Source organism: Buttiauxella ferragutiae (assembly GCF_022637515.1).
Taxonomy (GTDB): Bacteria; Pseudomonadota; Gammaproteobacteria; order Enterobacterales; family Enterobacteriaceae; genus Buttiauxella; species Buttiauxella ferragutiae.
The window spans coordinates 3975608-4206293 of record NZ_CP093332.1 but is presented as its reverse complement, the minus strand read 5'-3'; the positions used below and the strand labels follow the sequence as shown (position 1 = coordinate 4206293).

The following is a 230686-nucleotide window of genomic DNA, read 5'->3' as shown; positions in this document are numbered from 1 at the left end:
ACAGTGGTTTACGTCTTGAGCGTCGGCGTGTTCCATTAGGTGTAGTTGGTGTGATTTATGAAGCTCGTCCTAATGTTACGGTTGATGTTGCTTCACTGTGCCTGAAAACAGGAAATGCAGCGATTTTGCGTGGCGGGAAAGAAACCTGGCGCACTAATGCCGCAACGGTCAAGGTTATTCAACAAGCGCTGACGGAGTGTGGCCTACCTGCGGCAGCGGTTCAGGCGATAGAAAGTCCCGATCGCGCACTGGTGAATGAGCTGCTACGCATGGATCGTTATGTAGACATGCTGATTCCTCGTGGTGGCGCAGGCCTACATAAACTCTGTCGCGAGCAATCAACGATTCCAGTTATTACCGGTGGGATTGGTGTTTGCCATATCTTTGTGGATGACAGTGCTGAATTTGAGCCGGCACTGAGAATTATTGTTAATGCCAAAACTCAGCGTCCAAGTACCTGCAATACAGTAGAAACCTTACTGGTCCATCAAGGAATAGCAGCAAACTTCTTGCCTGCGCTAAGCCAACAAATGGCTGAATCTGGCGTAACATTGCATGCTGACGAAAAGGCTCTGCCACTGTTACAGAATGGGCCTGCGGAAGTACTGCCTGTAAAAGCAGAAGACTATGATGACGAGTGGTTGTCACTGCATTTGAATGTGAAAGTTGTCGCTAATATTGATGACGCTATTGACCATATCCGGGAACATGGCACACAACACTCTGACGCGATTTTGACTCGTACACTGCGTAATGCGAACCGCTTTGTGAATGAAGTTGATTCCTCTGCCGTCTATGTGAATGCTTCAACACGTTTCACCGATGGCGGCCAGTTTGGCCTTGGTGCCGAAGTTGCGGTAAGTACGCAGAAACTTCATGCTCGTGGCCCTATGGGGCTGGAAGCGCTCACGACTTATAAATGGATTGGATTCGGCGACGATACAATCCGAGCGTAATTGAACCAAAGGTAATACGTCTTTCTGGAAACTATAAGGTTATACGTGTTACCTACCCTTCTTTATTTACTATTACCCTGAAGCCTCAAGTGATCTATTAAAACAATCCGCCTTAATAAGTTTTAATTAATTCCAATAAATTTAATGTTAATCGTTAATATGGCATTGTCTTATATGTTACCTCTGTTTTTATTTGTTTGTTGAATGATACTTTGTATTTAAGTGAGCTGTGAAATTTATGCGTTATTTATATGTGTTGTGCTTTTTTTAATGAATGTCATTGATGTTTAAAATGTTTCTCCATTTTGTATGAAATAACACTTTTTAGGTATAAATCTGTTTTCGTACTTACAGCAGAAATTAATTGAACGATTTGCTATTGGAACATAATAATCCTCTCACTAATAACGTTACATGTATTAGTGGTTACCGCTTACTGCATTGACTATTGATGGACCAACATAAGATCTAGTCCCTGAGGAGGGATGATAAATGCACTCTTGGAAAAAGAAACTCGTTGTATCACAACTAGCATTAGCCTGCACTTTGGCAATTGCTTCTCAGGCAAATGCTACTACTTATAACACTTTCGGTTATCACGATGACGCGACCACCGCTTTTAGCTGGAGCGATTGGGAAAATGCCGATAAGCTTAACTATATTACTTATGATGGTTATATCTATAACAATGCGGCAGATGGCGCTTATGATCAAACCTTCAATAACGATGTAGTAAACGGCGTTATCTCTACTTACTATCTGAATAATGATTACGCAGATGGTGATGCTAATACGCTGAACATTTCCAACTCAGTCATTCACGGTATGGTTACCTCTCAAAAAGTTTACGACCACGATGGTTATGGCTGGACGAACGGTACTGCTGTTGATTATAAGTGGGTTGATGGTGATGTATTCACTCTGAATATCGCTAATTCTACAATTGACGACGATTACGAATATTTCTATTTTACTGACAGTTATTTGAATGCTGATGCTATAGCAGCATCAGAACAGTATCGCACAGCTGATTATGCCTATTTGGGCGCAGCAGTAACGCTAGATGTTGAAAGCAATATCAACATTAGTGATAACTCTCGTGTTGCCGGTATTGCACTGTCTCAAGGGGACACCAGCAATACAGATTACGCCACAGAATATCGCACCTGGGACAACAACATCTCTGTTGTTAACTCTACAGTGACTTCAGGTGCTTACACCCCACTGGAAGGCGACGGTTTCTATGGTAACTCTGAGGAACCAAGTGACTATAACGGTGATGGTAGTGTAAACGACATCGCAATGTCTTTTGCTGATAGTTCAGCATCAAATTATGCGATGAAAAACAATGTAAGATTCGACCATTCTACCCTGATGGGCGATGTTGCGTTTGCCAGCACCTGGAATGCTAATTTCTATCCAAGTGGTCATGATTCTATCGATAATGGTGTTCTTGATACCAATGGCGGTTGGGCTGACGATAGTCTGAACGTTGACGAACTGAATATCACCCTGGATAACGGTAGTAAGTGGGTTGGTGCAGCTGTATTCAGCTATGACGCTATTGGCCCTGCAAGCATGTACGATGTTGCAGTCAACAGCCTTGAGCCAAACTCTACTTATGATCATTGGGGTAATGTTGTCGATGATCAGACTTTCCAGAGCGGTGTGTTCAACGTTGCACTGAACAACGGTTCAGAATGGGATACAGTCAATAATTCCAATATTGATACACTGGCCGTGAATAATGGTTCTCAGGTTAACGTAGCCCAAGATTCTTCTCTGCTGTCAGACTCAATTACTCTGACCAACGGTTCTACGATGAACCTGAGTTCTGGCGGTGAAGTGGGCACTGACCATCTGACTGTTGATAGTTACAGTAAAGTCGATCTGACTGATGAAACCACCTACCTGCGTGCTAACACTGTTACCGTTTCTAACGGTGGCGAATTTAGCATTGGTGCTGGTGATTTCGATGCCAACCTGTTTAGCACTGATAGAATGGAACTGACTAATGGTGGTGTATTCAACATCAATAGCAGCGACTATGTATTAGATGCTGACTTAGTGAATGGTCATACTAATACCTCGAATACTCAAGATGCGACTTATGGTTATGGCGTAATTGCTATGAACTCTGACGGACATCTGACCATTAATGGTAACGGTAATAGTAACAATGCTGATCAAGAATTCAGTGTAGATGATACCAACGATGGAACAGTAGCGGCTGCTGGTAACTACAAAGTGCGTATCAATAATTCAACGGGTGCAGGTTCTGTTGCTAACTATAAAGATAAAGAAATTATCTATGTTAACGATGTGAACAGCACTGCAACTTTCTCTGCTGCTAACAAAGCTGATTTGGGTGCTTACACCTATCACGCTGAGCAGTATGGTAATACTGTTGTGCTCAAGCAGGGTGAGCTGACTGACTACGCTAACATGGCGTTGAGCATTCCTTCTGCAAATACCAATATCTGGAACCTGGAGCAAGACGCGCTGGCAACCCGCCTGGCAAATGGCCGTCATTCTGAAGGTGATACTGGCGGTGCATGGGTCACTTACATCGGTGGCGGTTTCTCCGGTGACAATGGCGTGTTGAACTATGACCAGGATGTAAGTGGTATCATGGTTGGTCTGGATAAACAGATCGAAGGCAATAGTGCTAAGTGGACTGTCGGTGCAGCAGCAGGCTTTGCAAAAGGCGATATCAATGATAACAGCGGTAGCGTAGATCAAGACAGCCAGTCTGCTCGTATCTACTCTTCGGCTCGCTTCCAGAACAATATCTTCTTTGATTCAAGTCTGAGCTATAGCCATTACAGCAATGACCTGACTGCAACCATGAGCAATGGCGCAGCAGTAAGCGGCGATGCTTCATCCGATGCCTGGGGCTTTGGCTTGAAACTGGGTTACGACTGGCAGCTCAGCAAGGAAGGTTATCTGACCCCTTATGCTTCTATTTCTGGTCTGTTCCAGGATGGCGACAACTACCAACTTAGCAATGATATGAAAGTGGGTAGCCAGTCGTATGACAGCATGCGTTATGAGTTAGGTATGGACGCTGGGTATACCTTCGACTACGGTGATCAAGCTCTGACTCCTTACTTCAAGCTGGCGTACGTCTATGACGATTCTAACGGCAATAGTGCTGATGTGAATGGTGACAATATTGACAATGGGGTGGAAGGTTCTGCGGTACGCGTAGGACTTGGTACTCAGTTCAGCTTCACTAAAAACTTTGCAGCCTATGCTGACACTAACTACCTTGGTGGTGGTGATGTTGACCAAGATTGGTCGGCAAACGTGGGTGTTAAATACACTTGGTAAATAAATAATTATACGACTCACTGAATATAAGGTTTTTGCCTCCCCTTAGTATTCTCTTCAAAGTGAATCAAGTGATTATAAAGATGCCTGTCTCGAATAGAGACAGGCATTTTATTGAGCTATCATTAGATAAAAGAGTATCTATTATGATTACAAAACCATTAACCCCGCTCGAAGCTATTCGTAGCAGGTTGGTGGAGGTTGGCAATAAATTCACCTTGCCAGCAGACAGTGAATTAAGCATGTTTAATGAACATAATGAACCATTAATCTGGTTCTTTAGCGAAGGGAGTATTATTTTACACAGGGAAACAGACGAACTTTTGATGGAGCTCGTATCTGCTCCCACTCTGCTAGGTTTGGCAAATATATTCCAAACGACTCCAATTAAATATCGCTTGGTTACGCAAACTGATTGCCAAGGGTTCACCGTTCCCGCACATCTTGCATCTGAAATTATTGAAAAAAATAGATTGTGGCAACAGGCATGTCACTGGACAAGCTATGTTGTTCGTGGGCTTGAAAGGCGTGATTCTCGTTTTATTGGTACAACAACCTATTCTCAGATTCGGGTGACGTTGCTCATTATGGACTCATGGAGTTTTGATTTACGTGCGCGTATTGGGGTCATTAGTTTTATACAAAAAAGAACTAAAATATCACGCTCTGTAATTGCTGAAATATTGTCTGCGCTACGCAAAGGTAATTACATTGAGATGGATAAAGGTAAGCTGGTTTCTGTTGGTCGTCTGCCGACCAGTTATTGAGAAAGCAGGTCGAAACATCGACCTGCTTTTCTATCAGGACGCAGGGCCGGCTTGAGACGTGGAACCACTTAGTTCAGAAACTAAATCATTTACACCATCACTCATATTCACAAAACGAGTTAATGGTGAGCGTGTGATGACAACAAACACTCCCACATTGCTTTGCGGAACCATTGCCATATACGTGATAAATCCGCCACCGCCACCTGTTTTTTGCACAATGCCAGGACGACCATTCTTTGGTGCCATATACACCCAGCCCAGTCCCAAAGCATCGGCTTTTCCTGGAACATCCATACCAATAACTTTGGTGAGTTGTGTGCGTTGATAGATAAGCGTCTGCATTCTGTCAGCTTGAGTATTACGACGATGAAAATCAGAACTCAAAAACTGCTGCATCCAGCGCATCATGTCGTCAGGTGTCGAATAAACGCCGCCACTGCCAATCGCTGCGAGTGTATTATCGCAAGGACTGGCACCTTTTTCTGCCACCATCAGGCGCTTGCACTGGTCAGGTGAAGGAGTAAATGTTGTGTCCTTCATACCCAATGGGCGGGTGATTTGTTCTTCGAACAATTGAGGGTAAGGTTTGTTTGCAGCCCGGGCTAGCGCATCGGCGAGAAGATCAAATGCGAGATTTGAATAAGAGGCAATTGTACCTGGTGCGCTTTTTAAACTTGCATTGGCGAGCCAATTCCAGCGTTGATCACGCGTCGGCCAGGTAAACACAGTTCGATGCGCGGCACCGCCAGGTTGCTCACGAGGTAATGCGCTGGTGTGAGTCGCCAGATTCACCAGTGTAATGGGTTTGCCATTATAAGTAGGGACTCTGACTCCGCCAGGGGCATACTTGCTTAATGGATCATTGAGCTGAACCTTGCCCTGATCCAACATTTTTACCAGCATTTCACTGGTCATGAGTTTGGTTAGCGAAGCAATACGGATAACCGAGTCAAGTTGCGGGCGAACGTTATTACCTGGTCGTGTCTCACCAAAACTTTTGAAAGCGCGCTGGTTACCATCAATCACGACCATTGCCATTCCTGTAGCACCGCTGCCATAAAAAATATGATTGGCATAACGATCTGCTATTTCAGAAGCAAAAACAGGATCGGGAGAAGTTTGAGCAAAACTCATAATTGGCAGTGCAGCAATGACGAGTACTGCGAGACGTGGGAGACGAATTTTCAACGCGGATAACCCATAAACGAAGTGAAGCGATATTGATCGTATTTATACTACTCTATGGCGCTACGCAAACGCGGAAAATGAGGATTGTGATGAGAAAAAGCGTAACGCGGCATTTCAGGGGGATTATCGGTTAGTAAAGCACCACAGTTTGAGGCTGCGGTGCAATTTGCATTAATTTGTCTTTTGTACATCTTTCTGCGTTACTTCGTCAGTTGTCCCGCCTTTCTTAAGCATTTTATCGTCACTTTTATGCTCAGAACGCATCTCGTGTCCTGATTCGCAGCCTTTCTTGTTTTCATTTCCAGCGGCACGGCAGTCATCAATAATATGACCAGGGTTACTGAGTTGTTCCTTTTCTGCCTGCATTCCCGATGTGCTGGTGGCTGGGTTCTCGGCAAAGGCGCCGGCGCTTGCGAATAGAAGAGTGCTGGAAAGTAACGCTAAAGTTAGTTTTTTCATTGTGCCAGGTTCCTGAAGATTGTAGGGAAATCCCAATAAGTATTAGTCCAGAAATTGATTTTCGACAGCGGAAAAGACTAAAATTTATCCGTTAGAAATCACAATTTTAGCTTCGTGTTTTCACCGTCTATTGAGGTACTGGCAAATGCAACATTCTCTCCTGGTAAATCGTCGAAATATGTTTTGAATCGTCTATTTTTTAAACTAAAATGGGTGCGTAACTCCTAATCCTGACGCAATGAAGCGAAATACGTAAAAAAACTGACAACATCTATATATGGCTTGATCAGAAAATGCGTATTATCGGAGTCACTTTGATTTCACTGCTGCAACTATTACCGCCGAGTGGCGTCATAGTACGAGCACTATGCTGTACCGCTAATGAGTGACTTCTTTATGCGATACACACCCATTACGCATACAGAAGCTGATAATGTCTAGTAAACCGCGCTTTCGAACTGAACTCCTCCACCCTCGCTACTGGCTGACCTGGTTTGGTATGGCTATTTTGTGGTTGTGGGTGCAATTGCCTTACCCTGTGCTACTGAAAATGGGCGACTTCATTGGTCGCGCATCCATGCGTTTTCTCAAACGACGGGTTTCCATTGCTCGCCAGAACCTTAAATTATGTTTCCCGCATTACACCGATGAGCAGGTTGACGCCATCGTGGTACAGAATTTCTCGTCGCTAGGAATGGGTTTAATTGAAACCGGTATGGCCTGGTTCTGGCCGGATGCACGGGTACGCAAATGGTTCGAAGTGCGTGGGCTTGAACATATCACTGCTGCTTGTGATAAAGGGCAAGGTGTCATGGCTATCGGTGTGCATTTTATGTCGCTGGAATTGGGGGGCCGCGTGATGGGTCTCTGCCGTCCGATGATGGCGATGTACCGCCCACACAACAATAAAGCGATGGAATTTATTCAAACGCGCGGCCGTTCTCGCTCCAATAAAGCGATGCTGGATCGTCGTAATCTGAAAGGCATGGTGAAGGCTCTTAAAGCAGGCGAAGCTGTATGGTTCGCACCCGATCAGGATTATGGTCCGAAAGGCAGTTCATTTGCGCCATTTTTTGCTGTGCAAAAGGCTGCGACAACCAACGGAACTTACACCATTGCTCGTCTGGCAAAACCTGCGATTCTGACCATCGTGCTAATCCGTAAGCAAGATGGAACAGGTTATCAACTGGTTATTGAGCCCGAGTTTGAAGATTATCCATTAGATGACGAACAGGCCGCAGCGGAGTACGTGAACCGGAAGATCGAACGCGAAATCATGCGTGCGCCAGAGCAATACTTATGGCTGCATCGTCGATTCAAAACACGTCCAGAGGGTGAGCCTAAACTTTATACAGTTTAAAGCCAAAACAGGTATGTGGTACGCTCCGCAATTCCTCGTTTGATGAGAGCTAAATCATGCCTGCCCAACGTGTACTGATGGTTATTGATATGCAGAATGGGGTCTTTGAAGCCCCTCGTATTAACCGGGACATCTGCACGACACGTATTAACCAACTGATTAACACCGCTGATAAAGTCATTTTCATCCAACATACTGAACAGGGGTTGGAGCAGGGGACTGCGGCGTTTGATCTTTTAGCCGAGTTAATACAACCCATTGATGCGCTTTATGTTACCAAAACAGCGTGCGATGCGTTTTACCGTACTGAGCTTGATGAAGTCCTCAATCGCCACCAAATAAAAGAATTTGTGGTATGCGGTTGTGCAACGGATTATTGCGTGGACGCTACTATTAAAAACGGAGCCAGTCGCGGTTATGCCATGACTGTCGCTGCAGACGCGCATACAACAGCAAATCGTCCGGCTGCGCTTGCCGAAGTGTTGATCGAGCATTACAACGATGTCTGGCGTAACTTTACGATTCCGGGAAACACGCTGCGGGTAAAATCTACCGCGGAGATTCTCGAACAGTGGTAAAGCAGTAAACCTGACATCTCTTGATACAACATTCAGTGAGCCTTATTGAGTCGTGATGGTCATAACAATAAGAGTTTGTTTTCAGGAGTGTTGTAGATGTTTAAATCGTTTTTCCCAAGCCCAAGAGCTTTTTTCTTGTCGGCGGCTATTTGGGGTCTGCTTGCCGTCATTTTCTGGCAAGTAGGCGGGGGACACTGGCTTGAGCAACTGTTTGGTGCGAGCGATAAAATCCCTGTTAATGTCACCCGTTTTTGGACATCGAAGGCGTTAGTCTTTTATGCCTATTACGCCGTGTGCGTAGGACTGTTCGCCGGGTTCTGGTTTATTTATCGTCCACATCGCTGGCAGTACTGGTCAATTCTTGGTTCGGCGCTGATCGTCTTTGTCACCTGGTTCCTGGTGGAAGTCGGAGTGGCTATTAACGCCTGGTATGCCCCTTTCTACGATCTGATTCAGAAAGCGTTGAGTAGCCCGCCGAACACTGTCCCTATTGGTCAATTTTACAGCGAGACGGGTGTGTTCCTCGCAATCGCCCTGATTGCGGTTACGGTATCCGTACTGAATACATTCTTCATCAGCCACTATGTCTTCCGCTGGCGTACCGCGATGAACGAATACTACATGGAACACTGGCAGATGCTGCGCCATATTGAAGGGGCCGCTCAGCGTGTGCAAGAAGATACGATGCGTTTTGCCGCGACGCTTGAGGATATGGGCGTCAGTCTGTTGCAATCCATCATGACGTTGATTGCTTTTCTACCTGTATTGGTTGCCCTTTCCCCACACGTTAAAGAACTGCCAATAGTCGGGCAAATCCCTTATGGCCTTGTCTATGCGGCTATAGCCTGGTCGATTATGGGAACGGGGCTGCTGGCCGCGGTCGGGATTAAGCTGCCGGGCTTACAGTTTAATAATCAAAAAGTAGAAGCGGCTTATCGTAAAGAGCTGGTTTACGGTGAAGATGATGCATCACGCGCTACACCACCGACGGTGAAAGAGTTGTTCGCCGGCGTACGGCATAACTATTTTCGTCTCTATTTCCACTATACCTATTTCAACATCGTGCGAATTCTCTATTTGCAGCTAGATGGCGTATTTGGTGTATTTCTGCTGTTCCCGTCAATCGCTGCCGGAGCGATCACTTTTGGCCTTATGACGCAGATAACTAACGCATTCGGTCAGGTTCGCGGCTCATTCCAGTATTTGATTAGCTCGTGGACCACACTCGTTGAACTGATGTCTATCTACAAACGTCTGCGCAGTTTTGAGCGCACGTTGCAGGATATTCCAGTGGAAGCGGCAGGTGAGTCAGTCTAAGAATAAAAGTCTGGCGGGGAAACCCGCCAGATTCTATTAATGCCCCGCAGCCGGAGCGCCAGGTGCGCCAGAGCGGATAAACGGCGGTCGCGCGAACCAGATAATCACAATCAGCCCCATAAATCCCCAGCCCAAAATCCAGAAGTAGTCGATGGTCGACATCATGTAGGCCTGTTGTTCGATAGTTTTATCAACCCACGCCAGATGCTGTTGCGTCGCGCCACCCATTTTATCCAGATAATCCACCGCAGACGGGTTATAAATCGACACGCTTTCGGTCAGATTGGCATGATGGAAAACTTCACGACGTGACCAAATCCAGGTTGTCAGTGACGAAGCGAATGAACCACCCAATACGCGGAAGAACGTGGCTAAGCCAGAACCTTCCGCCACTTCAGCGCCATGAAGATTCGACAACACAATCGTTGTTAACGGCATAAAGAAGAATGCCACGCCGATACCCATAAACATCTGCACCTCAGCAATAGTGCGGAAATCTACGTTGGTATTGAACTGCGCACGGAACAAGCAGGACGCGCCCATAATCAGGAACGACATTGACGCCAGAATTCGTAAATCCACTTTGCTGGCATAACGGCCAACAATCGGCGTCAGTAACAGTGGCAAGAAACCCATCGGTGCCGCGGCAAGTCCGGCCCAGATTGCGGTGTAGCCCATCTGTGTTTGCAGCCACTGCGGCAGGATAATGTTGATAGCGAAGAAAGCCGCATATCCCAGCATTAATGCCGTGGTACCAATCGCAAAGTTGCGTTCTTTAAACAGACGCAAATTCACAATGGGGTGGCGCTCGCCCAACTCCCAAATGACAAAAGCCACCAGACCAATCGCCGAAATCACCGACATGATGATAATTTCTGGTGAGGCAAACCAATCAAGATCGTTGCCCTTATCCAGCACTACTTGTAACAGCCCTACACCGATTACCAGCAATCCGATGCCGATATAGTCAATCGGTGATGTAGTGGTAGTCTCTTCGCGCCCACGCATCTGTGTCCAAACGACAATCGAGGCAAAAATGCCGATTGGTACGTTGATGTAAAAAATCCATGGCCAGGAGTAGTTATCAGTAATCCAGCCTCCGGTAATTGGCCCAACGATGGGAGCAACCACTGTCACCATCGACAGAAGTGCCAGTGCCATTCCGCGTTTCATCGGCGGGAAGATAACCAACAACAGTGTCTGGCACATCGGGAACATGGGGCCGGCGAAAAAACCCTGCATGGCGCGGAAGATTATCAGTTCGGTCATACTGTGGGCAAAACCGCACAGGAATGAGGTGAGGGTAAACATCACCACCGATCCGATAAAAAGTTTCAGTTGACCAAAGCGTCGGGTAAACCAACCGGTGAGCGGCAAAGCAATAGCGTTACACACTGCAAACGAAGTGATAACCCACGTGCCTTGATCTGCACTAACACCCAGATTGCCGGCAATCGTCGGCAATGCGACGTTTGCAATGGTTGAGTCCAGCACCTGCATGAAAGTTGCCAGCGACAGTGCGAGCGTCGCGAGCAGCAGACTGGGTGGCGTATACGCCGCCTTATCTTGCATAACTTCTCTCTTAATGGGCGCTTGACGCTACCGCATTGCTGTTGTCATGAAGGATTTTCGTCACCAGTTTGTCTGCCGCTTCCAGTGAGTCTTGATAGACATCAGTGGTAAAGCGAGGGGCGCTGACAGTTTTTTGTGGCAGCAGGTGACCCTCTTCATTGCGAATATCCACACGTGCATTCATCGACAACCCAACGCGCAGCGGGTGCTTGCGCATATCATGTGCATCGAGCGTGATACGTACTGGCAGACGCTGAACGATTTTGATCCAGTTACCGCTGGCATTCTGCGCTGGCAACAACGAAAACGCGCTGCCAGTGCCAATCCCAAGGCTTTCAATCGTTCCGTGGTATTCAACATCATCACCGTACAGATCGGCGTTAAGCGTCACTTTCTGGCCCAGACGCATGGTTTTCATCTGGCTTTCTTTGAAGTTAGCATCCACCCACACTTCATTGAGCGGCACGATGGCCAGCAAAGTGGTGCCAGAAGTGACCTGCATCCCCAATTGCACGGCGCGTTTGGCGACATAGCCACTTACCGGAGCCACAATAGTGGTACGCGAGTTATCCAGATAACGCTGACGAAGTGTTGCAACAGCCGTTTTGATTTCCGGATGGCTTTCGATAACGGTGTCATCCACCATCGCCAGGTTGGTACGCAATGCTTGTTGTGCAGCAGCCAAATCGCTTTGTGCGCTGGTGACGGCATCGCGATAATGCGCGAGGTCTTCTGCGGCAATCGCACCAGTCGAGAATATTTTCTCGCGGCGCGCATAGTCATTTTGAGCCGTTTGCAGGGCGACCTGTTTAGCGGCGACTTGCGCACGGTAATTATCCGCTGTGCTGTATAAACCGCGCACCTGGCGAACGGTGTTTGCCAGGCTGGCTTCTGCTTGTTGTAGTGCAATCTGAGTATCGCTTGGGTCAAGTAATACCAGCGGTTGGCCTTTCTCGACGAAATCCCCTTCGTCTGCGGTGACCTGAGTCACTGTGCCGTTAATTTGCGGGGTTAGCGCGACCTGATTGCCATTCACGTAGGCATCATCTGTTGACTCATAAAAACGAGCATACAAGAAATACCATGTGAGACAGCCGGCGGCGGCCAGCACAAGAATCAGGATAAAAATAATAAAATTACGTTTGCGCTTACTGGATTGCTGAACGTGTTCTTCTGGAGTGGTTTCCATCTTTTGGCCTTTAAACGGTGTTAGCGATGTGGCGCGGTGATGTCATCCGGCAGCATTTTGGTAATTAATGCCACCAGTTGTTGAGATTCATCCTGCGTCAGGCGTGCGGTGAGAGAGGCAATAATTGAAGCGAGCGCTTCATTCTGAAAACGATCGCAAATCAACTGGCCCTTGTCTGTCAGAGCCAGAATCACCTGGCGCTTATCTTGTGGATTCGGATGGCGAACAATCAGTTCGCGCTTGACCATGCGGCCAACCATACGGCTCATCGCGCCAGCATCCATCACCAGGTTTTTGCTGATGACAACAGGGCTGGTCACGCCTTTATAAATATTAATCAGTACCTTAAATTGCGCTGCGGTGATATCCGCACCAGAGAAATATTGGCTGATCAACTGATCTTTAAACTGGTTCGCGAGGTGGATAAGCAAACCGAGATGAAGCTTGTTATTGATAATACCCGGATTGTTCGTCATGATAGTTGCCTGGTCAGTAATTACATTTGAAATTACTGACCAGGCAATTAACTGTCAAGTTTGTGTCAAGATAAGCGCACTTTTTGTCAGCGCGCCGAATGCTCCCTGGCATTTATCAGTCAATCTCTGATAAACGCCAGATTGCAGAACTGTTATTGTTTATCCAGCCTTACAAAACAATTACAACGGAACGTTATGACTATAGTGACTTTAAGCAGGCAACAAGGACTTTTTGCACTCAGCCTCGGCGCCATTTTGGTGCTGGCGGGTTGTACCACTAAAACCACGCCTTCTGTTTCAGAAACCGCAAAGCCGGTTGATGTCGAAACGGTGGTAAAGCAGAAAATCCCTGCTAGCGTAAAAGACCGTAACAACTGGGCGAAAGATTTAGCGAGCACTTTTAAGAGCCAGGATATTGCGCCAAGCGAGGAAAATATCTGCTCGGTTTTGGCGGTAGCGCAGCAAGAATCCAATCTGGTTGCCGACCCGACCGTGCCAAATCTGAATAAAATTGCCTGGAAGGAAATCGACCGTCGCGCCGAGAAAATGCATATTCCAGTGTTCCTGGTTCACACCGCGCTGTTAATCAAATCGCCGAATGGCAAGAGCTACAGTGAACGTCTGGATAACGTGAAAACGGAAGGGCAGTTGAGCGCTATTTTTGATGATTTCATCGATATGGTGCCGATGGGGCAGAAATTATTCGGCAATCTGAACCCGGTTCATACCGGCGGCCCAATGCAGGTGAGTATCGCTTTTGCTGAACAGCGCACCAACGGCTATCCATGGAAAATGGATGGCACCGTGCGGCAGGAAGTGTTCACGCGTCGTGGTGGCTTGTGGTTTGGCACTTATCATTTACTGAATTACCCAGCGAATTACACCCAGCCACTTTACCGTTTTGCGGATTTCAACGCCGGATGGTACGCCAGTCGCAACGCCGCATTCCAGAGCGCCGTCAGCAAGGCCAGCGGTGTAAAACTGGCGCTGGATGGCGACTTAATTTTGTATAACACCGATAAAGCAGGCAACACCGAACTGGCTGTCAGGAAGCTGGCGAAAACACTTGATATGAGTGAAAGCCAGATTCACCGTGCACTGCAAAAAGGCGACAGCATCGACTTTGAGAAAACTGATTTATATCAGCAGGTTTATGCGATAGCGGAGAAGAAAACCGGTAAGAAGTTGCCACGAGAAATGTTGCCAGGCATTACGCTCGAAAGTCCAAAAATCACCCGTAATTTGACGACAGCCTGGTTTGCTAAGCGAGTGGATGAGCGGCGTGCTGCGTGTATGAAATTGTAAGTCGGAATTCGCAGGCGGATAAACAAAATGTTATCCGCCAAAACAGGTTTAAAAATAATGGCGTTGATGGAATTTCAGCGCCAGGCAAATGACTCCGACTAATGCACAGCCTGCAAGAAAGGGGACCAGACCAAAAACAGTGCTAACTGCAAAACCCATTTCAATGCGCGGGCGCGAGGCATCATTACCCTGGGCGAGATGTTCAAGTACGCCAGGGGCGTGAACCATCAAACTCAGGATTTGCGCCCCCACCCAGAAGCAGAACAAAATGAATGCGGCATAAGCCAGATTACTCCGGGTAGATCTCTCTGTTTTCGTTGTTGAAACAAGGCCTACCGGAACAACCTGTTTCGACAAACTTATATCAGTCATCACGACCTCCCATGCAACAGTAAAACGATTCAGGCATCGGCCTGATAAATCAATTGCGCTGAGTTTGGCAGGTCATATTGTTTGTCAATATCAGATTGTTGGTAATTTAGGGGGCGGAATAGTCCTGGTTTGCGATTATATGTCTGAGATCACATATTCGTAACTTAGGTGAAATTTTCGTAACATTATGCTGTTTAGCCCGCATCAACGTGCGGTTTATCGCCGCAGGCTATGCCACAATAAGTCCTCTTTTTTGTCCTGACGGGTTGCACCATGTCTGCGAAAACATTGTCTTTAAAAATGCGCCGTGACTGGCACTATTACGCCGTAGCGATTGGCATGATCTTTATTTTGAATGGTGTGATTGGCTTGCTGGGATTTAAAACCGAAGGCTGGCAGAACTATGCAGTCGGGTTGGTGACGTGGGTAATTTGCTTCTGGTTGGCTGGGTTAATCATTCGCCGCCGTCCAGAACCAGAAGAACCGGCGGCAGCGAAAGAGTAGAACTTAAGCTGTAATCGAACTTTTCAGAGCGCTATCTTGCTGGTGGCGCTCAAGAGCCAACTCAATCAAACGCGTAATCAACGTTTGGTAATCTAAGCCGCTTGCTTGCCAGAGTTTTGGATACATGCTGATGTTGGTAAAGCCAGGCAGCGTGTTGATCTCATTGATAATAACTTCATTATCAGCGGTCAGGAACACATCCACCCGCGCCATCCCACTGCATTCCAACGTCTGATAAGCACGTACCGCAATTTCACGGATTTTATCGTTGATATCAGCCTCGATCGCCGCAGGTACCACAACTTGCGCGCCTTTATCATCAATATATTTGGTGTCGTAAGAGTAGAAATCGCTGTTAACAACCACTTCACCGCAAGTGCTGGCTCGTGGTTCATCGTTACCCAACACCGCACATTCAATCTCGCGGCCTTTAATACCAGTTTCCACCACGACTTTACTATCAAATTCGAAAGCTAATGCCACTGCCGTTTCGTACTGCTCAGCGGAGCTGACTTTACTGACACCGACGGATGAACCCTGATTAGCAGGTTTAATAAACAGCGGCAGGCCGAGTTTAGCCTGGATTTCGGCAAAGCTAGTTTTGTTACGGTTCGCTCGGGTCAGTGTGATAAACGGAGCGATGTTCAGCCCGGCATCTCGCAGCAGACGTTTCGTCACGTCTTTATCCATGCTTACGGCGGAACCCAACACACCAGAACCGACAAACGGTAAGTTAGCCATGCGCAGCATCCCTTGCAGGGAGCCATCTTCGCCCAGCGTTCCATGAACGATTGGGAAAATCACATCCACCGGGGCTAAAAACTGCGCAGAGGAGGATTCAATCAGTTGGTTCTGGGTTTGACCAGGCACCACGGCGACATTTGTTCCGGAGCGATTCAGGGCGATCAATGCCGGATTTTCTGCGTTTAACAGATAGTTCGACGCATCATTGACATGCCACTGGCCTTGTTTATCAATTCCCAGCAACACCACTTCAAACTTTGATTTATCAATGGCGTCGACAATATTTTTCGCTGACTGCAGCGACACTTCGTGTTCTGCTGACTTGCCACCAAACACGATACCCACCCGCAGTTTTGCCATGCCTAAACCCATCCTTAAACTGTGCAAAGGCGGACAACATACCACGCTCATTGCGAGGATTCATGTGCTTCCTGCAGCTTAAAACAACGCAATTTCTATAATGATTATTACGTAATCAATATTGCATGTTATTAGGGCTTGGCAGTGAAAATACCGGGCAACAACTCGGCTCGATAAAATCAATTTGTATGATAAAGTTCACATTCTTCGCTATTCTTTTTTATCTCACTTATAAAATGTGCACGGTATGGAATCCTGGAAGGTCAATATTATCTCGGTATGGTTCGGGTGTTTTTTTACCGGATTAGCCATTAGCCAAATTCTGCCGTTTTTGCCGCTGTATGTTGAACAACTCGGCGTAACGTCCCATCAAGCATTGTCTATGTGGTCAGGGCTGACCTTCAGCGTGACGTTTCTGGTTTCCGCTATTGTATCGCCAATGTGGGGTAGTCTTGCCGATCGCAAGGGGCGGAAATTAATGCTGCTGCGGGCATCACTGGGGATGGCTGTCGCCATTTTATTACAGGCGTTTGCCACCAACGTCTGGCAACTTTTTATTCTACGCGCCATCATGGGGCTCACCTCTGGCTATATCCCCAATGCGATGGCGTTAGTGGCCTCTCAAGTCCCTCGGGAACGTAGCGGCTGGGCATTAAGTACTCTTTCAACCGCGCAAATTAGTGGGGTTATTGTTGGCCCATTATTGGGTGGATATATGGCCGATACCCTTGGTTTAAGAATGGTCTTTTATGTCACCGCGGCGTTGTTAATGGTCAGTTTTTTAGTGACATTATTCCTGATTAAAGAAGGTGCACGACCTGTAATAAGTAAATCCGACCGTTTGTCAGGCAAAGCCGTGTTTGCTTCACTTCCTTATCCTAAATTAATGATGAGTTTGTTTGTCACCACCATGGTCATTCAGCTTTGTAATGGTTCGGTGGGACCAATACTCACTCTGTTTATCAAACAGCTTTCTCCTGAAAGTAACAATATCGCTTTTATCAGTGGTTTTATTGCGGCAGTTCCCGGTATCTCGGCTCTTATTTCGGCCCCACGATTAGGTAAGTTGGGTGACAGAATTGGCACTGCCCGTGTATTAATGGCAACGTTGATTATTTCAGTCCTATTATTTTTTGCTATGTCATGGGTGACCTCGCCTATGCAATTAGCCGTATTACGTTTTTTACTGGGATTTGCCGATGGCGCGATGCTACCAGCGGTTCAAACGTTGTTAGTGAAGTATTGCAGTGACCAGGTGACCGGGCGGATTTTTGGATATAACCAGTCGTTTATGTATCTGGGGAATGTGATTGGCCCCTTAATTGGTGCGGGTGTATCTGCCATGGCGGGGTATCGCTGGGTATTTATTGCTACGGCGTTGGTGGTGTTACTTAATGTATGGCAGTTGGCCGTGATGTTAAGGCGTAAAAGGCAGCAAGATGCCATGCGAAATCAGATGCTGCCTTAATCTTTAAAGTTTCTGCAAGGTATTACCCCTTTTAAAAGGGACAAAAACCAAGCAAAATTACATCAACCACAAACTATGTTGTTAATTTTAGATCTGAAATAACTGCATGATGATATTTTTAAGTTGTCATCTATAAGATGTTTTTGCGCTCCAACACAAATTTGTTAATCCATGTAAAAATAGTCGCTACTCCCTCTAGGCAACATGAAAACAGAATGATAACGTCAGGTTTCAAATCCTTTGGGATAATTATGATGAGAAACCTCATTTCTGAGTTACTGACCAGACTCGCCGAAAAAGAAGAAGAGTCAAAAGAGTTTGTTGCACAGATAGAAGCCCTTGAAATAGTCGTTACTGCCATTCTCCACCGCATGGGGCACCAGGATCAGCAGGCAATAACATCTAGCATTGAAGACTCTTTAGCCAATGTCAAACCCAGTGATACAGTCACATCTTATGACACTGATCTATTGAAGAAATATTTAATCCGACTTCTGAATCGCCCATCAGTTTGAATTTCGGTATTACTCTTTTTTCTGTCTGGTTTTTTATTATTAATACCCTTAATAGTTAATAAGGGTAATTAAGTTGTACTCATCGTTTTTATTTCTCCATTATTCCTCATAGCAGAGTTTCGATAACGGACGAAGCGGCAGAATACCTGCGTCCGGCAGTTCGCCTTTTCGCACTCTACAGACCAAAATTAAAGCATCACATTAAAAAGGGTGGTGCTATGAAAACGGTATTAATGTTCGCTTTATTGGCAGGTATTGTTGGTTCTGCGGGGGCGGCAGACAAAGCGCTGACGCCGCAGCAACAGCGTATGACGACGTGTAATCAAAAAGCCACCGCACAAATCTTAAAAGGGGATGAACGCAAAACCTACATGAGCAACTGCTTAAAAAATAGCGAGTCGCCCCCCGCAGATAAAAGCCTGACCCCGCAACAACAGAAGATGAAAGAGTGTAATGCGCAAGCGGGGCGACAAACCTTATCCGGTGATGTGCGAAAAACCTTCATGGATAATTGCCTGAAAAAACAGCCTAAATAAGCTAAATGGGTGAGACGCTCCGCTGGCTCACCCTAAAAATCATACTTTCCCCCAAAGCATGCTTTCTATAATTACGGCAAATGTTTCAGAATATTCCTAAATATCATGATTAATGATCACAATTCTGGTAGATGGATTCCTGGGGGGCTTATGGACGGTTCAACATACCTCGATGAGGATCGACATCGTTCGGGAAGGCGGTTTGCCCGCCGCCTTTACATACCGAGAACTATTGGGTTAGGGACCGGTTTTTTCTGTGTCGCCTCGGTATTGGTGATGCAGCCAGTATCGGGGTGGTGGTGGTTGTTACTTATCGCCTATGGCTATATCTGGCCGCACTTAGCATGGCAAATGGCCGATCGCGCACCTGACCCAGCCCGGGCAGAAACCCGTAATTTAATGATTGATTCGTTAATGGGCGGCGTATGGATTGGGGTGATGGGAATGAATGCACTCCCATCAGCATTAATCCTCGCGATGATATGCATGAACAATGTCGGTTGCGGTGGATTGAAACTGTTTTTCAACGGCTTGGGCTTTATAGTGCTGAGTTGCCTGTTGACGCTAGGTATGTTCCTAATACCCCTTAATCTAGAAACCATGCCATCTCAGGTCTGGATTTGCTTGCCGTTTTTGTTGATTTACCCTACTTACTTTGGACTGGTCAGTTACCGAACCGCGCTAAAACTTTCCGAGCATAAACGGCGCTTAATGCACATGAGCACTCGTGATGGCATGACCGGCGTATATAACCGTCGTCACTGGGAACATCTGCTGCACGGTGAATATGACAACTGCCAGCGCTATCATCGCAGTGCCACCTTGATTTTGATTGATATTGACCACTTTAAATCAATTAATGATTCATGCGGCCATGATGTAGGTGATGAGGCGATTCTGGCCATTACAGAGCATTTGCAGCTCACTTTGCGCATTACAGATGTTGTCGGACGCTTCGGCGGTGACGAATTTGGCGTGATTATGTCAGGCACGGCGCAAGATAGCGCGATACAGGCCATGGCTCGTGTACGTGACTATCTTGATGAGTTTCGTTTACCGCATGCACCGCATATCTCACTGCGTATCAGTGTCGGTGTGGCAGAGTTTGATCACAGCATGGTGAGCTATCGCGAATGGTTGAAAGCGGCAGATGTTGCGTTGTATAAAGCTAAAAACCTGGGGCGCAGCCGTACTGAAGTGGCCGATATTGCAGCTTAAAACCCCCTCCCGGAAACAGGAGAGGGTAACAAAATTATGATTTGCCCAAGTGTTCTGATTTCGCCATACATTTCACCATGGCTTCCATCACTGCAGCTCTGAACCCTTTTTCTTCCAGAACCTTCACGGCTTCAATAGTGGTGCCGCCTGGCGAGCACACCATATCCTTTAACTCACCAGGATGTTTACCCGTTTCCAGTACCATTTTGGCTGAGCCCATGACGGCCTGCGCAGCAAATTGATAGGCCTGTTTGCGCGGCATCCCCCCTAACACAGCGGCATCAGCCATGGCTTCGATAAACATAAACACATACGCTGGTGCAGAGCCGCTAACCCCCACAACCGGATGGATCATGGTTTCAGACACCACTTCGGCAAGCCCGAAGCTGCGGAAAATGTTAACCGCATCGGCAATATCTTCGGGAGTAGCCAGCGCGTTTGGCGTGATGGACGTCATACCCGCATTCACTAACGCTGGGGTATTGGGCATGGCGCGAATAATTTTGCGATCGTGGCCCAGTGCTTTAGCCAGAGAATCCAGCGTTACGCCCGCAGCAATGGAAATCACCACCGAGTCTTTATTCAGGCTGGAATTGACTTCACTCAGCACTTTTAGCATGACATTTGGTTTCACGGCACCGAAAACAATATCTGCAATTTGTGCCACTTCTTGCGCACTTTCTGCCGCATTAATACCATATTGATCGTGCAACTCTTGCACTTTATCGGGTGAAGGTGTGTAGACCCAGATATTACCAGGAAGCACCTGTCCACTGGCTATCAGACCACCAAGGATGGCTTTCCCCATGTTGCCGCAACCAATAAAACCAATCTTCTTATCCATAGTCTCACTCCATCTTCTGAGTTGTACGATGAGCATAGCTTAACGTGATTTCCGCCGCTTCGGCTAACCGTAAGCAAAGATAAAGTTTGCGATTCTGCAAAAGCACGGCAAGATCGCCACCATAAACCCCGACCCACAGGAATCGTCATGCAAATCTGGGTGGATGCTGATGCGTGTCCAAAAGTGATTAAAGAAGTACTGTTTCGTGCAGCGGAACGCGCACAAATGATGGTAACTCTGGTTGCCAACCAGGGGCTAAAAGTTCCACCATCGCGCTATATCCGCAGCCTGCAAGTGGCAAGCGGGTTTGATGTTGCTGATAACGAAATTGTGCGCCGCTGCGAAAAGGGCGACTTAGTCGTCACCGCAGATATTCCTCTGGCCGCTGACGTGCTGGAAAAAGGTGCGATTGCACTGAACCCTCGTGGAGAGCTGTACACGCCAGCGACTATCCGGGAACGCCTGACGATGCGCGATTTTATGGATACTTTACGAGCCAGTGGTGTACAAACTGGCGGGCCAGACAGCCTCAACCAGCGTGACCGCCAGCTATTTGCCAACGAACTGGAAAAGTGGCTGCTGGTTGCCAGCCGTTCAAAAGGCGCCTAAAACCGATGTAATTCTATTCCGCGTACTAGCTTGCTGATATGATGATTCGCGTAACGAAAAACGTTATAGATTCAGATTGCTGACAAAGGGTGATAAATGTGTTTTGTAGGGTGGCTAAGCGTTAGCGTCATCCACCATTTACGCCAGTTGTGTCGGATGACGCTGCGCTTATCCGACCTACGAAGACGTTTGTCATCAGTCTCTGGATTTTTACCTACTCAGATTTTTACCAACTCTGGCGTACTGCTGAGGATTAGCCACTGATGACTCAACCCATTTATTTAGTCGGCGCACGAGGTTGTGGCAAAACAACCGTCGGTGTTGCATTAGCGCAGGCATTGGGCTGTAACTTTGTCGATACCGACCATTACCTTTTAGACAGCACCAAAATGAGCGTTGCCGATATTGTGGAAAAAGAGGGCTGGGAAGGTTTTCGTCGTCGTGAATCAGGTGCGCTGCAAAGTGTTACTGCTCCCGGTACGGTTATTGCCACCGGCGGCGGCATGGTTCTGGCCGAAAGTAACCGTCAGTTTATGCGTGAGCATGGTGTCGTCATTTATTTGCGAGCTCCTGCGCAAATCCTGGCATCACGTTTAGAAGCTTTCCCGGAAGAAGGCCAGCGTCCAACGCTCACTGGCAGACCTATTACGGATGAAATCGTTGAGGTTCTCGCCGCGCGTGAAGCGCTTTACAACCAGGCTGCACACCATGTCGTTGATGCCACTCGTCCGCCTGCGGAAATTGTTGAAGCGGTGCTGGCGGTACTGCATACGGCTCGAGCCAGCTGATTTTTGTCTATACTTAACGCTCATTCATCTCCAAAGGAAGAGCGATGGCGAGCAATCCTCCATACCCCCGGGAAGCGCGTATAGTTGCCGTTGAAAAAGGTGCGACAGATAAAACTGTGACCTGGTATCAACTTCGAGCCGATCATCCCCATCCTGATACGCTGATTAGTGAGCACGAAAGCGAACAAGAAGCGCTGGATGCTAAACAGCGTTATGAAGATCCGCGAAAGACGTAAAATCCCGGCAAGGACGCCAGAATCCCCTCATCTTTTAAGTGAATTCATTGACCTGGTGATTAATCACATCTTTTGCTCAATTCATTTGTTAAATATTCATTACCATGATGTTGTATCAATGTCGTTGACGTTTCGTTGAATATTCCAGCAGGTGCTCTGCAAATATGCTGCTACGCTTTGTGGTTAATTATTGAGCGACCTTCAGCAGAGTATCATTTGTAAGGATTGGTACCAGCGCAGCATTGAGGGGCTGATATGGGACAAGGGCGGAACGAACATGAAACAAACATTGGCAATTATTACCATCGGCGTCGTCCCGGTCAGTGAAATACTGCCGCTACTGACAGATCACATCTCTGAAGAGAGAATCAGACACCTCAGTTTACTGGGCCACCTCTCTCACGATGAAGTGATGGCTGAATACTCCCCTACACCGGGAAATGAACCACTTCTGACGCTTTTATCCGGCAACGTGCTGGTTTATGTCGATAAACAAAAAGTTGAGAAGGCGCTGCAGAGTGTGATTGAAGTGCTGGATAATCAGGGCTTCGATGTCATTTTGCTGATGAGCACCCACCGCTTATCGAATCTCTCCGTGCGTAACGGTATTTTGCTCGAGCCAGAACGTATTATCCCACCGCTGGTGGCCTCAATTGTCGATGGGCATCAAGTCGGTATCATCATCCCCGTTCCTGAATTGCTGAAATTTCAGAATAAAAAATGGCAGTTGTTGGAAAACGAGCCGCTGTATGAATTGGCGAATCCCATTCATGGAAGCGAGCAGGATTTAATCGAAGCCGGAAAGAAACTGGTTAAAGATGGTGCGGATGTGCTGGTTCTGGACTGTCTGGGTTTCCACCAAAAACATCGTGATTTGTTGCAAAAATCACTCGATGTTCCGGTATTGTTATCGAACGTGTTAATTGCGCGCTTAGCGTCAGAGTTGCTCGCATAACAACGGTCAATAATTTGCGTGACAGGCTCTTCCGTTCCCCTCTATATTGTTTTTTCAACTATTTTAAAAAGGGCCTGGTTATGCTTCAAAGTAATGAGTACTTTTCCGGTAAAGTGAAATCTATTGGGTTTACCAGCAGCAGCACTGGCCGCGCAAGTGTTGGGGTGATGGTTGAAGGTGAATACACTTTCGGGACCGCCCAACCAGAAGAAATGACAGTGATTAGTGGGGCATTGCACGTGTTACTGCCGGGTGAAACCGAGTGGAAAACCTATGCGGCGGGCACCGTGTTCCATGTTCCAGGACACAGCGAATTCCATTTACAAGTTGCTGAACCTACCTCTTATCTTTGCCGTTATCTGGCTGATAAATAATGTCTTTATTTCCCTCTTCCCGTCGGGAAGAGGGAACAGATTTTAGCGCTGAGCTTCGCCGCCTAACGCTTCCACCAGGTTCTTAATCAACGCCGCCAGTTCACCCGTCATCAGAATAAAATCTGCATCAAAACGAGCACCGAAATCTTCACGGTCAATATCCTCGTTTTGGTCGCGCAGCGTATCGGCAAACTTCAGACGCTTAATTGAACCATCATCGGCAACCAGGAACTGAATACGTTCTTGCCAGTCCAGAGCTAATTTCGTCACCACTTTATCGGCTTCGATATGCGCAGCAATTTCATCGCACACCAGATCCTGCTGCTTACAGCGGATCACACCACCACCTTCGAGAATGGCTTTCAGCTCGGCTTCATCCATCAGCGCAAAGCCTGGAGGAACATCGCCGGAGCGCACCCACTCAGTCAGCGTCAGTTCAATTGGGTTTTCCAGTGCCAACGGGACAACCGGTAGCGAACCGAGGCTTTTACGCAGCAGCGCCAACGTATCTTCAGCTTTCTTGGCGCTGGCACAATCAACCATGATCAAACCGTTTACGGTATCGATCCACATCATCGTTTGGTTAAAACGGCTGAATGCGCGTGGCAGCAAAGAGTGCAGCACTTCATCTTTTAGAGAATCTTTCTCGGTCTTTTTCAGCTTGCGAGCTTGTTCGGCTTCGAGCCTGCTGATTTTTGCTTCCAGCTCTTGTTTAATCACTGGAGCCGGGAGAATTTTTTCTTCTTTACGGGCGCAAATCACAATTTGCCCATTGGCGACATGGGTTAATGAATCGCTGTGTGAGCCCATTGGCGATACCCAACCTGTCTTGGCCATGTCCTGGCTACCGCATGGGGTAAAAGTAAATGCGGCCAACTGCTTTTCCATGTCATCCGCTGAAAGCGTGATGTCACGGCTTAAACGGTAAACCATTAAATTTTTGAACCACAGCATGATTTTTTCCCGGACTGTCAGTTAAACGCAGCGGGCATGATAACGAATCAGGCGCTGTGTTTCATTGTCTTTACGGCGTAACACTTCTATTCTATTGATAATACTAATCAAATGAGGGGGTTGCTGTGCGCATTGGTATCGACCTGGGTGGGACAAAAACAGAAGTGATCGCTCTGGCGAACGACGGAAAGCAACTTTTTCGTCATCGCCTGCCAACACCAAAAAATGATTATCAGCAAACCATCGCAACTATCGTTGAACTCGTGCGTCTGGCTGAAGAGGCAACCGGGGAGAAGGGAACGGTCGGAATGGGTATTCCAGGTTCGATTTCACCCTATACCCGCGTGGTCAAAAATGCGAACTCCACCTGGCTTAACGGGCAGCCTTTTGATAAAGATTTGTGCGATGCGCTCCAGCGCGAAGTGCGTTTGGCAAACGATGCCAACTGCCTGGCGGTTTCGGAAGCTATCGACGGAGCGGCGGCTGGTGCGGTGATGGTTTTTGCCGTGATTATTGGTACAGGATGTGGTGCAGGCGTGGCCATTAATGGCCGCAGCCTGATCGGCGGCAACGGCACGGCGGGCGAGTGGGGCCATAACCCATTACCGTGGATGGACGAAGACGAACTCCGTTTTCGTGAAGAAGTGCCTTGCTACTGCGGAAAACAAGGTTGCATCGAAACCTTTATTTCCGGTACTGGTTTCGGCACCGACTACCATCGCCTGAGCGGGAACTCATTGAAAGGCAATGAGATTATGCATCTGGTGGATCAACAAGATCCGATCGCTGAACTGGCGATCTCACGCTATGAAATGCGCCTCGCAAAATCTTTGGCACACATCGTCAATATTCTCGATCCTGATGTGATCGTGTTAGGCGGCGGCATGAGCAACAACGAACGCTTGTACAAAACGGTGCCACAGTTGGTGAAACCGTGGGTGTTTGGTGGCGAATGCGAAACTCCAATCCGCAAAGCAGTGCACGGCGATTCCAGCGGTGTGCGCGGTGCCGCATGGTTGTGGCCGCTGGAGAAGTAAAAGCTGGCGGATGACGCTACGCTTATCTGCCCTACGAGATCTCACATGTAGGTTGGATAAGCGCAGGGTCATCCGATAAAATTACTCGACAGCAAACTCCTTAGCCAGGCGGCTAACACCCAATCCGTTGATCTTCTTCACCTTAATCTGTACCGGAATACGTTCTTTCATTGCCTCAACGTGGCTTATCACGCCGATGGTTTTGCCGCTGGCATTGAGCGTATCTAACGCATCCAGCGCGGTGTCCAGTGTCTCTGCATCCAGCGTGCCAAAGCCTTCATCAAGGAACAGCGAGTCGATGCGGGTTTTGTGGCTCACCAGGTCGGATAACGCCAGCGCCAGCGCCAGGCTGACCAGGAAACTCTCACCACCTGAAAGCGTGCGAGTGTCGCGCACCGCATCGGCCTGCCATGTATCGACCACCTGCAATTCCAGAGCTTCGCTATCTTTGCGTTGTAACAAATAACGCCCATGCAAACGGTTTAGCTGGTTGTTCGCCAACCACACCAGATTATCGAGCGTTAGCCCCTGGGCAAACTTACGGAATTTATCGCCTTCCTTCGAACCAATTAACGCATTGAGATAGCCCCAGTCTTCAACTTGCTGCTGGCACTCGACGATGGACTGCATCAGCCCTTGCTGGCGTAGGCGATTTTCTGCGTCATGGCGAAGCTGTTGCTGAATCTGTCCTTGTTGCGTGGTGTTCTCGCGCAGTTGCTGATTACACAGCGTTAATTGTGCGTCCAGCAAACTCAGTTCTGCATCGTCAGCAAGCGTAGTTGGGCGAGCCGCTTTATGGTCAGTGAGCGCTTTCTCAGCTTGCTGGCAAAGAATGGTTTGCTGCTGATGCTGTTGCTCAAGATGCTGTTTTTTCTGCTCAAGTTGCTGGCGTTCACTTTCATCGAGTAATGCTGCCTGGAATGACGGTGCATCGGCGAACTGGCTAGCGGCAAGGGTGGACAGGAACTGCTCATTTGCCTGACTCACGCGGGCTTCTTCCTGTTGCAACTGCTGTTGCAGCGTCTTCCACTGGCTCTCCAGCGCAATACAGTCGCTGTGCAAGTTATGCCAGTTTTGCAACGCTGAAATTTGTTCGCTTTCGGATAGCGGAGCAGGCGTGGTGCCATCATCAATCAGCGCATTGAGCAGGTTTTCCAGGGCGTTTAGTTGCTGTTGTAAACGTGGAAGTTGTTCATTGCGCTGTTGCCAGCTTTGGGATTCCTGTTGGCGCTGTTCCAGCCAGCTATGTTCTTCACCGTGAGCGGGATGTTGTAGGCCAGCATTTTCGAGCACGCTATTGAGTGTTTCTCGTTGTGCCGCGGCCTCTGCCGCTAGTTTGCTGTGTTGCAGACGCGTCCGAGCGAGTTGCTCCTCCAGCACGATCCGTTGGCTGAGTTGATGCAGCTGCTGCTCGCGTTTTTCTTCGCTTTCCAGCCACTGCTGGAGGTCGTCCTCGGGCTTCAGCGCCAGTTGCAGGCTGGCGCACAGTTGCTGCCAGCGTAGACGTAATGCCTTCTCTTCTTCATCAAGCGTTTTGATGGCGACAACCAGGTTTTCGCGCTGTGAACGCAACGTGTCGAGTTGGCCTTTCATCGCAAAACCAGCTTCCGCAAGGCTGGCAACTTCACGTTTTAGTGCCGTCAGACGCTGCTGATTTTCTCCTGGCTGTATGGCCTGATAATCCGCCACTGCCGGATGCTGCGTGGAACCACACAGCGGGCAAGGTTGATCGGGTTGCAAATGGGCGCGTTCAGCTTCGAGACTGACAATGCGCATTTCCAGTTCGCATACTTTTTCCAGGTCACTTTCATGCTGGCGGCGCTCTTTGTATTGCTGGCGTTTGAGTGCCAGCTCGACATCGCCTTGAGTGATCTGTTTTTCAAGCGCAGTAATATCTTGTTGCTGCTGGATTTTTCGCTTGTGAAGTGAGGCAAGTTGCGGCTGTAAAGCAGCAAGCTGCTGGCGCAAAGGGCGCGCGGTAATCGTTGCTTGTAAATGAGTACTCACTTCATCAGCAGTGAGCGTAAGCTCAACGGCTGGCAGCAGTTCCAGCTTTTTCTGGCTAGTTTCAATATCACGCTGCAAGGTCTGTAGCTGGCTGGCATCGCGTTGTTGTTGATTGAATGCCATGCGCCAGCCTGCAAGTTCAGCGCCCCACAGGCGGTACCTGTCATGCGTTTTCAGCCAGGCTTGCAGCTCGCTGTTTTCATGCGCCAGTTTTGCTGCCTGGCTTGCGGCGGCCTGCCGGGTCTGCTGGCGACGCACTGTCGCCTGATGTAAGCGAGTATTCACTTCTTCGCTTTGTACGCGGGTGTTTTGCAGCGTGGCCTGTAATTCCTGCAAGCGTTGCCAGTCAGGGCGCAGTTTTTCTGCGGGCTGGGCTCGTGTTAGTTTTTCGAGAAGCGGCGCTGCTTCTTCGATTGCGCGAGTTGCCGCATTCAGTGCCGTTCCCGCATGCGAGTGTTTTTGAGTCAACAGGTCGAGTTGGCTGAGCCATTGCTGGTGTTGCTGGAGTGTCTGCTGTTCAGCCAGGCGGTTTTTTTCTTCTGTAGTAAGTGCCTGCAAACTCTCTGAAAGCTGCTGGCGCTGGGATTCATCCAGAAGTGCTACACCTGCTGCCTGCGCTTGCAGGTTCTCTAATTGGCTGCGTACATTTTTATGATTTTCGAACACCGCCGCAGAAACTGTACCGTAAATTTCAGTACCGGTGAGTTCTTCAAGCAATGAGGCACGGTCATTGGCGTCGGCATTTAAAAACGCCGCAAACTGCCCCTGAGAAAGCATCATGGAGCGGGTGAAGCGGTCGTAATCGAGTCCGGTCAATTTGGCGGTGATATCGAGCTTATCTTTCACTTTATCGGCGATGATCTTGCCGCTTTCTACTTCAGCCAGCTCAACGCGCGGGGCTTGCAGATTGCCGTTGGCCGCATTACGCGCCCGGTTCTGGCTCCAGAATGCGCGGTAGGCAACACCTTTTACTTCAAATTCCACTTCCGCCAGACACTCGGCAGTGTCGCGGGTCATCAGGTCATTCTGTGATTGCGAGACCGTGTTGAGACGTGGCGTTTTGTGATAAAGCGCGAGGCAGACAGCATCAAGTAGCGTAGTTTTACCCGCTCCTGTTGGCCCGGTGATGGCAAACAAACCATTGCTGGCGAAAGGCTCGCGGGTGAAATCAATTTTCCATTCCCCTTTCAGGGAGTTGAGGTTTTTCAATCGCAGACTGAGGATTTTCATGCTTGTTCCTCCGCGTCATGCAGGCTGGCGACCGTTTGGGCAAACAGAGTGCGCAGGCGTTTTGCGCGTTCTTCAGTGGTTTCTTCCTGAACCAGGCGGCGTTCAAAAACCTCTTCAACCGTCAATTCACTTAGGGTTTCTTTATGTTGTTGAGCAATAACACGCTCGCGCTGCTCACGGCTACGGCGCAGCAAAACCACTTCAACAGGCAGCGTTTCGGTTAGCTGTTGAATATGGCGCTGCATATCATGCAGATATTCATCGGTGGCGATTTCAATATCCAGCCACACTTTGGGTTCTGTCGGTGCATCGCGCCATTGTTCAAGCTGCTGTTCAATTTCGTTCAGCGAACCTTTGATCACCGCCAGCGGCTGGCTAACTGGTACCGTAAGTGGGGTGACTTCATGAAGTTTACCTTCTGAAAATTCAACCAGATAAACACTTTTGGTCTTACCGGTTTCGTCAAAACTTAACGGTATTGGTGAGCCGCTGTAGCGGATATGTTCGGTGCCACCAATTAATTGCGCACGGTGAATATGGCCCAGGGCAATGTAATCGGCATCCGGGAAATGCTGCGCCGGGAAAGCGTCGAGTGTGCCAATATAGATGTCACGCACGGCGTCACTTTTCGTCACGCCGACGGTGGTTAAATGCCCGGTGGCGATAATTGGCAACTGCGCGTCAGCGCGCAGAACGCAAGCGGCGCTAAAACACTGCTGATAATGTTCACCGATCGCTTCCATTAATGAACGCTGCTTTTCATGGCCGGATAAACCCGCCAGACTGTTTTGAATATCGCGTGGCCGCAGAAAGGGAATGGGGCAGAGAATAGCGCCAGGCGCGCCATCTTTCGTATTCAGCACAATTGCCTGCTGGCTGGTATCGTGGCGTGCGCTGGCGACGACATAAGTGTTAAGACACGCCATCAGTTCACGGGACTCGTTCAATGTGGCAACTGAGTCATGGTTACCGGCGAGCACCACCAGTGAGCAGCCGGTAGACTGGAGTTGCACCACAAAGCGGTTATACAGTTCTCGCGCATAGCTTGGTGGCGAGCCAGTATCAAAAATATCGCCCGCGACGATTATTGCATCCACATCATGTTCAACGGCAGCTTTCAGCAGCCATTCAAGAAAAGCCTGATGCTCCGGCCCGCGGCTTTTGGTATAAAAATTTTGACCAAGGTGCCAGTCTGATGTGTGAATTATGCGCATAACCTGTCCGGTGGCTTAAAAGCGAGGCCTCGATTATAAGGGGGCGAGGCGGAAAACGGCATAGGTCTCTGTGTCATAAATCAAATTGATGAGTCACTAAACAGTCATGTTTTTCATAAATCTGTCATAAATCTGACGCATAATGGCGCCGCATTGAAACAACTATAATTATTCCTTGAGCAGGGCGAATCATGGCGAAGCGTATTTTAGTCGTAGAAGATGAAGCTCCAATCCGTGAAATGGTGAGCTTTGTGCTTGAGCAAAACGGTTTTCAGCCTGTAGAAGCGGAAGATTATGACAGTGCAGTGAATCTGCTTATCGAACCCTTCCCGGACCTGATTTTACTGGACTGGATGTTGCCAGGCGGCTCGGGTATTCAGTTTATCAAGCACCTGAAGCGTGAAGCATTGACGCGGGAAATCCCGGTAATGATGCTGACAGCACGAGGTGAAGAAGAAGATCGCGTGCGTGGCCTGGAAGTTGGTGCCGATGACTATATTACCAAGCCGTTTTCACCGAAGGAGCTGGTGGCGCGCATTAAAGCTGTGATGCGCCGAATCTCTCCGATGGCGGTGGAAGAGGTTATTGAGATGCACGGGCTGAGCCTTGACCCTTCATCGCATCGCGTGATGACCGGTGAAAACCCGCTGGACATGGGCCCAACTGAATTTAAGTTATTACACTTCTTTATGACGCATCCGGAACGGGTATATAGCCGTGAACAGTTGCTTAACCATGTATGGGGCACCAATGTGTATGTCGAAGACAGAACAGTGGACGTACATATCAGGCGGTTGCGTAAAGCGCTCGAGCATAGCGGGCATGATCGAATGGTACAAACAGTACGCGGTACGGGTTATCGGTTCTCAACCCGCTTTTAGTTCCTTATCAGGAGAGTGACGCGTGCTGGAACGGCTGTCATGGAAAAGGTTGGTGATGGAGCTGCTGCTCTGTTGCTTACCTGCTGTCATCTTGGGCCTTATTTTTGGCTATTTACCCTGGTTTTTATTACTGGCGGTCACAGGACTGCTGGTTTGGCATTTCTGGAATTTGCTTCGTTTGTCGTGGTGGTTGTGGGTTGATCGCAGTATGACACCGCCCCCTGGTCGCGGGAGCTGGGATCCGTTGTTATACGGTCTTCATCAAATGCAGCTGCGTAATAAAAAACGCCGTAAAGAATTAGGCAATTTAATCAAACGCTTTCGCAGCGGCGCGGAATCACTGCCCGATGCGGTAGTGCTGACTACCGAAGAAGGGACCATTTTTTGGTGTAACGGGCTGGCCCAACAGTTGCTGGGGTTACGCTGGCCGGACGATAACGGGCAGAACATCCTTAACTTGCTGCGTTACCCTGAATTTACCCGCTATTTGACGCAAAAAGATTTCGCCCGGCCGTTGACGCTGGTGCTTAACAATGGCCGTCATCTGGAATTCCGTGTGATGCCATACAGCGACGAGCAGTGGCTGATGGTGGCACGTGATGTCACGCAGATGCACCAACTGGAAGGGGCGCGACGTAACTTTTTTGCCAACGTTAGCCATGAACTGCGTACTCCGTTGACGGTACTGCAAGGTTATCTGGAGATGATGCAGGATCAGGCGCTTGAAGGGCCTCTGCGCGACAAGGCTCTGGGCACCATGCGCGAGCAAACTTCGCGGATGGAAGGTCTGGTGAAACAGCTTTTGACGCTATCTAAAATTGAAGCGGCACCGGCAATGGTGCTCAATGAAAAGATTGATGTGCCACTGATGCTGCGTGTGGTGGAGCGAGAAGCGCAAACCCTGAGTCAGCAAAGGCAGACGCTAAAGTTCGATATTGATCCCTCACTCAAAGTCTTCGGTAATGAAGAACAGCTACGTAGCGCGATTTCAAACCTGGTGTACAACGCGGTAAACCATACGCCGGAAGGGACGCAAATTACCGTGAGCTGGAAACGGGTCGCGGGTGGTGTGGGCTTTAGCGTGGCAGATACTGGTCCTGGTATTTCTGCGGAACATATCCCACGCCTGACCGAGCGGTTCTATCGAGTGGATAAAGCGCGTTCAAGGCAAACAGGTGGTAGTGGGTTAGGCCTGGCAATAGTGAAACATGCGTTAAGCCATCACGATGCGCGTCTGAATATCGAAAGCCAGCCAGGGAAAGGTTCCACGTTTTCCTTTGTGTTGCCTGAGCGTTTAATCGTTAACGATAAAGTGCTGTAAGCCGCGTAAGTTATGACACTGATGACAAGTTTTTCGTAGATCGGATAAGCGAAGCGTCATCCGACACTTCTCTCTGTAACAACTGGCGCAAATGGTGGATGACGATATCGCTTATCTACCCTGCAAAACCCGTTTATCGCTGAATAGTGTCAAAATAACTTTCCACAGGTCAGCTTGCTGGCCTGTGTTTTTTTTGCCCACATGTAAATCAAAAAAGCTTAATTGGTGATATTTTAACCACACAAAAAACCATACAATTTTCTAATGTATAAACAAATCCACTGATTTTAAGTCTAATTTAAGGAGATCAATCTGGTTTTTGGATCCCTTCTTGCCTTCAAACGCTATAAGCGTTTTAATTGCGCCCCTGTGAATAGCAGACCGACTGGATTTGAGTGGTAATTCAAACAACTATTCTTCGCCACCGATCCCGGAAAGGATTTTCCGCTGTCGTTACTGCCAATCACCGCTTTTATGCCGATGTATGACTGTCTAAGGATTGGCAAATACACGCATAAAAATTTGAATACTTACAACACCACACATCCACAGGCTGCCAAAATTTTATGACCCATCATCTGAAATCTCGAGACATCCTCGCGCTAGGCTTTATGACCTTTGCGCTGTTTGTCGGCGCAGGCAATATCATTTTTCCACCAATGGTGGGGTTACAAGCTGGCGAACACGTCTGGATTGCCTCACTTGGCTTCCTGGTGACCGCGGTTGGTCTGCCCGTTTTAACTATCGTCGCGATTGCTCGTGTCGGTGGGGGTATTGATAGCCTGAGCTCACCGATTGGCCGTCGTGCCGGTGTGCTGTTAGCGACTATTTGTTACCTGGCGGTTGGCCCATTGTTTGCCACCCCGCGTACGGCTACTGTTTCCTTCGAAGTCGGGATTGCACCACTGGTGGGTTCGGGTGAACTGCCACTGTTTATCTACAGCTTGGTTTACTTCGCGATTGTTATCGGAATTTCACTGTACCCAGGTAAATTGCTGGACACCGTTGGCCACGTGCTGGCTCCGGTGAAAATCGTTGCGCTTCTGGCGCTGGCGGCGGGTGCAATGCTGTGGCCAGCAGGCGGTATCAGCACTGCGACTGAGGCGTATCAGAATGCGGCGTTTGCTAATGGTTTTGTGAATGGCTATCTGACGATGGATACCCTGGCGTCGCTGGTGTTCGGGATTGTGATTGTTAACGCGGCACGTTCCCGTGGCGTGACTGAATCCCGCTTGCTGACACGCTATACCATTTTGGCTGGCCTGATTGCTGGTGTTGGCTTAACGCTGATTTACCTTGCGCTGTTCCGCCTGGGTTCTGATAGCGCTACGCTGGTCGCTGACCAAAATGCCAACGGTGCTGCGATTCTGCATGCCTATGTGGCTCATACCTTCGGTAGTGCTGGTAGCTTCTTCCTCGCCGCGCTGATTTTCCTTGCCTGCATGGTCACGGCAGTTGGCCTGACTTGTGCGTGTGCTGAGTTCTTCAGCCAGTATCTGCCACTGTCTTACCGTTCGCTGGTGTTTATTCTTGGCTTGTTCTCGATGGTGGTTTCTAACCTCGGGTTGAGTCATCTGATTCAGGTTTCAATTCCGGTGCTGACGGCGATTTACCCGCCGTGTATTGCGCTGGTGGTGCTGAGTTTCACCCGTCCGTGGTGGCATAACTCAACCCGCGTGATTGCGCCAGCGATGGTCATCAGCACCTTGTTTGGCATCATGGATGGGATTAAAGCTTCGGCAATCAGCGACATTTTGCCCGCGTGGACTTCCCACTTGCCGCTGTCCGAACAAGGCCTGGCATGGTTGCTTCCGACCATTATCATGGTGGTGATTACCATCGTATGGGACCGCGCCGCAGGTCGACAGGTGGCCTCCGCCGCCCACTAAAAATTATAATTTTGTACAACCACGGGGCTTTGCTCCGTGGTTTTTTTTATTGTTAAGCAGGGTTGGAATTAATGGAAAACGCTAATAAGCTCAAGCGCGGCTTGAGTACCCGGCACATACGCTTTATGGCGTTGGGTTCGGCAATTGGCACCGGGCTGTTTTATGGCTCGGCAGACGCTATCAAAATGGCAGGGCCAAGTGTGTTGTTGGCCTACATCATCGGTGGGGTGGCGGCTTACATCATTATGCGCGCCCTTGGCGAGATGTCGGTTCATAACCCTTCCGCCAGTTCATTTTCACGCTATGCGCAAGATAACCTCGGCCCGCTGGCAGGTTACATCACCGGCTGGACTTACTGTTTTGAGATCCTGATTGTCGCAATTGCCGACGTCACCGCATTTGGTATCTATATGGGGCTGTGGTTCCCGGCGGTACCACATTGGGTCTGGGTATTGAGCGTAGTGCTAATTATCTGCGCCATTAACCTGATGAGCGTCAAAGTGTTTGGCGAGCTGGAATTTTGGTTCTCTTTCTTCAAAGTCGCGACCATCATCATCATGATTGCTGCCGGTATTGGCATCATCGTTTGGGGTATTGGTAACGGTGGTCAGCCAACGGGTATCCATAATTTGTGGAGCAATGGCGGCTTCTTCAGCAATGGCTGGATAGGCATGATTATGTCGTTGCAGATGGTGATGTTTGCTTACGGCGGGATTGAAATTATCGGTATCACTGCAGGTGAAGCGAAAGACCCGCAGAAGTCGATTCCTCGCGCCATCAACTCTGTTCCGCTACGTATCCTGGTGTTCTATGTGGGCACGCTGTTTGTCATCATGTCTATCTATCCGTGGAACCAGGTGGGGACAGAAGGCAGCCCGTTTGTATTGACGTTCCAGCATATGGGGATTACGGCTGCGGCAGGGATTCTTAACTTCGTGGTGATCACCGCATCGCTTTCAGCCATTAACAGTGATGTCTTCGGTGTCGGCCGCATGTTGCACGGTATGGCAGAGCAGGGCAGCGCCCCGAAAGTGTTCGCCAAAACATCACGCAACGGTATTCCGTGGGTCACTGTGTTGGTCATGTGCTGCGCACTGTTACTGGCGGTGGTGCTCAACTACCTGATTCCAGAAAACGTTTTCCTGGTGATTGCTTCGCTGGCGACCTTTGCCACGGTGTGGGTTTGGATAATGATCCTGCTGTCGCAGATCGCGTTCCGTCGCAAGCTATCCCCTGAAGAAACTAAGGCGCTCAAATTCCCGGTACCGGGCGGCGTGGTAACCACCATTGTGGGCCTGGTGTTCCTGGTGTTTATTATCGCGCTGATTGGCTGGCATCCTGACACGCGCATCTCGCTGTATGTCGGCTGCGTGTGGATTGTGTTGCTGCTGGTTGGCTGGATGTTTAAACGTCGTCAAATACTCGCCACAAACTCGTAAGCGTCTTACAGGGTGGACTAGCGTTAGCAAAATCCACCCTATAACTTACATTTCCGGGCACTCTACTTTACTTATTGCTTCCCAGTAGTTTTTCTCGTTGTTGCGTTCAAGCGCAATTCTCGCGTCGCGGATATACATTTTGTTATCTTCGTTGGCGAGAATTTTGTTCCCCCAGGCTTCATCCGTCATTTTCTTTTGTGGATGGCAGGTCTTTTTTAAATCCGCAGTAATCTGTTGTTTATACTTCCCAAATTGCAGCGATTCATAAGGCGAGGCAGCCAGCGTGTTGGCGGAGTAGAATACGAACAGAAGCAAGGAAAGGCTACGGGCAATAGTCATGGCGAGCTCCTTGATGCAGGGCAGATGGAGTAAGAATATTCTCACTATAGGTATCGCTAACTTATTAAGCAACCGACGCTATTTCTCCGCCCCCGCTTTCCTCCCCCAATAAAAATAGTAATGATGAGTGATAAGCGCTTACGCTGTGGCAAGGTGGCGTCAATTTATTCTCTGGGAAAGCGATTATGTTTAATGCCTGGCACCTTCCGGTGCCCCCTTTTATTCAGACACGTAAAGACAAGCTGTACATCAGTTTGTGGGTTTCTGGTGATGATTTGCCGCACCGCGTGGTACTCCGTTATGAAAAGGATAACGAAGAAACCTCGGTACAGATGACTCGCCAGAAAGCCGCACCCGCTGAAGGTATTGTCGCCTGGCGCGGAGTGATTGATTTATCGGAAGGGCAACCGCGACGCCGCTACAGTTTTAAAATGTTGTGGCTGGATAAACAGCGCTGGTTAACGCCACAAGGTATCGGGTCGATCCCGCCGGCACGTCTTGAGCAGTTTGCGGTCGATCTGCCTGACGATGGCCCACAATGGGTACAGGATCAGATCTTCTACCAGATTTTCCCCGATCGTTTTGCCCGCAGTGAACAACGTACTCCGGAACAGGATCGGATCTATTATCACCACGCCGCAAAGCGCGACATTATCTTGCGTGACTGGGATGAGCCGCTGATAGCGGACGCAGGCGGATCGACCTTCTATGGCGGCGATCTTGACGGTATCAGTGAAAATCTTTCGTATCTGAAGAAGCTGGGTGTCACTGCGCTGTATCTCAACCCGATTTTTACCGCGCCGAGCGTCCATAAATACGATACTCAGGATTATCGCCACGTCGACGTGCAGTTTGGTGGCGATCACGCCTATTTGCGGTTGCGTAAAAACACTCAGCGTTACGGTATGCGCCTGATGCTCGACGGTGTGTTTAACCACAGCGGCGATACTCACCAATGGTTTGACCGCCAGCAAACACACGGCAGCGGTGCGAGCCACAACCCGCAATCACCCTGGCGCGATTTTTACAGCTATAACCAGGAGGGGCAAGCACTCGACTGGCTCGGCTATTCCAGTTTGCCAAAGCTGGATTACCACTCCTCCAACCTGGTTGACGAGATTTACCAGGGCGACGAAAGCGTGGTGCGCCATTGGTTGCGTGAACCGTGGGGCATAGACGGCTGGCGGTTGGATGTGGTGCATATGCTAGGCGAAGAGGGTGGCGCGAAAAACAACCTGCTGCACGTTTCCGGTATCACCAAAGCGGCGAAAGAAACCAAATCTGATGCCTATATTTTGGGTGAACATTTTGGCGACGCCCGCCAGTGGTTGCAGACAGATGCCGAAGATGCGGCGATGAACTATCGCGGTTTCACCTTCCCGCTGTGGGGATTTCTTGCCAACACCGATATTTCCTATGATCCGCAACATATCGACGCACAAACCTGTATGCCGTGGATGGATGAATATCGTGCGGGGCTTTCTCATCAGCAGCAACTGCGCATGTTTAACCAGCTCGACAGCCACGACACCGCACGCTTCAAGTCGATCCTTGGCAAGGATGCGGCACGCTTACCTCTGGCCGTCGTGTGGCTGTATTGCTGGCCCGGCGTGCCTTGCGTCTACTATGGTGATGAAGTGGGTTTAGATGGCAATAACGATCCGTTTTGCCGTAAACCTTTCCCATGGAATCCGGATCAACAAGATCTGGGGCTGCTGGCACTTTATCAACGGCTCGGAAAATTACGCCACAAAAGCCGCGCCTTGCGCCACGGCGGTTGCCAGGTAATTTACGCCGAGGGCGACGTGGTGGTATTCGTTCGTGTCTGGCAAAACGAACGTGTGCTGGTGGCGATTAACCGTGGTGATGAAACACTGAGAACGCTGCCGTGGAACCCGCTGTTGCACGGCAAAGCGTGGACACAGCTTGAAGGTGAGGCGACGTTAGAAAATTGCGCACTGTCGCTACCTGCGGTCTCCGTTTCATTGTGGCATAGTCTCTAGTCCTGCAACCGGTTTCCCTTTTGCCAGGCAAAGGGGAATACCGGTGCTATCCTTACTTTTCCCTCTCATCAATAACCTCTGCTTAAGTTAGACATTTCCAGATCTCATACCATTTGGGAGGCTGTACCTTGTGCCGCTTCCTTAATCATTCAGATGAAATTTAAGGAAAATTTATGTCTATACGTGAACTGATCGACCCCACCAATTCCACCCTGATCTTTATCGATCACCAGCCTCAAATGTCTTTTGGCGTGGCGAATATCGACCGCCAGACGCTGAAAAATAACACCGTTGCGCTAGCTAAGGCCGGAAAGATCTTTAACGTTCCGACTATTTTTACCTCGGTAGAAACGAAGAGTTTCAGTGGATATATCTGGCCTGAATTGCTGGCGATACACCCAGAAATTACGCCTATCGAACGCTCTTCAATGAACTCCTGGGAAGATGCGGCTTTTGTTGCGGCGGTGAAAGCGACCGGCCGCAAGAAACTGATTATTTCTGCTTTGTGGACCGAAGTGTGCCTGACGTTTCCTGCCTTGATGGCGCTCGACGAAGGCTTTGAAGTTTATGTTGTGACTGATACTTCGGGCGGCACGTCGGTCGATGCTCACGAACGCTCAATTGACCGCATGGTACAGGCCGGGGCCGTTCCGGTGACCTGGCAGCAGGTGTTGCTCGAATACCAACGCGACTGGGCGCGCCGCGACACTTACGATGCGGTGATGGATCTGGTGCGCGAGCACAGCGGTGCCTATGGCATAGGCGTCGATTATGCTTACACCATGGTCCATGGCGCGCCAGAACGGAAAGCCTGATTTATCGCCGCAGGAAGCCTCCTGCCTTTTGCTTGTTTTGCATCAGGAATAGCCTATGGCTGACAACAATACTGTCACGCTGGTGATAACCCACGCTCTTAAATCAGGCCAGGCTGCGCATTATGAGCAATGGCTGGCGAAAATCATGCCAGCCGCTGCGCGTTATCCTGGGCATCTTGGCGTGCACGTTATTCGCCCCACCACCGGAAACGATGTTTACAACATCGTGATTCGTTTCGACACCCTGGAGAATCTCACCGCCTGGACTAAATCGGCTGAGCGAGAAACGCTGGTTGAGGAGATAAAACCCGCGCTGCGCCTTGACGATCATCTGGAAGTTCGCACCGAAAATGCCTTCTGGTTTACCCCGGAAACCCCAGCGCTGAAACGCCCCGCGCAATGGAAGCAATTCCTGATCACCCTGGCGGTCATTTTCCCGAGCACCAACGTCGTGCCGCGTGTTACCGCGATGCTTTTTCCTTCGCTGCACGGCTCGCTTTTGTTGCACCTCATCAATGATGCGCTGGTTGTCGCACTGGTGGTGTGGCTGTGGATGCCAGTCATGACGCGGCTGTTTGCCGGTTGGCTGAAAAAATAACGTTTTACTGAGGAGTACGGGTTATGTCGCAAATTGCCTCACTCATTCTCACTAACGGTCAGTTTCACACTCTCGACAGCGAAACGCCGCTCGCCGAAGCCGTGGCGATCAAAGACGGTAAAATTGTTGCCGTGGGCAGCGAATCCTGGGTGATGAGTTTTGCCAATGAAGAAACGCAGCGTGTTGATCTCAAAGGTTATACGGTGATTCCAGGCCTGAACGACTCACATCTGCATTTGATTCGTGGCGGCTTGAACTACAACCTGGAGCTGCGTTGGGAAGGTGTGCCTTCTCTGGCCGATGCCTTGCGTATGCTCAAAGAGCAGGCATTACGCACGCCGTCGCCACAATGGGTGCGCGTGGTCGGGGGGTGGACGGAATTTCAGTTTGCCGAGCGCCGTATGCCAACGCTTGAAGAACTCAACGAGGCGGCACCGGATACGCCGGTTTTTGTGTTGCATCTCTACGATCGCGCATTGTTAAACCAGGCGGCACTAAAAGCGGTGGGTTACACCAAAGACACGCCCAATCCAGCGGGTGGCGAGATTATGCGTGACCGAAATGGCAATCCAACCGGCATGCTTATCGCCAAACCGAATGCCATGATTCTGTACTCGACGCTGGCGAAAGGGCCGAAATTACCGCTCGATTTACAGGTCAATTCGACGCGCCAGTTTATGCGTGAGCTTAACCGATTAGGGATTACCAGCGCGATTGATGCCGGTGGCGGGTTCCAAAACTATCCCGAAGATTATCAAATCATTGACCAACTCCACGCGCAAAAACAGATGACGGTGCGTATTGCCTACAACCTGTTTACCCAGCGTCCGCAGCATGAGCTGGAAGATTTTGAAAAATGGACCGATATGCTGAAACCGGGGCAGGGCACTGATTTCTATCGTGCCAATGGTGCCGGGGAAATGTTGGTGTTTTCAGCCGCTGATTTTGAAGATTTCTTGCAGCCGCGCCCGGATTTACCAGACGGTATGGAGCAAGAGCTGGAACGCGTGGTGCGCCATTTAGTGGAACATCGTTGGCCATTCCGTCTTCATGCGACTTATAACGAATCCATCAGCCGTATGCTGGAGGTGTTTGAGAAGGTGAATCGTGAGATTCCGTTTAACGGCCTGCACTGGCTTTTTGACCACGCCGAAACCATCAGTGAAAAGAATATTGAGCGCGTTAAGGCGTTGGGAGGCGGTATCGCGGTCCAGCATCGCATGGCTTTTCAGGGCGAATATTACGCGGCACGTTATGGTGCCGAAGCTGTTAAACAGACGCCCCCTATCGCGAAAATGCTCGCCGCTGAATTACCAGTTGGGCTGGGGACGGATGCGACGCGTGTCGCCAGTTATAATCCGTGGACGGCGCTTTACTGGCTGGTGTCGGGGCGCACGGTAGGCGGGATGCAAATGTATGACGACAATAACCGGCTTTCGCGTGATGTGGCGCTTGAGCTATGGACGGCTGGCAGCGCGTGGTTTTCCAGTGAACAGGGTAAAAAAGGGCGTATTAAAGCCGGGCAACTTGCCGATTTAGTCGTGCTTTCAAAAGATTTCTTTAAGGTGCCAGAAGAGGAAATCAAAGGCATTGAATCGCTGTTAACGCTGGTGGATGGCAAAGTGGTTTATGCAGCAGGTGCCTTTACCGCGCTTGCTCCACCACCGATTCCAGTGCTACCCGAATGGTCGCCTGTGGTGAACGTTCCTGGGCATTACCGTTCGGCACCGCCAGAGGCTGGGAAAGTGGGGATGATGGCGCAAGTTCACCAATGCTGCGGAAGCTGTAATGTGCATGGTCATCAACATGATACGGCGCGTAAATCAGCGATACCTGTTGCTGATGAAGGCGCATTCTGGGGCGTGATGGGCTGTTCTTGTTTTGCTTTCTAGAAACTAAAAAAGGCCGCTTGCGCGGCCTTTCTCGTCAAAAACGTTTAGCAATTACAGGCTAGAAACGTTTTCGCTCAGGTATTTAGCAACGCCGTCTGGAGACGCGTTCATGCCTTCTTTACCTTTTTCCCACTGAGCTGGGCACACTTCGCCGTGCTCTTCGTGGAATTGCAGCGCATCAACCATACGCAGCATTTCATCAACGTTACGGCCCAGCGGCAGGTCGTTAACAACCTGGTGACGCACGATACCGGCTTTGTCGATCAGGAAAGAACCGCGCAGAGCAACGCCTGCGTCTGGATGTTCGATGCCATAAGCTTTCTGAATTTCACGCTTAATGTCAGCAACCATCGCATATTTCACTTCACCGATGCCGCCTTTATCAACAGGGGTTTTACGCCATGCGTTGTGAACGAACTCGGAGTCAAAAGATACACCAACGACTTCTACGCCACGTTTCTGGAATTCTTCGTAACGTTTGTCGAACGCAATCAGTTCAGACGGGCATACGAAAGTGAAGTCCATTGGCCAGAAGAACACAACGGTGGTTTTACCATTGGTGTGTGCTTTGAAGTTGAAGTTTTCAACGATTTCGCCACTGCCGAGTACGGCTGCAGCTGTAAAGTCAGGGGCTGGACGAGTAACCAGGACCATATGTACTCCTGTTAATTTTGTTAAAGTGAGTGTTAACGCAACGGGGGGGAGTATAGGGGCGGCAATCCCTCTAACTCAAGCATACTGTGCCGATTAATCAGATAGGATTTACCTATCAAAAAATGAATATTCGCACAGCAGCGATCCAAAGTAGCCCTTTTTTATAAAAGGGCAAGAAGTAAATAACCACGCTGAGATCGGTTACAAACTTTTTTGTTCTGCCATTACCATCATGCGTGGGTAGAACTGCCAGAACAATTCTTCAAGCGCAGCGTAATGGGTATCAAGATCTTGCCAGGAAGCTCGCAAAGCATCGAGTTTTGGTCTACGCGTAGCCATCCCATTGAGAACATTAGCAATAAATGCCATATCGCTATAACGCTCGAGCCAGCGCTCGTCCCACAGATAGTGATTAAGATTGATAAAGCGTTCTGGGGTATCGATTAAAAAGGGTTCGATATTGGCACGCGCGTAAGCGACAAATTCTGGCAGCGGCGTGTTTGGGCAGAGTGTCTGCCAGTGGCGTGAAACGAAATGGTCCCACATCACATCTAATGTTATCGGGGCGACACGGCGAGTTTCAGGGCGGAACCATTGTCGCGCAATCGCCACCTCCGGCAAGCTATCGGTCAGCACATCGACGCGGCGATGCATATGGATACCCGCCACGACGTCACCCGGATAGCTTTCATTCGGGTTGCCACGGACAAAATCGGCAAGCAAATTCCCCAGAAGTGAGCTGTCAGCAAGGCTTGCAAGATGTAAATGGGCGAGAAAATTCATAGTAACCTTAATTGTCGATTCAGCATTAACGGGCGTCCTTTTCCTTGCAGGGAGTGTCCCCTGGCACTAGACTGTAGCGCCACTTTTTAAGTCTTGAGCTCTAAACCATGCGTGTTGCCGATTTTTCCTTTGAATTACCTGAATCCTTGATTGCCCACTATCCACAAGCACAGCGCAGTGGGTGCCGTTTGCTGTCTCTGGAAGGGCCCTCGGGTAATTTAACGCATGGCACTTTCACCGATTTGCTCGATAAGCTCAACCCCGGAGATCTGCTGGTCTTTAACAATACCCGCGTGATCCCGGCGCGCCTTTTTGGCCGTAAAGCCAGCGGCGGCAAGATTGAAGTGCTGGTCGAACGTATGCTTGACGACAAACGTATCCTCGCGCATATCCGTGCTTCTAAAGCCCCTAAACCGGGTGCTGAATTGTTGCTGGGCGATGATGAAAGCGTACATGCCACGATGGTTGCGCGCCACGATGCGTTGTTTGAAGTGCAGTTTGAAGACGAGCGAAGTGTCCTTGATATTCTCAACAGCATCGGCCATATGCCGCTGCCGCCGTACATCGACCGCCCGGATGAAGACTCTGACCGCGAGCTGTATCAAACCGTTTATAGCCAGAAACCTGGTGCGGTTGCCGCGCCTACTGCCGGCTTGCACTTTGACGAGCCATTGCTTGAAGCGTTGCGCAATAAAGGCATTGAGCAGGCGTTTGTGACGTTGCACGTAGGAGCCGGAACATTCCAGCCTGTGCGCGTGGATAGCATCGAAGACCACATCATGCACTCCGAATATGCGGAAGTGCCACAGGACGTGGTTGACGCGGTGCTAGCATGCAAAGCGCGTGGTAATCGCGTTATCGCAGTAGGAACCACTTCAGTTCGCTCATTGGAAAGTGCGGCGCAGGCCGCAAAAAACGACCTGATCGAACCGTTCTTCGGTGATACCCAAATCTTCATCTATCCAGGATATCAATACAAAGTGATTGATGCACTGGTGACCAACTTCCACCTGCCGGAATCGACTCTGATCATGCTGGTTTCCGCGTTTGCTGGTTATAAAAACACCATGAACGCCTATAAAGCCGCTGTTAACTCCGAATATCGATTTTTTAGTTACGGGGATGCCATGTACATCACGTACAATCCGCAGGCGATAAATGAGCGCCCTGGCGCCTAATCAGTCAATTCTACGTCGCCGGTCAATCCGACGACGTTTTGTCTTAACCATCAGACTGTTTCTCTGATGCTGGAGGAAATGTGAAATTTGAATTAGATACAACCGACGGACGCGCTCGTCGTGGCCGCCTGGTCTTTGACCGTGGCGTTGTAGAAACGCCTGCTTTCATGCCTGTTGGCACTTATGGCACCGTAAAAGGGATGACGCCAGAAGAAGTTGAAGCCACTGGCGCACAGATTATTCTGGGCAACACCTTCCACTTGTGGCTGCGTCCTGGTCAGGAAATCATGAAGTTGCACGGTGACTTACATGATTTCATGCAGTGGAAAGGTCCAATCCTGACTGACTCCGGTGGTTTCCAGGTATTTAGCCTGGGCGATATCCGTAAAATCACCGAAGCCGGTGTGCATTTCCGCAACCCAATTAACGGCGACGCGATTTTCCTCGATCCAGAAAAATCCATGGAAATTCAATACGATCTCGGTTCCGATATCGTGATGATCTTCGACGAATGTACGCCATATCCTGCTGACTGGGATTACGCGAAGCGTTCCATGGAAATGTCTCTGCGCTGGGCACAGCGTAGCCGCGATCGCTTTGATTCTCTTGAGAATAAAAATGCGCTGTTCGGCATTATTCAGGGTAGCGTTTACGAAGATTTACGAGATATCTCGGTAAAAGGTCTGGTAGAGATAGGCTTTGATGGCTACGCTGTCGGCGGCCTGGCTGTAGGTGAGCCGAAGGAAGACATGCACCGGATTCTGGAACATGTTTGCCCGCAAATCCCTGCAGATAAGCCTCGTTACTTGATGGGCGTAGGGAAACCGGAAGACCTTGTTGAAGGTGTTCGTCGCGGTATTGATATGTTCGACTGCGTGATGCCAACCCGCAATGCACGTAATGGTCACCTTTTTGTCACCGATGGTGTGGTTAAAATCCGCAATGCGAAGCATAAAGATGACACTTCGTCGTTGGATTCTGAATGTGATTGCTATACATGTCGCAATTATTCACGTGCCTACTTGCATCATCTTGACCGTTGCAACGAAATACTCGGCGCACGACTCAACACGATTCATAACCTGCGCTATTACCAGCGTTTAATGGCTGGTTTACGCAAGGCCATTGAAGAGGGTAAATTAGAGCACTTCGTGAGTGATTTTTACGAGCGAACCGGTAAACCAGTTCCACCTTTGAATGTTGATTAATTTAATAATGAGGGATTTTGAATGAGCTTTATCATTTCTGATGCGGTTGCTGCAACAGGTGCTCCGGCGCAAGGTAGCCCGTACTCTTTGATTCTTATGCTGGTGGTATTTGGTCTGATCTTCTATTTCATGATCCTGCGCCCACAGCAAAAACGTACCAAAGAGCATAAAAAGTTGATGGACTCTATCTCTAAAGGGGATGAAGTGCTGACTACTGGTGGTCTGGTTGGTCGCGTAGTGAAAGTAGCTGAAACTGGCTATATCTCAATCGCGCTAAACGACACCACTGAAGTGGTTATCAAGCGTGATTTCGTAGCTGCCGTTCTGCCGAAAGGCACTATGAAGGCGCTGTAATTTTCGTTTTTCCCTAAGGGAACTACCGTGCTAAACCGCTATCCTTTGTGGAAGTACATCATGCTGATCGTCGTCTTTATCGTCGGTCTGCTATACGCACTTCCCAACCTATATGGTGAGGATCCGGCAGTTCAGATCACTGGCGCGCGCGGCGTCGCCGCCAGTGAACAAACGCTGATCCAGGTCCAGAACACCTTAAAAGCAGATAAAATCACCGCTAAGTCTGTGGCGCTATCCGAGGGTGCAATTCTTGCACGCTTTGACACCACTGATACGCAGCTGCGCGCTCGTGAAGCGCTGATGGGCGTATTAGGCGACAAATATGTCGTCGCACTTAACCTTGCTCCGGCTACTCCTCGCTGGTTATCCGCTATTTCCGCAGAACCAATGAAACTGGGTCTTGATCTGCGTGGTGGCGTGCACTTCCTGATGGAAGTCGACATGGATACCGCACTGAGCAAGTTGCAGGAACAAACCATTGATAACCTGCGTACTGACTTGCGCGAAAAGAGCATCGCTTACACCAACGTGCGTAAAGCCGATAACTATGGTGCTGATGTTGTCTTCCGTGACAGCAAAACGCGTGATGACGCTATCTCTTATTTATCTCCACGCCATCGTGACCTGGTGATTTCCGCTCAGGGCAGCAACGCATTGCGTGCTGTAATGACGGACGCTCGTCTGAGCGAAGCGCGTGAGTATGCTGTTCAGCAGAACATTAATATCCTGCGTAACCGTGTAAACCAACTGGGTGTGGCTGAACCTCTGGTACAACGCCAGGGTGCAGATCGTATCGTGGTTGAATTACCTGGTATTCAGGATACTGCGCGTGCGAAAGAAATTCTCGGCGCGACAGCAACACTTGAGTTCCGTTTGGTTAACACCAACGTGGATGCCACCGCTGCTGCCTCTGGCCGCGTGCCGGGTGACTCCGAAGTGAAAAATACCCGTGAAGGTCAACCGGTTGTCCTGTACAAGCGTGTGATTCTGACCGGTGACCATATCACTGACTCCACTTCGAGCACCGATGAATACAACCAGGCACAGGTGAATATTTCACTGGATAGTGCTGGCGGTAACATCATGTCTAACTTCACCAAGGACAACATCGGTAAACCGATGGCAACCCTGTTTGTGGAGTACAAAGACAGCGGTAAGAAAGATGCAACTGGTCGTTCAATTCTGGCGAAACAAGAAGAAGTTATCAACGTGGCAAACATTCAGTCGCGCTTAGGTAACAGCTTCCGTATCACCGGTATCAGCAACCCGAACGAAGCGCGTCAGCTCTCTTTGCTGCTGCGTGCGGGTGCATTGATCGCACCAATCCAAATTGTTGAAGAACGTACCATCGGTCCAACCCTTGGTATGGAAAACATCAAGCAAGGTCTGGAAGCGTGTCTGGCAGGTCTGGCAGTTTCAATCATCTTTATGCTGTTCTTCTATAAGAAGTTTGGTCTGATTGCGACTTCCGCATTGTTGGTAAACCTGGTGATGATTGTCGGGATTATGTCCCTGCTTCCAGGGGCAACGTTGACCATGCCGGGGATTGCGGGGATCGTGTTAACCCTTGCGGTAGCCGTCGATGCTAACGTACTGATAAACGAACGTATTAAGGAAGAACTTAGTAACGGGCGTTCGGTGCAACAGGCTATCCACGAAGGTTATCAGGGCGCGTTCAGCTCTATTTTCGATGCTAACATCACGACGCTTATCAAGGTCATCATCCTGTATGCCGTAGGCACCGGGGCAATTAAAGGCTTTGCGATCACGACCGGTATTGGTGTGGCGACGTCCATGTTTACCGCAATTGTCGGTACCCGTGCCATCGTAAACCTGTTGTACGGCGGCAAACGCATCAACAAGCTGTCTATCTGAGGAGTGCGTTGTGGCACAGGAATATACTGTTGAACAATTAAACTACGGCCGTAGAGTCCATGACTTTATGCGCTGGGATTTCTGGGCTTTCGGTATTTCCGGATTCCTGTTAATCCTTTCCGTCGTGATTATCGGGGTGAAAGGTTTTAACTGGGGTCTGGATTTCACCGGCGGTACCGTCATCGAAATCTCGCTGGAAAAACCAGCCGATTTGGACATGATGCGTAGTGCACTGGAGAAAGCTGGATTCCAGGATCCGTTGGTTCAGAATTTTGGTAGCAGCCGTGACATCATGGTGCGCATGCCACCTGCCCAAGGGGAAACCGGTGGTCAGGTGCTGGGTAGCCAGGTCGTTAAGGTCATTAACGAAGCAACCAGTCAGAATGCCGGTGTAAAACGTATTGAGTTCGTTGGCCCAAGCGTGGGTGCGGATCTGGCTCAGAATGGTGCTTTGGCGTTGTTAGCTGCGCTTATCTCCATTCTGGTATACGTCGGTTTCCGTTTTGAGTGGCGTCTGGCCGCCGGTGTGGTTATTGCGTTGATGCACGACGTCGTTATCACTCTGGGCGTGCTGTCGCTATTCCACATTGAGATTGACCTGACTATCGTCGCATCGTTGATGTCGGTTATCGGTTACTCGCTGAACGACAGTATCGTGGTATCGGACCGTATTCGTGAGAACTTCCGTAAGATTCGTCGCGGTACACCGTATGAAATCTTCAACGTTTCTTTGACGCAGACGCTGCATCGTACGTTGATCACTTCTGGTACTACCTTAGTCGTGATTCTGATGCTGTATCTCTTCGGTGGGGCAATGCTGAAAGGCTTCTCCCTGACGATGCTTATCGGTGTTTCTATCGGTACTGTTTCTTCCATTTACGTCGCGTCCGCGCTGGCGTTGAAGCTGGGCATGAAGCGCGAGCACATGTTGCAGCAGAAAGTGGAAAAAGAAGGTGCGGATCAGCCATCGATTCTGCCTTAACCTTTAGGGTTTTGCTGGAAGCTAAAACCGCAGCCATTGTGCTGCGGTTTTTTTTCGTCTGAGTAAAAGTCTCCTGACAGTATGCTGTCAGGAGGGGCTAGTTAGACTCAATGTTGAACATCATCATTGAGGAGTTAAACATGAGCACTATCATCAATTGGTTTGAAATCCCGGTACAGGATCTGGAACGTGCAACAGCATTTTATGAGGCTGTTTTCGCGACTGATTTTCATCGTGAAACGATGTCTGGAATGGAAATGGCCATCTTCCCACATACCAAGCCGAATCCCGGTGGAGCACTACTAAAATCTGATGCGTTTAAACCTTCTGCGCAAGGCACGGTGGTTTACCTGCATGCGCCTGATTTAAGCGCCATGCTTGAACGGGTGGCCAAGGCCGGAGGCGAATGTGTGTTCGGCCCGCAGGAATTACCGGATGACATTGGTACTTTTGCACTCATCACCGACAGCGAAGGGAATCGGGTTGGCTTACATCAACCGTCTTGAGTACGGATATACTGAACAGAAAACGCCTGCCGGTTATGCTGGCAGGCATCACATCGTTCACAAAAGAAACCTATGAGCCGAAGAGCGGATCGCCTTTTTCAAATAGTACAAATTCTGCGTGGACGTCGGTTGTCGACGGCGGCTCTGCTTGCCGAACGCCTCGAAGTATCCGAGCGTACTATCTACCGTGATATTCGTGATTTGTCCCTGTCTGGCGTTCCCATTGAGGGTGAAGCGGGCTGCGGTTATCGCTTATTACCCGGCTACGATTTGCCGCCGTTGATGTTCACCCCTGGTGAAGTGGAAGCGTTAGTTGCGGCGATACGTTTAGTGCAAACGTGGAGTGGTGAAACACTTGCGCAAGCGGCGGGCACAGCAGAGGAAAAGTTGCTTGGGGTACTGACGCCGCAGCGGCGAGTTGTTGCGGAGCGTTGCCGCATCATTTCGCCAGACTTTAACAAATACCCGCAGGTTAAGACCTGGTTTGATATTTTTCATCGTGCAATCGGGGAGTTACAGGTGCTTCATGTTTGTTATGAAGATGAGAAGGGGCGAACGTCGAACAGGAATGTCCATCCACTTGGGCTGACATTTTGGGGCGAGGTATGGCTGCTAGTCGCCTGGTGCGAAGTGCGTGAGGATTACCGCAGTTTTCGACTCGATCGCTGTGCATCGGTAGATCCAACAGGACGATACTTTTCAGAGCGGCCAGATCGTTCATTGGCCCATTTTATCCAATTGCAGCAAAGTGAAGGATGTTTGCCGGAAACAAAAAAGCCGATCGGCTAAGAGCAGATCGGCTTTTTCTAAAGCTTCAGACGGTTATCAGAAGTTGTACCCAACCACTAAGTAACCACCCCAACCGGTAGAGCGCACGTTGAAATCACCTTCACCGAAGTTCAGGCTGGCGTTATCTGCCCACTGACCACCGTTGTGCCAGTAACGGGCAACAACTGAGTAGTGCCAGTGATCGTAGTTTAGAGCCAGGACATGGCTGGAAGCGATAGAGTTGCTGGTACGCGCATGTTTGCCGTTATTGTCGATGAAGTTGTCATCGCCCAGATCTGAACCCCAGTCAAAGTTGGTGAAGCCGATGTAGCTCAGGTTACCACCCCACAGGCTGGTAATCGGTACAAAGTATTTCACTTTAAAACGGTAGCCATCCCACTGGTTTTCGTTGGATGCGCCATAGTTCTGCCACTGGTATTTCGCATACACGTTCAGAGACAGGCTCATTGGCAGACCGGTGTCGATATCGGTGCCCAGACCCATGTACCAGGTGTTTTGTTTGCTGGCATCGTTACCGTGCGCGCCCATATCATAGATATAGTTGTTGGCGATGTACCACTCTTTGAATGGGCCAAATGCCAGGCTGGTGCCGGTCAGCTTATCAATAGAGAAGCGCGGTTCGATCTCCATGAACATACGTGAACCGTCGTCCCAGATACCTTTGTCGTTGCCGTTACCCCAACCGAAAGTTTTTGGAATATCAATGTAGCCATAAAAATCTAACCAATCTTTTTTGGCAAATGCTTCATATTCCAGATACACGTCGTTAGTGATCTGTGGTCCAAAGCGGGTGTGGTAGCTGCCCACAACGTTGACACTTTGATGCCACCAGTCGGAAACATATTCGGAATTTTTTGTATCTTCGGCGTGAGCCGTGAAAGAACTTGAAAGCGCCAGGACGGTGCTAGCCGCCAAAATAATTTTTTTCATTTTATATGCCACTGTTTTTTACATGATTCCCGTGAGGGCAGGGAGCGAGTGATCACCTAAAGTCATCAACCATTCAGCTGGTTTCTTATTGACGCGCCTATTATAGAAATCCCTGCTCACAAAAATATGCTTCATTTCACATTATCGCTGCATGCGTAATCGATTGCGTTCACGTTTGCGCACATTAAAAACGGGCGAGATTTTACCTGTATCGCCAATTTAAGCAAACAGAAGCTAATTGGTTACAAGTTTATGTGATTAAGATCACTAGATTTAATGCTGTGATGAGAGGGTTTTTAACGCATAGCGTCCAGGTAGATGTAACAAAAATCGTAGATGTGACTGTGGGTTACCCCCCGCAAAGACCTGTCTCTTATATTCGGCACATCCCTGTGCCGAACCACTTCGTGGCCAACGCAAGCGTTGTTCAAAAATGTTCCTGACATTTTTGTCTGACGATCGCTCTCTTTCGCTGCTCCGGCAGCTCAACCCTGATTTATGGGGAACACCGGGGCAATTTATACCGGGAACAAGGTCAAAACCGGCTCGGTGCTGTCTTTAGCCTTTGACGTTGACCCTGGGTTCCGGCTTCAATCGCGCCATTTTTCACCCTTCAATCGGGGTCACGTGGTCGGGAACCACGTGAGTGAGCGATCGTCGGGAACGAGTCGCGAACGACCGCGAATGTTGGGTGAAAAACGGTGTTTACCGCTTGCGGCGATTGATTTGCCGGGAGTCTGGGTTCTTAGGGTGACGACGGTGGTCACCCTAAGACGTTCACCGGTTCAGTGGCTATATAAAACACTGAACACCGAGTGAACGGAATAGTCTCCCAACTCACTGAGATGTCACTAAGAGACGGCACAAGCGTGAGGGTTGTGGCTATTATTGCGCGGGCAATGCCTGTGAAGGGTCTACAGGCTGAATATCATGAATACGAACAAAACCTGGTTGATTAGGTGAAAGCCCGGAAAGCTGCAACGGAATACTGATATCACTCGGGGCTAATACACTCGCAGGTGCATTGAATTGCTGCGATTGCACGTTAACTTCCTGGTAGTTATCCGTGGTGCCTTGAATCTGCCCCCATTCGACTTTGCCGGTGAAAGCAGGCAGCGGATCGTTGGATTCACCTTTGATAATCAGCATGACGCGGCTACCGTTCGCTTCCTGGGTGATGCTGCTCAGTGACATTTGCAAATTGCCTATTTGGCTATTCAGGCGCGCTGGCGTTTTTGAACCGGGTAATAAATAGACGCCGGTTGTTGATTTGGCATTCAGCGCATTTTGCTGCGTAAGTTTGACGGTTTGGTCAGTGAGTTGTGTCATCTCTTTATTCAATGAACCCACTTCGCTCTTCATCTGGCGCACTTCAGTTTGTTGGGCACAAGCACTGAGACTCACCAGGCTGGTAACCAGGATAATTCTTAGGTAACTCTTTGTCATGAATAGTTTTTCCTTAAGGTTTTGTCCTGATTTAAGCGTAGCTGTTCGCCATTGAAAAGTCATATTTCGCGGGATGAGGCGGCGTTGCCTTTGTACTCCTGCCACTTCGCGGTAAACTATTGTTCATTTGAATAATCCTTCAGGACGCGCCATGCATTGCCCATTCTGTTTCGCAGTTGACACCAAAGTGATTGATTCCCGGCTTGTCGGCGAAGGGTCTTCCGTGCGTCGTCGCCGTCAGTGCCTGGTTTGTAATGAACGTTTCACGACGTTTGAAGTGGCAGAACTTGTGATGCCACGCGTGGTAAAAAGTAATGATGTTCGCGAGCCATTTAACGAAGACAAGCTGCGAAGCGGTATTCTAAAAGCGCTGGAGAAACGTCCGGTCAGTTCCGACGACGTGGAAATGGCAGTCAACCATATTAAATCCCAGTTGCGCGGAACCGGCGAGCGAGAAGTACCAAGCAAAATGATTGGTAATCTGGTGATGGAGCAGCTTAAAAAACTCGATAAAGTGGCGTATATCCGCTTTGCCTCGGTTTATCGCAGCTTTGAAGATATCCGCGAATTTGGCGAAGAAATTGCCCGCTTACAGGATTAATGCTGATGTCGCTTGATGAAAAATTTATGGCTCGTGCAATGCAACTGGCAAAGCATGGCCGTTTTACCACGTCACCTAACCCGAATGTCGGCTGTGTGATTGCCAAAGGTGGTGAAATTGTCGGTGAGGGCTTTCATTTTCGTGCCGGTGAACCCCACGCGGAAGTGCATGCTTTAAGGATGGCTGGAGAAAAAGCTCGCGGTGCCACGGCGTATGTCACGCTCGAGCCTTGCAGCCATCACGGGCGCACGCCACCTTGTTGTGAAGCGTTAATTGCTGCTGGTGTTTCGCGTGTTGTTGCCGCGATGCAGGATCCGAATCCGCAAGTGGCTGGTCGCGGGTTGTATGCGCTGCAACAGGCGGGTATTGAAGTCAGCCACGGTTTGATGATGAACGAAGCTGAGGCGATTAACCGCGGTTTCCTCAAGCGCATGCGCACAGGTTTCCCGTTTATTCAGCTCAAACTTGGGGCTTCTCTGGATGGGCGCACTGCGATGGCTAGCGGTGAAAGCCAATGGATTACCTCGCCTGAATCACGCCGTGACGTGCAGCGTCTGCGCGCACAAAGTTCAGCGATTCTTAGCAGCAGCGCTACCGTTCTGGCGGACAACCCTTCTTTAACAGTGCGCTGGAATGAATTAGATAGTGCGACTCAGGCGGTTTACGCCGAAGAAAATTTGCGTCAGCCAACGCGTATTATTCTCGATCGTGAAAACAGGGTGACGCCACAGCACAGAATTATTGCTCAGTCAGGTGAGACCTGGCTTGCCCGTTGCCAGGCCGATCAGCAAACCTGGCCTACGGGTGTTGAACAATTTATCGTGTCAGAACATAAAGGCCACCTTGATCTGGTGGTAATGATGATGTTGCTTGGCAAGCGTCAGATAAACTCTGTTTGGGTGGAAGCTGGCCCAACGCTTGGCGGTGCGCTGCTACAGGCAGGCCTTGTTGATGAGCTGATTGTCTACGTTGCGCCGAAATTATTGGGCAATGACGCGCGGGGTTTGTGTAACCTGCCAGGGCTTGAAAAATTAGCCGATGCGCCTGAATTTAGCTTTAGTGAAGTCCGTCAGGTTGGCCCTGATTTGTGTCTGCATTTGACGCCGCGATACGCCGGCTTGTAAAACGTAAGCAGCCGCGAAAAGATTATGATAAAATCCGCCCCCCTGCGGGGCTAAACAGAACCCGTAAAGGAAGATTATGAACATTATTGAAGCAGCCGTTGCAACTCCAGACGCTCGCGTCGCCATCACCATCGCGCGTTTTAACAACTTCATCAATGACAGCCTGTTGGATGGTGCGATTGACGCCCTGAAACGTATCGGCCAGGTTAAAGATGAAAACATCACCGTGGTCTGGGTTCCGGGTGCTTATGAGCTGCCACTTGCGGCTGACGCACTGGCGAAAACCGGTCGTTACGACGCGATTATTGCGCTGGGTACGGTTATCCGTGGCGGCACAGCTCACTTTGAATATGTTGCTGGTGGTGCCAGCAATGGCCTGGCACATGTTGCGCAGGAAAGTGGTATTCCAGTCGCCTTTGGCGTGCTGACCACCGAAAGTATTGAACAAGCCATCGAACGCGCTGGCACAAAAGCCGGTAACAAAGGTGCAGAAGCTGCACTGACCGCGCTTGAAATGATTAATGTATTGAAAGCCATCAAGGCCTGATTTTTTGTAAGGGGAAATCTGTGAAACCTGCTGCTCGTCGCCGTGCCCGTGAGTGTGCCGTTCAGGCGCTATACTCCTGGCAGTTATCTCGAAATGACATCGCTGATGTCGAATACCAGTTCCTGGCGGAACAGGACGTCAAAGACGTTGACGTTAACTACTTCCGCGAACTGTTGGTCGGGGTGGCTACTAACAGCGCGTATCTGGATGGGCTGATGAAGCCTTACCTGTCTCGCCAGCTCGAAGAGTTGGGTCAGGTAGAAAAAGCGGTTCTGCGTATCGCACTGTTTGAACTGGCTAAACGTGATGACGTGCCATACAAAGTGGCGATTAACGAAGCCATCGATCTTGCGAAAACCTTCGGTGCCGAAGATAGCCACAAGTTCGTGAATGGTGTTCTTGATAAAGCTGCTCCGCAAATTCGTCCCCGCAAAAAGTAATCTTCTGGCCGGTTAATTCCGGCCTTTCTTTATCTATTTCATTTATAGGCATAACGCATGGCATGCGGTGAGTTTTCCTTAATTGCCCGTTATTTTGATCGCGTAAGCAGTTCCCGCCGCGATGTGGAAACCGGAATTGGCGATGATTGTGCGTTGCTAACGGTAGCCGAAAAGCAGGTCCTCGCGATCAGTACCGATACACTTGTCTCGGGCATTCATTTCCTGGCTGATATTAACCCCCGCGATTTGGGTTACAAAGCGCTGGCGGTAAATTTAAGCGATCTGGCCGCTATGGGCGCTGATCCTGCCTGGCTAACGCTGGCTATTACCCTTCCTGAAGTCGATGAAAGCTGGCTTGAAGCCTTCAGCGACAGCCTGTTTGAGCAACTCGAATACTACGATATGCAGCTGATTGGCGGCGACACGACCCGTGGGCCACTTTCCATGACGCTTGGCATTCATGGCCTGGTGCCTGCTGGCCGTGCGCTAAAACGCAGCGGTGCGCGCATTGGCGACTGGATTTATGTCACCGGCACGCCTGGTGATAGCGCCGCGGGCCTGGCTATCTTGCAGGACCGTTTAACCGTCAAAGATCCCGCTCAAGCGGCCTATCTGAAACAACGCCATTTACGCCCAACAGCTCGTATTTTACAGGGCCAGGCCTTGCGCGATCTGGCGAGCAGCGCAATTGATCTTTCTGACGGGCTAATTTCCGATTTGGGTCATATCCTTAAAGCTAGTGAATGTGGTGCACGCGTTGATCTCGATGCTCTGCCATATTCTGATGCCCTGAAAGCGAATGTCAGTGCTGATCAAGCTTTGCAATGGGCGCTTTCTGGCGGCGAAGATTACGAACTGTGTTTCACCGTGCCAGAAGTTAATCGCGGTGCGCTGGACGTCGCCATCGGCAATCTTGGCGTTCCGTTTACCTGTATCGGCCAGGTTGGACCCGCTTCTGAAGGGCTACAGTTCCTGCAAAATGGCAAACCGGTAACCCTGGATTTAAAAGGATACGACCACTTTGCCTCGCTCTAAAGATGTGGCTAAAAGCCGTCTAAAGCTTAGCAACCCGTGGCACTTGCTCGCCACCGGGTTTGGTAGCGGATTAAGCCCGATTATGCCCGGTACAGCGGGGTCGCTCGCGGCGATCCCGTTCTGGTATCTGATGACCCTGCTGCCGTGGCAGCTCTACTCGATGGTTATCATGCTCGGCATTTGTATCGGGGTTTATCTTTGCCACCAGACTGCACGTGATATGGGCGTTCATGACCACGGCAGCATCGTGTGGGATGAGTTCATCGGCATGTGGATAACCCTGATGGCGCTGCCAATTAACGACTGGCGCTGGGTGGCTGCAGGCTTTGTGATTTTCCGCATCTTTGATATCTGGAAGCCGTGGCCAATCCGCTGGTTTGACCGCAATATTCACGGCGGTATGGGGATCATGGTAGATGACATTGTCGCGGGTGTTATTTCTGCGGGCGTGATTTATCTGATTGGGCACCATTGGCCGATTGGCTTGTTCTGATTTAGGACAACCCTCACGCCAGCCCTCTCCCTAAGGGCTATCTCTAATACACAACTCGCCCTGGCAATTTTATCAGGGTGAGATCTTTAAGCCTCGCTGATTTTCCGTTCACCCGTGAGTTCAGTTATCTCTTTAATTCCAGAAAACGGTGAGCGAATCAAGGGGTTAACGCCAACCCCTTGATTTGCCGGGAGTCCGGGTTCTTAGGGTGGCGACGGTGGCCACCCTAAGACGTTCACCGGTTCAGTGGCTATGTAAAACACTGAACATCGGGTGAACGGAACTGTCTCCCGACTCACGCAGATGTGACTAAGAGACAGCCCTAAGGGAGAGGGAACATAAACAGACCCTTTAAATATCTTTAAAAACAACTTGTTATGAATTTTTTTAATCAGTTTTTTCAAGTTTAAAGAAAAGTTCAAGTTTCAGGAGAGTAGAAAATAGGTTAATCAGATTTATGCACTATTAAGAATGGAATATCCTGGTGCTGGTTAAAAGCAATCTTCATTTTGGCTGGTCTCTCTACCGGGGGAAGCACCACCCCAGTAAAGTACTCAACATGTAACCTGGTTATTAGAGGTAAGTCAGGCTAAATGTTATTTCTCCATCCAGTTCCGTTTTATCAGTAATGCCCAGTATATTTGTTGGCTGAACAGTCGCAGCCAACGTTAGAGGGAAAGCACATGTGGTAAAGGATTGTGGCATCAGACCAGAACCAACGGCTATGGTACGAAGATCACCCTCTGCCAGAATACCATCGCTGAGAACCCATCCAGTAGCAGCATGATGATCCCGAGAAAGAATCGGTGTAATAACGCCGTCAATAGTGACATTATTTTCATCGATTCGAATACTATAAGAACCAATATCAACACCACTCGCTGTTTTACCAAAACCAAAGAGGCTTTGAATATCGCTTACAACAACCCCATCGCTAAATTTTACTGGTAGGCCAGCATCGCTATCCTGACGATTGTCTGTTGTAGTAAAACCCACTTTGACAGTAGAACCACACTCAATAGTAAAATTCATATGCTGAACAGCCACTTCATTAATTTCTGTTGAGTTCATTGAGCCTACATAAAGAGAACCAAAATCAACTACCCCGCCGTTACTCATGTTTGGTGTGCAGGCAGCCATAATCAGCTTGCCCTGAACTTTCAATGCTGTTGTATCTGTAGCATAAGAGGATGAAGAAGCGGCAGCAATCAAGCTTGCCAGAATAATTTTTTTCATAGTAATTCCTGGTAATAGGTGATTAATATAAATATATTTGCGTCTTGTTTTTTTTCGAACCAGGCATTATCTACGAAAACATTTTTTTAGAGTAGTGATGCAGGTAATAATTAAGTTTTTAACTATATTTAAAACACCAGGCTATTGGCATTAATTCGAATGGTTGATTGAGCAGGTTGTAATACATTAAAAATCCAAACCTTATTATATTTTTATTGTAAGTGCATATATCAAGCGGCAAGCAAATATGTATAATCTTTTTTCTGAGTAGAATGTAATTGTCAATCACACATGGCAATTATAGATAAATTATATGTATGTGTTACATGTATTTATAAAGTAAATAAATCACTTAATTACATAAAGGTTTTACAATGAAGAAAATCATTCTGGCTAGTCTTATTGCTACCGCTACTTGTTCATCTTATGCAGCTAATACCGCCACTCTGAACGTTAATGGCACGTTAACTATGGGGGCCTGCACACCCGTTCTCAGCAATGGTGGCGTGATTGATTACGGAAATATAACTTTAGGTGACTTGTCAGCTACAGAAGATAATCAAATGGGCTCAAAAGATGTCACGCTTGAAATTAATTGTGAATCTCCAGTGAAAGTCGGTTTTACAACAATTGATAATCGCCCAAATACTAAAGTGCCGATGGATGTAGTGTTTGCTAACGGTAAAAAGGCAGGTGAGTCGTATACGGGTTATATTAATGGTTTAGGTACCACTGCCGAAGGGGCTAAAATCGGTGCTTATGGGGTGAAGGTTAAATATGACCAGGCCCTGGCTGATGGTGTTTCTGCTCAAATGATTTACGAACAAAGTTTATCTGGCTCCTGGACAGTGATCACTGATGCGGGTGCCGGGGTGTATTTCCAGGAAGCGAACATTCGTACTATGACTGTTGGGATTGATGGAGTTCCAGTGGCATTTACAACCGCGACTATTCCGCTGGAAGTTGCAATGGCTATTGCTCCAACGGATACTTTAGGGATTACCGATGAAGCCATTCTGGATGGTGAACTCACTATCAGTATGGTATATCTTTAATTTCGTAATATAACAATTTAATACCCTCGCAAGAGCGAATGAGTTGAGATTAAGTTTATAAAGTAGCGTACATCCTTGTGACAAAATTAGCGGGGCTTTTGTGGGCGACCCGGCCCCGCTTACCTGGTTCTGTTCCCTCTCCTGGGGGAGAGGGCTAGGGTGAGGGCGTTACTTAAATCCGACCCTTTTATGCGGTTGATATACCGTTTCCAGCTCCGCAATCTCCTCAGGCTTCAGTGTTAAATCCACCGCTGCCAATAAATCATCCAACTGATGTTCACGAGAAACGCCAATAATCGGTGCAGCAATCCCCGGTTTACTCAGCAACCACGCCAGTGCTACTTGCGCGCGCGTAACGCCTTTATCATCTGCAACATTCGCCAGCCGCTCCGCAATTAGCGCATCGTTTTCATGGCTGGCATCGTATAGATCTTTACCGACTTCATCAGAGACTGAGCGCGCCGTAGTGTCACCCCACGGACGAGTCAATTTGCCTCTGGCCAACGGGCTCCATGGGATCACCGCGATCCCTTGTTCGTAGCACAGCGGTAGCATATCGAGTTCTTCTTCACGATAGATCAGATTGTAGTGATCCTGCATAGTGACAAACCGCGCCCAGCCATGTTGATCTTGCAAAGCCAGCGCCTGAGCCAGTTGTGAACTGTGCATCGATGAAGCTCCGATATATCGCGCTTTACCTGCTTTCACCACGTCATTGAGTGCTTCAAGGGTCTCTTCAATTGGCGTGTTGTAATCCCAGCGGTGGATTTGTAACAGATCGACGTAATCGGTTCCCAGGCGTTTCAGGCTGTCATCTATCGAACGCATAATTTGCGCGCGCGAAAGTCCTTCTGGCAAATCACCAACCGGGAAGTAAACTTTGGTGGCGAGGACGGCATCTTCACGGCGCATGAAATCTTTCAAGGCGCGCCCGACAATCTCTTCGCTGCTACCGTCGGAATAGCTATTGGCGGTATCAAAGAAATTAATGCCGTTATCGATGGCGTGTTTGATGATGAGACGGCTGCTCTCTTCAGGAAGCGTCCAGGCGTGATTGCCACGGTCTGGCTCACCATAGGTCATACAACCCAGGCAAAGACGGGAAACTTTGAGGTCTGTTTTTCCTAACGTGTTGTATTGCATGGTTCCACTCCAGCTATTCAGGATCTTTTAAGCATAGCAGGAGTGGAGCAGGGGATTATTTAAGCCAGTCGCGGATTCGGTTTTCCATACCGATGGCATCCAGGCCTATGGCGGCGCGTGCCTCTTCCTGTGTGCCTTGCGGGATGAAGTAATCAGGCAAACCGATATTCAGCACCGGAACCACCTTACGGTTGGCCATCAACACTTCGTTGACGCCACTACCAGCACCGCCAATTACCGCATTTTCTTCGATGGTGACCAGCGATTCATGGCTGGCAGCCAACTCAAGAATCAACGCTTCATCAAGCGGCTTCACAAAACGCATATCGACCAGCGTTGCGTTAAGGGATTGAGCAACGGCTTCGGCTTCTGGCAACAATGTGCCGAAGTTCAGCAGCGCAATTTTTTCACCTGCGCGTTTCTTAACACCTTTACCGATTGGCAGCGATTCCAGCGGTTGTAATTCAGCGCCAGTACCGTTGCCACGTGGATAACGCACCGCTGATGGGCCGTCGTTGTAGTGATAACCGGTGTGCAGCATCTGGCGGCATTCGTTCTCATCACTGGGTGTCATGATGACCATTTCTGGAATGCAGCGCAGGAAGGAGATGTCGAACGCGCCCTGGTGGGTTTGCCCGTCAGCGCCGACAATACCAGCGCGGTCGATGGCAAATAACACCGGCAGCTTCTGGATAGCGACGTCGTGAATCACCTGATCGTACGCGCGTTGCAGGAAGGTGGAGTAAATGGCGACAACCGGTTTATAACCGCCAATCGCAAGACCAGCGGCGAACGTCACAGCGTGCTGTTCTGCGATAGCGACATCAAAATATTGTGACGGATACTGGCGTGAAAACTCGACCATGCCTGAGCCTTCGCGCATCGCAGGCGTTACGGCCATCAGTTTGTCGTCTTTGGCTGCGGTTTCGCATAACCAGTTACCGAAGATTTTCGAATAACTCGGCAGGCCACCAGCGGCTTTCGGCAGCGTGCCGCTTTGCGGGTCAAACTTAGGCACCGCGTGGAAGCTAATTGGGTCTTTTTCAGCAGGCGCGTAGCCACGGCCTTTTTTGGTCATGATGTGCAGGAATTGCGGGCCGTTCAGGTCACGCATGTTTTTCAGCGTATTGACCAGGCCGACAACGTCATGCCCATCAACCGGGCCAATATAGTTAAAGCCTAACTCTTCAAACAACGTGCCCGGTACCACCATGCCTTTCAGGTGTTCTTCGGTGCGTTTGAGCAGTTCTTTAATCGGCGGTACGCCGGAGAACACTTTTTTCCCGCCTTCACGCAGCGAAGAATAGAGTTTCCCGGAAAGCAGTTGCGCGAGGTGGTTATTCAGCGCGCCGACGTTTTCGGAGATCGACATTTCATTGTCGTTGAGTATAACGAGCATGTTCGGGCGAATGTCACCCGCGTGGTTCATCGCTTCAAACGCCATACCCGCGGTGATTGCGCCATCGCCAATCACACAGACGGTACGGCGGTCTTTACCTTCTTTTCCGGCGGCCACTGCAATGCCAATTCCGGCACTGATTGAGGTCGACGAATGGCCGACGCTCAATACGTCATATTCGCTTTCGGCGCGCCATGGGAAAGGATGCAGGCCACCTTTCTGACGAATGGTGCCAATTTTGTCACGGCGGCCAGTAATGATTTTATGCGGATAAGCCTGATGTCCGACGTCCCAGATTAACTGGTCGAACGGCGTGTTATACACATAGTGAAGCGCCACGGTCAGTTCTACCGTGCCAAGACCTGAGGCAAAGTGCCCGCTGGAACGGCTTACGCTATCGAGCAGGTAACGACGCAGTTCGTCGCACAGTTTCGGTAAACTCTCTTTTGGCAACAGGCGTAGCTCAGGGGCTGATTCCACCAGTGCGAGGGTCGGGTATTTGGCAATATCAAAACTCATTAAATTAGAAACTCATCTTATTTATCACGTTGGATGATATAGCTCGCTAACGCTTCAAGTGCGGTAGTGTCTAACGACTGGCGAGCCAGGCCTTCCAGCGCCCGGAGAGATTCCTGATAGAGATCCCACGCTTTGGTTTTGGCATTTTCTAGCCCTAGCAGTGCCGGATAAGTGCTCTTACCCAGTTGCTGATCCGCGCCCTGACGTTTACCCAGTGTCGCGGTATCACCGATGACATCGAGAATATCGTCCTGCACCTGGAATGCCAGGCCGATGCTGTCGGCATAATGGTCGAGTAACGGCAGGGCGTTACGGCCCGCATCACCTGCGCTTAATGCGCCCAGGCGAACTGCTGCACGAATTAACGCGCCGGTTTTATGACGATGAATACGCTCAAGACTTTGTAGGTCAACATGCTGGCCTTCGGCTTCCAAATCTAACGCCTGGCCGCCACACATACCGGCAACGCCACTGGCGGTTGCCAGTTCTTTTACCATCGCCAGTCTGTCTGCAATCGCCACGCCAGCCATTGGCGCATCACTTAGTATAGAAAACGCCAGGGTTTGTAGGGCATCTCCGGCTAAAATGGCGCTCGCTTCACCGAATTTGATGTGGCAGGTCGGTTGGCCACGACGCAAATCGTCGTCATCCATGGCAGGTAAATCGTCATGGATCAATGAATAAGCGTGGATGCATTCGATTGCCGCAGCTGGGGCATCCAGAGTTTCTTGCGCTATGCCGAACATTTCCCCGGTCGCGTAGACCAGGAAAGGGCGCAGTCTCTTGCCACCAAATAGTGCACCATAGTGCATGGCCTCAACCAGAGGAGTGTTCTGAAACGGTAGCGGCGCTAAAAAACGCAGCAGCGCATCGTTGGCCCGCTCGGCGTGGGCCTGCAACTGATGGTTAAAATCCATTTACTCGTTATCCGGGGTAAAAGGCTTGAGTGGAGCGTCTTCGCTATCGTTTAGCAGGATTTGCACGCGTTGTTCTGCTTGCTGCAGTTTCACCTGACCTTGACGTGCGAGCTGCACACCACGTTCAAATTCATTTAACGCCTCTTCGAGTGCTAAATCGCCGCTCTCAAGACGAGTAACTATCTGCTCAAGCTCCACAAGCGCAGTTTCAAAACTGGCCGGGACTTCGGTTTTTTTCGGCATAGTGAATGTCTGACTCTAATAATTTTTGCGACTCTGCAATGGTAGCGGAAACTGGCAAGCAAGTAACCATGAGCATGTTGGTTAGCAGAGGTTAGTGATATACTTGCGCGCCTCGGATGCAGCGGCAACTCGCCGTTGCAGTTCTTTAAGTCTTCCAGCCCGCATGATTAGTCATGCCTGGCTCATCAACGAATCTAAGCCGCCATGAAGTTTATCATTAAATTGTTCCCGGAAATCACCATCAAGAGTCAATCTGTGCGCATACGCTTTATTAAAATGCTCACCGGGAACATTCGCAACGTTTTAAAACACTACGATGAAGATCTGGCGGTTGTTCGCCACTGGGACAACATTGAAGTTCGCGCTAAAGATGAAAATCAGCGTATCGCCATTCGTGAAGCGTTGACCCGCATTCCTGGGATTCACCATATTCTGGAAGTCGAAGATGTGCCGTTTACCGATTTGCACAATATCTTTGAACAGGCGCTGGAGCTTTATCGCGAGCAACTGGAAGGCAAAACCTTCTGTGTGCGTGTGAAACGTCGTGGTAAGCATGAGTTCAGCTCAATTGAAGTTGAACGTTATGTTGGTGGCGGCCTGAATCAACACATTGAATCAGCGCGTGTAAAACTGACTAAACCTGATGTGACCGTTAATCTGGAAATTGAAAACGACCGCCTGCTGCTGGTGAAAGGCCGTTATGAAGGCATTGGCGGTTTCCCGATTGGCACGCAAGAAGATGTGCTGTCGCTGATTTCCGGTGGTTTCGACTCCGGTGTTTCCAGCTACATGCTGATGCGCCGCGGTTGCCGTGTGCACTATTGCTTCTTTAACCTCGGTGGTGCAGCGCACGAAATCGGCGTGAAACAAGTGGCGCACTATTTGTGGAACCGTTTTGGTAGTTCGCACCGCGTGCGTTTCGTGGCGATTAACTTCGAACCTGTGGTTGGCGAAATCCTCGAGAAAGTCGAAGACGGCCAGATGGGCGTGGTGCTGAAGCGTATGTTTGTGCGCGCGGCTTCCAAAGTGGCCGAGCGTTATGGCGTGCAGGCACTGGTGACCGGCGAAGCATTGGGCCAGGTTTCCAGCCAGACGCTGACCAACCTGCGTTTAATCGACAACGTTTCCGATACGCTGATTTTGCGTCCGCTGATCTCTCACGATAAAGAGCACATCATCGATCTGGCACGTGAAATCGGTACCGCTGACTTTGCGCGTACCATGCCGGAATACTGCGGTGTGATTTCGAAAAGCCCAACCGTCAAAGCGGTGAAAGCGAAGATTGAAGCAGAAGAAGCCAATTTCGATTTCTCCATTCTTGACCGCGTGGTTGAAGAAGCAACCAATATCGACATCCGTGAGATAGCCAATCAATCCAAAGAAGTGGTAACGGAAGTTGAAACCGTTGACGCATTTGGCCCGAATGATGTGCTGTTGGATATTCGTTCTATCGACGAACAAGACGATAAGCCATTTAAGCCAGAAGGCGTGGAAGTGGCTTCACTGCCATTCTATAAACTGAGCACCGCATTCGGTGATTTGGATCAGAGCAAAAATTATTTGCTGTGGTGCGATCGCGGTGTGATGAGCCGTTTGCAGGCGCTGTATCTGCGCGAGCAAGGTTTTGAGAACGTGAAGGTTTATCGCGCGTAATTTGTCGGATGACGCTGCGCTTATCCGACCTACAGCAAGAAGTTGTAGGGTGGATAAGCGCAGCGTCATCCACCGAAACGTCAGTATTAGTAATCCCGGTAACTGTAAATCCCTGCCGCCAACACCAACTGTTGTGAAACCTCATGAGCTTTCTCACGGCTCACCAGTAAATCAATAATCTTCAGTGCAAAATCAATTGCCGTTCCCGGCCCCTGGCTGGTTAACAAGTTGACTCGCGGGTCCCAGACTATTCGTTTATCCTGCCACTGGGCTTCCGGAATGGTTTCTTTCAGGCCAGGAAAACCAGTCATATTCGCCACTGGAAATAGCTCATGTGGAACGAGTACCGTACCGGCTGCGGCACAAATGGCGGCGACAATACGCCCTGAAAGATGGAACTGGCGCACGGTTTCAACTAACAACGGGCTATCGCGAAAACACTCCGCGCCTTTCAATCCGCCGGGTAGCACGATGATGTCGAACTCTCCGTCTGCCACTTCAACCAGCGGGGCATCCGCCAGTAGTTTTACCCCACGTGAACAGGTTATCGTCAGGTTTCCGTCGCTGGCAACGCTTGCTGTGGTGACGCTAATACCACCGCGAACCAGAAGATCAATTGTGGTGACCGCTTCTGTTTCTTCAGTTCCAGGAGCCAGGCAAACCAGTGCTCGAGCGCTCATATTCATTCTCCTTACGCTTAATCTGTTCATACAAGCGGCTGTTCACTGGCACAGACAGGCCATGGGCGCGCGCGCGTTGCAGTAAATAACCCGTGATGTAATCAATCTCGGTGTGGCGTTCGACTCGCACGTCCTGAAGCATTGATGAGATGTTCGCCGCCGTACTTTCGATAACGTTGCTGACATAATAAAGCAGGTCTTCGGCAGAGGTATGGTGGCCTTCGCGCTCCATCACCACCGCCACTTCCTGGCAAATCTCGGTGATTTCAAATTGATGATGGCGCAGCTCACCATTCGGGCAATTGTAGAGTGCGGTCAGTGGGTTTATCACACAGTTTACCGCTAGCTTTTTCCAGTTGGCGAACTGAATATCGTTATGCCAGGCCATTTCAGGTAATGCGTGGTGCAGCATATCGGCAAGGAAACTAAAATCGTTGCCCGCTTCGTTTCCTGGCCCAATATGCGTGATGCCGTTCGCGACATGAATAATCAGGTTTCCGTCACGACGCGCCGCATGAGTGGTGACGCCAGACAACAGCGGCTGCGGGATTGTGCGCAATTCTTCAAGTGTACCCATGCCGTTGTGTAGCAGCAGAATAGGGCAGTGTACCGGTAGAGTACTGGCCAGGGTTTTCACAGCACCTGAAACCTGCCAGGCTTTCAGCGTTACCAGCAGTAAATCACTATTGGCGAGAAAATCAGGATCGTTGGCGATAAACGTTTGATTGAAGACGCTGCCATCGGTTTCAATCACGTTGACATGACAAAATGGCTGCGGCACACGCAACCATCCCTGAACTTCATGTCCTTGTTTAAAAAGTGATGCCAGCCAAAGTTGGCCGAGCGCACCGCAACCCAGCACGGTAATTTTCATTTTGCCTCCCCATCAGCGTTTAGCCACTGATGTTGTACATATTCTCTATTATACAGGGCTCTGGGCTGCTTTAACGGGTTGTTTTGCTCGGCTCAGCAGGTATTATGCAACGCAACAAGAAGAGAGGGAGAAGAAAGCATGCCATCTTTTGACATCGTGTCTGAAATTGATATCCAGGAAGTACGTAACGCGATTGAAAACGCGGAGCGCGAGGTTGCAACTCGTTTTGACTTCCGTAATGTGCCAGCAACGTTTGAACTGAATGAGAAAAATCAGTCCATTAAAGTTGCCAGCGAGTCTGATTTCCAGGTTAACCAACTGTTGGATATTCTTCGTGCCAAGCTACTCAAGCGCGGTATCGAAGGGGCTTCAATTGATGTGCCGGAAGAGTTTGTGCACAGCGGTAAAACCTGGAGCGTGGAAGCTAAGCTCAAGCAGGGCATTGAATCTGCTATCGCCAAGAAAATCGTCAAGCTGATTAAAGACAGCAAGGCCAAAGTTCAGGTGCAGATTCAGGGTGAAGAACTGCGCGTAACGGGCAAGTCTCGCGACGATTTACAGGCCGCAATGGCGCTGGTTCGTGGTGGTGATTTGGGTCAGCCGTTCCAGTTTAAGAACTTCCGCGATTAAAGCTCGCCCTCACCCCGGCCCTCTCCCGCAGGAGAGGGGGAAAAAAATATTCCCTCTCCCTCAGGGAGAGGGTTAGGGTGAGGGTTGTTTTACCAACTGCTCAATCTCAAACCTGTTCGTCAGCTTACTGTCGATCTTCACGTAAGCGCTGCGCTCCTGCGCAATAATATTCACTTCACTTACGCCCGCTTGAGCCAGCAAACGCTGCTTCAAAGATTCATCGGCGGCGACATCTTCAGGCAGCTCAACTCGTAGGCTGGCGACATAAGGTGGTTCTGTCATGGTGCTACTGACCAGCAGCCATATCATTGCCAGTAATGCTCCCGCCAGGAAGACGGTTTGCGAATCAAACAAGCCATCAATCCAGCCACCCAACGAACCGCCAATCGCCACGCCCAGGAACTGGCTGGTGGAGTAAATCCCCATCGCCGTACCTTTGTAACCCGCTGGCGATTCTTTACTGATCAGCGAAGGTAAAATCGCTTCCATCAGGTTAAAGGCGAGGAAGAACAACTGCACACCCAACACCAGTTCCCAGAAGTGCGGGCCTGAGCCCCAAAGCACGATTTCAGCAATCAGCAGCAGTGCCACGCAGCCAACAAACACGCGCTTCATGCGGCGTTTTACTTCTGCATAAATGATAAAAGGCACCACCGATGCAAAAGCAATAAGCATGGTGCAGAGGTAAATTTTCCAGTGCTCAGCCGCCGGGAAACCGGCTTGTTCGAGCTGGCCCGGAAGGGCGACAAACGTCGACATCAACATAATGTGCAGGCACATGATGCCAAAGTTGAGCTTGAGTAATTTCGGCTCTGCCAGCACTTTGCTAAAGCAGCCTTTGACCATGCCTGACTCGCGGTTCAGCACATGATTTTTGGAATTTGGCACCACCAATAGAGTTATCAGAATGCCGCAGGCTGCCAGAATCGCAATCATCCAGAACAAAGCATTTAAGCCAAGGCTATGAGTAATGATTGGGCCGAGGACCATCGCAATGGCGAACGTAACCCCAAAACTCACACCGATAAACGCCATCGCTTTGGTTCGGTTTTGCTCACGGGTTAAATCAGAAAGCAGTGCCATGACGGCTGCGGCAATGGCACCCGAGCCTTGCAACGCACGGCCAAGGATCACGCCCCAGATAGATTCAGAAAGTGCGGCAATCACGCTGCCGAGAACGAAAATCAGCAAGCCGCCAATAATCAGCGGTTTGCGGCCAATGCGGTCAGAAAGCAGGCCAAAAGGGATCTGGAAGATAGCTTGCGCCAGGCCATAAATACCGATGGCGATGCCAATCAGTGCTTCGCTTGCGCCCTGTAAGGCCATCCCATAAGTAGTAAGAACGGGCAGCACCATAAACATGCCGAGCATGCGCAGTGAAAAGACCGTGCCTAAACCCCACGTCGCACGTAACTCGACGGGCGTCATTTTATAATCGTTCATTACCACCTCAGATAAAATGCAGGCCTTAGTGTAGTGCGTGGGTAAAGGGGGGTAAATGGATACATTGATAGTACTAATAAAAAAGGGCACCGAAGTGCCCTTTTATCAGGTTCAGAACTTACCAGACGTAAGTCAGCAGATTATGTGAATCTGGCACCATGAAATCGACCGACATCATCACGCTCAGTGAAGTGATAGCGACGATGGAAAAGACGAACAGTTTGCGCGCCCAGACTTTATCGTCTTCCACTTTATATCCGCGTAATGCCATGCCCAACCACCAGACGCTCACCGCAGCAGCTACCACCAGATATTTATACCCAGCGTAACCACCCAGAGTCAGCATCAGCGTGGCAACAGCGAACGCAATGATATACAGCGTGATGTGGTTCTTGGCGACCGAAATCCCTTTAACCACTGGCAACACCGGAATGTTAGCAGCCTGGTAATCTTTAAAGCGGAAGATGGCAATCGCATAGGAATGCGGCATCTGCCACAGGCTAAAGATAGCCAGCAGGATCAAAGCACCGGTGTCAAACTCGCCGGTCACCGCACAGTAACCAATCACTGGCGGTGCTGCACCGGAAAGGCTGCCAATCAGTGTGCCGTAGACAGATTTGCGCTTCATGTACAGGCTATAAACGCCGACATAAACCACAAAGCCCATCACGCCTAACCACATGGCTAGCGGATTAGCACCAAACCACAGCAGCATGAAGCCAGCAATACCCAACAAGGTGGCGTATACCAGCGAGGTTTTCGGCGCAATCAGGCCTTTGACCAGAACCCTGTTCTTGGTTCGCTCCATCTTGCGGTCGATGTCACGGTCGATGAAGTTGTTATATACACAACCCGACGCCACGACCAACGACACCCCAACAAGAGTGGAGATGAACAGGGAATAATCAATGCTGCCCTTTGAGGCCAGTAAAAATCCCCCAATGACAGAAATTAAATTGCCGAAAATAATTCCTGGTTTAGTGACTTGTAGGTACCGCTTCATCATATAGGCTGCTCTTAGTGAACCATCATGTTCTGGTTGAGGTTCCACATAATCCAGATAGAGCCGACCACCAGAATGGCTATTATCAGTGCGGTAAAGACAAAGGCCACCAGGTTCCAACGCTCTTCAGAAGAGGTATTCATGTGCAGGAAGCACACCAGGTGAACCAAAATCTGTACCACGGCACTAACGAGTACCGTGCCGAGAATCACGGCATGGGAGGCTGTTCCTGACATCACCATCCAGAACGGGATTGCCGTTAGGATTATCGACAGGATAAAGCCGGTCAGATACGTTTTAACGCTACCGTGGTGGGCGCCTGCGTGTTCAGTTGAATGACTCATTACATCGCCCCCATCAGATAAACAACAGAGAATACGCAGATCCATACTACGTCCAGGAAGTGCCAGAACAAGCTCAGGCACATCAGGCGAGTACGGTTAGCGCTGGTCAGGCCGCGACGGTAGACGTGGAACATCATCAACGCCATCCAGACCAGACCAGAAGTCACGTGCAGACCGTGCGTTCCGACCAGGGCAAAGAAGCCTGACAGGAAGCCGCTACGATCCGGCCCGAAACCTTCTTTAATCAGGTGATGGAATTCATAGATTTCCATCCCGACGAAGCCCGCACCAAACAGGAAAGTCAGCGCCAGCCAGGAGATAACCTGGCTCTTGTTGTCTTTGTTCATGGCGATGATCGCCATGCCGTAAGTGATGGAGCTGAACAACAGCAGGGCAGTTTCGACCAGCACAAACGGCAGTTCGAAAATGTCTTTCCCTGCCGGGCCGCCGGCAGTGCCGTTCACCAGAACAGCATAAGTAGCAAACAAGCAACAGAACAGAATGCAGTCGCTCATCAGGTAGATCCAGAAACCAAAGACCTTATTGGTTCCTGCATCGTGATGCCCATGCTCAGCGGCGTGGGCGTTAGCGTGAGTGAGAGTTTCAGTTGACATTTTTCAGCCCTGCTTTGGTAATTTCATCGAAATGCTGGTTTTCCAGTTTTTCGACTTCCGCAACCGGAACGTAGTAATCCACATCTTCGTCGAAGCTTTTCGCAATCCAGGTGATGATGATGCCGGCAAAGCCAACAATCGCCAGCCACCAGATGTGCCAGATCATCGCGAAACCAAACACGGTAGCGAACGCGGCAATAATGATGCCCGCAGCGCTGTTACGTGGCATATGAATTTCTTCATAATGCGCTGGCTGTTTGTACGCTTCGCCTTTCTCTTTCATTTCCCAGAATGCATCACGCTCATGAACGTGTGGCAAGTGGGCAAAGTTGTAGAACGGAGGAGGGGAGGAGGTTGCCCACTCCAGCGTACGGCCACCCCACGGGTCACCGGTCAGGTCGCGGTTCTGCTCACGGTCACGAATTGAGACGTAGAACTGAATCAGCTGGCACAGGATGCCCACAGCAATCAGCGCGGCACCACAAGCTGCAACAACCAGCAGAGTGTGGAACTGCGGATCAATCTGCTGGCTCAGACGACGGGTCATACCCATGAAGCCCAGCACGTACAACGGCATAAATGCTACGAAGAAACCGATGATCCAGAACCAGAAGGCGCGCTTGCCCCAGGTTTCATTCAGCGTGAAGCCAAAGGCTTTTGGCCACCAGTAAGTCAGGCCTGCGAAGCAACCGAATACCACACCACCGATAATCACGTTATGGAAGTGAGCAATCAGGAACAGACTGTTATGCAGGACGAAGTCAGCACCCGGAACCGCTAACAGAACACCGGTCATGCCACCGATAGAGAAGGTGACGACGAAACCAATGGTCCACAGCATTGCGGAGTTGAACTCAATACGGCCTTGATACATGGTGAACAGCCAGTTGAAGATCTTCACCCCGGTCGGGATGGCGATAATCATGGTGGCGATACCAAAGAAGGCGTTAACGTTCGCGCCGCTGCCCATGGTGAAGAAGTGGTGCAGCCAAACGATGAACGACAGTACCGTAATCGCGATGGTCGCCCACACCAGAGAGGTGTAACCGAACAGGCGTTTTTTCGAGAATGTCGCAACCACTTCAGAGAACACACCAAACACCGGCAGCACCAGAATATAAACTTCCGGATGGCCCCATGCCCAGATGAGGTTGATATACATCATCATGTTGCCACCCATATCATTGGTAAAGAAATGGGTGCCAAGGTAGCGGTCAAGGGTTAACAGTGCGACGGTCACGGTGAAGATTGGGAATGCCGCGATAATCAGTACGTTGGTACACAGCGAAGCCCAGGTAAACACCGGCATTTTGAACATTGTCATGCCAGGCGTACGCATATTAAGGATAGTAACGAAGAAGTTAATACCCGTTAATGTCGTACCAATACCCGAGAGTTGCAGTGCCCATATCCAGTAGTCGACGCCGACCCCCGGACTGTATTCAATGCCTGATAGCGGTGGATAAGCCACCCAACCGGTTTGCGCGAATTCACCTACCCCAAGAGACAGGTTAACCAGCACCACACCCACAACGGTGAACCAGAAGCTCAGGTTGTTCAGGAATGGGAAGGCTACGTCACGCGCACCAATCTGCAACGGCACGACAACGTTCATCAGGCCGATAACAAATGGCATCGCTACGAAGAAGATCATGATTACGCCGTGGGCGGTAAAGATCTGGTCGTAGTGATGAGGTGGCAGGAAGCCTGCTTCTCCGGCGGAGGCCAGCACTTGCTGACTACGCATCATGATGGCATCGGCAAAGCCACGCAGCAGCATGACGATAGCGACGATCACATACATGATGCCGAGGCGTTTGTGGTCAACCGAGGTGAACCACTCTTTCCATAAATATTCCCACTTACCGAAGTAAGTGATAGCTGCAACTAGCGCCAGTCCCCCGACGATAATTGCTGCCACCGTAACCATGATAATGGGTTCATGGTATGGGACTGAATCCAGTGTAAGTTTTCCGAACATCGTATTATTCCTCGGCCCCTTAGTGAGAGGTTTCCGCGTGACTCATGTCCATGCCTTCCATACCTTCATGTGCTGCGTGCTCACCTTCTGGCTGGGTCATGTCCATGCTCTTCCCGTGTCCCATGAATTTGTTAATAACGTCTTTAAACAAATCAGGTTTAACAGCGGAGAAGTATTCGACTTTGTTGTATTCGCTTGGTGCTGCAAGCTTCTCGTAAGTCGCCATGTCATTCATGACTTCTGGAGATTGTTTCGCTTTAGCAACCCATTGGTTAAAGGTATCCATATCCGGTGTGGCGATAGCCTTAAACTTCATACCGGAGAAACCTTTACCGCTGTAGTTAGACGAAATACCGTCGTAGGTGCCTGCTTCGTCTGCAATCAGGTGCAATTTAGTCTGCATACCTGCCATTGCGTAGATCTGGCTACCCAGTTGCGGAATAAAGAAGGAGTTCATCACCGAGTTAGAAGTGATTTTGAATTCCACCGGGGTGTTGGCCGGGAAGGCAATTTCATTAACCGTTGCAATACCTTGCTCTGGATAGATGAAGAACCATTTCCAGTCCATAGCGATAACTTCGATGGTCACCGGCTTCGCATCGTGAACAAGCGGTTTGCTTGGCTCAAGAGCGTGCGTGGTTTTCCAGGTTAGTACCGCGAGGAAGATGACGATAAGGATAGGAATCGTCCAGACCACAGCTTCAACTTTGTTCGAGTGCGACCAGTTGGGGCTGTATTTGGCGTTTTTGTTTGAAGCACGATACTTCCAGGCAAAACCGATAGCCATTGCGATAGCGGGTATAACGACTATCAACATCAGCCCAATAGCTGTCAGTATCAATGAACGTTGTTCCAGTCCAATTTGTCCTTTGGGGTCCAGAAGCGCAGAATCACAGCCACTCAGTAAAAAAGTGCCTGTAATTAATGCCAACCATCCCAAACTTTTATTGTATTTCCTGAGTCTCATTTAACGACCTCAATTCCGGGGAGCTCTAATTGTCGTTTAAAGTGTGAAGGCATTTTACGGGAAGGTTACATTACTGTAAACATGAATGGCGTAGTGTCAGTAGGGTGTTACCGGGTTCTGCCAACAATGTCACATAGAATGCAACAAACTGTAAAATATCGAGATAGCCCGCAGGCTGGCTGAGTTATAACGAAAACCTGCTTTGTCACAAATAGTACAGGTTAATTGGTATAACCAATCATTTTAATAAACATAATTTTAACAAATTAGCATCAATTGCTAAACGAAATGATCTACAAATTTATTTAACCAAAAGCTGAATCGGTTAAAGGCAGGGGGGAAATAATTTTCCTGCTAATAATGTAAAAAAAGAGTTTTGCTGACGAGAAATAATTCACCCCAGACAATGTTGTGTGTTAATCGAACAATATAGTTACACACCGAAACTTATTATTTTTATTTACCTACGACTTCTACATTAAAGCTGTTTTCCGTAAGGCCAGGTAATCAAGTAACCCGCCAAACACAATCCCACCGATAGCAAACAACGCTCCCCACTCCAGGAACTGAATGTTGAACGCCCAATTAGTCAGACCCGTAGCGTTGGTAATCAACACCACAAGCCAGACCGCCAGAAGTGCACAACCTAGCATTAACGCTCTTAGCGCAATGCGATAGGCTGAAGAAAACTCGCTTCGCGGTAAGAAACTATCGTTATTCTGGGTGTATTCCAGCGTGGTTCTGCAAACCAACAGGAGCAGGATGCCCGGCACTGCTGCAACAACGGAGAATAAATAAAACGTCGGCCAGCCCTGAGCTTCAACGAACCAACCGGCTATCGGCCCCACGTAAACTCGCCCTACGGCGGAGAGTGCAGATAGCAGCGCAAATTGGGTCGCAGAAAACGATTTATTACATAACGTCATCAGCAGCGCGACAAATGCTGCTGTGCCCATACCGCCACAGAGATTTTCAAAGAAGACCGCTGAAGCCATGCTGATCATATGCTTATCGGTTATCGACAGGAGCCAATAACCCGCGTTGGAAACCCCCTGTAAAATGCCAAATATTAGCAGGGCGCGGAACAGCGACAGGCGCTGCATCAAAATGCCGCCGTACAAGGCACCGATAATGGTGGCAATCAGACCCAGTGATTTATTCACCATGCCGACTTCACCCGCGTCAAAACCCACACCACGGATCAAAAATGTGGTGGTTAAACTCATGGCGAATGCATCGCCAAGTTTGTACATCACAATCAGCAGCAGAATGAGCCACGCATTGTTGCGACCAAAAAAATCACGCAGCGGGGCGACGACTGCTTGTTCCAGGCTTCTGGGAACCGGTATCACGTCAGTCGGTTCTGGGGCCAGTAAAGTTGCGATGATACATGGCAACATCAGTGCCGCCATCAGCCAGTACATGCCTTGCCAGCCGAGGTATCTGTCGGCAAGCCAGAGCGCTAAACCACCAGAAACTAACATCGCCAGGCGGTAGCCCAACACGCTGATTGCCGCGCCTGTACCCCGTTCTTCGGCCGGGAGAACATCGGTTTTCCAGGCATCAAAGACGATATCTTGCGAGGCAGAGCAAAAAGCAATAATAACGGCCAGTGCCGCCATCCACCGCAATTGCGAACCGGGTTCCAGAAAACCCATACCGGCAATCGCAACCAACAGCAGTATCTGTGTAATCAGCAACCAACCACGCCGCCGACCGAGCAGCGGTGGCGTATATCTGTCCATCACTGGCGACCACAGGAACTTAAACACATAGGCTTGCCCGACGAGCGAGAAGAAACCAATGGTTTTAAGATCGATGTTCTCAACCGTCATCCATGCCTGAAGTGTGCCGGAGGTGAGAGCGAGAGGGAGGCCAGAAGCAAAGCCTAAAATCAACAGGATGGCTGATTTAGGCTGCTGAAAAAGACGAAGATAATGGTTGGGCATACTTTGCTCTGCAGCCAGCCCGCATGACACGGGCTGGTGGGGTATTAATTAACGAGCGTTCTGCTTAATAAAGTCATGAACGCTGGTGTCCTGGGCCATATCAGCAATGGTATCAGTCAATACAGAGTTTACTGCATTGGCGATATTCTTGTTGGTCGCCTGGAAAGCACCTTCTACGTTGTAATTAGAACGGTAGTTTTTGTTCAGCTTGTTGCCATTTTTCGCCGTCGCAATAATCATGATGTCAGCTTTGGTGGCGATGTTGTAACGCACGCTGCCCTGAGACACGTCAGCATACAATTGGTTTACGATGATTTGCAGGTCAACCGGGCTGCTTGGCCCAACCATATAACCACGAGCAGTCATCTGTTTTTCCAGCACTTCTTGCAGCAGGAAACGCAGGTCACGTGATGGAGTCAACGTCACTAATTGGTTATCGCGGCTGACTTTTGCCAGAGCCTGGTCTTTGCGCTGATCTGCACCATTGATACTTACAGTTACGCCCATCAGGCTTGGATCTTGCTGTGGCAGGCTGATAGTTGGAGAAACATCAATGGTGGTTGGTGGTGTTGCGCAGCTGGCCAGCATAAAAATGGCAACCAACGGGAAGAATAATTTTTTTAACATGTTCGCTATCTCAATGTACTCAAGGGGCAGGCAGATAAAAAATCACGCCATCATAACACTGCGGATGCCCAGTGGAAGCAGTTAACGCACGTAATTTCATCGCGTTGCGCTTTTTCTGAGCGGTTGCAAAGCAATCTGACCATTTTGGTCTCGATTAGTGCCGTAATCACATTAAGCTACAGGGGCTTGGGTAAGAAAATCAGACGAAAGCTAAATAATTGTTGTTATTCTGTTATTAAAACGGCAAAAAGCGGCTAACATTTAAAGGGATGAGTGGCATCTCTACGCAGTCGAGGAGAAAGTTCATGATGATACGCGAGCAAATAGAATCAAAATTAAGGGCAGCGTTTGAACCCGTGTTCCTGGAAGTCGTGGATGAAAGCTATCGTCACAATGTCCCGGCGGGTTCGGAGAGCCATTTCAAAGTGGTTCTTGTGAGTGACCGTTTCGCCGGCGAGCGTTTTTTAAATCGCCATCGAATGATTTACGGCACCTTAAGTGCTGAACTCTCTACCACTGTTCATGCGTTGGCTCTGCACACCTACACCATTAAGGAATGGGAAGGGTTGCAGGATACGATTTTCGCCTCTCCACCTTGCCGTGGAGCAGGAACAATCGCCTGAAGTTAACCTTCAGGCTTGCAACTGAGGGAACTTTTCCTTTATGTTGCGGTATATGAATCGTGTTTTATAAACGGCCTGCGGGCCGTTTTGTTTTGTCTGAAATAGCCGTTGTTAACGCAAGGCTTGGGCAATAAATCCAAAAGAACTGTGAAAAGGGCCGCAGCAACACTGTGTTGCCGTTCTCGACTCACCTTGGTGATGCCGCTATAATGCTGCGTCTTATTTTTCGGAATGTCTTCGGGACGATTCTGACGACAGGGAATGTGATTCTGATTCAGAAGGCATCCCGGTTCTGTGAAGCGCAATTGAGCGTTTCCAGAGTTGACCGAGCACTGTGATTTTTTGAGGTAACAAGATGCAAGTTTCAGTTGAAACCACTCAGGGCCTTGGCCGCCGTCTCACGATTACTATCGCTGCAGACAGCATCGAAACCGCTGTAAAAAGCGAGCTGGTCAACGTGGCAAAGAAAGCCCGTATCGACGGTTTCCGTAAAGGAAAAGTGCCGATGACTGTTATCGCACAACGCTATGGCGCTTCTGTTCGCCAGGACGTGTTGGGCGAACTGATGAGCCGCAACTTCGTTGACGCGATCATCAAAGAAAAAATCAATCCAGCTGGTGCACCGAACTACGTTCCAGGCGAATACAAACTGGGCGAAGACTTCACCTACGCGGTTGAGTTTGAAGTGTACCCAGAAGTTGAGCTGCAAGGTCTGGAAGCAATCGAAGTTGAAAAACCGGTTGTTGAAGTGACTGACGAAGACGTTGATGCAATGCTGGACACCCTGCGTAAACAGCAAGCGACCTGGAAAGATTCAGAAGCTGCTGCAACTGCAGAAGACCGCGTAACTATCGACTTCACCGGTTCTGTTGACGGCGAAGTATTCGAAGGCGGCAAAGCATCTGACTTCGTACTGGCAATGGGCCAGGGTCGTATGATCCCAGGCTTCGAAGACGGTCTGGTTGGTCACAAAGCTGGCGAAGAATTCACTATCGAAGTGACCTTCCCGGAAGATTACCACGCTGAAAACCTGAAAGGTAAAGCGGCTAAGTTCGACATCGTTCTGAAGAAAGTTGAAGAGCGTGAACTGCCAGAATTTACTGAAGAATTCATCAAGCGCTTTGGCGTTGAAGATGGTTCTGTTGCAGGCCTGCGTACCGAAGTGCGTAAAAACATGGATCGTGAGCTGAAAGGCGCTGTGCGTAACCGCATCAAGTCTCAAGCAATCGACGGTCTGGTTGACGCGAACAATATCGACGTTCCAGCAGCACTGATCGACAGCGAAATCGACGTTCTGCGTCGCCAGGCTGCACAGCGTTTTGGTGGCAACGAGAAACAAGCGCTGGAACTGCCACGTGAATTGTTCGAAGAACAAGCTAAACGTCGCGTAGTTGTTGGCCTGCTGCTGGGCGAAGTGATTCGTACCCATGAGCTGAAAGCTGACGAAGAACGCGTTAAAGGTCTGATCGAAGAAATGGCTTCTGCCTACGAAGATCCGACTGAAGTTATCGAGTTCTACGGCAAAAACAAAGAACTGATGGACAACATGCGTAATGTTGCTCTGGAAGAACAAGCTGTTGAAGCCGTACTGTCTAAAGCGAAAGTGTCTGAAAAAGCGACTACCTTTAGCGAACTGATGAACCAGCAAGCGTAAGCATAATTTTTGGCATCATCGCCAAAATATTGCTGCATCAAGCCCGTCACCTACTGGTGGCGGGCTTTTTTTATCAGTGACTCTCTGAAAACCCATCAATAAAACGCAGTTTCAGGGTTAGCGTAACAAGAAAAGGTTGTTATGCTTGAAACAGGGTAAGCTCATCCCCATAAATACGGGTATGGCTCAAACATGGATCCCTGACTGATAATCCGTCCAGATAAGGTGATAGGCGGCAAGGAGCGTAGTCTTCTTTTGGCGCCTCAAGTAGAATCAGTGCAGCAGGTATCGAAGGCAAAATTATTCCAGGAGACGGAAATGTCATACAGTGGCGAAAGAGATCAATTTGCACCCCATATGGCCCTGGTGCCGATGGTTGTTGAACAGACATCGCGTGGCGAACGTTCATACGATATCTATTCCCGTCTGCTCAAGGAACGTGTCATCTTTATGACAGGCCAGGTCGAAGACCATATGGCTAATCTGATTGTGGCGCAGATGCTGTTTTTGGAAGCTGAAAACCCAGAAAAAGACATCTATCTCTACATCAACTCACCAGGTGGTGTCATTACCGCTGGTATGTCTATCTACGATACGATGCAATTTATTAAACCAGATGTCAGCACTATCTGTATGGGACAAGCCTGTTCAATGGGCGCCTTCCTGCTGACCGCTGGGGCTAAAGGTAAGCGTTTCTGCTTGCCGAACTCACGAGTGATGATTCACCAGCCGCTGGGTGGCTATCAGGGCCAGGCAACGGATATCGAAATCCATGCGCGCGAAATTCTGAAAGTGAAAGCTCGTATGAACGAACTCATGGCGCAACATACTGGTAAGTCTCTGGAAGAAATCGAAAGAGACACCGAGCGTGACCGTTTCCTCGCGGCAAGCGAGGCGGTAGAGTACGGATTAGTTGACTCAATCCTGACTCACCGTAGCTAACGCCCGAAAACAGTGAGCCGTATACTATAGTTGAAGTAGCGGCTCATAGCGCGCTTACGATTGGCTGCGCCGTAGAATGGCACTTGTGCCGTCCAGTACGGTGCAAAGAAACAGAAAAGAGGTTTTACCGATGACAGATAAGCGCAAAGACGGTTCAGGCAAATTACTGTACTGCTCTTTTTGCGGCAAAAGCCAGCATGAAGTGCGTAAACTGATTGCCGGGCCGTCAGTGTATATCTGCGATGAGTGTGTCGATTTATGTAACGACATTATTCGCGAAGAGATTAAAGAAGTCGCGCCGCATCGCGAACGTAGTGCGCTGCCGACTCCGCATGAAATCCGTCACCATCTCGATGATTACGTCATCGGTCAGGAACAGGCTAAGAAAGTCCTGGCGGTTGCGGTTTATAACCATTACAAACGTCTGCGTAACGGCGACAGCACCAACGGTATCGAACTGGGCAAAAGTAACATTTTGCTCATCGGGCCGACCGGTAGCGGGAAAACCCTGCTGGCTGAAACCCTGGCGCGTTTGCTGGATGTTCCATTCACCATGGCTGATGCCACAACGTTAACCGAAGCGGGTTACGTGGGTGAAGATGTCGAAAACATCATCCAGAAACTGCTACAGAAGTGCGATTACGATGTGCAGAAAGCACAGCGCGGTATCGTGTATATCGATGAGATCGACAAAATCTCCCGCAAATCTGATAACCCGTCCATCACCCGTGATGTGTCTGGTGAAGGTGTGCAGCAGGCGTTGCTGAAACTTATCGAAGGTACTGTTGCGGCGGTTCCACCACAGGGTGGCCGTAAGCATCCACAACAAGAATTCTTGCAGGTTGATACCTCTAAGATTCTGTTTATCTGTGGCGGTGCATTTGCAGGGCTGGATAAAGTTATTGCTAACCGCGTTGAAACCGGTTCAGGCATTGGCTTTGGTGCGACCGTAAAAGGTAAATCTCAGAAGGCGACCGAAGGCCAGTTGTTAGGCCAGGTTGAGCCAGAAGATTTGATCAAGTTTGGTCTGATCCCTGAGTTTATCGGCCGTCTGCCAGTGGTTGCTACGCTGACCGAACTGAGCGAAGAAGCGCTGATTCAAATCCTGAAAGAGCCGAAAAACGCCCTGACCAAGCAGTACCAGGCGTTGTTCAATCTGGAAGGCGTGGATCTGGAATTCCGCGACGAAGCACTGGATGCGATTGCTAAGAAAGCAATGGCACGTAAAACGGGTGCTCGTGGTCTGCGTTCCATCGTAGAAGGCGCATTGCTGGATACCATGTACGACCTTCCTTCTATGGAAGATGTCGAGAAAGTGGTGATTGACGAGTCCGTCATCGACGGTCAAAGCAAACCATTATTAATTTATGGTAAGCCGGAAGCACAACAAGCATCCGGTGAATAATTCGCCAAAATAACCAGTCAGTTAGTATAAAAAGGGGGATTTATATCCCCCTTTTGCTTTTCCTTCATTCCTGGCATTGAATGCTCTGGAAACATCCCCATATACTGACTTACTTGTTGGTGATGTCATGATATTCGTCATCCTTCAAACCGCAGGTGCGTTGACTGCACCCACTCGCTCCAGTCACATAGTCAACTATGCTACTGGAGATTCGTGGTCTGGTCGCCTTGCTGCAATTTGAATGATTTAGAATATAGACTGAGGCATCGCCCCATCACCAGGCGGACCTTAACTAAGAGAGAGCTCTATGAATCCTGAGCGTTCTGAACGCATTGAAATCCCCGTATTGCCGTTGCGCGATGTGGTGGTTTATCCGCACATGGTAATTCCACTGTTTGTCGGGCGAGAAAAATCCATTCGTTGCCTGGAAGCGGCCATGGATCATGATAAAAAAATCATGCTGGTGGCGCAGAAAGAAGCCTCGACAGATGAGCCAGGTATCAATGACCTGTTCTCAGTGGGGACCGTGGCATCCATCCTGCAAATGCTGAAACTGCCAGACGGCACGGTAAAAGTGCTGGTTGAAGGGTTACAGCGTGCGCGTATTACCACGCTTTCTGACAACGGTGACCATTTCTCAGCCCAGGCTGAGTACCTGAATTCGCCAGCTATCGAAGAGCGCGAACAGGAAGTGTTGGTACGCACCGCAATTGGGCAGTTTGAAGGCTATATCAAACTGAACAAAAAAATCCCGCCAGAAGTGCTGACATCGTTGAACAGCATTGACGATCCTGCGCGTCTGGCAGACACCATCGCGGCCCACATGCCATTGAAACTGACTGACAAACAGTCCGTTCTTGAGATGTCTGATATTAACGAACGTCTTGAATATCTGATGGCCATGATGGAGTCAGAAATCGATCTGCTGCAGGTTGAGAAACGTATTCGCAACCGTGTTAAAAAGCAGATGGAAAAGAGCCAGCGTGAGTACTATCTGAATGAGCAAATGAAAGCGATTCAGAAAGAACTCGGCGAAATGGACGACGCTCCTGACGAAAATGAAGCGCTAAAACGCAAAATCGACGCGGCTAAAATGCCGAAAGAGGCGCGTGAAAAAACCGAAGCGGAACTGCAAAAACTGAAAATGATGTCGCCAATGTCTGCGGAAGCAACCGTAGTTCGTGGTTATATCGATTGGATGGTGCAGGTACCGTGGAATGCGCGCAGCAAAGTGAAAAAAGATCTGCGTCAGGCGCAGGAAGTCCTCGATACCGATCATTACGGCCTTGAGCGTGTGAAAGATCGTATCCTGGAATACCTCGCAGTCCAGAGCCGCGTTAACAAGCTCAAAGGGCCAATCTTGTGCCTGGTTGGGCCTCCAGGTGTAGGTAAAACCTCACTGGGTCAGTCCATCGCTCGTGCGACCGGGCGTAAATATGTGCGCATGGCTTTGGGTGGCGTACGTGACGAAGCTGAAATTCGTGGGCATCGTCGTACTTACATCGGTTCCATGCCGGGCAAATTGATTCAGAAAATGGCTAAAGTGGGCGTTAAAAACCCATTATTCCTGTTGGATGAAATCGATAAAATGTCCTCAGACATGCGTGGCGATCCGGCATCTGCACTTCTGGAAGTTCTTGATCCAGAACAGAACGTGGCGTTCAACGACCACTATCTGGAAGTAGATTACGATCTGAGCGACGTGATGTTTGTAGCAACGTCAAACTCCATGAACATTCCGGCACCGCTGCTGGATCGTATGGAAGTGATTCGTCTGTCCGGTTACACCGAAGACGAAAAACTGAACATTGCTAAACAGCATCTGTTGACCAAGCAAATCGAACGTAACGCATTGAAGAAAGGTGAGCTGACGGTTGAAGACAGCGCCATTAGCGGCATTATCCGTTATTACACCCGTGAAGCGGGTGTGCGTAGTCTGGAACGTGAAATCTCCAAACTATGCCGTAAAGCGGTTAAACAGCTGCTGCTGGATAAAACGCTCAAGCACATCACCATCAACGGCGATAACCTGAAAGATTTCCTTGGCGTGCAGCGCTTTGACTATGGCCGTGCAGAGAGCGAAAACCGTGTAGGGCAGGTAACAGGCCTTGCGTGGACCGAAGTAGGTGGTGATTTACTGACCATTGAAACCGCATGTGTGCCGGGCAAAGGCAAATTAACTTACACCGGTTCTTTGGGTGAAGTTATGCAGGAATCTATCCAGGCTGCGTTGACCGTGGTGCGTGCGCGTGCAGAGAAATTGGGCATTAATGCTGATTTCTACGAAAAACGCGACATCCACGTTCACGTACCGGAAGGTGCAACACCGAAAGATGGCCCAAGTGCGGGTATTGCGATGTGTACTGCGCTGGTATCTTGCCTGACAGGTAACCCTGTTCGTGCAGATGTGGCGATGACCGGTGAAATTACGCTGCGTGGTCAGGTTCTGCCAATCGGTGGTTTGAAAGAAAAACTGCTCGCGGCACACCGTGGTGGAATTAAAACTGTTCTGATTCCGGATGAAAATAAACGTGATCTGGAAGAGATTCCTGACAATGTTATCGCCGATCTGGATATCCATCCGGTGAAGCGCATCGAGGAAGTTTTGGCTCTTGCATTGCAAAACGAACCCTACGGAATGCAGGTTGTAACTGCAAAATAGTGACCTGACGCATATTCGGTCAATAAAATCAGAGCTGGCTGGTGAATTGTCACTTGCCAGCTTTTTTTTGTATCGCTACTTTAGACTGCTGGTGAGGCATGTCCTGAACAACGGGTGTTGTAAGGGCATGACAGGCCTGATATAACTGCTGCGCGGTCGCACTTTGAAGGATATCTGGTGCGATATAAATTATAAAGAGAGGAAGAGAAGAGTGAATAAATCTCAACTGATAGACAAAATTGCCGCAGGTGCTGATATTTCTAAAGCCGCGGCTGGACGTGCATTAGACGCTGTGATTGCTTCTGTTACCGAATCTCTGCAGTCCGGGGAAGACGTGGCACTGGTTGGCTTTGGAACTTTTGCTGTTCGTGAACGTGCTGCCCGTACTGGCCGTAACCCACAAACAGGTAAAGAAATCACCATCGCGGCTGCAAAAGTACCAGGCTTCCGTGCTGGTAAAGCGCTGAAAGAAGCTGTTAACTGATATATCGCGAGCCCTAACCTGCGTGATTCGGGTTGAATGATGACGGGGATATAGGGCAAGTCGAGTAAAGTTAGGTCAGGGCGCATCGTTAGATGTGCCTTTTTTTATGGCTGATGCCTAATTTTGCGCATGTTTGATGATTTGAACCCATTTTCTTGTCACAATACCCGCTTGCACACAGCGGCACAGCAGTACGCATATTCAGGGATGCCCATTTAGCGGCTGCGCTGGGTTTACCATTCACACTACAGTGGAGTGTTGTTACACCATGATGGACAATTTACGTACGGCGGCAAACAGCCTCGTAATCAAGATAATTTTCGGCATCATTATCGTGTCATTCATTTTGACTGGCGTGAGTGGCTACCTGATTGGCGGTAGTGCCAACTATGCCGCAAAAGTGAATGGTCAAGAAATCAGCCGTGGTCAGTTTGAAAACGCCGTTGCTAGCGAACGTAATCGTCAACAGCAGCAACTGGGCGAACAGTACTCTGTGCTGGCTGGCAACGAAGGCTACATTAAGCAGATGCGTCAGCAGGTGCTGTCACGCATGGTTGATGAAGCATTAATGGATCAATACGCCAAACACCTTGGCCTTGGTATCAGCGACGAACAAATCAAACAAGCCATCTTTAAAGAGCCGGCATTCCAGAACAACGGCAAGTTTGATAACGCGCGTTATACCTCCATCCTCAACAACATGGGCATGACACCCGATCAATACGCGCAGGCACTTCGCAATCAACTGACCACTCAGCAACTGATTAACGCCGTCGTTGGCACCGATTTCATGCTGACCGGTGAAACTGATGAGCTGGCAGCCCTGGTATCACAGCAGCGTGTCGTTCGTGAAGCCACAATTGATGTGAACGCACTGGCTGCAAAGCAAGAAGTTACCGAGCAGGAAATTAACTCCAGCTACGAGCAAAACAAAAACAACTACATCGCTCCTGAGCAATTCCGGGTCAGCTACATCATGCTTGATGCGGCGTCTCAGAAAGTGGAAGTCGCAGATGCTGATATCCAGTCGTACTACGACCAGCATCAGGACGAGTTCACTCAGCCTCAGCGTAATCGCTACAGCGTGATTCAGACCAAAACTGAAGCCGAAGCTAAAGCGGTGCTTGATGAGCTGAGCAAAGGTGCTGACTTTGCTGCACTGGCTAAAGAAAAATCTGCGGACATCATCTCTGCACGTAAGGGTGGTGACATGGGTTGGCTGGAGCCAGGCACTACACCGGACGAGCTGAAAAATGCAGGTCTGAAAGACAAAGGCCAGCTTTCTGGTGTGATCAAATCTTCTGTTGGTTTCCTGGTTGTCCGCCTCGACGACGTTCAGCCTGCGCAAACCAAACCGCTGTCTGAAGTAAAAGACGCGATTACGGCGAAAGTGAAGCAAGATAAAGCGGTTGATGCTTACTACGCGCTGCAACAGAAAGTAAGCGACGCGGCAAGCAACGATAACGAATCTCTGGCAAGTGCTGAAAAAGTCGCTGGCGTTAAAGCGGTTGAGACTGGCTGGTTCGGTCACGATAACTTACCGGCAGAGCTGAACTTCAAACCGGTTTCAGATGCTATTTTCAATGGTGCTCTGGTCGGTGCTAACGGTACGCCAGGAAGCAACTCTGACATCATTACCGTTGAGGGTGACCGTGCTTTCGTGGTGCGTGTAGCAGAACATAAAGCAGAAGCAATTAAACCGTTAGCTGAAGTTCGTGAGCAGGTTATCGCACAGGTTAAACACCAAAAAGCTGAGCAACAAGCGAAGCTGAATGCAGATAAAATCCTGAACGAACTGAAACTGGGTAAAGGCGACGAAGCGATGAAAGTTGCAGGTTTGAGCTTCGGTTCCGCAAAAACGCTGGCGCGTACTGGCCAGGACCCAATCAGCCAGGCTGCTTTCACTCTGCCATTACCAGCTAAAGACAAGCCTTCCTTCGGCGTGGCTAACGACATGCAGGGTAACGTTGTTCTGTTAGCGGTCGATGAAGTTAAACCCGGTGATATGCCAGCTGAGCAGAAAAAAGCAATGGTACAAGGTATCACCCAGAACAATGCCCAAATTGCTTTCGAAGCGTTGATGACCAATCTGCGCAAAGAAGCCAAAATCAAGATGGGCGACAGCATCGAACAGCAGTAACGTTCTTCGGCGTTGCTCGCACTCCAGTGCAACGCTCTGCAACATTCAAAGGCCGCTTTCGCGGCCTTTTCCACATTTGAAGATTGCCATTTGCCCCTGTTTTTCCCTCCCGTTAAGGTTAATTCGCTGTCAACACACAAGGAGGAACAGCATGAAAACAGGAATCAAAAGCGGAATGAAAGCAGTCTGCATTGCGGTAGCTCTTATCGGTGCCAGCGCGTGCTCTCTGGCTACAGCAGCACCGGCTGCCGTCAAAAATGAAGCGGCTCAGCAACAAAGCGATAAAACCCCAGCCGCACCTGTCACCACCGCGAAGCAAGGTGATGCCGACGATGGCGTAGTAAGTATTAACACTGCCAGTGCAGAAGCTATGGCGCAGGCGATGAATGGTGTGGGGCTGAAGAAAGCTCAGTCGATTGTGAGCTATCGTGAAGAGTACGGCCCATTTAAGGCGATTGAGCAATTACAGGAGGTGCCAGGGATTGGCAGCGCGTTAGTCGAACGCAATCTGTCTCGCATTAAGCTCTGACGGATTAGCCCCGTTACTCGCATACGTTAAAAAGTTTGCTATGCTAAATGACAGGTCATACCAGTTTGGTGTGGCCTGTTTACTTCACCTGATGACCAAAACTAAAAATAGGGTTTTAGCGCTATGCAAACACAAATCAAAGTTCGGGGTTACCATCTTGATTTCTATCAGCATGTTAACAATGCCCGCTACCTTGAGTTCCTTGAAGAAGCCCGTTGGGAAGGGCTGGAGAACGCAGCGGGTTTCCAATGGATGACGGCCCACAACATTGCGTTCATCGTGGTAAACATCAATATTAACTACCGCCGTCCGGCAGTGCTTGGTGATGTATTACGCATTGAAAGCTCCCTGCAACAACTCAATGGCAAAAGCGGTGTTTTAAGCCAGGTGGTTAAACTTGAGCCTGAAGGCGAGGTTGTGGCGGACGCGCTGCTGACATTCGTGTGTATCGATTTGAAAACTCAGAAGTCGGTGCCGCTGGAAGGAGAACTGCGCGAGAAGTTAGTGCAGATGATGGAATAACTGATGGGGCGTGGCAAAACCACGCCCGCTGAATTACTTCAGACCCGTTTTCTGCTTCATGGCGGCCATGACCGCAGATTTATCTGCCAGGTAATGGTTTAACCCGTTAGCCCGCAGGTTGCAGGCCGCACACTCACCGCAGCCATCCCCCTGAATGCCGTTGTAACAGGTCAGGGTTTGCTGGCGTACCAAATCCAGTTGCTGCCAGTAATCTGCCAGCGCCCAGGTTTCTGCTTTATCCAGCCACATCAGCGGCGTTTCAAAACGAATATCCCGCGCCATACCGAGGCTGACTGCATGATTGAGCGCTTTCACGAATTCATCGCGGCAATCCGGGTAACCTGAGAAATCAGTTTCGCAAACGCCGGTAATCACCGCTTCCGCTTCAACCTGATAGGCATAAATCGCGGTTAGCGTCAGGAACAGAATATTACGACCGGGTACGAAAGTGCTTGGAATGCCATTTTCTGTCGGATCGTAATTGGGCACCGGGATGCTGTCACGCGTCAGGCTGCTGACAGCCAGTTCGTTCAGCAAAGTGACATCGAGAACTTTATGCGCACGCGCGCCCAGTTTCAGAGCAAGCTCACGGGCAACGTCAATCTCAGCACGGTGGCGCTGGCCATAATCAAACGTCACACAGTGGACTTCATCATACTGTTGTAATGCCTGAATCAGGCAGGTTGTGGAGTCCTGGCCACCACTAAAGACGACAACTGCACGTTTCATGTGTAATCCTGTTAAACAACTAAAAATATATGGTAACGCGTGGGCGTATGGCTGCCCAGCTCCTTGACGCCATTGTTTTCAAACCATGGTCGGTGGCGGTAACCACGCCTGAGTAAAATCGAACCAACCCCAGGCGTTCAATTCAATGCCATTTACACCTGGCGGCGCACTAATCTGGTAACGGTAATTAAACAGTGGCGACACGATGGCATCGCGCATTAATGCGCTGAACACTTCTTGCAAACCTGTATTGCGGGCATTTTCGTCGGGGTGGATTTGCACGGTATCGAGTGTTGCCTGCAAATGGGTGTACTGGTTTTCAGTCAGAACCGCAGGCCACAGCACATCGCTGCGTAACCACTGCTCCAGCGTGTAGACCGGTGCCTCGCCAATTAACCGGTCGCCCATCATTAAATCAGCTTCAGCTAACGCATCACACCCGGTCCAGTTTTTCGCGTCGTGGAAGACTAGCGTTAATTCACAACCTAAGGCAGCAAGAGATGTTTTAAGCTGCTGGGCCATCACGTGCAATTCAACCGGCAAATGATAAAGCAGCGTCACTTGTGGCGGCAGAGCAACCGCGTCGCACTGAGTCCACTCGGGAATTTTCCAGCCGGGGATCATCTCAACGCTTGGCATAATCAGCGATTCATCGACGGGCAGGCTGGCGATCAACTGTTGCTGGTGGATTACCTGCATCAGAAAGCGCGCCTGCTCTGGTGACAAGTTGCTGTTTTGCTTCACTGCCAGATAACAAAAGCCGAGGCTGATGCTATTGCTGACAGGGCGAAGATGGACCAGTTCATCTTGTTGCCCAATGGCAATTTGCACCGGATGGCGGCAACTGGTGCCTAGTTCGGTGTCGAACAATTGTGGGGTAATCCAGTATTCCACTGCTTTGAGTAACGGATGGCCGAGATGGTAAGACTCAAAGCTCTCGATGCGTACCAGACTCTCTTTATAGCTGCTGATGCGAAATGGCCCGCAGCCGATTTGGTCATCTTCTGGGTGGGCCAGGCGGCTGCAATAACTCGCCAGCCGATGAGCCAGCCAGTAGTCGGGGCTATGCAGCACAAAACGGATGCATTGCGTATGGGCGAGCTCAATGCTTTTCACGCTGACAAACAGATGCCGCATTGTCGGAAGTGCCAGCAGCATCATTAAACGTTGCTGTAATTGCGTGCTTTCCACTGGCTCGCCGTTGTGCCAGTGAAGTGTGGAGCGAATAAAAAAGTTCCAGTTCAGGCCGTCTTCGGAGACTTCCCAATGATGAGCAAGGTCAGGTTGTGGGAGCGTGCCAGAGGAGGTGAATCGGGTGAGGCCAGCAAAGATTTGCCCAGCTAAATGCTGCTCGGCACGACCTGGCAGAAAACCCGGCTGCAAAGGTTCTAGCGGACGATAATAGGGAATACGTAGCGTCGGCGTATCATTTTGCCACTGCCCACCTAAAAATGGTTGCAGCAAATGGCGCAGTTGTTCCGGTGCGATCTGCGCCAGTTCGAGCGCATTCTGATGCTGTCCTTTGTGCAACACCTGTTCCATCATTCCTGAACGAACGCTTTCCGGCGTCACCAAAAATGTCAGGGTGCCGCGTTTCCCGCGCCCGGACTTCGCCTCCCAGGTTAACCACCCCGCATCCTGTAGCTGATTGAGCAACGTTCGCACATGGCGTTCACTGCAAAAACAGCGAGCGGCCAAATCCGCTACGGTGACGTGTTGAATTTCCCCCGCCGAGGGTTGCCACAAACGTTGAAATTGGTTGAGTCGATTGAGTAGTCGCATAGTTAAACCCGGAACAATTTTAAAAAAGTATTCACTATTAGTTCCGTATATACCAGGTGATACTGCCAGCTGTGTTTTAGTCGTCACAAATCGGGGTAAACATGGCTCGTCTGGCTGCATTTGATATGGATGGTACGTTGTTAATGCCCAATCATCTTTTGGGCGAAGAAACGGTGCGTACCCTAAACCGGTTGCGCGATGAACGCCAGATGACACTCGCATTTGCCACGGGTCGCCATGTGCTGGAAATGCGCCATGTCCTGAACAAACTCTCACTGGAAGCGTTTTTGATAACCGGCAACGGGACACGCATTCACTCAACGGAAGGCGAACTTCTGCACCGCCAGGATCTTGCAGCAGAGGCAGCGGAAACCGTGATTCACGGGCAGTGGGAAACCCAGGCTAGCCTGCACGTGTTTAATGACACCGGCTGGTTAACGGAATATGCAGTTGGGGAAATGCTCAACGCCCACGTTTACAGCGGCTTTAGCCCGAAAATTGTTGATGTAAAACGCATCCCTTCTGATGAAGTGACGAAGACCTGTTTCTGTGGCCCGCACGATGACCTGCTACGGCTGAAAGTTCAACTGGAAGAGGCGCTGGGTGACCGCGCGTTTCTCTGTTTCTCGGCGGTAGATTGCTTAGAAGTGTTACCGGTGGGCTGCAACAAAGGCTCGGCGCTGAAGGTATTAAGTCAGCATCTTGGCCTGACGATGAAAGATTGTATGGCATTTGGCGACGCGATGAACGACCGCGAAATGCTCTCAAGCGTGGGTCATGGATTAATCATGGGCAACGCGATGGCACAACTGAAAGCAGATTTACCGCATTTACCTGTTATTGGTCATTGCCAAAAACAGGCCGTTTCTCATTATTTGACTCATTGGCTTGATACACCAAACCTCACTTATTCCCCCGAATGATAAGGCATTAAGCCAGCCGGGCATTAGCCCGGCTTTTTTTTCGTTATTGCCTGAATAATTCGTCACTGATCCCCTGTCGACAAATTCTCGCTGAGATAATCCAGTTGCTCATTTAACCACGCATTAACGATAGCTGTTGAGGCTTTACTGGCATCGCTGGCGGTGAATTTTCGCTCTGTTTGTAGCCACTCCATCGTCGCTTTACGTGCCGGATCTATCGCGATAAGTAGCTGTTCACGTTGCACCTTTGGCCAGCTTTTGTCATCCCATTCGCTAATTCTCTTCTCAGGGGATTCCTGCGATTGACCTTCAATTGGCTTAAGGAAATCGGTGGGTGAGAGCGTTGCACGCAGCCGGAGTATCGCCCAATCCGCATAGCTGGCATAACGAATGGTACCCGAATTTGGGTACGCAGCACTCATGACTGGATCGAGGATTTTATTAAGCTGCTTCCACGCAGGTAGTTCAAAAAGATTGCCTTGCGGTGGGCAGATAGGGGCCTGGCTATCGCGAGAGGAACCCCATAATGCCCCAAAAGCGCGATAAGCCGCATCGCCCTGGCGGCTAAAAACAAAGCAATGAACATCAGGGCGGGGAGGGACTTCATCATACCTGCCCTGCTCAATGGTCATGCGCAGAAAGGTCAGTACGGCAACGTTCTTGCTGGTTTTAGGATCGTTCTCAATATCTTTCAGCAATGAGGCTGCAAAGTCGTTCTGTTTATTTAACGCGGTGACCGCAACCTGGTGGCGTTGTTTCGCTTCTTCCGCCGTGACGCCACTGGTGGGTTCAAAACGATTGAGGTAGACCAGCCATGCGGAGGCAAGCGGGCCACGATACTGCTTCAACTGATAAGCGGCATTTGCCGGATCGGCAGGAATACTGGCAATAATCGCGTCGAGTTGAGTTTCCGCCTGTTGCGTTGTTGCTTGTAGACTGGATTTACGCTGGTTAAACAGGTTTTCCAGGCAAGCCGCATCGGCGTTACACGCATCGCGTTCTTTTAGCCAGCTACGCTGGTTTTTGCGTAACTCACTTGCCCCTTCATCAGACAGGTTCGCCATTGCCGTTTGGTATTTTTCATTGAGAGTACTGTCGAGCTGGCTCAGTGTTTCGTTATCACAAATAGCGTGTTCGATGTCCGTTGTCGCTTTGCTGCAATCGAACGAGGCCGCATGTGTTGAATGAACCACGAAGAAGCCTGCCAGGCTGAGACTCAGTAACAAACGCCGGTCAACTAACCGGCGTGGAAAGCGAAGAGAAGCGTGAATATGCACAGTGAGTTCCTTTCAGTGTCCTTTTTGGGGAGAACAATAATACCTCACTTCTCGCCTGTGGATTCTATTGTGCAGCCACCTGTTTGTGAATTTCAGCCATCCACGGCGCAACATCGCCGATGTTCGCCTTCACCCAATCCGCGTTGTAATAGGTTTCCAGATAACGTTCACCGCTGTCACAAAGCAACGTCACAATAGAACCGGTGCGCCCTTCATCACGCATCCGTGCGGCAAGCTGCAACACACCCCACATATTGGTGCCGGTCGATGCGCCGACTTTACGGCCCAGTATCGTTTCCAGCCATTGCATCGTGGCAATACTGGCCGCATCAGGGACACGCATCATTTCGTCGATAACATCCGGGATGAACGATGGCTCGCAGCGTGGGCGGCCAATCCCTTCAATTTTACTGCCGATAGCACTGCGCAGGCTGCAATCGCGGTTCTGCCAATAATCCATGAACACTGAATTTTGCGGGTCGACAACCGCCAGTTGCGTCGGATACCCCAGGTAGCGCAAATAACGGCCAATCGTTGCGGAAGTGCCGCCGGTACCGGCGCTCATCACAATATACTCAGGCACTGGATTAGGCTCATGTTCCATCTGGCGGAAAACACTGTCGGCAATGTTGTTATTGCCACGCCAGTCGGTGGCGCGTTCGGCGTAAGTAAACTGATCCATATAATGGCCGTTCAGTTCGCGAGCCAGCGTTTCAGAAGCCGCGTAAATTTCGCAGGCGTTTTCCACGAAATGGCAGCGGCCACCATAAAACTCAATTTGTTCAACCTTACGTTTCGCCGTGTAGGCGGGCATCACGGCGATAAAAGGCAGCCCTAACAAACGGGCAAAATAGGCCTCTGAAACAGCGGTAGAACCGGAAGACGCCTCAATGATGGTGGTGCCTTCTTTAATCCAGCCGTTACACAAACCATATAAAAACAGCGAACGGGCAAGACGATGTTTCAGGCTACCTGTTGGATGCGTACTTTCATCTTTCAGATACAGCTGAATACCGGGAAAACCAGGCAGCGCCAGGCGAATTAAATGTGTATCGGCGGAACGTTGGTAATCGGCGTTAATTTCGCTTATTGCGTGGTTTACCCAGATGCTGGTCATGTTGTTGTCCGTATGAATTTTCGTTTGTCTATTTGTGCCTAGAGTAATGCAAAAATGAGATAAAAAAGTTGCCTTTTAGCCTGTCAGGAACGTTCAATGGAGAAAAAATTTCTCCCGGAGGTCGCCATGTTAGATAAAATTGACCGCAAGCTGCTATCCTTGCTGCAAAAAGACTGCACCCTCTCTTTGCAGGCACTCGCTGATGCCGTTAATCTGACTACCACACCCTGCTGGAAACGCCTGAAACGGCTGGAAGACGACGGCATCATCCGCGCCAAAGTTGCGTTATTAGACCCGGAAAAACTCGGCCTCGGTCTGACAGCATTTGTGTTGATAAAAACCCAACACCACAGCAGTGAGTGGTACTGCAAATTTGTTTCTGTCGTGGAGCAGATGCCTGAAGTGCTCGGTTTCTGGCGCATGGCGGGGGAGTACGACTACCTGATGCGTGTACAGGTAGAAGACATGAAACGGTACGATGATTTTTACAAACGGCTGGTGAATGGTATTCCTGGTTTAACCGACGTGACTTCGAGTTTTGCCATGGAACAGATAAAATACACCACGGCCTTGCCACTGGAACGCTAAGTTAGGTTCTCCGGCCTCAATAGCATTTCACTAGTATTTCTCAGGAATTTGACTGCGTGCGATTATTTGCTCAATTAAGCTGGTACTTCACCCGCGAATGGCGACGCTATCTCGGGGCTGTCGCCTTGCTTATTATCATTGCTATCTTGCAACTTGTGCCGCCAAAACTGGTGGGCGTAATTGTCGATGGTGTGACTCAACAGCGCCTTTCTGGCAGCGACGTGCTGATGTGGATTGGCGTGATACTGGTTATCGCGGTGATCGTCTACATCCTACGTTACGTCTGGCGCGTGCTGTTGTTCGGGGCAAGCTACCAGCTTGCCGTTGAATTGCGCGAAGATTATTACCGCCAGTTGAGCCGCCATCATCCCGAGTTTTATCTACGTCACCGCACCGGTGACTTAATGGCACGCGCGACAAACGATGTTGATCGCGTGGTTTTTGCTGCAGGTGAAGGCGTGTTAACGCTGGTGGATTCGCTGGTGATGGGCTGCGCGGTATTAATCGTGATGTCGACGCAAATCAGCTGGGAGTTGACGCTGCTCGCGCTGTTACCTATGCCAGTTATGGCGCTGGTCATCAAACGTTATGGCGACCAATTACATCAACGCTTCAAACTCGCCCAGGCCGCATTCTCAACGCTAAATGACCGCACGCAGGAAAGTTTATCCAGCATCCGCATGATTAAAGCCTTTGGTCTTGAAGACCGCCAATCCGCGCTGTTTGCCGCTGAAGCCAAAGATGCTGGCGAGAAAAACATGAAAGTGGCGCGGGTGGATGCGCGCTTTGATCCGACGATTTATATCACCATCGGCACCGCAAACCTGCTGGCGATCGGCGGCGGCAGTTGGATGGTGATTCAGGGTTCGCTCACCCTTGGGCAACTCACCAGCTTTGTGATGTACCTCGGCCTGATGATTTGGCCGATGCTGGCGCTGGCGTGGATGTTCAATATTGTTGAGCGCGGCAGTGCGGCGTACAGCCGAATTCGCAGCATGCTCTCCGAAGCGCCGTCAGTCACCGATGGCGCCAAAGAAGCGCCAGCCGGTCGCGGTACAGTTGAAGCGAATATTCAGGCGTTCCACTATCCGCAAACCGCACGCCCGACACTTGAAAATGTCTCCTTCACCTTAAAACCAGGCGAAATGTTGGGGTTATGTGGCCCAACGGGCGCCGGGAAAAGTACCATTCTGTCCTTGCTCCAGCGTCATTTTGAGATCGACCAGGGTGAGATTTGTTTCCATGGTATTCCGCTGGTGCAGATGCAGCTCGACTCCTGGCGTAGCCGTCTGGCGGTGGTCAATCAGACACCATTCTTGTTCTCTGACACGGTGGCCAGCAATATTGCTTTGGGCAAACCGGGCGCCACGCAGCAGGAAATTGAACATGTTGCCAGGCTTGCCAGCGTTCATGACGATATTCTGCGTTTACCACAAGGTTACGAAACTGAAGTCGGTGAGCGTGGCGTGATGCTATCCGGCGGCCAGAAACAGCGTATTTCTATCGCTCGTGCATTATTGCTTGATGCAGAAATCTTGATCCTCGACGACGCGCTTTCTGCCGTTGACGGGCGTACCGAGCACCAAATCCTGCATAACCTGCGCCAGTGGGGCGAAAACCGCACCGTTATTATTAGCGCGCACCGTCTGTCGGCTTTGACCGAAGCCAGTGAAATCCTCGTGATGCAGCACGGGCATGTTGCCCAACGCGGCAATCACGATGTGCTGGTAGGGAAGTCTGGTTGGTATCGCGACATGTATCGTTATCAACAACTGGAAGCGGCGCTGGATGATGCGCCAGAAACGACGGTAGACGAGGAACCTGCCAATGCGTAAATCCATACAGCAATGGCCAACCATCAAACGCCTGCTGGCATATGGCTCACCGTGGCGTAAACCGCTCGCAGGGGCGGTAGTGATGTTGTGGATTGCGGCGGCTGCCGAAGTCAGCGGCCCGATTTTAGTGAGTTATTTTATTGATAACATGGTGTCTGAGCATCGCATGCCGATTGCGGCGGCAGCGGGGCTAGGAACAGCCTACCTGTTGCTGTCAATTTCGGCGGCGACGCTGCATTACTGGCAGGCTTTATTATTTAACCAGGCCGCTGTTGGCGTAGTACAAAAGCTGCGTACTGACGTGATGGATGCCGCATTGCGCCAGCCACTGAGTACCTTTGATACCCAGCCGGTTGGGCAATTAATTTCCCGTGTTACCAACGACACCGAAGTCATTCGCGATCTCTACGTGACGGTCGTTGCGACAGTATTGCGCAGTGCCGCACTGATTGGCGCGATGCTGGTGGCGATGTTCAGCCTCGACTGGCGCATGGCGTCGGTGGCGGTCTGCATCTTCCCGGCGGTGATCATCGTGATGTTTATCTACCAGCGTTACAGCACACCGATTGTGCGCCGGGTGCGTAGCTATCTGGCGGATATCAACGATGGCTTTAACGAAGTGATTAACGGGATGAGCGTCATCCAGCAGTTCCGCCAACAGGCAAGATTTGGCGAGCGGATGGGGGCGGCGAGCCGTTCGCACTATTTAGCGCGGATGCAAACCTTGCGCCTCGATGGTTTTTTATTACGACCGTTGTTGAGCCTGTTTTCCGCAATGGTGCTGTGCGGCTTGCTGATGCTGTTCGGTTTCACCTCAGTTGGCACCATTGAAGTTGGCGTGTTATACGCGTTTATCAACTATTTGGGGCGTCTTAACGAGCCGCTGATTGAACTCACCACGCAACAATCGATGCTGCAACAGGCAGTGGTGGCAGGTGAACGCGTGTTCGAATTAATGGACGGTAAGCGCCAGGATTACGGCAACGATACTCGCCCGCTGGAAAGCGGCCATATCGAGGTGGATAACGTCTCTTTCGCCTATCGCGGTGACCGTCTGGTATTGCAGGATATTCACCTTGATGTCCCGGCGCGTAGTTTTGTGGCGCTGGTGGGACATACCGGAAGTGGGAAAAGTACCCTCGCAAACTTGTTGATGGGCTATTACCCGCTGACCAACGGTGAAATTCGTCTTGATGGCCGCCCTCTGGATACGCTGAGCCATAGTGTGCTGCGCCAGGGTGTAGCGATGGTGCAACAAGATCCGGTGGTACTGGCGGACTCTTTCTTTGCTAACGTCACGCTAGGGCGCGACATCAGCGAAGCGGCGGTCTGGCAAGCGCTGGAAACGGTGCAACTGGCAGAACTGGCTCGCACCATGAGTGATGGCATCTACACGCGGTTGGGCGAGCAGGGCAATAACTTGTCTGTTGGTCAGAAGCAATTACTGGCTCTGGCACGCGTGCTGGTGGATGCACCGCAGATTTTGATCCTCGATGAAGCAACAGCAAATATCGACTCCGGCACCGAGCAGGCCATTCAACATGCGCTGGCCGCGGTGCGTGAGCACACCACGCTGGTGGTGATTGCTCACCGTTTATCGACCATTACCGATGCCGATACCATTCTGGTGTTGCACCGTGGGCAGGCTGTTGAACGTGGTACGCACAGTGAATTGCTGGCAGCACAGGGCCGTTACTGGCAGATGTACCAGCTGCAACTGGCAGGTGAAGAATTAGCCGCGGCAACTCGCGAAGAGCCTGCCACCGCTTGATGCACCAAAAGCACGCATAAATCCAATGGGCATCTCCATTGGTGCAGAAGCGAAACGCACCATGCACTGAAATGGTGCGTTTTTATTACCTAAGAACTTTCTTAATCCCAGTCATCGTTATTCCTTCCCCATCAACCCTTATTCGGCGCGGCTTAACGCGCTGAAAAAACCTGTGTTTCATTTTTGGCATGGCCTTTGCTTTATGTAATCAGTGTTGCAAGGGCAATTACCCAATTCTGACTGGAGGGGATCTATGAAGCTGGTTACCGTGGTGATCAAACCGTTCAAACTCGAAGATGTACGCGAAGCGCTGTCTTCAATCGGTATTCAAGGGCTGACTGTTACCGAGGTTAAAGGCTTTGGCCGCCAGAAAGGTCACGCAGAGTTGTACCGCGGTGCTGAGTACAGCGTCAATTTCCTGCCTAAAGTGAAAATTGATGTGGCAATTGCCGATGATCAACTTGATGAAGTGATTGATGTCATTAGCAAAGCTGCCTACACCGGCAAGATTGGCGATGGCAAAATTTTTGTTGCTGAACTGCAACGCGTCATCCGCATTCGTACCGGCGAAGCCGACGAAGCTGCACTGTAATCGTCTTGCCACTCGTGAAAGGGATGGAAAAAATGAAGAAATTAGCCTCTATCTTAGGCGTTGTAGCCCTGGCACTTGCGCCATCAATCGCGCTTGCGGCACCCGCTGTGGCCGATAAAGCAGACAACGCCTTTATGATGATTAGCACCGCATTGGTGCTGTTTATGACAATACCTGGGCTGGCGCTGTTTTACGGTGGCCTGATTCGCTCCAAAAACGTGCTGTCGATGCTGACTCAGATAACGGTCACGTTTGCGCTGGTTTGTGTGCTGTGGGTGGTTTATGGCTATACCCTGGCCTTTGGCTCCGGTGGCAGCTTCTTTGGTAACTTCGACTGGGTATTGCTGAAGAATATTCAGCTCACCGCGTTGATGGGCTCTTTCTACCAATATATTCATGTGGCGTTCCAGGGTTCCTTCGCCTGTATCACCGTGGGCCTAATTGTTGGCGCGCTGGCTGAACGTATTCGCTTCTCAGCGGTGCTGATTTTCGTCGTGATTTGGCTGACGCTCTCTTATGTGCCGATTGCCCATATGGTGTGGGGTGGTGGCTTACTGGCAACACACGGTGCAATGGACTTCGCGGGTGGTACTGTCGTCCATATCAATGCCGCGGTTGCGGGCCTGGTAGGTGCTTACCTGATTGGCAAACGTGTTGGCTACGGTAAAGAAGCGTTCAAACCGCACAACTTACCGATGGTGTTTACCGGTACTGCGATCCTCTACTTCGGCTGGTTTGGCTTCAACGCCGGTTCGGCAAGTGCTGCAAACGAAATCGCCGCTCTGGCCTTTGTGAATACGGTTGTTGCAACTGCCGCTGCCGTCCTCGGCTGGGTATTTGGTGAGTGGGCATTGCGTGGCAAACCTTCTCTGCTGGGCGCGTGTTCCGGTGCCATTGCAGGTCTGGTCGGTATCACTCCAGCGTGTGGTTATGTTGGCGTCGGCGGTGCACTGATTATCGGTATCGTAGCGGGTCTGGCCGGTTTGTGGGGTGTGACGCTGCTGAAAAAATGGCTGCGTGTCGATGACCCTTGTGATGTGTTCGGTGTCCACGGCGTGTGCGGTATCGTAGGTTGCATCATGACCGGTATCTTTGCCGCAACTTCACTGGGTGGTGTGGGCTATGCACAAGGCGTGACCATGGGCCATCAAATCCTGGTGCAACTGGAAAGTATCGGTGTGACGATTGTCTGGTCTGCGGTAGTCGCGTTCATTGGCTTCAAAGTGGCTGACCTGACAGTTGGTCTGCGTGTACCAGAAGAACATGAGCGTGAAGGCCTGGATGTGAACAGCCACGGCGAGAATGCTTACAACGCATAAATGATTTCCCCCTCACCCTGGCCCTCTCCCCAGGGAGAGGGGATAACCGGTGTTTTCTCTGACTTTCTCCCTCTCCTCAGAGAGAGGGGATAACCGATGTTTTCTCTGACTTTCTCCCTCTCCTCAGAGAGAGGGGATAACCGGTGTTTTCTCTGACCTTCTCCCTCTCCTGGGGGAGAGGGTCGGGGTGAGGGCGAGCCAATCTTAACCTCGCTTACGCATAACCCCCTCTTGCACCGTAGACGCCACCAGCACGCCATCGCGTGAATAGAATTCGCCTCTAACAAAACCGCGCGCACTAGAAGCCGAAGTACTCTCAACGCTGTAGAGCAGCCAGTCATTCATATCGAACGGGCGGTGGAACCACATCGAATGATCGATTGTCGCCACCTGCATGCCCGGCTCCAGGAAACCGACGCCGTGAGGCTGAAGGGCGACGGGCAGGAAGTTAAAATCAGAGGCGTAACCCAGCAAGTACTGATGGACGTGTAACTCGGTTGGCATTTTCCCGTTGGCACGCATCCACACCTGGCGTACCGGCTCATCGACATGCCCTTGCATCGGGTTGTGGAACACTACCGGGCGGATCTCCAGCGGTTTTTCACAGAGAAACTTCTCTTTCAGGCTCTGAGGCAGCAGCTTTTCAAACGCCATGGCGATTTCTGTTTCTGACTTCAGGTTTTCCGGCGCAGGGGCTCCAGGCATAGCTTTTTGATGTTCAAAACCGGGTTCTGGCGCCTGGAAAGAGGCGGTCATATAGAAAATGGGTTTGCCATTTTGAATCGCCGCCACGCGACGAGCTCTGAAACTATTGCCATCACGCAGGGTTTCGACGTCATAAACAATCGGCTTTTGGCTATCGCCGGGACGCAGAAAATAACTGTGGAATGAATGCACCAGACGTTCAGCTGGCACGGTTTCTTTGGCGGCATACAACGCCTGGCCAACAACTTGCCCACCGAATACCTGACGTAAACCTAAGTCCTCGCTCTGGCCACGAAAAATACCTTCTTCAATCTTTTCCAGATTGAGTAATGCCAACAAATTGCTGAGCGCCTGACTCATAAAAGGTCCTCAATGGAATTAACAAAAATCGCGCAATTGGCCTGATTATAACAGGTTTCCTGTAATCGCCACTCAGTGGCCCGACCTGACGAAATGTCTTAGTTTTCAGAAAAAGTCAGAAGTTTGTGCCACACTTAGCATGATAAGTATATTTAACCACTCATTACTCGTGGGCCTGAAGCCTGCTGGTGCGTTGATAAAAGGAGAACAAATCAATGAAACTTGTGCACACGTTAAGTGGTTTAGCCATGGCAGTTGCGTTGACGGGATGCGCGCATAACAAAAGTGCTGACATCCCAACGCCAGCCCCAGCTGCGACGACTTCGTCAGCGGCGGCATTAGCACAATCTGATATTCAACAGCCGAATGTATCGGGGACAGTCTGGATTCGTCAGCGTATTGCGCTTCCGCCGGATGCGGTGCTAACGGTGACATTGTCTGACGCATCTTTGGCAGATGCTCCGTCAAGAGTGCTGTCGCAAAGAGCGGTCCGTACTGAAGGGAAGCAATCACCTTTCAGTTTTGTGTTGCCGTTTAACCCAGCGGATATTCAGCCTAACGCTCGCATCATCTTGAGTGCGGCGATCACCGTAAACAATCAGCTGATGTTTATCACCGATACCATTCAGCCGGTCATTAACAACGGTGGGACCAAAGCAGACCTGACCCTGGTGCCCGTTCAGCAAACGGCGGTTCCAGTCCAGGATAACGGTGGTGCGGTATCGACCGTTCCTGCGCCAACGCAGTACTGATACTAAGCACATAAGCGCCTCTGCGGAGGCGCTTGACGCTGATATCGTAGGTCGGATAAGCGCAGCGTCATCCGACACAACTGGCTAATCCCCTCACGGAGGCGCTAATTAATAATTCCAGCGATAACGTTCCATCTCAATTTTCCCGTCCCCAGACACCATAATCCCTTCTGATAGCAAAGCTTGCCGCTGGCGCTGTAGATCCGGGCCGGTCAGCGAAATCGTGCCATGACGATTCACGACGCGATGCCACGGTAATTTACTGCCTTCAGGTAAGCGCTTGAGAACACCTCCGACTTGTCGTGCGGCACGCGGTGAACCCGCCAGGCGCGCCACATCGCCATATGTGGTGACGCAACCTTCAGGAATAGCGGCAATAATCTGATAAACACGCTGCGGGAATGAATCGTTGTTATCCATAGCAAACTCCAAATCAGGATGCCGGTAAGGATAATCGTCGTGTACTAAACTAGAAAGAAAAACTGGGGGTGCGCAAGAAAGCAACACCTGACCGCTCCTTGCTTGCAATTGCCGGGGGCAACATGGATAATGCGCCAGCGCGTTAGGTAACTAGCGCTCTCAATGGGGGCCCTGTTGGTTCTCCCGCAACACTAATTTGTGAATTCGGTCAGGTCCGGAAGGAAGCAGCCGCAGCAGATGACGTGTGTGCCGGGATGTAGCTGGCAGGGCCCCCACCCAATTCTGGGGTCTGCTAAACCACCGTTCTTCTTAGATATTCACTACCTGTTTGCGCAACACTCTCCCAAATCGGTTTTAATCGTTCCAGCGCGATGCGCATTTCCGTGGTTTCTAACGTAAACGGCATTCTTAAATAGCGTTCAAATGCGCCATCAATGCCAAAACGTGGCCCTGCGCCAATGCGGATGCCTTGCGATTCTGCACTTGCGGCAAACACCGTCGCCAATGGTTTTGGCAACTCAATCCACCACGATAATCCCCCTTGTGGCACCACGGTCAGTTTCCAGTCGGGAAACAGTTCTTTAATGGCTGCACCGCAGGCATCTCTGCGCTGGCGTAAAATTTCACGGCGTTGGGGTAAAAAGTTTTCAGCGTCGTTAAACAGGTTAATCGCGGCAAGTTGCTCAAGGATTGGCGAGCCTAAATCCAGCGAATCGCGGATTTGTATCAGCGAAGCAATGATGCGTGTACTGGCGCGTATCCAGCCGAGGCGCAAACCACCCCAGAAGCTTTTTCCGGCGGAACCTAGCGTAATCACCCGGTCGGCATCATCAAAAGCGGCCAGTGGTGGCGGTGGTGGGGCGTCGTACCACAGGTCGGCCATGGTTTCATCGACCACTATTGTGGTGCGTGTTCGGGCGGCAATATCAGCGATGGTTGCACGAGTTGTGGCATCCATACAGCAGCCGACAGGATTATGAAAATCGGCCAGCAAGTAGGCCAGCCGTGGCGAAGTTTGTGCAATGGTGGCTGCCATTCCTTCAGTGTCCCAACCTTGTTGTGTCAGGCTAACGGGAACAGCACGGCATGACGCTCCTTTAATGGCGGCGAGTGCCATCGGGTAAGTAGGCTGGTCGATGACCACGCGGTCGCCAGGGCCGGTTAACAAACGTAAGATCAAGCCAAAACCACTCAGCGCACCGTTGACGATCATAATCTGATCGGCGTCAGTTGGCAGCCCGCGGGCGGCATAGCGTTGCGCGATAATCTCACGCAGTTCAGGCAAACCCTGCTGGTTATAACCGGTCGTCGCTAAATGTTCTGGCAAGGCAATCAGTGCCTGAGCATAGGCCTGATGAATTTCTGGCCCGGCAGTGAGTGCTGCAGTGGAAAGATCTAATGTGGTCGCCCGGCCAGGAAGAGGAGAGACGGTTTGCCGCCCTTCCGGCAGCATGGTGACAGAACCTGAACCTTGTCGGCTTGCCAGATAACCTTCATCCCGCAACTGAGCCAGCGCGGTGGCGACCGTGGTGCGGCTAATACCGAGTGCGGCTGCCAGTTCTCGCTCGCCAGGCAGGCGGCAATCGAGCGGCAAGCGTCCATCCAGAATCAGCAACCGTAGCCCATCCGCCAGTTGGCGATAAACCGGGGAGCGCGGTAAATCCTGTTGCCAGTTTCCCAGCAATTTTGTCAGCGATGATGAACCGGTTCTGCGCTGTGTCATAGCAATCCACTTTGTATTAACTGGACCTTAATATCAGATCCATTTTGCGTGAAAGTAAAGCCACAAAAGATTTCTGAGGAGAAGATAATGATCGCTCGTCGCTTGCTGCAACTGTATACCGGCCTGGTGCTATACGGTGTTTCTACCGCCATGTTTGTGCGAGCCAATTTAGGGGCCGATCCATGGAATGTGTTCCACCTTGGTGTGGCGCGGATCTTCTCTCTTAATATTGGCATGGTGATGATTGTGGTCGGCGCGTTGGTGCTGCTGCTGTGGATCCCGTTGCGCCAAAAACCTGGGCTTGGGACCATCAGCAACGTGATTGTGTTGGGGTTGGCCGCTGACGCCGCGTTAGCCTTAATGCCGCCGCTTGAATCGCTGGTGGCGCGCAGTATTTTGCTGTTGGTAGCGATACTGGTGAATGCGATTGCCACGGGGATGTACATCGGCGCTGGGTTTGGTTCAGGGCCACGAGATGGCTTAATGACCGGGATTAACGCGCGAACGGGTTGGTCGGTGCGCAGTGTACGCACCGCCATCGAATTGACGGTTTTACTGGCGGGATGGTTGATGGGCGGCACATTTGGCGTCGGGACGGTGTTATACGCGCTGGCGATTGGCCCATTAATTCAACTCTGTTTGCCGTGGTTTCGTATTCATATTCAACGGGAGAAAAAACTGGTTGAACCGACAATAGTACCCTAATGTTGAAACCTAAAACCGACAGTTTGAGGTCACGATGCACAACACGGTCATTAGCAAAGCGGCGGCACATTTTAGTAGCTATCAGTTAGCAGAAATTTTATCTCACTGTTTTGAAGGGTATTTAGTCCCTTTCACCATTGACGGCAAGGCCTTTGCCTCGCGTTTTGCCGCTGAAGATATGAGCCTCAATGATAGCCGTGTGTGGATGCAAAACGATGAGCCGAAAGCGTTGGCGATCATCAGTCGCCGTGGCCAATCCTGTCGCCTCGCCGCATTTGCTATTCGCCCTGAACTGCGTGGGCAGGGGTTTGGCAGGCAATTCATGCAGCAATTAATTGATGAAGCGAAAGCGCGTGGCGACCGCAACATGTGGCTGGAAGTCATCGTCGGTAACGACAGTGGGCTGGCACTGTATGAGCGTATGGGATTTGTGCGTCAGAATACGTTCGTCGGATTTTACGCTACAAGCCCGGCGCGCTTTATTGCCACCAACGAATTAACTGAAGTCGATCCTCTGATGGTTGCCAAAAAAATGATGGCCGATACGCACCTGCGTTTGCCGTGGTTAAGCGGGGGGGAGACGCTGTTTAAATTACCCGGCCAGGCATTTTCGCTGCAAGATGCCGCTTACGCCATGGTAGTGACGGCGCCATACCTCAGGTTACGAATGCTGTATGTTGATCCGGCTGCGCGAGGCAAAGGGCTGGCGAAAAAGCTGCTGATGTTATTGCGTGAGCGCTTCCCAGGTATTGCAACTGCAGCGGCTATCCCTGAACAAATGTCTCCTCTTTTCCTGAGCTGCGGCTACCGTCAAGACCCCATTACGCAATATGAAATGCTACTCAAACTCTGAGTAAGCAGTTTTCATTCTCAACGACTAAACTTATCAATCGCAATCATCACGGGTGGAAAACATCTACCCGTCTTCACCACACCGTGGAGGTTCACCATGCATTATGTTGATGGTTTCGTTGTTGCTGTACCGGCAGCAAATAAAGATGCGTATAAGCAAATGGCCGCGAAAGCGGCGCCGCTATTCAAAGAGTTTGGTGCGTTACGCGTAGTAGAATGTTGGGCTGACGATGTGCCCGATGGCAAACTCACTGATTTTCGTATGGCGGTGAAAGCTGAAGAGAAAGAAGAAGTGGTTTTCAGCTGGATTGAATATCCTTCCAAAGAAGTTCGCGATCAAGCAAATGCCAAAATGATGTCTGACCCACGGATGAAAGAGTTTGGTGAGTCAATGCCATTTGATGGCAAGCGCATGATATATGGTGGCTTTGCACCACTGCTTGACGAGTAAAAAAGGGTGGATGACGCCAGGCCAGGTAGCCTGATCTGGCGTCAAGAGCGCTTCGTTGCCCTGGCGTGATAGTTCGCCACCCAGGCAATAAACTCCTCTTTCGGCAGCGCTCTACTGTACAACCAACCTTGCCCGTACTGCACACCCTGCTGGCGTAACCACGAGGCCTGAGCGGGGGTTTCAATACCTTCGGCCACCATTAAAACCCCCAGAGTATTGGCCATTTCAATGATATGTGGCGTGACGTTTTTATATTCCAGCGCATCGACAAACGACTTATCTATTTTAATGATATCGACATCGAGATCCTGCAAATAACTGAGACTCGAGTAACCAGTACCGAAATCATCAATATAAATGGCATGGCCCGCTTTGCGATATTGCGCAAGAATCGGTGCTGTCACTTTCGGATCGGCAAAACCCCGCTCGGTAATTTCAAGTGCAATTTGCTCTGGTTTAACGGAATAACGACTTAGATAAGGGGTAATGACTTCAAGAATATGTAGACTTCTTGCGTCGCGCACGCCCAGATTAACCGAAATATGGTGGTCTGGGTTTTGGCTAAGCCACTCGCCAAGCTCGAGGAAAATAAGCTCAATGACTTGTTCAGTTAATTGCGTGACCAGCCCGGTTTGTTCCGCCAGCGGAATAAACGCATCAGGATTCAGCATTGAACCATCTTGCTGCTTCCAGCGAATTAATGCTTCAGCACCAACGCTTTCACCGCTTTGAAGATGGACAATAGGTTGATATACCACGCTAATTTCACGGTTTTTAATGGCGTCCATCAAGCGGTTACGTGGTGATAATAACCGGCGCAGAACACGAATTAAGAATGTACCCGCAAGAAGACTAATCACTAAACCGACGGGTAGCCAAATCAATAGTTGCTCATACCAAACCGTATTCAGCGGCTCCAGTGAAGCCCAGGCCACCATGGCCAGGCCAGTTTCTGGATTGCGACGGATAACATAAAAATCGTTCTCGCTTTGAAATTCCTCTACACCTTGTTTCAGCGGTTCACGCCACGCGTCTGGAATATAGTGACTATTGCTGGCAATTATTCTCTGTTTAGCCAGACCGACCATGGCAATATTTAGCGTGTATTTACCAAATGGTAGTACGTCAATAAAGGACATCGGGTCAACTAAGGCAACATGAGAGAACTTGCCAATATAGATCATCTTGCGTTTAAAGCCTGGCAGCGGTGGCGTGGTATACCATGCATTAAAGCCATAACTACCAGAATGTTCGGGTTTACCCAGGGTTTCACCGTGGCTGAATAACTCCAGCGAACTACACAGAAGATGGTCATCCTTTTGAAATATCACTTCTTGCACATAGCGATATTCAAGGGCGATGCGATGCATGGCCTCCGCATGAGCCGGAGAGCAGGTATTGTCTTTATTGAGGTTAATATCATCAACAGCAGCAACAGCCTGCTCGATAACATTGCCGGTGCGGTACAAGGCGTGATCGGCAAACTCTCCCAGTTCGTTATGAAAAACTTGCTCGGCATTACGATGAGCAAGATAAATGCTTAACAAAATAGGCAGCAAAACCGCCAAAATAAGTATGCCACTGACCAGGCTAATAAGCTTTCGGGATGTCATTCTTTTAGACCCCGTGAGAAATTTCGTTTTTATAATGGTTTTTCATAGAAGAGGTTAGTCTATCTCACATGAATGAGGGATGTTATGTTTTCATGCTGAGTGGGCATGGAGTCTTGAGATGCGAGCATCTGGTGAGCATAAAATGAAGAAAAAAGAGTTTGTTATTCAGGATTTGTTGAGCAAGATTTATCAACATAATGATTCACAGCGACGCAAATTACCCCCTGAACGCCAGCTTGCCATGGAATATGATGTTTCGCGTTTTACTATTCGCAAAGCGCTGGAAAAACTGGTGAGTATTGGGGTCGTGGAAATTGTCCAGGGATCTGGAATTTGGATTAACCCACAGGCCCGTAATAACCCGCTGGTCTATAACTCCATCACCGAAAAGCGTTTTGATCAGATGGCGTTTCGCATGGTGAATCTGCATAAGAAATTACCTAATCGCGAAGAGCAGCAAGTTTTTGGTGTGGGTGAAAATGACTACATCTGGCAGTTTTGCCGCTTGCGATATGTCGATAATCAAAAGGTACAAATCGAGATTTCGCGTATGCCGGTACAGGATTTCCCTGATTTAAACCAGCAAGTGATTGAACGCTCGATTCAACAATATGTGCTGAGCAAGGGGTTGCGAATTTCTCACCTGCTAACCAGTTATCAGGCGGTGGCGGTTAGCAAAGAACAGGCGGCCTTACTGGAATGTAAAAAAGGTATCCCGGCGATGCACATCATCAACCGGGGCATTCTGGAAGGGGGGTGCGTTTTTGAAATCAGCGACATCATCGACATCAACTATTCCTGCACCTACGTCATCCCCTATAACCATGACAATTTAGCGTATCGGCAGGGCACTCAAGGCGTGTGAATCGCCCCATTAGGCAAGCGACTTTGCGTCCACTCGTGTGGGCGATATTCCACCGGGAAGGCTTCCGCTTTTTGTTGATCGAAACCGACGCCAATGCCCGGCTTTTCAAGCGGATAAATATAACCGCGCTCTGCAACTGGCGCGCCGGGGAACACCGCTTCGGTATTCGGTTTATTCGGAATAAATTCCTGAATCGCCGCATTGTGCAGGTGAATATTTAAATGGGTATTCACCGCCACGCCGATTGGCGTCATGTCAGATGGGCCATGCCAGGCCAGACGCACACCAAATGCCTGGCAAAGAATGGCGAGTTTCAACGCTGGAGTTATCCCGCCAATTTGTGAAACGTGGCAGCGAATAAAATCGATGCGCCGATTCACAATCAAATCATGCCATTCAGCCGGGTTATTAAACAATTCGCCCATTGCCAGCGGCACTGATGAATGCGCGCGGACTTGCTCTAACCAGGCACTTTGTTGCGGTGGCAGAATATCTTCGATAAACCACGGTTGATAAGGCTCAAGCGCTTTTGCCAGCTGCACCGCTTGCTGCGGGAATAAACGTTCATGCACATCGTGAAGAATATGGAACTGGTTGCCGTACTTCTCGCGCAGCGCTTTGAACATCGCCACGGTATTCGCCATGTATTCGTCCTGATCGTAATAGGCGCCAGGCGTTGGCTCACGAGTGGCATGCAAACCTTGCGGCGTGCCACCGTAGAAACCTAACTGGCAGCGAATGTAGCGGTAACCTTGCGCCAGCAGTTTGTCCACTTCCAGATACAACCCTTCCAGGGTTTCACTGGCGGCGTGGCTGTAAGCGGCGATAGCGTCTTTCGATTTTCCGCCCAGCAATTGGTATAGCGGCATTCCGGCAAGCTGGCCTTTGATATCCCAAAGTGCCATATCCACACCGGCAATAGCGTTGTTGATGACCGGGCCGTTACGCCAGTAAGCGTTGACGGTCATCATCTGCCATAAGTCTTCGATATTATTGGCATCGCGCCCGATAAGCAGTGGTTTGAGGTATTCATCGACCATGGTTTTCACGGCCAGCGGGCGTTGCTGGAAGGTGGCACAGCCGTGGCCGGTCACACCCTTATTGGTGGTAACTCGCACTGTGACCAGGTTGTGACGGTCGGGGCGGGTAATAAAACATTCGATATTTTCAATAATGGTTGGCTGCACAAGATGACTCCGCAATGCGTTTTAAATACGTACATTGGCTTTTCAGGTTTAAGGCTTCTGCTTTTTACTATCACCCTATTTTTGACTGCGGGTAAATCATTTTTTTTGCTTATTTTTATTGGTCAGGAAAAGGTGTCAGGTGAACATAAAAACCGTACCAATTTGTCTCTTTAGGTGGTTTCATGGCTTTTGTATAGGCTAATTGTGATGTTGTTCAAAGTTTATTGGTTTGTTTTAGTGGTTGCGATTCCCTACCATCATGGGCATTCAACACATAACAATAAGCAATTTTTTGGGGAGTGACAGATGGGGACCCGTGATGCCATTAATAATATTATTCACCTGATTGGTGGGGCGGATAATATTAGTAAAGCCTGGCACTGTATGACGCGCTTGCGCTTCTCTCTGATTGACGAGAATAAAATTGATCAGTCCGGGATTAAAAAAATCCCTGGTGTTTTAGGGGCGCAGATTCAGAGCGATCAATTCCAGATAATTATTGGCCCGCAGGTCAACAGTTGGTATGAACAACTGACCCACGAGCTTGGCTCCACTCCTGAACAAACTTCACCAACCCACGCGAAGAAAGCGCGAAAAAGCCTGGTGTCAATGTTTATGGATACCGTGTCGGGCGTGTTTGGCCCGATTGTTCCCGCCATTGCCGGTGCCGGGATGATTAAAGGCCTGCTGGCGGGTTTGATTGCCTTGAAAGTGGTTTCGGCGAAAAGCGACACGGTGATCGTTATCGATTTAATCGCCAGTGGCGTGTTCTACTTTTTACCGTTCTTTTTGGCCATCTCCGCGGCGCGAATCTTCAAGACCAATGAATACCTGGCTGCGGCTGTCGCGGCATGCTTTATGTATCCATCGCTGATTGAAGCCGCCAAAGCACTGGCGGGCCACGCACCTGATGCGGTCGGTGCGTTTTACTTCCTGAATGTGATCCCCGTTTCGGTGTTCAACTACGCCTCAAGCGTGATTCCGGTGATTTTTTCGGTTCTGGCATTAAGTTACATCCATCGCTGGGTGGATAAAATCATGCCGGATGTGCTGAAAACGGTGTTTACCCCGACGCTCACCCTGTTCCTTGCGGCGTTAGTGGCGCTGGTGGTGATTGGGCCGCTGGGGATTTATCTTGGCAAAGGGTTGGCGTGGTTTATTGAAGGGCTATTTGGGGTGTCGGCGAGCTTTGCCGGATTAGTCGTAGGGGCGATTCGTCCGGTGGCTATTCTGACCGGTATGCACCACGCCATGACGCCAATCGCACTGCAAAACTTTACCGATCGCGGCTACGACATGCTGATGCCAATGATGTTCATGGCCAATATGGCGATTGCCGGTTCCACGTTTGCCATCTGGAAGCAGAGCAAATCCCGTGAAGAACGTGCAGTGGTTCTGCCAGCGGCAATTTCCGCGCTGCTGGGTATCACTGAACCGGCACTGTTTGGTGTACTGACTCGCTACAAGAAAGCGTTTATTGCCGCCACGGTTGCCAGCTCCCTCGCTTCGGCATTCATTGCTTTCTTCGGTGTGCGTTTGTATGGCTATATTTTGTCGAGCATTTTCAGTTTGCCGGCGTACATCGGCCCGTACTTTATCTTTGCGTTGATGGGCGTGGCGCTGGCATTGGGACTGTCGTTTACGCTGACAACTTTACTGGTGCGCGAGAAGAACTGAAAACAGGCGCTTATCCGACCTATGTGTCTTGTCGGTCGGATAAGCGTTAGCGTCATCCGACGCTTTACCGCCGGTGCGCGAGACGGCGCACCAGGCGGTCACCAATACTTTGTACAAGCTGTACCATCACCACTAAAATCACCACCGTGCCGACCATCACCTGGTCGTTAAAACGCTGGTAACCGTAACGAATCGCCAGATCTCCCAGACCGCCACCGCCAATCACACCTGCCATCGAGGAAAAGCCAATCAGCATCACCACGGTGAGCGTAATCCCCGCCAGAATGGCCGGTAGCGCTTCGGGTAGCAGCACTTTGCCGACGATATGCCAGACATTTCCACCCATCGACAAAATGGCTTCAATACGGCCTTTATCGACTTCATCCAGGGCGTTTTCCACTACTCGGGCAAAAAATGGAAACGCACCAATGGTGATGGGAACCACCGCTGCCGTGCTGCCCAACGTAGTGCCGATGATAATGCGGGTGAATGGGATTAAGGCAATCAACAGCACAATGAACGGCAGTGAACGCCCAACATTCACCACGCTGCCAATAACCTGATTCAAAACCGGTGCCGGTAGCACGCCGTCACGACGGGTGAGAAACAGCAACACGCCCAGCGGCAAACCGATAATCACGGTGAAAAGCGCGGCAAGGCCGACCATATATAACGTATCGAGCGTGCCATCGAGCAATAAAGGCCACAAATCTTCCCAGGCTAGGCGACTTCGCATAACACTCTCCCTGACACTCCAATACGGCGTAAAAATGCTTGTTCCGCAGCGTCGCCAGGTAATAGCGCCTGGCGCAGGCGGGAATAGGGGGTTGCCAGCAATTCAGATAACGAACCGCTTTCCACTAATTTGCCGTTTTCCAGTAGTGCCGCGTGATCGCATATTGCTTTCACCACTTCCAGTTGATGGGTAATCAGCACAATCGTGACGCCCAGTTTACGGTTGATATCCATCAGCAGCGCCAGTACGGAAGTGGTGGTTTCGCTATCTAATGCGCTGGTGGCTTCATCACAAAGCAGCACATCAGGATGCGCGGCCAGGGCACGAGCGATGCCTACGCGCTGCTTCTGCCCGCCGGAAAGCTGCGACGGAAAAGCCTGGGCTTTATCGCTCAGCCCAACTAATTCAAGCAACTCGATAATGCGTTTCTGGCGCACCTCACGCGGTTGCCCGGCGATTTCCAGCGGTACGGCAATGTTGTCCGCGACATTACGCGCATGAATCAGGTTGAAGTGCTGGAATACCATTCCGGTACGCTGGCGATGGGTGCGCAATTCGCGGTTATTGAGCGTGGTAATGTCCACGCCCTGCATCAGAATACGGCCCGAAGTGGGCCGCTCCAGTAAATTGAGACAGCGGATCAAGGTGCTTTTCCCCGCGCCACTGCGCCCGAGAATGCCGTAGATTGCACCGTCTGGCACAGTCAGCGAGACATCATCCAGTGCCGGTTGGCCTCCTCCGGCATACACTTTGCTCAGCCGCTCAACGGTAATCATGATTGCGGAGTAGCGACAGGGATGACTGAGCCATTGAACTGTTTGCGAATAAAGTCAGCAACTTGTGGGGATTGCAGATCTTTCGCCAGCTCTTTGATGCGCGGATCGTTAGCCAGATTTGGGTTGGTAACCAGAATATTGGCGTAAGGATTATGCGTGGCGCTTTCCAGACCCAGTGCGTCTTTCGACGGCGTTAACCCGGCTTCCAGCGCGTAGTTGCCATTAATCACCGCCAGATCAACATCATCGAGCGAACGCGGCAGTTGCGGGGCTTCGATCTCGACGATCTTCAGCTTCTTCGGATTACTGGCGATATCACGCGGTGTGGCCTGGTTTTGCGCGGCATCTTTAAATTCCGGCTTCAGCGTAATCAGCCCTTTGTCCTGTAACAAATAGAGTGCGCGACTCAAGTTGGTGACGTTGTTCGGCAGGGCAATGGTGGCGTTTTCCGGCACCGACTTCAGGTCTTTATATTTGTGTGAATAGATACCGAGCGGCTCGATATGCACGGTTGCGGCGACGGTGAATTTTTTACCCAGCGCTTTTTCCTGATCGCGCAAATAAGGAACGTGCTGGAAATAGTTGGCATCCACATCCCCGTTTGCCAGCAATTCGTTGGCATTCACACCGTTACTCAACTCAACCACTTTGAGTTTTAAATTCGGATCGAGCTTCTGCACAAAAGCGAGGATCTCGGCATGCGGTACTGCGTCAGCGGCGATGCGCAAAGTTTCTGCTGCGTGAGCGCTGAAGGCCAGAGTCAAAGACAGCGCGATCCCTGCCAGTTTAAAAGAGGCATTTTTCATGGTGTTTTCCTTTAAGGTTTAAGCGATGAGTTCACTGCTGTTACGCAAGACATCCGGGTAATAACGTTCCGCCACGTCGGGATGCGACCGCAGGCGACCTTTGAGATAATTCCAGCCGACATCGCGCAGCAACGGGTTGTCTGGGTCACTTTCTGGCCCATGAGCTTGTTGAGCGAGTTCGGGTGGCAGAGCATAAACGGGCACGACAGCGTCTAACTGCGCGCCGAGGAAAAAGGCAATCGACTGACGTTCCAGCCCAGGTAATGGGGAAACCACCCGATGAACCGTGGCGCGTAAATAGCCGTTGGTTGCCAGTTCCAGCAACTCGCCGATGTTCACCACAAAACTGCCTGGCAATGGGGCGGCATCTATCCAGTTATCTGGTGAGACTTCGACCTGCAAACCTTGCTGCTGGTCCTGCAACAGGAAGCTCAGGAAGCCTGAATCTTTATGCGCACCGACACCCTGATTGCCTTCCGTTGCTTGTTGGCCTGGATAACGAATCAGTTTGATGTGTTCGTTGGGTTGATGGCCGTACAGGTTATCGAAACTGTTGGCCGGCAGTTGTAACGCCTGCGCAAAAGTACGCAGCAGCTTGAGTGCCACCGCCGTCATTTCACGCTGAAATTGCAACAGGGTAGGTTTTAGAGAAGGCAACGATTCTGGCCACAAATTTGGGCCTTGTAAGCGCAGCCAGCCTGGCTGATCTTCATGAATTGCCAGCGCCGGGCGTTCTGCGCCGATATCAAACTGTTCGCGCCAGTCCGGTTTGCCACGAGTTAATTCGCTGGCAGCACGGTTGTAACCACGAAAATGAGGGGAGTGGATCATCGCCACTTTTTGTTTTTCAGCTGCGGGCAAAGCGAAAAACTGCTGCGCTTCATCCTGGACAGCCTGTTGCAATTCTGGGCTGATGCCGTGATTGATCAGGTAGAAGAAACCGATGTCACGCGCGGCATGGCGCAGTTGTTCAAGAAATGCGGCTCGATCTGTCGCGGTGCCGTTAAGGGCCAGGAGATCGAGTATTGGCAAGGCCTGGGTCGTTGTGTTGCTCATAATGAACTCCGCGTAAGACAAATGTTTTCCCGACAAACTCTGATTTTTTGTCCCAACAATAATTTTCACAACGACAGCGCTGATTCATGGTTTAACCCTTCTGACTGAGGTGGAGTACATGGAAATTACATTGCCGTAAGCGCGTCGTGCCGCCCAATATTGTTATCTTCTAAGTTATGGCTGTGCCGGGTTCTAAGCTTTTGCGAAATTCAGCAATGCCAACAAAACAGAGTTGCATTCTTTTTATTCGTCATTTATTGTTATGTTATAACATAATTTATTAGGCGTAGATTTATGCAGGTTTTGAATTCATTACGCAGCGCAAAGCAGCGTCATCCGGATTGCCAGATTGTGAAACGCAAAGGACGGCTGTATGTGATTTGCAAAAGTAATCCGCGTTTTAAAGCGGTGCAGGGCGGGAAAAAACGGCGTTAAAACAAGGGGCTTTGGCCCCTTTCTTTCTTAATGAGAGGGTTACGAACGCCCAAGAGAGAAGATATCGTAAAAAGAGAGTTCGCCTTTTGTGGCAACCATTTTATGCAGTAAAGATTTTTGTTGTTCGTCAACACCAGGGGAATGCAGGATTTTATCAATCAATGTCGACGGGACATTGCGCGTGTTGTACCACTCGCCGTTGTAACAAACGCGTAAATCCAGTACATCGATATCGTCGTAGCGATAACGGGGGTTCACATCAAAAAAGAAGAAACCATTAAGTAGCGCAAATAGCACCACCAGTAACCAGACCGAGCCTGCCAGAGTATCTGATTCCAGCATCACCCACAGTGTGGCAAACCAGCCTATCCACATGCCGATAAACAACCCCGGGTGTTTGCGAATGAAGCTGATGCTAAAACGCGGACGGTTATCGCGTTTTTCTTCGGCATTAAGTTGCTCGATAGTATCGGTGAGCAGGCGCTGAATTTCGGTCATGATGAGCCTTCTGAACGGAAACGTTACGGGCAGAGAACTGTTATTTTAAGAAGCCCTGTACGGGTAAAAAAGTAACAGTTATGCCAAAAAAAACCATAACAGTTAGTGGCCGATGACGGGAACCGTTTTAATCACTCGTGCCGGGTTTCCTGCAACCACTGAGTTGGCTGGAATGTCTTTCGTGACGACAGAACCCGAGCCAATCACCACGTTATCACCGATGGTGACACCGGGATTGATGACCGCACGTCCGCCAATCCAGACGTTATCACCAATCGTAACGGGTTTGCCAAACTCAACGCCACTGTTGCGTGTTTCAGCATCCAGCGGGTGTGTTGCAGTATAGATATGAACGCCTGGCGCCAACATGCAGTTTTCGCCAATGTGAACCGGGCAAACATCGAGAATGACGCAGTCAAAATTGGCGTAGAAGTTTTTGCCGAGAAAAATATTGTAACCATAGTCACAGCGAAACGTTGGCTCAATATAAGCATTCAGACTTTGGCCCAACAGTTGTTCAAGCAATTGTGCACGCACAGCTTGTTCATCGGGTTCGGTGTGATTAAAACGGTAAATCAAATGACGCGCTTTAATACTATCGTCACGAAGTTGTGGGTCACCAGGGCGATAAAGCTCGCCGGCAATCATTTTCTGTTTCTCTTCACTCATCGCGATGCCTCAATTAAATAGACAGAACAGCGGTTACCGTAAGCGATGAGGTTGTTATTGATGAAAATGTTGTTTCTTTTTGTGATTTTAATCACATTGCAAAGCTGGTAATCAACAATCACTAACAATGAACCGCGACTGACGCATTCAGCAGTTAACTGTTTAAACCATGAACCTAATAACAATTACGAGGTATTAGCGGATAAATGTCCATACAGAGGGTGGTATTTTATCGTAAAGCTTATTCATGGTGAGTTCAGCAAGTCGGTGGTCGGCAGCTGAATAAAATACCGCCAATTCATTATCTGATAATTCGTATTTATTTTTTTCAATTACACGTTCTAAGGTCTCAATTGTTTGGCAGCGTCGCAGACGCATCAAATAATCAGTCTTAGTTAATGGTTTAGTAGTCATGAAATCACCTTATACATCTTGTAATATTTTTAAAAGGAGAGGCTTACAGGGTTAGCGCGGCTCTCTGTGACGAAACATCGGAATAATCGATTCCCGGACTTACGCCATTTCTGCAAATCGTGTGCATTGATGCCGTAGTTGCTGAACAGCATAAAGGTATCGTCCAAATATTCGTCAATTTGTTCAATCAATTTACTCTCATCATCATACTTAATTTTGTAATTAAGTGCGAAGGCAGCTATGTGCTCAATCAATTCATTCAACTGCAAGTTAATGGCCGAAGTAGGATCATTAACCCAACCATGATTACTCTCGCCAAGGTTGGTAAGGCAGTCATGATACAGGTTTTCGCAGAGAAATTTAAGCTGCGCAATATCATGCCGTTTTGGTGAGTATTCGTCCATAATGCAGCCCCTTTTATCGAAGAAAATTGATAAACACTACGCGTTGGGGTGGACACACCTGGATGAGGTGGGGATCAATAACAACGATTATTCCATATACTTTCACTATAAATCAATCTGCAGTAGATTTCCTTTCACTATTACGAAAAATTACATTTGTAGCAAATGTGTTTACCCTAACGTAATGTTTATAAAGAGTTTCACGTTTTTTAAAAGCAATGTCTTATAAATTATCCTAAAAGGGTACTTAAGAAAACAGTTTGCTTTCAACAGGTTAATCTCCTGTTGCTGTAATAGCTCGCGGGCAGGTGTAAATAAAAAATCGACTAGGAATGTTCCTAATAAATAAGTATGAATCCGTATTTACAAATTCACCAGTCAGTTTGGGAAATATTTTGTCATGATATTCGAATGAAACATCTCCTGAACGGCAACACTTTGAAACCTACTCAGGGCCAGAGTCAGCATTTTCGATATTTAATAATATAGCAAATGAGGATGGGGCACAGATATAAAAAAGGCCGCTTGCGCGGCCTTGTACTTGCAGTCTAAGACTTACTTGTGGTGCTCAACCGGGTGAGCGTGCTCGAGGTCTTCAGTCTTACGGCTGAAGCGACGGCGTACTACCACGAAGAACACAGGTACGAAGAAGATAGCCAGAACAGTTGCAGTCACCATCCCGCCCATTACACCAGTACCTACGGCGTTCTGCGCACCGGAACCTGCACCGGAGCTGATGACCAGCGGCATTACCCCGAGGATAAACGCCAGTGATGTCATCAGAATTGGACGCAGACGCATACGCACCGCTTCAAGCGTAGCTTCAATCAAGCCTTTGCCTTCTTTCTCCATCAAGTCTTTGGCGAATTCTACGATAAGTATCGCGTTCTTCGCCGACAAACCAATGGTTGTCAGCAGGCCTACCTGGAAGTATACGTCGTTAGTCAGCCCACGTAATGTGGCGGCCAGCAGTGCACCGACAACACCCAATGGAACAACCAGCATGACCGAGAACGGAATTGACCAGCTCTCATACAGTGCTGCCAGACACAGGAATACCACTATCAAGGAAATCGCATACAGGGCAGGGGCCTGGTTACCAGACAAACGCTCCTGATAAGACATACCCGTCCAGTCGTAGCCGATACCGGTTGGCAATTTGCTCGCCAGTTCTTCCATCATGTTCATCGCTTCACCGGTACTCTTACCTGGCGCCGCCTGACCAAGGATTTCCATGGAAGGCAAGCCATTGTAACGTTCCAGACGTGGTGAACCGTATTCCCAGTGCGCGGTAGAGAACGCAGAGAACGGTACCATCTGGCCGGTAGAACCGCGCACATACCAGTCGTTGATATCGCTTGGTAGCATACGGAATGGAGCATCAGCCATCAGGTAAACTTTCTTCACACGACCACGGTCGATGAAGTCGTTTACGTAACTACCGCCCCATGCAGCACCCAGAGTGGTGTTGATGTCGCTGATAGAAACGCCCAATGCTTGCGCTTTTTCCTGGTCGATATCGACTTTAAACTGCGGCGTATCTTCCAGACCGTTTGGACGCACGCCCACTAACAGGTCTGAGTGTTTAGCGACTTCACCAAACAACTGGTTACGCGCCTGAGTCAGTTTTTCGTGTCCAAGGTTCGCCTGGTCAATCAACTGGAAGTCGAAGCCCGTTGCGGTACCCAGTTCTACGATCGCTGGCAGGTTAAATGCGAACACGATGGCATCTTTGATTTTCGAGAATTGGGCACTGGCGCGAGCAGCAATCGCCGGAACCTTGTTCTCTTCACCAGGGCGCTCATCCCAATCTTTCAAGGAAACGAATGCCAGACCGGTGTTCTGCCCCTGGCCTGAGAAGCCAAAGCCGTTAACGGTAAATACCGAGTTAACGTTGTCTTTCTCTTTTTCGAGGTAATACTTGCTCACCTCATCAAGAACGGCTTGGGTACGTTCTTGTGTCGCACCTGCAGGCAACTGAGCCATAGTCAGGAATACGCCCTGGTCTTCTTCTGGCAAGAAGGAACTTGGCAGACGAACAAACAGGAACGCCATACCCACCACAATCAGCAGATACAACACCAGGTAACGACCGGTGCTACGCAAGATGTTACCGACACTGTCGGTATAATGATGCGTGCTCTTATCGAACATGTTGTTAAACCAGCCGAAGAAGCCTTTCTTCGCATGGCTTTCACCTTTAGCGACCGGCTTGAGCAAAGTGGCGCAGAGTGCTGGTGTCAGAATCAGTGCTACCAGTACAGAAAGCACCATTGCCGATACGATGGTAATGGAGAACTGACGATAGATTGCCCCTGTAGAACCGCCGAAGAATGCCATCGGTATAAATACCGCTGACAGAACCATCGCGATCCCGACCAGAGCGCCCTGAATCTGCTCCATCGATTTGCGTGTGGCTTCTTTCGGTGGCAACCCTTCTTCCACCATCACACGCTCAACGTTTTCTACTACCACGATGGCGTCATCAACCAACAGGCCTATCGCAAGCACCATCCCGAACATCGTTAGGGTGTTTATCGAATAGCCAAAGATGGAAAGGATAGCGAACGTCCCCAGCAGTACCACCGGCACGGCAATCGTTGGAATCAATGTGGCGCGGAAGTTCTGTAAGAACAGATACATTACCAGGAACACCAGCACGATGGCTTCAACGAGAGTTTTGACTACCTCTTTGATAGAGATTTTAACGAATGGCGTGGTGTCATACGGATAAACCACTTTTAGGCCAGCCGGGAAAAATGGCTGCAGTTTTGCCACAGTGGCACGTACCGCATCAGCTGTATCCAGTGCGTTAGCACCGGTTGCCAGTTTGATACCTAAACCAGAAGCCGGTTGGCCGTTGTAACGTGCAACAACGTTATAGTTCTCGCCGCCCAACTCAACTTTTGCCACATCTTTGAGCAGAACTCGTGAGCCATCTTGATTCACTTTCAGCAGAATTTTGCTGAACTCATCGGCAGATTTCAAACGGGTCTGAGCAATGATAGAGGCGTTAAGTTGCTGACCTTTAACCGGTGGCGTACCACCTAACTGACCTGCTGCTACCTGGGCGTTCTGCGCTTTAATAGCATTGATAATATCGACCGGCGTGAGTTGGTAGTTGTTCAGTTTGTTCGGATCCATCCAGATACGCATCGCGTACTGAGCACCAAACAGCTGAACATCACCGACACCACGAGTACGGCTGATAGGGTCTTTAATGGTTGCGCCAACGTAGTCCGAAATATCTTCCTGGGTCATGGAGCCATCGGTGTTGATCAAACCGAGAACCATCAGGAAGTTACTGGAAGACTTCTCAACGCTAACACCTTGTTGCTGTACTTCTTGAGGAAGTAGCGGCATCGCAAGTTGCAGTTTGTTCTGAACCTGTACCTGGGCGATATCCGCGTCAGTACCAGAATCAAAGGTAATGGTGATGGTGACAGAACCAGAGGAATCACTGGAAGAGGACATGTACAGCAGGTTGTCGATACCGTTCATGTTCTGTTCGATAACCTGTGTCACGGTATCCTGTACCGTCTTCGCATCTGCACCTGGATAGTTTGCTGAGATCGAAATCGCCGGTGGCGCAATGGTTGGATATTGCGCGATAGGCAATTTCATGATCGCAAGCCCGCCCGCCAACATAATAATGATGGCGATTACCCAGGCAAAAATCGGGCGATCGATAAAAAACTTAGCCATGTCTTAACGTCTCCTGTTTAAGTTAAGACTTCGTTTGTTCAGACTGAGTGCCAGCGGCTGCTTGATTCTGACCTTTATCATCTGCCGCTACTTCCTGCGCTTTCACCTGAACACCGGGTTTCACTTTTTGCAAACCGGTCACAATTACGCGATCGCCATCCTTCAACCCACTGGTAACCAGCCATTTATCGCCGATAGCCTGAGCTGCTGTGATATCGCGAACTTCTACTTTGTCATCTTTGCCAATGACCAGGGCGGAAGCATCACCACGCGGTGTACGAGTGACACCTTGTTGCGGAACGAGCAGTGCGTTTGGATTAGTACCTTCTTCCAGTTGTGCGCGGACAAACATGCCCGGAAGCAGCGTTTTATCTGGGTTAGGGAAGATGGCACGCAGAGTGATAGAGCCGGTGCTCTGGTCAACTGTCACATCAGAAAACTCTAAAGAGCCTTCTTGCGGGAATGTAATACCGTCGTTAGTGACTAATTTGACTTTCGCTTTACCGTTTTCTTGTTTCAGTTTGCCGTCAGCTAACTCTTGCTTAAGGCGCAAGAAATCGTTGCTGGACTGGGTGACATCCACGTAGATAGGATCAAGCTGTTGGACGGTCGCCATAGCGGTGGCCTGGGCTCCCGTTACCAGCGCGCCTTCAGTAACAGAAGACTTACCGATGCGACCACTAATTGGTGAAGTCACTTTGGTATAAGCCAGGTTAATGCGTGCAGATTCAACAGCGGCTTTAGCAGCAACAACTGCCGCATTTGCCTGTTGAGAATCGGCAAGAGCGGTGTCGTAGTCTTGTTGACTGATGTACTTAGTACCCAAAAGCTTCGCATAACGTTTCAGCGTCAGCTGAGCAATATTTGCACTCGCCTGTGCTTTCGCGAGGTCGCCTTTGGCGCTGTCATATGCGGCCTGATAGGTGGCCGGGTCAATTTGGTACAGCGACACACCAGCCTGAATTTCACTTCCCTCTACGAAGTTACGTTTCAGAATGATGCCACTGACTTGCGGGCGAACTTCTGCAATACGATAAGCACTTGTACGGCCTGGAAGCTCTGTGGTTATCTGCAAAGGAGCACTTTTTAGCGTGACGACACCCACTTCAGGGGTATGCGGCGCACTCTTTTGTGTATCTTTGTCATTACATCCTGTAAGCACTAAGCTGCCTGAAAGCATCAGAACGGCCGCCAGAGGCGTAAACCCTCTGTTTTTGTTCATATGTAAACCTCGAGTGTCCGATTTCAAAGTTGTTCAATGGATCAAATGTCCACAAACCCATTGCTGCGTTTATATTATCGTCGTGCTATGGTACATACATTCACAAATGTATGTAAATCTAACCACCTTACTTTCACCCACTTATGGCACGAAAAACCAAACAACAAGCTCTTGAGACTCGTCAGCATCTTCTTGATGTGGCAATCCGCTTGTTTTCTCAACACGGTGTTTCATCAACTTCGCTGGCAGATATTGCTAAAGCGGCAGGCGTCACCCGTGGTGCAATTTATTGGCATTTCAAAAATAAGTCGGATTTGTTTAATGAAATCTGGGAGCTAACTGAATCCAGTATTGGTGATTTAGAGACTGAGTATCAGGCAAAATTTCCTGACGATCCACTTTCTGTTGTAAGAGAGTTATTAATTTACATATTACAAGCAACTGTCACTGAAGAACGTCGTCGTTTAATGACGGAAATCATCTTCCATAAATGTGAATTTGTTGGAGAACTTGCGGTATTACAACAGGCCAGACGCAAACTTCATCTCGAAGGAAACGAAAGAATCGAGAGCAGTTTGCAGCGTTGTATTGATGCAGAAATGTTGCCAAAGGGTTTACGTATCCCTGTCGCGGTTATTCTGATGCGCAGTTATATCACTGGCCTCATCGAAAATTGGCTGGTTGCGCCAGATAGCTTTGATCTCCACGGCCAGGCCGAAGACTACATCGCTATTTTGATAGAAATGTTTCAGACCTGCCCAACCCTGAGAAATACTCCACACTAAAAATATGCTTATTAGGGCAATTCCGAAGCGAGTTGACCAAGGATTTTTTGACAAGACGTGCTAATCTGAGCGCTCGTATTTCGTCTTTAACTCGCCATCCTTTCGGCCTGTTCTCAAACACTGTCAAACTATGCCGCAACTCTTGTGTTCACTGTATTCGCGTCGCTTATCTGCACGGTTTTTACTTATCGCTTTTATGAGCCTGTTTTGCCTGCTGGCGCAGCCAGTTTGGGCGAAAAATAACAGCAGCGATCTCCCGAGCCGCGATGAAATTCAAAACCAGCTAACTGCGCTTAATAAGCAAAAGACGCTGTCACCTAATGACAAACTCACCCAGCAAGATCTCAATGAAACACTTGAGGTGTTGGACAAAATTGACCGGGTCAAGGATGAAGCGGCAAAACTGCATCAGCAGATCACTGAAGCACCAAAAACGCTGCGCAAAGCCACCGATGCTTTAAATGAGATAAAGAATCAGCGAGATAACCAGGCTAATGAAGAGGCCGAAATTGAAGCGCTGAACTTACGCCAGCTCGAATCTCGCCTGAATGATTTGATGACGGATTTACAGAATTCACAGAGCGATTTAGCCACCTGGAACAGCCAACTGATTTCGCTGCAAACGCAGCCAGAACGTGTGCAGAATGCGATGATGGCCGCGTCGGCGCAACTCGAAACCATCCGGAACCGGCTGAATGGTGTCGCACCCGGTGCAGCAGAATTACGCCCCAGCCAGCAAACCTTATTACTGGCGCAGCAGGCGTTACTGAATGCGCAACTCGACCAGCAACGTGACAGCCTGAAAGGCAACACGCTGTTGCAAGATACCCTGCAAAAACAACGTGATTACACCAACGCCCATATCAACCAGATGGAACACACGCTGCAGCTGTTACAAAAGGCAGTCAGCAGCAAGCGTCTGACGCTAACCCAGCAGACCGCGCAAGAAGCCATCGACTCCGAAGACACGGTTAAAATTCAGCAAAACCCGTTGGTGAAACAAGAGCTGGATATTAACCACCAATTAAGTCAGCGGTTGATCGATGCCACCGAGCGAGCCAATGAGATGGTGCCGCCGAGTATCCGCATCAAAAACACGCTGGATCGTGCGGTGCAATCGGAACGCAATCTGAAAGAGCAAATCGCCGTCCTGAAAGGCAGCTTGCTGTTATCGCGCATTTTGTATCAGCAGCAACAACAGAACATGCCTTCAGCGGAAGACACAGAAGACCTGACCAACCGTATTGCGGATATTCGCCTCGAGCAGTTTGATATCAATCAGCAGCGTGACGCGCTATTCCAGCCTGACGAAATGGTGGCGAAAATTGAAGAAGGGCACAGCGCTGAAGTCACGCCTGACGTTCACGATGCACTGTTACAGGTTCTGGATACGCGCCGCGAATTACTCGACCAGTTGAATAAACAGCTCGGCATGCAGCTAATGCTGGCAATCAACCTGCAGAATAATAAACAGCAATTGCAAAACGTGACCAAATCCCTCGACCAAATTCTGACCGAGCAGATTTTTTGGGTCACCAGTAATAAACCGATGGACTGGGACTGGCTGAAATCGTTGCCTTCTTCGTTACGCGATCAGTTTAAAAACAGCCATATCAATTTTAATGGAGCGGAAAGCTCGTTTAAAATTCTCGCGATTCTCTTGTTGATGATTCCCGCATTGCTGTTGGCAGGGGTGATTCGCTGGCGCTTTAAAGCAATCGACCGCTATCTGGAGAAGCAGGCAAGTCGAGTGGGGCAACTGCGTAACGACAGCCAAATGCTGACCCCGAAAGCCATTGCGTTGACCCTGGTGAAAGTCTTACCGGGGGCGCTTATCATCTATGCCATCGGCTTAGTATTTGCTGGCATTGACCTGAATATCAGCGAATCGATACTGGCGTTTTGTAAAAAGCTTTCCCTGTTCTGGATTGTTTTTGGCCTGACCTACAAAGTGTTGTCGAGCGATGGTGTTGCGGTTCGCCACTTTAATATGCCCCCACAACTGTGTAGCCATTATCGCCGCCAATTAGTGCGCATTGGCTTTGCACTCATGCCGTTGCTGTTTTGGTCGGTGTTGGGCGAGCGTTCGCCGCTGCACCTCGTGGAAGATGCGTTTGGTCAGTTGCTAATCTTCTTCAACCTGTTGCTGATCACCGCATTTGTCTTCCCAATGTGCCGTGAAAACTGGCGCAACAAAAATAACCATACTATGCAGCTCTTTACCGTTACGGTGATGGGGGTGGTGCCTGCGGTGTTAATTGTGCTGACGGCGATGGGGTACTTCTATACCACGTTGCGCCTTGCCGGCCGCTGGATTGAAACCATCTACCTGGTGCTTATCTGGAATCTGGTTTACCAGACCGTACTGCGTGGGCTAAGTGTGACGGCGCGCCGTATGGCTTATCGTCGCGCCGTGTTGCGCCGTGAAAACCTGGTGAGAGAGGGGGCTGAAGGGGGCGAGCCGGTAGAAGAACCGCCGTTGGCTCTGGATCAAATCAACCAGCAAACCATGCGCCTGGCGATCATTGCGCTGTTTGCGCTATTTGCCATCTTCTTCTACACCATTTGGTCAGACTTGTTTGGGGTATTCGGTTATCTCGACAGCATCCAGCTTTGGAGCTACAACGGCACTGAAGCGGGGGCCGCGGTGGTGAAAAACGTCACCATGGGCAGCTTGTTATTTGCGGTGATTGCCTTCGCCATTGCCTGGGTACTGATACGCAACTTACCGGGTTTGCTGGAAGTGTTGGTGCTCTCGCGTCTGAAGATGCGCCAGGGCGCTTCTTACGCCATCACTACCATTCTTAATTATGTGATTATTGGCGCTGGTGCGATGACCATCTTTGGTTCGCTCGGTGTGTCGTGGGATAAATTGCAATGGCTGGCAGCGGCGTTATCAGTCGGCCTGGGCTTCGGTTTGCAGGAGATATTCGGTAACTTTGTTTCCGGTTTGATTATCCTGTTTGAGCGCCCGGTGCGTATCGGCGATACCGTAACCATCGGCACCTTCTCGGGCAGCGTCAGCAAGATTCGTATTCGTGCCACCACCATCACTGACTTCGACAGGAAAGAAGTGATCATCCCGAACAAAGCCTTTGTGACCGAACGTTTGATCAACTGGTCGCTGTCCGACACCATCACGCGCGTGGTTATCCGCCTTGGCGTAGCTTACGGATCGGATCTGGATAAAGTGCGTGAAATCTTACTGAAAGCTGCTCATGAACATCCGAAAGTGATGCACGATCCTGAACCGACCGTGTTCTTCACTACCTTCGGGGCCAGCACGCTGGATCATGAATTGCGCCTGTATGTGCGCGAACTGCGCGATCGTAGTTATACGGTTGATGAACTGAATCGGACCATCGATCGTCTGTGCCGTGAAAATGGCATTAACATCGCCTTCAACCAACTAGAAGTGCATCTGCGTAATGACAAAGGCGATGAACTGACAGAAGTGAAACGCGATAACAACGGTAAATCGAACGGCGGCATCGTCCCGGTGCAGTAAAAATTAGCGGGAGGTGCTTTCTTCCCGCTTACGCAAAAAATCCTGACGGACAATCTCTAACGCAGCAAGCGCGGTTTCCGTCGGGACTTCATGTTCTTCCAGCAGCATTATCAAATCGACAGCCAGTTTCACTTCATCTGGTGCATTTTCCAGCGACATTGTATTAACCCGTAATTTGCGAAATAAAAAGAGACGGCTGACGAAACCTTTTTCGTAGGTCGGCTAAGCGCAGCGCCATCCGACGCAACCAGCGCAGGTGGTGGATGACGCTATCGCTTATCCACCCTACAACACCAATTTAGTGGCTGTGATTAGCTTAGCCCACGTTCCCGCCGTTCAATCGCACGTTCAATTCGCGTAATCGCCTGGCGGCAGCGTTGCAGGCGACCTTCAAGAGCCGCGATTTCTTTCTGGATCTTTTGTTGCCCAACGAGCGTCGTTTGAATCGCAAGTTGGCTGTCACGATCGCTAATCATCGTTTGCAGACGGCGTTCATAATCCTGATGAGTGGAGAGTTTCTCATACAGGTTTTCAACCACTGGCGGTTGGGGATCGTTTTTGCGCATCTGCAACGTCGCCAGTTCACGCTGCAAAGCGGCAATTTGCGCCACCAGTTTTTCGGCAAGATACGCCACTTGATCTGCTTTTCCGACTTTCACACTAAGCTGTAATTGTGCGAGATTAGCCTGAACTTCGCTCAGATAATCTTTAAGTTGTGTGCTGTGAGTGGAAAATAAATTACGATCGAAGCGGGCCTGAGAGGCGCGTTGCAACGAAATGGGCGCAATGGCTTGGGCGAGATCCGCGACGCGAACATCCAGGGCTTGTAACAGCGAAGCGGTTTTCACAAAATGGCTCTCCAGTGTTGCAGGTGTTTAAATTTAAGGAATGAATGAAACGGACCATTTTAATCATCATCGGTTGGCTGGCGGTAGTCCTTGCGACGCTGGGTGTGGTGTTGCCTTTGCTGCCTACCACCCCATTTTTACTGCTGGCGGCCTGGTGCTTCGCCCGTTCTTCGCCGCGCTTTCATCACTGGCTGCTGTATCGTTCGTGGTTTGGTAGTTACATTCGTCACTGGCAAGAACATCGTGCGCTACCACCGGGAGCGAAACCCAGAGCATTGATTTTTATTGTTATCACCTTTGCTGTCTCCCTTTATCTGGTCAACATTCTTTGGGTCAGACTACTCTTACTGATGATGATGTGCGCACTGCTGTTCTTTATGTGGCGCATGCCGGTCATTGACGAAAAGCAACAAAAGCCATAATCCGCATTTGCAGTGGTTGCAATTGTTGATGCCAGCCAGTAAATTCGACCGTTTTCGAGCACGGTATGACTGTTTAATAAGTAGTCTCGTGCTTTGTTAGAACCATGTTTTTAGCAGGCATTAATTATGACCGCGACTGCGCAGCAGCTTGAATATCTGAAAAACAGCATCAAAAGCATTCCAGACTACCCAAAGCCTGGGATCTTATTCCGTGACGTTACCAGCTTGCTTGAAGATCCGAAAGCCTACGCCACCAGCATTGAACTCTTAGTTTCACGCTTTAAAGATGCCGGTATCACCAAAGTGGTGGGCACTGAAGCGCGTGGTTTTCTGTTCGGCGCACCGGTTGCGCTGGAATTAGGCGTGGGTTTTGTGCCAGTACGCAAGCCAGGTAAACTGCCGCGTGAAACCATCGCTGAAAACTACGAACTGGAATACGGCACCGATCAACTTGAAATCCACGTTGATGCGATCCAGCCTGGTGACAAAGTTCTGGTGGTTGACGATCTGCTGGCAACCGGTGGCACCATTGAAGCGACCGTTAAGCTGATCCGTCGTCTGGGTGGTGAAGTGACCGACGCTGCGTTTATCATCAATCTGTTTGATATTGGTGGTGAGCAACGTCTGGAAAAAATGGGCGTGAAAAGCTACAGCCTCGTACTGTTCCCTGGCCACTGAGTCCTGCCTCCGTATTCCCCAAATTATACCCGTTAGCATTCGAGTTGCAGGTAGGCGGTAAGGACGAGACAAATTCGTCGGGAACGAATTTGACCAGCCGAAGGCTGGCCTCCGGTGAGAGACAGGAGTCTCTCATTAATCCCATGGAGCTTACTTGAGTAAGTGACTGGGATGAGCGTATGCAGCCAACACCCCTGCAGCTTGAAGGAGGATGGGTATAGAAGCCTCGCCCGATGGGTGAGGCTTATGTTAGCATTACCCCCTGAATTCACACCCGCGATGTAGAGCCTATCTCGAATGAGCTACCAGGTCTTAGCCCGCAAATGGCGGCCACAAACTTTTGCTGATGTTGTCGGCCAGCAACACGTGTTGACTGCGCTGGCTAATGGCTTATCCATGGGCCGAATCCACCACGCCTATCTCTTTTCAGGGACGCGCGGCGTGGGGAAAACGTCCATCGCTCGCTTGCTGGCGAAAGGGTTAAATTGTGAAACAGGCATTACCGCCACGCCTTGTGGTGTTTGCGATAACTGCCGCGAAATTGAGCAGGGGCGCTTTGTTGATCTCATTGAGATTGACGCCGCCTCGCGTACCAAAGTCGAAGACACCCGTGACTTGCTGGACAACGTTCAGTACGCACCGGCGCGTGGCCGCTTCAAAGTCTATTTAATTGATGAAGTCCACATGCTCTCTCGCCACAGCTTCAACGCCCTGTTGAAGACGCTGGAAGAGCCACCTTCGCATGTCAAATTCTTGCTGGCGACCACCGATCCACAAAAACTGCCGGTCACTATTCTTTCTCGCTGCCTGCAATTCCACCTGAAAGCGCTGGATGTCGAACAAATCCGCCATCAGCTGGAATACATTCTTGGCGAAGAAAAAGTCCCCAGCGAAACTCGCGCTTTGCAACTGTTGGCCCGTGCCGCAGATGGCAGCCTGCGTGATGCGCTAAGTCTTACCGACCAGGCAATTGCCAGCGGCGATGGGCAAGTGACCACTGCGGCTGTTAGCACCATGCTCGGCACGCTGGACGACGACCAGGCTCTGGCGCTGATAGAAGCGATGGTGCAGGCAGATGGCGAGCGCGTGATGAGCTTGCTTAACGATGCCGCAAGTCGCGGAATTGAGTGGGAAGCGTTGCTGGTGGAAATGCTCGGTTTGCTGCACCGTGTGGCGATGGTGCAATTGTCTCCTGCCGCATTGGGCAGCGACATGGCGGCCATCGAACAGCGTATGCGTGAGCTGGCGCGCGTGGTGCCGCCTGCTGAAGTACAACTTTATTACCAAACCTTGCTGATTGGCCGCAAAGAGCTTTCCTGGGCTCCCGACCGCCGCATGGGCATTGAGATGACACTGCTGCGCGCGCTGGCATTCCATCCGAGAAAACCTTTACCGGAACCAGAACAACCGCGTCAGGCTCCGAGTATTCCGGTCATCAACCCGGTTCCGGTTCGGCAACAAGCGTCACCTCCGCCACGGCAAAATGAAACCCCGTTGCCGGACACCACAAGCCAGGTGCTGCAAGCGCGAACACAGTTAATGCGCCAGCAGGGAGCCAACAAAGCAAAAAAGAGTGAGCCGGCAGCGCCAAATCAAGCGCGGCCGGCAAAGAGTACTGCCCTGGAACGTCTGGCATCAGTCACCGATCGTATCCAGTCCCGGCCCGTTGCGGTAACCGAAGAGAAAGTCGAGAAGCCGGAGGCGTATCGCTGGAAGTCGCAGAACGTTTCTGAGGTTGTCGAAGAGCCGGTTGCCACGCCAAAAGCATTAAAGCGCGCGATGGAGCATGAGAAAACACCAGAGCTCGCATTGAAGCTGGCGCAGGAAGCCATTGAACGCGACAGTTGGGCGGCGGAAATTAGCCAACTGGTGCTACCAAAACTGGTGCAACAATTGGCGCTAAACGCCTGGAAAGAGCAGGATGGCAGCCGCGTTTGTTTGCACTTGCGCCCTGCATTACGCCATTTGAACTCACCGTCGGCACAGCAAACACTGTCTGACGCAATGAGTACTTTTAGCGGCGAAACTGTTGAGCTGACTATTATTGAAGATGATAATCTTGCACAACGCACCCCGCTGGAGTGGCGCCAGGCTATCTACGAAGAGAAGCTGGCACAAGCGCGGGAATCTATGACTACTGACAACAATATCCAAACGCTGCGTCGTTTTTTTGATGCAGAACTGGATGAAGACAGTATTCGACCTATTTGACAGACTGGTCATGCCGGTTTGTTGTAAACCCTGATAGCCGTTAATCGTTACGTACGATTAACGGCCCGAGCAAAAGAGAGAAGACTATGTTTGGAAAAGGCGGTCTGGGCAACATCATGAAGCAAGCCCAGCAGATGCAGGAAAAAATGGCCCAGGTTCAGGAAGAAATCGCCCAAATGGAAGTCACTGGCGAATCTGGCGCGGGTCTGGTGAAAGTGACCATCAACGGTGCTCACAACTGCCGTCGCGTGGAAATTGATCCAAGCCTGATGGAAGATGACAAAGAAATGGTTGAAGACCTGGTTGCTGCAGCCTTCAACGATGCCGCACGTCGTATTGGCGAAGCGCAGAAAGAGAAAATGGCGGGTGTTTCCAGCGGGATGCAGTTGCCACCAGGCTTCAAAATGCCATTCTGATCAGTTTGGCGGATGACGCATGCGCTTATCCGCCCTACGATTGACACTGTTTGTCTTTTGTAGGTCGGGTAAGCGCAGCGTCACCCGACATGACATTCTCACTCCTCCTCAAACGCCGCATAACTCTCCACCAGAAAATCAATCAATGCCCTGACCGCCGGTAACTGACCGCGCCGTGAAGGAAACACCAAATGTATCACCTCCCGTCTTGCCCGCCAGTCCGGTAACAAATGCACCAAAGTTCCCTCTGCGATTTGCTTGTGAATCATCAACATCGGCAACTGAACAATTCCCACACCCGCCAGCGCGGCGGCGCGTAACGCAATCATATCGGTGGTCACAAAACGCGGAGTATGGTGCAGCGTCACTTCCTGATTATCCGGGCCAAACAGACACCAGCGGTAAACCTGCTGTGGTTTGGATAACGCCAGGCTCGGCCAGTGTTGAAGATCGGCCGGCGACTTCGGCTGGGAAAAACGCGCGACTAACTCGGGGCTGGCGACCAGGCACATGCCGCGATCGGCCAATTTACGCATCACCAGATCGCTGTCATCCAGCGGCAACGGGCGCACCCGCACCGCTAAATCGACATTCTCATTCAGCACATCAACCTGGCGATTAGTCTCTTCAAGCTGCACCGTTACCTGCGGATACAGCGTCATAAATCGCGCCAGCATGTCGCCGATATGCACATGCAGCAAAGCAACCGGGCATGTCAGGCGAATCAGCCCGCGCGGCTCGGCACGCAGTGTGTTGATGGCTTCCTGTGCCGCTTCGGCTTCAATAATCATCGCTTTGCAATGGCGATAAAAAATCTGCCCGGCTTCGGTCACCGTGAAACTGCGCGTTGAACGCTGAATCAGGCGGGTTTCCAGGCTTTCTTCCAGCAAAGCAATACGCCGACTCAGGCGCGATTTGGGAATACCGATAACGCGGCTCGCCGGAGAAAAACCGCCGTTATCCACCACTTGCACGAAGTACCACAGATCGTTGAGGTCCTGCATGGCTATTGTCCTGTATTTGGAACACTGAGTTCATTTTCAGAGTCTACCGCGGCTTTCGTCTTATGAGTAAGCTTTATCTCAACAGAAATCGACACTCAATGGAGATAACGATGAAATCAATTCTTGGCGTTTATTCAGCACCGGCGTCCCACTGGGTGGGTGATGGCTTCCCGGTTCGCTCACTGTTTTCTTACTCAAAATTCGAAAAACAGCTCAGCCCATTCTTGCTGTTGGATTACGCAGGTCCGGCAGACTTTAAACCGAGCAATAAAGGGCAACGCGGTGTAGACGTCCACCCGCATCGCGGTTTTGAAACCGTCACCATCGTTTACAAAGGCGAAGTGGCACACCGCGACTCCACCGGCAGCGGCGGGGTAATTGGCCCAGGCGACGTGCAGTGGATGACCGCCGGTAGCGGCATTCTGCATGAAGAGTTTCACTCGCCGGCATTCAGCGAGCAGGGCGGTACGCTGGAAATGGTTCAGCTGTGGGTCAATTTGCCAGCCAAAGACAAATCAACGCCACCGAACTACCAGTCGATTACCGATGCGGACATTCCGGTGGTGACATTGCCGGATAACGCCGGCCAGGTGCGGGTTATCGCGGGTGAAATGGATGGTGCAAAAGGCCCGGCACACACCTTTTCACCATTACGTGTGCTGGATATGCGGCTCAATGCGCACAGCACCACCCAACTGACGCTGCCTGATGGCTGGAACACCGCACTGGTGGTGCTTAAAGGCACCGTACAGGTCAATGGTCAGGAAGTGGCACGTGAAGCGCAACTGGTGGTGCTGGACGCGAAAGGCGAAACCGTCACCCTGGAAGCCAATAACGACGCCGTCGTGTTGGTGTTGAGCGGTGAGCCACTAAACGAGCCAGTGGTCGGTTACGGGCCGTTTGTGATGAACACCCGCGAGGAAATCAAAGAGGCCATTGACGATTTTAATCAGGGCAAATTTGGTCAGAAAGTTTAACAAACTCAAACGGCTATCGCTCCGGTAGCCGTTAATTTTCAGCAGTTTATTCAGATAGCAAAGAGGATACAAACATGGCACCTGCAAATTTTAACGGACAAATCCCGACCATCGATGCCAACGACGCGGTCATGCTGCTCATCGACCACCAGAGCGGTTTGTTCCAGTTGGTCCACGATATGCCAATGCCGACTTTACGCACTCACGCCACGGTGCTGGCCAAAGTTGCGACACTGGCCAATATTCCGGTCATCACCACCGCTTCCGTACCACAAGGCCCGAACGGCCCGCTGATTCCTGAGATTCACCAGTACGCTCCCCATGCGCAATATGTGCCGCGTAAAGGCGAAATCAACGCCTGGGACAACCCGGATTTCGTCGCCGCTGTTAAAGCGACAGGTCGCAAAACTCTGATTATTGCCGGTACCGTGACCAGCGTGTGCATGGCGTTCCCGGCCATCAGTGCTGTGGCGGAAGGTTTCAAAGTCTTTGCGGTGATTGATGCTTCAGGCACTTATTCCAAAATGGCGCAGGAAGTGACTTTGGCGCGAGTGGTTCAGGCTGGAGTGGTGCCGATGGATACCGCAGCGGTTGTTGCTGAAATCCAGCATACCTGGAATCGCGACGATGCGATGGACTGGGCAAATCTGTGGGGCGGCGTATTCATTGAGTACGGCTTGCTGATGGAAAGCTACCAGAAAGCGCAAGATGTGGTGAGTAATCAAGAGCAACTCGACTCCCAGCGCGCTTAATATATTTCCCCCTTTGCGAGACATCGCGCAGGGGGAATATCTTTTTCTATCCCCTTGCTCCGGGCTAATGTTAGGCTATGTCCCACTCTTTTTTCAGAAGTCTGAGCGATGCAAACCAGTCCTTTACTTACTGCCCTTATGGAATCCCTGCGCTGCCTGCCAGGTGTTGGCCCGAAGTCTGCCCAACGTATGGCGTTTGCGCTACTGCAACGTGACCGCAGTGGTGGGATGCGTCTGGCTCAAGCATTAACGCGCGCAATGTCCGAAATTGGGCACTGTGCGGATTGCCGTACCTTTACCGAACAAGAAATCTGCGCCATTTGCGCCAACCCACGCCGCCAGGAAAATGGCCAGATTTGCGTGGTGGAAACCCCGGCGGATATTCACGCTATTGAAGCGACCGGCCAGTTTTCCGGGCGCTATTTTGTGCTGATGGGGCATCTGTCCCCGCTCGACGGTATCGGCCCGCAAGACATCGGCCTCGACAGGCTGGAACAGCGCCTTGAGCGCGAGACTATCAAAGAGCTGATCCTCGCGACCAACCCAACGGTTGAAGGTGAAGCCACTGCAAACTACATTGCTGAATTGTGTGGGCAATATGGTGTTGATGCCAGCCGAATCGCGCATGGGGTGCCGGTTGGTGGCGAGCTGGAAATGGTCGATGGCACCACGCTTTCACATTCTTTAGCGGGCCGCCACAAGATTGTTTTTTAATCACTTGTGGGGAGTTTATTAGGCTCCCCGCTTGAAAACCTCCGTTTCTATCCTCATATCACCCTCAACGTTTTCATCACCCCTATGTATTTTGTTGAGGTATCAATGACCATGAAAGGACAAGAGACTCGTGGCTTCCAGTCCGAAGTGAAACAACTTCTGCACCTGATGATCCACTCCCTCTATTCAAATAAAGAAATTTTCCTGCGTGAGCTGATCTCCAACGCCTCTGATGCGGCAGACAAATTGCGTTTCCGCGCGCTGTCTCATGCTGACTTGTATGAAGGTGACGGCGAACTGCGCGTGCGTGTCTCTTTCGATAAAGAAAAACGCACCCTGACGATTGCCGATAACGGCATCGGTATGACACGTGACGAAGCCATTGATCACCTCGGGACCATCGCAAAATCCGGGACCAAAGCGTTCCTGGAATCTATGGGTTCTGACCAGGCGAAAGATAGCCAACTGATTGGCCAGTTTGGTGTCGGCTTCTACTCTGCGTTTATCGTGGCTGATAAAGTCACCGTGCGCACCCGTGCGGCTGGTGTTCCAGCCGATCAAGCGGTGTTCTGGGAATCTGAAGGTGCGGGTGAATATACCGTCGCGGATATCACTAAAGCCGATCGCGGGACTGAAATTACCCTGCACCTGCGCGAAGGTGAAGACGAGTTCCTCGACGACTGGCGTGTGCGCAATGTTATCAGCAAATATTCCGACCACATCGCCTTACCGGTTGAGATTGAAACCCGTGAAGAAAAAGACGGCGAAACCATTCTCGGCTGGGAAAAAATCAACAAAGCTCAGGCTTTGTGGACTCGTAGCAAGTCTGAAATTAAAGACGAAGAGTACAACGAGTTCTACAAGCATGTAGCGCATGACTTCACCGACCCGCTGGCATACAGCCACAACCGTGTGGAAGGGAAACAAGAGTACACCAGCCTGCTGTACATCCCATCCCAGGCTCCGTGGGACATGTGGAACCGTGACCATAAACACGGCCTGAAACTGTACGTGCAGCGCGTATTCATCATGGACGATGCTGAACAGTTCATGCCGAACTACCTGCGTTTCGTGCGCGGTCTGATAGATTCCAACGACCTGCCGCTGAACGTATCGCGTGAAATTCTGCAAGACAGCCGCGTAACGCAAAACCTGCGTAGCGCGCTGACCAAACGCGTATTGCAGATGCTGGAAAAACTGGCGAAAGACGACAGCGAAAAATACCAGACCTTCTGGAAAAACTTCGGCCTGGTGCTGAAAGAAGGCCCTGCTGAAGACAACGCCAACCAGGAAGCTATCGCTAAACTGCTGCGCTTTGCGACCACGCATACCGATTCCGCTGCACAAACCGTGTCGCTGGAAGAGTACGTGTCACGCATGAAAGAAGGGCAGGAGAAGATTTACTACATCACCGCCGACAGCTATGCAGCCGCGAAAAGCAGCCCGCATCTGGAATTGCTGCGTAAGAAAGGCATCGAAGTCTTGCTGCTTTCTGACCGCATCGACGAGTGGATGATGAGCTACCTGACCGAATTCGACGGCAAAATGTTCCAGTCAGTCAGCAAAACTGACGAGTCGCTGGAAAAAATGGCCGACGAAGAAACTCCGGAAGCGAAAGAAGCTGAAAAAGCCCTTGAGCCGTTTGTTGATCGTGTGAAAAACCTGTTGGGCGAGCGTGTGAAAGAAGTGCGTCTGACGCACCGTTTGACCGACACGCCAGCTATTGTGACCACCGACAGCAACGACATGAGCACGCAAATGGCAAAACTGTTTGCTGCGGCGGGCCAGGAAGTGCCGGAAGTGAAGTACATCTTCGAGCTGAACCCGGATCACGGGCTGGTGAAACGCGTCGCGGATACCCAGGACGAAACCCAGTTTGCTGAATGGGTTGAGTTGCTGCTTGACCAGGCGCTGTTAGCTGAACGCGGTACGCTGGAAGATCCAAACCAGTTTATCCGTCGGATGAACCAGCTGCTGGCTTCCTAAGTTCTTCCCCTCACCCTAACCCTCTCCCAAAGGGAGAGGGAATCGCCATTATTCCCCCTCTCCTGGGGGAGAGGGTCGGGGTGAGGGCGTCCTAATCAACTAACCACTCCGAAATACCCGCCATTCTTGAGCTGAATACGCCTTTAATGGTAAGGTCTCAACTTCTGCTTTAAAAAATCAAAAATCCAAACGAATGGGGAATTACGCAATGCGTATTATTCTGCTTGGCGCTCCGGGCGCAGGTAAAGGAACTCAGGCTCAGTTCATCATGGAGAAATACGGCATTCCGCAAATCTCCACCGGTGACATGCTGCGTGCCGCAGTAAAATCTGGCTCAGAGCTGGGTAAACAAGCAAAAGACATCATGGACGCCGGGAAACTGGTTACAGATGAACTGGTTATCGCTCTGGTTAAAGAACGTATTACCCAGGAAGATTGCCGTAACGGTTTCCTGCTTGATGGTTTCCCACGCACTATTCCACAAGCTGATGCGATGAAAGAAGCTGGCATCAATGTGGACGTGGTTCTGGAATTCGCCGTACCGGACGAACTGATTGTTGAGCGTATTGTTGGCCGTCGCGTACACGCGCCATCTGGCCGCGTTTACCACGTCACTTTCAATCCACCAAAAGTGGAAGGCAAAGACGATGCGACTGGCGAAGAGCTGACCACCCGTAAAGACGATCAAGAAGAAACCGTGCGTAAGCGTCTGGTGGAATACCATCAGATGACTGCTCCGCTGATCTCTTACTACAGCAAAGAAGCGGCTGCCGGTAACACCAAATATGCGAAAATCGACGGCACTCGTAAAGTGACCGAAGTTAGCGCAGAGCTGGCTAAAATCCTCGGCTAATTCATTGCTGATACAAAACATACCGGGACGTGTTCCTGGTATTTTTTTGCCCAAATTTTGCCCTTTCGCTGTAATCGGTTTTCCTGAAGCACTTTTACGTTACAATTATCAGTAATTTGTTGATAAGGAGTGGAAATGAATCAGGAAAAAGTGGGCATCTTACTGGCAAACCTCGGCACACCTGATGCCCCCACTCCGGCGGCGGTGAAACGCTACTTGCGCCAGTTTCTCAGCGACAAACGTGTCGTGGATACCCCGCGTTTAATCTGGTGGCCGCTATTACGTGGCGTGATTCTGCCGCTGCGTTCTGCCCGCGTAGCCAAACTTTATCAGTCTGTCTGGATGGACGAAGGCTCACCGCTGCTGGTGTATAGCCGTCGCCAGCAAGCTGCCCTGGCAGCACAACTGCCTGATACCCCCGTCGCACTCGGCATGAGCTATGGCTCGCCATCGCTGAAAAGTGCCGTGGATGAACTTTTGTCCCACCACGTCGACCACATCGTTGTGTTGCCGCTATACCCACAATTTTCCTGCTCAACTGTCGCCGCAGTGTGGGATGAATTAGGGCGCATTTTTGCCGACTACCGCTCGCTGCCGTCGATCTCGCTGATCCGCGACTACGCTGAAGATACCTCCTACATAAATGCGCTGGTGGCTTCGGTCAGGCACTCTTTCGCCCAACACGGTGAGCCGGATGTTTTGCTGCTTTCCTACCATGGCATTCCGCAGCGTTATGCCAATGAAGGCGATGATTATCCGCAGCGCTGCCGCGACACCACGCGTGAGCTGCTTTCAGCACTCGAACTGCCACCTGAAAAAGTGATGATGACTTACCAGTCACGCTTTGGGCGCGAGCCGTGGCTAATGCCGTACACCGACGAAACGCTAAAGATGCTGGCGGAAAAAGGGGTGAAACACATCCAGGTGATGTGCCCAGGTTTTTCAGCCGATTGCCTGGAAACGCTTGAAGAAATGGCGGTACAAAACCGTGAAGTTTTCATTGAAGCGGGTGGCACCAAATATGAATATATTCCTGCGCTTAACGATGATCCGGCACACATCGCCATGATGATGAATCTGGTAGATAAATATCGCTAATCCCGCTTATGGCCGTTAATGTGCTACCATTTCCGGCCTGATTAGCAACCTTTCGAACAACATCATGAAATTTCCCGGCAAACGAAAATCCAAACACTACTTCCCTGTTAGTGCGCGCGACCCTCTTCTGCAACAGGTTCAGCCTGAACATGAAACTGGCACCTCCTGGATTGTCGGGATTGACCAAACGCTGGTGGATATTGAAGCAAAAGTGGATGACGAGTTTGTTCGTCGTTACGGTTTGAGTTTTGGCCATTCGCTGGTGATTGAAGATGATGTGGCCGAAGCCTTATATCAGGATCTGGTGAAAAAAGATCTGATTACTCATCAGTTTGCCGGTGGCACCATTGGTAACACCATGCATAACTATTCGGTATTAGCCGATGACCGCTCGGTGTTACTGGGCGTGATGTGCAGCAATATCGAAATTGGTAGCTACGCCTACCGCTATCTGTGCAACACCTCCAGCCGTACCGACCTCAACTACCTGCAAGGCGTGAATGGCGCGATTGGCCGCTGCTTTACGCTGATTGGCGAGCAGGGCGAACGCACCTTTGCCATCAGCCCTGGCCACATGAACCAGCTTCGCGCCGACAGCATTCCCGAAGAGGTGATTGCCGGTGCCTCCGCGCTGGTGCTGACTTCCTATCTGGTGCGTTGCAAAGACGGCGAGCCGATGCCGGAAGCGACCATGCAGGCTATCGCTTACGCGAAAAAGTACAACGTACCGGTGGTACTCACACTCGGCACCAAATACGTTATCGCTGAAAACCCAGAATGGTGGCAGGCGTTCCTGAAAGAGCATGTCTCGATTCTGGCGATGAACGAAGAAGAAGGGCTGGCGCTGACTGGTGAAAACGATCCGCTGTTGGCGGCCGATAAGGCGCTGGATTGGGTCGATTTAGTCTTATGTACCGCGGGGCCGGTTGGGTTGTACATGGCGGCCTTTACTGAAGAATCTGCTAAACGCACTACGCAGCATCCGCTATTGCCAGGGGCGATTGCTGAATTTAACCAGTACGAATTTAGCCGTGCGATGCGCCATAAAGATTGCCAGAACCCGAAGCGTATTTTCTCGCACATTGCGCCATATATGGGTGGGCCTGAGAAAATCATGAATACCAATGGCGCGGGTGATGGTGCGCTGGCGGCACTGCTGCACGATATTACAGCGAATAATTACCACCGTTCTAACGTGCCAAATTCCAGCAAACACCAGTTCACCTGGCTGACCTATTCGTCTTTGGCACAGGTGTGTAAATACGCCAATCGCGTCAGCTATCAGGTGCTGAACCAGCATTCTCCGCGTCTGACTCGTGGGTTGCCCGAGCGTGAAGACAGCCTCGAAGAGTCTTACTGGGATCGCTAATCAAACGCCCTCACCCTCTCCCCCAGGAGAGGGGACTATCCGGTTTTCTCCTTCTCCTGGGGGAGAAGGCCGGGATGAGGGCGCTAATCACACCACCGCTTTATCCAGCATTCCCATCATAGTATTAGCAATTTCACGCTCACCCATAACGACCTGATTGGCACCACGTTCGGTGATGTAATTCACCTCATCGTCATAATGAGCGCGGGCAATAATCTCGATGTCCGGGCATTTCGCTCGCGCTGTCGCGACAATTTCACCGGCTTCGTAACCGTTCGGGATGGTCAACAACAACCAACGCGCGCAATCAAGATGGGCGAGATTCATGATCTCTTCATTGGCAGCATTCCCCAACACCGCACTGATCCCACGCTCGCGCAGTTCATCAACCCGGCTACGTGAAGTTTCAATCACCACCAGTGGAATACCTTGCGCTATTAATTTCTCGCCCAGCAAACTCCCTACGCGCCCAAACCCAACCAACAAGGCGTGATTGCAAATATCGACCGGGACTTGCTTCTCGTCCTCAATCACTTCTTCCAGCGTCTGCTCTTCCAGCGTTTCGGTTTTGGCGAGATAACGCTCAAGGATGGCAAACAAAATTGGATTGAGCATAATCGACAAAATCGCCCCGGCCAGCACCAGATTTTGCCCGGTCTGCGGCAACAGATTCAGCGCCATTCCCAGCCCAGCCAGGATAAAGGCAAACTCACCAATCTGCGCAAGGCTTGTTGCAATGGTTAATGCGGTGCGTTGCGAGTGGCCGAACAGGCGCACCAGGAAGAAGGCCGCCAGGGATTTACCAAACACGATGATGGCGACAGTACCCAGCACCGCAAGCGGTTCCTGAATCAGAATCATTGGGTCGAATAACATGCCGACCGAAACAAAAAACAGCACCGCGAACGCGTCGCGTAGCGGCAGGGTGTCGTGGGCGGCGCGATGGCTCAGCTCAGATTCGTTGAGCACCATCCCGGCAAAGAACGCACCGAGCGCAAACGACACATCAAACAGCTCGACGGCACCAAAAGCGATACCCAGCGCCAGCGCGAGAACCGCCAGCGTAAACAGCTCGCGTGAACCGGTCGCAGCACTACGTGCCAGAATCCACGGCACCAGACGGCGGCCAACAATCAGCATAATGGCGATAAACGCGACCACTTTGCCTATCGTCAAACCCATATCCAGTGACAACGAAGCCAGGCCTACGTCGCCTTTTTCCATCATTCCGGCAACTGCGGGCAGCAGAACCAGCGTTAACACCATCACCAGATCTTCAACAATCAACCAGCCAATCGCGATTTGCCCGCGCTGGCTGTCAATTAATTGCCGCTCTTCCAGCGCCCGTAACAGCACCACGGTACTGGCGGTGGAAAGACACAGGCCGAACACGATACCGGTCATCAATGACCAGCCCATCAGCGATGAAAGCGCCATACCCAGCAGCGTCGCCACACCAATCTGGGCGATAGCTCCGGGGATGGCGATGGCCTTTACCGCCATCAAATCCTTTAAAGAGAAATGCAAACCAACGCCAAACATCAGCAAGATAACGCCCAGTTCGGCCAGTTCCGGGGCCAGTTTAGTGTCTGCGACAAAACCTGGCGTAAAAGGGCCAGCTAATACCCCAGCTAACAAATAGCCCACCAGTGGCGATATTCGCAGTTTGTTGGCGAGCATACCGAGTAAAAAGGCCAGGACAAGGCCTCCGACAATGGTGGTGATAAGCGGGGTGGCATGATGCATTCAGTCTCCTTTCGTAACAAATAAGATCCAATACTCTACTTTTAGTTTATGACAATTTTTTAATCGGTGTGGGTGTTAAATAAGTGATTTTTTAAGAAAAGGCGCATTTAGACAAAAATGGGTGCAGGAAGGGGGTTTTACAAGGTTAATCTCTAAAAGACATTGAGGAACATGCGGGAAGTGCAGGGCCAGAGAAACTATCTGGCCCTTATAACTAAGACTTATGGCGATTGTCAGGCAGGAATATGGTCAATATGCCAAGAAGTGGCAGGAAAGCACATATTTTATAGACTAACTCGATACTTGTGTGGTCAGCCACTAAGCCCAATATCGCAGCGCCCAGCCCGCCCATGCCAAAGGCAAAACCGAAGAACAGCCCGGAAACCATACCGATACGTCCAGGCATCAGTTCTTGCGCGTAAACCAGAATAGCGGAAAATGCCGAGGCCAGAATAAAGCCGATAATTACTGTCAGTATGCCTGTCCAGTACAGCGAAACGTACGGCAGGAATAGCGTGAATGGCGCGACACCCAGAATCGAACCCCAGATGACATACTTACGGCCAATTTTATCGCCAACAGGCCCGCCAATCACAGTTCCAGCGGCTACCGCAAACAAGAAGGCGAACAGATGGAACTGGGCGTTTTGTACTGACAAACCAAATTTGTGCATCAGATAGAAGGTGTAATAGCTGCTGATACTCGCCATATAAAAGTACTTAGAGAAAATCAGCACCAGCAACACACTCACCGCCTGAATCACTTTTTTGCGTGGCAGTGGGTTGACTACGGGAGCCGCAGTCTTACCTTTCGCCATACGATGTTGCGCGGCATACCAGCGGCTAATTTGCAGCAAGACAATAATCGCCAACAGCGCAGCCAGTACAAACCAGCCGACGTTACCTTTACCATACGGAGCAATAATCAGCGCGGCCAACAACGGACCTAATGAACTACCGAAGTTGCCACCAACCTGGAACAGCGACTGCGCAAGACCATGGCGACCGCCGGATGCCATACGCGCCACACGGGAGGATTCCGGGTGGAATACTGAAGAACCGGTGCCCACCAGGCCTGCTGCCAGTAGTACCATCGGGAAGCTACCCGCCAGGGCCAGAATGACCAATCCGCAAAGTGTGAAGCACATGCCAATCGGCAATGACCATGGCATCGGGTATTTATCTGTGTAGTATCCTACCACCGGCTGAAGAAGCGATGAGGTGACCTGGAAGGTCAGCGTGATCATCCCTATCTGCACAAAACTCAGCGAGAACTCACTCTGTAGCAGCGGGTAGAGCGCCAGAATGAGCGACTGAATCATATCGTTGAGCAAATGAGAAAGGCTGATTGCTCCTAAAATTCCGAACGCGGTGCGAGCCTTCTTAGGCTCAGGCGGTGCGAGAGTTTGTTCCGAGATTGCCATAAGTACCTGTCATATATTGAGTGATTTATTATTATCCGGTTCACTGATGGAACCGTAGGAAATCATTACTCAGCTAACATACCTGCAGGCGTGAGCTGAATAAAGTCACAATCATAAAAATGATTAATCTATGCTAAACCCAGGCTTACTAATTAAATATGGAGATTTGCGATGAGGTTCGTAGTGAAAGGGGTGACCACGGCATTGCTGATGGCAGTCAGTCTGACCAGTGCATCGGCACTGGCATGGGAAAAAGATAAAACCTACAACATCACCATTCTGCACACCAACGATCACCACGGTCATTTTTGGCGTAACGAACACGCCGAGTACGGCCTGGCTGCGCAAAAAACTCTGGTGGATAGTATTCGTAAAGAGGTGGCAGAGCAGGGAGGTAGTGTGCTGCTGCTGTCTGGTGGTGACATCAACACTGGTGTTCCCGAATCCGACTTGCAGGATGCGGAACCCGATTTCCGTGGCATGAACCTGATTGGCTACGATGCGATGGCTATCGGCAACCATGAATTCGACAACCCGCTCACGGTGTTACGCCAACAAGAAAAGTGGGCGAAATTCCCGCTACTTTCGGCCAATATTTACCAGAAAAGTACCGGCGAGCGACTGTTTAAACCGTGGGCCATCTTTAAGCCTCAGGGTATTAAAATTGCGGTGATCGGTTTAACCACCGACGATACGGCGAAAATTGGTAACCCTGAATACTTCACCGATATCGAATTCCGCAAACCTGCCGATGAAGCAAAACTGGTGATTCAGGAACTGCAAACCACTGAAAAACCAGATGTGCTGATCGCTGCAACCCATATGGGCCATTACGATAACGGCCAGCACGGTTCCAACGCGCCAGGCGATGTGGAAATGGCTCGCAGCTTGCCTGCCGGGGCGCTGACCATGATTGTTGGCGGCCACTCACAAAACCCAGTGTGTATGGCTGCGGAAAATAAAAAGCAGGTTGATTACGTACCGGGTACACCGTGCGCGCCAGACAAACAAAATGGTATCTGGATTGTTCAGGCTCACGAGTGGGGCAAATACGTTGGCCGTGCCGATTTCGAGTTCCGCAACGGCGAGATGAAACTGGTGAATTACCAGTTAATCCCCATCAACCTGAAGAAAAAGATCACCTACGATAACGGTGAAAGTGAGCGCGTGCTCTATACGCCGCAAATCCCTGAAAACCAACAGATGCTCTCACTGTTGACGCCATTCCAGAATAAAGGTCAGGCGCAGCTTAATGTCAAAGTGGGTAGTGTGAACGGGCATCTGGAAGGCGATCGCAGCAAGGTTCGTTTTGTGCAAACTAACCTCGCACGTCTGTTACTGGCGGCACAAATGGCGCGTACCAGTGCCGACTTCGCCGTCATGAGCGGTGGTGGTATCCGTGATTCGATTGAAGCAGGTGACATCACTTATAAAGATGTGCTGAAAGTGCAGCCGTTTGGCAACACCGTGACCTATATCGATATGACGGGCAAAGATGTGGTTGAGTATCTGAGCGCGGTTGCGCAGAAGAAACCCGATTCCGGAGCCTATCCGCAGTTCTCGAATGTCAGCTTTGTGGCAACGGCCGCCGGTCTGCAAGATTTAAAAATCAAAGGTGAGCCAGTAGACCCTGCGAAAACATACCGCATGGCGACGCTGAACTTTAACGCTTCCGGTGGTGATAGTTATCCGGAAATCGACAAAAAACCAGGTTTTGTGAATACCGGGTTTGTGGATGCGGAAGTGTTGAAACAGTACATCGAGCAAAATTCTCCGCTTGATGTGAATGCTTACGAGCCGAAGGGCGAAGTGATCTGGCAGTAAGGATTTTTCCCCTCACCCTAACCCTCTCCCAAAGGAGAGGGGACTGTTCGGTATGGTTTTCTCCCTCTCCTGGGGGAGAGGGCCGGGGTGAGGGCGCTATTTCAGCGGCAATAAAATATCAGTCTGCTGCGCATGCTCAGGGTGGTTTTTATCCAGCTCCAGATAGCGGAAATAGACCGGGAAATCGCGCAACTCCTCACCACTTTGTGGCAACCACTGGCGGTAAAGATAGTAAACGCTTTCGCTGATACGCTCGTACGCGCCGACATGCCGAACTACCGCACAACGTCCTCCAGGCAAGGTTTTGCAGATAACGCCTTGCGGGTTTTCTGGAACCTGGCCATTTGCTTCTTTGCTCAGCTCCCCACACACATCAAAGCGGAACTCATCGCCGGGTGTCGTGGCTGGGTCACTATACGGCACGCCGTAAGTCCCATGAGTGATGTAGTCTGAAAGCCCTGATGCTTTACGCCATTCAATAAACGTCGCAACGGTATTATTCACCCGTAACGGGTCGCCAAGATGTTCCAGTACCGCGACTTTCATTGGCTCAACGGTGATGATTTTCACATCCATATTCTCTAGCCTCTGCTGATTTTCCCGTCCGGGAAATTGAAAATGTACCTGCCAGTCGACCCAAATGGGATCTTTGCGAAATTCGCTGGGCGTCAGGCCGAAGGTGTTTTTGAAGGCACGGGAAAATGATTCAGGATTCTCAAATCCGGCATCCAGGGCAATGTTTATCACTTTCTCCTGCGGATGGTTCACTAACCGCAAAGAAGCTCTTTTCAAGCGCATTAGCGTGATGTAGCGACTGATACTGATACCACAAAATAGGCTGAACTGGCGATGAAAGTGAAAACGAGAAAAACAGGCAACTTCACTGAGTTGCTCAACCGTTAACGGGCTGTCCAGATGCTGTTCGACATAGGCAAAAACCTGTTCAAAACGCCGGGTATACAGATTGAGTCTATCGCTATTCATTGTTCCTCCCTCAAGACGCTTACTTTGCCTGCAGCACGTCGCTGCGTCCTGACTGAAATTGCTCTTTTGGGAGGATTGCGTGGGCATATCCGTCAGTCGCGACGGGCAATCTCAGCGAAAGTCGCATTCAGCAGCTTCGCCAAATCACTGGCTGCCAGTTCAATATCCAGCCCGCGTTTACCGCCCGAAACGTAAATAGATGGGAAAGTTTGTGCCGGAGCATCAATCACCGTCGGCAGGCGTTTTTTCTGCCCCAGAGGGCTAATGCCGCCCACCAAATAACCGGTAATGCGCTGTGCGACCAGCGGATCGGCCATATCAACTTTTTTAGCGCCTAACGCTTTCGCCACCTTCTTTAAATCCAGTTGTCCGGAAACGGGCGTCACGGCAACCGCTAATTGTTTCATGTCGCCGTTGATGGCGACCAGCAGCGTTTTGTAGACTTGTTCGGCATTCAGGCCCAGTTTGCGCACCACTTCGTCACCAAAATTGGTTTCACCTGGATCGTGGTCGTAAGCATGTAATTGAAATGAAACGCGGTTTTTTTCGAGCAATTTTACGGCGGGAGTCATCTGTCCTTCTTAGCGCTTTTGCCTTAAAAGCGCACGTATTAGTAAGCAGCGTGATATGTTTTCCAAATATTATAATGTCACTGAATAGTGATGGCGTTAATCGTCACATTGAGCGACAATTCTCTATCTGGTCGTTAATTCGACCAGAATAACTACAACAATATACAAATTCCTCTTTGACGGGCCAATAGCGATATTGGCCGTTTTTTTATCTCCCCGTCATACTTCAAGTTGCCTCTTTGTTGGCTGCGTTCAGTCGCCCTAATCACTTACTAGAGTAAGCTCATAGGAACTCATTCTCTTGCCGCCGCAATGCAACTCGAATTATTTGGGGATATTTTTCAATAGCTCAGGTAAATTTCCCTTCCCGTACAAATGCAGTGCACCGACGGCAACCACATAGCGCCCGGCGGGCAATTGTTGCAGGAAATGCTGCCAGGCCAGATTACGTTGACCCATAAGTACATCGTATAACTCATCGCCAAAAGTGTTTGGCAATTGCACATTGCCACCTTGTGGCGGTGCTTCTAGCCACCAGATGATCATCATTTGCATCAGGCGAGCATTGGTATGCCAGTGCGTGAGCGTGTCGGTTAACAGCGGCATACCGCCATCGGGTAAACGGGTAAGAATATCAATTTGATGCTGCGCACCTTCCAGTTCAATAACCGGAACCGCCATGGTTTTTGCCGCTTCCAGTAACTGAAAATCAATCCCGTAATTGGCGCGTAAACCCAGACGCTGCGCCTGGTGAGCCTGCAACACTAGCGCAATTTGCCACGCCGGTTGGTTATCTATTTGGCTCATCGGGATACCCATTTCCTGGGTTAACGACACCACTTGTGCCCAGTTTTCGGCAGACAAGCGCTGCTCCAGTGGCAGTTCATCGGCAATATCGGGGAAGGGGGAGCTATTCTCGGAAATGTCCGCCTCAACAATCAGTGCGTCAGCGTCCCTGAGTTTATTAAGCAGCTTGTCGGACAGCGGGGACATGTCGCATGTCCCCATATGAATACTGCCGACCAGGTGCAGATGGCGCTGGCCGGGCAGCACAATATCCAGAGCAGGCCAGGGATAGCGGGTGTTAGAAAGGTTTGAAAACAATGCGCTAATTCGCGATAGCAGACCCATTGGCAGATTCCCTGGCAAAAAAGTCATGCTACCGCTGCGATTGGCCCGGTGCAAATTTCACAACAGTAAACACTCGAGCCGTAGGTCGGAAAAGCGTAGCGTCATCCGACAGCTAGTCCTTCGGTTTAAAGCGCAACAAACGGTTGGCGTTGCTGACTACGGTAATCGATGACAGCGCCATTGCCGCACCGGCAACCACCGGGTTAAGCAACGTTCCGGTTAGCGGATACAAAATCCCTGCGGCAATTGGGATGCCCAGCGTGTTGTAAATAAACGCCCCTACCAGGTTCTGCTTCATGTTACTCAGTGTGGCTTTGGAAATCGCCAGCGCGTCCGCCACTCCCACCAGACTGTGGCGCATCAGCGTGATGGCGGCAGTTTCGATGGCGACATCACTGCCACCGCCCATCGCAATCCCGACTTCAGCCTGCGCTAAGGCTGGTGCATCGTTAATGCCATCACCCACCATAGCGACCTGGCGGCCCTGCTGTTGCAGATTTTTAATCGCTTCGGCTTTACCATCCGGCAGCACCCCGGCGATCACTTCATCAATTCCGGCTTCTTTGGCAATGGCGTTGGCGGTCGTTGGGTTATCGCCGGTCAACATCACCAGGCGGTAGCCGTTACGATGCAAACGTTGCAGGGCGCTGATGCTGTCAGCTCGCAGGGGATCGCGGATGGCAAATAATGCGACCAGTTTGCCGTCGACGGCCAGCAGCACCGGCGTTGCACCACGGCTGGCCTGCGCTTCAATTTCTGCCGCCATTGGGGTGGTATCTACTTTCTGCTCATCCATCAGCGCTTTGTTGCCGAGCAACAATTGTCTGCCCTCGGTTTCGCCGCTGACGCCTAACCCACGCAAGGTGCGGAAGCCATTGACCTGTGGCAGTTCGGTACCGTTCACTTTATCGAGAATGGCACGTGCCAGCGGGTGGCTTGAACCTTGTTCCAGTGCGGCGGCAAATCGCGACGCGTCGGCTTCAGTGCTGCCGTTATACGTGACGACGGCAACGACCTGCGGTTTGCCCTCGGTCAGCGTGCCGGTTTTATCAAACACGATGGTATCGAGCGTACTGGCGCGTTGCAGCGCGTCGGCATCACGGACTAACACACCAAATTCAGCAGCACGACCGACACCGGAAATAATCGACATCGGCGTTGCCAGGCCCAGAGCACAAGGGCAGGCAATAATCAGCACGGTGGTAGCGATCACCAGCGTATAAACGATTTGCGGTGCCGGGCCGAAGAAGTACCAAATCGCGGCGCTAAACAGCGCAATCAGCACGACCACCGGAACAAATACCGCCGAGATTTTATCTGCCAGTTGGCCGATTTCCGGCTTACTGCTTTGTGCCTGGCGCACCATGCGAATAATGCGTGACAGCGTGGTGTGGTTACCCGTTGCTGTCGCGCGGAACAGTACGCTGCCGTCTTGCACTACCGTCCCGGCATGAATCGACTCGTCGGTCGATTTTTGCTGCGGCACCGGCTCACCTGTCAGCATTGCTTCATCAAACCAGGCTTCACCCTGGGTAATTTCCCCATCGACCGGTACACGGTCGCCGGTAGTCAGGCGCAAAATCATGCCCGCGGTAACTTCGGCCAGTGGGACACTTTTCTCACCTTCTTCGGTTACCACACGCGCCGTTGGTGGAGTTAAATCCAGCAGGCGTTCAAGTGCTTTAGAAGAACGCTGGCGGGCGCGTTGCTCCAGCATATGCCCGAGGTTTATCAGGCCGATAATCATCGCACTGGCTTCGTAGTAAAGGTGGCGTGCTTCCATTGGGAAGTGCTGCGGCCAGATGTTGACGGTGATGGAATAAATCCATGCCGCACCAGTACCAAGTGCCACCAGAGTATCCATGGTGGCAGTTTTGTTGAGCAAACTGCGCCAGGCGCTGCGATAGAAATGCCCACCGGCAAACACCATCACGCCGAGGGTGACTATCCCGATAACCAGCCACAATGAGCGGTTGTCATCGGAGACCATCATGTTGTCGCCGATCATTCCCCACACCATCACCGGAATACCCACGGCCAGCGCCAGAATAGCCTGCCAGCGGAAGCGCTTCACGGCGGCGTTGGCGGTTTCTTGCTGGCGCTCGCGGCGTTTCGCATCGTCTTCGATAGCTTCAGCGCCATATCCGACGCCTTCAACGGCTTTGACTAAAGATTCGGCGGAGGCAGTGCCCATTATCAGGGCGCTGCGCTCGGCAAGATTTACCCGCGCCATGCTGACGCCGGGCACGTTTTGCAACGCACTTTGTACCCGGGTCACACAACTGGCGCAGCTCATGCCGTTAATCAACAACTGTTGGCTCTCGTCGTCATCAACGGTGGCTGTCGGAAGCGAAGGGGATGCCGCTGTCAGTGCTTCCGACGGGTTTGATGACTCTGCCAGCGGATCAGACTTTGGGTGGCTGGCTGCGCTCGCCTCGTATCCGGCTTGTTTCACCGTGTCGATTAACGCTTCAACGGAAGCCGTACCCGTTACGCTGGCGTGAGTTTGCGTCACTTCTGCCTGCTCAACATCCGGGCGGTTTTCCAGGCTCTCTTTAACGCGTTTGACACAATGGCCGCAGGTCAGGCCATCCAGGTTAAGATCGATAATATGAGACATCATAAGATTCCTGTATGATCGTGAGGTTAAATATTGACCGTCAGACTGACTTCGTTGACTTATGATAAAGGTTAAACCTTCCATCAAGGGGAAGGTCAAGGAGGAAAAATGAATATTAGTGATGTAGCGAAAAAGACCGGTTTAACCAGCAAAGCGATTCGTTTTTACGAAGAAAAAGGGCTGGTGACCGCGCCGTTTCGTGCCGAAAATGGCTACCGGAGCTACACGCAAAAGCATCTTGATGAACTGACCTTATTGCGACAGGCTCGCCAGGTGGGCTTTAATCTTGAAGAGTGCCGTGAACTGGTCAATTTATTCAACGACCCGGCACGGCACAGTGCGGATGTGAAAACCAGAACACTGCAAAAAGTGGCTGATATTGAAAAACACATCAGCGAACTTCAGGCAATGCGCCAACAATTGCTGGCGCTTGCCGAATCCTGCCCTGGTGACGATAGCGCGGATTGCCCGATAATTGATAATCTAGCGGGGTGTTGTAAGAAGGGGTAGGGCGCAGGTTGTTCTGGTAAGGTTATTTATAACTGCTGATATATCACTTTGTTCAAGAGCTAACATAATGTTGATACATTGTCTCGATTTTAGGATGGAGTGATCATAAATAGTTTTATTCCCTTTTAAAGGACCAGGTGCATTCCCATTAAAATAATATTTTTAATCTGTAAATTGAGTTGTTTTCATATCATAAGGTGATGTGAGTTTGTTCCCATTTATTTCAACAATAACCTGATTAGACCTGATTTCAAAATAACTGTCAGAATTCAAACCATAATAATAAAATTTATACATTAATCCTTCAATAGTGTCTTTTTTCCATCTATATTGTACCTTGCATAACCCGTTAACTCCTCTTAAATAGTTGGCGTTTTTTAGTGTAATACATGAGTAATATTTCCAGTCAAGAATAGAAAAAAGAAATTTGTTGACTCTTTTTTCATGGAAAAATATATCACTTGCCAGAAGGAACTCCATTGAACCGATATTGTAACGGCGATTTCCTGGGGGGAATAAATAAGCATCATTAAGTATCACCGTATAAGAAAATGTTTTACCTGCTGGAAGTTCCAACCAGTTTGATTCTTTATCATTACTCTCGTCTTCAAACTGACATCGTTTTGCCAGATAAATCAATCGGATATTATCGGTAGCTATCGAAAATGTATGGCTACACAACGGATAAAAAGGTGAGCTTTTGGGTTCATCAAGTCTGCTTCTATGCACAAAATACGATTGTTGACTTCTGTTATAAAAACTGACTGTAGCTAAAGCGTGATTGTTTTCCTGGCGTACTCCCAAATGAATATTGATCAGATGTTTTTCTTGCACTAATTCACTTTCGTTATCACTAATGTTGTAAAAAGAATATACCTTTTTAATCGTCCCGTTTTCATTTAATTCTATATTGCTTACTGGTTCAAGTAGTGGAGGGAAGTATTTTTCCTCTTTTACTTGACGTAATCCATAGACATATTTTTGAAGAACCATATCCTCACTTGCAGACACATAAAACAGAGGAGTCATAAAAACAAATAGTGTTGATACTATTCTCACCCAAAGTAAACTTGTTTTCATAGTATTAGTCTTGTCAGGAAAACACTTCATACCTTTACCCTCTGGCAAAGTAATGCTACACAGTATAGTAATAGATAATAGAAAAATTACCGCTCTGATTTCATTTCTTAGTGTTTACAATACTAATTCAAAATATTTTTCAATATTGTATGAGTTTTTAAAAACATATTGACTACTAGTGTCTATTAATTCATTTGCGTATTCATAATATAGTCTTTCTCTACCTTTCTTTGACATATCGATCGTTCCCATCCCACCGAATATGCCATTATCACCACTTCGGTAAAAATGAGAGAGTTCGTGGCAAAGTGTAGAAGTTTGGGACTCAAAACCCATCAAAGGCTTACCTATAAAATTCTGATAGATATTTATTCTTAATATTTTATTATACCGGTCAATATTAAGGCCTAGAGTCTGATTTGCTGGCACACTAGCAGAGCCCTTATTTAGGTTGGTGGTGTTTAAAAAATTTCCGTGAAGAATTGAATCATTGTTTTCAGTGTCGCTTTCGACAGATATTCTGTCACATATATTGATTAATCTATCCACACTCTCCTGCATAAATATATAGGCTGTAATATTCCGTTTTTCAATGTAGGGATCCATAGGGTTAATTGGGTCAGCAGCCTTAGCCTTTTTCTTTTCTTCCTCGCTATCGATGGTTATCACTGCACTATCTTTCACGCCAAATATTTGATAAAACTCCTCCTGCTTTTCATTACTCCATCCTTTTTCGCTTAGATCATTTTGTCTCTGATCCAGAACTTTTCTGGTAGCTTCAAGAGCTTCACTCATCATTTTTTTGAATTGATTAGTAACCTTAACTTCTTTAATACACTGTTTCTTTTTCTCACTCGTACCTTTCGAACTTCCTTTTTCTTTACTCATGAACTCCTCCTAAAATCATATCAATATTCTGGCTTAACAACCTGACTTCAATTACCTGAGCTTGATCCTCAGTATTAAAGTTTTTGGTATTTCCTTCGTTGTCAGTTACTCCCTCCTGCTGCGTTCCGTCAGAAAACTTAGCGATATATCTGGTATGGCGATAAGGAGTGTCATCATCATTCGCAAAATGAAACTGGATATTGTACTGGTCAGATTCATCCTCATCTTCCGGCTCATTCGGTGAATTATCATCCTCATCCGCCAGCGCACTCAGCACCGCCGGAAGCTGCGTCTGCACCGGTGTCCCCGGACTGCCGCCGCTGTTAAGGTTGATTTTCAGCCCGCTGATATCCACACCGCCGGGATGGATGACGATAAATGAGCTGCCCATTTTCAGGGTGATTTTCGTATTGCTCCGCAGCACGATATCGCCCTGTGCATCCGTGCCCAGCGCACCGGCCACTTTCTGGGCCAGGTCACCTTTGACCTCCAGGCTGTGGTTACCTTCCACCAGGCTGAGGTGGTCTTTCGTGGTTTTGTGCGCCTGGCTGCCTTCCACCGTCACTTTGCGGTCATTTGCCACAGTCAGCGCGTCATCACGACCGGTATTCACGGTGTGGTCACGGGTGACTTTCAGGGTCTGGTCATTGTGTACCGTGATACTGCGGTCGTGCGCCACGGTGATGTTCTGGTCATGCCCGCCGGCATTCTCTTTGCCGACCTTCACCGTCTGCCCCAGCCCGACGGTGATGCTCTGGTTATTACCAATAGTCTCGGTGTGGTTGACTTTCACATCAGTGGTGCGGTTATTGAGCACCTCGGTGTCCATGTTTTTCTGCGCATGGAGATACACCTGCTCATTGGCTGTCGCATCGTCGAACTTCAGTTCATTAAACCCACTGCCCTGGTAGGTTTTCGATCGCAGGGTCATCTGGGTTTTCGTCCCCGGCAGGCTACCTGGTGAGCGGTTATCTTCATGATACGTACGCCCCATGACGATGGGCTGGTCCGGGTCGCCGTTGAGGAAATCGACTATCACTTCCTGGCCGACACGCGGTATCGCCAGGTGACCGAAGCCGGCACCGGCCCACGCCTGCGACACCCGTATCCAGCACGAGCTGTCTTCTGTTTCGCCGTGATAACGGTCCCAGCGGAATTTCACCCGCACCCGCCCGTGTTCGTCGCAGAAAATTTCCTCCCCCGGCGGACCGGTGACCACCGCGCTCTGCGGGCCGTCGACCTTTGGTTTCTGCGGGCGATTCGGGCGCCAGGTGCGGTCTCCCGGTATGGCCACAAACCGGTTGGTGAGGGTGGTGCCCTCGCCGCGACTGCCGTGCAGGGCCTGCGACTGCTCACCGGTCATCGCACTGCTGATGACCTGCCATTGCCGGTTGTGGCTTTTTATCGGGTGGCCGGCAAGGGGGAAACGCACGCCAGGCGACAGCGCCGGAGAGTTGCTGGTGCCAGTGGCGGTTTCGGCCTGGTTACGCCAGGCGTCCAGTTTATAGCGGGTGAAATCTTCGCCGTGCTGTTCATCCTTAAAACGCCCTGGATAATCCAGCACTTCATACTGTGTGCGCTGGCCATTCAGGCTCTGTGCTTTATGGCGATAGACCCCCGGCCAGTCCGGCATCTTAAAGGTGTAATCCAGGCTGGTGACCGATGATGGCGCAATGCCCGCTTCGTGACGAAACACACTGATGTGCTCCGTGGTGGTTCCAGTCGATACATTCGGATTAAAGGGAAAGGCATCCTGGCGCCTGCGCAGGCCGGTCACATCATCAGTCAGCATCAGCCGCTGCACCCCGTCCGGGGAGACGTCGTCAAAGAAGAAAATGCCTTCTTCGGCCCACAGTCTGGATAAAAAAGCGAAGTCACTTTCCCCGTACTGGGCGCAGAACTCGCGGGCCGGATGGGATTCATAAAACACCGACGTCCAGTTGGTGACGCCGTTTTCTGCCAGCAACGTGGCGGTGATGGTCTGAATATCCTGCTGCTGGAAGATGCGGAAGTTCTGGCGCAGACCGCAGCGCCACAGGGGAGGATGAATACGCAGGGTGTACTGCATCTGCCAGCCGTTGTGCTCGCTCATGCCGAAGGTGGCAATAATGCCGCTGACATGGCGCAGGACTTTCTGCCCCTGCCAGAGCGTCAGGGTGACGTTTTTCTCCAGCAACGGGTCAGCCGTCTGGCGGAAAGACTGGCTGGCGACGTCAGCATCGAGGACAAATGCAGCGGAGTTGTGCTGCAGCAGGCGAAAGCTCACCACCGCAAAGGTGTCCGGCTCCAGCCCTTCCACTTCCAGTGTAAAACGCAGTCCTTTTAACGACACGGCTCTCTCCCTGAGGCAAAAAAACGTTGCCGGGGAACCCGACATGATGTCTGCGGAAGCATAATCGTATGCGGGTCTTGTACTGTGACGTGGCGCAACTTCGCGGAAGAAAAATCAACAGAAAAGAAAAAATATGACTTATATATCAGTTGTTTAATCTATTTTGTGTATGAGTGAGGGAAATAGATTAGTAACATGAATTAAATGTGCATGATTCGCAGTTTCTGTCGCTTGGCAGGATGGGTAAAGCGGGAGCCATAGAAAGATAAATGCCGCTTGTTTTTACGCAAGCGGCATAACAAGTTACACGTTTTTTGAAAAGTAAATCTGGTACCGAAATTATACCGCCTGAACCTTCAAGGTAATCCCTTCAACTGCTATCACGACGATCTCTGTACCGGCCACTAAATCGCTGTCGGCCATTACCGGCCATGAGCTATCCGCGACGCGCACATGACCGCGTCCGTTGACCAAATCAGTTTCCAGACGCAGATGCCGACCAATAAGTTGGTGACCACGCTGATTGAGCACTTCGCCGGGTTCCTGCTGTTTACGCGTCGACAGCCAGCGCCACCACAAAAATGCGGCGACCATCGTTAAAACAGCAAAGCAAACGCCTTGCCATTCCCAGCCCAACGGCACGACCCAAACCAGCAAACCGGTTAATACCGCCGCCACGCCACACCACAGTAGATAACCGCTGGCACCGAGCATTTCAGCCGCCAACAGTAAACCGCCTAGCGTCAGCCAGAAGATGTGCGCGTGGGAAAACAGCAGGGCTATCATTTTTTACGCTCAGTACCGCTTTGCGCGATAAGTTCGCTGATCCCGGCAATCGAGCCCATCAGGCTGGTGGCATCCAGCGGCATTAGCACCACTTTGCTGTTATTGGCAGAACCAATCTGTTGCAGCGCATCGGTATATTTCTGGGCAACAAAGTAGTTAATTGCCTGAATATCGCCTTTGGCGATCGCTTCAGAGACCATTTGCGTGGCACGGGCTTCCGCTTCAGCACTACGCTCACGGGCTTCAGCTTGCAGGAATGCTGACTGGCGTTCACCTTCGGCTTTCAGGATTTTCGATTGCTTGTCACCCTCAGCTTTCACAATTTCAGCCTGACGGATCCCTTCGGCTTCCAGAATGTAGGCGCGTTTGGTTCGCTCGGCTTTCATCTGCGCATTCATCGCATCAATCAGTTCAGCCGGTGGGCGCACGTCCCGAATCTCGATACGGGTGATTTTGATGCCCCAAGGATTGGTCGCTTCATCGACGATATGCAGCAGGCGAGTATTGATGTTGTCACGCTGCGACAGCATTTCGTCCAGCTCCATCGAACCCAACACAGTACGAATATTTGTCATGGTGAGGTTCATGATCGCCAGCTCAAGATTGCTGACTTCATACGCTGCACGTGGGGCGTCAACGACCTGGATAAAACACACGGCGTCGATAGCGACGTTGGCGTTATCTTTAGAAATGATTTCCTGGGACGGGATGTCGAGCACTTGCTCCATCATATTGATTTTGCGGCCAACGCGGTCCATAAATGGCACCACAAGGCTTAAGCCCGGCATCAGAGTTTTGGTGTAACGGCCGAAGCGCTCCACGGTCCATTGGTAGCCTTGTGGCACGATTTTTACCCCGGCGCCGACGATGATCAGCGCGACGAGGATTAGTACAGGAATGACGATTAGCATCAAAAAAACCTCCATTGTTTATTTGATGTAAGTCTAACCCTTAACGCGGAAACATTCTGTGACTTCCTGCTATACCCGTCATCCTTCAAGCTGCAGGGGTGTTGGCTGCAACTCGAATGCTAACGGGTATAGCGAAGAGGGAATTTACTCAATAAGCACTTAATACAGCAGTGAATAAATCTGGCGGCGATACTTCGATGCCAACGCATCACCTGTCCCCAGGGCTGCGAGGATTTCCATCATCATTTTGCGCACCTGGCCGTCTGCAGCCCCGAGATCTTTCTTCAGGTGGGTATACAGCAATTCCAGTGCTTCTTCATTCCGCCCAACCTGATGCAGTTGCAGCGCCAGTTGGCTGGCTAACAGCGCATTTTCAGGATCTTGCTCAACTTGTTGTTGTAGCAATTGAATCTCTGGGGTGTCAGCAGCTTGTTTGAGCAAATCAATCTGGGCAACGAGGCCTTGATAGCGGCTGTCCTGGTCCTGCAAAGGAACGGTTTTCAGCACCGCTTCAGCCTCTTCGCTGCGGTTCAGCGCAATCTGCACTTCCGCCAGCATCAGGCCGATTTCGCTGTTTTGGTTTGACAGTTGCCACGCATCTTTAAGCAACGGCAGCGCTTCAGCATGTTTGCCTTCCTGCATCAGCAGCATCGCTTCTTGCGCTTTCAACTCTTCTTCGCGTGGCAGCACTTTTTCCAACAGAGCGCGAATCGCTTCTTCGGGCTGTGGCCCCTGGAAACCGTCTACCGGTTGGCCATTCTGGAACAGGTAAACGGTAGGAATGCTGCGTAAGCCAAATTGTGACGCGACCATTTGCTCGGCATCACAATCCACTTTGGCGAGAATAAACTGGCCCTGATACTGCGCGGCAAGCTTATCCAGAACCGGTGTTAACTGTTCGCAATGCTGGCTGCGCGCCGACCAGAAGTAGAACAGAATCGGTGTGGTCACGGATTGTTCCAGCGTCTGGTGTAGGTTCGCTTCGGTGATATCAATATTGTACGGTGCAGACATGGCTTAACTCTCTTTTAAATATTTAATATTTACATGGGGGTTGGCTGCAGGCGCTTCAACTAACCACGTAAAATTTTATCCAACATACGGCCTGGTAACAGGCGGCGTAACCACGTTAAAGCATGGGCGACCAGCGTCACCGGATAGCGTAATTTTGGGTTCGGGCTTGCAAAAGCATGGCGCACTTTTTCCACTACCGCTTCTGGGCCAAGCGTAAAGCGTGCGGCGATCCCCGGATTTTCTACCGGATGGTCGGCCTGAGTCTGGTTGACGTTTTGCGTGAACTGCGTGCGGATAGGACCAGGCTCTATCAAACTGACTTTGATGCCGCTGTGATGCAGCTCCATGCGCAGCGCATCCGACCATGCCTCCAGCGCGTATTTACTGGCGGCATACGCGCCACGGCCAGGTGTTGAAACCAGCCCCATTACCGAGCTGGTCATCACAATGCGCCCTTCGCGGTGCGGCAACATAGCGGGAAGCAACAACATTGTCAGTTGGTGAGTGCCGAATAAATTGGTGGAAAACTGTTGCTCAAGCTGTTCGCGGGAAAGCGTTTGTAGCGGCCCATAGACACCAAACCCACCATTATTAAACAGCCCAAATAGGCGATTCCCCGTCAGTTTGATGACTTCTGCCGCCGCCGCTTGCACGCTTTCAGGCGAATCGAGATCGAGCAGGATACCGGTAAATCCGGCTTGATTCATGCGTTCAACATCTTCGCTCTTGCGGCAGGCCGCCAGAACGCGGTAACCCTGTTGTTTTAAATCTTGTGCGCAGGCCAGGCCAATACCGCTGGAACAACCTGTAATTAAAACTGATTTTTGCATAACTTTACCCGCGCGAAGCTCCGCTTGTTCATGAGTCGTGTTTTACTAAAGGAGCCAGACGGGAAGACATCCAGTCGGCGATAAACGGTTGAGCATCACTATTAGGATGGATACCGTCATCCTGCATCCATTGCGGTTTCAAATAAATCTCTTCCATAAAAAATGGCAGCAGAGGAATCGAAAACTCTTTGGCAAGTTGCGGATAAATAGCGCTAAACGCCTCATTATAACGACGGCCATAGTTTGCGGGCAGACGTATTTGCATCAGCAAGGGTTGTGCCTTTGCCGTTTTCACATCGGTGATTATCTGGCGCAGACTTTTTTCGATGGCTTGCGGCTGGAAACCACGCAGACCATCGTTGCCGCCAAGTTCAATTAATACCCAGCGAGGCTGATGCTGTTTCAGCAGCGCCGGTAGCCGTGCCAGCCCTTGTGGCGCGGTGTCGCCACTAATACTGGCGTTCACGACTTTGGTATTTTGCTGCTGCCATTTTGTATCCAGTAGCGCAGGCCAGGCCGCGGTTGCCGACATTCTGTAACCGGCGCTCAGGCTATCACCCAGAATCAACAACGTGTCCGCGTGTGCGGCGCGAATGGTCAAGAAAGCCAGAAACAGGAAGGGCAAATGCCAGCGGAAAACATTGTTGAAGTTCATCATCTTAGTAAGTCCGTAGGAACTGGGGAACATCAGCTCTCCATCCTTACCGGAGTTGAGCTGGTTGTCAAACCGGCGCAGACCATCGCGTTAATCGGTGAATCAGGCTCCGGGAAGTCTACACTACTGGCGATTCTGGCGGGGCTGGATGATGGTAGTGACGGGGAAGTTCACCTGTGCGGCCAGCCGTTACACTCAATGGATGAAGAAGCCCGAGCGGCACTGCGGGCGAAAAACGTCGGCTTTGTGTTCCAGTCATTCATGTTAGTGCCAACGCTAAACGCGCTGGAAAACGTCGAGCTTCCTGCTTTGTTACGCGGTGAAAACGATGCTTCAAGCCGTGCCCAGGCAAAAGCGTTGCTCGAACAACTTGGCCTGGGCAAACGCCTCGATCACCTTCCGGCTCAGCTTTCAGGTGGTGAACAGCAGCGCGTGGCGCTGGCTCGTGCATTTAATGGGCGCCCTGCCGTGCTGTTTGCCGATGAACCGACCGGCAATCTCGACCGCCACACGGGCGACCGCATTGCCGATTTACTCTTTTCGTTAAACCGTGATTTCGCCACTACGCTAATCCTCGTGACACACGATGAACAACTAGCTGCCCGCTGCGACCGCCGCTTGCGCCTGCGCGAAGGTCAATTGTGGGAGGAAGCATGATTGCCCGCTGGTTCTGGCGTGAATGGCGCTCGCCTTCGTTATTGATTGTCTGGCTGGCATTGAGCCTGGCGGTGGCGTGTGTGCTGGCGCTGGGCAATATCAGCGATCGCATGGAACAAGGGTTAAATCAGCAAAGCCGCGACTTTATGGCAGGCGACCGCGCCCTGAGAAGCGCCCGGGAGGTGCCGCAAGAATGGCTGGACCAGGCACAAAAAACGGGTCTGAAAGTCGGCAAGCAACTGACCTTCGCGACCATGACATTTGCTGGCGATACGCCACAACTGGCATCGGTAAAGGCGGTCGATGGTGTCTACCCGATGTATGGTCAGCTCGATACCAACCCGCCAGGGCTGAAACCTGAGCCAGGCAGTGTGTTGCTGGCACCGCGTTTAATGGCACTGCTCAATCTCAAAGTCGGGGATTCGCTGGATGTTGGCGACACCACTTTGCGTATTGCGGGCGAAGTGATTCAGGAACCTGATTCTGGTTTTAATCCCTTCCAGATGGCACCACGTTTAATGATGAACCTGGCTGATGTGGAAAAAACCGGCGCGGTACAGCCGGGAAGCCGCATCACCTGGCGCTACAAATTTGGTGGCACACCGCAACAGCTCGATAAATTTGAAAACTACCTGCTACCGAAACTGAAGCCTGAACAACGCTGGTACGGCATGGAGCAAGATGACGGCGCGCTCGGCAAATCCCTCGAACGGTCACAGCAATTTTTGCTGCTTTCCGCACTGCTGACGCTGCTGTTGGCGGTGGCCGCCGTTGCTGTAGCGATGAACCATTACTGCCGCAGCCGCTACGATTTAGTGGCTATTCTGAAAACCCTTGGGGCAGGGCGCGCGGCACTACGTAAGTTGATTATCGGCCAGTGGCTGATGGTTTTAGCACTCGCTGCAATTACCGGTGGTGCGGCTGGCCTGGTGTTTGAAGCCGTGTTAATGCGCCTGCTAAAACCGGTTTTGCCAGCGGCACTTCCGCCTGCAAGTCTGTGGCCCTGGATCTGGGCTATTGGTTCGATGGTGGTGATTTCGCTGCTGGTGGGTCTGCGCCCGTATCGTTTATTGCTGGCAACACAACCGTTGCGGGTGTTACGCCGTGATGCGGTGGCAAACGTCTGGCCGCTGAAAATCTACTTGCCGATTATTACTATCGTGGTGGTGGCCCTGTTAGCGTTACTGATGGGCGGAAGCACGTTGCTGTGGGCGGTGCTGGCGGGAACCGTGGTTCTGGCCGCGTTGTGCGGCATTGTTGGTTGGGGCGTATTACGGTTATTGAAAAAACTGACGCTAAAAAACCTCGCGTTGCGTCTGGCCGTGAACCGCTTGTTGCGCCAGCCCTGGGCAACGTTGAGCCAACTGGCTGCGTTCTCGCTGTCGTTTATGTTACTGGCATTATTGCTGGTGCTGCGTGGCGATTTACTCGACCGTTGGCAGCAACAATTACCGCCAGAAAGCCCGAACTATTTCCTGCTAAACATAGCTACTGAACAGGTACAGCCGGTGAAAGAGTTTTTGGCTGAACACCAGATTATCCCCGAGTCGTTCTACCCGATTGTGCGCGTGCGTATGACGGCGATAAACGGTAAATCTACGGAAGGTAACCCGGATGAAGCCCTTAACCGCGAGCTAAACCTGACATGGCAAAGCCAGAAGCCGACGCATAACCCGATTCTTGCGGGGAGCTGGCCGCCAAAAGCGGGCGAAGTTTCCATGGATGAAGGTGTGGCAAAACGGTTGAGTATCGGGCTTGGCGATACCGTCACGTTTATGGGCGATACTCAGGATTTTTCCGCCAAAGTGACCAGTTTGCGCAAAGTTGACTGGGAGAGCCTGCGGCCTAATTTCTACTTTATCTTCCCGCCAGGCGCTTTGGATAATCAGCCACAAAGTTGGTTAACCAGTTTCCGTCTGGAAGGAAAGAACGGCATGTTGACGCAGCTGAACCGTGAATTCCCAACGGTTAGCTTGCTGGATATTGGCGCGATATTACGCCAGGTTGGGCAGGTGCTGGAGCAGGTTAGCCGGGCGCTGGAAGTGATGGTCGTGCTGGTTACCGCTTGCGGCGTGTTGCTGTTGCTGGCACAGGTTCAGGTTGGAATGCGCCAGCGCCATCAAGAACTGGTGGTGTATCGCACGCTGGGAGCCGGAAAACGCCTACTGCGCACCACGTTGTGGTGTGAGTTTGCGGTGCTGGGGTTTGTCTCCGGGCTGGTTGCCGCCATGGGGGCTGAAACCGCGCTGGGGCTGTTGCAGACGCGGGTGTTTGATTTCCCATGGGAGCCTGACTGGCGGCTATGGGTCATTCTGCCAGTGAGCGGCGCGGTGCTGCTGTCACTGTGCGGCGGCTGGTTAGGTGTGCGCTTACTGAAAGGTAAGGCGTTATTCCGCCAGTTTGTCGCTTCGTAGCGGGTTATTCACGGGCTAATGTTGTGTTTGGCATTAGCCTGTTTGATTTAAATATTGTTGTTAAGCCAGGCTTCTACCTGCTGATAGTCACCACGAAACACAATATTGTCGGCTTTTTTGCTGAGCTGGTAGCGGTACATCGGGTCGTAATACTCTTCGAGCAGCGGCGAAAGCCAGGCCAGATGCCCCTCCACCGAACCGGTTTTTCGTTGCAATTCTAGCGCGTCATCCAGCAGTGCGCTGAACTGCGCAAAACGTTCCATCCCTAAACGGCGGCGAATGGCAAACAGGCCGTGATGCAGATATTCGCCGTAGTTAAGCCATGCGGTTTCTTCATAGCTCACCGACAAAAATGCTTCGCTCATTTGCAGGAAATATTCGGTTTTTAGACGCTCTAAACGCTGCTCGAAGGGATCTTCAATCACCACAATCGGTGAGCGTTGCATCTGCTCTCTGAAACACTCCGGGATGTGGCGCGAGCCAATCATTCGGCCTTCATCTTCGACAACCCACGTCACTTCCGCGCCATCACTTTTTTTGAGTAACGTCACTGCGAGGCTATTTTCGAAATTGGTTTGCGAAGGTTGTTCGACAATGGTGCGGCCAAATGACGAACCACGATGGTGTGCCAGCCCTTCAAGATCGACGCCGGTTGGCAGCGAACGGATAAGGATCGTTTTGCCGCCGCCAGTGTTGCCACTGACCAGCACCATCGGCCAGCGCGAGCGGGATTCAATCACGCCCATCGCATAATGGCGCAGCGCTTTATAACCACCTTCAACCAGCGGATAGTCGACACCCGCTTCATGCAACCACTGTTGAACCAGGTGGGAACGCAGGCCGCCTCTGGCACAACACAGGTATCCTTGTGGGTTTTGGCGGCATTGTTCCAGCCACTTCTCTAAACGGGCTTCGCGGATATCGCCATGCACCAGACTGTGGCCCAATTCAATCGCGGCTTGTTGACCGTGTTGCTTGTAACAAGTGCCTACCGCGACACGTTCGTCGTCTGACATCAACGGTAAATTTACTGCGGCAGGCATTGTTCCCTGAGCGAATTCAACCGGCGCACGCACGTCGATAAGCGGAATATCGGCGCGCAGCAGATGTTCATAATGTTGAGTATTGGGACGAGCGTTTTGCATGGATAACCTTAAAGCGAGTGAGGCCAGAAACGCTGGGGATTGTGCGCTTTTGCATGCAAAAAAGAAAGGAAGGGGCTGGAATGGCAGGGCGGGTAAGCGATTAACGCTACCCGCCGCTGTGATTAGAGTTTGCTCTGCGCCCAGGCAATCCCGCTGGCGTATTCCACGGGTAACAACGGCACCAGCGCTTCAAGCGTTGCACCCAGTCTGTCGTTATCGCTGTCATTGAGATTGAGATGGCCGACTTTACGACCTTCACGCACGTCTTTGTCGTACCAGTGTAAATGCACCAACGGCAGTTTCAGCCAGTCGTAATTTAAATCGGTACCGATAAGGTTGATCATTACTGACGGTGAATTAACGACAGGTTGCGGCAACGGCAGATCAACAATGGCGCGCAGATGCAGCTCAAACTGGCTGATAGATGCGCCGTTTTGTGTCCAGTGGCCGCTGTTGTGCACGCGCGGTGCCAGTTCGTTAATCAGCAACCCGGCAGGCGTGACGAAGCACTCCATCGCCATCACGCCGACATAGTTCAGCTCATGCAGAATTGCCGAAAGCATCGCTTCCGCTTGCTGCTGTTGCTCAATGTTTGCCTGCGGGAAAACTACGCTGGTGCGCAGAATACCGTCCTGATGCAGGTTGTGAGTTAGCGGATAAAACACCGTGCTGCCATCATGCCCGCGTGCGCCAACCAGTGAAACTTCGCCGGAAAAGTTAATGCCTTGCTCAACGATACACTCGCCGTAGCACTCATCGGGCAATTGGCTGGTTTCATCGCTGCGCAAACGCCACTGTCCGCGTCCGTCGTAACCGCCAACGCGACGCTTCACAATCGCCAGTTCGCCAAGGTTGTGGAACACGTCAGCCCATTGGTCGCGGCTGGAAAGCAACTGCCACGGCGCGGTCGCCAGTTCGAGTTTATCGAACAGCTGTTTTTGCGTCAGGCGGTCGGCAATAATCGGGAAAACATCGCGGTTCACAAACGCATTGTGGCGCGCCAGTTCGCGGGTGAGGGCGGTTTCAGGCCAGCGCTCAATTTCTGCGGTGATAACACTTTGCGCAAATGGTACGGCTTCAGGTTCAGCGTCAAGACCCACCGGATAAACCGCGATGCCCAGCGGTTCGCCCGCCTGGCGCAGCATTCTGCCTAACTGACCGTTACCCAACACGCAAACGCGTTTCATGCTTCACCCCGTGGGTCCGGGTTTTCCAGCACTTCGTCGGTCTGGCTTTGACGCCAGTCTGCCAGGCGCTGACTGAGACCTTTATCGTGCAGAGCGAGAATTTGCGCCGCCAGTAAAGCAGCGTTGGCCGCACCGGCTTTGCCGATTGCCAGCGTGCCGACCGGAATACCGCGTGGCATTTGTACAATAGAGTAGAGACTGTCGACGCCGCTTAAAGCCGCGCTCTGGACTGGCACACCCAGCACCGGAACCAGGGTTTTCGCCGCGATCATACCCGGTAAATGCGCCGCACCGCCTGCACCTGCAATAATCACCTGATAACCGTTGCTGCTCGCCTGTTCGGCAAAGCTGAAGAGTTTATCGGGAGTGCGGTGTGCGGAAACCACTTCAACGTGGTGTGGGACATCAAGGGCGGTGAGGATTTCTGCGGCAAACTGCATGGTGGCCCAGTCACTTTTGGAACCCATGACAATGGCGATACGCGCCGGGGTCTGGTTGGAGGACATGCGTCTCAAAACTCCTGTGGGTATGCAAACATCACCGAACGTGGCTCGGTCGGTCAGAAGGGCTCAGAGAATAGCATGAACATGCAGCAAGGAAAACGGTTGCGTGGCGATTGTTAATGCCAGATTGTCCTGTTTCCTGACATGATAAAAGTGAGAACGATGCGGAGATAAAATTCCGCACCGGGAAGCGCCTCTGGATACATTACTTTAGCCAAATACTTTTTTGCCGGCTGCTAAGTAGCTAAAACCATTAACGGTGTCTGGCTCGAGATAGCTCCCTTCCGTCCATTCGTTCCACGCGTTGATCGTACAAACGGGAAATACCGATTTTTCTGTATCCATAAAGTTCTTAACGTCCTGCAGCGCCTTTTCGAATTCCGCAGGGGAATTATCCGTATACACCGGGAACCAGGGATAGCCAATGTCATCGAAGCAGTCGGTTTGCACCGTTCTGGGGGAAGAATCCCAGCCCACTGTTACGTTGGGGATATAAGGGAGCGCGTGTTGGCTGCTCAAGCGTGCATGTTCGTCTTTGGCGCATTCGCGGATCTCGCTGTAGGGGCAATCAGGAAAATGACCCGGTGTAATATGATGAACCCACACGTAGCTGGTCACGCTGTCAATTCCCAGATACTCAATCACCTTATCAGGATCGGTAAGCGTATTTTCGGTTGGTAAGGTTTCTATACCCCATACCACGGCATTGAGATGCAATTCGCCCAGCCCGCGCGCGCGAATTTTTGCTCGAAAATCCTCCAGCACTCTTTTGGTATTGCTCAGTCCACCCAGGCCTTTAACCAGGCTCATCATCTCGTAAATCGAAAAATAAAATTTCCCGTCTATCTTCCAGTAAGAAGGATGAGTGAAATAGCGTTCAATAATATGCTCGGTTGCTTCTATAAATACCCGCTCGGAGACAGCCCCCGTGAGGCGGGTAGGGTAAGGCTGATAACGGGTAGCCGGATGAATCTCCAGCCAGTCATGGTTGGCCCACATAATGGCAAATTTAACATCACTATTGTTGGCGGCGTTTAAATAGCCTTCGTCAAGACAGCGTTCAAGAAATGGCCCCTCCTGGTGCCAGTACCAGTCAAAGATAAAGGCAGAGATCCCGTGCCCGGCGGCTGCGTTAATTTTCTTTTCCATAACCACCGGGTCAGCTTCATCTTCATAACCCCATAGCGGCACTTTAGGTTGCATATGGCCGACAAACCGTGGCGTAGCATTTTTCACCAGTTCCCATTCGGTCCAACCTTTGCCGTGCCATTGCTCTACTTTGGGATCACAGTGGAAATTTGGGAAATAATATGCAGCCACTTCATATTTTCTTTGCATTATCGTCAGTCCTTTTACGTATTAATGATGGTTTTGAATAATATCTGCCTCGGAATTAAACTCATTGCGCTGGTTGCCATGAAAGCAGAGCCAACCGATAACCATACCGACGCCGGCCATACATGAGAGGACGGTATATAAAAAAGTTGTTCCCATTTCGAGTAATAAGGGGGTCACAAATGCCAGTAGCCCGCAGGTCAGCCTGGATACCGCAACGATGATGCCCTGCGCCGTTGAGCGTAACATCGTGGGAAATGATTCCTGCGACCATACTTTCATAATGCCTTCAAATGCCAGCCCGGCCCCTGTGCTGGTAAATAACATGGCGCAGAACCAGGAGAAGGGTGCAAAGTTAAATAAAACCGGCATGACAAACCCTGCGGTATAGAAAAATGCGCCAACAATAAATCCGGTCATTCTTTTGGGTGTATCAACCAGTTTCATAAAGGCAACCCCAGAGACAATACATACCGGAAGCATTAATAAGCTCCAAAATGAGTGGGTTTCAATCGGTATACCGACGATATTAACGGCAATATATGCACCAAATTGCCCACTGGTGTTAGCCGCCAGGTTAGTCAACATATAGAAAAGACAAAGTGCGATAAACGGAGTGAGATATTTTCTGTTAAATAAATCTTTGAATGAGGCTGTTTGGGCGCGAATCGTTTTTACTCCGCAGAGACGTTCATGGTGTGCGGCCAACCATAGGGGAGATTCAGGGATAAGCGAGCGCAGAATTAATAATGCGATACCAGTAATTCCAATATGGAAGTAAAGAATTTGCGCGCCTAAAATGCCCCAACTGCCTACTACTGAAGCGATGGCCATTGATACGCTTACGCCGCCAGCCCACAAAAGATTAGACAGTCCAATAATTTTACCGCGATTTTTATCCGTTGCCGCCTCCGAGATGGTCGCCAGAGAAACCGGTAAATCTGCACCTGTCGCCAGACCCAATAAAAGGGTGCCGAGAAGTAAGAGGGGAAATGTTCGACCGAATGCCATTAGCAATGCGCCAACGACAATCATTGCCATTGTGGTGATGAATACTTTTTTTCTGCCGAACATGTCGCCCAGACGGCCACCGAAAAAAGCCCCCAGGGCAATACAGAGTGTTAATACACCGGAGAAAATACCGATTTGCCCTGCTGTGACGCCAATCGTTTTTGAATAGATAACCAGAGCGGTTCCGCTTGATACAATCGCGGCCGAGTCGATATAGGATGCCATCCCTGATACAGTGCCAATATACCAGGGATTAGTCTGTTTAATGATGGACATAAATTATTACTCCATGTAATAGATTGTTTTATAAAGATCCTAATTTATGGTTCAATTAATGCCTCCTTAGTTATGGTTTCTGGTTGTTGATTATGGGTTGGTAATGCATGAATATAACCATCCCGTTTATAACGTTAAATTAAAGAACCGTCCTTCTGTTGAGTGCCATCATTAACCAAATAGGGATAAATGTGGCGAAATATAAAATATCGACGAGCTCAGTATCACATAAATGCCAGGGAGCCAGGTGCACCATGGTTTTTTTTTGAACTAATATTGACGATGCTGATCGGTAATATATTCCGCTATTTTGGTCAGTTATTTAAGGGGGGGATAAGGCAGATACACCAGCGATACCTGTCACCAGGTACCGCCCCTTAGCGTTGTTTAATGAATGCCCGGCACGGCCTCACCCTCTATCATTGCCAGCCCTGTCGTGGTGCGGATAAAACGCGGCGCTTTCAAATCCTCTGCCAGCATGCTCAGTAATTCAAATAATAATTCGCTGATGTGTTCCTGCTGATCCAGCGTGATCTGTTGGTTCAGTAACACCATGGTTAATGCGGAACAATATTCACAGGTTGTCTCTGAATCTGTTGAAAGTGGACTGTGATATTCATCGTAATTATTGTCATTCACCGTTAATTGCTCAATAAGATGTTTTGGCAACGGTGATTTTAAAACCACTTTCAGTACATTCAACCCCGCCAGTAAACGCCCGCATAACGCCATATATTCAGCGTGATTATTAACTTCGATTAACTCATCAGCATAACGTTGGCAAATATCCACAACGTGGAATAAATCATGCGTGGCACTCAACGGTATTTTTAATAAAGCTGCGATGTTCCCCGCAATAACGGATTGAGCAGCAGTGATTTCAGGGCGAGCGAATGTGTTACTATTGGCAACAGCCATAGCGTTACTCCTTATAAGTTAACGTTTGTGGTTAGCCCTCTTTTGGTGTTCGTGCACCATTCGGGGGCGAATCTTTTTACCTCTCTACCTTCTGCTAAAAGTACTGGATAAGTCAACAGTAAAACCTTGCTTAATTATTGGAAACTGAAAGTCTTCGGCGCAAATCACTATATAGTGAAAATTGAATTTTGGAATTGCAGGGGATATTAAACCAGGTGTTCGGGCTGCTTTTAGCGATCAGCAGACGTTCGTAATTGAGTCACCATGAATCTTGCTAACATGCCGTGTGTCAATCAACTGGGAACAGGTCACGTCAGCCCTCTAAAACCACGTATAGCGGGGGGGCAGGTCAGAATAACTCGCCTACTTTCACACCTGAACGATATATTAGCCATGGGATAGAAGAAAAGGACGACATGAAGTGAGCTTCCTATCTACTCAGCAAATACATGATCATTGCCTGGCAACAACACAAGAAGCTATTGAAATACTTGGATGGACTAATATCTCAGTAGGCGTTTTGAGCGACGAAGAGAGACGCCAGCTTGAAGACGCAAATTTACAAAGCCCCTTGGACTGGCGATGGGCGATGCAGACCTATAGCGGTAACTCTGAAGACGGAATACTGGATATAACTTTAAAGCTGATCGACCGTGATGAGCCGGAACAGCTTCATGCGGTTATCATTTGTAAATACGACTGGCGCCGTGAGCAATTCTCAATTTGCATGTTAGAAAACTTCATTTCAGATGAAGATACCGACCTAACAGGCAACGTATTGATCATCGCACTTATTTACGCGACTACCTTCTGCCAGATCGCGGAGCTTGACGACGTCTATATTCAAGATCCTACTGAATATGCACAACCGCGTTATAGGAGCTACGGATTTGCCCAGGTATGGGATGACCACAGTAAGATGTCTGCAGATGTGCGCGACATCCTCAATACCATACGATTGAAAGTGAATGGCATTGACCCAGATGAAGAATGACAATCTCAATCAGCAGTCGATGGGCTGTTTGTTTAATGAACGCATTTGTTATAAAATTATCCATAAGATCTATAGCCAAAGAGGTTAAACATGATCAAACAACATAGAAAAATCACTTCTGATAAAGCTATGGCTGGTGCAAGACGCTCTCTCGACTTCTGGGCTTCCATCGACGGCAACAAACTTGCCAAAGTTGGTCAGAAGGAAAAAGACATGGATATGGTCGGGCCGAAGAAAGGTGTAAAGCCAGTAAGCCTCGGATAATATTCATCATCCCTATCAAAAAGTAAGGCTCCTTCAATGGGAGCCTTATTCATCATAACGGTTTCCCGTAACCAAGTTCGCTCTTCTCTTTGCTGAGCTGCTGCATAGCGTATGTGACCTGCCCCCAGCACGTAGGGTCGTTAGCCCGACTATACAAACCTAAAAATGCTAGAGCTGGCAATGCCTGTTTTTGGCACGCAGCGGACCAGCCAGCTGCCTGTCAGGTCCGCTGTGAGCGATGAGCAGACGTAACCATCATACCGTTGCAATAATAAACAGAGCTCATCATGAGTTTCTTCACTGAACCTGCACATTATATAAAAGCATCCGTTAAATAAGACTTATTTACTCTTTCGCCATCTCAAAACTCAACCTTGTACTAATGTTACTCAAAGTGTTTCGACAAGTGTTTCTTGTTGTTTATTTGTGTCAACGCGCTATTTCATTATGCGGCCTTGCAGAGATGACTTATGAATAATATTTATCGTTTGGTATGGAGCCATGTGGCGAACAGTTTTATTGCCGTTGCAGAAACATCCCGAACAGGGAAAAAAGGATCGAAGACCGGGCGTGGAGGCCGAAAATTATTAACTACTGCGCTGATTGTTGCCGGTGTTTATGGCCCGACAGCCAGCGCTGTTGATGTGACGTGGAGCGCGGCTTATCCAAACTACCTGTTTCTACCGGTTTACGATGCGGTTAAAGAGACGGGTTACGCGTTTACCATTGATGGTCAGCCACTGGCAAATCATTACGCCCCAGGCACCGAACTGAATATTACTGGCGCGATACCCAACATTGCCACGGGGACGAACGGCAGCAGTACGGGGGTCACGGTACTGAATGCGCTTCCTGACTCCGGTGGAACCGGGACGGGGACCGATCCAAACCGCATCATCACTATCGAAGCCACGGATTCAACCGGGGCTGCTACGCCAATAACAGCGGCAAACATTGATCAGTACACGTATTCGCCTTCTCCGGCCAGACCTCAGGAAAGCCAGGAACTGAACGTCGAAGTGCCAGGTCTTGACGGCAGTTATCAGGTCATCAGCATTTATGATTCCTCGACGTTTATTGCTGCCGATGACACGGCCGTCAGCGACATGCTGTTGCCTGTTTACGACCCAAACTCGATTCGTATCTTTAATAATTTCGGGATCGCGTCGGTGGCGGCAACCGGCGGGCAGGCCAATATCAATGTAGGTTCAAGCGATGCGAACACGCCGATTGCAGCAGCTGCAAATACCATCGACCTGTTGACTAAAAATTCTGTACTGGCAAAAGCGGACGGCAGCGGGAGTGCGACCAGCCGTACCGAATGGCGTTCTGATAACTTTATCCATTTCCGCCCGGCGATCGTGCTCTCATCTGATACCCAAAATCTTGAAGCGCAAAGTGCGAAATACGATTTCACCATCACGCTGCCCCACTACGAGCAGGTCGGGAATAAGGCCCTGCTATTGGGGAATAAAGACTTCGTTATTCATTCATCCACTGACATTGCAGATGTTAATGATTTCCTGACAGGCCAGGGGGCTTATGCTGGAAAACCGCAGATCCAGTACTGGCTGACGGCGGGTGCAACAGTAAATGGTGAGGTGATTGACTCCTCTGTTGAAGCGCAAAACACCTACGACGCGATTATTAGCGGCATGTTGGCACAAGAGGAAAATACCAGTATCAACCTGACCTACCATGTCTGGGATGACAAAGGAGTACACAACAACAACGCCACGGTTTCAACCGGGGATTTAAACGTTATATATGCCACAGGTGCGAATGCGTCTGGTTTGGTCACCAGCGACGGGAGCCTGGCGGTTGACGGGGCATCGGCGGTGATGCGCGCGGACAATGATGCCATCATCACAAACGACGGGGCGATCAACGCCTGGCGCAGCAGCGGCAGTAGCCCAGACTCTGTTGGTATGCTGACGACGGACGCCACGGCCATCAACAATGGCACGCTCAACGCGGGTCTGTTTATTGAAAAGGATGGCAGCAACCAGAACGTTTCTAATGCGGGCAGCACAGGCATGCAGGGCAGCGGTAACAGTACGCTGACCAACAACGGTCATATCAATGCGGCGATTACTGACTCCACCACCAACGGTGCCGTGGGCATTCGCGCGTCAGGCACCACCACGGTTTCGAATACGTTAGCAGGTACCATCGCACTGGTTGGCAACAGTAATAATCAGTTCGGCAAAGCCGGCGGTTACGGCGTCTGGCTTGATCAAAGCGCCACATTCAATAATGCCGGTAATATCTACCTTGGCGTCAATCCTGTCTTAAATTCCACCGCGCCAATACCTGTTCCGATGACCGGTGGCGATCTGTCGGCGGGGATTCGCACGCAAAGCACCGGCGCGGTGAACAACACCGGTACGATAACCATTGCTGAAAATACCCGTAATGCCGCCGGGATCTCCATCGAAGGGGCGTCAGGGGCGGTAACTAACTCCGGCACGATCAATGTATTAGGTAAACTGACTAACGGTTCGGCTGCAGCAAACTATGGTTTAAACGTGGTTGACAATGTCGGCACCGTGACGCACAGCGGCCTTATCAAGGTGGACGGTGATAACAACATTGCCATCAACGTGCTGGCGCAAGACGCGGGGGCGGAAGTTACCACCACAACAGGCAGCGCGATTACTGTCGGGAAAGCGGGGGATACCGGCGGTAGCGACGGCCAACCCTACACCTACCGTAACTATGCGGTTTATGCGGAAGGGCTAAACACCCAACACGCCCAGGTTAACCTGAATTCTACCATTCGCTTGTTATCTGCCGGGGCGATTGGTGTACATGCGCGTGGCGATGCGCGCATCGATATTGATTCAGCTTCGACGCTTTCTTTCGAAAACGTCAAACAGATGGGTTACTACGCCTGGGGTAATAAGGCGCAGATTAATCTCGGCAATGCGAATATCAATGATAACGGCCAGGCCGATTCTATTTTGTTTGCTGTGGATCACGGGGCGACTTTTGCCGGTAATAGCGGTGCTGCAGCGGGATATCAACTGACGGTATCAGGTAACAATGGAACCGGGATTATTGCCAATGGCGTCGATGAAACGACCGGAACTAAAACCTCACTCACCACCGGAACCGCACAGATATTCGTCAATGGCGAAAAAGCGGTTGGGGTAAAAGTGACTGGCGGGGCAGTCGGCAATATTAGTGACGGCGGTATTGTCCTGCAGCATGACAACACCACCGCTGTCCTGATTGATGGACGTAATTACAATATCGACGGCACCATTGATTCCGATGAAGTGCAGACTGACGTGACATCCAATGCCTCGATTACCAGCAGCCCAGGACAAAGTGGCATTGTTGGCTACAACGTGGCTCATGCGGGTGTGCTCAATCTCAGCGGCCCTGGCATTTCATTAAATGGCACCAACAGTACCGGGATCATTCTGCATGACAACGGTACCGCAACGGTCGGTGCGCCGGTGAATGTTTCTGGCACCAATAATATTGGTGTCGATATTCAAAATAATGGCGTGCTGACGAATAACGGCATTATTAGCGTCAGCGGTGCCGCGAATAGCGGCAACGTCGGGGTTCGTGTGGGTGGAGCGAATGCGGTGGTTAACCGCCTCGGCACAGTAAATGCCTCAGGCGGTTTAGCGGCAGTCCAGCTCATTGGAGCAGGCGCGAATTTAACGGTTAACGGTACAGGCAACCAGATTACGGCCTCTGGTGGAGCCGATGGTGTAAGAATGGATGCCGGTGCCACCTCCTTTAACGCCTCGGATACGGTTATCGACATTTCCGACAGCGGCGCGGGGATTAATAACAACGCCGATACCTCCAACATCAATCTTAGTAACGTCACGATTAACGCCTCCGATGGCCCGGCGATTCGCACTGCCGTCACCTTTAGCGCTGCAGGCACCAGTAACACATTAAATGTTTCCGGAAATGGCGAAGGTTTTGCTTTCATGAAGGCCGATGGTTCGGTTACCACGGGCGATCTCACTATCGGCAGCGGCTACACCATAAATGGCAACGGGGCGGGGAGCGTCGGCATTCTGGCGAGAACCTCCAACAATGTCAGTTCTGGCGCGGTTATCAACATGGCCGCCAATGCGGGTTCCGCGATTGTGGCAACCGATGGTTTGAGCGGTAGCAGTCGTACCATCACCAACTCGGGAGTTATCACCAGCCTCGGGGCGGGTGCACCAGTGATTAATGCTTCGGGCAGCGGCAATACCACGGTGAATAACAGTGGCACCTTGTTGGCTGCGAATGCCACGGCGCAGGCTATTTTGACCGGAACAGGCAATGATAATGTGGCGTTAAGCGGGACGACGGCCAACACTCTCGGTGAAATTGTGCTGGGTAGCGGCAGCGATCGGTTCAGCTGGACGGCAGGTGATTACACTGGTGGCGTGACATTCACGGGTGCTGACGGCAACGACCGCGCCACGCTGGGTGATGTGTCGATGGCGGACGTGACGCATATTCTCAGTGAAGGCGGCACCAATAATACGTTGACTCTTAATGGTACGAATGAGGGGGCAACGCCTGCATTACTGGGATCCTTTAGCGCGGACGACCTGGCGAAAGGCACCAATATTGGGTCGGGCTGGAGCACGCTGACCTTAGATAGCTTAAATGGCGTTCCGACTGATGCACGCGTGGTGGATAATTTAACGCTCTCTGGTGTGCAAGCGATCAATATCAACAATGGTGCCACGCTGCGTAGCGGCGACAGCGCCCCGACTGCGGGCGAGGCCACCATCCATAACTACAACGTCGCCACCTCGGGGGCGACAAGCTTGCTGTCATTCGATGGGGCGGGCGACCAAGTCTACAGTGGCGTGATCAGCGGCACCGGCGGCATGGAGCGCATCAATAGCGGTAATACTATTCTGCTGGGCGATAACACCTACACCGGGAATACTTTGATAGGCGCAGGATCGGAGCTGACTCTCGGCGATGGTAATACAACCGGCAAACTATCAGAGCAAACCAACATTACTGATAACGGTATCCTGACGGTTAACCACTCTGATGCAGTGGCGATCAATGGTGTTATTTCAGGAAGTGGTGCGTTCCGCCAGATTGGTAGCGGCGTCACTCGCCTCGGTGGCAATAACAGCTATGCGGGAAGCACTACCGTTGAGCAGGGTACCTTGCTGATTAACGGTGTGCAGAGCGGAACAGGGCTGACCACCGTCAAGAGCGGCACTACGCTTGGCGGTTACGGCACCATCGGCGGTGATGTGCTGTTCGAGAGCGGGACCACATTGCGCCCCGGTGATGACAGCCGTGGCAATCGCACCGGGACGCTGACCGTTCAGGGCGATCTGACACTTGCCAGTGACACCAACAGCCAGTTCCAGTTGGGGGAAGTTTATACACCGGGTGGCTCACTCAATGACCTGGTGGATGTGAAAGGTGACTTAATACTTGATGGTTCACTCAATGTGGCGCTGACCGCAGGCGGAGCCTTCCTGCCGGGTGTGTATCGCCTGTTTAACTATGGCGGTTCGCTCACCGACAACACCATGGATATCGCGTCGCTGCCACCCAACGACGCCAGTAATTACGCCATCCAGACCAACATCGACAAGGAAGTTAACCTCGCGCTTAACTTTATTGACCCGACAAATCAGTTGCAGTTCTGGGATGGTGACCTTGATGTGATCCCTGGCAACCACGGGGATGGTACGACAGGCAATGGCAGAGTTGACGGTGGCTTCGGTTACTGGACCAGCCTGATTTCAGGCGTCAGCAACAACTGGACGCAAGTTGATGGGGTCGGTAATGCGCCGTGGGCGCAGGATGCTTTCGCTGTCTTCCAGGGGCAAGGTGACGTGGTACGGGTCAGCAATGCCTTTGGTGACGTGCTCACTTCCGGGATGCAGTTCGCCAGTAATGGCTACATCCTGAATGCCGACCCTGCACGCCCGGATTCGCAACTGTTCTTTGATGCGACTAACCCGCCGGGTAATTTCCCGCCGGATAACAGCTACGAAGCGCAAGGCGCGACCCATGCCGACAGCTATTTTGCGATTCGTGTGGGGAATGGTGCGGCGGGAGCCGACATCACGACGCTTATCAACGTCAACCTGGTGCAGAACGATTTGTCCGCTGGCAATATCCGTTTGCTGAAAACCGATCCAGGTCGCCTGATTTTAACCGGCAATAATGTGTTTACCGGTGGCGTGGAAGTCTGGAACGGCACGCTGAATATCACCAACGACAACGCGCTTGGTGCGACCAGTAACTCAGTGTTGTTGAAAAATGGCGCCACCTTCCAGGCGGGGGCCGATCTCACGACATCACGCTTATTCTTTGTCGATGGCGTTGCGGGCGCTGCGCTGGATGTATTCGGCCATACCTTTACCCCAACAGGCGTGATTGGCGGTGATGGTCCGCTGACTATTAAAGATAGCTCCACGGGCACCAATAATGGCGTGCTTGAGTTGGGCACCGCGAATACCTATCAGGGCGACACCACGATTATCGGCAAAAATGGTACCGGGCAACTGACCGTTAATGCGAATACCAGTGGGGCATTAGGTGCGTCAGATAGCCTGGTTTCATTAAGCTCTCTGGCGCTGTTAAATCTCAATAACGCCGCTTCGGGTGAAACGCACGTCTTTGCCGTCGACAACGCATCACTGGCGTTCCACGACAACGCCGGAGCCGGGCAAAGCACTATCAATCTGACTAACGGCGGTAACGCGACTTTCAGCGATACGAGCCAGGGTGATAATGCGAATGTGTCGGTTGATGCCAGTTCCCTGCTTGCGCTCAACGGCAGTGCCGATGCGGGTTCATCGACGGTCAATAACAGCGGACGTGTGACCTTTGCTGACAACGCTCAGGGCGCAGGCGCGGTGATTTCTAACCTCGTGGGCGGCCTGGTGGATATCAGTTCTGCGCTGTCGGGCACCTCGATAGGTTCATTATCAGGTGCAGGTAACGTGATGCTGGGTGCGGCAACTCTGGTTGAAGGCGCCTTAGGGCGCAACGACGCCATCAGCGGCATTATCAGCGGTGACGGAAATCTGGTGAAAACCGGAAGCGGAACGCTAAACCTCACCGCCGCCAACACCTGGACCGGAACCACCGATGCACAGCAAGGCGTATTACTGATTAACGGTAATCAAGTGGCGGCAACCGGGCAAACCACGGTAAATAGCGGTGCAACACTTGGCGGTGCGGGCCTGCTCGGTGGCAGCGTGGTGATAGACAACGGCGGGCACCTGGCGGCTGGGCAGGATCTGTCAAGTGTCGGTGTGCTGACGATGGGCGCGCTAACCCTTAATCAGGATTCGCAAGTCGATTTCCAGTTTGGCCAGCCTTACACCGTCGGCGGCACGCTTAACGATCTTGTCAACATTAATGGCGACCTCAATCTTAACGGCAAACTGAATATCACCCAGACACCGGGCGGCAGTTTTGATGTCGGGATCTATCGCGTCTTTAATTATTCCGGTGCGTTAACCAACAACATTCTCGATATTGGCACCGCGCCTGCGGCGGCAGACGATCTCTACGTTCAGACCTCTATCGCAGGCCAGGTGAACCTCGTCAACCGCAGTGGTTATGTCATGCGCTTCTGGGACGGTTTCGGCGGTACGGGCGGGGCGTTGAAAAATAACGACCAGATCGATGGCGGCAACGGTATCTGGCAAAACAGCAGCGGCAATGACAACTGGACCACGGATGTCACCGATCCTGAAGGGCGCTTTAATACACCGTTCAGCAATGGTTCCTTTGCCGTATTTGGTGGTACCGCCGGTAATGTGACTATCGACACCAGCCTCGGTGAAGTGGCGATCAGTGGCGCGCAGTTTGCCACTGACGGTTATGTCATCGGCGGGAATAATCTAACCACCCATACCGCTAATACAATTATTCGCGTCGGTGATGGTACGGCACCGAGTGCGGGTTATACCGCCACCATCAACTCGGTTATTGACGGTGAAGGCGGAATTAATAAAGCCGATCTCGGCACCTTGATTCTGAACGGCAATAACCAATACCAGGGCGGCACGCAGGTTAGCGGCGGGATACTGCAAGTTTCTGCGGATAATAATCTCGGTGCAGCGGGAACCGGAATTGGCCTGAGTGGCGGCACGTTGCGCTATGGCGCGGCGTTTGATACTGCCCGCCAGGTGACGCTTTCGGGCGTCGGTGGGGCAATTGACACCAACGGTCATGCGGTTTCGCTGTTAACGGCGGTTACCGGCAATGGCGATTTCACCAAACTGGGCGAAGGCGCGTTGACGCTCACAAAAGACAGCACATTCAACGGGCAAACCACCATCAGCAAAGGCACATTGCAGTTGGGGAACGGGGGGACGGCGGGCAACATCGGCGGGAATATTGTCGATAACGCGACCCTTGCGATTAACCGCAGCGATACGTTGACGCTTAACGGGAATATTTCCGGCAACGGACAGGTCTGGCAGCAGGGCAGCGGCACCACCATTCTCAATGGCAACAATAGCTGGAGCGGAATTACGCTGGTGGAAAAAGGCACCTTGCTGGCTTCAGGTGAGAATCGCTTTAGCCAGCCATCCAGCCATATTGTGAGCCGAGGTGCGTTACTGGATACCGGTGGCTACAGCCAGTCGGTCGCCAATCTGGTGAACCAGGGCACCATTAATTTGCGTGGCGGTGATGTCGGATCAACCCTGACGGTCAACGGTGATTACGTCGGCCTGAACGGTACGTTGAACATTGCTGCCCAGCAACATAGCCCAGGTGTCGCTGACCGTCTGGTGATAAATGGCGGCAGTGCTACTGGCCTGACGAACCTGAATATTGATGTTAGCCAACTCGGCGAACCGACCACCGGTGACGGCATTATGGTGGTTGAAGCCATTAATGGGGCGACCACCACCGCTCAGACCACCAAAGATGCCTTTACCATTGGCGATGGCGTGCTTACCGCGGGCGCATGGCAATACCAGCTATTTGCTGGTAACGCGCAAGGGGCGGGTGAAGACTGGTTCTTACGCGCCGGTTATCGTCCTGATGTACCGGGCTTCGATACGCTGGCCGCGATTATCCGCCAGGCCGATTTAGCGGTTCTTGGGACACTTCACCAGCGTGTGGGCGATGAACAACCCTGGCGTGCGGATGTTGCGGCCGATCAGGAAAGCCGTTTTTGGGCACGTTACATCGTCAAATCGGTCGACCAAAAACACGACGATCCAACCGGCTCGCAAAGCAGTTCCAACTTCAACGGGATGCAGATGGGGTTGGACCTGTGGCAAAACGATAAATGGCGTGCAGGTTTGTACACCACCTTTATGGATATCGACAGCTCGATCAATGGTGATACCGGGATGAGCGGCGGGGCCGCCTACAACTCGACCTTCTCCTCATACCTGGGGGGTTACGCCACATGGACTGACACCGACGGTTTGTACGTCGATAACGTCCTGCAGTACGGTTATCACTCTGTCGATTTGAAGAACTTGAGCAGTCATGAATCGTACAGCCCGGACGGTAGCTCGGTGGTGGCGTCGGTTGAAGTCGGAAAACCGTGGCAATTAGGCGATAGCAACTGGCAGCTCGAACCGCAGGCGCAACTTATTTATCAGTACAGTAATTTTGATGATGTCACACTTGCCGATCGGTCGAAAACCAAAGTTTCGGTGGACGCTGACGGTTCTGTGATTGGCCGCCTTGGGGTCCGTCTGACTGCCGATTACGACACCGACTATGGCAAAGTTAAGCCTTATGTTCGCGCAAACTACTGGCAGGAACTGTCTGACGGCCAGGACAGCGTGACGTATCGCAATACGGCCAACCAGGCCGGTGCGACGGAAATCAACGCCAACCAGCGCTTCCAGGCAACTGAAGTGGCTCTCGGTACGACATGGGCGGTAACCACCGATGTGCAGGCCTATACCGAGGTGGGCAAAAGCTGGGATAACGGTGGCGACACGTCCGTATCCTCTGATATTTCAGCGTCTGTTGGGATGAAAATTCGCTTCTGATGATACTGCGGCTCGCTTCGAGCCGCAGGCTATCCCAGGCCTTTTAGCGGTTATTTTAAGAAACAGGTGGCACATGAAAAAGAGCATCGTGGCGTGTTCAGGACTGCTGTTAGCCTCATTTTCTCATGCGAGTGGCCTTTATTTTTATGAGATGGGTACAGAAGATACGGCACTGGCCGGTGCCGGGCAGGCTGCACGCGCTCAGGATGCTTCTACCATTGTTACCAATCCGGCGGGTATGACCCGTCTACCGGATCATATGTTCACCGGTGGTCTACAGGTCATGGGGGGAGATATCAATTATCAGTTAGATAACGCCAGACAGAGCCCGGGGAATGTCATGAATCTTTTCCCTAATGCCAGTAGCTTCTATAGCCAAAAAGTCAGTGAAGATGTGTACGCGGGCATTGGTCTGTATGGAAACTATGGTCTGGGGATAGATTTTGGCGACTGGGCTGGAGACCGGTTAATCAAAAAGAGCACCATGGTTGCCATGACCCTGAGCCCCTCTCTGGCCTGGAAACTGAGCGATCGTGTTTCCATCGGGGGGTCAGTCAATGCCAACTATGGCTTCTTGTCGCTGACGCGCAACGTTGAGGGGGATGATAAAACGCAAAAAGACCACGACTGGGCGATGAGCTATCGTCTCGGTTTGTTGATGGATCTGACTGACCAAACCCGCGCGGGGATAACCTGGAACAGTAAAACCGATTACGACTTTAATATTGATGCTCAGGCGCGGTTCCCCAAACTGCCAAATGTCGATTTCACCTTACCCATCGGTGCGCAAGTCCGGGCGCCACAGCAAATCATGCTAAGCCTGGTACACGATATCGATAAACAGTGGTCTGTGATGGGCGATCTTGGCTGGCAGGACTGGAGCCAGTTTGGTGCGCCACAGATTACCGTGGCAGGCGAGGCGATCGACAAAACCAGCCGCCTTAAAGATACCTGGCATACCGCATTGGGTGTGCAATACCGTCCAGCTGAAGAGTGGCGTCTCAATGCCGGCGTGGCATTTGATAGTACTGTATACAAAGATCAGAGTGATGCGGCATTAACCCTGCCAACTGGCGACGAATGGCGTTTTGCCACCGGTGCGCAGTACCAACTGAGCCAGGCAAGCAATATTGGTATAGCAGTGGAATATCTGCATATGCAGTCTTCAAAAATCCAGTCTCCGGCGGTTTTGGCGGGCAATTACGATAATCCTTATCTGTGGTTTACCAGCGTCAATTACAGTTATCAGTTCTGATTGTTGAAAGGCCATTATCAGTATTTTATGGATACTGGCTGACGATATGAGTCATGTCTGCTTCTGGTTACGCGATGCTGTCCTCATGCAACCAGCAAACGACTCTTCTCCAGACAACTTCGAACCAGCAAAAGTTAAATTATTAATATTTTGTATTCCAATATGGCGAAATGTAACTCTTTGGTTATATTTAAAAACGATAATACTCCATGAACATTATTGTTATTTGATTCAATGAATTATTACTCGATGTAACTACTCGGATAATCTGAGTGGTTTGAGGGAATACATATGAGGAAAAGAAATGAGACTTAAATTAATAGTCAAAAGTCTTGCACTGGCAGGGCTGCTTTCATCCACAGCACTGACTCCGTTATTTGCACAGGAAGTTCCCAAAGAGGCAACGGCTTCAACAAAACAAGCTAACGACGCACTCTATAACCAACTTCCTTTCTCTGATAACACTGATTTTACCAACGCGCATAAAGGCTTTATCGCCGCAATCCCCACTGATGTCATAAAAGGTGCGCAGGGTAATGTGGTCTGGGATCCTCAGAAATATGCCTTTATTAAAGAAGGTGATAAATCGCCGGATAGTGTCAACCCTAGCCTGTGGCGTCAGTCTCAACTAATCAATATCAGCGGCCTTTTTGAAGTGACCGAGGGTGTATACCAGATCCGTAATCTCGACTTATCCAATATGACCATTATTGAGGGTAAAGAGGGTATTACCGTTGTTGATCCACTGGTTTCTGCTGAAACAGCAAAAGTTGGCATGGATTTGTACTTCAAAAATCGTGGCAATAAACCGGTTGTCGCGGTGATTTACACCCACAGTCACGTTGACCATTACGGTGGTGTGCGCGGGGTTGTTGACGAAGCTGATGTTAAATCAGGCAAAGTGAAGATTTACGCCCCGGCGGGCTTTATGGACGAAGCCGTGTCCGAGAACATTATGGCAGGGAACGTCATGAGCCGCCGCGCCAGTTACATGTACGGCAACCTGCTGAAGCCTGATGCTAAAGGCCAGGTGGGTGCGGGTCTGGGTACCACGACTTCTGCCGGGACGGTAACATTAATCGCTCCGACTAACTACATCACTAAAACCGGACAGAAAGAAACGATTGACGGCCTGACCTACGATTTCATGATGGCGCCAGGCTCTGAAGCACCGTCCGAAATGCTGTGGTACATCGAAGAGAAAAAACTCATCGAAGCCGCGGAAGATGTGACCCATACCCTGCACAACACCTATTCACTGCGCGGAGCGAAGATTCGAGACCCGCTGGCATGGTCGAAATATATCAACGATGCCATTAACCGCTGGGGTGATAAGGCCGAAATCATTATGGCTCAACACCACTGGCCAACGTGGGGCAATGAAAACGTCATTAACCTGATGAAAGGTCAGCGTGATATGTACCGCTATATCAACGACCAGACCTTACGTCTTGCTAACACCGGCCTGACACGTGATGAAATTGCTGCCAACTTTAAACTTCCAGACGGCCTGGCAAAAACCTGGGCAAGTCGTGGCTATTACGGTTCGGTGAGTCACGATGTTAAAGCGACCTACGTGCTGTACCTCGGCTGGTTCGATGGCAACCCGGCAACACTCGATGAATTGCCACCAGAAGAAGCTGCAAAGAAATTTGTAGAGTACATGGGCGGTGCCGATAACATCCTGCAAAAAGCGAAAACGGATTACGAACAGGGTAACTACCGTTGGGTTGCGCAGGTTGTCAGTAAAGTCGTATTTGCCGATCCAAATAACGAGGCGGCACGTAATCTGGAAGCAGACGCACTGGAACAACTGGGATACCAGGCTGAATCAGGCCCATGGCGTAACTTCTACCTGACCGGCGCGCAGGAGCTGCGCAATGGCGTTCAGAAACTGCCTACACCAAATACCGCAAGTCCGGATACGGTGAAAGCCATGTCACCTGAGATGTTCTTCGACTACCTCGGTGTGCATATCAACGGTGAAAAAGCGGCAAACGCCAAAGCGGTATTTAATATCGATCTCGGCAGCGACGGCGGTAAGTACAAGCTGGAGCTGGAAAATGGCGTACTGAACCATACTGCAGGTGCGGAAGCGAAAGACGCGGATGCGACCATTGCGCTTAACCGTGAAACGCTCAATAAAATCATCCTGAAAGAAGAAACCCTGAAGCAGGCTGAAGATAAAGGCGAAGTGAAAGTAACCGGTAACGGTGCGAAGCTCGATGAGATGCTGGGCTACATGGACAAGTTTGAGTTCTGGTTCAACATCGTTACACCATAAATAACTCCCCTGCGGCGTCACGGCTGCAGGGGATTTACTTCAGGTAATCCTATGCGTCTTTCATACTCGATTTTGCCTTCACTTTTATGCCTTGCCTCATCTTATGCCTATGCTGTTGAAGAGCATTCCCCGGATGCGGCGCAGGCAAACAACCCTCTGGCGAATATGACTGCATTTAATATGCAGAACTATTACATCGGGGATGTCAGCGGTACGGATCAGGATGCCAATCAGTTCTGGTTCCGTTATGCGCAGCCTTTTTCATTGGGTGACAGCAAATGGCTGTTGCGTGGTTCACTACCGATTAATACCTATCCTGTTGCGCCGACCGGGGGTCATAAAACAGGTTTAGGTGACCTGAACTTATTTGCGTCATGGCTTATTGATACCGGCAATCCGGCAGTGAGTTTTGGGTTCGGTCCACAAATCACGGCGCCGACGGCTACTGAAGATGCTCTGGGAACAGAAAAATGGTCTGCGGGTCTGGTCAACGTGCTCTTCGATGCCAGTTCGCCAAAATTCCAGTACGGTTATCTGGCCTCATGGCAGCATAGCTTTGCCGGAGAAGACAACCGCAGCGACGTGAATCTCGGTACTTTCCAGCCATTTTTATTCTATCAGTTGGGTGGCGGCACTTACCTGCGAGCGGCACCTATCTGGGTCTACAACTTCCAGAATGACAGTTACAGTGTGCCGATGGGGTTAGGGGTTGGACAGGTTATCAAGCAGGATAAAACCGTTTACAACTTCTTTGTGGAGCCTCAGGGTTCGGTTGCAGACCACGGCCCAGGACAGCCGCGCTGGCAGATTTTCTTCGGGTTAAACCTTCAGTTCCTGGATTAATCCGTTTGTGGGACATGCTTGTCAACGATTTACATTACCGCAGCCCTTCGGGTGGCGTTAACTCGTTCATGTGTGCTAGCTCTAACTGGACGATCCCGATACACGCTTTCTGATTACGTATACTTGGCAATTTTAAAAGGATGGTTTGACGGTTGCCTTACGGACTGATTACCACCAGGCAGTAACGGATTTTCGGGAGGAAGGATGAGCAAAGCTTTAATGGGTCTATGCATTTGTCTGTTGCTATTCACTTTACAAGACGCAATCAGTGCTGAGCCACGTCAGGCACCTTCCCCGCAGGAACAGGCGCGTACCTTGTCTCTGCTTAATCAACCCGTTGTGATGCTACAGGCAAAATTTGGGCTTACCACGCCAGAAGAACGGGTTAAGCGTATCGTTACGATCTTGCGCTCGCTCAATGATAATGATCTGGCCCAACCGGTTGTGACTCATAATGTAACGCGATACCGACAGCCTGCCGTGCTTTTTTCTGTCAACGGCAAACCCTTTATGTTACTGGCTCAGGGAGACCTTGATGAAGGGGATGACCTGACGCTTGCGGAGTCGGCGGAACGCGTCAGGTTGCGTCTCGATACGCTTCGTCTCTCATTGTCTGAACAGTACTCTTCGCGTTACCTCTTATCCTCCTCGGTAAAAAGTCTGGCTGGGGCACTGGTGATAGTCGCATTGATTTGGTTTTCCCTGCGATCCTATGCCTGGCTAAAACGGGTATATACCGTGCGGCGCGCTCAGCGGAAAAGTATCATTCCTGGCGAGCTTCGCGCGTTTCTCGGTCCGATTGAGGTGCGGCTGTATGCTGTTGTTCTTACCACCACCATCCTCGTAGCATTTTACATCTGGGTAAGCTGGGTATTGCGGCTGTTTCCCTGGACGCGGATTTGGGGCATGGAGCTGGGAAGTTATGCGATAGGGCTATTGCAACTGATGGGGCTGGCGGCACTTTCCGCTCTACCGGGTCTGGTCATTGTTATCGTAATTTTTATCATCACAGCGCTGGTAACGCGTTTGTTGAGACTGGTGTTAAGGCGAGTCGAAACCGGACAATTACATCTGCCGGGGTTACATCCGGATACGGTTGGCGTGACCCGCAAGCTTATCAGCGTAGTCATCTGGTTATTCGCTTTGTCAGCGGCATATCCATTTCTGCCGGGCGCTAATTCACTCGCCTTCAAAGGGATAAGCGTTTTCTTCGGCCTGATGCTGACGCTGGGATCTGCTGGATTGATGAACCATGCCATGAGCGGGCTGGTTCTGACCTATTCCCGTGCACTGCGTAAAGGTGAAGTCATCAGAATTGCAGATCATGAGGGGGTTGTCAGTGAGGTGGGCATGCTGGCAACTAAAATTCTGACACGAGAGAACTACGAGGTGACGGTTCCCAACGCGGTGGTCGTTAGCGGCAGAATAGTTAACTTAAGTGCAACGCTCAAAGGCGAAGGTGTCAACATGACGACCAGTGTCACCATTGGTTATGACACGCCGTGGCGGCAGGTTGAAGCTATGCTGGAACTTGCCGCAAGCCGTACACCTGGAATTAACCGCGACATTCCTCCGTTGGTGCGGCAGTTGGCGCTGCAGGACTGGTATGTGGCGTATGAGCTTCAGGTTCGGCTTAAGGCGGGTGAGTCACTGGCTGGTGTCAGAAGTACTCTACATGGCCATATACAGGATGTGTTTAATGAATTCGGCGTGCAGATCATGTCACCTAATTTCATCAGCCAGCCCGATCAGCCGGTACTCGTGACCAAGTCGAACTGGTTTGCCCCTCCAGCAGGAGAAAAAGAAAAATAAGATGCCGATCAGCCGTGTTTCCACATCAAGCTGATAGTCATCAGCATTGCCATACAAAGAGGTGTGAAGCTGGCAGGGAGACGATAGATGAAAAGTACCAACAGAAGCGACAAAGCAATAATACCGCCCGTAATTTCGTCTATAAACGGCAATATTTCCAGGTGTGCGCCGATCGAGCGGTCAAAGTTACTGATGAGAACATTGCGGAACAAAATGATCAGCGCAAAACTGACATTCACAAATGTGAACCACGGGATACTCACTGATAGCGCCTGTCTGGCCATATCACTATGGTTCTGCTACAGTGTATTCAAAGGAGGTGACGCGGCCTGACGTATTTTCCCTGTTTTTTATCACATAATCACGGCAGGCCAGATGAGACAACTTTCTATACCTGCGAATTGAAGTATGACGGGGGATGCCTGACTGCCACAAAATAAAGCTCAGGTCATCCGGTTATCGCTTTGTATACCAGGTCATTAATGAAAATTATTCGCTTCGAGCAAATTCATTTTCGACTTGATTGACCCTTTGTAAGTACTGTGAAAATTGCTGTTCCAGCACGTTGAGGTCTACATTTTTTATATTTGATTTTTTCAGGCGAATTTCCTCTGTGCGATTGCCATATTCTATATCAATCACGATTTCGATTTCATTAATGCCTATTTCTTTGATGAGGGCCGGTGGAATAAGTAAGGGATCGGAAAATAAACCAGGGGTAATGACTACTGTTTCTGTCGTCCAGGCTATTGCCGGGCGCTTATGCAAACGGAACCCGTTATACAGGAAGACTGCTGCTATTGATGCAAGCATGATGCCGAGTAGTGAGCCAGAGCTAAAGACTAGCCCTAAACCCGGCCCCATAAGAATGGCACCGGTGATCAAAACCTTATCGGAATTGAATAAATAAACCTGTTCCCATTCCATATTTTCTTTTTTCGATAAAGAAGCGAGTTTACTAAAAGTAGCCAGGCTGTTACTGCGTAAAATACCGTGGAGCAGAAAAGCCCCGATAGGCAGAAGAGCAAGGGTGGCTATGGATATCAGCCATACAGATAGCAGCCGCCAACGTGAAAAAAGAAAGGCAGAGATGAATACAACGGCCAGCGCACCCCAAAATAGGTTTTGCATGAGATATAAAATAATCATCAGGTCGCGATCGGTCATTACCATCAACATTTCATATGCCAGGTAATTAAAAATGGCGCTAAATATCATTACGGCGAATAAGTTGATAACAAATCCAATCCAGAAGCATCGCGCTAAGTTTTTCACGGGTAATCCTTTTAGATGAAAAAAAGATTGTCTACCCCTGATATATAAATGCAATGTTAATTATGCTGCCTATATATTCGCAGTTTATATTTTTCTGGGTTATGAATTAAAACTCGAAGGGAATTAACTCGACGTCCTGGGCGGTCACTTTAATCATTGACCCTTGCGTATGCCATGCGCCAAGCACGCAGCGAAACGCGGGTTTTCCGTTTGCAGAAAGAGCGTGAATTTCCGGGCGATGGGTATGACCATGAATCATCCACTGCACCTGATGGCGGCTGAGGGCGTCGATCACCGCGTGTGGATTCACATCCATAATCGCCATGGATTTGCTGCTATTTGAGGCTTTGCTGCCGGCACGCATTTTGGCGGCGACGCGCTTGCGAATAAACAGCGGTAGGGCGAGGAATAACCATTGCAGCCACGGCTGGTGGACTTTTTTGCGAAACGCCTGATAACCGTGGTCGTCAGTGCATAACGTGTCGCCGTGCAGCGCCAGCATTTTGCGGTCGTATAAGTTGAGGACTTGTTCTTCTGGCAGTAATGTCATGCCGCTCAAACGGGCAAAACGTTTACCGACTAAGAAATCGCGGTTGCCATGAATAAAGAAGCAGGGGACGCCGGAATCAACCAGCTCTTTGATCGCTACTGCAATTTGGCGGTGCAGCGGTTCGGGGTCGTCGTCGCCAATCCAGGCTTCAAACAGATCGCCAAGAATATAAAGCGCGTCTGCTTCCCGTGCTTGACCCGCCAGAAAACGCAGAAAACCGGCGGTGATCGCCGGTTCTTCTGAACACAGATGTAAATCTGCGATAAAAAGCGTCATCGCCATCGGGCGAGTTATTCGCTTACGGTTACGCTAGTGATAACCACGTCTTCTTTAGGAACGTCCTGGTGCATACCGCTGCGGCCAGTGGACACGCCTTTGATTTTTTCAACAACGTCCATGCCTTCTACAACTTCGGCAAATACGCAGTATCCCCAACCTTGCATGCTTTCGCTGCTGAAGTTCAGGAAATCGTTGTCAGCCACGTTAATGAAGAACTGAGAGCTTGCAGAATGTGGTGCCTGAGTACGCGCCATTGCCAGCGTACCTTTGGTGTTTTTCAGGCCGTTATTCGCTTCGTTCTGGATGGTGTCTTTGGTTTCTTTCTGCTTCATACCCGGTTCAAAACCGCCGCCCTGGATCATAAAGCCATTGATCACACGGTGGAAAATGGTGTTGTTGTAGAAACCTTCGCGGCAGTAATCGAGGAAGTTTTTAACAGTTTCCGGCGCTTTATCATCAAAAGTTTTGATGACGATATCGCCGTGATTAGTTTGAAAAGTAACCATGCTGTGTATCCTATATTAGTCAGACAGTGTTCGGGCAGACGGTGCCGCGACACAAGGTGGTTGTTATAGCATAACTGCTGATGATCATCACCTTGCAAAGCGTGCTGCTTCCGTGTGGAATTTTGAGGTAACATATAACCTAATTTCGATTACACACGCTGATATGGAATCCCCTGATGTTAAAAATCTTTAATACAATGAGTCGCCAAAAAGAGGAATTCAAACCTATTCATGCCCCAGAAGTTGGCATGTACGTGTGTGGTATCACCGTTTACGATTTGTGTCATATCGGACATGGCCGCACTTTTGTCGCTTTCGACGTGGTTGCACGTTACCTGCGTTTTCTCGGCTATAAGCTTAAGTATGTGCGCAACATTACCGATATCGACGATAAAATTATTAAACGCGCCAATGAAAATGGCGAAGATTTTGTCGCGCTGGTTGACCGTATGGTGGCTGAAATGCACACCGATTTCGACGCGCTGAATATTTTGCGCCCGGACAGCGAGCCGCGCGCCACCAAACACATCCCAGATATCATCGAAATTGTTGAACAGCTTATTGCGCGTAATCACGCCTATGTTGCCAGCAATGGCGATGTGATGTTCTCCGTGGAAACCGACGCGGATTACGGCAAGCTTTCGCGTCAGGATCTGGATCAACTGCAAGCTGGCGCTCGTGTTGAAGTAGAAGCGAACGTTAAACGTAATCCGATGGATTTCGTGCTGTGGAAAATGTCCAAGCCGGGCGAGCCGAGCTGGTCATCTCCGTGGGGCGAGGGCCGTCCTGGCTGGCACATCGAATGTTCGGCGATGAACTGCAAACAGCTCGGCAACCATTTTGATATTCATGGCGGCGGTTCAGACTTAATGTTCCCGCACCACGAAAACGAAATCGCGCAGTCAACTTGTGCACACGGCGGCGAGTACGTTAACACCTGGATGCACTCCGGGATGGTGATGGTTGACCGTGAAAAAATGTCCAAATCGCTGGGCAACTTCTTCACTGTGCGTGACGTGCTGAAATATTACGATGCCGAAACCATTCGCTACTTTCTGATGTCCGGCCACTATCGCAGCCAGCTGAACTACAGCGAAGAAAACCTGAAACAGGCACGTACTTCGCTTGAGCGTTTATATACCGCTCTGCGTGGCACGGATTCGAGCGTTCAACCTGCGGGTGGCGAAGCATTTGAAGCGCGCTTCCGTGAAGCGATGGATGACGATTTCAATACCCCGGAAGCGTACTCTGTACTGTTTGATATGGCTCGTGAAGTGAACCGCCTGAAAACCGAAGATTTGGCGGCAGCAAATGGCCTGGCTGCGGCGTTACGCAAGCTTTCTGGTGTGCTGGGTTTGCTTGAGCAAGAACCTGAAGCTTTCCTGCAAAGCAGTGTGCAGGCTGACGATGGTGAAGTGGCTGAAATCGAAGCGTTGATCAAACAACGTAACGATGCCCGTCAATCGAAAGACTGGGCGCTGGCGGATCAGGCTCGTGACCGTCTTAATGAGATGGGGATCGTGCTGGAAGATGGCCCGCAAGGGACGACCTGGCGCCGAAAGTAACATTTATTCAGTTAGATAAAACATAAAGCGGCTTAGGCCGCTTTTTTATCAGCTATGATATTGGTGACAAGAATGAAAATAGGCCAATTCATGGGTAACACAAATAAAAAAGACGGTGAATCACTGAATCCACCTCTTTACTTGATCAGACCGGTCACTGATATCGTTGCTTTGAGAAAAGCGCTTTCTGGCTCTGGGATAAAGCAGTCTTTCCTTGCTGAGGACATCATTAATGCCATTGGGGAAGAAGGAAAACATCTTTATCTCTTCGAGGGCGGGGAATATACGTTTTTGCGTTCCAGTGATGGTTTAGTGATTTCGTCGGCAAGAGGCGAATTAATCTACGGTATCGCTGAGTGTATTCGTCCTCGCGGTGGCTGGTCTTTAAGAATAGAAGAACCCTGCGACTGTTGGGTTGTTCCAGCGGAAAAAGCCTTTGAAATAATTACCCAAAAGCAACTTTGGGAATCTGTCGCTAATATTTTTGCGTGGTATTTGCAGATATTTACCTCACGTGAAGAGCACCTGGTTGGCGTCCCGGCTTACGTGATGATCCGCACTAAATTGCTTGAATTACAGGCACAACCCGAAGACTTTCGCCGTGATATGAATGTAGCGGATTATATTCAGCAGCGTACGCAGCTCGCTCGCAGCACGATTATGGCAATACTCGGAGAGCTACGGCGCGGAGATTACATTGAGATTAAACGCGGCAGGCTGGTGGCAGTGAACCATTTGCCGAAAGAATATTAAAAAAAGCTCTGGCTGTAAGGCCAGAGCTTTTTAGTTTTTGCAGGTGACTTATTGTCTTATGAGTTATTTGGGGTACGAATCAGGTAATCAAATGCGCTCAGTGAAGCTTTCGCACCTTCGCCAGTGGCGATAATAATTTGTTTATAGGGCACGGTAGTGCAGTCGCCAGCAGCAAAAACACCCTTCACAGTGGTTTCACATTTCGCATCAATGATGATTTCACCCATGCGGTTGCGCTCTACGCTGCCTTCCAGCCAGTTGGTGTTTGGCAACAGACCGATTTGCACGAAAATCCCCGCCAGTTCAATCTCATGTACATTTTCGGTCAGGCGATCTTTGTACTGTAAACCAGTGACTTTGCTGCCATCGCCTTTCACTTCCAGCGTTTGCGCATTCAAAATAATGTCGACGTTTTTCAGGCTGCGGACTTTATTCTGCAACACCTGGTCGGCTTTCATTTCAGGGGCGAACTCAAGCAGCGTAACGTGTTCGACGATACCCGCCAGATCAATTGCTGCTTCAACACCAGAGTTACCACCGCCGATCACCGCCACGCGTTTGCCTTTAAACAGTGGGCCGTCGCAGTGTGGGCAGTAAGTCACGCCTTTGGTGCGATACTGTTCTTCGCCTGGCACGTTCATATTGCGCCACTTCGCTCCCGTCGCAATGATAATGCTGCGAGCGCAAAGTGTTGCGCCGGAAGCCGTTTGAATCTGGTGCAAACCGCCTGCGGTTTTAGCCGGTATTAATTTGCTGGCACTTTGCGTGTCGATAACATCCACATCGTAATCATCAACGTGGGCTTTCAGTGCGCCAGCCAGTTTCTGCCCTTCGGTTTTCGGTACCGAAATGTAGTTTTCGATATCAACGGTATCTAACACCTGGCCGCCAAAACGTTCGCCCATCAGGCCGGTGCGAATGCCTTTACGTGCCGAGTAAACCGCAGCCGCAGCGCCCGCCGGACCGCTACCGACAATTAATACATCGTAAGCTTCCCGTTTGTTCAGGGCTTCGGCTGCGCGCTTTTCGGCACCAGTATCAATTTTGCTGACAATTTCCGCGAGCGTCATCCGGCCTTGACCGAACTCTTTGCCGTTCAGGAACACCGCAGGCACACCCATCACGTTGCGCTCCTGAATTTCATTCTGGAATACGCCGCCGTCAATGGCGATATGGCTGATGCGCGGGTTTAACACGCTCATCAGGTTCAGCGCCTGCACCACGTCCGGGCAGTTGTGGCAGGAGAGCGAATAAAAAGTTTCAAAATGGAAATCGCCGTCAATTTCGCGGATTTGCTCAAGCAAATCTTGTGACTCTTTCGACGGATGTCCCCCGGTTTGTAGCAAAGCTAAAACCAGAGAAGTAAATTCGTGGCCGAGTGGAGAACCTGCAAAGCGCGGGCCTTTATCGGAACCTGGATTGGTAATCAGAAACGACGGTTTGCGTACCGGTAAATCGTTATTAATCGTGAAAGTAACTTTGTCAGATAACTCAGCAATCTCTGCCAGCAGTTCCTTTATCTCGGTTGATTTTGCGCCGTCGTCCAGCGTGGCAATCAACTCAACAGGTTTGGTTAATCTCTCAAGGTAAGCTTTGAGTTGGGTTTTCATGTTGTTGTCGAGCATGGGTAAATCTCCCTGGTGGCAAAGCCTAAAGTGGCAAAGTGGCGGGTGTCGCGCTACGGCTCACCCGCCCTGCGAAAAGAAAAGTGATTAGATTTTGCCGACCAGGTCTAATGATGGAGCCAGCGTAGCTTCGCCTTCTCTCCATTTAGCCGGGCAAACTTCACCTGGGTGAGAAGCCACATACTGAGCAGCTTTCACTTTACGCAGCAGGTCAGACGCGTCACGGCCAATGCCTTCAGCAGTTACTTCGATAGCCTGAATGATGCCCTGTGGGTCAACAATAAAGGTACCGCGGTCAGCAAGGCCCTGATCTTCGCGCATGTTTTCGAAGTTACGGGTCAGTGCGCCAGTTGGGTCACCAATCATCGCGTATTTGATTTTTGCGATGGTTTCAGAACTGCTGTGCCACGCTTTGTGGGTGAAATGGGTATCGGTAGAAACAGAATAAATATCTACGCCCAGTTTCTGGAACTCGTCGTAATGGTCAGCCACATCGCCCAGTTCAGTCGGGCATACAAAAGTGAAGTCAGCAGGATAGAAGAAGAAAACGCTCCAGCGGCCTTCTACGTCTTGCTCGGTAACTTCAATAAATTCACCGTTTTTAAAAGCGCTGTTTTTGAATGGTTTGATTTTTGTATTAATTAAAGACATCTGTATTTTCTCCGTTTTGCGATGGGAGAAAGGTACCGAATATTCGTGCCAGACTCTAATGGGTAGGCTGTATCGAATTGATAAGTTTTACCTAACAACTTAAGTCACAGGCAAAAAAAACCACCCGTTGCCGGGTGGTCTCAGTTTGTTGCTTGTTGCGCGTTACAATTCCACTTTAAAAAATCATAACAGCGGCGGGATTAAATCACTGTTGCGCCAGATGGGTCAATCCACTCAATCGTTATATTAACGATGGTTCTGATAGCCACCATCTATGTATCATGCCCATCATGGTTGTCCATAATGCGTACAATTCCGAAAGCAGCACACTTTCATGTCAGAGAAATTGCAGGAGTGTGACAACACGGCTAGATTTAGCCAGCACCAGCTATGAGTACCTTTTGCGCCAGTGCGCACATTCATCTCGAGGGTTAGGCGTTGTCGGAATTGCTTTCACTTGTATTGTTTGTCACAGCCATTGCCGTGTACGCCTTTAAAGCCGGACGTAATCTCTGGTGGTTTAGCGTCATCCTGCTTATTTTGGGTTTGTATATTGTCCTGAACGTGACGTTTGTCGCCAGTAACTACTTCACCGGCGAAGGCATTAATGATGCTGTGCTGTATACCCTGACGAGCAGCATGACGGGTGCCGGGATTGGCAAATATATTCTTCCCGGTGTTGGGGTATTTGTTGCACTGGTCGCGGTGTTCGGTGGTTTGACCTGGATTCTGCGTCGCCGCAAAGGGTATCCCCATCATTTGGGTTATAGCCTGTTAGCAATCGTGTTGGCGATGGCCTCGGTCGATGCATCACCCGCGTTTCGCCAGGTGACAGAACTGGTTAAATCACAAACTCGCTCAGGTGATTCTGATTTCGATGTTTATTACAAAGTCCCGCAAGGTACAATTAATAACCCAAAGCTTAATCTCGTTTATATTTATGGCGAAAGTCTGGAGCGCACTTATTTAGAACCGGAATACTTTCCTGAGTTAGCACCGGAATTAACCGGGCTGAAGAATGGAGGCATAGATTTTAGTCATACCGTTCAATTGCCTGGCACCGATTATACCATCGCCGGAATGGTTGCTTCACAATGTGGTATACCGTTATTCGCCCCATTTGAGGGGAATTCATCAGCCTCGATGTCGAGTTTCTTCCCGAAAAATATCTGTTTGGGCGATATCCTGAAAGCATCGGGTTACGAAAACTACTTTATGCAGGGCGCAGACTTACGTTTTGCAGGGAAAGATATTTTTTTACAATCCCATGGCTTCGACCATATGTACGGGGCGCAAGAACTGAAGTCGATGGTTGCTGACCCGGCTTACCGCAATAACTGGGGCTTCTACGACGATACCGTGCTGGATGAAGTGTTCGAAAAATATCTCGAGCTTTCGAAAGCGAACAAACGTTTTTCACTGTTCACTTTAACGGTCGATACGCATCACCCGGACGGCTTTATTTCGAAAACCTGCAAACGCCGCAGTTATAGCTTTGAAGGTAAAGAAAACCAATCTTTCAGTGCCGTTGCCTGTAGCCAGGAACATATTGCTGCGCTTATTGAGAAAATAAAAGCCTCAGCGTATTTTAAAAATACCGTGATTGTCGTTTCCTCTGACCATCTGGCGATGAATAATACCGCCTACAAATATCTCAATCAGCACGATAGAAATAACCTGTTCTTTATTATTCGTGGTGATCAACCACAGGCAGATGTGGTGCCGGTAAAACGCAGCACTCTGGATAACGGGGCGACGGTGCTGGATGTTCTGGGTGGCGATAATTACCTTGGCCTGGGGCGCAGTAGTTTGTCGGGGCAGTCAATTGCCGCGGTGTTTCTTAACGTGAAAGAAAAGGTGATGGAGTGGAAACCGGACGTCATCGATCTGTGGAATTTCCCGAAAACTATTACTCAATATGAGATAGACCAGCAGAAAAATACTTTTAGTTATTCTGGGGCGCATTTCAAAATGCCACTGCTGCTGCGTATTCTGGATAAGAAAATCGAGCCATTACCGGAAAGCGAATATTCTGCCCCGTTGCGTTATCAACTGGCTGATTTCAGTGAAAAAGATAAGTTCATTTGGGCCGATCGCTGTTTCAAAATGGCGCGTTTGTGGGAGCCGAAACTGGCACTTTCCACCGGCCTGTGTGTTGCTCAGGGGCAAATGGGCGGCCAACCGTCGGTGCGTTTAATTGAACAGCCGCAGGAACAGCATGCGGTGGAGTTCGCAAAACAAGAGATCGACAAGGCGCGTTATAAAAACACTGTTGCGCTATTAAAACTGGATGAAAATGCCATTCGTTACCAGGCCGATAGTTTTATTTTCAACGTGCCAGGTGCTCCGCTTGAGGTGAAAGCGTATTCCGGAATTTCACGTCCGGAAGAGTGGGGGCGCTGGTCAAATGCCAATCTGGCTCCCGAAGTGAAAATTGAATATGCCGAACCGTTACCGGAGAAATTTGATCTGGTGATCACCGCTAAAGCGTTTGGTCCAAATGTTGGTCAGCCGATGCCGGTAAAAATCGGTAGCCAGCAGCAGACATTAACGCTCGGTGAAGAATTGACTACCACTACGCTGCATTTTGATAACCCTGAGCGCAGTAACTTGCTGGAAATTATTCCGCCACAGCCGCAGTTATCTAATGAAGGGAATATTCTTGGCCATGAACCGCGCAAGCTGGGGATTGGGATGGGGGATATTAAGGTGGTTCCGGCGATTTAGTTGGCGAATGAAGTTGTCGGATGTCGCTAGCGCTAATCCGACGTACGGTTTTGTAGGGTGGATAAGCGCTTAGCGCCATCCACCGTTTACATCAAATATTTACAGAATTCCCTGGCCCAACATTGCATCGGCCACTTTGACGAAACCAGCAATATTGGCACCGCGCACATAATGCGTTTGCTTATCTTCGCCGCCGTAATTGACGCAGGCTTCGTGAATATCCAGCATGATGTGATGCAAACGAATATCCACTTTTTCAGACTTCCAGCTCAGGCGCGCCGCATTCTGTGCCATCTCCAGGCCTGAAGTGGCCACGCCGCCCGCGTTTGCCGCTTTGCCCGGTGCGAACAACACTCCAGCTTCCAGGAACAGATTGGTGGCTTCAATGGTGGTCGGCATGTTCGCGCCTTCGGCGACGGCTATTACGCCATTGGCGATCAGCGTGCGTGCCGCTTCGGTATCCAGTTCGTTCTGCGTAGCGCAAGGCAGCGCGATGTCGACTGGTACGCTCCACGGTTGCTGGCCTTCAAGGTAAACCAGACCAAACTCTTTCGCGTAATCAGCTACGCGCCCGTCGCGGCTGGATTTGATCTCAGTTAAACGCGCCAGCTTCTCGGTTGTGAAGCCCGCTTCATCCACCACGGTGCCGTTGGAATCGGAAGCCGTCACCACGCGAGCCCCCAGCGATAACGCTTTTTCGATAGCGTATTGCGCCACGTTACCGGAACCCGAAACGGCGACGCGCTTGCCTTCAAAACCCTGGCCGTGGCGTTGTAGCATGGCATCGGTGAAGTAGATCAGGCCGTAACCGGTAGCTTCCGGGCGAATCAGACTACCGCCAAACGACAAACCCTTGCCGGTGAATACGCAAGACGTATTGTTGGAGAGCTTTTTCATCATCCCGGCCATAAAGCCCACTTCACGGCCACCCACGCCAATATCGCCTGCCGGAACGTCAGTGTCTGGCCCTAAATGGCGATACAACTCCATCATCAGTGCCTGGCAAAAACGCATAATCTCGCCTTCACTTTTGCCTTTTGGGTTAAAGTCGCTGCCGCCTTTACCCCCGCCCATTGGCAATGTCGTCAGCGCGTTTTTGAAGGTCTGCTCAAAACCTAAGAATTTCAGAATCGACAAATTCACAGAGGGGTGGAAACGCATCCCGCCTTTGAATGGCCCGATTGCGGAGCTAAATTGCACGCGCCAGGCGCGGTTAACCTGCACCTGATTTTTGTCATCCACCCAGGTCACGCGGAATTGAATGACGCGCTCAGGCTCGACTAAACGCTCCAGTAACGCGGAACGGCGATATTGCGGGTTTTGTTCGAGGAATGGCCACAGGGTGGTCATCACTTCACGTACTGCCTGCGCAAATTCAGGCTGGTGCGGATCACGTTGTTGAACAGAGGTGAGGAATGATTCGAGAGAAAGCGTGTTTTCCATAGTTCTGGAAGTCCTTTTTATAAGTCATGTTGTATTTGTGTTGTGTCTTTCGAATATAACATTCACTTATTACCGAACCGCAAGCGATTTCTCTTTATTCTCAGCCAAGCCGTATTAGCGTTATTAATTGCGTTGCGTTACCTTTCCATATTACTTTGAATTCACAACCTTTTTTGTATGGGCCAAGTGAATGATTCAAAACCAGAATTAGCTGTTGATCATCAATTTTACTTATGGATGCAGCCGAAAAATCAAAGTAGCGCCCGACGTGACGAAACAAGGCTTTAAATAAACTTTCTTTCGCTGAAAACACCAAAGTTAAAGCGTAATTAAAGGGAAATGGCGATGCAGCGATCGGTTCTTTCTCCGCGTTTTCAATAATGCCGTTGTATATATCCAGCGCGACATTTGGCGCAATAATTTCTTCATAGTCGATGCCTACTCCCACTCGTAAAAGTGGGTCGTCAGCCATGACTGTTGCCAGCGCGATATTACCGCTGTGCGAAATGCTGCCGCTAAACCCTGGTGGCCAGCAAGGTTCGCGATGCAAACCGATTCCGGGAACATAATCGGCTACGCCATGAAAACGCAGCGCTTCAGCGGCGGCAATTCTTCCCGCGAGATGTTCGGCCTGGCGTTTTTTTACCGCACTGGATAAACGTTGATGATGCGGCAGCCATAACAGATCGTCGGGCTGAAAGGTTGTGGCGTCAAAATCGACGCGGAAAACCCGCTGACCAGGGAAGAAGTCGAAATGGGATAGTTGATATTGCATCGCGATCGCTTAAAAACGGTGGATGTCGCTCACGCTAATCCACCTTACAACGGGTTGCTCGTAGGGCGGATAAGCGCAGGCGTCATCCGCCGAATAGCCAAAAACTTAGAAGTGCGTATTCAGACTCACATAATAAGTACGACCGGATTCGTTATACGTTGCGGCACCCGCACCATACATATAACCGGTCGTACCGCCTGTCGTCTGGGCATTACCCGCACGCCAGTGACGTTCGTCAAACAGGTTATCGATGCCCGCCGTCAGACTAACGTTTTTCGTCGCATCCCAGGTTCCGCTCAGGCCCAAAATGCTATAAGGGCTCACTTCGTTGGTTTCCGTTCCTGTTGCTGGCTGACCTTTATAGTTGTACTTCTTCGGCTGTTGCTTGCCGTACCAGGTAAAGGTCGATTGCAGTGAAATGTCCTGGCGAACCTGCCAGCTTAGCGTGGAATTCAAGGTATATTCCGGAATAACAGACAGGCGCTCGCCAGTCTCTTTATTCTTGCTTTCCAGCATATAAGTGATGTTATTCGTCCAGTTCACAGAATTGGAGACCGGCACGTTTAACGCACCTTCCAGGCCTTCTACCAGTGCCTCAGCAATATTATCCCACTGGTAAATATCTGTTTTGGTTTTGCCTGATGCCGTCTGGCCGATAGGGGCATAACCCGCTTCAATTTTGTTGCGGTAGTCGTTGCGGAACCAGGTCACACCGGCAAGCCAGCCATCACGTTTGAACTCAAGACCGATCTCTTTGTTAATGCTGGTTTCCGCTTTGAGATCGTCATTGCCCATCATATAGCAACCCACGCCGGTGCCGCTGGCGTAGCAACCCTGGCCTTTGCTGTACAGAATGTAGTTCGGGTTGGTTTGATACAGGCTTGGCGCTTTATAGGCGCGGGCGATGCCCATTTTCAACGTGAAGTCATCGCCTGAACCTTGAGACAGATTCAGTGACGGACTCCAGTTGTTGCCCACAATACTGTGGTGATCAAAACGCAGACCTGGCGTCAGCATGGTGCTGTCGGTCACTTCCATGTTGTCTTCAGCAAACAACGAGAAGATCTTTGCCTCCGAGTACGGGCTACGGTCGGTGCTGCTTGAGCCAGGGATCGGTCCGCCCATAAACGTCTGGCTGTTTGACGATAAATCTTTCATCTTCTGTTGGTTCCATTCGGTACCCAACGTCAGGTTCTGATTCACCACGAAATCAATCGGGATATTCACTTCGCTGTGCAACAGCACGTCGCTCAGGTCGATATCACTGAATTTATCGCTGGAGAAAATCCCTTCGGTACCACCGGCCAGGCCTTCCTGCATACGCGAGTTGCGCGTGTGCTCATACTGCACCCAGTTACTTGTGGTCAGGCCGCTATCCCAGCCGCCGTTCCAGGTCAGTGAGTAACTCTGGCGATACAGACGGTTAGTCTCGTTACCATAGTTATCTTTAACGATTTGGTTGGTATTGGTGTTCTGCGTATCGCCGGAATACAGGTTGCCCTGGCGGCTGTAGCCCGCTTCCAGTTCCAGTGATTGCATGGGCGCAAAGTCCCAACGCACTACACCGTTGACGTCTTTGTTGGTGACACCTTCGCGGCCTGCGGGCAGCGTATCCGCGTAAATCCCGGTACGTTCAGACTGGTGGCCCTGGTTAATGTCCCAGGCATCGGCCTGAGTTTTATCCAGATTACCGTACAGACGGAAGCTGAAATCCCCGCCCAGCGGGCCGTTCAGACTGAAGTTAGTACGTTTGGTTGAGCCTTCATCATTGTGCTCAGGCGCATTGAGATAAGTGTTCCACGAACCGTGCCACTCGCCGCTGCCTTTTTTGGTGATGATATTCACCACGCCGCCTGCTGCACCGTTACCGTAACGCGCGGCCGCAGGGCCACGAATCACTTCAATGCGTTCAACCATTTCTGGTGGCACCCAGCTTGCATCGCCGCGGGTATCACGCTCGCCACGCCAGCCCAAACGAACAGAGTTACGGCTGGTGACAGGTTTGCCGTCGATCAGAATCAGGGTGTTTTCCGGGCCCATACCGCGAATATCAATCTGGCGGCCGTTACCGCGCTGGCCGCTGGTGGAGTTACCGGTGAGGTTCACGCCAGGCATGGTACGGACGATCTCGGAGATATCACGCGCGGGTGGGCGCTTCTTGAGTTCTTCAGCGGTGATGGTCGAAACCCCTGGAGCCTGCAAGTTCTGCTCGGCAGCGGTAACCACCATGGTGTCTTCGTCGGCGGGGATCGGCGTGTTGTCGTTGCTTGTCGCAGCGGTTTGAGCCGTTGCTGATGCCGCTTGCTCTGCCGCGTAAGCGGGGAGTGTGGCACCGTAGATTCCCAGATTAATCAGCATCGCGAGGGAATAGTTAATTTTTATAGTCATTATGGCGGCCTGCTTTTCCGCTGAACCCGTTGTCATTCCATTCCCAGAGGGATCGGGTGCAGCATGGATTTCACATAGTGATACCAAGATCTCCCCGCCAACCCCCATGAAATGAGGAAATTGTGCGGTCAAGTCCGGCAATTTATTGTTTTTGCACCAGGAAGCTGGTAGCTCAAAGCGCGGAAATACGCTATTGCAAATGCAAATAATTATCAATAGTATTATCAATATATTTCAGCCTTATTGATCGTTATCAATAATTTCAAATGGTTATGTTCTAGTGAGAAATATTCTGACAGGAAGTGAAGGCTGGTGGCAGCAAAGGCTGGCGCATGGGATACCTACCGTTAGCGGTGAGAAAGACGGCCAATGTACGGTGACATTCCTGTGGCGTGACCCACAAGGCAGTGAGCAAACCTCAGCGATCAAACGAGTCTGGATTTACATCACTGGCGTTACTGACCATCACCAACGCGCTCGTCCACAAACCCTTGAACGCGTGGCGGGGACGGATGTCTGGCTGTGGGAAACGCAGCTCAGCAGCACCTGGCGCGGCAGTTACTGTTTTATTCCGTCATCTTGCGAAGAGGATTTCCCGGCGGCAGCCTTCGAAGGCATCGTGCCGGAACCTATGGCGCTGCGCGAAGGGTGGCGAAAATTATTGCCATGTGCGATTGCCGACCCTCTGAATCCTGAAAGCTGGCACGGCGGACGCGGGCATCCCATGTCAGCACTTCATCTGCCTGATGCGCCACCGCAGCCCGGTTGGCAAGCACTGGAAATACCCTACCGCGAGCCGCAGTGCATCACCTGGAATAGCCCGCGTCTGCACAACCAGCGCAGGGTGTGGATATTCACCACCGGCGATGAATCACCGGAGCAGCGCCCGTTGGCGATTTTGCTCGACGGGCAATTCTGGGCGGAAGGGATGCCGGTATGGTCCGCGTTGCAGGCACAAACGGACAGCGGTGAGCTGCCGCCCGCTGTTTACGTGCTGATTGATGTCATCGACGATGCGACGCGTAGCGATGAGCTGCCGTGTAATGCGCAGTTCTGGTGTGCGGTACAAGAAGAACTTTTGCCGCAGCTTCGTGCGCAAATCCGCTGGAATGAAAACCCTGAAACCACCGTGGTGGCGGGGCAAAGCTATGGTGGGCTTTCATCGCTTTATGCCGCACTCCACTGGCCGGAACAATTTGGCTGCGTGCTTAGCCAGTCCGGTTCGTACTGGTGGCCAAAGCGCGAAACCGCGGCGCACGGCGGGCAGTTAATCCAGCAACTGGAAAGCGGCTTGCGCTGCGAAAAACCGTTACGCATCTATCTTGAAGCAGGGGTCAGAGAACCGCTCATTCATCAAGTTAATCAACGAATTTATCCCTTACTACAACAGACACAGCAGCCGATTTTCTACCGTCAGGTTGACGGTGGGCATGATGCGCTTTGCTGGCGAGGCGGGTTGCTCGACGGTCTGACCTGGCTGTGGAAAGCGTCTTTTAAACAGGAGTAAGGCATGGAATTTAGTAATCCCTTCGACTCAGTGCAGAGCCGTTTTTTCATCCTTGAAAACCGCCAGCAACAGTTCAGTTTATGGCCTGAACACTGTGCATTGCCCGGTGGCTGGCAGGTGGTTTGTGAACCGGCATCAAACGATGAGTGCAACCGTTGGCTGCTTGCCAACTGGACGCAACTGCAACCTTCATCTTTTGCAAAAACTGGGGTGATCGGTGAGTAAAAATATAATGACCTTGCCGTTAGTGGCGGCGCAGCCCGGCATCTGGATGGCGGATCAACTTTCGCCACAGGCCAATGCGTGGAGCGTGGCCCATTACGTTGAATTAAAAGGCGAACTTAATGAAGAGCTGCTGTGCAAGGCTATCGTCGCCGGAATGAAAGAGGCCGATACCCTTGGCATGCGCTTTAGCGAAGTGGATGGCGAAGCGCGCCAGTGGGTTGATCCTGACGCGTCGTTCACTCTGCCGCTGTGCCACGATCTCCGTAAAAGCGCCGACCCAGAAGCGGCGGCGTTGACCATGATGCGTGACGATCTCGAACAGGATTTACGCATCAGTAGCGGCAAACCGCTTTACCACCATCAGATTTTACGAGTCAGCGAAACTCGCTGGTTCTGGTATCAACGTTTCCATCATTTAGTGGTAGATGGCTTCAGCTTCACCGCCATTACCCGCCGTATTGCCAATATTTACAGTGCCTACTGTCAGAGTGTGCAACCTGAACCCAGCCCGTTTACCCCGTTTAGCGAAGTGGTGGCTGAGTATGAACATTACCGAGAAAGCGACGTCTGGCAACGCGATGCGGCATTTTGGGCAAGTAAAACCAAACAGCTGCCGCCTCCCGCCACGCTTTCGGCTAAACCGCTGACAGGCCAGGGGTCCACTACGCAATTGATTCGCCAGTCGCTGCATTTTGACAGCACTGAGTTCATGGAGCTGGTGAACTGCGCTCGCTCCCATAACCTGACCGCCGCCGATATGGCGTTAGGGCTGGTGGCCTTGTGGCTCGGGCGCTTAAGCGGGCGTGCTGATTATTCGGCGGGCTTTATCTTCATGCGCCGCATGGGTTCCGCAGCGCTTTGCGCAACCGGCCCGGTGTTAAACGTGCTGCCGTTTGGCGTGCGTATCGAGCCGGACTTTACCCTTGCGGCACTCGCCGCAAATCTGGCGAAAGAGTTAAAAGGCCTGCGTCGTTACCAGCGCTACGATGCCGAGCAAATCCAGCGTGATTTAGGGCAGGTTTCCAGCGGTGAGCCGTTATATGGCCCGGTATTGAACCTGAAAATGTTTGATTACCGCCTGGATTTCAACGGCATTGAAGGGGTTACGCATCAACTGGCATCAGGGCCAGTACGGGATCTGGAAATTGCGCTGTATATCAGCGAACAGGGCGACTTCTCGCTGGAAATTCTGGCGAACGCCGAGCGTTATGATGCCGGCACATTGCAGCAACATCTCGCTCGTTTACCGCGACTTTTGCGCCAGTTTGCGGCCAATCCCGACTTACGCTGTGTGGATGCCCAACTGCTACATGAATCTGAAATAGAACTGTTGGATGGTGTCAACGCCACGCAAACGGTAGTTCCCGCGACAACCTTAAGCCAGTTGATTGGCGAACAGGTTCTGCGCACGCCAAATGCTCCGGCGCTGGCTGATGAAAACCATCAGTTTACTTATCGTGAAATGCACCAACAGGTGCGTGCTTTGGCCAGTGAACTGATTGCCCGTGGCGTGAAACCTGGCGATGTGGTGGCGGTGGCGCTACCGCGTTCGGTCTTTTTATCACTGGCGTTGCAGGCGATTGTTGAAGTGGGCGCAGCGTGGTTGCCGCTGGATACTGGTTATCCCGACGAACGCCTGCATATGATGCTGGAAGATGCGGCTCCGCGTTTGCTGCTGACCGCGCAAGATCAGCTCCCGCGATTTAGTGGCATCAATGGTTTGCAAACCTTTAGTTATCAGGCGTTGCTGGAAACCGATAACTTACCGGAGCGGCAAGCACTTTCGCGCCCCGAACACACCGCGTATGTGATTTTCACCTCTGGTTCAACAGGCCGCCCGAAAGGGGTGATGGTCGGGCAACAGGCCATCGTTAACCGCCTGTTATGGATGCAAAATCACTATCCATTAAACGCTGAAGATGTGGTTTTGCAGAAAACCCCATGCAGTTTTGATGTTTCGGTTTGGGAGTTTTTCTGGCCGTATCTGGTTGGCGCACAACTGGTGATGGCACCGCCGGAGGCGCACCGCGATCCACAAGCGCTACAGCAGCTCTTTGCCCGTTATCGCGTTACTACCACGCACTTTGTTCCCTCGATGTTGAGCGCGTTTGTTGCAGCACTTGGCGATGAAGCCGCGATTGCCAGCTGCACCACATTACGCCGCGTGTTCTGTAGTGGTGAAGCGCTGCCAACCGAACTGTGCCGCCAGTGGGAACAGCTAACTCACGCGCCGCTACATAACCTTTATGGGCCAACGGAAGCCGCTGTGGACGTGAGCTGGTATCCGGCATTTGGTGACGAACTGGCGCAGGTGTCGGGTAGCAGCGTACCGATTGGCTGGCCGGTTTGGAACACGGGCTTGCGCATTCTGGACTCGGCAATGCGCCCGGTACCGCCGGGTATTGCAGGCGATCTTTACCTCACCGGCATTCAACTTGCGCAAGGTTACTTATCCCGCCCGGATCTCACCGCCAGCCGTTTTGTTGCCGACCCTTTTGCCGCAGGTGAGCGGATGTACCGCACCGGTGACGTCGCACGCTGGCTGGATGACGGTGCGGTGGAATATCTCGGGCGCAGCGACGATCAGCTAAAAATCCGCGGCCAGCGCATTGAGCTAGGGGATATTGACCGTGCGTTGCAGGCTTTGCCCGATGTGGCACAGGCCGTGACACACGCTTGCGTGCTCAATAAAGAAGCCGTTGGCGGCGGTGATGCTCGCCAGTTAGTCGGTTATCTGGTTTCGGCTTCTGGTCAGGCTTTGCCCCTTGAGCCAATGCGTGAACAGCTTAGCGCGGTCCTGCCTGCGCATATGGTGCCGGTGGCGTTAATCCAGCTGGATGAATTCCCGCTGAGCGCCAACGGTAAGCTGGACAGAAAAGCATTGCCGTTGCCTGAACTGGCGTTACGCAGCAGCGGTCGTGCGCCCGAATCGGCTCTGGAAATCACCATCGCTGGATCTTTTGCCAGCCTGCTGGGTTGTGAAATTCAGTCCGTGGATGACGACTTCTTTGCCCTCGGCGGCCATTCATTACTGGCGATGCGCCTCGCGGCTGAATTACGCCGAACCCTCGCAAGGCCGGTGACCGTCGGCCAGGTAATGGTGGCGTCCACCGTCGGCCAACTAGCGGAAGCTCTGGCACAAGGGCAGGGCGAAGAAGAGGCCAGCCGCGCAGGTTTTGCTGCGGTTCTGCCGTTGCGTAAAAGCCACGGGCCGACGCTGTACTGCTTCCATCCGGCGTCGGGTTTTGCCTGGCAATTTAGTGTGTTGCGGCGTTATCTCGACCCGCGCTGGTCGATTACCGGTATTCAGTCACCGCGCCCGGATGGCCCGATGCAGCAAGCGGAAAATCTGGCACAGGTTTGCGAATCGCATCTGCAAACCCTGCGCGAACTCCAGCCGCATGGCCCGTATTACCTGATGGGATATTCGTTGGGTGGCACACTCGCGCAAGGTATTGCTGCACGGCTTGAAGCGGCAGGCGAGGAAGTGGCGTTTTTAGGCCTGCTGGATACCTGGCCGCCAGAAACACAAAACTGGGCGGAGAAGGGGGCAAACGAACTCGATCCTCTGGTACTTGAAGAGATTAACCGTGAACGCGAAGCCTTTGTTGCCGCACAAGCCGGTCAAGCTTCCGACGCCTTATTCCAGGCCATAGAAGGTAACTATGGTGATGCGGTGCGGTTGTTAACCAGCGCGCAAAGCGTGCCGTTTGGTGGGAAAGCCACGTTGTTTGTGGCCGAGCGAACGCTGCCCGAAGGAATGGAGCCGCAAAAAGCCTGGGTACCGTGGATTAGCGAGCTTGAAGTCTTCCGCCTGGACTGCGCGCACGTCGATATTATTTCGCCAAAAGCCTTTGAGGAAATAGGGCCGGTGTTGCAGCGGGTGTTAGCGCTGAGCTAAATAAAAGCGGCGGATGGTTTGTGCTATCCGCCGTGTCGCTTATGCCGCCCGAGTTTTACGCTCAAGCATCTCTTTGAGCGTGATGATACGGCTAATTTCTACCTGGGTACGTGGGTCGTTTTGGATTTCCCAGACATCGAGATTGGTTTGTAGATTCAGCCAAAAATCTACAGAAGTATCAAATGCTTTTGCCAGTCTGAAGGCCATATCAGTGGTGAGTTTACTGTTGTTATTGAGCAATTTGCTCACCGTATTTCGATGTACCTGAAGCATTTCGGCCAGATCGTTAATACGCAAGCCAGTCGGTTCGAGGTATTCATAAAGCAGCACGTCACCAACGGTGGTCGGTTTACGCTGTGCCTGGACCATAATTCATCCTCATTGCGTGGTTACTGGGCGAATCAGTTATGTTTTCGATAGCCATGATCATCAAGGTAAATATTGTGCGCTTTGCCGTTACGCCAGATGAAGATTAGCCGGAACTGGTTGTTCACTCTTATAGAGGAGTACTTCTCCATGATGCTGGTTCCATCTGAGTGACCGGATGGGCAGTAGAGCACACCTTGCATCCTTGCACTGTGTGAGTGTGCATCTTTGCGAGACGTTACGCAAACTTTTTAATCAGCGAGTTTTTAGCCACGCCCGAGCGGCACCACCAGCGGTGTATGCGCCACCGGATCTTCAATAATCATGCAGCGTAGGCCATAAATGGCCTCGATAAGCTCCGGTGTGACAATGTCTGCCGGTGCGCCTTCGGCAACAATTTTCCCGTCTCGCAGTGCAATTAAATGAGTTGCATAACGGCAAGCCTGGTTCAAATCGTGCAGCACGGCAGCCAGCGTGTAGCCCTGCTTTTGGTTCAGATCGCGCAGCAGTTCCAGTAAATCAATTTGATGGCTGATATCCAGCCAGGTGGTCGGTTCATCCAGTAGCAGAATGGAGGTTTCCTGCGCCAGAACCATCGCAATCCATGCGCGCTGGCGCTGGCCGCCCGATAGCGTATCCACTGGCTGCTCGGCTAAATCTTCAATGTTGGTCGCCTGCATTGCCCGCGCCACCGCCTGGCGGTCTTCTTCGCGCCAGCGGGTAAACATCGGCTGATGCGGATAACGCCCACGCGCTACCAGTTCAGCCACGCTAATATCGCCTGGTGCGCTGGAGTTTTGCGCCAGCAACCCGATGCGCCGCGCCACTTCTTTAGTGGCGAAGCGATGGATTTCATTACCGTCTAACCACACCTCGCCGTGCATCGGTTTCATCAGGCGGCTTAGCGTGCGCAGCAGCGTGGATTTCCCGCAGCCGTTGGGGCCGATAATCGCGGTAAATTTCCCGTCAGGAATGGCGACGGTCAGGCCATCTGCCACCACATGATTGCCATATCCCAGCGTCAGTTTTTCGCCATGCAGGCGTGAGGGGGAGGAAATCTGACTCATTTCTTACGGGACTCCTGAATCAACAACGCAATTAAATAGATACCGCCAAGGCTGACCGTCACCACGCCGACCGGTAACTGATACGGCATGAACAGTTGCTGGGCGCAAAGGTCGGCGGCCAGCAGCAACGTTGCACCGCATAAGGCGGATTGCAGCAAACCCCAGCGCGAGCTGCCGCTCAGGCGGTGGGCAATGTGCGGGGCGACGAGGGCGATAAACGAAATCGGCCCGGCAAGTGCGGTTGCGGCGGCAGTCAGAATCACGCCGGTTAACATCAACATCAGGCGCGAGCGCTCAACGGAAACACCCAATGCGCAGGCGCTGTCATCGCCCATTTCCAGCAGCCGCATACGGCGAACCAGTAATGCGCCCGCAATTAGCGCTAGCAACATCAACGGGGCGGCAGGGGAAATTTTCGCCCACGTCAAACCGTTGAGCGAGCCTGCATTCCACAACCCGGCGGAGAGAGCGGTTTCCAGCGAGGCGTGCAGTAACAGCCAGGTGTTAAACGCCACCAGCATGGCGCGCACGCCGATTCCAATAATGATTAAGCGGAAAGTTTCGATACCGTTACGCCAGGCCAGCAACCACACCACCAGCGCGGTGATGATGCCGCCTGCCATGGCTGCACCGGCAATCGCCGTTTGATGTTGACCAAACAGCACCATCGCCACTAATACTCCGCTCCAGGCTCCGGTGTTAAAACCCATCACATCCGGGCTGCCGAGCGGGTTGCGCATTAGCGACTGGAAAATGGCCCCGCTCACGCCCAGCGCCGCGCCAATCAGCAGCGCCATGACAACGCGTGGCAAACGCCATTCGACGACCACCAGTGAGATATTTCGTGGTGCGGTACCAAGCAGAGCGTCAATCACCTGGCTGACCGAGAGCGGCAACACGCCGCTGCCCAGGCTCCATAATCCGAGCGAGATACCGAGCAACAGCAAGCACCAGCAACTGATAAACAGGCGTGGGGAGGCGCGGTTCATTGCCTGGCTCCTTTGCGGCTACGGCGCACCAGGTAAATGAGCATCGGCGCGCCAATAAACGCGCTCACCACTGAAACGCGCAGCTCGCCAGGCACCAGCATGCGGCCAATAATATCGGCGAACAGCAACAGGGCAGGGGTGGCAATCAAGGTGACGGGAAGCGACCAGCGGTGGTCGGCCCCCACCAGCCAACGCGCCAGATGCGGCATCATCAGGCCGATAAAGGCAATCGGCCCCACGGCGGCGGTGGCGCTGCCACACAATAACGTTATTGCCACTAAACCCAGCAATTGGGTGCGCGCCACTTTACTGCCGAGTGCGGTTGCGGTGTCGGTGCCCATGCTCAGGCTGTTAAGCGAACGGCTGATCAGCAGCGCAATCGCACAGCCCGTCAGTACCGGCAGCACGATAATTTTCAAAGTGGTGAGGGTGCGAATATCCAGCGTTCCGGCCTGCCAGAAACGTAACTGGTCATAGACCACTGGATTTAACAGCGCGATACCGTTGCTCAAGCCTTCAAGCACCGCGCCGAGCGCCACGCCTGCCAGCGTCAAGCGCACCGGGCTGAGCTGCCCACCGCCCTGGCTTCCGGTAAACGCCACCACTAAAGCGGCAGATAATGCACCAGCAAACGCCAGCCCGAGCAGCGCTATCGGCGACGAAAGGCTCCACACGGCGGCACCCAGCACAATGGCAAAACTCGCTCCGGCATTAACACCAAGCAGACCGGGGTCAGCAAGCGGATTGCGCGTCAGGGTTTGCATCAACGCACCGGCAAGGCCAAGTGCGCCTCCGGCAAGAATACCCGCTAGCGTGCGCGGGAGGCGTGCATCAAGCACGATAGTGCAATCCGCACTTTGGCACTGGCCGCTGAGCGCATCCATAACAACTTCTGCGGGGAGTGATTTGGCACCTAACAGCAGACTGAGCGCTGCCATTAAAAGCAGTAAAAACAACAAACTCAGCAGGATGAACCAGCGTGACATACGTTGTATATCCTTCACTTCGTAGCCTTACAAAAACCATGTAAAATTAAATGATAGTTATTATCATTATCACTCTTATTTGTTTATGCTAGCATGAGCCGCCTCGCATCTGGAAAGAAAAATTCGTTTTAAGGCCATGTAATGAACCGCAATTCTTTGTTGCTCAACCTCAGTTTGCTCAAAACTCATCCTGCTTTTCGCGCCGTCTTCCTTGCCCGTTTTATCTCGATTGTCTCGCTTGGGTTACTGGGCGTTGCCGTGCCGGTACAAATCCAGACGCTGACCGGTTCCTCCTTGCAAGTCGGGCTGGCAGTGACGTTAACCGGCAGCGCGATGTTTATCGGCCTGATGATGGGCGGTGTGCTGGCCGACCGGCACGAACGCCGCCGTTTGATTTTGCTGGCGCGATCTACCTGTGGCGCTGGCTTTATTGGCCTGACGATTAACGCCGCCTTGCCGGAACCGTCGCTGGCGGCGATTTATCTGCTTGGCGTGTGGGATGGTTTCTTTGGCGCACTTGGCGTGACCGCGTTGTTAGCCGCCACACCCGCGTTAGTCGGGCGTGAAAACTTAATGCAGGCGAGTGCGATTACCATGCTGACGGTGCGCCTCGGCTCAGTGATTTCACCGATGCTCGGCGGGCTGTTGTTGGCCTCCGGCGGCGTGGTGTGGAACTACGCGCTGGCGTCTGTCGGCACTTTCGTCACTTTACTGCCGCTGTTGAGTTTACCGAAGCTGGCGCCACCGCCGCAGGTGCGTGAAAACCCGCTGCTTTCGCTGCTCAATGGGTTCCGTTTTTTGGTCGGTAACCCGATTATTGGCGGCATTGCGTTAGTTGGCGCGTTGCTGACGATGGCGAGCGCGGTGCGCGTTCTTTATCCCGCACTCGCCGGACACTGGCAAATGAGCGCGGCGCAAATCGGCCTGATGTACGCTGCCGTTCCGTTGGGTGCTGCCATTGGCGCGTTGACCAGCGGGCGTATTGCTCATCACGCACGCCCAGGCCGTATTATGCTGGCGACGGGAATTGTTTCGTTTATCTCAATCGGCGTTTTCAGCCTGATGCCGGTTTGGGGGCTTGGGCTGGCGTGTCTGGCGCTATTTGGTTATCTCAGTGCGATCAGCTCTTTGCTGCAATACACCTTAATTCAGACGCTAACACCGGACGGTATGTTAGGTCGTATTAACGGTTTGTGGACGGCGCAAAACGTCACTGGCGATGCGATTGGTGCCGCCATTTTAGGCGGCCTGACGGTAGCGATGACGCCGGTCGCTGCGGCGAGTGCGAGCGGCCTGGCATTAACACTATGCGGCATAGTATTGGCGATGGTGTTGGTGCAGCTGCGTGGTTATCAGCAGAGCGTTCCGGCGTAGGTTTTCGTAGGGTGGATAAGCGCAAGCGTCATCCACCACATTACAAAAAATCACTTGCTACCAAACAACTGACTCATCCGCTCCAGAACATGCGTGGCACTGTAATAATCCAGACGGAATGTTTCGGTGCCCAGCGCATAAACCTGTTTTTTCTGCACGGCGCCCAGGTGCGAAAGCAATGGGTTGGTTTCCAGCGCCGTGGCATCTTTCTCATCGCTGGCGAACAGGAACAAACTCTCACCATTCAAACCCGCAGCAAGATTCTCGCCACCCAATTGCACGATGTCGTGGCGTTTTCCCATGCTCTTGCTGGCATTCACCGCCGCAGGCAAAGACGACAAAGTAAAACCTAACTGCTGGAACAATTTCCCCTGCGCGGATTCTGCCGTCCACAGGTTTGCCGAACGTGATGCCGGGGTGTAAACCAGCGCGGTGACCGGCTGTGGCGGCAGCGTCATACGCTGTTTTGCCTCGTTGAGCTGCTTATCAAAACTGGCAATGCGTGCCGCCGCCTGGGTTTCATGCCCGGTAATCTCGCCGAGTTGCGTCAGCAATTGCTGCCAGCTTTTGTCGTCGTAATTGATAACTAACGTCGGGGCGATAGTGGAAAGCTGGTCATAAAGGGCGAGGGCGGAATCGCCTCCGGTGGCACTAATCAAAATCAAATCTGGCATTTGCGCAGCCACGGCTTCGGCGCTGGCTTCGCCAATATATAAACGCTGCACGTTGCGCGCTTTTGCGATATCACCCCACTGGCGCAGGAAACCTTGCGCATCTCCCATTCGATTGCCAGGTGTGGTGGCACCGCTTGCCACCACGGGGGCATCAATTGCCAGCAGCGAGCCGGTTAGCGTGACGCTAGTGGAAACAATGCGCAGCGGTGCTTGTGTCAGCGTATGTGTGCCATGGCTGTCGGTGATCGTTCGCGGCCAGTCGGCGGCGTGGGCGAGGCTGCTTAAGCATAGAAAGATGAATGCGGAGAATCTGATTTTCACTCAATGACATCCTGTTGAAATTTGCCTGATGGCGGTGGATGGCGCTGGCGCTTACCCACCCTACAAAACCGTTTCGCGTAGATCGGATAAGCATTAGCGCCATCCGACAAGACTGAGCAACTATTGACAGTGCTGTCTTTTCTCTTTAGGTTACGACCCCGAAAAGCAAATGATAATCATTATTACTATCTTTTGTCATGTTTTTACGGAGAGTTCATGGAAACGTTACTGGCTGAGGAACGACAAGAAAAACGGCTAACACCTTGTGCAGATAGTTTTTTCTTTATGTCGCCATATCGCAGTTTTTCAACAAGCGGCTGCTTTGCTCGCCTGGATTGCCCGGCGATTGATGGCGCAAATTCCCATGGTCACCTGCAAACTTCGTTGCGTGAAGCGTTCGAAAATGCCAAAAAACATGGCATCGAGAAGCCGGTTGTCGTCGGTGCCATTCCGTTTGATCCCCGCCAACCTTCAGCGCTGTTTATCCCTGAAAGCTGGCAGCCGTTTTCACGCGCCCAACGCCAGGATGACGCCCGCCAAACGGCTGTGGCGAAACCGCTCAACATTGCCGCGCGTAAAGCGATTCCGGAACAAGACAAATTTATGGAAATGGTGGCTCATGCCGCCGCTGCAACGGCGCAGCCGGATATCGACAAAGTGGTGCTCTCGCGCCTGATTGATATCGAAACCCAAATGCCAATTGATCTCGATGGGCTGCTCAATCGCCTGATTAGCCAAAACCCCACCAGCTACAACTTCCACGTCCCGTTGCCGGATGGCAGCTCGCTAGTGGGTGCCAGCCCGGAATTGCTGTTACGTAAATCCGGCAAGAATTTCAGCTCGCTGCCGCTGGCGGGATCGGCACGGCGCGACCGGGAAAATATCCCGCGTGATAGCGAAATTGGCACGCAGTTACTGCACTCAAAGAAAGACCGCCACGAACACGGTCTGGTGACGCAAGCGATGCGCGATGTTTTGCAGCCGCACAGCCAGACTTTGACGCTCTCTGACACGCCAGAACTGATTACCACGCCGACCTTATGGCACCTCGCCACGCCGATTTACGGCCAGGTAAAAGACCCGCAGGACAATGCGTTATCCCTCGCCTGCCTGCTGCACCCGACGCCGGCGTTGAGTGGCTTCCCACACGATGTGGCGCGCAAATTGATTGCAGAACTTGAGCCATTTGACCGCGAGCTGTTCGGCGGCATCGTCGGCTGGTGTGACGCTGAAGGCAACGGTGAGTGGGTGGTGACAATCCGCTGCGCCCGTGTCGCTGCAAACCAGGTGCGCCTGTTCGCTGGGGCGGGCATCGTGCCTGCTTCGTCGCCGGAATCGGAGTGGCGCGAAACTGGCGTCAAACTTTCCACCATGCTCCACGTATTTGGACTCAACTAAATGGCGATTCAATTCACGCGCTGGCCGGACGATTTAGCGGCCCGCTACCGCGAAAAAGGTTACTGGGCGGATTTGCCGCTGACCGATATTCTCAACCGCCACGCGCACAATGACGCAATTGCGCTGGTTGATGGCGAACGCCATTTCAGCTATCGCGAATTAGAACAAGCGGCGACGCGCCTGGCTTCAGCCCTTAAACGCCGTGGCCTGAACAACGGCGAAACTGCGTTGGTGCAGCTCGGTAATGTGTCGGAACTGTACATCACGCTATTCGCGCTGCTGAAAATTGGCGTAGCACCGGTTAACGCGCTGTTCAGCCATCAACGCACCGAGATGGAAGCCTACGCGCAGCAAATTGAGCCGGTGGTGCTGATTGCCGACCGCAAACACAATTTGTTCGTTCATGATGATTTCCTTGATGCGCTGTGCCAGCAAAACCCGTCGCTACGCATGGCTGTTTTGCTCAATGAAAGCGACCGCGAACGTTCGCTAAGTGCCTTCATCAACGAAGCGGAAGACAACTTTGTCGCTTCGCCATCGGCGGCGGACGAAGTGGCATTTTTCCAGCTTTCCGGCGGCAGCACCGGCACGCCGAAACTGATCCCGCGCACCCATAACGATTACTACTACAGCATTCGCCGCAGCGTCGAAATCTGCCGTTTTGATACCCACACGCGCTTCTTGTGCGCCATTCCGGCGGCGCATAACTACGCGCTGAGTTCACCAGGTTCGCTGGGCGTTTTTTACGGCGGCGGGCGTGTGGTGCTGGCAAACGACCCGAGCGCCACGCTCTGTTTCCCGCTGATTGAACGCCATCAAATCAACGTCACCGCACTGGTGCCGCCTGCGGTCAGTCTGTGGTTACAAGCCATTGGCGAATGGGGCAGCAATAAATCGCTTGAGTCGCTAAAGCTGTTGCAGGTCGGCGGTGCGCGTTTAAGCGAAGCGCTTGCCGCCCGCATTCCCGCTGAAATTGGCTGCCAGTTACAGCAGGTTTTCGGCATGGCCGAAGGGCTGGTGAACTACACGCGCCTTGATGATTCAGATGAACATATCTTCAAAACCCAGGGTAAGCCGATGTGCCCGGACGACGAAGTGTGGGTGGCCGATGAAAATGGCAACCCATTACCGCATGGCGAAGTGGGCCGCCTGATGACGCGCGGGCCGTACACCTTCCGGGGCTATTACCGCAGCCCGGAACACAACGCCAGCGCCTTCGATGCCAACGGTTTTTACTGCTCCGGCGACCTGATTTCGATTGCTGAAGACGGCTACATCACCGTGCAGGGGCGCGAGAAAGATCAGATCAATCGCGGTGGCGAGAAGATCGCCGCCGAGGAGATCGAAAACCTGCTGCTGCGCCATGAAGAGATCGTCCATGCCGCGCTGGTTTCGATGGAAGACAGTTTATTGGGCGAGAAAAGCTGCGCGTTTATCGTCGGCAGTCGCCTGTTCCGCGCGGTAGAAATTCGCCGTTATTTGCGTGAGTTGGGCATTGCCGACTTCAAGCTACCGGATCGCATTGAAATTGTTGAAAACCTGCCGCTGACCGCGGTGGGTAAAGTGGACAAAAAACGTTTGCGCCAGTTGATTGCTGACAGGCAACTGGTTTCCTGACTGACGGAGAATTTATGGCTATTCCAAAATTGAACGCGTACAGCTTACCGACGGCTGCCGACATCCCGGAAAACAAAGTGAACTGGGCGTTTGAACCCGAGCGTGCGGCACTGCTGATTCACGATATGCAGGAATATTTCATCGATTTCTGGGGCGATGATTGCCCAATGATCCAGCAGGTTATTGCCAATATTGCCGCGCTGCGCGCTTACTGCAAACGCCACAATATTCCGGTCTATTACACCGCGCAGCCGAATGCGCAAAGTGATGAAGACCGTGCGCTGCTTAACGACATGTGGGGGCCGGGCTTAAATAAACACCCTGAGCGCCAGAAAGTGGTGGCAGAACTTGCGCCAGACGAACACGACACGGTGCTGACCAAATGGCGTTACAGCGCGTTTATCCGCTCGCCGCTGGAACAGGCGTTAAAAGAAACCGGCCGTAACCAGCTGATTATTTGCGGTGTTTACGCGCACATTGGCTGCATGACCACGGCAACTGATGCGTTTATGCGTGACATCAAACCGTTTATGGTCGCTGATGCGCTGGCTGATTTCAGCCGCGAAGAACACATCATGGCGCTGAAATACACCGCAGGCCGTTCCGGGCGCGTGGTGATGACCCGCGATTTGCTGCCCGAATGTGCGCCGCAAAACAAACAGCAACTACGTGAAATCGTCCTGCCGTTGCTGGATGAATCCGACATCCCGGAAGATGACGAAAACCTGATTGATTACGGCCTCGATTCGGTGCGCATGATGGCGCTGGCGGCACGCTGGCGCAAAATTCACGCTGACATCGATTTCGTGATGCTGGCGAAAAACCCGAGCATCGACGCCTGGTGGGTACTACTGTCTCGGGAAGTGGCGGCATGAACATCGATTTTAGCGGCAAAACCGTCTGGGTAACGGGCGCAGGCAAGGGCATCGGTTACCACACCGCGCGGGCGTTTAGCGAAGCTGGTGCGACGGTTATCGGCTTTGATCTGGCGTTCCCATTGGAGATTTATCCGTTTGCCACCCAAGTGTTAAACGTGGCGGATGCCGACCGGGTTGCCAGCGTGACTCAGCGAATACTCAGCGACGAACGGCAACTGGATGTGCTGGTGAATGCGGCGGGAATTTTGCGCATGGGTGCTACGGATGCGTTAGCGCTGCAAGACTGGCAGGACACGTTTGCGGTCAACGTCGGCGGCGCGTTCAATATGTTCCGCGCCGTGATGCCACATATGCGTGAGCAGCGTAGCGGGGCGATTGTGACCGTTGCATCCGATGCCGCGCACACGCCGCGCACCGGAATGTCGGCCTATGGCGCGTCGAAAGCGGCGCTCAAAAGCCTGGCGTTAACCGTTGGCCTGGAACTGGCACCGTTTGGCGTGCGCTGCAATGTGGTGTCGCCGGGGTCGACGGACACCGATATGCAACGCACGTTGTGGAAAACGGCAGACGCCGAACAGCAGCGTATACAGGGCTTCCCGGAACAGTTCAAACTGGGCATTCCGCTGGGCAAAATCGCCCGCCCGCAGGAAATCGCCAGCACGATTTTGTTCCTCGCTTCCACTCACGCCAGCCACATCACTTTGCAGGATATTGTGATTGATGGCGGCGCAACGCTTGGAGCCTGAATGAGTATCTGGAAACGAGAGCTCACTCTTGAGGCGTTAAACAAAACCAGCGTCGGCACAATGGTTGAGCATCTCGGTATCGTTTATACGTACATGGACGAGGAAAGCCTGGAAGCGCAAATGCCGGTCGATAACCGCACCCAGCAGCCGTTTGGTTTGCTGCATGGCGGCGCGTCTGTAGTGCTGGCAGAAACCCTGGGTTCAATGGCCGGATTTCTGACAACGAGTGAAGGGCAGTGCGTGGTGGGAACGGAAATCAACGCCAGCCATCATCGCGCGGTGGCATCAGGTACGGTGCGCGGCGTGTGCAAACCGCTGCATTTAGGGAAGTCTTCTCAGGTGTGGGAAATTGCCATTTTTGATGGGCGCGGCAAGCGTTGTTGTACTAGCCGTTTGACGACGGCGACGCTGGGTTAACACAAACCTAACCCTGATGGAGAGGAGACAGCTCTGTTTTCGCCCTCTTCTGGGGAGAGGGCCGGGGTGAGGGCGCTCCAACAAATTCCCCGCAAAGTGATCTCCTTAACAAGCTGATGTAAAGACCTGGTCAAACATCTGTATTCTGTTGTTTTCATATTGTTAAATTCATGTGCTTGATCTAGAACAAAACGGTAATACCGTCGCCTCTGGCCCTACACATGGAAAACAAAGATGAATAATCCAGGGAAACACCTTATCTGGGGCGTGCTTGCACTAATCGGTGCCTTCGCGCTCGGCTATATCGCACTCAATCGCGGCGAACAGATAAACGCATTGTGGATTGTGGTTGCTGCAATCTGCGTTTACCTCATCGCTTATCGTTATTACGGCCTGTTTATCGCTAAACGCGTCTTAACCGTTGATGCCACTCGTATGACGCCAGCCGTGCGCCATAACGATGGGCTGGACTATGTCCCGACGGACAAAAAAGTCCTGTTCGGTCACCATTTTGCCGCCATTGCCGGTGCGGGGCCGCTTGTCGGACCGGTGCTTGCCGCGCAAATGGGCTACTTGCCGGGCATGCTCTGGCTGCTGGCCGGTGTGGTGTTGGCTGGTGCGGTACAAGATTTTATGGTGCTGTTTGTCTCAACCCGTCGTGACGGGCGTTCGCTGGGTGAACTGGTGAAAGAAGAGATGGGCAACACCGCAGGCGTCATTGCTTTGGTCGCCTGTTTCATGATTATGGTCATCATCCTTGCGGTGCTGGCGATGATCGTGGTGAAAGCGCTGACTCACAGCCCGTGGGGAACCTACACCGTAGCGTTCACCATTCCACTGGCATTGTTTATGGGCGTCTATATTCGCTATCTGCGTCCAGGCCGTATTGGTGAAGTCTCGGTGATTGGCCTGGTGATGCTGATCTTCGCTATTATTTCCGGCGGTTGGGTGGCTGAAAGCCCAACATGGGCGCCATACTTTGACTTTACCGGCGTGCAGTTGACGTGGATGCTGGTGGGTTATGGCTTTGTCGCCGCGGTACTACCGGTTTGGCTGCTGCTGGCACCGCGTGATTACCTCTCAACCTTCCTGAAAATCGGCACCATTATTGGCTTGGCAATTGGCATTTTGATTATGCGCCCAACGCTGCAAATGCCTTCTTTGACCAAGTTTATTGATGGCACCGGCCCGGTTTGGACAGGTGACCTGTTCCCGTTCCTGTTCATCACCATTGCTTGTGGCGCAGTTTCTGGCTTCCACGCCCTGATCGCTTCTGGCACCACGCCGAAAATGCTGGCTAACGAAAACCAGGCTTGCTTCATCGGTTACGGTGGCATGTTGATGGAATCGTTTGTGGCAATCATGGCGCTGGTTGCCGCCTGTGTTATCGACCCGGGCGTGTACTTCGCGATGAACAGCCCGATGGCGGTACTGGCTCCGGCAGGAACTGTAGATGTAGTCGCTTCTGCTGCCAGCGTGGTGAGCAGTTGGGGCTTCCATATCACTCCGGACACCCTGACCAACATTGCTAATGAAGTGGGTGAGCAGAGCATTATTTCCCGCGCGGGTGGCGCACCAACGCTTGCGGTGGGGATGGCTTACATTCTGCATGGCGCGCTGGGCGGCCTGATGGATGTCTCGTTCTGGTATCACTTCGCTATTCTGTTTGAAGCTCTGTTTATTCTGACTGCGGTAGATGCCGGTACCCGTGCGGCGCGCTTTATGCTGCAAGATTTACTGGGCGTAATCTCTCCGGGTCTTAAGCGTACCGACTCGCTGCCAGCAAACTTACTGGCTACGGCACTTTGCGTGCTGGCATGGGGTTACTTCCTGCACCAGGGCGTGGTCGATCCACTCGGCGGTATCAACACCTTGTGGCCGCTGTTTGGTATTGCCAACCAGATGCTGGCAGGTATGGCGTTGATGCTGTGTGCAGTCGTACTGTTTAAGATGAAGAAGCAGAAATATGCCTGGGTGGCTTTGGTCCCAACCGCATGGCTGTTGATTTGTACGTTGACGGCAGGCTGGCAAAAAGCCTTTAGCGACAACCCGAAAGTGGGCTTCCTGGCTATCGCTAACAAGTTCCAGGCAACTCTCGACAGCGGCAAAATCCCTGCGCAATACACCGAGTCACAGCTTTCCCAGTTGGTGTTTAACAACCGTCTGGATGCCGGGCTGACTATCTTCTTTATGGTGGTTGTGGTGGTGATTGGTCTGTTCGCGATTAAAACTGCGCGCCAGGCGCTGAAATCTGACCTTCCTACCGCAAGGGAAACGCCTTACGAGAAGATGCCAGAAGATGCTGAGCAGATTGTGGCTCAGGCGAAGAGTGCGCATTAATTTAGAACAACCCTCACCCTAACCCTCTCCCTGAGGGAGAGGGAATTAGCTTTTCCCCCTCTCCTGTGGGAGAGGGCCGGGGTGAGGGCAGTCCAATAATACAGGAGCCACTATGTTCGACACTCTCGCTAAAGCCGGAAAATACCTCGGCCAGGCCGCTAAACTGATGGTTGGCGTACCTGATTACGACAACTATGTGCAACACATCCGTCTGACTCATCCGGAACAGACGCCGATGACTTACGAAGAGTTTTTCCGCGAGCGTCAGGATGCGCGATACGGCGGCAAAGGCGGCGCTCGCTGCTGTTAATCTAAGGAATTGGACATGAATCAAGCGGTATCTGTCACTCTGTTAACGGGCTTTCTTGGTTCCGGGAAAACCACACTTCTCAACTATTTTCTCGCCCATAACGGCAACGAACCCGTCGCCATTCTGGAAAACGAATTTGGTGCGGTAAATATCGATGGAGCTTTGCTCAGAGGCGGTGAAAACGTCAACGTCGTGGAGCTCAGTAACGGTTGCGTGTGTTGCAGCGTGCGCGGAGAATTCACCGCCGCACTCAGAGAAATGCTGGCAAAACGCGCGTCGGGTCAGTTGAAATTTGAGCGGTTGATTGTTGAAACCACAGGTCTTGCTGACCCAGCTCCCATCGTGCAAACCTTCTTTGTGGATGAATATCTGCGTGACGCATTGCGTCTTGATGCGGTCATTGCGCTGGCAGATGCAGAACATATTTCACGCCAGTTGGATGAGCATGCGGTTGCTGCCGCCCAGCTCGGTTTTGCCGACCGAATTTTGCTGACTAAAGCCGATCGTGTTGATGACGAAACCAAACAACAGGCGCTGGAGCGGATCCATCGGATCAACAATAAAGCTGATATTTTTGAGATCGTAAACGGCGAATGCCCGGCGGAAATGTGGCTCGATCTCAACGCGTTCGAACTCACGGATACCATTGAATTAGCCTCGGGATTTCGCGTGATTCGCGCTGACGATGATCACCCCGTGAGCTTCAAACCGTTTCGTAAAACGGCGGCAAAAAAGTCCTGGGATGATGCCATCCAGGCCCACGTTTTTGATGCCGGGTTGTTGGATGTGAAGAAAATTGGCGCGTTTATGGAAAGTTGCATCGCGCGTTTTGGTAACGACATGCTGCGTTACAAAGGCGTACTGGCGATTGATGGCCATCCGCAACGCCTTATCGTGCAAGGGGTACATAAAGTGGTGGGCTTTGACTACGGCTCAACATGGCACCCGAGCGAATCGCGCGTCTCACGCTTAGTCATCATCGGGCGTTATTTACCGATTGAGGAGATGCGTCGGGAATTTGCTGCAACTTCGATTTAGGTATGAAACCAGAGATGTGATCTCAAACACGATTTTCAGCTCTGCCGAATAAAGCTGTTGTGTGAAACGAAGCAGTGTGGTTGTATAAATTTCGACGTTAAATCGCGTAAACACTATTCAGGACCCAAATGACTACATTCACTCGCAACACTGGCCTACTACTAACCGCGCTACCAGCCGCGGTGGTCGTCGTGCGTGTGGTGGTGGTCGTCGGCAATGCGCCGTAGGGTCTGAATCAACGCATCGATTCCAAAACCCCGCCGGCGCAAACCGGGCGGGGTTTCTTGTTTTAGTCCCCCGGCCAGAAGCGCAACGGCACGAGAAGAAGGACTGGAGCATGGCAATTTCGGAAAACCCACCGCAAGCACACCGTATTACGGGCGCACAATTAATTGTGCAAATGCTTGAGCACCATGGCATTACCACCATCAGCGGTATTCCCGGTGGCACCGTCCTGCCGCTCTATAACGCGCTCAGCCAAAGCAAAAAAATTCGCCATATTCTGGCACGCCACGAACAGGGGGCGGGCTTTATGGCGCAAGGCATGGCCCGCACACAGGGTAAAGCGGCGGTGTGTATCGCCTGTAGCGGCCCTGGTGCGACAAACCTGGTCACCGCGATTGCCGATGCGCGACTCGACTCCATCCCGTTGGTTTGTATTACCGGCCAGGTGCCAAAATCAATGATTGGCACCGACGCCTTCCAGGAAGTCGACACTTACGGCATCTCCATTCCCATCACCAAACACAACTATCTGGTTCGCGATATTAGCGAACTGCCACAGGTGATTTGCGACGCGTTCCGCATTGCTGAATCTGGCCGCCCAGGCCCGGTCTGGATTGATATTCCAAAAGACGTGCAAACCGCAGAAATTGACATCAGCGAGCTGCCGCCCGTTTCTGCCCATACTCCTGCACCGCAGTTTGAAGCACAGCAACTTGCTGATGCCGCGGCAATGATTAACCAGGCGCAGCGCCCGGTTCTTTATCTTGGCGGCGGAGTCATCAATGCGCATGCCAACGCCCGTGCACTGGCGGAAAAAGCTAACCTGCCAACCACCATGACGCTGATGGCGCTCGGTACTATTCCGGCGAAGCATCCGTTATCGCTTGGCATGCTGGGGATGCACGGCGCTCGCAGCACCAACTACATTTTGCAGGAAGCAGATTTGCTGATTGTTTTAGGCGCACGCTTTGATGACCGCGCGATTGGTAAAACGGAAGAGTTCTGTCCGAACGCAAAAATCATTCATGTTGATATCGACCGCGCCGAGCTGGGTAAAATTAAGCAGGCACACGTGGCGATTCGCGCGGATGTCGGTGAAGTGCTGGAACAATTACTGCCAAAAATTGACGCCAAGCCGCGCCAGCAGTGGCTGCAACAAGTCGCAGGTTTGCAGCAAGAATTCCCGTTCAATATGCCTGGTGCTGATAACCCGTTGACGCCATACGGCCTGATTAACGCCGCTGCGGCTTGCGTGGATGACAACGCAGTGATTACCACCGATGTCGGCCAGCACCAAATGTGGGTAGCGCAGGCGTATCCGCTGAACCGTCCACGCCAGTGGCTGACTTCCGGTGGTTTAGGAACGATGGGATTTGGCCTGCCCGCTGCGGTAGGTGCGGCATTAGCTGAGCCAAACCGCAAAGTGCTGTGCTTTACCGGTGATGGCAGCATCATGATGAATATTCAGGAAATGGCGACCGCTGCCGATCATAATCTGGACGTGAAGATCATCCTGTTGAACAACCAGGCGCTGGGACTGGTACACCAACAACAAACGTTGTTCTATCAACAAAATGTCTTTGCGGCGACCTATTCCGGACAAACTAACTTCCTGAAAATTGCCGAAGGTTTTGGCCTGGCAACCTGTGATTTGAATGCAGCAGCAGACCCGCAAGCGGCATTGCAGGAGGCGATTTCACGCCCTGGCCCTTGCCTGATTCACGTGCGCATTGATGCCAGTGAAAAAGTATTCCCGATGGTGCCGCCAGGCGCTGCCAACATTGAGATGATTGGAGAGTAAGCCATGCAACAACTAACCGTTATTCTGGAACTTACGGTGAGCAACCATCCGGGTGTGATGTCTCACATTTGCGGCCTGTTCGCTCGCCGCGCCTTTAACGTCGAAGGTATTCTCTGTCTGCCGTTACCACAGGGCGACCAGAGCCGTATCTGGCTACAAGTGGCGGATGACCAGCGTCTTGAGCAGATGATTAGCCAAATCGATAAACTTGAAGATGTGGTACAAATCAGGCGCGATGCAGACGGTGCGGGCATTTTTGGTAAGCTAACCGCACTGGTTCAATAGCATTTCAGGGTGGGTAAACGGTAAGTTTATCCACCCAATTTTGCACGATTCATCATTCTGCACTGCAACTCCGCTTCGTTATTTTCACCATTCTGGAAGCTTCTCGCAAAACAATAATCCCGTCGCAATAAAGCCAACCTGATTGCATAAATCCAGGGTAGATTGCCCACGTAAACGTTAATCGTATAAAAAGTGAGCTTGGCGAATGCGTTTCTGTGGCATATGCTATGGCATAGGTCATTAAGTGCCAGGAGTTACCATGGAGCGCGTCGCGAAGCTTTTTAAAAACGGCAGAAACCAGGCGGTGAGGTTACCGGTGGAATTTGAGTTTGATACCGACAGGGTATATATCCGCAAAGACAAGGAGGGAAACGTGATTCTTTCAAAAAATCCAGCCAAACCAGAAGGATGGGGTAACGTTTTTGCTTTAGTGAAGAAAGCAAAAGTGCCTGATAACTTCCTTGATGAGCAGGAGCGTAACCAGAGTATTGCCGACAGAGATCCCTTTGCAGGGATGGACTGACCATGTACATGCTGGATACCAACACGGTGAGCTATCTTTTCCGTCAGCATCCTAAAGTGATAGAAAAGCTGGCTCAAACGCGCCCTGTAGAAGTGTGCATTTCTAGTGTAACGGAAGCTGAGCTGTTATATGGCGTGGCTAAGCGCCAGAGTAAAAATCTGGCTGCGGCGGTGCAGGGTTTTCTGGAAACAGTATCGGTCTACGCGTGGGACAGCGAAGCGGCAAAAAGCTACGGTCAGTTACGAGCGGCGATGGAAAAGAAAGGCAAAGTATTGGGTCATCTTGACCAGTTAATTGCCGCTCACGCCCTGAGCCGAAACGCGACGGTGGTCACCAGCGATCGTGCTTTTACCATGGTCGGGCGTTTACGCGTTGAGGACTGGACGCGCTAGCTCGCTCCAGTAAGACTGCTTTGCAACTGTTGTGCAATCTGGTTCATTTGTGCCATTGGGCCGTGTCCAATCACCATAAACTGGTGGTTTGTACTCGCCCAATAAACAATATTCATGCCCAGCCGTTGCTCGTTTTTCGCCGTTATCGGTTTCCCTGAATAGCCGGTGATACACAACGCCAAGGGGCCGTGGGCGGTATCAAGCCAGGTAATTTGCGCGATGGACTGTTCATCGTAAGACAGTACGCGTGCGTTTTTCAGCGTGGCATCTTGCAGGGCAAGGCTTTCTGGATTCAGCGCTAAACCGAGTTGTGTCCCCGTGGTTTTCAATTGCGCTTCCAGCGCCTGGCGTGTTGGTGTTTCAGCCAGCGTCTGTGGCGTATAAAGCGCCATATATTGCGCCACTAATTCACGCCAGCTTTCTTCAGGTTGAGATAAAAGTAACAAAGCGCGGTCGCCAATCACACCCAATGCCAGAAAACTTACCGCAGCGGCGATGAGATGACGTCGGGATACGGCAGCTGTTGCGGGAGTGAGATAAGCCTGTAAGCGAGATTGCGGTGCCGCTTCCAGCAAAGGTTCGAAAGCAGACTTAAAAGGTAAACTGCTACGCTCTAACAGCAACAGCCGTTCAGCCAGATACGCATCATGACTGAGGCGTTCTTCCAGTTGCTGGCGCTGCGTGGCGCTGAGTTCATTGTCCAGATACGCCACCAGCAGCTCATCTGTATTGGCAGTAAGTGTCATGAACTTTCTCCTTTTAATGATGGCGAATCAGGCTGAAGCGCGCGGTCCTGAGCCAGCGTCAGCCGCGCGGTGGCAAGCCTGCTCATCACCGTTCCCACCGGGACATTGAGAATTTTCGCCGCCTCGCGATACGACAACTCTTCGACATAAACCAGAAAAACGGTGTCCCGCTGGGCTTCGGGTAAACGAGCCACGCGTTTCATCACATCGTTTGTCCAGATGGGATCATCGCAGTTCCCGCTTTCCGTGAGCGTATCGATATCCACAAATCCCTGTCCGCGACGAATTTGCTGCGCCCGAACTTCATTGAGCCAAATGGAGTGCAGGATGGAAAAGAGCCAGCTATCCATCCTGCTGCCCGCCTCAAATTGTGCGGCGCGTTCAATGGCGCGCACACAGGTTGCCTGCACCAAATCATCGGCAATATCCCGCTGATGAGAAAGCACCAGGCCGTAGCGCCACAGGCGTGAAAGATATTGCGCGAGATCGCGGCGTATCGCTTCGCTACTAATTTTCACCTCCGATTAGGATTCGGGATGGCCGTCGATGGCTGCGGACAAATCGCGATACTCCTCGCAGCTGGTACCGCACAGAGTTTTGATGGCAGCGAGCTGTTCACGAGCAAGCTCCGGACGGTTTTTGATCATGTACGCTTCCCCGAGATACTCGCGAACTTTTGGATATTTCGGATCGAGGGCGACAGATTTCAAATAATAGCCGATCCCTTCATCGGTACGGCCCAGTTTGCGAGTGGCATAACCTCGATAATTGAGCGCTTCGGCGGTGTTTTGGTCTTTCAACGTATTGAGCATATCCAGCGCTTCCTGGTAGCGGCCCGCTTTTGCCAGCGCGTAAGCGTAGTCGGTGCGGGATTCGTCGCCTATCATCCCCCCTTTATCGACCATACAAGTTTTGGTTTTTGAGTCATAAATTTGCCCCTTAGGGCAGGTTGGCGGAACGGGTTCGTCGTTGCTGCCGCCCATGGCCTGAACGTAGCCGGAAAACAACATCAAACTGGTGACAACTGCGGGAACAAACTGGCGGTAAAAACGCTTCATGATAATAGCCTCGTGGTGTTCGGTATGGAGTAAACACCTGGGATCACGAATTTATTCGTTTTATCTTTCTGCGCCGCAAGGATTGTTCTGAGATGCCGGGCAAGCCCGTATTCAACTTCTATACTTGATGTTCGTGTTAATAAAATAGGAGCGATTACATGACCATTCATAAGAAAGGGCAGGCTCACTGGGAAGGTGACATTAAACGCGGCAAAGGGACTGTTTCCACCGAGAGCGGCGCGTTAAAAGAACAGCCCTATGGTTTTAATACACGTTTTGAAGGGGTTGCCGGGACCAATCCGGAAGAGTTAATCGGTGCGGCACACGCAGCCTGTTTTTCGATGGCGCTTTCGCTAATGCTTGGCGAAGAGGGCTACACGGCAGAAAGCATCGACACCACAGCGGATGTCTCGCTGGATAAAACCGACGGTGGCTTTGCCATTACCAAAATTGCGCTAACCAGTAACGTCAAAGTGCCGAATGCGGATAGCGCGGTGTTCGATAAAATTATCCAGAAAGCCAAAGCTGGTTGCCCGGTATCGCAACTGATGAAAGCTGAAATCACCCTCGACTACAAACTCAATTAATGCCCAGCAAGCGCTGCTTCCGGTGAAGCCCGGCGGCAGCGCTGCGCCTTTTATCTTCATGCTGGAAGGCATGCCGCAAAGCTAAACTTTCACCCCGAATACCTCTCGCTCTCTTCCTTCACCCTGGGCTAGCCTGCTGTGGCACGAAATAATTGTGCTCAAAATAAATACATTGACTGATGTGGTTTAAAAGCTACAATTAAGGAGTTTCAAGGATGAATATGATTAAGTACTTCAAACTGCAAAACGGCAGGGTGCCTTTTAATGAGTGGTTAAAAGTATTACGGGATCCACGGGCTAAAACGAAAATTGTTCGGCGTATTGACCAGTTAGCGCTTAACAACCCTGGCGACCATAAGCCATGCCGACATGGCGTTTGGGAAATGCGCATAGATGAAGGGCCTGGTTACAGGATTTATTATGCGTATGAAGGTAAGGATACCTATTTGCTCTTGCTCGGTGGCGATAAACGCAAACAACAAGCGGATATCGAGCAGGCTGTGACATGGTGGCAAGAACATCAGGAGTTAAAAAATGCAATTTAATGAGTTCGACCAAACAGTCATCGAAATGCTTCAGGAAGATCACGCATTTGCCGTGGAATATATGAAAGAGGCATTTGCGGGTCTGGATGAAGAAAATGGAGAAGTGCTGTTTCTGCTGGCATTACGTCGCCTCGTTGAAGCTCGAGGCGGGTTTAGCAAAATAGCAGCACAGGCAAAACTGAATCGCGAAACGCTCTACAGAACCCTTTCAGAACGTGGGAACCCAACCATCAGCACAACTAAAAAGATTATCAATGCGGCGGGTATCAGTTTTGCGGAGCTGACGAGTTGAGTGAAAATGCTCGCCATTTATCACCTGGCGAGCATCAGTTTACCTAAAACCCCACCGCCATATCTTGTGGCGACAGAATGTCTTTCACGCCTTCGCGCACCAGCAAATCAGGGCTGATTTCGGCGATAGATTTTGCTCCGGTCAGCGTCATTGCAACCCGCATCTCTTTTTCAATCAGGTTGAGCAGATTGGCAACGCCTGCCTGGCCGTGGGTGGCCAACGCGTACAAATAAGCGCGGCCTAGCAATACGGTGTCAGCGCCGAGCGCAATCATTCGCACCACATCCAGGCCGCTGCGAATACCGCTATCGGCAAGAATGGCGATATCGCCTTTTACCGCATCGGCAATGGCTGGCAGGGCGCGGCAAGACGACAACACACCGTCGAGTTGGCGGCCGCCGTGGTTGGAAACCACAATCCCGTCAGCCCCGAAACGCACGGCATCTTTGGCATCTTGCGGGTCGAGAATCCCTTTGATGATCATCGGGCCATCCCAGAACTCGCGGATCCACTCCAGATCGCTCCACGAAATGGATGGATCGAAGTTATTCGCCAGCCAGCCAATGTAATCTTCAAGACCTGTTGGTTTACCAAGATAGGTGGAGATATTACCGAGATCGTGCGGGCGTCCCTTCAGACCCACATCCCATGCCCATTGCGGATGCGTCACCGCTTGCCAGTAGCGGCGAAGTGCTGCGTGTTGCCCACTCATGCCGGAGTGCGCATCGCGGTAACGCGCGCCAGGTGTCGGCATATCAACGGTAAACACCAGCGTTGAACAACCCGCAGCTTTGGCACGTTCCAGAGCATTACGCATAAAGCCACGGTCTTTGAGCACATAAAGCTGGAACCACATTGGGCGGTCAATCGTCGGTGCGACTTCTTCAATTGGGCAGACGGAAACTGTGGAAAGCGTAAACGGAATACCTTTGGCGGCGGCGGCTTTTGCTGCCTGAACTTCGCCACGGCGTGCGTACATTCCGCACAATCCCACCGGAGCCAGCGCGACGGGCATCGACAGCGTTTCATTAAACAGTTTGGTTTCCAGGCTCAGAGCGGACATATTTTTCAGCACGCGCTGCTTTAACGCCACTTGCGCCAGGTCGTCAACATTACGACGCAGCGTATGTTCGGCATACGCCCCACCGTCAATGTAATGGAACAGGAATGGCGGCAGAATGCGCTTCGCAGCGGCACGATAATCAGTAGCAGCAGAAATAATCATGGATTTTCGTCCCTTATTACGTCGGTATCTTCATCGGGCAGGCGGCTGATTCGCGCCTGCCGGGCTTCGTCTTCATGCAGGGTTTTGATGGTGGTATGGACAAACCCGAGGTGAGTTTTTGCCGCTAAACGCGCGCGTTCCGGGTCACCTGCCAAAATAGCCTGCAACAGTTCGTTATGTTGTTCGGTGAGTCCCGCAAAAATAGCGGGTACGGTGTACATGCGCTGGCGGCTATGCATTACGGAGGATTGCAGCAGGTCGAAAAAACCGCGCATCGTCTGAAGTAACACAATGTTGTGCGAGGCTTCGGCAATTGCCAGATGAAAGCGCACATCGGCCTGGGCCGCCAGGTCCGGGTCATCGCTCTCTTTGAATTTTAGCGTGGCGTCAAAACAGGCAATTAACTTCTCTTTGTCGGCCGGAGTGGCGCGCATCGCGGCGTACCAGGCGGTGCTGGCTTCGATGGCATGCCGCGCTTCCAGAATGTCGTAGCGATAGTTTGGGTCGTTCTCAACTAACGTTTTGAGTGGCTGTACAATACGTTGCTCGGACCAGGCCTGAACTTCGTAACGAACAAACGTGCCGCCACCGCGGCGGCTAATTAATACACCCTCGCTAATCAGTTTTTGAATAGCTTCACGAATCGATGAGCGCGATACGCCCATTTCTGCCGCTAACTGGCGTTCGGCGGGCAACCGCATGCCCGCCTCCAGTTTACGTTCGCTAATTAATGCTTTTACGCGCTCAACCAGATGGTCAGCCAGGCGCGGTTGTGTGCTCATCAAGGGATCATCCAGGTCAGAACATAGGCCTGAAGCGTGGTGATAACGCCGACCATGCAGGTAAATATCAGGCTGTGTTTAACAGTAAAGCGGAACAGGTCAGATTCCCGACCCACCAGCCCTACAGCGGCACAGGCGATGGCGATGGACTGTGGCGAAATCATCTTTCCAGTGACGCCACCGGTAGTGTTAGCCGCTACCAGCAACAGATCGGACACGCCAATTTGTTGTGCGGTCGTCGCCTGCAATGCCGCAAACAGGGCGTTGGACGAGGTATCAGAACCGGTCAGGAATACTCCCAGCCAGCCAAGGAACGGAGAGAAGAAAGTAAATGCGTGGCCGGTATGAGCCAGTGCCAGAGCAAGCGTTGCCGAAAGGCCGGAATAGTTTGAGATAAACGCGAATGCCAACACCATGCCGATGGAGTAAATCGGCAAAGCCAGTTCTTTGAGAGTTTCACCAAAGGTTTCGATAGCGGCTTTCGGCTTCATGCGCAGGTAAACAATCGAGATAAGCGCGGCGACCAGAATCGCGGTGCCGGTTGCCGAGAACCAGTCAAACTTATAGACCGCGGCATAGGCCATGCTCTGTGCTACGACAGGCGGCATCTTCTCAACCATTTTGTCGAGGAACGGTACGGAGATGTTAAATACCCAGTCAGCCATAGCACCGCCAGGTGCGAATAACGCTTTAAACGGCGGGATACTCCAAAGCGTCACGGTAGCCGTCAGGAAGATAAATGGCATCCAGGCGCGTACCACCTGGCCTAATGTGTAGTTTTGGCGCGCCAGTGTCTGGTCGGTAACGGAGGCTCCAATATCGCCAAAGCGGAAAATGCGAACGGGCTTCCAGACGCGCAAGAACGCGGTCAAACACACCAGAGAAACCAGGGAAGAAATAATGTCAGGCAGTTCCGGGCCGAGGAAGTTCGAGCTGAGATATTGCGCGATAGCAAACGAGCCACCAGCCACCATCACCGCAGGCCATGTTTCTTTAATACCGCGCCAGCCGTCCATAATCGCCATGATCCAGAACAGCACGATAATCGTCAGGAACGGTAACTGGCGGCCAACCATTTGGCCGATTTCAAAGCTGTCGAGGCCGGTGACCTGGCCCGCAACGATAATGGGAATGCCCATCGCACCAAACGCGACCGGCGCGGTGTTCACAATCAGGCACAGACCGGCGGCGTACAGCGGGTTAAAGCCGAGGCCAACCAGTAGTGCTGCGGTAATCGCCACTGGTGCACCGAATCCGGCAGCCCCTTCAAGAAATGCGCCGAAGGAGAAGCCAACGATCAGCATTTGCAGGCGTTGGTCAGGCGTGATGGAAAGTATCGACGAGCGGATAATGTCAAACTGCCCGGTTTTCACCGAGATTTTATAGACGAATACTGCGGCGATAATAATCCACGCAATCGGCCACAATCCGTAGAAGAAGCCGTAGATCACTGACGATAATGCGCGGTCAACGGGCATGCGGTAGAAAAATAGCGCAACGAGCAACGCCAGGCCCACAGTGATGGTGGCGGCGGTGTAGCCTTTCATGCGCAATTTAATGAGTGCGAAGAAGAAGAAAATAATCGGAATAGCGGCGATGAGGCTTGATAGCCATATGTTCCCTGCCGGGTCGTAGACTTGTTGCCATGCTTGCATGCAGGACTCTCCAGAACGTGATGTGCTTATTATTTTTCGCGTTATTGGTAGGACCAATTTGGCGATGTAGGGCGCGTTATGGATAAAGGTTAATCTTTTGTTAACTAATGGCAATGAGTGTGTAACTGATTTTGTCATTATGGGTAAATCAGTCACGTTTTTGGTAGGATTGGTAGGACCAATATTGTGGGGTAGGGGAGGGAGCAAAGCGGATTATCGCTCTCACACGTGGCTCCCGACCACATGACCCTGACACGGAGGCAAAATGGAGGTTTACCGCTTGCGGCGATTTATTTGCCGGGAGTCCGGGTTCTTAGGGTGGCGACGGTGGCCACCCTAAGACGTTCACCGGTTCAGTCGCGACATAAACACGCTGTCGCCTGGTGAACGGAACCTTCTGCGGCTTGGCAGGAAGCGCCCTGTGTATAAGAGACGGCCATCAGGGTGAGGGTGGTTTACGAAACCTGCAATTTCAACGAATGCCTCCACCAGCGGGCAATATCAGTGGCGACAAACAGCAGCAAACTCACCCCCATAACCGGCAAGGCAAAGCTGAATAGCAGGGCAATCAACAACACGGCGCTACGCCAGATGATTGGCAAAGCCAGCCATGACGCGCTCAGTGTTTGTGCGGGATTACTTGCAGATATTACCGGGCGTCTGAGCCACCACATGCGGTAACCCAGAACGATCATGCCGCACAGGCCAAAACCAAACGCCGCCAGCAAGAGTTGGTTCGGCAACCCGAAAAGCACTCCCATATGAGCATCAATCCCCCAGCGCGTGAGTTTGGCGACCATTGGGAAATCAGCGAAATACGTCCGGTCGATGACCTTGAAGCCATTTGGGTCGATCGCCGCGCTATCGACATGAGTCGGCCATGCACGGTCAATTTCAGTCACCGTCCAGGCTTTATCTGCCGAACGCGGCGCGCGGATCTCGACCTTGTTGGATTCAATTCCCGCCGCACGTGCGGCGCGAAGCACCTCGTCCCAGTTGCTATCCTCGGTTTCAGGCATCACCATCCCTTTCATCATGGCGTGATGTTCTGCATGCGAATCGATGTGCGGGTGACCCGTTTGCGGGGTCAGCGCGGTATTCACTTGCGGTGTCATCCACCCCAGCGAGCTGCGCATTTTGTCGATATTCCCGCCTGCCCACTGTGACCATGTTAGCCCCGTAGCAGAGAAAAAGAGTAGCCCGAGCAGTAACGTGGCACCCAGCGTAATATGCCAGTGGCGTGCGCTTCTTTGCGGGGTTTTCCGCACTTTCAGCT

At 50.9% G+C, this 230686-nt stretch carries 206 protein-coding genes, 1 other RNA gene, 1 pseudogene and 1 other annotated feature (2 of these 209 cut by a window edge); of the genes and pseudogenes, 113 read left to right on the top strand and 95 right to left on the bottom strand.

Annotated features, from left to right (window positions below; all coding sequences use genetic code 11):
• The 3 genes from proA to MNO13_RS19375 form a co-directional block, all read left to right on the top strand.
• A protein-coding gene (proA, locus tag MNO13_RS19385) for a glutamate-5-semialdehyde dehydrogenase (protein WP_064549279.1) crosses the window boundary here: on the top strand, window positions 1-956 show its 3' portion. 298 nt of this gene lie to the left of the window's left edge; only the last 956 of its 1254 coding nucleotides appear in the window; its start codon lies off the left edge, out of view; the stop codon is at window positions 954-956.
• 492 nt (window positions 957-1448) lie between these two features.
• Window positions 1449-4289, top strand: coding sequence for an autotransporter outer membrane beta-barrel domain-containing protein (locus MNO13_RS19380; RefSeq protein ID WP_064549276.1), 2841 nt, complete (start codon window positions 1449-1451; stop codon window positions 4287-4289).
• Between the two features lie 146 nt (window positions 4290-4435).
• Window positions 4436-5056 carry a helix-turn-helix domain-containing protein gene (locus MNO13_RS19375; RefSeq protein WP_064549274.1) on the top strand — a complete coding sequence of 207 codons (621 nt, stop codon included), beginning with the start codon at window positions 4436-4438 and terminating at the stop codon, window positions 5054-5056.
• A 33-nt stretch (window positions 5057-5089) separates the two neighbouring features.
• Here MNO13_RS19375 and ampH read toward each other — a convergent pair whose 3' ends face one another.
• Complete coding sequence (gene ampH / locus MNO13_RS19370) at window positions 5090-6193, bottom strand: D-alanyl-D-alanine-carboxypeptidase/endopeptidase AmpH (protein WP_232886216.1); 1104 nt, start codon at window positions 6191-6193, stop codon at window positions 5090-5092.
• Between the two features lie 225 nt (window positions 6194-6418).
• Complete coding sequence (locus MNO13_RS19365; RefSeq protein WP_064549271.1) at window positions 6419-6706, bottom strand: hypothetical protein; 288 nt, start codon at window positions 6704-6706, stop codon at window positions 6419-6421.
• 433 nt (window positions 6707-7139) lie between these two features.
• Here MNO13_RS19365 and lpxP point away from each other — a divergent pair, with 433 nt between their 5' ends.
• From lpxP to sbmA, 3 genes are all read left to right on the top strand, one after another.
• Window positions 7140-8066, top strand: a complete 927-nt coding sequence (gene lpxP / locus MNO13_RS19360) for a kdo(2)-lipid IV(A) palmitoleoyltransferase (protein WP_064549268.1) — start codon at window positions 7140-7142, stop codon at window positions 8064-8066.
• Between the two features lie 56 nt (window positions 8067-8122).
• Complete coding sequence (locus tag MNO13_RS19355) at window positions 8123-8644, top strand: isochorismatase family protein (protein ID WP_133522313.1); 522 nt, start codon at window positions 8123-8125, stop codon at window positions 8642-8644.
• 96 nt (window positions 8645-8740) lie between these two features.
• Window positions 8741-9961: a peptide antibiotic transporter SbmA gene (sbmA, locus tag MNO13_RS19350; RefSeq protein WP_133522314.1), complete on the top strand. Its 1221-nt coding sequence runs from the start codon at window positions 8741-8743 to the stop codon at window positions 9959-9961.
• 36 nt (window positions 9962-9997) lie between these two features.
• Here sbmA and MNO13_RS19345 read toward each other — a convergent pair whose 3' ends face one another.
• Genes MNO13_RS19345 through MNO13_RS19335 form a run of 3 tightly spaced genes read right to left on the bottom strand, consistent with a single transcriptional unit; the run spans window position 9998 to window position 13198 of the window.
• Window positions 9998-11533, bottom strand: a complete 1536-nt coding sequence (locus tag MNO13_RS19345; protein ID WP_121814246.1) for a DHA2 family efflux MFS transporter permease subunit — start codon at window positions 11531-11533, stop codon at window positions 9998-10000.
• Between the two features lie 10 nt (window positions 11534-11543).
• Window positions 11544-12722 (bottom strand): HlyD/EmrA/EmrK family protein, encoded by a 1179-nt coding sequence (locus MNO13_RS19340; RefSeq protein WP_133522315.1) that lies wholly within the window; start codon window positions 12720-12722, stop codon window positions 11544-11546.
• 20 nt (window positions 12723-12742) lie between these two features.
• A complete protein-coding gene (locus tag MNO13_RS19335; protein ID WP_133522316.1) occupies window positions 12743-13198 on the bottom strand; it encodes a MarR family transcriptional regulator in 456 nt (151 codons plus the stop codon).
• Window positions 13199-13393: 195 nt separating this feature from the next.
• On the opposite strand from MNO13_RS19335, the gene MNO13_RS19330 reads away from it, so the two are divergent.
• Window positions 13394-14503, top strand: coding sequence for a DUF1615 domain-containing protein (locus tag MNO13_RS19330; RefSeq protein ID WP_232886181.1), 1110 nt, complete (start codon window positions 13394-13396; stop codon window positions 14501-14503).
• Between the two features lie 48 nt (window positions 14504-14551).
• Here the strand turns inward: MNO13_RS19330 and MNO13_RS19325 are convergent, their stop codons facing one another.
• Window positions 14552-14875, bottom strand: coding sequence for a DUF2755 family protein (locus tag MNO13_RS19325; RefSeq protein ID WP_064549248.1), 324 nt, complete (start codon window positions 14873-14875; stop codon window positions 14552-14554).
• A gap of 273 nt (window positions 14876-15148) precedes the next feature.
• On the opposite strand from MNO13_RS19325, the gene MNO13_RS19320 reads away from it, so the two are divergent.
• A complete protein-coding gene (locus tag MNO13_RS19320; RefSeq protein WP_064549245.1) occupies window positions 15149-15379 on the top strand; it encodes a DUF2754 family protein in 231 nt (76 codons plus the stop codon).
• A gap of 3 nt (window positions 15380-15382) precedes the next feature.
• Here MNO13_RS19320 and ddlA read toward each other — a convergent pair whose 3' ends face one another.
• Window positions 15383-16483: a D-alanine--D-alanine ligase gene (ddlA, locus tag MNO13_RS19315; protein WP_121814243.1), complete on the bottom strand. Its 1101-nt coding sequence runs from the start codon at window positions 16481-16483 to the stop codon at window positions 15383-15385.
• Window positions 16484-16730: 247 nt separating this feature from the next.
• Between ddlA and MNO13_RS19310 the strand changes: the two genes are divergently transcribed.
• From MNO13_RS19310 to adrA, 4 genes are all read left to right on the top strand, one after another.
• The gene (locus tag MNO13_RS19310; RefSeq protein ID WP_064549239.1) at window positions 16731-17951 is read left to right on the top strand and encodes a multidrug efflux MFS transporter; all 1221 of its coding nucleotides are present in this window, start codon (window positions 16731-16733) and stop codon (window positions 17949-17951) included.
• A gap of 254 nt (window positions 17952-18205) precedes the next feature.
• A complete protein-coding gene (iraP, locus tag MNO13_RS19305) occupies window positions 18206-18466 on the top strand; it encodes an anti-adapter protein IraP (RefSeq protein WP_064549344.1) in 261 nt (86 codons plus the stop codon).
• 218 nt (window positions 18467-18684) lie between these two features.
• Window positions 18685-19002 carry a PsiF family protein gene (locus tag MNO13_RS19300; RefSeq protein ID WP_064549236.1) on the top strand — a complete coding sequence of 106 codons (318 nt, stop codon included), beginning with the start codon at window positions 18685-18687 and terminating at the stop codon, window positions 19000-19002.
• A 150-nt stretch (window positions 19003-19152) separates the two neighbouring features.
• Window positions 19153-20220, top strand: coding sequence for a diguanylate cyclase AdrA (gene adrA / locus MNO13_RS19295; protein ID WP_064549233.1), 1068 nt, complete (start codon window positions 19153-19155; stop codon window positions 20218-20220).
• A 34-nt stretch (window positions 20221-20254) separates the two neighbouring features.
• On the opposite strand, the gene proC is transcribed toward adrA, so the two are convergent.
• Window positions 20255-21064, bottom strand: coding sequence for a pyrroline-5-carboxylate reductase (proC, locus tag MNO13_RS19290; RefSeq protein WP_064549230.1), 810 nt, complete (start codon window positions 21062-21064; stop codon window positions 20255-20257).
• 147 nt (window positions 21065-21211) lie between these two features.
• On the opposite strand from proC, the gene MNO13_RS19285 reads away from it, so the two are divergent.
• The 5 genes from MNO13_RS19285 to ppnP all read left to right on the top strand — a co-directional run bounded on the left by MNO13_RS19285 (window position 21212) and on the right by ppnP (window position 24026).
• Window positions 21212-21673 carry a YaiI/YqxD family protein gene (locus MNO13_RS19285; RefSeq protein ID WP_121814242.1) on the top strand — a complete coding sequence of 154 codons (462 nt, stop codon included), beginning with the start codon at window positions 21212-21214 and terminating at the stop codon, window positions 21671-21673.
• Between the two features lie 263 nt (window positions 21674-21936).
• Window positions 21937-22461, top strand: coding sequence for a shikimate kinase AroL (gene aroL, locus MNO13_RS19280; RefSeq protein ID WP_121814241.1), 525 nt, complete (start codon window positions 21937-21939; stop codon window positions 22459-22461).
• A gap of 44 nt (window positions 22462-22505) precedes the next feature.
• Window positions 22506-22697 carry a YaiA family protein gene (locus MNO13_RS19275; RefSeq protein ID WP_121814240.1) on the top strand — a complete coding sequence of 64 codons (192 nt, stop codon included), beginning with the start codon at window positions 22506-22508 and terminating at the stop codon, window positions 22695-22697.
• Window positions 22698-22974: 277 nt separating this feature from the next.
• Complete coding sequence (locus tag MNO13_RS19270; RefSeq protein WP_121814239.1) at window positions 22975-23652, top strand: AroM family protein; 678 nt, start codon at window positions 22975-22977, stop codon at window positions 23650-23652.
• An 80-nt stretch (window positions 23653-23732) separates the two neighbouring features.
• A complete protein-coding gene (gene ppnP / locus MNO13_RS19265; protein ID WP_034457894.1) occupies window positions 23733-24026 on the top strand; it encodes a pyrimidine/purine nucleoside phosphorylase in 294 nt (97 codons plus the stop codon).
• 42 nt (window positions 24027-24068) lie between these two features.
• On the opposite strand, the gene rdgC is transcribed toward ppnP, so the two are convergent.
• Window positions 24069-24980 (bottom strand): recombination-associated protein RdgC, encoded by a 912-nt coding sequence (gene rdgC / locus MNO13_RS19260; protein ID WP_064549221.1) that lies wholly within the window; start codon window positions 24978-24980, stop codon window positions 24069-24071.
• Between the two features lie 125 nt (window positions 24981-25105).
• On the opposite strand from rdgC, the gene mak reads away from it, so the two are divergent.
• Complete coding sequence (gene mak / locus MNO13_RS19255; RefSeq protein WP_241939151.1) at window positions 25106-26017, top strand: fructokinase; 912 nt, start codon at window positions 25106-25108, stop codon at window positions 26015-26017.
• Window positions 26018-26098: 81 nt separating this feature from the next.
• Here mak and sbcC read toward each other — a convergent pair whose 3' ends face one another.
• Together sbcC and sbcD are read right to left on the bottom strand one after the other, a co-directional pair.
• Entirely contained in the window at window positions 26099-29254 is a 3156-nt protein-coding gene (gene sbcC / locus MNO13_RS19250) for an exonuclease subunit SbcC (RefSeq protein WP_121814238.1), read from the bottom strand.
• Entirely contained in the window at window positions 29251-30468 is a 1218-nt protein-coding gene (sbcD, locus tag MNO13_RS19245) for an exonuclease subunit SbcD (protein WP_064549215.1), read from the bottom strand. The genes sbcC and sbcD overlap by 4 nt, the downstream gene beginning before the upstream one ends.
• Before the next feature lie 191 nt (window positions 30469-30659).
• Between sbcD and phoB the strand changes: the two genes are divergently transcribed.
• The 4 genes from phoB to proY all read left to right on the top strand — a co-directional run bounded on the left by phoB (window position 30660) and on the right by proY (window position 35998).
• Window positions 30660-31349 (top strand): phosphate response regulator transcription factor PhoB, encoded by a 690-nt coding sequence (gene phoB / locus MNO13_RS19240; RefSeq protein WP_064549213.1) that lies wholly within the window; start codon window positions 30660-30662, stop codon window positions 31347-31349.
• A 22-nt stretch (window positions 31350-31371) separates the two neighbouring features.
• On the top strand, window positions 31372-32670 hold the full coding sequence (gene phoR / locus MNO13_RS19235) for a phosphate regulon sensor histidine kinase PhoR (protein ID WP_064549211.1): 1299 nt from the start codon (window positions 31372-31374) through the stop codon (window positions 32668-32670).
• 566 nt (window positions 32671-33236) lie between these two features.
• A complete protein-coding gene (gene brnQ, locus MNO13_RS19230) occupies window positions 33237-34559 on the top strand; it encodes a branched-chain amino acid transporter carrier protein BrnQ (RefSeq protein WP_064549209.1) in 1323 nt (440 codons plus the stop codon).
• Between the two features lie 71 nt (window positions 34560-34630).
• Window positions 34631-35998: a proline-specific permease ProY gene (gene proY / locus MNO13_RS19225; protein ID WP_064549207.1), complete on the top strand. Its 1368-nt coding sequence runs from the start codon at window positions 34631-34633 to the stop codon at window positions 35996-35998.
• A gap of 45 nt (window positions 35999-36043) precedes the next feature.
• Here the strand turns inward: proY and MNO13_RS19220 are convergent, their stop codons facing one another.
• On the bottom strand, window positions 36044-36337 hold the full coding sequence (locus tag MNO13_RS19220; protein WP_064549205.1) for a YicS family protein: 294 nt from the start codon (window positions 36335-36337) through the stop codon (window positions 36044-36046).
• Window positions 36338-36522: 185 nt separating this feature from the next.
• On the opposite strand from MNO13_RS19220, the gene malZ reads away from it, so the two are divergent.
• From malZ to MNO13_RS19200, 4 genes are all read left to right on the top strand, one after another.
• Window positions 36523-38340: a maltodextrin glucosidase gene (gene malZ / locus MNO13_RS19215; protein WP_241939150.1), complete on the top strand. Its 1818-nt coding sequence runs from the start codon at window positions 36523-36525 to the stop codon at window positions 38338-38340.
• Window positions 38341-38513: 173 nt separating this feature from the next.
• The gene (locus MNO13_RS19210; RefSeq protein ID WP_121814234.1) at window positions 38514-39155 is read left to right on the top strand and encodes a hydrolase; all 642 of its coding nucleotides are present in this window, start codon (window positions 38514-38516) and stop codon (window positions 39153-39155) included.
• Between the two features lie 55 nt (window positions 39156-39210).
• Window positions 39211-39753 carry an antibiotic biosynthesis monooxygenase gene (locus MNO13_RS19205; protein WP_121814233.1) on the top strand — a complete coding sequence of 181 codons (543 nt, stop codon included), beginning with the start codon at window positions 39211-39213 and terminating at the stop codon, window positions 39751-39753.
• Between the two features lie 23 nt (window positions 39754-39776).
• A complete protein-coding gene (locus MNO13_RS19200; protein WP_237930010.1) occupies window positions 39777-41645 on the top strand; it encodes an amidohydrolase in 1869 nt (622 codons plus the stop codon).
• Window positions 41646-41696: 51 nt separating this feature from the next.
• Here the strand turns inward: MNO13_RS19200 and MNO13_RS19195 are convergent, their stop codons facing one another.
• Window positions 41697-42299, bottom strand: coding sequence for a peroxiredoxin C (locus tag MNO13_RS19195; protein ID WP_064549195.1), 603 nt, complete (start codon window positions 42297-42299; stop codon window positions 41697-41699).
• Between the two features lie 201 nt (window positions 42300-42500).
• The gene (acpH, locus tag MNO13_RS19190; RefSeq protein WP_064549193.1) at window positions 42501-43082 is read right to left on the bottom strand and encodes an ACP phosphodiesterase; all 582 of its coding nucleotides are present in this window, start codon (window positions 43080-43082) and stop codon (window positions 42501-42503) included.
• A gap of 107 nt (window positions 43083-43189) precedes the next feature.
• Here acpH and queA point away from each other — a divergent pair, with 107 nt between their 5' ends.
• The 7 genes from queA (at window position 43190) to MNO13_RS19155 (ending at window position 49974) form a co-directional block, all read left to right on the top strand.
• Window positions 43190-44260, top strand: a complete 1071-nt coding sequence (gene queA, locus MNO13_RS19185; protein WP_064549191.1) for a tRNA preQ1(34) S-adenosylmethionine ribosyltransferase-isomerase QueA — start codon at window positions 43190-43192, stop codon at window positions 44258-44260.
• An 80-nt stretch (window positions 44261-44340) separates the two neighbouring features.
• Complete coding sequence (gene tgt, locus MNO13_RS19180) at window positions 44341-45468, top strand: tRNA guanosine(34) transglycosylase Tgt (protein ID WP_241939149.1); 1128 nt, start codon at window positions 44341-44343, stop codon at window positions 45466-45468.
• Between the two features lie 21 nt (window positions 45469-45489).
• Entirely contained in the window at window positions 45490-45822 is a 333-nt protein-coding gene (yajC, locus tag MNO13_RS19175) for a preprotein translocase subunit YajC (protein ID WP_034457929.1), read from the top strand.
• A gap of 27 nt (window positions 45823-45849) precedes the next feature.
• Window positions 45850-47697: a protein translocase subunit SecD gene (gene secD / locus MNO13_RS19170; protein ID WP_074388604.1), complete on the top strand. Its 1848-nt coding sequence runs from the start codon at window positions 45850-45852 to the stop codon at window positions 47695-47697.
• Between the two features lie 10 nt (window positions 47698-47707).
• Window positions 47708-48679: a protein translocase subunit SecF gene (gene secF / locus MNO13_RS19165; protein ID WP_064549185.1), complete on the top strand. Its 972-nt coding sequence runs from the start codon at window positions 47708-47710 to the stop codon at window positions 48677-48679.
• Window positions 48680-48819: 140 nt separating this feature from the next.
• Window positions 48820-49185, top strand: a complete 366-nt coding sequence (locus MNO13_RS19160) for a VOC family protein (RefSeq protein WP_064549342.1) — start codon at window positions 48820-48822, stop codon at window positions 49183-49185.
• A 72-nt stretch (window positions 49186-49257) separates the two neighbouring features.
• Complete coding sequence (locus tag MNO13_RS19155) at window positions 49258-49974, top strand: helix-turn-helix transcriptional regulator (RefSeq protein ID WP_241939148.1); 717 nt, start codon at window positions 49258-49260, stop codon at window positions 49972-49974.
• A 36-nt stretch (window positions 49975-50010) separates the two neighbouring features.
• On the opposite strand, the gene MNO13_RS19150 is transcribed toward MNO13_RS19155, so the two are convergent.
• The gene (locus MNO13_RS19150) at window positions 50011-50904 is read right to left on the bottom strand and encodes a nucleoside-specific channel-forming protein Tsx (RefSeq protein WP_064549181.1); all 894 of its coding nucleotides are present in this window, start codon (window positions 50902-50904) and stop codon (window positions 50011-50013) included.
• A gap of 885 nt (window positions 50905-51789) precedes the next feature.
• The gene (locus MNO13_RS19145; RefSeq protein WP_133522327.1) at window positions 51790-52350 is read right to left on the bottom strand and encodes a SadB/YajI family lipoprotein; all 561 of its coding nucleotides are present in this window, start codon (window positions 52348-52350) and stop codon (window positions 51790-51792) included.
• Window positions 52351-52501: 151 nt separating this feature from the next.
• Here MNO13_RS19145 and nrdR point away from each other — a divergent pair, with 151 nt between their 5' ends.
• The 6 genes from nrdR to pgpA all read left to right on the top strand — a co-directional run bounded on the left by nrdR (window position 52502) and on the right by pgpA (window position 56590).
• On the top strand, window positions 52502-52951 hold the full coding sequence (nrdR, locus tag MNO13_RS19140; protein WP_064549177.1) for a transcriptional regulator NrdR: 450 nt from the start codon (window positions 52502-52504) through the stop codon (window positions 52949-52951).
• Between the two features lie 5 nt (window positions 52952-52956).
• On the top strand, window positions 52957-54075 hold the full coding sequence (gene ribD / locus MNO13_RS19135; RefSeq protein WP_241939147.1) for a bifunctional diaminohydroxyphosphoribosylaminopyrimidine deaminase/5-amino-6-(5-phosphoribosylamino)uracil reductase RibD: 1119 nt from the start codon (window positions 52957-52959) through the stop codon (window positions 54073-54075).
• Window positions 54076-54151: 76 nt separating this feature from the next.
• On the top strand, window positions 54152-54622 hold the full coding sequence (gene ribH / locus MNO13_RS19130; protein WP_064549174.1) for a 6,7-dimethyl-8-ribityllumazine synthase: 471 nt from the start codon (window positions 54152-54154) through the stop codon (window positions 54620-54622).
• A gap of 20 nt (window positions 54623-54642) precedes the next feature.
• Window positions 54643-55062 carry a transcription antitermination factor NusB gene (gene nusB / locus MNO13_RS19125; RefSeq protein ID WP_034457944.1) on the top strand — a complete coding sequence of 140 codons (420 nt, stop codon included), beginning with the start codon at window positions 54643-54645 and terminating at the stop codon, window positions 55060-55062.
• Between the two features lie 57 nt (window positions 55063-55119).
• Window positions 55120-56097 (top strand): thiamine-phosphate kinase, encoded by a 978-nt coding sequence (thiL, locus tag MNO13_RS19120; protein ID WP_121814225.1) that lies wholly within the window; start codon window positions 55120-55122, stop codon window positions 56095-56097.
• The gene (pgpA, locus tag MNO13_RS19115; RefSeq protein ID WP_064549170.1) at window positions 56084-56590 is read left to right on the top strand and encodes a phosphatidylglycerophosphatase A; all 507 of its coding nucleotides are present in this window, start codon (window positions 56084-56086) and stop codon (window positions 56588-56590) included. The genes thiL and pgpA overlap by 14 nt, the downstream gene beginning before the upstream one ends.
• Window positions 56591-57163: 573 nt before the next feature.
• Here the strand turns inward: pgpA and MNO13_RS19110 are convergent.
• Complete coding sequence (locus MNO13_RS19110) at window positions 57164-57826, bottom strand: DUF1120 domain-containing protein (RefSeq protein WP_241939146.1); 663 nt, start codon at window positions 57824-57826, stop codon at window positions 57164-57166.
• Window positions 57827-58200: 374 nt separating this feature from the next.
• Between MNO13_RS19110 and MNO13_RS19105 the strand changes: the two genes are divergently transcribed.
• A complete protein-coding gene (locus MNO13_RS19105) occupies window positions 58201-58881 on the top strand; it encodes a DUF1120 domain-containing protein (protein WP_064549166.1) in 681 nt (226 codons plus the stop codon).
• A gap of 168 nt (window positions 58882-59049) precedes the next feature.
• Here MNO13_RS19105 and MNO13_RS19100 read toward each other — a convergent pair whose 3' ends face one another.
• Genes MNO13_RS19100 through xseB form a run of 4 tightly spaced genes read right to left on the bottom strand, consistent with a single transcriptional unit; the run spans window position 59050 to window position 63102 of the window.
• Window positions 59050-60024 carry an aldo/keto reductase gene (locus MNO13_RS19100; protein WP_121814222.1) on the bottom strand — a complete coding sequence of 325 codons (975 nt, stop codon included), beginning with the start codon at window positions 60022-60024 and terminating at the stop codon, window positions 59050-59052.
• Between the two features lie 55 nt (window positions 60025-60079).
• On the bottom strand, window positions 60080-61942 hold the full coding sequence (gene dxs, locus MNO13_RS19095; RefSeq protein ID WP_133522330.1) for a 1-deoxy-D-xylulose-5-phosphate synthase: 1863 nt from the start codon (window positions 61940-61942) through the stop codon (window positions 60080-60082).
• Window positions 61943-61959: 17 nt separating this feature from the next.
• The gene (gene ispA, locus MNO13_RS19090; protein WP_064549159.1) at window positions 61960-62859 is read right to left on the bottom strand and encodes a (2E,6E)-farnesyl diphosphate synthase; all 900 of its coding nucleotides are present in this window, start codon (window positions 62857-62859) and stop codon (window positions 61960-61962) included.
• Entirely contained in the window at window positions 62860-63102 is a 243-nt protein-coding gene (xseB, locus tag MNO13_RS19085; RefSeq protein WP_034493701.1) for an exodeoxyribonuclease VII small subunit, read from the bottom strand.
• 204 nt (window positions 63103-63306) lie between these two features.
• Here xseB and thiI point away from each other — a divergent pair, with 204 nt between their 5' ends.
• Window positions 63307-64755 carry a tRNA uracil 4-sulfurtransferase ThiI gene (gene thiI, locus MNO13_RS19080; RefSeq protein WP_064549157.1) on the top strand — a complete coding sequence of 483 codons (1449 nt, stop codon included), beginning with the start codon at window positions 63307-63309 and terminating at the stop codon, window positions 64753-64755.
• Window positions 64756-64841: 86 nt separating this feature from the next.
• On the opposite strand, the gene yajL is transcribed toward thiI, so the two are convergent.
• Both yajL and panE read right to left on the bottom strand, forming a co-directional pair.
• Window positions 64842-65435: a protein deglycase YajL gene (gene yajL / locus MNO13_RS19075; RefSeq protein ID WP_064549155.1), complete on the bottom strand. Its 594-nt coding sequence runs from the start codon at window positions 65433-65435 to the stop codon at window positions 64842-64844.
• Complete coding sequence (gene panE, locus MNO13_RS19070) at window positions 65395-66309, bottom strand: 2-dehydropantoate 2-reductase (RefSeq protein ID WP_064549153.1); 915 nt, start codon at window positions 66307-66309, stop codon at window positions 65395-65397. The genes yajL and panE overlap by 41 nt, the downstream gene beginning before the upstream one ends.
• Window positions 66310-66447: 138 nt before the next feature.
• Between panE and MNO13_RS19065 the strand changes: the two genes are divergently transcribed.
• Window positions 66448-66939: a YajQ family cyclic di-GMP-binding protein gene (locus MNO13_RS19065; RefSeq protein WP_034457969.1), complete on the top strand. Its 492-nt coding sequence runs from the start codon at window positions 66448-66450 to the stop codon at window positions 66937-66939.
• A gap of 72 nt (window positions 66940-67011) precedes the next feature.
• Here the strand turns inward: MNO13_RS19065 and MNO13_RS19060 are convergent, their stop codons facing one another.
• The 8 genes from MNO13_RS19060 to MNO13_RS19025 all read right to left on the bottom strand — a co-directional run bounded on the left by MNO13_RS19060 (window position 67012) and on the right by MNO13_RS19025 (window position 75867).
• Window positions 67012-68382, bottom strand: a complete 1371-nt coding sequence (locus tag MNO13_RS19060) for an MFS transporter (protein ID WP_121814219.1) — start codon at window positions 68380-68382, stop codon at window positions 67012-67014.
• A 118-nt stretch (window positions 68383-68500) separates the two neighbouring features.
• Window positions 68501-69388 carry a heme o synthase gene (cyoE, locus tag MNO13_RS19055; RefSeq protein WP_064549149.1) on the bottom strand — a complete coding sequence of 296 codons (888 nt, stop codon included), beginning with the start codon at window positions 69386-69388 and terminating at the stop codon, window positions 68501-68503.
• Between the two features lie 11 nt (window positions 69389-69399).
• Window positions 69400-69729, bottom strand: a complete 330-nt coding sequence (locus tag MNO13_RS19050; protein ID WP_064549147.1) for a cytochrome o ubiquinol oxidase subunit IV — start codon at window positions 69727-69729, stop codon at window positions 69400-69402.
• Window positions 69729-70343, bottom strand: a complete 615-nt coding sequence (locus tag MNO13_RS19045; RefSeq protein WP_064549145.1) for a cytochrome o ubiquinol oxidase subunit III — start codon at window positions 70341-70343, stop codon at window positions 69729-69731. Before MNO13_RS19045 ends, MNO13_RS19050 begins: the two co-directional genes overlap by 1 nt.
• Window positions 70333-72324, bottom strand: a complete 1992-nt coding sequence (cyoB, locus tag MNO13_RS19040; RefSeq protein WP_241939145.1) for a cytochrome o ubiquinol oxidase subunit I — start codon at window positions 72322-72324, stop codon at window positions 70333-70335. The genes MNO13_RS19045 and cyoB overlap by 11 nt, the downstream gene beginning before the upstream one ends.
• Window positions 72325-72343: 19 nt before the next feature.
• Complete coding sequence (cyoA, locus tag MNO13_RS19035) at window positions 72344-73291, bottom strand: cytochrome o ubiquinol oxidase subunit II (RefSeq protein WP_121814217.1); 948 nt, start codon at window positions 73289-73291, stop codon at window positions 72344-72346.
• A gap of 473 nt (window positions 73292-73764) precedes the next feature.
• The gene (ampG, locus tag MNO13_RS19030; protein ID WP_241939144.1) at window positions 73765-75240 is read right to left on the bottom strand and encodes a muropeptide MFS transporter AmpG; all 1476 of its coding nucleotides are present in this window, start codon (window positions 75238-75240) and stop codon (window positions 73765-73767) included.
• 48 nt (window positions 75241-75288) lie between these two features.
• Entirely contained in the window at window positions 75289-75867 is a 579-nt protein-coding gene (locus tag MNO13_RS19025) for a lipoprotein (RefSeq protein ID WP_064549138.1), read from the bottom strand.
• A 305-nt stretch (window positions 75868-76172) separates the two neighbouring features.
• On the opposite strand from MNO13_RS19025, the gene bolA reads away from it, so the two are divergent.
• The 9 genes from bolA (at window position 76173) to MNO13_RS18980 (ending at window position 86828) form a co-directional block, all read left to right on the top strand.
• Window positions 76173-76490 carry a transcriptional regulator BolA gene (bolA, locus tag MNO13_RS19020; RefSeq protein ID WP_064549136.1) on the top strand — a complete coding sequence of 106 codons (318 nt, stop codon included), beginning with the start codon at window positions 76173-76175 and terminating at the stop codon, window positions 76488-76490.
• Window positions 76491-76845: 355 nt separating this feature from the next.
• Window positions 76846-78144, top strand: coding sequence for a trigger factor (gene tig / locus MNO13_RS19015; protein WP_064549134.1), 1299 nt, complete (start codon window positions 76846-76848; stop codon window positions 78142-78144).
• Between the two features lie 318 nt (window positions 78145-78462).
• Window positions 78463-79086 (top strand): ATP-dependent Clp endopeptidase proteolytic subunit ClpP, encoded by a 624-nt coding sequence (clpP, locus tag MNO13_RS19010; protein ID WP_034457992.1) that lies wholly within the window; start codon window positions 78463-78465, stop codon window positions 79084-79086.
• Between the two features lie 130 nt (window positions 79087-79216).
• Window positions 79217-80491: an ATP-dependent protease ATP-binding subunit ClpX gene (gene clpX, locus MNO13_RS19005; RefSeq protein WP_034457994.1), complete on the top strand. Its 1275-nt coding sequence runs from the start codon at window positions 79217-79219 to the stop codon at window positions 80489-80491.
• A 307-nt stretch (window positions 80492-80798) separates the two neighbouring features.
• Window positions 80799-83153 carry an endopeptidase La gene (lon, locus tag MNO13_RS19000; RefSeq protein ID WP_064549120.1) on the top strand — a complete coding sequence of 785 codons (2355 nt, stop codon included), beginning with the start codon at window positions 80799-80801 and terminating at the stop codon, window positions 83151-83153.
• 211 nt (window positions 83154-83364) lie between these two features.
• Complete coding sequence (gene hupB, locus MNO13_RS18995; RefSeq protein WP_034457998.1) at window positions 83365-83637, top strand: nucleoid-associated protein HU-beta; 273 nt, start codon at window positions 83365-83367, stop codon at window positions 83635-83637.
• A 268-nt stretch (window positions 83638-83905) separates the two neighbouring features.
• Window positions 83906-85777 (top strand): peptidylprolyl isomerase, encoded by a 1872-nt coding sequence (gene ppiD / locus MNO13_RS18990; RefSeq protein WP_064549118.1) that lies wholly within the window; start codon window positions 83906-83908, stop codon window positions 85775-85777.
• Window positions 85778-85940: 163 nt separating this feature from the next.
• Entirely contained in the window at window positions 85941-86306 is a 366-nt protein-coding gene (locus MNO13_RS18985; RefSeq protein ID WP_064549132.1) for a helix-hairpin-helix domain-containing protein, read from the top strand.
• A gap of 123 nt (window positions 86307-86429) precedes the next feature.
• Window positions 86430-86828, top strand: a complete 399-nt coding sequence (locus tag MNO13_RS18980; RefSeq protein WP_064549116.1) for a YbgC/FadM family acyl-CoA thioesterase — start codon at window positions 86430-86432, stop codon at window positions 86826-86828.
• Window positions 86829-86861: 33 nt separating this feature from the next.
• Here the strand turns inward: MNO13_RS18980 and queC are convergent, their stop codons facing one another.
• On the bottom strand, window positions 86862-87557 hold the full coding sequence (gene queC / locus MNO13_RS18975; protein ID WP_064549114.1) for a 7-cyano-7-deazaguanine synthase QueC: 696 nt from the start codon (window positions 87555-87557) through the stop codon (window positions 86862-86864).
• Between the two features lie 78 nt (window positions 87558-87635).
• Window positions 87636-89339, bottom strand: coding sequence for an SgrR family transcriptional regulator (locus MNO13_RS18970; RefSeq protein WP_241939143.1), 1704 nt, complete (start codon window positions 89337-89339; stop codon window positions 87636-87638).
• Between the two features lie 101 nt (window positions 89340-89440).
• Between MNO13_RS18970 and cof the strand changes: the two genes are divergently transcribed.
• The gene (cof, locus tag MNO13_RS18965) at window positions 89441-90262 is read left to right on the top strand and encodes an HMP-PP phosphatase (RefSeq protein WP_064549111.1); all 822 of its coding nucleotides are present in this window, start codon (window positions 89441-89443) and stop codon (window positions 90260-90262) included.
• 62 nt (window positions 90263-90324) lie between these two features.
• Here cof and MNO13_RS18960 read toward each other — a convergent pair whose 3' ends face one another.
• On the bottom strand, window positions 90325-91539 hold the full coding sequence (locus MNO13_RS18960; RefSeq protein ID WP_241939142.1) for a lysozyme inhibitor LprI family protein: 1215 nt from the start codon (window positions 91537-91539) through the stop codon (window positions 90325-90327).
• 64 nt (window positions 91540-91603) lie between these two features.
• Window positions 91604-92656, bottom strand: coding sequence for a PLP-dependent cysteine synthase family protein (locus MNO13_RS18955; protein WP_133522336.1), 1053 nt, complete (start codon window positions 92654-92656; stop codon window positions 91604-91606).
• A gap of 126 nt (window positions 92657-92782) precedes the next feature.
• Here MNO13_RS18955 and MNO13_RS18950 point away from each other — a divergent pair, with 126 nt between their 5' ends.
• The 5 genes from MNO13_RS18950 (at window position 92783) to amtB (ending at window position 98761) form a co-directional block, all read left to right on the top strand.
• On the top strand, window positions 92783-93244 hold the full coding sequence (locus MNO13_RS18950; RefSeq protein ID WP_064549128.1) for an Lrp/AsnC family transcriptional regulator: 462 nt from the start codon (window positions 92783-92785) through the stop codon (window positions 93242-93244).
• 56 nt (window positions 93245-93300) lie between these two features.
• Window positions 93301-95079 (top strand): SmdA family multidrug ABC transporter permease/ATP-binding protein, encoded by a 1779-nt coding sequence (locus tag MNO13_RS18945; RefSeq protein ID WP_241939141.1) that lies wholly within the window; start codon window positions 93301-93303, stop codon window positions 95077-95079.
• On the top strand, window positions 95072-96850 hold the full coding sequence (locus tag MNO13_RS18940; protein WP_064549105.1) for a SmdB family multidrug efflux ABC transporter permease/ATP-binding protein: 1779 nt from the start codon (window positions 95072-95074) through the stop codon (window positions 96848-96850). The genes MNO13_RS18945 and MNO13_RS18940 overlap by 8 nt, the downstream gene beginning before the upstream one ends.
• A gap of 253 nt (window positions 96851-97103) precedes the next feature.
• The gene (gene glnK / locus MNO13_RS18935) at window positions 97104-97442 is read left to right on the top strand and encodes a P-II family nitrogen regulator (RefSeq protein WP_002891893.1); all 339 of its coding nucleotides are present in this window, start codon (window positions 97104-97106) and stop codon (window positions 97440-97442) included.
• Window positions 97443-97474: 32 nt separating this feature from the next.
• On the top strand, window positions 97475-98761 hold the full coding sequence (gene amtB / locus MNO13_RS18930) for an ammonium transporter AmtB (RefSeq protein ID WP_064549103.1): 1287 nt from the start codon (window positions 97475-97477) through the stop codon (window positions 98759-98761).
• A gap of 204 nt (window positions 98762-98965) precedes the next feature.
• Here amtB and tesB read toward each other — a convergent pair whose 3' ends face one another.
• On the bottom strand, window positions 98966-99826 hold the full coding sequence (gene tesB / locus MNO13_RS18925; protein ID WP_241939140.1) for an acyl-CoA thioesterase II: 861 nt from the start codon (window positions 99824-99826) through the stop codon (window positions 98966-98968).
• Window positions 99827-100041: 215 nt separating this feature from the next.
• On the opposite strand from tesB, the gene MNO13_RS18920 reads away from it, so the two are divergent.
• Window positions 100042-100578: a YbaY family lipoprotein gene (locus MNO13_RS18920; protein ID WP_064549099.1), complete on the top strand. Its 537-nt coding sequence runs from the start codon at window positions 100042-100044 to the stop codon at window positions 100576-100578.
• Between the two features lie 108 nt (window positions 100579-100686).
• Here the strand turns inward: MNO13_RS18920 and MNO13_RS18915 are convergent, their stop codons facing one another.
• Window positions 100687-100998, bottom strand: a complete 312-nt coding sequence (locus MNO13_RS18915; RefSeq protein WP_064549097.1) for an MGMT family protein — start codon at window positions 100996-100998, stop codon at window positions 100687-100689.
• 172 nt (window positions 100999-101170) lie between these two features.
• Here MNO13_RS18915 and ffs point away from each other — a divergent pair.
• Window positions 101171-101267: signal recognition particle sRNA small type (ffs, locus tag MNO13_RS18910), an RNA gene on the top strand.
• 23 nt (window positions 101268-101290) lie between these two features.
• Here ffs and yczR read toward each other — a convergent pair.
• Entirely contained in the window at window positions 101291-102721 is a 1431-nt protein-coding gene (yczR, locus tag MNO13_RS18905; RefSeq protein WP_241939139.1) for a MocR-like transcription factor YczR, read from the bottom strand.
• A 90-nt stretch (window positions 102722-102811) separates the two neighbouring features.
• On the opposite strand from yczR, the gene yczE reads away from it, so the two are divergent.
• From yczE to MNO13_RS18890, 3 genes are all read left to right on the top strand, one after another.
• On the top strand, window positions 102812-103426 hold the full coding sequence (yczE, locus tag MNO13_RS18900) for a membrane protein YczE (RefSeq protein WP_241940086.1): 615 nt from the start codon (window positions 102812-102814) through the stop codon (window positions 103424-103426).
• A gap of 34 nt (window positions 103427-103460) precedes the next feature.
• The gene (locus tag MNO13_RS18895; protein ID WP_121814209.1) at window positions 103461-104279 is read left to right on the top strand and encodes a GNAT family N-acetyltransferase; all 819 of its coding nucleotides are present in this window, start codon (window positions 103461-103463) and stop codon (window positions 104277-104279) included.
• Between the two features lie 96 nt (window positions 104280-104375).
• The gene (locus tag MNO13_RS18890) at window positions 104376-104729 is read left to right on the top strand and encodes a DUF1428 domain-containing protein (protein WP_064549091.1); all 354 of its coding nucleotides are present in this window, start codon (window positions 104376-104378) and stop codon (window positions 104727-104729) included.
• Between the two features lie 41 nt (window positions 104730-104770).
• Here MNO13_RS18890 and MNO13_RS18885 read toward each other — a convergent pair whose 3' ends face one another.
• Window positions 104771-106342, bottom strand: a complete 1572-nt coding sequence (locus MNO13_RS18885; RefSeq protein ID WP_121814208.1) for an EAL domain-containing protein — start codon at window positions 106340-106342, stop codon at window positions 104771-104773.
• A 142-nt stretch (window positions 106343-106484) separates the two neighbouring features.
• Here MNO13_RS18885 and MNO13_RS18880 point away from each other — a divergent pair, with 142 nt between their 5' ends.
• The gene (locus MNO13_RS18880) at window positions 106485-107207 is read left to right on the top strand and encodes a GntR family transcriptional regulator (protein WP_241940085.1); all 723 of its coding nucleotides are present in this window, start codon (window positions 106485-106487) and stop codon (window positions 107205-107207) included.
• Here the strand turns inward: MNO13_RS18880 and MNO13_RS18875 are convergent.
• A complete protein-coding gene (locus MNO13_RS18875; RefSeq protein ID WP_064549087.1) occupies window positions 107195-108394 on the bottom strand; it encodes an enolase C-terminal domain-like protein in 1200 nt (399 codons plus the stop codon). The two genes, MNO13_RS18880 and MNO13_RS18875, sit on opposite strands and share 13 nt — an antisense overlap.
• Window positions 108395-108700: 306 nt before the next feature.
• Between MNO13_RS18875 and MNO13_RS18870 the strand changes: the two genes are divergently transcribed.
• Entirely contained in the window at window positions 108701-110071 is a 1371-nt protein-coding gene (locus MNO13_RS18870) for a PTS transporter subunit EIIC (RefSeq protein WP_064549085.1), read from the top strand.
• 64 nt (window positions 110072-110135) lie between these two features.
• Here MNO13_RS18870 and MNO13_RS18865 read toward each other — a convergent pair whose 3' ends face one another.
• From MNO13_RS18865 to MNO13_RS18850, 4 genes are read right to left on the bottom strand one after another with little or no spacing between them, the layout of a single operon-like run.
• The gene (locus MNO13_RS18865; protein ID WP_064549083.1) at window positions 110136-110807 is read right to left on the bottom strand and encodes a methionine ABC transporter permease; all 672 of its coding nucleotides are present in this window, start codon (window positions 110805-110807) and stop codon (window positions 110136-110138) included.
• Window positions 110792-111583, bottom strand: coding sequence for a methionine ABC transporter ATP-binding protein (locus tag MNO13_RS18860; RefSeq protein ID WP_241939138.1), 792 nt, complete (start codon window positions 111581-111583; stop codon window positions 110792-110794). Before MNO13_RS18860 ends, MNO13_RS18865 begins: the two co-directional genes overlap by 16 nt.
• Window positions 111580-112389 carry a MetQ/NlpA family ABC transporter substrate-binding protein gene (locus tag MNO13_RS18855; protein ID WP_064549081.1) on the bottom strand — a complete coding sequence of 270 codons (810 nt, stop codon included), beginning with the start codon at window positions 112387-112389 and terminating at the stop codon, window positions 111580-111582. The genes MNO13_RS18860 and MNO13_RS18855 overlap by 4 nt, the downstream gene beginning before the upstream one ends.
• Window positions 112390-112407: 18 nt before the next feature.
• On the bottom strand, window positions 112408-113445 hold the full coding sequence (locus tag MNO13_RS18850) for an isopenicillin N synthase family dioxygenase (RefSeq protein ID WP_064549079.1): 1038 nt from the start codon (window positions 113443-113445) through the stop codon (window positions 112408-112410).
• 294 nt (window positions 113446-113739) lie between these two features.
• Between MNO13_RS18850 and ykgO the strand changes: the two genes are divergently transcribed.
• Window positions 113740-113880 (top strand): type B 50S ribosomal protein L36, encoded by a 141-nt coding sequence (gene ykgO, locus MNO13_RS18845; protein ID WP_034458060.1) that lies wholly within the window; start codon window positions 113740-113742, stop codon window positions 113878-113880.
• A 39-nt stretch (window positions 113881-113919) separates the two neighbouring features.
• Here ykgO and MNO13_RS18840 read toward each other — a convergent pair whose 3' ends face one another.
• The 6 genes from MNO13_RS18840 to acrA all read right to left on the bottom strand — a co-directional run bounded on the left by MNO13_RS18840 (window position 113920) and on the right by acrA (window position 120792).
• A complete protein-coding gene (locus MNO13_RS18840) occupies window positions 113920-114378 on the bottom strand; it encodes a YlaC family protein (RefSeq protein WP_064549077.1) in 459 nt (152 codons plus the stop codon).
• Between the two features lie 102 nt (window positions 114379-114480).
• Window positions 114481-115047 carry a maltose O-acetyltransferase gene (gene maa / locus MNO13_RS18835; protein ID WP_064549075.1) on the bottom strand — a complete coding sequence of 189 codons (567 nt, stop codon included), beginning with the start codon at window positions 115045-115047 and terminating at the stop codon, window positions 114481-114483.
• 195 nt (window positions 115048-115242) lie between these two features.
• Window positions 115243-115461, bottom strand: coding sequence for an HHA domain-containing protein (locus MNO13_RS18830; RefSeq protein ID WP_064549071.1), 219 nt, complete (start codon window positions 115459-115461; stop codon window positions 115243-115245).
• A 29-nt stretch (window positions 115462-115490) separates the two neighbouring features.
• Window positions 115491-115865 (bottom strand): Hha toxicity modulator TomB, encoded by a 375-nt coding sequence (gene tomB / locus MNO13_RS18825; protein WP_064549070.1) that lies wholly within the window; start codon window positions 115863-115865, stop codon window positions 115491-115493.
• Window positions 115866-116420: 555 nt separating this feature from the next.
• On the bottom strand, window positions 116421-119570 hold the full coding sequence (gene acrB / locus MNO13_RS18820; protein WP_064549068.1) for a multidrug efflux RND transporter permease subunit AcrB: 3150 nt from the start codon (window positions 119568-119570) through the stop codon (window positions 116421-116423).
• A gap of 22 nt (window positions 119571-119592) precedes the next feature.
• A complete protein-coding gene (gene acrA, locus MNO13_RS18815) occupies window positions 119593-120792 on the bottom strand; it encodes a multidrug efflux RND transporter periplasmic adaptor subunit AcrA (RefSeq protein ID WP_064549066.1) in 1200 nt (399 codons plus the stop codon).
• Window positions 120793-120935: 143 nt separating this feature from the next.
• Between acrA and acrR the strand changes: the two genes are divergently transcribed.
• Complete coding sequence (gene acrR, locus MNO13_RS18810) at window positions 120936-121577, top strand: multidrug efflux transporter transcriptional repressor AcrR (protein WP_237930174.1); 642 nt, start codon at window positions 120936-120938, stop codon at window positions 121575-121577.
• A 130-nt stretch (window positions 121578-121707) separates the two neighbouring features.
• A complete protein-coding gene (gene mscK / locus MNO13_RS18805) occupies window positions 121708-125085 on the top strand; it encodes a mechanosensitive channel MscK (RefSeq protein ID WP_273693556.1) in 3378 nt (1125 codons plus the stop codon).
• A 3-nt stretch (window positions 125086-125088) separates the two neighbouring features.
• Here the strand turns inward: mscK and rsmS are convergent, their stop codons facing one another.
• Both rsmS and priC read right to left on the bottom strand, forming a co-directional pair.
• Window positions 125089-125244 (bottom strand): pleiotropic regulatory protein RsmS, encoded by a 156-nt coding sequence (rsmS, locus tag MNO13_RS18800; RefSeq protein ID WP_064549061.1) that lies wholly within the window; start codon window positions 125242-125244, stop codon window positions 125089-125091.
• A gap of 152 nt (window positions 125245-125396) precedes the next feature.
• Window positions 125397-125933, bottom strand: a complete 537-nt coding sequence (gene priC / locus MNO13_RS18795) for a primosomal replication protein PriC (protein WP_064549058.1) — start codon at window positions 125931-125933, stop codon at window positions 125397-125399.
• Window positions 125934-125977: 44 nt separating this feature from the next.
• Here priC and MNO13_RS18790 point away from each other — a divergent pair, with 44 nt between their 5' ends.
• The 4 genes from MNO13_RS18790 to MNO13_RS18775 all read left to right on the top strand — a co-directional run bounded on the left by MNO13_RS18790 (window position 125978) and on the right by MNO13_RS18775 (window position 129660).
• Window positions 125978-126355 carry a DUF454 family protein gene (locus tag MNO13_RS18790; protein WP_064549056.1) on the top strand — a complete coding sequence of 126 codons (378 nt, stop codon included), beginning with the start codon at window positions 125978-125980 and terminating at the stop codon, window positions 126353-126355.
• 126 nt (window positions 126356-126481) lie between these two features.
• Window positions 126482-127033, top strand: a complete 552-nt coding sequence (gene apt / locus MNO13_RS18785) for an adenine phosphoribosyltransferase (RefSeq protein WP_034493753.1) — start codon at window positions 126482-126484, stop codon at window positions 127031-127033.
• 297 nt (window positions 127034-127330) lie between these two features.
• Complete coding sequence (gene dnaX, locus MNO13_RS18780; RefSeq protein ID WP_241939137.1) at window positions 127331-129244, top strand: DNA polymerase III subunit gamma/tau; 1914 nt, start codon at window positions 127331-127333, stop codon at window positions 129242-129244.
• Window positions 128580-128644: a sequence feature (DnaX frameshifting element), on the top strand. It overlaps the preceding gene by 65 nt.
• 86 nt (window positions 129245-129330) lie before the next feature.
• Window positions 129331-129660, top strand: coding sequence for a YbaB/EbfC family nucleoid-associated protein (locus MNO13_RS18775; RefSeq protein ID WP_034458087.1), 330 nt, complete (start codon window positions 129331-129333; stop codon window positions 129658-129660).
• 98 nt (window positions 129661-129758) lie between these two features.
• On the opposite strand, the gene MNO13_RS18770 is transcribed toward MNO13_RS18775, so the two are convergent.
• Complete coding sequence (locus MNO13_RS18770) at window positions 129759-130664, bottom strand: LysR family transcriptional regulator (RefSeq protein ID WP_121814200.1); 906 nt, start codon at window positions 130662-130664, stop codon at window positions 129759-129761.
• A gap of 110 nt (window positions 130665-130774) precedes the next feature.
• Here MNO13_RS18770 and MNO13_RS18765 point away from each other — a divergent pair, with 110 nt between their 5' ends.
• The 7 genes from MNO13_RS18765 (at window position 130775) to MNO13_RS18735 (ending at window position 138413) form a co-directional block, all read left to right on the top strand.
• Window positions 130775-131641 carry a pirin family protein gene (locus tag MNO13_RS18765; RefSeq protein WP_064549049.1) on the top strand — a complete coding sequence of 289 codons (867 nt, stop codon included), beginning with the start codon at window positions 130775-130777 and terminating at the stop codon, window positions 131639-131641.
• 74 nt (window positions 131642-131715) lie between these two features.
• Window positions 131716-132393: an isochorismatase family protein gene (locus MNO13_RS18760; RefSeq protein WP_064549047.1), complete on the top strand. Its 678-nt coding sequence runs from the start codon at window positions 131716-131718 to the stop codon at window positions 132391-132393.
• A 108-nt stretch (window positions 132394-132501) separates the two neighbouring features.
• Entirely contained in the window at window positions 132502-133107 is a 606-nt protein-coding gene (recR, locus tag MNO13_RS18755) for a recombination mediator RecR (protein WP_064549045.1), read from the top strand.
• Window positions 133108-133218: 111 nt separating this feature from the next.
• Window positions 133219-135093, top strand: coding sequence for a molecular chaperone HtpG (gene htpG / locus MNO13_RS18750; RefSeq protein WP_241939136.1), 1875 nt, complete (start codon window positions 133219-133221; stop codon window positions 135091-135093).
• Between the two features lie 208 nt (window positions 135094-135301).
• Complete coding sequence (gene adk, locus MNO13_RS18745; RefSeq protein WP_064549043.1) at window positions 135302-135946, top strand: adenylate kinase; 645 nt, start codon at window positions 135302-135304, stop codon at window positions 135944-135946.
• 135 nt (window positions 135947-136081) lie between these two features.
• Window positions 136082-137044 (top strand): ferrochelatase, encoded by a 963-nt coding sequence (gene hemH, locus MNO13_RS18740; protein ID WP_133522347.1) that lies wholly within the window; start codon window positions 136082-136084, stop codon window positions 137042-137044.
• A gap of 64 nt (window positions 137045-137108) precedes the next feature.
• Window positions 137109-138413 carry an inosine/guanosine kinase gene (locus tag MNO13_RS18735; RefSeq protein ID WP_064549039.1) on the top strand — a complete coding sequence of 435 codons (1305 nt, stop codon included), beginning with the start codon at window positions 137109-137111 and terminating at the stop codon, window positions 138411-138413.
• An 87-nt stretch (window positions 138414-138500) separates the two neighbouring features.
• Here MNO13_RS18735 and ybaL read toward each other — a convergent pair whose 3' ends face one another.
• Complete coding sequence (ybaL, locus tag MNO13_RS18730; protein ID WP_121814197.1) at window positions 138501-140159, bottom strand: YbaL family putative K(+) efflux transporter; 1659 nt, start codon at window positions 140157-140159, stop codon at window positions 138501-138503.
• A 214-nt stretch (window positions 140160-140373) separates the two neighbouring features.
• Window positions 140374-141582 (bottom strand): MFS transporter, encoded by a 1209-nt coding sequence (locus tag MNO13_RS18725; RefSeq protein WP_064549035.1) that lies wholly within the window; start codon window positions 141580-141582, stop codon window positions 140374-140376.
• Window positions 141583-141753: 171 nt separating this feature from the next.
• On the opposite strand from MNO13_RS18725, the gene ushA reads away from it, so the two are divergent.
• Window positions 141754-143406 carry a bifunctional UDP-sugar hydrolase/5'-nucleotidase UshA gene (gene ushA, locus MNO13_RS18720; RefSeq protein WP_241939135.1) on the top strand — a complete coding sequence of 551 codons (1653 nt, stop codon included), beginning with the start codon at window positions 141754-141756 and terminating at the stop codon, window positions 143404-143406.
• 96 nt (window positions 143407-143502) lie between these two features.
• On the opposite strand, the gene MNO13_RS18715 is transcribed toward ushA, so the two are convergent.
• The 4 genes from MNO13_RS18715 to copA all read right to left on the bottom strand — a co-directional run bounded on the left by MNO13_RS18715 (window position 143503) and on the right by copA (window position 148713).
• On the bottom strand, window positions 143503-144390 hold the full coding sequence (locus MNO13_RS18715) for an AraC family transcriptional regulator (RefSeq protein ID WP_232886155.1): 888 nt from the start codon (window positions 144388-144390) through the stop codon (window positions 143503-143505).
• Window positions 144391-144482: 92 nt separating this feature from the next.
• Complete coding sequence (gene ybaK, locus MNO13_RS18710; RefSeq protein ID WP_064549003.1) at window positions 144483-144962, bottom strand: Cys-tRNA(Pro)/Cys-tRNA(Cys) deacylase YbaK; 480 nt, start codon at window positions 144960-144962, stop codon at window positions 144483-144485.
• A 324-nt stretch (window positions 144963-145286) separates the two neighbouring features.
• Window positions 145287-146093 carry a TraB/GumN family protein gene (locus MNO13_RS18705; RefSeq protein WP_241939134.1) on the bottom strand — a complete coding sequence of 269 codons (807 nt, stop codon included), beginning with the start codon at window positions 146091-146093 and terminating at the stop codon, window positions 145287-145289.
• A 112-nt stretch (window positions 146094-146205) separates the two neighbouring features.
• Entirely contained in the window at window positions 146206-148713 is a 2508-nt protein-coding gene (gene copA / locus MNO13_RS18700; protein ID WP_241940084.1) for a copper-exporting P-type ATPase CopA, read from the bottom strand.
• 108 nt (window positions 148714-148821) lie between these two features.
• Here copA and cueR point away from each other — a divergent pair, with 108 nt between their 5' ends.
• The gene (cueR, locus tag MNO13_RS18695; protein ID WP_133522351.1) at window positions 148822-149223 is read left to right on the top strand and encodes a Cu(I)-responsive transcriptional regulator; all 402 of its coding nucleotides are present in this window, start codon (window positions 148822-148824) and stop codon (window positions 149221-149223) included.
• Window positions 149224-149385: 162 nt separating this feature from the next.
• On the opposite strand, the gene MNO13_RS18690 is transcribed toward cueR, so the two are convergent.
• The 8 genes from MNO13_RS18690 to tesA form a co-directional block, all read right to left on the bottom strand.
• Window positions 149386-150303 carry a hypothetical protein gene (locus tag MNO13_RS18690; protein WP_241939133.1) on the bottom strand — a complete coding sequence of 306 codons (918 nt, stop codon included), beginning with the start codon at window positions 150301-150303 and terminating at the stop codon, window positions 149386-149388.
• Window positions 150304-150417: 114 nt separating this feature from the next.
• The gene (locus MNO13_RS18685; protein ID WP_133522353.1) at window positions 150418-151191 is read right to left on the bottom strand and encodes a M35 family metalloendopeptidase; all 774 of its coding nucleotides are present in this window, start codon (window positions 151189-151191) and stop codon (window positions 150418-150420) included.
• Window positions 151184-153523 (bottom strand): type VI secretion system Vgr family protein, encoded by a 2340-nt coding sequence (locus MNO13_RS18680; protein WP_241939132.1) that lies wholly within the window; start codon window positions 153521-153523, stop codon window positions 151184-151186. Before MNO13_RS18680 ends, MNO13_RS18685 begins: the two co-directional genes overlap by 8 nt.
• Window positions 153524-153862: 339 nt before the next feature.
• Window positions 153863-154309, bottom strand: a complete 447-nt coding sequence (locus tag MNO13_RS18675) for an NfeD family protein (RefSeq protein ID WP_133522355.1) — start codon at window positions 154307-154309, stop codon at window positions 153863-153865.
• Complete coding sequence (locus MNO13_RS18670) at window positions 154306-155220, bottom strand: SPFH domain-containing protein (protein ID WP_064548991.1); 915 nt, start codon at window positions 155218-155220, stop codon at window positions 154306-154308. The genes MNO13_RS18675 and MNO13_RS18670 overlap by 4 nt, the downstream gene beginning before the upstream one ends.
• A 159-nt stretch (window positions 155221-155379) precedes the next feature.
• On the bottom strand, window positions 155380-156234 hold the full coding sequence (locus tag MNO13_RS18665; protein ID WP_064548988.1) for a co-chaperone YbbN: 855 nt from the start codon (window positions 156232-156234) through the stop codon (window positions 155380-155382).
• Window positions 156235-156293: 59 nt separating this feature from the next.
• A complete protein-coding gene (locus tag MNO13_RS18660) occupies window positions 156294-157064 on the bottom strand; it encodes an SDR family oxidoreductase (protein WP_121814191.1) in 771 nt (256 codons plus the stop codon).
• A 28-nt stretch (window positions 157065-157092) separates the two neighbouring features.
• On the bottom strand, window positions 157093-157722 hold the full coding sequence (gene tesA / locus MNO13_RS18655; protein ID WP_064548984.1) for a multifunctional acyl-CoA thioesterase I/protease I/lysophospholipase L1: 630 nt from the start codon (window positions 157720-157722) through the stop codon (window positions 157093-157095).
• Here tesA and ybbA point away from each other — a divergent pair.
• Window positions 157690-158376 carry a putative ABC transporter ATP-binding protein YbbA gene (ybbA, locus tag MNO13_RS18650; RefSeq protein WP_064548982.1) on the top strand — a complete coding sequence of 229 codons (687 nt, stop codon included), beginning with the start codon at window positions 157690-157692 and terminating at the stop codon, window positions 158374-158376. The genes tesA and ybbA overlap by 33 nt on opposite strands.
• Window positions 158373-160790 carry a putative ABC transporter permease subunit YbbP gene (ybbP, locus tag MNO13_RS18645; RefSeq protein WP_241939131.1) on the top strand — a complete coding sequence of 806 codons (2418 nt, stop codon included), beginning with the start codon at window positions 158373-158375 and terminating at the stop codon, window positions 160788-160790. Before ybbA ends, ybbP begins: the two co-directional genes overlap by 4 nt.
• 47 nt (window positions 160791-160837) lie before the next feature.
• Here the strand turns inward: ybbP and mnmH are convergent, their stop codons facing one another.
• From mnmH to MNO13_RS18615, 6 genes are all read right to left on the bottom strand, one after another.
• Window positions 160838-161935 (bottom strand): tRNA 2-selenouridine(34) synthase MnmH, encoded by a 1098-nt coding sequence (mnmH, locus tag MNO13_RS18640; RefSeq protein WP_241939130.1) that lies wholly within the window; start codon window positions 161933-161935, stop codon window positions 160838-160840.
• A 122-nt stretch (window positions 161936-162057) separates the two neighbouring features.
• Window positions 162058-163122, bottom strand: a complete 1065-nt coding sequence (purK, locus tag MNO13_RS18635; protein WP_064548977.1) for a 5-(carboxyamino)imidazole ribonucleotide synthase — start codon at window positions 163120-163122, stop codon at window positions 162058-162060.
• Window positions 163119-163628 carry a 5-(carboxyamino)imidazole ribonucleotide mutase gene (gene purE, locus MNO13_RS18630; protein WP_232886149.1) on the bottom strand — a complete coding sequence of 170 codons (510 nt, stop codon included), beginning with the start codon at window positions 163626-163628 and terminating at the stop codon, window positions 163119-163121. Before purE ends, purK begins: the two co-directional genes overlap by 4 nt.
• Before the next feature lie 207 nt (window positions 163629-163835).
• The gene (locus MNO13_RS18625; RefSeq protein ID WP_241939129.1) at window positions 163836-164963 is read right to left on the bottom strand and encodes a glycosyltransferase WbsX family protein; all 1128 of its coding nucleotides are present in this window, start codon (window positions 164961-164963) and stop codon (window positions 163836-163838) included.
• A gap of 21 nt (window positions 164964-164984) precedes the next feature.
• Window positions 164985-166247, bottom strand: coding sequence for an MFS transporter (locus tag MNO13_RS18620; protein WP_241939128.1), 1263 nt, complete (start codon window positions 166245-166247; stop codon window positions 164985-164987).
• A 387-nt stretch (window positions 166248-166634) separates the two neighbouring features.
• Window positions 166635-167165, bottom strand: coding sequence for a hypothetical protein (locus MNO13_RS18615; protein WP_241939127.1), 531 nt, complete (start codon window positions 167163-167165; stop codon window positions 166635-166637).
• Between the two features lie 421 nt (window positions 167166-167586).
• Here MNO13_RS18615 and MNO13_RS18610 point away from each other — a divergent pair, with 421 nt between their 5' ends.
• The 7 genes from MNO13_RS18610 to MNO13_RS18580 all read left to right on the top strand — a co-directional run bounded on the left by MNO13_RS18610 (window position 167587) and on the right by MNO13_RS18580 (window position 184603).
• On the top strand, window positions 167587-168159 hold the full coding sequence (locus MNO13_RS18610) for a hypothetical protein (RefSeq protein ID WP_241939126.1): 573 nt from the start codon (window positions 167587-167589) through the stop codon (window positions 168157-168159).
• 90 nt (window positions 168160-168249) lie between these two features.
• A complete protein-coding gene (locus MNO13_RS18605; RefSeq protein ID WP_166642060.1) occupies window positions 168250-168423 on the top strand; it encodes a hypothetical protein in 174 nt (57 codons plus the stop codon).
• A 470-nt stretch (window positions 168424-168893) separates the two neighbouring features.
• On the top strand, window positions 168894-178409 hold the full coding sequence (locus MNO13_RS18600) for an autotransporter-associated beta strand repeat-containing protein (RefSeq protein WP_241939125.1): 9516 nt from the start codon (window positions 168894-168896) through the stop codon (window positions 178407-178409).
• A gap of 73 nt (window positions 178410-178482) precedes the next feature.
• On the top strand, window positions 178483-179664 hold the full coding sequence (locus MNO13_RS18595) for an OmpP1/FadL family transporter (RefSeq protein ID WP_232886138.1): 1182 nt from the start codon (window positions 178483-178485) through the stop codon (window positions 179662-179664).
• Between the two features lie 304 nt (window positions 179665-179968).
• Window positions 179969-181948 (top strand): alkyl/aryl-sulfatase, encoded by a 1980-nt coding sequence (locus MNO13_RS18590; protein WP_232886137.1) that lies wholly within the window; start codon window positions 179969-179971, stop codon window positions 181946-181948.
• A 51-nt stretch (window positions 181949-181999) separates the two neighbouring features.
• Window positions 182000-182791, top strand: a complete 792-nt coding sequence (locus MNO13_RS18585; protein ID WP_064548958.1) for a hypothetical protein — start codon at window positions 182000-182002, stop codon at window positions 182789-182791.
• A 204-nt stretch (window positions 182792-182995) separates the two neighbouring features.
• A complete protein-coding gene (locus MNO13_RS18580) occupies window positions 182996-184603 on the top strand; it encodes a mechanosensitive ion channel family protein (protein ID WP_241939124.1) in 1608 nt (535 codons plus the stop codon).
• An 8-nt stretch (window positions 184604-184611) separates the two neighbouring features.
• On the opposite strand, the gene MNO13_RS18575 is transcribed toward MNO13_RS18580, so the two are convergent.
• Window positions 184612-184866: a membrane-associated sensor domain-containing protein gene (locus tag MNO13_RS18575; RefSeq protein ID WP_241939123.1), complete on the bottom strand. Its 255-nt coding sequence runs from the start codon at window positions 184864-184866 to the stop codon at window positions 184612-184614.
• A 149-nt stretch (window positions 184867-185015) separates the two neighbouring features.
• On the opposite strand from MNO13_RS18575, the pseudogene MNO13_RS18570 reads away from it, so the two are divergent.
• A pseudogene (locus tag MNO13_RS18570) lies at window positions 185016-185090 on the top strand (type II toxin-antitoxin system mRNA interferase toxin, RelE/StbE family); the annotation flags it as partial.
• A gap of 2 nt (window positions 185091-185092) precedes the next feature.
• Here the strand turns inward: MNO13_RS18570 and MNO13_RS18565 are convergent.
• From MNO13_RS18565 to ppiB, 3 genes are all read right to left on the bottom strand, one after another.
• Window positions 185093-185878 (bottom strand): hypothetical protein, encoded by a 786-nt coding sequence (locus tag MNO13_RS18565; protein ID WP_121814173.1) that lies wholly within the window; start codon window positions 185876-185878, stop codon window positions 185093-185095.
• 106 nt (window positions 185879-185984) lie between these two features.
• A complete protein-coding gene (gene lpxH / locus MNO13_RS18560) occupies window positions 185985-186704 on the bottom strand; it encodes a UDP-2,3-diacylglucosamine diphosphatase (RefSeq protein WP_202914399.1) in 720 nt (239 codons plus the stop codon).
• Between the two features lie 14 nt (window positions 186705-186718).
• Entirely contained in the window at window positions 186719-187213 is a 495-nt protein-coding gene (gene ppiB / locus MNO13_RS18555; RefSeq protein WP_064548946.1) for a peptidylprolyl isomerase B, read from the bottom strand.
• Window positions 187214-187389: 176 nt separating this feature from the next.
• Between ppiB and cysS the strand changes: the two genes are divergently transcribed.
• Window positions 187390-188778 (top strand): cysteine--tRNA ligase, encoded by a 1389-nt coding sequence (gene cysS, locus MNO13_RS18550; protein ID WP_121814172.1) that lies wholly within the window; start codon window positions 187390-187392, stop codon window positions 188776-188778.
• Window positions 188779-188850: 72 nt separating this feature from the next.
• Complete coding sequence (locus tag MNO13_RS18545) at window positions 188851-189531, top strand: helix-turn-helix domain-containing protein (RefSeq protein WP_162303009.1); 681 nt, start codon at window positions 188851-188853, stop codon at window positions 189529-189531.
• A gap of 56 nt (window positions 189532-189587) precedes the next feature.
• On the opposite strand, the gene ahpF is transcribed toward MNO13_RS18545, so the two are convergent.
• Both ahpF and ahpC read right to left on the bottom strand, forming a co-directional pair.
• Window positions 189588-191156 (bottom strand): alkyl hydroperoxide reductase subunit F, encoded by a 1569-nt coding sequence (gene ahpF, locus MNO13_RS18540; RefSeq protein WP_241939122.1) that lies wholly within the window; start codon window positions 191154-191156, stop codon window positions 189588-189590.
• A gap of 87 nt (window positions 191157-191243) precedes the next feature.
• Window positions 191244-191807, bottom strand: coding sequence for an alkyl hydroperoxide reductase subunit C (ahpC, locus tag MNO13_RS18535; protein ID WP_064548938.1), 564 nt, complete (start codon window positions 191805-191807; stop codon window positions 191244-191246).
• 438 nt (window positions 191808-192245) lie between these two features.
• Between ahpC and opgB the strand changes: the two genes are divergently transcribed.
• Complete coding sequence (opgB, locus tag MNO13_RS18530) at window positions 192246-194534, top strand: phosphatidylglycerol--membrane-oligosaccharide glycerophosphotransferase (RefSeq protein ID WP_241939121.1); 2289 nt, start codon at window positions 192246-192248, stop codon at window positions 194532-194534.
• 99 nt (window positions 194535-194633) lie between these two features.
• Here opgB and gdhA read toward each other — a convergent pair whose 3' ends face one another.
• The 3 genes from gdhA to MNO13_RS18515 form a co-directional block, all read right to left on the bottom strand.
• Window positions 194634-195977: an NADP-specific glutamate dehydrogenase gene (gdhA, locus tag MNO13_RS18525; protein WP_064548934.1), complete on the bottom strand. Its 1344-nt coding sequence runs from the start codon at window positions 195975-195977 to the stop codon at window positions 194634-194636.
• A 100-nt stretch (window positions 195978-196077) separates the two neighbouring features.
• Window positions 196078-196752, bottom strand: a complete 675-nt coding sequence (gene entD / locus MNO13_RS18520) for an enterobactin synthase subunit EntD (RefSeq protein ID WP_241939120.1) — start codon at window positions 196750-196752, stop codon at window positions 196078-196080.
• A gap of 105 nt (window positions 196753-196857) precedes the next feature.
• Entirely contained in the window at window positions 196858-199140 is a 2283-nt protein-coding gene (locus MNO13_RS18515; protein WP_241939119.1) for a TonB-dependent siderophore receptor, read from the bottom strand.
• Between the two features lie 280 nt (window positions 199141-199420).
• On the opposite strand from MNO13_RS18515, the gene fes reads away from it, so the two are divergent.
• The 3 genes from fes to MNO13_RS18500 are packed head-to-tail and all read left to right on the top strand — an operon-like array spanning window position 199421 to window position 204773.
• Complete coding sequence (gene fes, locus MNO13_RS18510; protein ID WP_121814168.1) at window positions 199421-200647, top strand: enterochelin esterase; 1227 nt, start codon at window positions 199421-199423, stop codon at window positions 200645-200647.
• A gap of 3 nt (window positions 200648-200650) precedes the next feature.
• Window positions 200651-200872 carry an MbtH family protein gene (locus MNO13_RS18505; protein ID WP_121814167.1) on the top strand — a complete coding sequence of 74 codons (222 nt, stop codon included), beginning with the start codon at window positions 200651-200653 and terminating at the stop codon, window positions 200870-200872.
• 7 nt (window positions 200873-200879) lie between these two features.
• Window positions 200880-204773 carry an enterobactin synthase subunit F gene (locus tag MNO13_RS18500; RefSeq protein ID WP_241940083.1) on the top strand — a complete coding sequence of 1298 codons (3894 nt, stop codon included), beginning with the start codon at window positions 200880-200882 and terminating at the stop codon, window positions 204771-204773.
• 39 nt (window positions 204774-204812) lie between these two features.
• Here the strand turns inward: MNO13_RS18500 and MNO13_RS18495 are convergent, their stop codons facing one another.
• The 5 genes from MNO13_RS18495 to fepD form a co-directional block, all read right to left on the bottom strand.
• On the bottom strand, window positions 204813-205142 hold the full coding sequence (locus MNO13_RS18495; RefSeq protein ID WP_064548926.1) for a HigA family addiction module antitoxin: 330 nt from the start codon (window positions 205140-205142) through the stop codon (window positions 204813-204815).
• A gap of 32 nt (window positions 205143-205174) precedes the next feature.
• Window positions 205175-205291, bottom strand: coding sequence for a type II toxin-antitoxin system RelE/ParE family toxin (locus MNO13_RS18490; RefSeq protein ID WP_133522370.1), 117 nt, complete (start codon window positions 205289-205291; stop codon window positions 205175-205177).
• A 114-nt stretch (window positions 205292-205405) separates the two neighbouring features.
• A complete protein-coding gene (gene fepC, locus MNO13_RS18485) occupies window positions 205406-206206 on the bottom strand; it encodes an iron-enterobactin ABC transporter ATP-binding protein (RefSeq protein WP_121814165.1) in 801 nt (266 codons plus the stop codon).
• Window positions 206203-207195 carry an iron-enterobactin ABC transporter permease gene (gene fepG / locus MNO13_RS18480; RefSeq protein ID WP_241939118.1) on the bottom strand — a complete coding sequence of 331 codons (993 nt, stop codon included), beginning with the start codon at window positions 207193-207195 and terminating at the stop codon, window positions 206203-206205. The genes fepC and fepG overlap by 4 nt, the downstream gene beginning before the upstream one ends.
• Window positions 207192-208181 (bottom strand): Fe(3+)-siderophore ABC transporter permease, encoded by a 990-nt coding sequence (gene fepD / locus MNO13_RS18475; protein ID WP_121814164.1) that lies wholly within the window; start codon window positions 208179-208181, stop codon window positions 207192-207194. The genes fepG and fepD overlap by 4 nt, the downstream gene beginning before the upstream one ends.
• Before the next feature lie 141 nt (window positions 208182-208322).
• On the opposite strand from fepD, the gene entS reads away from it, so the two are divergent.
• Window positions 208323-209555 (top strand): enterobactin transporter EntS, encoded by a 1233-nt coding sequence (gene entS / locus MNO13_RS18470; RefSeq protein ID WP_241939117.1) that lies wholly within the window; start codon window positions 208323-208325, stop codon window positions 209553-209555.
• Between the two features lie 50 nt (window positions 209556-209605).
• Here the strand turns inward: entS and fepB are convergent, their stop codons facing one another.
• A complete protein-coding gene (fepB, locus tag MNO13_RS18465) occupies window positions 209606-210550 on the bottom strand; it encodes a Fe2+-enterobactin ABC transporter substrate-binding protein (protein ID WP_241939116.1) in 945 nt (314 codons plus the stop codon).
• 216 nt (window positions 210551-210766) lie between these two features.
• Between fepB and entC the strand changes: the two genes are divergently transcribed.
• The 13 genes from entC to MNO13_RS18400 all read left to right on the top strand — a co-directional run bounded on the left by entC (window position 210767) and on the right by MNO13_RS18400 (window position 222520).
• A complete protein-coding gene (entC, locus tag MNO13_RS18460; RefSeq protein WP_121814161.1) occupies window positions 210767-211948 on the top strand; it encodes an isochorismate synthase EntC in 1182 nt (393 codons plus the stop codon).
• Window positions 211949-213565, top strand: coding sequence for a (2,3-dihydroxybenzoyl)adenylate synthase (locus MNO13_RS18455; protein WP_064548912.1), 1617 nt, complete (start codon window positions 211949-211951; stop codon window positions 213563-213565). It abuts the gene before it with no gap.
• A gap of 14 nt (window positions 213566-213579) precedes the next feature.
• Complete coding sequence (locus MNO13_RS18450) at window positions 213580-214440, top strand: isochorismatase (RefSeq protein ID WP_121814159.1); 861 nt, start codon at window positions 213580-213582, stop codon at window positions 214438-214440.
• Window positions 214437-215189 carry a 2,3-dihydro-2,3-dihydroxybenzoate dehydrogenase gene (gene dhbA, locus MNO13_RS18445; RefSeq protein ID WP_241939115.1) on the top strand — a complete coding sequence of 251 codons (753 nt, stop codon included), beginning with the start codon at window positions 214437-214439 and terminating at the stop codon, window positions 215187-215189. Before MNO13_RS18450 ends, dhbA begins: the two co-directional genes overlap by 4 nt.
• Window positions 215190-215606, top strand: a complete 417-nt coding sequence (gene entH / locus MNO13_RS18440) for a proofreading thioesterase EntH (RefSeq protein WP_241939114.1) — start codon at window positions 215190-215192, stop codon at window positions 215604-215606.
• A gap of 234 nt (window positions 215607-215840) precedes the next feature.
• Entirely contained in the window at window positions 215841-217946 is a 2106-nt protein-coding gene (gene cstA, locus MNO13_RS18435) for a pyruvate/proton symporter CstA (protein WP_064548905.1), read from the top strand.
• 112 nt (window positions 217947-218058) lie between these two features.
• The gene (locus MNO13_RS18430; protein WP_034456870.1) at window positions 218059-218256 is read left to right on the top strand and encodes a YbdD/YjiX family protein; all 198 of its coding nucleotides are present in this window, start codon (window positions 218059-218061) and stop codon (window positions 218254-218256) included.
• Between the two features lie 15 nt (window positions 218257-218271).
• Window positions 218272-219294 carry a CobW family GTP-binding protein gene (locus MNO13_RS18425; protein WP_232886114.1) on the top strand — a complete coding sequence of 341 codons (1023 nt, stop codon included), beginning with the start codon at window positions 218272-218274 and terminating at the stop codon, window positions 219292-219294.
• A 128-nt stretch (window positions 219295-219422) separates the two neighbouring features.
• Window positions 219423-219521, top strand: a complete 99-nt coding sequence (ivbL, locus tag MNO13_RS18420) for an ilvB operon leader peptide IvbL (RefSeq protein ID WP_074388597.1) — start codon at window positions 219423-219425, stop codon at window positions 219519-219521.
• Between the two features lie 110 nt (window positions 219522-219631).
• The gene (gene ilvB / locus MNO13_RS18415) at window positions 219632-221320 is read left to right on the top strand and encodes an acetolactate synthase large subunit (RefSeq protein WP_133522378.1); all 1689 of its coding nucleotides are present in this window, start codon (window positions 219632-219634) and stop codon (window positions 221318-221320) included.
• A 3-nt stretch (window positions 221321-221323) separates the two neighbouring features.
• On the top strand, window positions 221324-221605 hold the full coding sequence (gene ilvN / locus MNO13_RS18410) for an acetolactate synthase small subunit (protein WP_064548899.1): 282 nt from the start codon (window positions 221324-221326) through the stop codon (window positions 221603-221605).
• Between the two features lie 259 nt (window positions 221606-221864).
• Window positions 221865-222128 carry an antitoxin gene (locus MNO13_RS18405; RefSeq protein WP_064548897.1) on the top strand — a complete coding sequence of 88 codons (264 nt, stop codon included), beginning with the start codon at window positions 221865-221867 and terminating at the stop codon, window positions 222126-222128.
• A gap of 2 nt (window positions 222129-222130) precedes the next feature.
• Window positions 222131-222520, top strand: coding sequence for a type II toxin-antitoxin system VapC family toxin (locus MNO13_RS18400; protein WP_064548895.1), 390 nt, complete (start codon window positions 222131-222133; stop codon window positions 222518-222520).
• On the opposite strand, the gene MNO13_RS18395 is transcribed toward MNO13_RS18400, so the two are convergent.
• The 3 genes from MNO13_RS18395 to MNO13_RS18385 form a co-directional block, all read right to left on the bottom strand.
• A complete protein-coding gene (locus MNO13_RS18395; RefSeq protein ID WP_241939113.1) occupies window positions 222517-223266 on the bottom strand; it encodes an anti-sigma factor family protein in 750 nt (249 codons plus the stop codon). The genes MNO13_RS18400 and MNO13_RS18395 overlap by 4 nt on opposite strands.
• Window positions 223263-223712 carry an RNA polymerase sigma factor gene (locus MNO13_RS18390; RefSeq protein ID WP_241940082.1) on the bottom strand — a complete coding sequence of 150 codons (450 nt, stop codon included), beginning with the start codon at window positions 223710-223712 and terminating at the stop codon, window positions 223263-223265. Before MNO13_RS18390 ends, MNO13_RS18395 begins: the two co-directional genes overlap by 4 nt.
• 78 nt (window positions 223713-223790) lie before the next feature.
• On the bottom strand, window positions 223791-224324 hold the full coding sequence (locus MNO13_RS18385) for a tetratricopeptide repeat protein (RefSeq protein ID WP_241939112.1): 534 nt from the start codon (window positions 224322-224324) through the stop codon (window positions 223791-223793).
• 158 nt (window positions 224325-224482) lie between these two features.
• Here MNO13_RS18385 and MNO13_RS18380 point away from each other — a divergent pair, with 158 nt between their 5' ends.
• The 3 genes from MNO13_RS18380 (at window position 224483) to MNO13_RS18370 (ending at window position 225748) form a co-directional block, all read left to right on the top strand.
• Window positions 224483-224911 carry an OsmC family protein gene (locus tag MNO13_RS18380; RefSeq protein WP_121814153.1) on the top strand — a complete coding sequence of 143 codons (429 nt, stop codon included), beginning with the start codon at window positions 224483-224485 and terminating at the stop codon, window positions 224909-224911.
• 215 nt (window positions 224912-225126) lie between these two features.
• Window positions 225127-225456 carry a type II toxin-antitoxin system RelE/ParE family toxin gene (locus MNO13_RS18375; RefSeq protein ID WP_064548888.1) on the top strand — a complete coding sequence of 110 codons (330 nt, stop codon included), beginning with the start codon at window positions 225127-225129 and terminating at the stop codon, window positions 225454-225456.
• The gene (locus MNO13_RS18370) at window positions 225446-225748 is read left to right on the top strand and encodes a helix-turn-helix domain-containing transcriptional regulator (protein ID WP_064548886.1); all 303 of its coding nucleotides are present in this window, start codon (window positions 225446-225448) and stop codon (window positions 225746-225748) included. The genes MNO13_RS18375 and MNO13_RS18370 overlap by 11 nt, the downstream gene beginning before the upstream one ends.
• Before the next feature lie 43 nt (window positions 225749-225791).
• On the opposite strand, the gene lldD is transcribed toward MNO13_RS18370, so the two are convergent.
• From lldD to MNO13_RS18350, 4 genes are all read right to left on the bottom strand, one after another.
• Window positions 225792-226973 carry an FMN-dependent L-lactate dehydrogenase LldD gene (lldD, locus tag MNO13_RS18365; RefSeq protein WP_241939111.1) on the bottom strand — a complete coding sequence of 394 codons (1182 nt, stop codon included), beginning with the start codon at window positions 226971-226973 and terminating at the stop codon, window positions 225792-225794.
• Window positions 226970-227755 carry a transcriptional regulator LldR gene (gene lldR / locus MNO13_RS18360; protein ID WP_133522382.1) on the bottom strand — a complete coding sequence of 262 codons (786 nt, stop codon included), beginning with the start codon at window positions 227753-227755 and terminating at the stop codon, window positions 226970-226972. Before lldR ends, lldD begins: the two co-directional genes overlap by 4 nt.
• Window positions 227755-229410 (bottom strand): L-lactate permease, encoded by a 1656-nt coding sequence (lldP, locus tag MNO13_RS18355; protein ID WP_064548880.1) that lies wholly within the window; start codon window positions 229408-229410, stop codon window positions 227755-227757. The genes lldR and lldP overlap by 1 nt, the downstream gene beginning before the upstream one ends.
• 455 nt (window positions 229411-229865) lie before the next feature.
• On the bottom strand, window positions 229866-230686 hold the 3' portion of the coding sequence (locus MNO13_RS18350; RefSeq protein ID WP_241939110.1) for a PepSY-associated TM helix domain-containing protein. The gene runs 559 nt beyond the window's last position; only the last 821 of its 1380 coding nucleotides appear in the window; the start codon falls outside the window, past its right edge — the gene reads right to left on this strand; its stop codon occupies window positions 229866-229868.

Coding starts and splice junctions, on each gene's coding strand:
- MNO13_RS19380 (WP_064549276.1), top strand. CDS start 1,449: ATGCACTCTTGGAAAAAGAAACTCGTTGTATCACAACTAGCATTAGCC.
- MNO13_RS19375 (WP_064549274.1), top strand. CDS start 4,436: ATGATTACAAAACCATTAACCCCGCTCGAAGCTATTCGTAGCAGGTTG.
- ampH (WP_232886216.1), bottom strand. CDS start 6,193: ATGAGTTTTGCTCAAACTTCTCCCGATCCTGTTTTTGCTTCTGAAATA.
- MNO13_RS19365 (WP_064549271.1), bottom strand. CDS start 6,706: ATGAAAAAACTAACTTTAGCGTTACTTTCCAGCACTCTTCTATTCGCA.
- lpxP (WP_064549268.1), top strand. CDS start 7,140: ATGTCTAGTAAACCGCGCTTTCGAACTGAACTCCTCCACCCTCGCTAC.
- MNO13_RS19355 (WP_133522313.1), top strand. CDS start 8,123: ATGCCTGCCCAACGTGTACTGATGGTTATTGATATGCAGAATGGGGTC.
- sbmA (WP_133522314.1), top strand. CDS start 8,741: ATGTTTAAATCGTTTTTCCCAAGCCCAAGAGCTTTTTTCTTGTCGGCG.
- MNO13_RS19345 (WP_121814246.1), bottom strand. CDS start 11,533: ATGCAAGATAAGGCGGCGTATACGCCACCCAGTCTGCTGCTCGCGACG.
- MNO13_RS19340 (WP_133522315.1), bottom strand. CDS start 12,722: ATGGAAACCACTCCAGAAGAACACGTTCAGCAATCCAGTAAGCGCAAA.
- MNO13_RS19335 (WP_133522316.1), bottom strand. CDS start 13,198: ATGACGAACAATCCGGGTATTATCAATAACAAGCTTCATCTCGGTTTG.
- MNO13_RS19330 (WP_232886181.1), top strand. CDS start 13,394: ATGACTATAGTGACTTTAAGCAGGCAACAAGGACTTTTTGCACTCAGC.
- MNO13_RS19325 (WP_064549248.1), bottom strand. CDS start 14,875: ATGACTGATATAAGTTTGTCGAAACAGGTTGTTCCGGTAGGCCTTGTT.
- MNO13_RS19320 (WP_064549245.1), top strand. CDS start 15,149: ATGTCTGCGAAAACATTGTCTTTAAAAATGCGCCGTGACTGGCACTAT.
- ddlA (WP_121814243.1), bottom strand. CDS start 16,483: ATGGCAAAACTGCGGGTGGGTATCGTGTTTGGTGGCAAGTCAGCAGAA.
- MNO13_RS19310 (WP_064549239.1), top strand. CDS start 16,731: ATGGAATCCTGGAAGGTCAATATTATCTCGGTATGGTTCGGGTGTTTT.
- iraP (WP_064549344.1), top strand. CDS start 18,206: ATGAGAAACCTCATTTCTGAGTTACTGACCAGACTCGCCGAAAAAGAA.
- MNO13_RS19300 (WP_064549236.1), top strand. CDS start 18,685: ATGAAAACGGTATTAATGTTCGCTTTATTGGCAGGTATTGTTGGTTCT.
- adrA (WP_064549233.1), top strand. CDS start 19,153: ATGGACGGTTCAACATACCTCGATGAGGATCGACATCGTTCGGGAAGG.
- proC (WP_064549230.1), bottom strand. CDS start 21,064: ATGGATAAGAAGATTGGTTTTATTGGTTGCGGCAACATGGGGAAAGCC.
- MNO13_RS19285 (WP_121814242.1), top strand. CDS start 21,212: ATGCAAATCTGGGTGGATGCTGATGCGTGTCCAAAAGTGATTAAAGAA.
- aroL (WP_121814241.1), top strand. CDS start 21,937: ATGACTCAACCCATTTATTTAGTCGGCGCACGAGGTTGTGGCAAAACA.
- MNO13_RS19275 (WP_121814240.1), top strand. CDS start 22,506: ATGGCGAGCAATCCTCCATACCCCCGGGAAGCGCGTATAGTTGCCGTT.
- MNO13_RS19270 (WP_121814239.1), top strand. CDS start 22,975: ATGAAACAAACATTGGCAATTATTACCATCGGCGTCGTCCCGGTCAGT.
- ppnP (WP_034457894.1), top strand. CDS start 23,733: ATGCTTCAAAGTAATGAGTACTTTTCCGGTAAAGTGAAATCTATTGGG.
- rdgC (WP_064549221.1), bottom strand. CDS start 24,980: ATGCTGTGGTTCAAAAATTTAATGGTTTACCGTTTAAGCCGTGACATC.
- sbcC (WP_121814238.1), bottom strand. CDS start 29,254: ATGAAAATCCTCAGTCTGCGATTGAAAAACCTCAACTCCCTGAAAGGG.
- sbcD (WP_064549215.1), bottom strand. CDS start 30,468: ATGCGCATAATTCACACATCAGACTGGCACCTTGGTCAAAATTTTTAT.
- phoB (WP_064549213.1), top strand. CDS start 30,660: ATGGCGAAGCGTATTTTAGTCGTAGAAGATGAAGCTCCAATCCGTGAA.
- brnQ (WP_064549209.1), top strand. CDS start 33,237: ATGACCCATCATCTGAAATCTCGAGACATCCTCGCGCTAGGCTTTATG.
- proY (WP_064549207.1), top strand. CDS start 34,631: ATGGAAAACGCTAATAAGCTCAAGCGCGGCTTGAGTACCCGGCACATA.
- MNO13_RS19220 (WP_064549205.1), bottom strand. CDS start 36,337: ATGACTATTGCCCGTAGCCTTTCCTTGCTTCTGTTCGTATTCTACTCC.
- malZ (WP_241939150.1), top strand. CDS start 36,523: ATGTTTAATGCCTGGCACCTTCCGGTGCCCCCTTTTATTCAGACACGT.
- MNO13_RS19210 (WP_121814234.1), top strand. CDS start 38,514: ATGTCTATACGTGAACTGATCGACCCCACCAATTCCACCCTGATCTTT.
- MNO13_RS19205 (WP_121814233.1), top strand. CDS start 39,211: ATGGCTGACAACAATACTGTCACGCTGGTGATAACCCACGCTCTTAAA.
- MNO13_RS19200 (WP_237930010.1), top strand. CDS start 39,777: ATGTCGCAAATTGCCTCACTCATTCTCACTAACGGTCAGTTTCACACT.
- MNO13_RS19195 (WP_064549195.1), bottom strand. CDS start 42,299: ATGGTCCTGGTTACTCGTCCAGCCCCTGACTTTACAGCTGCAGCCGTA.
- acpH (WP_064549193.1), bottom strand. CDS start 43,082: ATGAATTTTCTCGCCCATTTACATCTTGCAAGCCTTGCTGACAGCTCA.
- queA (WP_064549191.1), top strand. CDS start 43,190: ATGCGTGTTGCCGATTTTTCCTTTGAATTACCTGAATCCTTGATTGCC.
- yajC (WP_034457929.1), top strand. CDS start 45,490: ATGAGCTTTATCATTTCTGATGCGGTTGCTGCAACAGGTGCTCCGGCG.
- MNO13_RS19160 (WP_064549342.1), top strand. CDS start 48,820: ATGAGCACTATCATCAATTGGTTTGAAATCCCGGTACAGGATCTGGAA.
- MNO13_RS19155 (WP_241939148.1), top strand. CDS start 49,258: ATGAGCCGAAGAGCGGATCGCCTTTTTCAAATAGTACAAATTCTGCGT.
- MNO13_RS19150 (WP_064549181.1), bottom strand. CDS start 50,904: ATGAAAAAAATTATTTTGGCGGCTAGCACCGTCCTGGCGCTTTCAAGT.
- MNO13_RS19145 (WP_133522327.1), bottom strand. CDS start 52,350: ATGACAAAGAGTTACCTAAGAATTATCCTGGTTACCAGCCTGGTGAGT.
- nrdR (WP_064549177.1), top strand. CDS start 52,502: ATGCATTGCCCATTCTGTTTCGCAGTTGACACCAAAGTGATTGATTCC.
- ribD (WP_241939147.1), top strand. CDS start 52,957: ATGTCGCTTGATGAAAAATTTATGGCTCGTGCAATGCAACTGGCAAAG.
- ribH (WP_064549174.1), top strand. CDS start 54,152: ATGAACATTATTGAAGCAGCCGTTGCAACTCCAGACGCTCGCGTCGCC.
- thiL (WP_121814225.1), top strand. CDS start 55,120: ATGGCATGCGGTGAGTTTTCCTTAATTGCCCGTTATTTTGATCGCGTA.
- MNO13_RS19110 (WP_241939146.1), bottom strand. CDS start 57,826: ATGAAAAAAATTATTCTGGCAAGCTTGATTGCTGCCGCTTCTTCATCC.
- MNO13_RS19105 (WP_064549166.1), top strand. CDS start 58,201: ATGAAGAAAATCATTCTGGCTAGTCTTATTGCTACCGCTACTTGTTCA.
- MNO13_RS19100 (WP_121814222.1), bottom strand. CDS start 60,024: ATGCAATACAACACGTTAGGAAAAACAGACCTCAAAGTTTCCCGTCTT.
- dxs (WP_133522330.1), bottom strand. CDS start 61,942: ATGAGTTTTGATATTGCCAAATACCCGACCCTCGCACTGGTGGAATCA.
- ispA (WP_064549159.1), bottom strand. CDS start 62,859: ATGGATTTTAACCATCAGTTGCAGGCCCACGCCGAGCGGGCCAACGAT.
- xseB (WP_034493701.1), bottom strand. CDS start 63,102: ATGCCGAAAAAAACCGAAGTCCCGGCCAGTTTTGAAACTGCGCTTGTG.
- thiI (WP_064549157.1), top strand. CDS start 63,307: ATGAAGTTTATCATTAAATTGTTCCCGGAAATCACCATCAAGAGTCAA.
- yajL (WP_064549155.1), bottom strand. CDS start 65,435: ATGAGCGCTCGAGCACTGGTTTGCCTGGCTCCTGGAACTGAAGAAACA.
- panE (WP_064549153.1), bottom strand. CDS start 66,309: ATGAAAATTACCGTGCTGGGTTGCGGTGCGCTCGGCCAACTTTGGCTG.
- MNO13_RS19065 (WP_034457969.1), top strand. CDS start 66,448: ATGCCATCTTTTGACATCGTGTCTGAAATTGATATCCAGGAAGTACGT.
- MNO13_RS19060 (WP_121814219.1), bottom strand. CDS start 68,382: ATGAACGATTATAAAATGACGCCCGTCGAGTTACGTGCGACGTGGGGT.
- cyoE (WP_064549149.1), bottom strand. CDS start 69,388: ATGATGAAGCGGTACCTACAAGTCACTAAACCAGGAATTATTTTCGGC.
- MNO13_RS19050 (WP_064549147.1), bottom strand. CDS start 69,729: ATGAGTCATTCAACTGAACACGCAGGCGCCCACCACGGTAGCGTTAAA.
- MNO13_RS19045 (WP_064549145.1), bottom strand. CDS start 70,343: ATGTCAACTGAAACTCTCACTCACGCTAACGCCCACGCCGCTGAGCAT.
- cyoB (WP_241939145.1), bottom strand. CDS start 72,324: ATGTTCGGAAAACTTACACTGGATTCAGTCCCATACCATGAACCCATT.
- cyoA (WP_121814217.1), bottom strand. CDS start 73,291: ATGAGACTCAGGAAATACAATAAAAGTTTGGGATGGTTGGCATTAATT.
- ampG (WP_241939144.1), bottom strand. CDS start 75,240: ATGCCCAACCATTATCTTCGTCTTTTTCAGCAGCCTAAATCAGCCATC.
- MNO13_RS19025 (WP_064549138.1), bottom strand. CDS start 75,867: ATGTTAAAAAAATTATTCTTCCCGTTGGTTGCCATTTTTATGCTGGCC.
- bolA (WP_064549136.1), top strand. CDS start 76,173: ATGATGATACGCGAGCAAATAGAATCAAAATTAAGGGCAGCGTTTGAA.
- tig (WP_064549134.1), top strand. CDS start 76,846: ATGCAAGTTTCAGTTGAAACCACTCAGGGCCTTGGCCGCCGTCTCACG.
- clpP (WP_034457992.1), top strand. CDS start 78,463: ATGTCATACAGTGGCGAAAGAGATCAATTTGCACCCCATATGGCCCTG.
- clpX (WP_034457994.1), top strand. CDS start 79,217: ATGACAGATAAGCGCAAAGACGGTTCAGGCAAATTACTGTACTGCTCT.
- lon (WP_064549120.1), top strand. CDS start 80,799: ATGAATCCTGAGCGTTCTGAACGCATTGAAATCCCCGTATTGCCGTTG.
- ppiD (WP_064549118.1), top strand. CDS start 83,906: ATGATGGACAATTTACGTACGGCGGCAAACAGCCTCGTAATCAAGATA.
- MNO13_RS18980 (WP_064549116.1), top strand. CDS start 86,430: ATGCAAACACAAATCAAAGTTCGGGGTTACCATCTTGATTTCTATCAG.
- queC (WP_064549114.1), bottom strand. CDS start 87,557: ATGAAACGTGCAGTTGTCGTCTTTAGTGGTGGCCAGGACTCCACAACC.
- MNO13_RS18970 (WP_241939143.1), bottom strand. CDS start 89,339: ATGCGACTACTCAATCGACTCAACCAATTTCAACGTTTGTGGCAACCC.
- cof (WP_064549111.1), top strand. CDS start 89,441: ATGGCTCGTCTGGCTGCATTTGATATGGATGGTACGTTGTTAATGCCC.
- MNO13_RS18955 (WP_133522336.1), bottom strand. CDS start 92,656: ATGACCAGCATCTGGGTAAACCACGCAATAAGCGAAATTAACGCCGAT.
- MNO13_RS18950 (WP_064549128.1), top strand. CDS start 92,783: ATGTTAGATAAAATTGACCGCAAGCTGCTATCCTTGCTGCAAAAAGAC.
- MNO13_RS18940 (WP_064549105.1), top strand. CDS start 95,072: ATGCGTAAATCCATACAGCAATGGCCAACCATCAAACGCCTGCTGGCA.
- glnK (WP_002891893.1), top strand. CDS start 97,104: ATGAAGCTGGTTACCGTGGTGATCAAACCGTTCAAACTCGAAGATGTA.
- amtB (WP_064549103.1), top strand. CDS start 97,475: ATGAAGAAATTAGCCTCTATCTTAGGCGTTGTAGCCCTGGCACTTGCG.
- tesB (WP_241939140.1), bottom strand. CDS start 99,826: ATGAGTCAGGCGCTCAGCAATTTGTTGGCATTACTCAATCTGGAAAAG.
- MNO13_RS18920 (WP_064549099.1), top strand. CDS start 100,042: ATGAAACTTGTGCACACGTTAAGTGGTTTAGCCATGGCAGTTGCGTTG.
- MNO13_RS18915 (WP_064549097.1), bottom strand. CDS start 100,998: ATGGATAACAACGATTCATTCCCGCAGCGTGTTTATCAGATTATTGCC.
- yczR (WP_241939139.1), bottom strand. CDS start 102,721: ATGACACAGCGCAGAACCGGTTCATCATCGCTGACAAAATTGCTGGGA.
- MNO13_RS18895 (WP_121814209.1), top strand. CDS start 103,461: ATGCACAACACGGTCATTAGCAAAGCGGCGGCACATTTTAGTAGCTAT.
- MNO13_RS18890 (WP_064549091.1), top strand. CDS start 104,376: ATGCATTATGTTGATGGTTTCGTTGTTGCTGTACCGGCAGCAAATAAA.
- MNO13_RS18885 (WP_121814208.1), bottom strand. CDS start 106,342: ATGACATCCCGAAAGCTTATTAGCCTGGTCAGTGGCATACTTATTTTG.
- MNO13_RS18880 (WP_241940085.1), top strand. CDS start 106,485: ATGAAGAAAAAAGAGTTTGTTATTCAGGATTTGTTGAGCAAGATTTAT.
- MNO13_RS18870 (WP_064549085.1), top strand. CDS start 108,701: ATGGGGACCCGTGATGCCATTAATAATATTATTCACCTGATTGGTGGG.
- MNO13_RS18865 (WP_064549083.1), bottom strand. CDS start 110,807: ATGCGAAGTCGCCTAGCCTGGGAAGATTTGTGGCCTTTATTGCTCGAT.
- MNO13_RS18860 (WP_241939138.1), bottom strand. CDS start 111,583: ATGATTACCGTTGAGCGGCTGAGCAAAGTGTATGCCGGAGGAGGCCAA.
- MNO13_RS18855 (WP_064549081.1), bottom strand. CDS start 112,389: ATGAAAAATGCCTCTTTTAAACTGGCAGGGATCGCGCTGTCTTTGACT.
- MNO13_RS18850 (WP_064549079.1), bottom strand. CDS start 113,445: ATGAGCAACACAACGACCCAGGCCTTGCCAATACTCGATCTCCTGGCC.
- ykgO (WP_034458060.1), top strand. CDS start 113,740: ATGCAGGTTTTGAATTCATTACGCAGCGCAAAGCAGCGTCATCCGGAT.
- MNO13_RS18840 (WP_064549077.1), bottom strand. CDS start 114,378: ATGACCGAAATTCAGCGCCTGCTCACCGATACTATCGAGCAACTTAAT.
- maa (WP_064549075.1), bottom strand. CDS start 115,047: ATGAGTGAAGAGAAACAGAAAATGATTGCCGGCGAGCTTTATCGCCCT.
- MNO13_RS18830 (WP_064549071.1), bottom strand. CDS start 115,461: ATGACTACTAAACCATTAACTAAGACTGATTATTTGATGCGTCTGCGA.
- tomB (WP_064549070.1), bottom strand. CDS start 115,865: ATGGACGAATACTCACCAAAACGGCATGATATTGCGCAGCTTAAATTT.
- acrB (WP_064549068.1), bottom strand. CDS start 119,570: ATGGCTAAGTTTTTTATCGATCGCCCGATTTTTGCCTGGGTAATCGCC.
- acrA (WP_064549066.1), bottom strand. CDS start 120,792: ATGAACAAAAACAGAGGGTTTACGCCTCTGGCGGCCGTTCTGATGCTT.
- acrR (WP_237930174.1), top strand. CDS start 120,936: ATGGCACGAAAAACCAAACAACAAGCTCTTGAGACTCGTCAGCATCTT.
- mscK (WP_273693556.1), top strand. CDS start 121,708: ATGCCGCAACTCTTGTGTTCACTGTATTCGCGTCGCTTATCTGCACGG.
- rsmS (WP_064549061.1), bottom strand. CDS start 125,244: ATGTCGCTGGAAAATGCACCAGATGAAGTGAAACTGGCTGTCGATTTG.
- MNO13_RS18790 (WP_064549056.1), top strand. CDS start 125,978: ATGAAACGGACCATTTTAATCATCATCGGTTGGCTGGCGGTAGTCCTT.
- apt (WP_034493753.1), top strand. CDS start 126,482: ATGACCGCGACTGCGCAGCAGCTTGAATATCTGAAAAACAGCATCAAA.
- dnaX (WP_241939137.1), top strand. CDS start 127,331: ATGAGCTACCAGGTCTTAGCCCGCAAATGGCGGCCACAAACTTTTGCT.
- MNO13_RS18775 (WP_034458087.1), top strand. CDS start 129,331: ATGTTTGGAAAAGGCGGTCTGGGCAACATCATGAAGCAAGCCCAGCAG.
- MNO13_RS18770 (WP_121814200.1), bottom strand. CDS start 130,664: ATGCAGGACCTCAACGATCTGTGGTACTTCGTGCAAGTGGTGGATAAC.
- MNO13_RS18765 (WP_064549049.1), top strand. CDS start 130,775: ATGAAATCAATTCTTGGCGTTTATTCAGCACCGGCGTCCCACTGGGTG.
- MNO13_RS18760 (WP_064549047.1), top strand. CDS start 131,716: ATGGCACCTGCAAATTTTAACGGACAAATCCCGACCATCGATGCCAAC.
- recR (WP_064549045.1), top strand. CDS start 132,502: ATGCAAACCAGTCCTTTACTTACTGCCCTTATGGAATCCCTGCGCTGC.
- htpG (WP_241939136.1), top strand. CDS start 133,219: ATGAAAGGACAAGAGACTCGTGGCTTCCAGTCCGAAGTGAAACAACTT.
- adk (WP_064549043.1), top strand. CDS start 135,302: ATGCGTATTATTCTGCTTGGCGCTCCGGGCGCAGGTAAAGGAACTCAG.
- hemH (WP_133522347.1), top strand. CDS start 136,082: ATGAATCAGGAAAAAGTGGGCATCTTACTGGCAAACCTCGGCACACCT.
- MNO13_RS18735 (WP_064549039.1), top strand. CDS start 137,109: ATGAAATTTCCCGGCAAACGAAAATCCAAACACTACTTCCCTGTTAGT.
- ybaL (WP_121814197.1), bottom strand. CDS start 140,159: ATGCATCATGCCACCCCGCTTATCACCACCATTGTCGGAGGCCTTGTC.
- MNO13_RS18725 (WP_064549035.1), bottom strand. CDS start 141,582: ATGGCAATCTCGGAACAAACTCTCGCACCGCCTGAGCCTAAGAAGGCT.
- ushA (WP_241939135.1), top strand. CDS start 141,754: ATGAGGTTCGTAGTGAAAGGGGTGACCACGGCATTGCTGATGGCAGTC.
- MNO13_RS18715 (WP_232886155.1), bottom strand. CDS start 144,390: ATGAATAGCGATAGACTCAATCTGTATACCCGGCGTTTTGAACAGGTT.
- ybaK (WP_064549003.1), bottom strand. CDS start 144,962: ATGACTCCCGCCGTAAAATTGCTCGAAAAAAACCGCGTTTCATTTCAA.
- MNO13_RS18705 (WP_241939134.1), bottom strand. CDS start 146,093: ATGGGTCTGCTATCGCGAATTAGCGCATTGTTTTCAAACCTTTCTAAC.
- copA (WP_241940084.1), bottom strand. CDS start 148,713: ATGTCTCATATTATCGATCTTAACCTGGATGGCCTGACCTGCGGCCAT.
- cueR (WP_133522351.1), top strand. CDS start 148,822: ATGAATATTAGTGATGTAGCGAAAAAGACCGGTTTAACCAGCAAAGCG.
- MNO13_RS18690 (WP_241939133.1), bottom strand. CDS start 150,303: ATGAAAACAAGTTTACTTTGGGTGAGAATAGTATCAACACTATTTGTT.
- MNO13_RS18685 (WP_133522353.1), bottom strand. CDS start 151,191: ATGAGTAAAGAAAAAGGAAGTTCGAAAGGTACGAGTGAGAAAAAGAAA.
- MNO13_RS18675 (WP_133522355.1), bottom strand. CDS start 154,309: ATGATAGCCCTGCTGTTTTCCCACGCGCACATCTTCTGGCTGACGCTA.
- MNO13_RS18670 (WP_064548991.1), bottom strand. CDS start 155,220: ATGCTAATCGTCATTCCTGTACTAATCCTCGTCGCGCTGATCATCGTC.
- MNO13_RS18665 (WP_064548988.1), bottom strand. CDS start 156,234: ATGTCTGCACCGTACAATATTGATATCACCGAAGCGAACCTACACCAG.
- MNO13_RS18660 (WP_121814191.1), bottom strand. CDS start 157,064: ATGCAAAAATCAGTTTTAATTACAGGTTGTTCCAGCGGTATTGGCCTG.
- ybbA (WP_064548982.1), top strand. CDS start 157,690: ATGCCAGCGGAAAACATTGTTGAAGTTCATCATCTTAGTAAGTCCGTA.
- tesA (WP_064548984.1), bottom strand. CDS start 157,722: ATGATGAACTTCAACAATGTTTTCCGCTGGCATTTGCCCTTCCTGTTT.
- ybbP (WP_241939131.1), top strand. CDS start 158,373: ATGATTGCCCGCTGGTTCTGGCGTGAATGGCGCTCGCCTTCGTTATTG.
- mnmH (WP_241939130.1), bottom strand. CDS start 161,935: ATGCAAAACGCTCGTCCCAATACTCAACATTATGAACATCTGCTGCGC.
- purK (WP_064548977.1), bottom strand. CDS start 163,122: ATGAAACGCGTTTGCGTGTTGGGTAACGGTCAGTTAGGCAGAATGCTG.
- purE (WP_232886149.1), bottom strand. CDS start 163,628: ATGTCCTCCAACCAGACCCCGGCGCGTATCGCCATTGTCATGGGTTCC.
- MNO13_RS18625 (WP_241939129.1), bottom strand. CDS start 164,963: ATGCAAAGAAAATATGAAGTGGCTGCATATTATTTCCCAAATTTCCAC.
- MNO13_RS18620 (WP_241939128.1), bottom strand. CDS start 166,247: ATGTCCATCATTAAACAGACTAATCCCTGGTATATTGGCACTGTATCA.
- MNO13_RS18615 (WP_241939127.1), bottom strand. CDS start 167,165: ATGGCTGTTGCCAATAGTAACACATTCGCTCGCCCTGAAATCACTGCT.
- MNO13_RS18605 (WP_166642060.1), top strand. CDS start 168,250: ATGATCAAACAACATAGAAAAATCACTTCTGATAAAGCTATGGCTGGT.
- MNO13_RS18600 (WP_241939125.1), top strand. CDS start 168,894: ATGAATAATATTTATCGTTTGGTATGGAGCCATGTGGCGAACAGTTTT.
- MNO13_RS18595 (WP_232886138.1), top strand. CDS start 178,483: ATGAAAAAGAGCATCGTGGCGTGTTCAGGACTGCTGTTAGCCTCATTT.
- MNO13_RS18590 (WP_232886137.1), top strand. CDS start 179,969: ATGAGACTTAAATTAATAGTCAAAAGTCTTGCACTGGCAGGGCTGCTT.
- MNO13_RS18585 (WP_064548958.1), top strand. CDS start 182,000: ATGCGTCTTTCATACTCGATTTTGCCTTCACTTTTATGCCTTGCCTCA.
- MNO13_RS18580 (WP_241939124.1), top strand. CDS start 182,996: ATGAGCAAAGCTTTAATGGGTCTATGCATTTGTCTGTTGCTATTCACT.
- lpxH (WP_202914399.1), bottom strand. CDS start 186,704: ATGACGCTTTTTATCGCAGATTTACATCTGTGTTCAGAAGAACCGGCG.
- ppiB (WP_064548946.1), bottom strand. CDS start 187,213: ATGGTTACTTTTCAAACTAATCACGGCGATATCGTCATCAAAACTTTT.
- cysS (WP_121814172.1), top strand. CDS start 187,390: ATGTTAAAAATCTTTAATACAATGAGTCGCCAAAAAGAGGAATTCAAA.
- MNO13_RS18545 (WP_162303009.1), top strand. CDS start 188,851: ATGAAAATAGGCCAATTCATGGGTAACACAAATAAAAAAGACGGTGAA.
- ahpF (WP_241939122.1), bottom strand. CDS start 191,156: ATGCTCGACAACAACATGAAAACCCAACTCAAAGCTTACCTTGAGAGA.
- ahpC (WP_064548938.1), bottom strand. CDS start 191,807: ATGTCTTTAATTAATACAAAAATCAAACCATTCAAAAACAGCGCTTTT.
- gdhA (WP_064548934.1), bottom strand. CDS start 195,977: ATGGAAAACACGCTTTCTCTCGAATCATTCCTCACCTCTGTTCAACAA.
- entD (WP_241939120.1), bottom strand. CDS start 196,752: ATGCAATATCAACTATCCCATTTCGACTTCTTCCCTGGTCAGCGGGTT.
- MNO13_RS18515 (WP_241939119.1), bottom strand. CDS start 199,140: ATGACTATAAAAATTAACTATTCCCTCGCGATGCTGATTAATCTGGGA.
- MNO13_RS18505 (WP_121814167.1), top strand. CDS start 200,651: ATGGAATTTAGTAATCCCTTCGACTCAGTGCAGAGCCGTTTTTTCATC.
- MNO13_RS18500 (WP_241940083.1), top strand. CDS start 200,880: ATGACCTTGCCGTTAGTGGCGGCGCAGCCCGGCATCTGGATGGCGGAT.
- MNO13_RS18495 (WP_064548926.1), bottom strand. CDS start 205,142: ATGGTCCAGGCACAGCGTAAACCGACCACCGTTGGTGACGTGCTGCTT.
- MNO13_RS18490 (WP_133522370.1), bottom strand. CDS start 205,291: ATGGAGAAGTACTCCTCTATAAGAGTGAACAACCAGTTCCGGCTAATC.
- fepC (WP_121814165.1), bottom strand. CDS start 206,206: ATGAGTCAGATTTCCTCCCCCTCACGCCTGCATGGCGAAAAACTGACG.
- fepG (WP_241939118.1), bottom strand. CDS start 207,195: ATGAACCGCGCCTCCCCACGCCTGTTTATCAGTTGCTGGTGCTTGCTG.
- fepD (WP_121814164.1), bottom strand. CDS start 208,181: ATGTCACGCTGGTTCATCCTGCTGAGTTTGTTGTTTTTACTGCTTTTA.
- entS (WP_241939117.1), top strand. CDS start 208,323: ATGAACCGCAATTCTTTGTTGCTCAACCTCAGTTTGCTCAAAACTCAT.
- entC (WP_121814161.1), top strand. CDS start 210,767: ATGGAAACGTTACTGGCTGAGGAACGACAAGAAAAACGGCTAACACCT.
- MNO13_RS18455 (WP_064548912.1), top strand. CDS start 211,949: ATGGCGATTCAATTCACGCGCTGGCCGGACGATTTAGCGGCCCGCTAC.
- MNO13_RS18450 (WP_121814159.1), top strand. CDS start 213,580: ATGGCTATTCCAAAATTGAACGCGTACAGCTTACCGACGGCTGCCGAC.
- dhbA (WP_241939115.1), top strand. CDS start 214,437: ATGAACATCGATTTTAGCGGCAAAACCGTCTGGGTAACGGGCGCAGGC.
- entH (WP_241939114.1), top strand. CDS start 215,190: ATGAGTATCTGGAAACGAGAGCTCACTCTTGAGGCGTTAAACAAAACC.
- cstA (WP_064548905.1), top strand. CDS start 215,841: ATGAATAATCCAGGGAAACACCTTATCTGGGGCGTGCTTGCACTAATC.
- MNO13_RS18430 (WP_034456870.1), top strand. CDS start 218,059: ATGTTCGACACTCTCGCTAAAGCCGGAAAATACCTCGGCCAGGCCGCT.
- MNO13_RS18425 (WP_232886114.1), top strand. CDS start 218,272: ATGAATCAAGCGGTATCTGTCACTCTGTTAACGGGCTTTCTTGGTTCC.
- ivbL (WP_074388597.1), top strand. CDS start 219,423: ATGACTACATTCACTCGCAACACTGGCCTACTACTAACCGCGCTACCA.
- ilvB (WP_133522378.1), top strand. CDS start 219,632: ATGGCAATTTCGGAAAACCCACCGCAAGCACACCGTATTACGGGCGCA.
- ilvN (WP_064548899.1), top strand. CDS start 221,324: ATGCAACAACTAACCGTTATTCTGGAACTTACGGTGAGCAACCATCCG.
- MNO13_RS18405 (WP_064548897.1), top strand. CDS start 221,865: ATGGAGCGCGTCGCGAAGCTTTTTAAAAACGGCAGAAACCAGGCGGTG.
- MNO13_RS18400 (WP_064548895.1), top strand. CDS start 222,131: ATGTACATGCTGGATACCAACACGGTGAGCTATCTTTTCCGTCAGCAT.
- MNO13_RS18395 (WP_241939113.1), bottom strand. CDS start 223,266: ATGACACTTACTGCCAATACAGATGAGCTGCTGGTGGCGTATCTGGAC.
- MNO13_RS18385 (WP_241939112.1), bottom strand. CDS start 224,324: ATGAAGCGTTTTTACCGCCAGTTTGTTCCCGCAGTTGTCACCAGTTTG.
- MNO13_RS18380 (WP_121814153.1), top strand. CDS start 224,483: ATGACCATTCATAAGAAAGGGCAGGCTCACTGGGAAGGTGACATTAAA.
- MNO13_RS18375 (WP_064548888.1), top strand. CDS start 225,127: ATGAATATGATTAAGTACTTCAAACTGCAAAACGGCAGGGTGCCTTTT.
- MNO13_RS18370 (WP_064548886.1), top strand. CDS start 225,446: ATGCAATTTAATGAGTTCGACCAAACAGTCATCGAAATGCTTCAGGAA.
- lldD (WP_241939111.1), bottom strand. CDS start 226,973: ATGATTATTTCTGCTGCTACTGATTATCGTGCCGCTGCGAAGCGCATT.
- lldR (WP_133522382.1), bottom strand. CDS start 227,755: ATGAGCACACAACCGCGCCTGGCTGACCATCTGGTTGAGCGCGTAAAA.
- lldP (WP_064548880.1), bottom strand. CDS start 229,410: ATGCAAGCATGGCAACAAGTCTACGACCCGGCAGGGAACATATGGCTA.